The 229,786-nt window shown below is 62.7% G+C and carries 171 protein-coding genes, 6 tRNA genes and 1 pseudogene; 142 read left to right on the plus strand and 36 right to left on the minus strand.

Annotation, left to right across the window (positions count from 1 at the left end; translation table 11 throughout):
• Positions 1-477: helix-turn-helix domain-containing protein (locus Uis1B_RS00185; RefSeq protein ID WP_133124773.1), on the minus strand; the 477-nt coding region annotated here is incomplete at its 3' end.
• Between the two features lie 93 nt (positions 478-570).
• Between Uis1B_RS00185 and Uis1B_RS00190 the strand changes: the two genes are divergently transcribed.
• From Uis1B_RS00190 to Uis1B_RS00200, 3 genes are all read left to right on the plus strand, one after another.
• The gene (locus Uis1B_RS00190; RefSeq protein WP_101614413.1) at positions 571-2,796 is read left to right on the plus strand and encodes a glycoside hydrolase family 3 protein; all 2,226 of its coding nucleotides are present in this window, start codon (positions 571-573) and stop codon (positions 2,794-2,796) included.
• Positions 2,793-4,070, plus strand: a complete 1,278-nt coding sequence (locus Uis1B_RS00195; protein ID WP_101614415.1) for an MFS transporter — start codon at positions 2,793-2,795, stop codon at positions 4,068-4,070. Before Uis1B_RS00190 ends, Uis1B_RS00195 begins: the two co-directional genes overlap by 4 nt.
• A gap of 494 nt (positions 4,071-4,564) precedes the next feature.
• Positions 4,565-5,644 (plus strand): AAA family ATPase, encoded by a 1,080-nt coding sequence (locus Uis1B_RS00200; protein ID WP_279324923.1) that lies wholly within the window; start codon positions 4,565-4,567, stop codon positions 5,642-5,644.
• Positions 5,645-5,688: 44 nt separating this feature from the next.
• Here Uis1B_RS00200 and Uis1B_RS00205 read toward each other — a convergent pair whose 3' ends face one another.
• The 3 genes from Uis1B_RS00205 to Uis1B_RS00215 all read right to left on the minus strand — a co-directional run bounded on the left by Uis1B_RS00205 (position 5,689) and on the right by Uis1B_RS00215 (position 11,215).
• A complete protein-coding gene (locus tag Uis1B_RS00205; RefSeq protein WP_101614419.1) occupies positions 5,689-7,233 on the minus strand; it encodes a PucR family transcriptional regulator in 1,545 nt (514 codons plus the stop codon).
• 725 nt (positions 7,234-7,958) lie between these two features.
• Positions 7,959-10,100, minus strand: a complete 2,142-nt coding sequence (locus Uis1B_RS00210) for a DUF6020 family protein (protein WP_101614421.1) — start codon at positions 10,098-10,100, stop codon at positions 7,959-7,961.
• Between the two features lie 527 nt (positions 10,101-10,627).
• Entirely contained in the window at positions 10,628-11,215 is a 588-nt protein-coding gene (locus Uis1B_RS00215) for a biotin transporter BioY (RefSeq protein WP_101614423.1), read from the minus strand.
• Between the two features lie 287 nt (positions 11,216-11,502).
• On the opposite strand from Uis1B_RS00215, the gene Uis1B_RS00220 reads away from it, so the two are divergent.
• The 5 genes from Uis1B_RS00220 (at position 11,503) to Uis1B_RS00240 (ending at position 27,878) form a co-directional block, all read left to right on the plus strand.
• Positions 11,503-12,588, plus strand: coding sequence for a biotin--[acetyl-CoA-carboxylase] ligase (locus tag Uis1B_RS00220; protein WP_101614425.1), 1,086 nt, complete (start codon positions 11,503-11,505; stop codon positions 12,586-12,588).
• A gap of 218 nt (positions 12,589-12,806) precedes the next feature.
• A complete protein-coding gene (locus tag Uis1B_RS00225; RefSeq protein ID WP_101614427.1) occupies positions 12,807-14,654 on the plus strand; it encodes an ATP-binding protein in 1,848 nt (615 codons plus the stop codon).
• A gap of 5 nt (positions 14,655-14,659) precedes the next feature.
• Positions 14,660-16,291, plus strand: a complete 1,632-nt coding sequence (locus tag Uis1B_RS00230; protein WP_243390181.1) for an acyl-CoA carboxylase subunit beta — start codon at positions 14,660-14,662, stop codon at positions 16,289-16,291.
• Positions 16,292-16,345: 54 nt separating this feature from the next.
• The gene (locus tag Uis1B_RS00235; protein WP_101614429.1) at positions 16,346-25,840 is read left to right on the plus strand and encodes a type I polyketide synthase; all 9,495 of its coding nucleotides are present in this window, start codon (positions 16,346-16,348) and stop codon (positions 25,838-25,840) included.
• A 574-nt stretch (positions 25,841-26,414) separates the two neighbouring features.
• Entirely contained in the window at positions 26,415-27,878 is a 1,464-nt protein-coding gene (locus Uis1B_RS00240; RefSeq protein ID WP_101614431.1) for a type I restriction-modification system subunit M, read from the plus strand.
• Between the two features lie 17 nt (positions 27,879-27,895).
• Here Uis1B_RS00240 and Uis1B_RS00245 read toward each other — a convergent pair whose 3' ends face one another.
• Positions 27,896-29,329 carry an ATP-binding protein gene (locus Uis1B_RS00245; protein ID WP_101614433.1) on the minus strand — a complete coding sequence of 478 codons (1,434 nt, stop codon included), beginning with the start codon at positions 29,327-29,329 and terminating at the stop codon, positions 27,896-27,898.
• Positions 29,330-29,554: 225 nt separating this feature from the next.
• On the opposite strand from Uis1B_RS00245, the gene Uis1B_RS00250 reads away from it, so the two are divergent.
• From Uis1B_RS00250 to Uis1B_RS00260, 3 genes are all read left to right on the plus strand, one after another.
• Entirely contained in the window at positions 29,555-30,808 is a 1,254-nt protein-coding gene (locus tag Uis1B_RS00250; protein WP_133124774.1) for a restriction endonuclease subunit S, read from the plus strand.
• A gap of 360 nt (positions 30,809-31,168) precedes the next feature.
• The gene (locus Uis1B_RS00255) at positions 31,169-34,987 is read left to right on the plus strand and encodes a DEAD/DEAH box helicase family protein (protein WP_101614437.1); all 3,819 of its coding nucleotides are present in this window, start codon (positions 31,169-31,171) and stop codon (positions 34,985-34,987) included.
• Between the two features lie 232 nt (positions 34,988-35,219).
• Positions 35,220-35,684, plus strand: a complete 465-nt coding sequence (locus tag Uis1B_RS00260; protein ID WP_101614439.1) for a holo-ACP synthase — start codon at positions 35,220-35,222, stop codon at positions 35,682-35,684.
• A 34-nt stretch (positions 35,685-35,718) separates the two neighbouring features.
• On the opposite strand, the gene Uis1B_RS00265 is transcribed toward Uis1B_RS00260, so the two are convergent.
• The gene (locus Uis1B_RS00265) at positions 35,719-36,405 is read right to left on the minus strand and encodes a TetR/AcrR family transcriptional regulator (protein WP_165782644.1); all 687 of its coding nucleotides are present in this window, start codon (positions 36,403-36,405) and stop codon (positions 35,719-35,721) included.
• Between the two features lie 480 nt (positions 36,406-36,885).
• On the opposite strand from Uis1B_RS00265, the gene Uis1B_RS00270 reads away from it, so the two are divergent.
• From Uis1B_RS00270 to Uis1B_RS00285, 5 genes are all read left to right on the plus strand, one after another.
• Complete coding sequence (locus Uis1B_RS00270; protein ID WP_165782645.1) at positions 36,886-39,084, plus strand: efflux RND transporter permease subunit; 2,199 nt, start codon at positions 36,886-36,888, stop codon at positions 39,082-39,084.
• The gene (locus Uis1B_RS00275) at positions 39,065-41,281 is read left to right on the plus strand and encodes a TrbL/VirB6 family protein (RefSeq protein ID WP_101614444.1); all 2,217 of its coding nucleotides are present in this window, start codon (positions 39,065-39,067) and stop codon (positions 41,279-41,281) included. Before Uis1B_RS00270 ends, Uis1B_RS00275 begins: the two co-directional genes overlap by 20 nt.
• A gap of 148 nt (positions 41,282-41,429) precedes the next feature.
• Entirely contained in the window at positions 41,430-41,606 is a 177-nt protein-coding gene (locus Uis1B_RS11935; RefSeq protein ID WP_165782646.1) for a hypothetical protein, read from the plus strand.
• Positions 41,607-41,759: 153 nt separating this feature from the next.
• Positions 41,760-43,508, plus strand: coding sequence for a sodium:solute symporter family protein (locus tag Uis1B_RS00280; protein ID WP_101614446.1), 1,749 nt, complete (start codon positions 41,760-41,762; stop codon positions 43,506-43,508).
• 36 nt (positions 43,509-43,544) lie between these two features.
• On the plus strand, positions 43,545-43,895 hold the full coding sequence (locus tag Uis1B_RS00285; protein WP_101614448.1) for a hypothetical protein: 351 nt from the start codon (positions 43,545-43,547) through the stop codon (positions 43,893-43,895).
• 275 nt (positions 43,896-44,170) lie between these two features.
• On the opposite strand, the gene Uis1B_RS00290 is transcribed toward Uis1B_RS00285, so the two are convergent.
• Positions 44,171-45,388: a MalY/PatB family protein gene (locus Uis1B_RS00290; protein WP_101614450.1), complete on the minus strand. Its 1,218-nt coding sequence runs from the start codon at positions 45,386-45,388 to the stop codon at positions 44,171-44,173.
• 178 nt (positions 45,389-45,566) lie between these two features.
• On the opposite strand from Uis1B_RS00290, the gene Uis1B_RS00295 reads away from it, so the two are divergent.
• The 7 genes from Uis1B_RS00295 to Uis1B_RS00325 all read left to right on the plus strand — a co-directional run bounded on the left by Uis1B_RS00295 (position 45,567) and on the right by Uis1B_RS00325 (position 54,986).
• Positions 45,567-45,640: transfer RNA gene (locus Uis1B_RS00295), tRNA-Gly, on the plus strand.
• Between the two features lie 106 nt (positions 45,641-45,746).
• A complete protein-coding gene (locus tag Uis1B_RS00300; protein ID WP_101614452.1) occupies positions 45,747-46,487 on the plus strand; it encodes a hypothetical protein in 741 nt (246 codons plus the stop codon).
• Between the two features lie 123 nt (positions 46,488-46,610).
• The gene (gene rpsO / locus Uis1B_RS00305) at positions 46,611-46,880 is read left to right on the plus strand and encodes a 30S ribosomal protein S15 (protein ID WP_101614454.1); all 270 of its coding nucleotides are present in this window, start codon (positions 46,611-46,613) and stop codon (positions 46,878-46,880) included.
• Positions 46,881-47,117: 237 nt separating this feature from the next.
• Positions 47,118-49,856 (plus strand): polyribonucleotide nucleotidyltransferase, encoded by a 2,739-nt coding sequence (locus tag Uis1B_RS00310; RefSeq protein WP_101614456.1) that lies wholly within the window; start codon positions 47,118-47,120, stop codon positions 49,854-49,856.
• Between the two features lie 520 nt (positions 49,857-50,376).
• Positions 50,377-52,275, plus strand: coding sequence for a glycoside hydrolase family 2 protein (locus Uis1B_RS00315; RefSeq protein WP_101614458.1), 1,899 nt, complete (start codon positions 50,377-50,379; stop codon positions 52,273-52,275).
• A 44-nt stretch (positions 52,276-52,319) separates the two neighbouring features.
• A complete protein-coding gene (locus Uis1B_RS00320) occupies positions 52,320-53,741 on the plus strand; it encodes an MFS transporter (RefSeq protein ID WP_101614459.1) in 1,422 nt (473 codons plus the stop codon).
• A 243-nt stretch (positions 53,742-53,984) separates the two neighbouring features.
• Positions 53,985-54,986, plus strand: a complete 1,002-nt coding sequence (locus Uis1B_RS00325) for a LacI family DNA-binding transcriptional regulator (RefSeq protein ID WP_101614461.1) — start codon at positions 53,985-53,987, stop codon at positions 54,984-54,986.
• 558 nt (positions 54,987-55,544) lie between these two features.
• Here Uis1B_RS00325 and Uis1B_RS00330 read toward each other — a convergent pair.
• Positions 55,545-56,678 (minus strand): LacI family DNA-binding transcriptional regulator, encoded by a 1,134-nt coding sequence (locus tag Uis1B_RS00330; protein WP_279324922.1) that lies wholly within the window; start codon positions 56,676-56,678, stop codon positions 55,545-55,547.
• A 312-nt stretch (positions 56,679-56,990) separates the two neighbouring features.
• Between Uis1B_RS00330 and Uis1B_RS00335 the strand changes: the two genes are divergently transcribed.
• From Uis1B_RS00335 to Uis1B_RS00350, 4 genes are all read left to right on the plus strand, one after another.
• Complete coding sequence (locus tag Uis1B_RS00335) at positions 56,991-57,734, plus strand: glutamine amidotransferase (protein ID WP_101614465.1); 744 nt, start codon at positions 56,991-56,993, stop codon at positions 57,732-57,734.
• A gap of 79 nt (positions 57,735-57,813) precedes the next feature.
• Entirely contained in the window at positions 57,814-58,842 is a 1,029-nt protein-coding gene (locus tag Uis1B_RS00340) for a DMT family transporter (RefSeq protein ID WP_101614467.1), read from the plus strand.
• A 6-nt stretch (positions 58,843-58,848) separates the two neighbouring features.
• The gene (locus Uis1B_RS00345) at positions 58,849-59,874 is read left to right on the plus strand and encodes a linear amide C-N hydrolase (protein WP_101614469.1); all 1,026 of its coding nucleotides are present in this window, start codon (positions 58,849-58,851) and stop codon (positions 59,872-59,874) included.
• Positions 59,875-60,457: 583 nt separating this feature from the next.
• Positions 60,458-61,324 carry an aldo/keto reductase gene (locus tag Uis1B_RS00350; protein ID WP_101614471.1) on the plus strand — a complete coding sequence of 289 codons (867 nt, stop codon included), beginning with the start codon at positions 60,458-60,460 and terminating at the stop codon, positions 61,322-61,324.
• A gap of 152 nt (positions 61,325-61,476) precedes the next feature.
• On the opposite strand, the gene Uis1B_RS00355 is transcribed toward Uis1B_RS00350, so the two are convergent.
• Together Uis1B_RS00355 and Uis1B_RS00360 are read right to left on the minus strand one after the other, a co-directional pair.
• Positions 61,477-62,916 carry an ATP-binding protein gene (locus Uis1B_RS00355; protein ID WP_101614473.1) on the minus strand — a complete coding sequence of 480 codons (1,440 nt, stop codon included), beginning with the start codon at positions 62,914-62,916 and terminating at the stop codon, positions 61,477-61,479.
• Positions 62,917-63,050: 134 nt separating this feature from the next.
• Positions 63,051-64,523, minus strand: a complete 1,473-nt coding sequence (locus tag Uis1B_RS00360; RefSeq protein WP_101614475.1) for an aminotransferase-like domain-containing protein — start codon at positions 64,521-64,523, stop codon at positions 63,051-63,053.
• A 335-nt stretch (positions 64,524-64,858) separates the two neighbouring features.
• Between Uis1B_RS00360 and Uis1B_RS00365 the strand changes: the two genes are divergently transcribed.
• The 11 genes from Uis1B_RS00365 (at position 64,859) to mtnN (ending at position 80,092) form a co-directional block, all read left to right on the plus strand.
• Complete coding sequence (locus tag Uis1B_RS00365; protein ID WP_101614477.1) at positions 64,859-65,575, plus strand: LysE/ArgO family amino acid transporter; 717 nt, start codon at positions 64,859-64,861, stop codon at positions 65,573-65,575.
• Positions 65,576-65,805: 230 nt separating this feature from the next.
• Entirely contained in the window at positions 65,806-67,458 is a 1,653-nt protein-coding gene (locus Uis1B_RS00370) for a peptidase U32 family protein (protein ID WP_243390189.1), read from the plus strand.
• 9 nt (positions 67,459-67,467) lie between these two features.
• A complete protein-coding gene (locus Uis1B_RS00375; RefSeq protein ID WP_101614481.1) occupies positions 67,468-68,517 on the plus strand; it encodes a purine nucleoside phosphorylase YfiH/LACC1 family protein in 1,050 nt (349 codons plus the stop codon).
• Positions 68,518-68,633: 116 nt separating this feature from the next.
• Complete coding sequence (locus Uis1B_RS00380) at positions 68,634-69,518, plus strand: IspD/TarI family cytidylyltransferase (RefSeq protein ID WP_101614483.1); 885 nt, start codon at positions 68,634-68,636, stop codon at positions 69,516-69,518.
• An 86-nt stretch (positions 69,519-69,604) separates the two neighbouring features.
• A complete protein-coding gene (locus Uis1B_RS00385; RefSeq protein WP_101614485.1) occupies positions 69,605-70,264 on the plus strand; it encodes a pyroglutamyl-peptidase I in 660 nt (219 codons plus the stop codon).
• Positions 70,265-70,438: 174 nt separating this feature from the next.
• Positions 70,439-71,950 carry a DivIVA domain-containing protein gene (locus Uis1B_RS00390; RefSeq protein WP_101614487.1) on the plus strand — a complete coding sequence of 504 codons (1,512 nt, stop codon included), beginning with the start codon at positions 70,439-70,441 and terminating at the stop codon, positions 71,948-71,950.
• Between the two features lie 141 nt (positions 71,951-72,091).
• Positions 72,092-73,435 carry a C1 family peptidase gene (locus tag Uis1B_RS00395; RefSeq protein WP_101614489.1) on the plus strand — a complete coding sequence of 448 codons (1,344 nt, stop codon included), beginning with the start codon at positions 72,092-72,094 and terminating at the stop codon, positions 73,433-73,435.
• 218 nt (positions 73,436-73,653) lie between these two features.
• Positions 73,654-74,787: a 3-deoxy-7-phosphoheptulonate synthase gene (locus Uis1B_RS00400; protein ID WP_101614492.1), complete on the plus strand. Its 1,134-nt coding sequence runs from the start codon at positions 73,654-73,656 to the stop codon at positions 74,785-74,787.
• A gap of 207 nt (positions 74,788-74,994) precedes the next feature.
• Positions 74,995-77,874, plus strand: coding sequence for a family 78 glycoside hydrolase catalytic domain (locus Uis1B_RS00405; protein ID WP_101614494.1), 2,880 nt, complete (start codon positions 74,995-74,997; stop codon positions 77,872-77,874).
• 113 nt (positions 77,875-77,987) lie between these two features.
• Positions 77,988-79,193, plus strand: coding sequence for a 3-deoxy-7-phosphoheptulonate synthase (locus Uis1B_RS00410; protein WP_101614496.1), 1,206 nt, complete (start codon positions 77,988-77,990; stop codon positions 79,191-79,193).
• Positions 79,194-79,396: 203 nt separating this feature from the next.
• On the plus strand, positions 79,397-80,092 hold the full coding sequence (gene mtnN, locus Uis1B_RS00415) for a 5'-methylthioadenosine/S-adenosylhomocysteine nucleosidase (protein ID WP_101614498.1): 696 nt from the start codon (positions 79,397-79,399) through the stop codon (positions 80,090-80,092).
• Positions 80,093-80,131: 39 nt separating this feature from the next.
• Here mtnN and Uis1B_RS00420 read toward each other — a convergent pair whose 3' ends face one another.
• Positions 80,132-81,388 (minus strand): substrate-binding domain-containing protein, encoded by a 1,257-nt coding sequence (locus Uis1B_RS00420; RefSeq protein ID WP_165782647.1) that lies wholly within the window; start codon positions 81,386-81,388, stop codon positions 80,132-80,134.
• Between the two features lie 356 nt (positions 81,389-81,744).
• Here Uis1B_RS00420 and Uis1B_RS00425 point away from each other — a divergent pair, with 356 nt between their 5' ends.
• Positions 81,745-83,334, plus strand: a complete 1,590-nt coding sequence (locus Uis1B_RS00425) for a glycoside hydrolase family 30 protein (protein ID WP_101614502.1) — start codon at positions 81,745-81,747, stop codon at positions 83,332-83,334.
• Positions 83,335-83,507: 173 nt separating this feature from the next.
• Here the strand turns inward: Uis1B_RS00425 and Uis1B_RS12505 are convergent, their stop codons facing one another.
• Positions 83,508-83,885: an endonuclease domain-containing protein gene (locus tag Uis1B_RS12505; RefSeq protein WP_207763345.1), complete on the minus strand. Its 378-nt coding sequence runs from the start codon at positions 83,883-83,885 to the stop codon at positions 83,508-83,510.
• Between the two features lie 390 nt (positions 83,886-84,275).
• A complete protein-coding gene (locus Uis1B_RS00435; protein ID WP_101614506.1) occupies positions 84,276-85,826 on the minus strand; it encodes a glycoside hydrolase family 30 protein in 1,551 nt (516 codons plus the stop codon).
• A 385-nt stretch (positions 85,827-86,211) separates the two neighbouring features.
• Here Uis1B_RS00435 and Uis1B_RS00440 point away from each other — a divergent pair, with 385 nt between their 5' ends.
• From Uis1B_RS00440 to Uis1B_RS00460, 5 genes are all read left to right on the plus strand, one after another.
• On the plus strand, positions 86,212-87,561 hold the full coding sequence (locus Uis1B_RS00440; RefSeq protein WP_101614509.1) for an ABC transporter substrate-binding protein: 1,350 nt from the start codon (positions 86,212-86,214) through the stop codon (positions 87,559-87,561).
• A gap of 199 nt (positions 87,562-87,760) precedes the next feature.
• The gene (locus tag Uis1B_RS00445) at positions 87,761-88,720 is read left to right on the plus strand and encodes a carbohydrate ABC transporter permease (RefSeq protein ID WP_101614511.1); all 960 of its coding nucleotides are present in this window, start codon (positions 87,761-87,763) and stop codon (positions 88,718-88,720) included.
• Position 88,721: 1 nt separating this feature from the next.
• Entirely contained in the window at positions 88,722-89,615 is an 894-nt protein-coding gene (locus tag Uis1B_RS00450; protein ID WP_101614512.1) for a carbohydrate ABC transporter permease, read from the plus strand.
• A 138-nt stretch (positions 89,616-89,753) separates the two neighbouring features.
• Positions 89,754-90,647, plus strand: coding sequence for a hypothetical protein (locus Uis1B_RS00455; RefSeq protein WP_101614514.1), 894 nt, complete (start codon positions 89,754-89,756; stop codon positions 90,645-90,647).
• A 56-nt stretch (positions 90,648-90,703) separates the two neighbouring features.
• Positions 90,704-93,622 (plus strand): sugar-binding protein, encoded by a 2,919-nt coding sequence (locus Uis1B_RS00460; protein ID WP_101614516.1) that lies wholly within the window; start codon positions 90,704-90,706, stop codon positions 93,620-93,622.
• Between the two features lie 98 nt (positions 93,623-93,720).
• On the opposite strand, the gene Uis1B_RS00465 is transcribed toward Uis1B_RS00460, so the two are convergent.
• Positions 93,721-94,857 carry a LacI family DNA-binding transcriptional regulator gene (locus Uis1B_RS00465; RefSeq protein WP_101614518.1) on the minus strand — a complete coding sequence of 379 codons (1,137 nt, stop codon included), beginning with the start codon at positions 94,855-94,857 and terminating at the stop codon, positions 93,721-93,723.
• 162 nt (positions 94,858-95,019) lie between these two features.
• Between Uis1B_RS00465 and uxaC (Uis1B_RS00470) the strand changes: the two genes are divergently transcribed.
• The 3 genes from uxaC (Uis1B_RS00470) to uxuA all read left to right on the plus strand — a co-directional run bounded on the left by uxaC (Uis1B_RS00470) (position 95,020) and on the right by uxuA (position 99,562).
• On the plus strand, positions 95,020-96,426 hold the full coding sequence (gene uxaC, locus Uis1B_RS00470; protein WP_101614520.1) for a glucuronate isomerase: 1,407 nt from the start codon (positions 95,020-95,022) through the stop codon (positions 96,424-96,426).
• Positions 96,427-96,520: 94 nt separating this feature from the next.
• A complete protein-coding gene (locus Uis1B_RS00475; protein ID WP_101614522.1) occupies positions 96,521-98,158 on the plus strand; it encodes a mannitol dehydrogenase family protein in 1,638 nt (545 codons plus the stop codon).
• A 273-nt stretch (positions 98,159-98,431) separates the two neighbouring features.
• The gene (uxuA, locus tag Uis1B_RS00480; RefSeq protein ID WP_101614524.1) at positions 98,432-99,562 is read left to right on the plus strand and encodes a mannonate dehydratase; all 1,131 of its coding nucleotides are present in this window, start codon (positions 98,432-98,434) and stop codon (positions 99,560-99,562) included.
• A gap of 775 nt (positions 99,563-100,337) precedes the next feature.
• On the opposite strand, the gene hxlB is transcribed toward uxuA, so the two are convergent.
• The 6 genes from hxlB to Uis1B_RS00510 all read right to left on the minus strand — a co-directional run bounded on the left by hxlB (position 100,338) and on the right by Uis1B_RS00510 (position 106,594).
• Positions 100,338-100,892 (minus strand): 6-phospho-3-hexuloisomerase, encoded by a 555-nt coding sequence (gene hxlB, locus Uis1B_RS00485; RefSeq protein WP_243390183.1) that lies wholly within the window; start codon positions 100,890-100,892, stop codon positions 100,338-100,340.
• Positions 100,893-100,999: 107 nt separating this feature from the next.
• Complete coding sequence (locus tag Uis1B_RS00490; RefSeq protein ID WP_101614528.1) at positions 101,000-101,620, minus strand: orotidine 5'-phosphate decarboxylase / HUMPS family protein; 621 nt, start codon at positions 101,618-101,620, stop codon at positions 101,000-101,002.
• Complete coding sequence (locus tag Uis1B_RS00495; RefSeq protein WP_101614530.1) at positions 101,617-102,588, minus strand: sugar kinase; 972 nt, start codon at positions 102,586-102,588, stop codon at positions 101,617-101,619. The genes Uis1B_RS00490 and Uis1B_RS00495 overlap by 4 nt, the downstream gene beginning before the upstream one ends.
• A 61-nt stretch (positions 102,589-102,649) precedes the next feature.
• Complete coding sequence (locus Uis1B_RS00500; RefSeq protein ID WP_101614532.1) at positions 102,650-103,408, minus strand: sugar phosphate isomerase/epimerase family protein; 759 nt, start codon at positions 103,406-103,408, stop codon at positions 102,650-102,652.
• 199 nt (positions 103,409-103,607) lie between these two features.
• On the minus strand, positions 103,608-104,936 hold the full coding sequence (locus Uis1B_RS00505) for a gluconate:proton symporter (RefSeq protein WP_101614534.1): 1,329 nt from the start codon (positions 104,934-104,936) through the stop codon (positions 103,608-103,610).
• Positions 104,937-105,538: 602 nt separating this feature from the next.
• Positions 105,539-106,594 (minus strand): LacI family DNA-binding transcriptional regulator, encoded by a 1,056-nt coding sequence (locus Uis1B_RS00510; protein WP_101614536.1) that lies wholly within the window; start codon positions 106,592-106,594, stop codon positions 105,539-105,541.
• A 338-nt stretch (positions 106,595-106,932) separates the two neighbouring features.
• On the opposite strand from Uis1B_RS00510, the gene Uis1B_RS00515 reads away from it, so the two are divergent.
• From Uis1B_RS00515 to Uis1B_RS00530, 4 genes are all read left to right on the plus strand, one after another.
• Entirely contained in the window at positions 106,933-107,916 is a 984-nt protein-coding gene (locus Uis1B_RS00515) for a sugar kinase (protein WP_101614538.1), read from the plus strand.
• 64 nt (positions 107,917-107,980) lie between these two features.
• Positions 107,981-108,646, plus strand: a complete 666-nt coding sequence (gene eda / locus Uis1B_RS00520; protein WP_101614540.1) for a bifunctional 4-hydroxy-2-oxoglutarate aldolase/2-dehydro-3-deoxy-phosphogluconate aldolase — start codon at positions 107,981-107,983, stop codon at positions 108,644-108,646.
• Between the two features lie 363 nt (positions 108,647-109,009).
• Complete coding sequence (locus Uis1B_RS00525; RefSeq protein WP_243390184.1) at positions 109,010-110,563, plus strand: MFS transporter; 1,554 nt, start codon at positions 109,010-109,012, stop codon at positions 110,561-110,563.
• Positions 110,564-110,677: 114 nt separating this feature from the next.
• Positions 110,678-111,112, plus strand: a complete 435-nt coding sequence (locus Uis1B_RS00530) for a hypothetical protein (protein WP_101614542.1) — start codon at positions 110,678-110,680, stop codon at positions 111,110-111,112.
• A 144-nt stretch (positions 111,113-111,256) separates the two neighbouring features.
• Here Uis1B_RS00530 and Uis1B_RS00535 read toward each other — a convergent pair whose 3' ends face one another.
• Both Uis1B_RS00535 and yddG read right to left on the minus strand, forming a co-directional pair.
• Positions 111,257-112,249: a LacI family DNA-binding transcriptional regulator gene (locus Uis1B_RS00535; RefSeq protein WP_133124776.1), complete on the minus strand. Its 993-nt coding sequence runs from the start codon at positions 112,247-112,249 to the stop codon at positions 111,257-111,259.
• 530 nt (positions 112,250-112,779) lie between these two features.
• Positions 112,780-113,724 (minus strand): aromatic amino acid DMT transporter YddG, encoded by a 945-nt coding sequence (gene yddG, locus Uis1B_RS00540; RefSeq protein WP_243390192.1) that lies wholly within the window; start codon positions 113,722-113,724, stop codon positions 112,780-112,782.
• 204 nt (positions 113,725-113,928) lie between these two features.
• On the opposite strand from yddG, the gene Uis1B_RS00545 reads away from it, so the two are divergent.
• The 9 genes from Uis1B_RS00545 to Uis1B_RS00580 all read left to right on the plus strand — a co-directional run bounded on the left by Uis1B_RS00545 (position 113,929) and on the right by Uis1B_RS00580 (position 123,948).
• Positions 113,929-114,999 carry an SPFH domain-containing protein gene (locus Uis1B_RS00545; RefSeq protein ID WP_207763346.1) on the plus strand — a complete coding sequence of 357 codons (1,071 nt, stop codon included), beginning with the start codon at positions 113,929-113,931 and terminating at the stop codon, positions 114,997-114,999.
• Positions 115,000-115,085: 86 nt separating this feature from the next.
• Positions 115,086-115,271: a type II toxin-antitoxin system antitoxin gene (locus Uis1B_RS00550; RefSeq protein ID WP_101614549.1), complete on the plus strand. Its 186-nt coding sequence runs from the start codon at positions 115,086-115,088 to the stop codon at positions 115,269-115,271.
• Positions 115,272-115,276: 5 nt separating this feature from the next.
• Entirely contained in the window at positions 115,277-115,471 is a 195-nt protein-coding gene (locus Uis1B_RS11795) for a hypothetical protein (RefSeq protein WP_133124777.1), read from the plus strand.
• A 182-nt stretch (positions 115,472-115,653) separates the two neighbouring features.
• Positions 115,654-116,175: a 50S ribosomal protein L10 gene (rplJ, locus tag Uis1B_RS00555; protein ID WP_101614551.1), complete on the plus strand. Its 522-nt coding sequence runs from the start codon at positions 115,654-115,656 to the stop codon at positions 116,173-116,175.
• Between the two features lie 116 nt (positions 116,176-116,291).
• A complete protein-coding gene (rplL, locus tag Uis1B_RS00560; RefSeq protein WP_101614553.1) occupies positions 116,292-116,672 on the plus strand; it encodes a 50S ribosomal protein L7/L12 in 381 nt (126 codons plus the stop codon).
• 646 nt (positions 116,673-117,318) lie between these two features.
• Positions 117,319-118,713, plus strand: coding sequence for an MATE family efflux transporter (locus tag Uis1B_RS00565; RefSeq protein WP_165782657.1), 1,395 nt, complete (start codon positions 117,319-117,321; stop codon positions 118,711-118,713).
• Between the two features lie 79 nt (positions 118,714-118,792).
• Entirely contained in the window at positions 118,793-119,932 is a 1,140-nt protein-coding gene (locus Uis1B_RS00570; protein WP_243390185.1) for an FHA domain-containing protein, read from the plus strand.
• 15 nt (positions 119,933-119,947) lie between these two features.
• Positions 119,948-123,592, plus strand: coding sequence for a helicase (locus Uis1B_RS00575; protein WP_101614556.1), 3,645 nt, complete (start codon positions 119,948-119,950; stop codon positions 123,590-123,592).
• The gene (locus tag Uis1B_RS00580; RefSeq protein WP_243390186.1) at positions 123,589-123,948 is read left to right on the plus strand and encodes a hypothetical protein; all 360 of its coding nucleotides are present in this window, start codon (positions 123,589-123,591) and stop codon (positions 123,946-123,948) included. Before Uis1B_RS00575 ends, Uis1B_RS00580 begins: the two co-directional genes overlap by 4 nt.
• A 390-nt stretch (positions 123,949-124,338) precedes the next feature.
• On the opposite strand, the gene Uis1B_RS00585 is transcribed toward Uis1B_RS00580, so the two are convergent.
• The 4 genes from Uis1B_RS00585 to Uis1B_RS00600 form a co-directional block, all read right to left on the minus strand.
• Positions 124,339-124,692 carry an endonuclease domain-containing protein gene (locus Uis1B_RS00585; protein ID WP_101614557.1) on the minus strand — a complete coding sequence of 118 codons (354 nt, stop codon included), beginning with the start codon at positions 124,690-124,692 and terminating at the stop codon, positions 124,339-124,341.
• Positions 124,693-125,173: 481 nt separating this feature from the next.
• Positions 125,174-125,884, minus strand: a complete 711-nt coding sequence (locus Uis1B_RS00590) for an SAF domain-containing protein (protein WP_101614558.1) — start codon at positions 125,882-125,884, stop codon at positions 125,174-125,176.
• A 126-nt stretch (positions 125,885-126,010) separates the two neighbouring features.
• Positions 126,011-126,196: an FmdB family zinc ribbon protein gene (locus tag Uis1B_RS00595; RefSeq protein WP_100512656.1), complete on the minus strand. Its 186-nt coding sequence runs from the start codon at positions 126,194-126,196 to the stop codon at positions 126,011-126,013.
• A 106-nt stretch (positions 126,197-126,302) separates the two neighbouring features.
• The gene (locus Uis1B_RS00600) at positions 126,303-126,980 is read right to left on the minus strand and encodes a 5-formyltetrahydrofolate cyclo-ligase (RefSeq protein WP_101614559.1); all 678 of its coding nucleotides are present in this window, start codon (positions 126,978-126,980) and stop codon (positions 126,303-126,305) included.
• A gap of 38 nt (positions 126,981-127,018) precedes the next feature.
• Between Uis1B_RS00600 and Uis1B_RS00605 the strand changes: the two genes are divergently transcribed.
• The 7 genes from Uis1B_RS00605 to Uis1B_RS00635 all read left to right on the plus strand — a co-directional run bounded on the left by Uis1B_RS00605 (position 127,019) and on the right by Uis1B_RS00635 (position 138,210).
• Complete coding sequence (locus Uis1B_RS00605) at positions 127,019-127,663, plus strand: GNAT family N-acetyltransferase (RefSeq protein WP_101614560.1); 645 nt, start codon at positions 127,019-127,021, stop codon at positions 127,661-127,663.
• 312 nt (positions 127,664-127,975) lie between these two features.
• A complete protein-coding gene (locus tag Uis1B_RS00610) occupies positions 127,976-129,223 on the plus strand; it encodes a hypothetical protein (RefSeq protein ID WP_165782648.1) in 1,248 nt (415 codons plus the stop codon).
• A 184-nt stretch (positions 129,224-129,407) separates the two neighbouring features.
• Positions 129,408-129,701: a co-chaperone GroES gene (gene groES, locus Uis1B_RS00615; RefSeq protein WP_100512652.1), complete on the plus strand. Its 294-nt coding sequence runs from the start codon at positions 129,408-129,410 to the stop codon at positions 129,699-129,701.
• Between the two features lie 106 nt (positions 129,702-129,807).
• Complete coding sequence (locus Uis1B_RS00620; protein ID WP_101614562.1) at positions 129,808-130,827, plus strand: AAA family ATPase; 1,020 nt, start codon at positions 129,808-129,810, stop codon at positions 130,825-130,827.
• 37 nt (positions 130,828-130,864) lie between these two features.
• Entirely contained in the window at positions 130,865-135,403 is a 4,539-nt protein-coding gene (locus tag Uis1B_RS00625) for a transglutaminaseTgpA domain-containing protein (protein ID WP_165782649.1), read from the plus strand.
• A gap of 61 nt (positions 135,404-135,464) precedes the next feature.
• A complete protein-coding gene (locus tag Uis1B_RS00630) occupies positions 135,465-136,019 on the plus strand; it encodes a LemA family protein (RefSeq protein WP_101614567.1) in 555 nt (184 codons plus the stop codon).
• A gap of 172 nt (positions 136,020-136,191) precedes the next feature.
• Positions 136,192-138,210, plus strand: coding sequence for a DUF2207 domain-containing protein (locus Uis1B_RS00635; RefSeq protein WP_165782650.1), 2,019 nt, complete (start codon positions 136,192-136,194; stop codon positions 138,208-138,210).
• 86 nt (positions 138,211-138,296) lie between these two features.
• Here Uis1B_RS00635 and Uis1B_RS00640 read toward each other — a convergent pair whose 3' ends face one another.
• On the minus strand, positions 138,297-138,812 hold the full coding sequence (locus Uis1B_RS00640) for a hypothetical protein (RefSeq protein ID WP_101614571.1): 516 nt from the start codon (positions 138,810-138,812) through the stop codon (positions 138,297-138,299).
• 183 nt (positions 138,813-138,995) lie between these two features.
• On the opposite strand from Uis1B_RS00640, the gene Uis1B_RS00645 reads away from it, so the two are divergent.
• From Uis1B_RS00645 to dapC, 12 genes are all read left to right on the plus strand, one after another.
• The gene (locus tag Uis1B_RS00645) at positions 138,996-140,222 is read left to right on the plus strand and encodes a trans-sulfuration enzyme family protein (protein ID WP_101614574.1); all 1,227 of its coding nucleotides are present in this window, start codon (positions 138,996-138,998) and stop codon (positions 140,220-140,222) included.
• A gap of 218 nt (positions 140,223-140,440) precedes the next feature.
• Complete coding sequence (gene nrdI / locus Uis1B_RS00650) at positions 140,441-140,920, plus strand: class Ib ribonucleoside-diphosphate reductase assembly flavoprotein NrdI (RefSeq protein WP_101614576.1); 480 nt, start codon at positions 140,441-140,443, stop codon at positions 140,918-140,920.
• Between the two features lie 95 nt (positions 140,921-141,015).
• Entirely contained in the window at positions 141,016-143,226 is a 2,211-nt protein-coding gene (nrdE, locus tag Uis1B_RS00655) for a class 1b ribonucleoside-diphosphate reductase subunit alpha (protein ID WP_101614578.1), read from the plus strand.
• Positions 143,227-143,677: 451 nt separating this feature from the next.
• Entirely contained in the window at positions 143,678-144,670 is a 993-nt protein-coding gene (gene nrdF / locus Uis1B_RS00660) for a class 1b ribonucleoside-diphosphate reductase subunit beta (RefSeq protein WP_101614580.1), read from the plus strand.
• Positions 144,671-144,793: 123 nt separating this feature from the next.
• Positions 144,794-144,875: transfer RNA gene (locus Uis1B_RS00665), tRNA-Tyr, on the plus strand.
• A gap of 1 nt (position 144,876) precedes the next feature.
• Positions 144,877-144,948 (plus strand) — tRNA-Thr (locus Uis1B_RS00670).
• Positions 144,949-144,953: 5 nt separating this feature from the next.
• Positions 144,954-145,027, plus strand: a tRNA-Met gene (locus Uis1B_RS00675).
• 44 nt (positions 145,028-145,071) lie between these two features.
• A complete protein-coding gene (gene rpmG, locus Uis1B_RS00680) occupies positions 145,072-145,242 on the plus strand; it encodes a 50S ribosomal protein L33 (RefSeq protein ID WP_100512644.1) in 171 nt (56 codons plus the stop codon).
• Between the two features lie 331 nt (positions 145,243-145,573).
• Positions 145,574-146,779 (plus strand): FAD-binding protein, encoded by a 1,206-nt coding sequence (locus Uis1B_RS00685; protein WP_101614581.1) that lies wholly within the window; start codon positions 145,574-145,576, stop codon positions 146,777-146,779.
• An 89-nt stretch (positions 146,780-146,868) separates the two neighbouring features.
• Positions 146,869-148,374: an amino acid permease gene (locus Uis1B_RS00690; protein ID WP_101614582.1), complete on the plus strand. Its 1,506-nt coding sequence runs from the start codon at positions 146,869-146,871 to the stop codon at positions 148,372-148,374.
• Between the two features lie 141 nt (positions 148,375-148,515).
• Positions 148,516-148,839, plus strand: a complete 324-nt coding sequence (fdxA, locus tag Uis1B_RS00695) for a ferredoxin (protein ID WP_101614584.1) — start codon at positions 148,516-148,518, stop codon at positions 148,837-148,839.
• Between the two features lie 215 nt (positions 148,840-149,054).
• Positions 149,055-150,188: a succinyldiaminopimelate transaminase gene (dapC, locus tag Uis1B_RS00700; protein WP_101614586.1), complete on the plus strand. Its 1,134-nt coding sequence runs from the start codon at positions 149,055-149,057 to the stop codon at positions 150,186-150,188.
• Between the two features lie 144 nt (positions 150,189-150,332).
• Here dapC and Uis1B_RS00705 read toward each other — a convergent pair whose 3' ends face one another.
• Positions 150,333-150,755 (minus strand): HIT family protein, encoded by a 423-nt coding sequence (locus tag Uis1B_RS00705; protein WP_101614589.1) that lies wholly within the window; start codon positions 150,753-150,755, stop codon positions 150,333-150,335.
• A gap of 226 nt (positions 150,756-150,981) precedes the next feature.
• On the opposite strand from Uis1B_RS00705, the gene uxaC (Uis1B_RS00710) reads away from it, so the two are divergent.
• Positions 150,982-152,388 (plus strand): glucuronate isomerase, encoded by a 1,407-nt coding sequence (gene uxaC, locus Uis1B_RS00710; protein WP_101614592.1) that lies wholly within the window; start codon positions 150,982-150,984, stop codon positions 152,386-152,388.
• Between the two features lie 306 nt (positions 152,389-152,694).
• Positions 152,695-154,122, plus strand: coding sequence for a glycoside-pentoside-hexuronide (GPH):cation symporter (locus Uis1B_RS00715; protein ID WP_101614594.1), 1,428 nt, complete (start codon positions 152,695-152,697; stop codon positions 154,120-154,122).
• Positions 154,123-154,320: 198 nt separating this feature from the next.
• Here the strand turns inward: Uis1B_RS00715 and dinB are convergent, their stop codons facing one another.
• On the minus strand, positions 154,321-155,640 hold the full coding sequence (gene dinB, locus Uis1B_RS00720; RefSeq protein WP_101614596.1) for a DNA polymerase IV: 1,320 nt from the start codon (positions 155,638-155,640) through the stop codon (positions 154,321-154,323).
• A gap of 105 nt (positions 155,641-155,745) precedes the next feature.
• On the opposite strand from dinB, the gene Uis1B_RS00725 reads away from it, so the two are divergent.
• The 3 genes from Uis1B_RS00725 (at position 155,746) to Uis1B_RS00735 (ending at position 157,070) form a co-directional block, all read left to right on the plus strand.
• Positions 155,746-155,832: transfer RNA gene (locus Uis1B_RS00725), tRNA-Ser, on the plus strand.
• Positions 155,833-155,997: 165 nt separating this feature from the next.
• The gene (locus Uis1B_RS00730) at positions 155,998-156,738 is read left to right on the plus strand and encodes an AzlC family ABC transporter permease (RefSeq protein WP_101614711.1); all 741 of its coding nucleotides are present in this window, start codon (positions 155,998-156,000) and stop codon (positions 156,736-156,738) included.
• A complete protein-coding gene (locus Uis1B_RS00735; RefSeq protein WP_101614599.1) occupies positions 156,735-157,070 on the plus strand; it encodes a branched-chain amino acid transporter permease in 336 nt (111 codons plus the stop codon). The genes Uis1B_RS00730 and Uis1B_RS00735 overlap by 4 nt, the downstream gene beginning before the upstream one ends.
• 25 nt (positions 157,071-157,095) lie before the next feature.
• Here the strand turns inward: Uis1B_RS00735 and Uis1B_RS00740 are convergent, their stop codons facing one another.
• From Uis1B_RS00740 to Uis1B_RS00750, 3 genes are read right to left on the minus strand one after another with little or no spacing between them, the layout of a single operon-like run.
• Positions 157,096-158,643 carry an ABC transporter ATP-binding protein gene (locus Uis1B_RS00740; RefSeq protein ID WP_207763347.1) on the minus strand — a complete coding sequence of 516 codons (1,548 nt, stop codon included), beginning with the start codon at positions 158,641-158,643 and terminating at the stop codon, positions 157,096-157,098.
• Between the two features lie 14 nt (positions 158,644-158,657).
• Positions 158,658-159,416, minus strand: a complete 759-nt coding sequence (locus Uis1B_RS00745; protein WP_165782651.1) for an energy-coupling factor transporter transmembrane component T — start codon at positions 159,414-159,416, stop codon at positions 158,658-158,660.
• 40 nt (positions 159,417-159,456) lie between these two features.
• Entirely contained in the window at positions 159,457-160,062 is a 606-nt protein-coding gene (locus tag Uis1B_RS00750) for an MptD family putative ECF transporter S component (RefSeq protein ID WP_101614603.1), read from the minus strand.
• Between the two features lie 498 nt (positions 160,063-160,560).
• Between Uis1B_RS00750 and Uis1B_RS00755 the strand changes: the two genes are divergently transcribed.
• The 8 genes from Uis1B_RS00755 to Uis1B_RS00790 all read left to right on the plus strand — a co-directional run bounded on the left by Uis1B_RS00755 (position 160,561) and on the right by Uis1B_RS00790 (position 175,494).
• Positions 160,561-161,409, plus strand: a complete 849-nt coding sequence (locus Uis1B_RS00755) for a hypothetical protein (protein WP_133124780.1) — start codon at positions 160,561-160,563, stop codon at positions 161,407-161,409.
• Positions 161,410-162,044: 635 nt separating this feature from the next.
• Positions 162,045-165,671: a DNA-directed RNA polymerase subunit beta gene (gene rpoB / locus Uis1B_RS00760; RefSeq protein ID WP_101614607.1), complete on the plus strand. Its 3,627-nt coding sequence runs from the start codon at positions 162,045-162,047 to the stop codon at positions 165,669-165,671.
• A gap of 81 nt (positions 165,672-165,752) precedes the next feature.
• Entirely contained in the window at positions 165,753-169,910 is a 4,158-nt protein-coding gene (locus tag Uis1B_RS00765; protein ID WP_101614609.1) for a DNA-directed RNA polymerase subunit beta', read from the plus strand.
• Between the two features lie 221 nt (positions 169,911-170,131).
• On the plus strand, positions 170,132-171,742 hold the full coding sequence (locus tag Uis1B_RS00770) for an ABC transporter substrate-binding protein (protein ID WP_101614611.1): 1,611 nt from the start codon (positions 170,132-170,134) through the stop codon (positions 171,740-171,742).
• 47 nt (positions 171,743-171,789) lie between these two features.
• Entirely contained in the window at positions 171,790-172,893 is a 1,104-nt protein-coding gene (locus Uis1B_RS00775; RefSeq protein ID WP_101614613.1) for an ABC transporter permease, read from the plus strand.
• A 13-nt stretch (positions 172,894-172,906) separates the two neighbouring features.
• Positions 172,907-173,806, plus strand: a complete 900-nt coding sequence (locus Uis1B_RS00780) for an ABC transporter permease (RefSeq protein ID WP_101614615.1) — start codon at positions 172,907-172,909, stop codon at positions 173,804-173,806.
• 1 nt (position 173,807) lies between these two features.
• Complete coding sequence (locus Uis1B_RS00785; RefSeq protein WP_101614616.1) at positions 173,808-174,677, plus strand: ABC transporter ATP-binding protein; 870 nt, start codon at positions 173,808-173,810, stop codon at positions 174,675-174,677.
• Positions 174,670-175,494: an ABC transporter ATP-binding protein gene (locus Uis1B_RS00790; RefSeq protein WP_207763348.1), complete on the plus strand. Its 825-nt coding sequence runs from the start codon at positions 174,670-174,672 to the stop codon at positions 175,492-175,494. Before Uis1B_RS00785 ends, Uis1B_RS00790 begins: the two co-directional genes overlap by 8 nt.
• Positions 175,495-175,581: 87 nt before the next feature.
• Here the strand turns inward: Uis1B_RS00790 and Uis1B_RS00795 are convergent, their stop codons facing one another.
• The 3 genes from Uis1B_RS00795 to Uis1B_RS00805 form a co-directional block, all read right to left on the minus strand.
• A complete protein-coding gene (locus tag Uis1B_RS00795) occupies positions 175,582-176,793 on the minus strand; it encodes a putative ABC transporter permease (RefSeq protein ID WP_101614620.1) in 1,212 nt (403 codons plus the stop codon).
• Positions 176,790-178,163 (minus strand): PP2C family protein-serine/threonine phosphatase, encoded by a 1,374-nt coding sequence (locus Uis1B_RS12180; RefSeq protein ID WP_133124781.1) that lies wholly within the window; start codon positions 178,161-178,163, stop codon positions 176,790-176,792. The genes Uis1B_RS00795 and Uis1B_RS12180 overlap by 4 nt, the downstream gene beginning before the upstream one ends.
• 177 nt (positions 178,164-178,340) lie before the next feature.
• On the minus strand, positions 178,341-179,315 hold the full coding sequence (locus Uis1B_RS00805) for a serine/threonine-protein kinase (RefSeq protein ID WP_165782652.1): 975 nt from the start codon (positions 179,313-179,315) through the stop codon (positions 178,341-178,343).
• A gap of 293 nt (positions 179,316-179,608) precedes the next feature.
• On the opposite strand from Uis1B_RS00805, the gene Uis1B_RS00810 reads away from it, so the two are divergent.
• The 49 genes and pseudogenes from Uis1B_RS00810 to Uis1B_RS01050 all read left to right on the plus strand — a co-directional run bounded on the left by Uis1B_RS00810 (position 179,609) and on the right by Uis1B_RS01050 (position 226,662).
• A complete protein-coding gene (locus Uis1B_RS00810; protein ID WP_243390187.1) occupies positions 179,609-184,012 on the plus strand; it encodes a PD-(D/E)XK nuclease family protein in 4,404 nt (1,467 codons plus the stop codon).
• On the plus strand, positions 184,009-188,067 hold the full coding sequence (locus Uis1B_RS00815) for an ATP-dependent helicase (protein WP_101614628.1): 4,059 nt from the start codon (positions 184,009-184,011) through the stop codon (positions 188,065-188,067). The genes Uis1B_RS00810 and Uis1B_RS00815 overlap by 4 nt, the downstream gene beginning before the upstream one ends.
• A 203-nt stretch (positions 188,068-188,270) precedes the next feature.
• Complete coding sequence (locus tag Uis1B_RS00820) at positions 188,271-189,614, plus strand: MFS transporter (RefSeq protein WP_101614630.1); 1,344 nt, start codon at positions 188,271-188,273, stop codon at positions 189,612-189,614.
• A gap of 138 nt (positions 189,615-189,752) precedes the next feature.
• Positions 189,753-191,231, plus strand: a complete 1,479-nt coding sequence (locus Uis1B_RS00825) for an MFS transporter (RefSeq protein WP_101614632.1) — start codon at positions 189,753-189,755, stop codon at positions 191,229-191,231.
• A 258-nt stretch (positions 191,232-191,489) separates the two neighbouring features.
• Positions 191,490-191,798, plus strand: a complete 309-nt coding sequence (rpsJ, locus tag Uis1B_RS00830; protein ID WP_006288664.1) for a 30S ribosomal protein S10 — start codon at positions 191,490-191,492, stop codon at positions 191,796-191,798.
• Positions 191,799-191,815: 17 nt separating this feature from the next.
• Positions 191,816-192,463 carry a 50S ribosomal protein L3 gene (rplC, locus tag Uis1B_RS00835; protein ID WP_101614634.1) on the plus strand — a complete coding sequence of 216 codons (648 nt, stop codon included), beginning with the start codon at positions 191,816-191,818 and terminating at the stop codon, positions 192,461-192,463.
• A gap of 6 nt (positions 192,464-192,469) precedes the next feature.
• Complete coding sequence (rplD, locus tag Uis1B_RS00840) at positions 192,470-193,132, plus strand: 50S ribosomal protein L4 (RefSeq protein ID WP_423734843.1); 663 nt, start codon at positions 192,470-192,472, stop codon at positions 193,130-193,132.
• A 5-nt stretch (positions 193,133-193,137) separates the two neighbouring features.
• The gene (gene rplW, locus Uis1B_RS00845; protein WP_100512614.1) at positions 193,138-193,434 is read left to right on the plus strand and encodes a 50S ribosomal protein L23; all 297 of its coding nucleotides are present in this window, start codon (positions 193,138-193,140) and stop codon (positions 193,432-193,434) included.
• Positions 193,435-193,464: 30 nt separating this feature from the next.
• On the plus strand, positions 193,465-194,295 hold the full coding sequence (rplB, locus tag Uis1B_RS00850; protein WP_101614638.1) for a 50S ribosomal protein L2: 831 nt from the start codon (positions 193,465-193,467) through the stop codon (positions 194,293-194,295).
• A 15-nt stretch (positions 194,296-194,310) separates the two neighbouring features.
• Entirely contained in the window at positions 194,311-194,589 is a 279-nt protein-coding gene (gene rpsS / locus Uis1B_RS00855) for a 30S ribosomal protein S19 (RefSeq protein ID WP_003814508.1), read from the plus strand.
• A 22-nt stretch (positions 194,590-194,611) separates the two neighbouring features.
• Entirely contained in the window at positions 194,612-194,971 is a 360-nt protein-coding gene (gene rplV / locus Uis1B_RS00860; protein ID WP_101614640.1) for a 50S ribosomal protein L22, read from the plus strand.
• Positions 194,971-195,780, plus strand: a complete 810-nt coding sequence (gene rpsC / locus Uis1B_RS00865) for a 30S ribosomal protein S3 (protein ID WP_101614642.1) — start codon at positions 194,971-194,973, stop codon at positions 195,778-195,780. The genes rplV and rpsC overlap by 1 nt, the downstream gene beginning before the upstream one ends.
• 5 nt (positions 195,781-195,785) lie before the next feature.
• The gene (gene rplP, locus Uis1B_RS00870; RefSeq protein ID WP_100512610.1) at positions 195,786-196,205 is read left to right on the plus strand and encodes a 50S ribosomal protein L16; all 420 of its coding nucleotides are present in this window, start codon (positions 195,786-195,788) and stop codon (positions 196,203-196,205) included.
• A complete protein-coding gene (rpmC, locus tag Uis1B_RS00875) occupies positions 196,205-196,456 on the plus strand; it encodes a 50S ribosomal protein L29 (protein ID WP_101614644.1) in 252 nt (83 codons plus the stop codon). The genes rplP and rpmC overlap by 1 nt, the downstream gene beginning before the upstream one ends.
• Before the next feature lie 2 nt (positions 196,457-196,458).
• A complete protein-coding gene (rpsQ, locus tag Uis1B_RS00880; RefSeq protein WP_101614646.1) occupies positions 196,459-196,719 on the plus strand; it encodes a 30S ribosomal protein S17 in 261 nt (86 codons plus the stop codon).
• Between the two features lie 89 nt (positions 196,720-196,808).
• Positions 196,809-197,177, plus strand: a complete 369-nt coding sequence (gene rplN / locus Uis1B_RS00885) for a 50S ribosomal protein L14 (RefSeq protein ID WP_101614648.1) — start codon at positions 196,809-196,811, stop codon at positions 197,175-197,177.
• Positions 197,178-197,513, plus strand: coding sequence for a 50S ribosomal protein L24 (gene rplX / locus Uis1B_RS00890; protein WP_101614650.1), 336 nt, complete (start codon positions 197,178-197,180; stop codon positions 197,511-197,513).
• Positions 197,510-198,082, plus strand: coding sequence for a 50S ribosomal protein L5 (gene rplE, locus Uis1B_RS00895; RefSeq protein WP_101614652.1), 573 nt, complete (start codon positions 197,510-197,512; stop codon positions 198,080-198,082). The genes rplX and rplE overlap by 4 nt, the downstream gene beginning before the upstream one ends.
• A gap of 1 nt (position 198,083) precedes the next feature.
• Positions 198,084-198,269 (plus strand): type Z 30S ribosomal protein S14, encoded by a 186-nt coding sequence (locus Uis1B_RS00900; RefSeq protein WP_033493929.1) that lies wholly within the window; start codon positions 198,084-198,086, stop codon positions 198,267-198,269.
• Between the two features lie 83 nt (positions 198,270-198,352).
• Positions 198,353-198,751, plus strand: coding sequence for a 30S ribosomal protein S8 (rpsH, locus tag Uis1B_RS00905; protein WP_101614654.1), 399 nt, complete (start codon positions 198,353-198,355; stop codon positions 198,749-198,751).
• A gap of 20 nt (positions 198,752-198,771) precedes the next feature.
• A complete protein-coding gene (rplF, locus tag Uis1B_RS00910) occupies positions 198,772-199,311 on the plus strand; it encodes a 50S ribosomal protein L6 (protein ID WP_101614656.1) in 540 nt (179 codons plus the stop codon).
• A 1-nt stretch (position 199,312) separates the two neighbouring features.
• Positions 199,313-199,684, plus strand: a complete 372-nt coding sequence (rplR, locus tag Uis1B_RS00915) for a 50S ribosomal protein L18 (protein ID WP_101614658.1) — start codon at positions 199,313-199,315, stop codon at positions 199,682-199,684.
• Entirely contained in the window at positions 199,681-200,415 is a 735-nt protein-coding gene (gene rpsE / locus Uis1B_RS00920) for a 30S ribosomal protein S5 (RefSeq protein WP_101614659.1), read from the plus strand. Before rplR ends, rpsE begins: the two co-directional genes overlap by 4 nt.
• Before the next feature lie 2 nt (positions 200,416-200,417).
• On the plus strand, positions 200,418-200,600 hold the full coding sequence (rpmD, locus tag Uis1B_RS00925; protein WP_101614661.1) for a 50S ribosomal protein L30: 183 nt from the start codon (positions 200,418-200,420) through the stop codon (positions 200,598-200,600).
• A 2-nt stretch (positions 200,601-200,602) separates the two neighbouring features.
• Positions 200,603-201,067 (plus strand): 50S ribosomal protein L15, encoded by a 465-nt coding sequence (gene rplO, locus Uis1B_RS00930; protein ID WP_101614663.1) that lies wholly within the window; start codon positions 200,603-200,605, stop codon positions 201,065-201,067.
• Between the two features lie 123 nt (positions 201,068-201,190).
• Positions 201,191-202,525: a preprotein translocase subunit SecY gene (secY, locus tag Uis1B_RS00935; RefSeq protein ID WP_101614665.1), complete on the plus strand. Its 1,335-nt coding sequence runs from the start codon at positions 201,191-201,193 to the stop codon at positions 202,523-202,525.
• A 1-nt stretch (position 202,526) separates the two neighbouring features.
• A complete protein-coding gene (locus Uis1B_RS00940; protein WP_101614667.1) occupies positions 202,527-203,090 on the plus strand; it encodes an adenylate kinase in 564 nt (187 codons plus the stop codon).
• Positions 203,091-203,281: 191 nt separating this feature from the next.
• On the plus strand, positions 203,282-203,500 hold the full coding sequence (gene infA / locus Uis1B_RS00945; protein ID WP_004268611.1) for a translation initiation factor IF-1: 219 nt from the start codon (positions 203,282-203,284) through the stop codon (positions 203,498-203,500).
• Positions 203,501-203,510: 10 nt separating this feature from the next.
• Complete coding sequence (gene rpmJ / locus Uis1B_RS00950) at positions 203,511-203,624, plus strand: 50S ribosomal protein L36 (RefSeq protein WP_093959598.1); 114 nt, start codon at positions 203,511-203,513, stop codon at positions 203,622-203,624.
• A gap of 144 nt (positions 203,625-203,768) precedes the next feature.
• The gene (gene rpsM, locus Uis1B_RS00955) at positions 203,769-204,143 is read left to right on the plus strand and encodes a 30S ribosomal protein S13 (protein WP_100512596.1); all 375 of its coding nucleotides are present in this window, start codon (positions 203,769-203,771) and stop codon (positions 204,141-204,143) included.
• Between the two features lie 88 nt (positions 204,144-204,231).
• Complete coding sequence (gene rpsK, locus Uis1B_RS00960; RefSeq protein WP_101614669.1) at positions 204,232-204,630, plus strand: 30S ribosomal protein S11; 399 nt, start codon at positions 204,232-204,234, stop codon at positions 204,628-204,630.
• An 81-nt stretch (positions 204,631-204,711) separates the two neighbouring features.
• A complete protein-coding gene (locus tag Uis1B_RS00965; protein ID WP_101614671.1) occupies positions 204,712-205,707 on the plus strand; it encodes a DNA-directed RNA polymerase subunit alpha in 996 nt (331 codons plus the stop codon).
• A gap of 104 nt (positions 205,708-205,811) precedes the next feature.
• Positions 205,812-206,342, plus strand: a complete 531-nt coding sequence (gene rplQ / locus Uis1B_RS00970; RefSeq protein WP_101614673.1) for a 50S ribosomal protein L17 — start codon at positions 205,812-205,814, stop codon at positions 206,340-206,342.
• Positions 206,343-206,579: 237 nt separating this feature from the next.
• The gene (locus tag Uis1B_RS00975) at positions 206,580-207,638 is read left to right on the plus strand and encodes a tRNA pseudouridine synthase A (RefSeq protein WP_165782653.1); all 1,059 of its coding nucleotides are present in this window, start codon (positions 206,580-206,582) and stop codon (positions 207,636-207,638) included.
• Between the two features lie 214 nt (positions 207,639-207,852).
• A pseudogene (locus Uis1B_RS00980) lies at positions 207,853-210,012 on the plus strand (circularly permuted type 2 ATP-grasp protein); the annotation flags it as partial.
• A gap of 135 nt (positions 210,013-210,147) precedes the next feature.
• Complete coding sequence (locus Uis1B_RS00985) at positions 210,148-210,957, plus strand: transglutaminase family protein (protein ID WP_101614679.1); 810 nt, start codon at positions 210,148-210,150, stop codon at positions 210,955-210,957.
• Positions 210,958-211,108: 151 nt separating this feature from the next.
• Positions 211,109-211,194, plus strand: a tRNA-Ser gene (locus Uis1B_RS00990).
• A 212-nt stretch (positions 211,195-211,406) separates the two neighbouring features.
• Complete coding sequence (locus Uis1B_RS00995; RefSeq protein WP_101614681.1) at positions 211,407-212,906, plus strand: tyrosine-type recombinase/integrase; 1,500 nt, start codon at positions 211,407-211,409, stop codon at positions 212,904-212,906.
• A gap of 413 nt (positions 212,907-213,319) precedes the next feature.
• Positions 213,320-213,529 (plus strand): MerR family transcriptional regulator, encoded by a 210-nt coding sequence (locus tag Uis1B_RS01000; RefSeq protein WP_101614682.1) that lies wholly within the window; start codon positions 213,320-213,322, stop codon positions 213,527-213,529.
• 31 nt (positions 213,530-213,560) lie between these two features.
• Entirely contained in the window at positions 213,561-213,965 is a 405-nt protein-coding gene (locus Uis1B_RS01005; protein WP_101614684.1) for a hypothetical protein, read from the plus strand.
• A gap of 806 nt (positions 213,966-214,771) precedes the next feature.
• Complete coding sequence (locus Uis1B_RS01010; RefSeq protein WP_101614686.1) at positions 214,772-215,062, plus strand: hypothetical protein; 291 nt, start codon at positions 214,772-214,774, stop codon at positions 215,060-215,062.
• 355 nt (positions 215,063-215,417) lie between these two features.
• Positions 215,418-215,624, plus strand: a complete 207-nt coding sequence (locus tag Uis1B_RS01015; protein WP_207763349.1) for a helix-turn-helix domain-containing protein — start codon at positions 215,418-215,420, stop codon at positions 215,622-215,624.
• Positions 215,625-215,991: 367 nt separating this feature from the next.
• Entirely contained in the window at positions 215,992-216,213 is a 222-nt protein-coding gene (locus Uis1B_RS01020) for a hypothetical protein (RefSeq protein WP_101614690.1), read from the plus strand.
• Positions 216,204-217,349: a tyrosine-type recombinase/integrase gene (locus tag Uis1B_RS01025; protein WP_243390188.1), complete on the plus strand. Its 1,146-nt coding sequence runs from the start codon at positions 216,204-216,206 to the stop codon at positions 217,347-217,349. Before Uis1B_RS01020 ends, Uis1B_RS01025 begins: the two co-directional genes overlap by 10 nt.
• Before the next feature lie 269 nt (positions 217,350-217,618).
• On the plus strand, positions 217,619-218,062 hold the full coding sequence (locus tag Uis1B_RS01030) for an HNH endonuclease (protein WP_101614692.1): 444 nt from the start codon (positions 217,619-217,621) through the stop codon (positions 218,060-218,062).
• Positions 218,063-218,693: 631 nt separating this feature from the next.
• The gene (locus Uis1B_RS11945) at positions 218,694-218,849 is read left to right on the plus strand and encodes a hypothetical protein (RefSeq protein WP_162835002.1); all 156 of its coding nucleotides are present in this window, start codon (positions 218,694-218,696) and stop codon (positions 218,847-218,849) included.
• Between the two features lie 436 nt (positions 218,850-219,285).
• Positions 219,286-220,803: a zinc ribbon domain-containing protein gene (locus Uis1B_RS11800; RefSeq protein ID WP_133124783.1), complete on the plus strand. Its 1,518-nt coding sequence runs from the start codon at positions 219,286-219,288 to the stop codon at positions 220,801-220,803.
• A gap of 6 nt (positions 220,804-220,809) precedes the next feature.
• The gene (locus Uis1B_RS01045; RefSeq protein WP_101614698.1) at positions 220,810-222,060 is read left to right on the plus strand and encodes a zinc ribbon domain-containing protein; all 1,251 of its coding nucleotides are present in this window, start codon (positions 220,810-220,812) and stop codon (positions 222,058-222,060) included.
• A gap of 429 nt (positions 222,061-222,489) precedes the next feature.
• A complete protein-coding gene (locus tag Uis1B_RS01050) occupies positions 222,490-226,662 on the plus strand; it encodes an Ig-like domain-containing protein (RefSeq protein ID WP_165782654.1) in 4,173 nt (1,390 codons plus the stop codon).
• A 791-nt stretch (positions 226,663-227,453) separates the two neighbouring features.
• Here Uis1B_RS01050 and Uis1B_RS01055 read toward each other — a convergent pair.
• On the minus strand, positions 227,454-228,614 hold the full coding sequence (locus Uis1B_RS01055) for a hypothetical protein (RefSeq protein ID WP_101614702.1): 1,161 nt from the start codon (positions 228,612-228,614) through the stop codon (positions 227,454-227,456).
• Positions 228,615-228,692: 78 nt separating this feature from the next.
• On the opposite strand from Uis1B_RS01055, the gene nusA reads away from it, so the two are divergent.
• Positions 228,693-229,786 (plus strand): transcription termination factor NusA (gene nusA, locus Uis1B_RS01060; protein ID WP_101614717.1); only part of this gene is annotated, 1,094 nt, incomplete at its 3' end.

Genomic DNA, 229,786 nt, shown 5'->3' on the forward strand with positions numbered 1-229,786 from the left:
CTGCCTGAGGTCCAGCGCCTTCTGGGGTTTGGCGTAGATCCACTGGTAGAGGCACTCGTGGCTTATCCGCATGCGCGGGTCGTCGGGCCATTCGATTTTGAGCCGTCCCTCGATCAGCTCCGGCGTCCATCCCTTGCGCAGCGCGTCCATCACCCAGGAGAGCAGCGGGTCGTACGCCATGCGCAGGGGCTTGCGCGACCTGCGGGCGCGGGTCTCGGCCTTGCGCTGCGCGGTCAGGGCCGAGTAGAACGGGCGCGCGGTCCATGCGCCCGTCTTCAGGCGTTTCGGCCTGTACGGACGGTAGGAGTCGTTCTCGTTGGACGCGAACCACAGGCCGCGCCTCAGCTCGCGGCTGACCGTGGACTTGTCCCGGCCGATCCTCAGGGCGATCTGGCGCACGCCGAGCCCCTCTCGGTTCCTCAGTTCGTCGATCCGGACTCGTTCCTCGGCCGACAGGTGGGAATACACTTTCGTCATGGGCGCAGCACTTTCTCTTCGGTTGTGGACTTGAACACTTCCAACCTTAGACAGGTGTTGCGCTTCTATTTAGAACCCGGGGGTGCGAAAACCATGAGTGTGTATGTTGACGATTCCAGTGCGTTCGGCCGGTCTCTGGCCGCAGTCCGCAGGGGTGCGGATTCGCTTGCCGAAGCGGAGAAACTTTACGATCAGCTCACCGACGATGAGCGTCTTGCGCTGCTCGACGGCGATACCCCGTTCTGGGAGGGCATGCTGAGTTTCGTGCGAGACGGATACAACGTCAACCCGTACGTGCACGGCGAAATCGATCGGCTCGGCATCCCTGGCACGCATTTCATCGACGGTCCGCGCGGATGCGTGCGGGGCAAGTCCACCGCATTCCCCGTGTCGATGGCCCGCGGCGCCACTTGGGATGAAGCGCTTGAGGAGCGTGTCGGTGTGGCGATCGGCGAGGAGATCCGCGAACAGGGTGGCAACTTCTTCGGCGGCGTGTGCATCAACCTTCCACGGCACCCCGCGTGGGGTCGTGCCCAGGAAACCTACTCCGATCAGCCGGTGATCCTCGGCCGCATGGGTGCGGCGCTGTCCCGCGGCGTGCAGCACAATGCCATGGCGTGCATGAAGCACTTCGCCTGCAACTCCATGGAGAACGCCCGATTCAGCGTGGACGTGAAGGTGGACGAGGCCACGCTCAACGAAGTGTATCTGCCGCACTTCAAGCATGTGGCCGAGTCCGGTGTGCATGCGGTGATGAGCTCCTACAACTCCATCAACGGAGAGTGGGGCGGCGAGAACCATTACAACCTCACGCAGGTACTGCGAGACGACTGGGGATTCAGGGGCCTCGCCGTTTCCGATTTCATCTGGGGCCTGCGCGACGCCGCGAAGTCACTGAGGAACGGTCTCGACATCGAGGAGCCGTTCACTCAGCAGAGAGGCGAGGAACTCAAGGCCGCGCTGGAATCCGGTGAGGTGAGCTGGGATGACGTGAAACGCTCCGGTCTGCGTATTCTCGACAACCAGCTGCGCTACTATGCCGAACGATGGAGCGAGGAGCCGAAGGGCACCGTGGCGAGCGATGCGCATATGGCGCTGGCTCGCGAAGTGGAGGCCCGTGCGGTGGTGATGTTGAAGAACGATGCGGTGGAAGGCTCTCCCGTTCTGCCGATCAACCCGGATGCCGCCGGTCGCATCGCGGTATTCGGCCGTCTCGCCGACATGGCCAACACCGGCGACCACGGTTCCTCCGACGTGCACTCGCCGACCGTGGTCACGCCGCTGCAGGGCATCCGCGAGGCATTCGCCAAGGCCGACGTCGACTATGTGCCCGGCAATGATTCGACGGACGCGACCGCATCTACGGACGCCAAGGTGACCTCCGCGGCGGAATCCGCCGACATCGCCATCGTGGTGGTGGGCTATACGGCTGCCGACGAAGGCGAGTTCGTGGATGGGTCGATCGCCGACCGGGAGGACCTGCTGGCCCTGTACCCCGACGCCAAGAACCCCGAGCAGGAGGCCATGCGCAAGGAAGTGCTGGAACGTATGGGAGGCGGCGCGAGCATCGTCGGCACCGAAACCGCAGGAGGCGATCGTCGTGACCTGCATCTGCACGCCGAGGACGTGGCGCTGATCCATGAGGTCGCCGCGGCCAATCCCCGAACTGTGGTGATCGTGGTCAGTGCCGGTGCAGTACTGATGGAGGAGTGGCAAGCCGAAGTTCCGGCCCTGTTGCTCGGCTGGTACTCCGGCAGCGAAGGCGGACATGGCCTGGCCGACGTGCTTTCCGGCAAGACCAACCCCTCCGGTCGTTTGCCGTATCCGATTCCGGCCAGTGCCGTCGATCTGCCGGAACTCGACATCGACGCCACCGAAATCACCTACGACCGCTACTACGGCCAGCGACTGATCCAGCACAACAGCTCCAAGGCACTGTTCCCGCTGGGATTCGGTCTTTCCTACACCGAATGGGGGCTTCGAGACGCCGCCGTACGATCCCTCGACGCCGAAGCCGGCGTGGGACAGGTGGAAACCGTCGTATCCAATACCGGTGCGCAAGACGGCTACCACGTCGTGCAGGTGTATGGCACCGTCAGGGATGGCGACCGTGCGGGCGAGCGAGAACTTCTGGGCTTCGCAACGGCGTTCGTGCCGACAGGTACCGAACGCAGCGTGCTCGTCGATCTTGATCTGACCGCCTTCGGACGTTGGAATCCCGAAACCCGCAAGGTCGAGTCGCCGCGAGGGGCGGTGCTGCTTGAAGTCTCGTCGTACTGGGGAGACCCAGCGGCGTCGTCCGTGGAGGTGACGCTATGAGTGCTGCAACCGATGCCGATACCATGGAGACCGGATGGAGCGGCACGATAACCGATGAGCAGCAGCCGAAGCCGCCGTACAAGGTGGGTGTGGCGCTGGCTTTGGTGACCTTCCTGTGGATCGGTCCGTATCTTGGCGTGCAGGCCGTATTGCTGCCGGCCAAGGTGGCGGTGATTGCACCGGAATCCAAAACCGCCGTGGTTGCGCTGCTCTCCACCAGTGCGATGATCGTGGCCACGATCGCCAACATCATCTTCGGTGCGCTCTCCGATCTGACCCGCACTAGGTGGGGGCGGCGAACCCCGTGGATTGTCCTCGGTTCGATCGCCTGTTGCATCATGCTGTTTGTGGTGAACGCCACGACTACAGTGACGGCTCTTGTGGTGGCCTGGTGCGTCTACCAGCTGTTCCTCAACGCCATCGTGGCCCCGTCTATCGCGATCCTCTCCGACCGCACCGCGCCGAAGAACCGTGGCGTGATCACCTCGATCTACGCGCTGGGCTATTCGATCGGCTTGTACGGCGGCCAGACGATCGGCGCGCAGTTCCTCGACAAGGTATCGACGGGAATCGCCGCCATGGCGATACTCACGCTGATCGCCGGGCCTCTGGGCGCGGTGATGATGCGCGAACAGTCGAGTCTCGGCATGCCGAAGAAGGCGTTCACGGTGTCGATGTTCATGGAACACTTCTCGTTCCCGATGCACCACGCGCGCGATTACTATCTGGCGCTATGCGGCAAGTTCCTGATCGTCTCCGCCAACTTCGCGATCTCCGGATACCAGCTGTACATCCTCACCGACTATATGAAGCAGGATTCCAGCCAGACGGCGAAGTTCGTGTCGATCATCTCACTGTCGCTGATGGTCACCGCAATCGTGATGTCGGCCTGCGCCGGCCCGATCTCCGATCGCATCGGCAGGCGCAAGCTGCCGGTGATCATTGCTTCGATGTGCATTGCCATTGGTGCGATCATCCCGTTCTTCTCGGCTCAGCCGTGGACGATGATCGCCTACGGTGTGATCGCCGGCATCGGCATGGGCGCATACAACGCCGTCGATCAGGCACTGAACATCGAGGTACTGCCCGATCCGAACACCGCGGCGAAGGATCTCGGTATCCTGAACCTCGCCAACACCGGCGGTCAGGTGCTCGGTCCGGTGCTCGCCGCCACGCTGATCTCCGCGGTCGGCTATCACGCCATCTTCCCGATGGCCGCCGCCTGCGCGCTGATCGGTGCGGTGCTCGTCTCCCTGATTCGCTCCGTGAAGTAGCTTGCCGAGAGGTGTTCCGGCGCTACCGGTCGGCATAGGATCCAATGGATGGGCTCTGAAGGTTCCTCTTCAGGGCCCATCACCTCATCCGGCCGACGTGGTCGGCCACCTTCCCCTCGAAGGGGAAGGCTGGGAGATTTGCATGCAAGACGGTTGAGTGGTTGGTCGCATTTCTTTGAAAGAGGAGGACGATCATCGCTGCCGTTGTCGTCGGCATCGCTCAAAGTCGTCGTGCTTACCGGCGTGGGCCCTGCCCTGCGGTAAATTCGAAATCCGAGACCTTGTTATATTCTTTATATTTGTTATATAGCTAAATTTTTGGACACTGAAAAATGCTGAAATTTCAAGTTTTTCATCCTATATATAAACACTGTCTCATTTTTTATATAGATTTTATATTTGTTATAATTAATGATGCTGATTGATGATGGTGGTCTGTGAGGAGGATGATCATGTCGTTCCCTGCCAATCCGTTCAAACCGACCGCCGGCGTGATGCCTCCGGTGCTGATCGGGCGGGAATCGATCAGTCTCGATTTCCGAGAAGGTCTGGAGGACGGTCCTGGTGCGCCGGATCGTCTGATGCTGATCACCGGTCCTCGAGGATGCGGCAAAACGGTGATGCTGACAGAGCTTGGTCTGATCGCCAAGCAGCAGCACTGGGACGTGATCGACGAAACCGCGTCCGAAGGTCTGTGTGATCGTCTGATCGCGCGTACTGCGCCTAAACCGGGAAAAATATCCGGGGCAACCATTAAGCCAACGTTTATGGGTGCGAGCATCGGAGAGATCGATATCGCTCCGGCTCTTCGTCCGGCGTCGTTGAGGGATGCGATTGTGGCCAGACTGCATGTCTTGGGAAAGGGAAAGGGTCTGCTGATCACTATTGACGAGACACAGGATGCCTCTTTGGAGGATATGACCGCGATCTCGACGGCGGCTCAGCATATGCTTCGAGAGAATGCCGAAGTGGCGTTTGTGTTCGCAGGATTGCCGTCGTTGGTCTCCGATCTGCTCAACGCCAAGGTGCTTACCTTCCTCCGCCGTGCATCGATCAAGGAGTTGGGAGACGTTCCGCTTGATGAAGTACGCGCGGCATTGGCGAGTACCATACGAAACGCCGGCATCACAATCGATGATAAGGCATTGGACCTGGCCACACGGGCAACCGGTGGATACCCGTACATGATTCAGCTGGTTGGCTACAGCATGTGGAGGCATGCTCGTCGTCGTGATGGAGGAATGGATCGTACGATCCTTGAGCAGGATGTGCGCGTTGGCGTGGAACAGTCCCGCGCCAAGCTGGGGGCAGGTGTTTGCGCTCCGGTGATCAAACGGCTGTCGGAACGATGCGTTGACTATCTGAAGGCCATGGCGCAGGACGATGGTCCGTCATCGACGGCGGATATCGCCCGTCGTATGGGTGAGACCATGAGCTACGCCAATGGTTATAGGCAGCGGTTGCTGGACGAGCATGTAATTAAGGCGCCGGTTCGCGGAACAGTGGATTTCGCCATTCCGTTTCTGCGAGAGTATTTGCGTGCCGAATACCGCAGTGACGATGGCGAGGCCTGATTCGTCCCACACTTAGCCGTCCACCCCGCTCAGTCGTCCCCCGCTCAGTCGTCGAGCATCAGGCCGATTTTGATGGCGGTGAGCAGTACGTAGGCCTCGCGCGGGTTCATCGGATCCCAGCCGGTCACCTCCACCGACCGTTTGAGCCGGTATCGCACGGTGTTCGGATGCACGTTGAGCTCGCGGGCGGTGACGTCGAGCGCGTTGCCGGAACGCAGGAACGTGGAGAGCGTGAGCAGCAGCGGATTGTGATCGTCGTCGCCGCGCAGCACCTTGTACACGTTCTCGTACAGTTCGCGGCGGGCGTCGTCGTCGCCGAGCAGCGCGCGTTCGGGCAGTACGTCGTCGGCGCGGAGCGGCCGCGGCACGTTCGCGAGGCATTTGGCAGCCTGTCGGCTGTGCACGGCCGCGCGGATCGTGTACGAGGCGCCGGGAAGATTCTCCTTCAACGGCCCCACGCACACCGGCGAGGAGTCGAACAGCGGCAGCAGCGCCTGCACGAAATCATCCGGCTCCATGCTGTGGTCGTTGTGGTCGCTGTGATCGCCGCGGCGGGGATCGATGAGCAGCACGGTGAGATCGTCATGCTCGCTGACCAGACACTCGCCGCCCAGCGTGCGTACGGCCTGCCGCACATGACGATGCGCCAGACTCAGACTGATATCCCCCGTATGCGACAGGACGCCGGCCACGGCGAAGCAGGCGAACTCGCCATGCCATCCCAGCAGATTCAGCCGAGACGCCACCTGATGGCTCGCCGTGCCGTCAAGCAGATCGGCGATGGTAAGCGCCTCAAGCCGGGCATCCCAGTCGCCGCGGGCCTGCGCACTGGAGGCGTACACATTCGCCGCGGAGAACGCCACCTCGCGCGAATAGTACATCATCGCGTTCAACGTGGCCTGCTCCATGCCGGGCTCAGCGAACCGGGAGACATTGGCCTCCGTGGAATCCACGATGAACCGGGTGAGTTCCACCACCTGGTTGAGTGAAATCGACTTGGTGAACTCCAACGGCGCGACGAAGAAGATCTCGTCGGTGCGCGGCCTCGGCAGTTCCGGCGTGACCGCGGAAGCGCGTTCGATCGCGTCCTTGGACTCCCGATACCAGTCGACGAAATTGGCCACGGCCGTTTCGGCCACGATGTTGAGCTGGTTCTTATCGTCCGGGGTCAGATCGTGATACCAGCGCATCTCGGTGTTCATCCGCTCCTGCGCCTCGACGATGATCTGATGAATCACCGGCGGAAGATCGGGATGCTTGGTGATGCGCGGCTTGTTCAGCCGAAACCGCTCGGCCAGCTCCTGCGCCTCCCTCGCCACATCCGGATCGGCGTCGGTAACCTGCCGGACGGTGGATGCGATCATGTCGGAGCTGACGCTGGATCGGCTGACGTCGGATCGGCTGACGCTGGATCGGCTGACGGTCCGCCGATCGGGAGTATCGGGTTTCGGTACATCTCCCGCGGTTTTCTCGGTACGGCTACGGATCGCATTGCGGTCGGTACGGCTGCGATCGGCACTGCTGCGACCGGCGTCGGAACGACCTGTGTTGCCGTCGTGCCCAAGCGAATGCAGTACCGAGAATTTCATATCCGCTAGCTTAGTCGGCAAATCCCCGATTGCGGCGAATCCACGGACGGCGAATCCGTGGAGGCTGAATCACCGGAGATCGAACCGCGGCGGAACCACAGGGCGAGGAACGCACGCCACCGGGTTTGAGATTATTGCGACGGTATGCTGACGGGAAAGGTTTGTGTGGGAGTGTCTTCGGTAATCGTTACGACGGCGTTCCATTGTCCTCGTACAGGTGGAGTGTCTGGACCAATTGATCCATTGCAGTCCACGGAGAGTGTTGCCTTGCCTGCCGGCAGATCATGGTACGTCACGATGCCATCGTCGCCCGTGTAAGGCAAGGTGAGTGTTTGGGCAGAACGAGATTTCGTCGGCAGTATGGAAACGCTGCAATAGGGGATCGGCTCGCCGTTGCGGTCGGCTACCACTACCTTCACCGTGGCCGTGTGCTCTTGTGTCCATGGCCACGCTAACGTAGCTCTTTCGCTATTCAACAAGTAAATGCCGTAAAGAACAATGAACAAAACTCCGCATAGGACAATAAACGCAATGCGGAGCCGGACACTGCGTTTAGATTGCCGAAGATTCATTATTTATCATTATCGGCGGCCATACAACCGCGGACTTTGCGATTCTGAAGGTTTGGGAAAGGTTCATCGTACGTTTGTGAAGGATTCAAATGTTTTTCGGAAACTTCGGAATTTCAAGAGGGAACACTGGGATCAGTGCCGTCATATTGGTGATCAATTATGTTGTGCATATTGATGATCAATTTTGGGTAAAAATTGATCACGGCAAATCCCCGATTGCGGCGAATCCACGGACGGCGAATCCGTGGAGGCTGAATCACCGGAGATCGAATCGCGACGGAACCACAGGGCGAGGAACGCGAAGGCGAAGGCCAGCGGCAGCATGTGGCGTTCGAAGTTGTTGGCCGGAGCGGTCATCATCACGCCCATGAGCAGCAGCATCGGCAGATGGAACGCCAGCGACCGCCAGCGTCGCAGCACCACCTCCGCCGCGCCGACCACCAATGTGAGCACCACCCAGAAATTGCCGTGCGTCGGCCAGCCGAGCACCGGAATCCCGGCCCAGCCGTTCGCGAACGCGGCCACCGCGTCGCGCCAGCCGCCCAGCCAATGCTTGATACCGGGGGTGCTGCGTTCCATCACGCCGTTGTCGATGTAGTAGGTCATCGACACATAAGCGCCGTCGGTCACGTCGAAATAGCCGTACATCTTGGCCAGCGCGCCGTCGATATAGTCCACGGGCGCGGCTCGGCCGATCTCAATCCACGCTTTGGTGAACCGGGTCATGTCGTCGGCGGTGACCGTACGCCACCGATAGACGATGGGCTTGTCTTCCGCGGACCCTGACGATTTCATACGGTCGGCGTCCTGCGGGAAGTACGCTTTGGCCGCGGCGTCAAGATCGATGATCGGGGCGATCTCCCTGCGGGCGGAATCGGGAATCGATTCGGGCCGGTTGCGCGCCACCCGGCCGATCTGCTGCAGCTGCAGGCCCTTGCTTTCGATCGGATCGCCGCCGATGATCGTATCGGTGGCGGTGAGCGCGGTGAGCGCTCCTTGGAAGACGATCAGCGGAATCACCATCGCCACCAGCCAGATACGCCAGCGTTTGCGGTCGGCGAGCAGAGCCAGCACGATCTGCAATGCGACCACGTACAGTGCGTATTTGGCGCTCGCCAGCATGACCAGCGTGCTGAGGGCCAAGGGAATGATGGCCCGCGGAATGACGGTTGGCGGAATCGCGGTGTGGGGGAGTGATGTGCGGAACGGTGTGGCGTACAGCTCGTACAGCACGCCGAACCACCAGACGAACGCGAAGGCGAACAGGGGGGATTTGGTCAGGGAGATCGTGCTGAACACGACGATCGGATTGAGCAGCAGCAGGGCCAATACGACTACGCGCGCGACTGATCCCGATGGAGTGAGACGACCGGAGGAGGTGGGGTTGGAGGAACAGTGGGATGAGGAAGCGAATTCGGCGGAACCACGTAGGAACGGCAGGTTGAGGAAGCGGTTCGCGGTGGCCGCACAGCAGAACGCGGCGAAGACGAACTGGGCTCCGGACAGCAGAACGATGCCCGCGTCCACAGCCCCGGTGATCGAACGGCTGGCGTAGGCGACCGAACCGTACAGCAGGGTGAGCACGATGTTGTGCTGATTGGTCAGGAAGGTCGGATCGGCGGGCCACAAGTAATGGGCAGTGGGGTAGACGTCCATGATGGTGTTTACTACACCGGTGCCGTTGAGGTAGATCTGCGGATCGCCGTGGGACTGCTCCCAGAACGACGTGAATTCGCGGATCTGCGAGAACAGGTCCGCGCCGAACGCGGCAAGCAGCGTGAGATAGCACCATGCCCATCCGGCGATGAGGATCAGCATGATCTTCCAGCCGCGGTCGGTGGCGTGTATGATGGCCTGCTCGTGCCGCGCGAGGAATCGGCGGGCGGGCCGGATGATGCACTGGCAGATGCGGGCGAGCGGACCGTGCGTCAATCCCCAGACTTGTCCACGTTGTCCACAGTGGTCATCTTGTCCACAGTGATTGTCCCCATTGCTCACAACTCTGGGGATATCGTTTTCGGCGGCTGCGGTATGGACGGTTTCGATACGGACGGTTCTGCCACGGCCCCATCGCACCAGCAGGCACACCAGACCGAAATATGCGACGAACGCCGCTGTGCCGATCAGCGCGTTGATCCACGAAAAGCTCGCGATCGACCGATCCGCGCGGTAGATCGGGCCGACCGCCGTGCACAGCGCCAGCCACAGACAGGCCAGCGCGGCCAGAAGCCACCGCAGGCTCCGGAGAACCCTGTGGGAAATCCTGTGGGAAACCTTATTCGTCGCCTTATTCATCGACCACGATTCTACCGATGGCCGTGATCGCGGACCTCGTCCGGGCGGCGGAGCTGACTGATGCGACGGTCTGGGGTCGGTTGGTTCGGCCGCGACTAGTTCAGGGCCGGGCGTCGGACGGGTTGCTCTGGATTGCCTGATTGTTCGGGATTGGGTGCTGGGCGGTTCGGGCTGGATTGCTCGGGCTGGGCGGTTCGGATATGGCGTTCTCGACACGCTCCGGGCCGCTCAGGCCGAGTCCTTACGGTCGAGAACACCATATCCGAACCTTGGCCACCGTTGCTTGGGCTTCCCCCTCCGAGGAAAGCCGTCGGCGTAGCAGTAGGAGGCGATGTAGTTTCACTAGCGGGCTTCCCCCTTGGGGGGAAGCTGTCGGCGCAGCCGACTGATGAGGGGCGGGCGAAGCCATGCGAAAGAATGTGAAAAAAGCTCCGACGCCATCACGACGTCGGAGCCGAAAACCCGAAAGGCACCCAGCCTGCGACGGATCACCTGCGCAGGCTGGGTGCGGCGGTCACCCGCGAAGATCACTTGCGACGGATCAGCCCGGCGCAGGCGAGGGAGGCGACGGCGGCCTTGACCAGATCGCCGATGATGAAGCCCATGGATGCGATCACCACGGGAATCAGCGGCACGCCGGTGAGGGCGGACTGGATGGCGCAGCCGAAGGCGTACACCACCACGACGCCGCCGAGGAGGCTCGCGCCGAAGTAGCGCAGCGCGGTGAGCGTGCGGGAGCGTAGCGGAGTGCGACCCTTCAGCGCGGCGATGACGATCGCGCCCGGCAGGAAGCCGAGCAGGAATCCGGCGCTCGGGCCGAACAGCGCCATCGTGGAGGCGCCTCCAGCGAACACCGGCAGGCCGGCGGCGCCCGCAGCCAGATACAGGGCCACCGAGGAGCCCGCCTCGCGCCAGGACAGCGTAAGACCGGCGAGCATCACCACGAACGTCTGCAGGGTGATCGGCACCGGAGTGCCCGGGATCGGAATCGCGCCGGCCGCGGCGGCGGCCCACATCAGCACGGCGAACAGGGCGACCTTGCCGGCGGAGACCAGCAGCTTCGGAGCCGCGTTGGAGGATTCCACAACCTTGGAATCATGATGTTGTGCGTTCATACAAAACCCTTCTCCGAATGGATTGCGCGGCGAGACGTCAAAACCGCCGGATCATGCCGTAAATCCAGATCAGCATACAAAGCGACCCAAGGAATTCGTCGCTGATCCCTCAGCATAAAACCCTGTTCGGCGAATCAGGTTTGTACGAACCTACAAAATTGGCTTTCGATTTTTGTGGGTGTAAGGCTTTCGCATCGATTCCGGACGTTGTTAGCTGGAGGCTAACCACAAGTGTCGCCGGTGAAGCATCCGCCGGCTTCGATGGTTGACGTCAGAAGGCGAGGCATATGAGCAATCAGCAGTCCGGGGGAAGCCGCAGTGCATGGAGGGGCACCCTCGTCCATACGCTGCGTGCGGCTGATTCGGTGTGGCTGAGCGGTTCCGTGGATTCCACCAATTCGGTGATCGCACGGACCGCAGCCGCGCAGGACGCTGGTCGTCCGCTTGACGAGCGGGTGCGCACCCTGTTCTCAGAGGAGAACGTTCCCGCCGAACCGACTGCGGAACCGATTCCCGATTCCGACACCGCGGCGCTGGCCGATCTGACCCGCCGCGCCGATGTGGATTATGAGGCCAACAACGCCGATGCGGCCGCCGCATGGCTTGCCTCGTCGGGCCTGACCCCGAATCTTGACGAGCTACCCGTGCAGGTGCCGGTCAGCGTGGCGATCGCCGACACCCAGACCTCCGGACGCGGTCGACTGGGCCGCGTCTGGTACAACAAGGTCGGCGAATCATTCGTCGCCTCGTATGCGGTCGCCGTGCCGAAGGCGCTCGCCGTGGGGTCGGACTCCGGCTGGCTGACCATGATCGCCGGCCTTGCCGCGATTGATGCACTGGGATCCGAACTGACGAACGGTTCGGCTCACGAGCTTGATCCCGAAGCCCGGTTCACGCTCAAATGGCCGAACGACGTCTTCCTGATCGGCCGCAAGCTGGGTGGCATTCTCACCGAGCTCACGGAGGTTGACGATCAGTGGGCGCTGGTGACCTTCGGTATCGGGCTGAACCTGTTCGTCGATCCCGACGAACTGCCCACCGAGGAATCCACGTCGCTGCAACTGCATTACGCGCCGCTGCCGCCGTACGGCGAGCTGCGCGACCGTCTGGCCGCGGGGGTGGCCACGGCGTTGCGGGTGAGGCTGAGCGCCTTCGCCTCGTATCCGGATCGGATCGTGGGTCGTCTGCATGACGAGGTCGTCGATCTGAGCTGGACGTTGGGTCGACGGGTGAAGGCCCGTCTGGCCGAGGGGGGTGAGGTGATCGGCGTCGCGCAGTCCATCAACGATGACGCTTCACTGACCGTCCGGATCGACGACGGTACCGAACGAATCGTCACCACGGGGGATGTGGGGGTGTTGCCCGATGATTGACCGGCCATCGGTCACGACGGCGAACGACTAGCGGTCGCCGCGACGGATGCCGAACGGTCGGCATCCGATGATCATGAAACCACAGGACGAAAAACACAGGTCGAAAACCACAGATCGATAACGGATATCGTTCCCGATTCTCGATCCTTACGGTCATTCCGATTTCCACAGTCACTGAGATCCAAACCCGGACTCATCAGACCATCCGAAAGGCATATATGAAGAAACTGCTGATAGCGAACCGCGGCGAAATCGCCCTGCGCGTGGTCCGCACCGCGCAGGAGATGGGCATCTCCACGGTGGTGGTGTACGCCGAACAGGACCGCGATTCGCAGGCCGCGCAGATGGCCGACGAGGCGTATCTGCTCTCCGGAGACACCTACAAGGACACGTATCTCAACGAGGATCTCATCATGAGCATCGTCGAGCGCTCCGGCTCCGACGCCGTGCACCCCGGATACGGATTCCTCTCCGAGAACCCCGGCTTCGCGCGGAAGGTGATCGACGCCGGCGTCACCTGGGTGGGGCCGAACCCCACCGCCCTGACCGATCTGGGAGACAAGATCACCGCCCGCCGCGTGGCCGAAGCCGCGCACGTACCGCCGGTGCCGGGCCTGAGCGAACCGGTGAGCGACATGCGCGAACTGCTCGACTTCGCCAACTCGCACGGCTACCCGGTGATGCTCAAGCGCACCGACGGCGGCGGCGGACACGGCATCACCGTCGTGCATGACGACGACGAGCTGCGCCGCTTCTTCCTCAACCACGACGCGCTGCAGGGCGGCGACCTGAACGAATACTTCATCGAGAAGTTCGTCGACAAATCCCGCCATGTGGAAACCCAGTCCGGCCGCGACAGCCACGGCAACTTCACCGTCTACTCCACCCGCGACTGCTCGGTGCAGCGCCGCAACCAGAAACTGGTGGAGGAAGCCCCCGCCCCGTTCCTGCCCGGCGACGTGGAACAGCAGCTCAAAGGCTTCTCCGAACGCCTGTTCCGGCAGGTCGACTACGTGGGCCTCGGCACCTGCGAATTCATGGTCACCCCCTCCGGCCGCGTGTACTTCCTCGAAGTCAATCCGCGTCTTCAGGTGGAACACACCGTCAGCGAAGAGGTCTGTGGCCTCGATCTGGTGCGCGAACAGCTCATCATCGCCTCCGGCGGCGAACTCACGCCCGCCCCGGCACCGCGCGGTCACAGCTTCGAACTGCGCATCACCTGCGAAGACCCAGCCACCAACCTCACGCCGAGCTCCGGCACGCTGGAACGGATCGTCTGGCCATCCGGCCCCGGCATCCGCATCGACTCCGGTGTGGAGGAAGGCGACACCGTCTCTCCGAAATTCGATTCGATGATGGGCAAGGTGGTCGTCACCGCGCAGAACCGCGAAACCGCCGTGGCCCGCGTACGCCGGGCGCTGCGCGAACTGCAGATCGACGGCGTGCCCACCCCCGCCACCCTGTTCCAGAAGATCTTCACCAACGACGAGTTCACCGCCGAGCATGGTCATCCGTTCACCGTGACCACCAAGTGGCTGGAACGCACCTACCTCAACAAGACCCCGCGCACCACCGTCACCGGTCAGCCCGCCTCGCTGGCCGGATCCGAGCCGAACCGCGAACAGCCGGCCGCTGAGACCTTCGTGATCGAAATGGACGACAAGCGCGTCAAGCTCACCCTCCCCGAGGCCATGCTCGCCGGACTCGGATCGGGCGCCGGTCGGCACGGAGAACGCAAGCCCACCCAGCCGCTGCGCGGCGCCGGACTCAAAAACGTGGACGCCAAGGCCCAGCATGCCGACGACGGCGCGAAGTCCGGCATCATCGCCTCGCCGATGCAGGCCGTGGTCACCCGCATCAACGTGGCCGAAGGGCAGCAGGTGGCCAAGGGCGATCTGCTCGTGGTGCTCGAATCCATGAAGATGGAGAACTACGTGTACGCACCCGCATCCGGCACGGTGACCAAGATCTTCGTCTCCCCGGCCGACGGTGTGGAGGCCGGCGAGACGCTGGTGACCCTCGACGTCACCGGCAATGCGACCGACCGATCCGGAAAGGAGCAGTGATCGACATGACCGCAGTGATGCCCGGACCGACCTCCGCACCGGCCTCGGCGACGACGTCCGCCCCGGCCTCCGATGCGCGGGACGACGCCGACCGCCAGCCGATCCGCTCGGCCGCGATCCGCGCGGCCCAGCTCGCCCGCGACGCCGAAGAGCACGCCCGCAAACGCCAGCACGCCAAAGGCAAGTACACGGCCCGCGAACGGCTCGACCTGCTGTTCGACACCGACACCTTCGAGGAGATCGGCCGGTTCAACGGCGGCAACATCAACAACGGGGTGGCCGGTTCCGCGGTGATCACCGGATTCGGTGATATCTACGGCCGCAAAGTGGCCGTATACGCGCAGGACTTCTCGGTAAAGGGCGGCACGATGGGCCGGGCCGAAGGCGCGAAGATCTGCCATCTGATCGACATGGCCATGGACCTGAAGATCCCCGTGGTGGCGCTGATCGACTCCGGCGGCGCCCGCATCCAGGAGGGCGTGGCCGCGCTCACCCAGTATGGGCACATCTTCCGCAGAACATGCGACGCCAGCGGGTTCATCCCGCAGATCTCCCTGATCCTCGGCCCGTGCGCGGGCGGCGCGGTGTACTGCCCGGCCCTCACCGATCTGATCATCATGACCAAGGAGAACTCGAACATGTTCGTCACCGGTCCCGACGTGATCAAGGTGACCACCGGCGAGACGGTGAGCATGGACGAGCTGGGCGGCGGCTACGTGCACAACGCGAAGTCCGGCGTGGCCCATTATCTCGGCGAGGACGAGGCCGATGCGATCGACTACGCGCGTACCGTGCTCGCGTATCTGCCCGCCAACTCCGACGCGAAGCCGCCGGTGTACGCCTACGCCTCCGGGCACGCCGAGGCCGAGGCCGCGAAGCGTCTGGCCACGATCGTGCCGGCCAACGACCGCCAGCCCTACGACGTGCTCGACGTGATCCGCTGCATCGTGGACTACGGCGAATTCGTGCAGGTGCACGAACTGTTCGCCCAGTCCGCCGTCGTGGGATTCGCCTGCATCGACGGGCATCCGGTGGGCGTCGTGGCCAACCAGCCCAACGTGCGCGCCGGCATCCTCGACGTGGACTCCTCCGAAAAGGTGGCCCGCTTCGTGCGGCTGTGCGACGCGTTCAACCTGCCGGTGATCACGTTGGTGGACGTGCCGGGCTACAAGCCGGGCAGCGACCAGGAGCATGCGGGCATCATCCGACGCGGCGCGAAGGTGATCTACGCCTACGCCAACGCCCAGGTGCCGATGATCACGGTGATCCTGCGCAAGGCGTTCGGCGGCGCGTACATCGTGATGGGCTCCAAGGCCATCGGCGCGGACATGAACTTCGCCTGGCCCAGCTCGCAGATCGCGGTGCTCGGCGCGGCCGGCGCGGTGAACATCATCCACCGCAAGGATCTGCAGAAGGCGAAGGAGGCCGGACAGGACGTGAACGCCCTGCGGCAGCGGCTCGCCGACGAGTATGAAAGGACCACCGTGAACGCCAATCTTTCGCTCGAAATGGGCGAGATCGACGCGATGATCGATCCCGAGCAGACACGCGAGGTGATCGAACAGTCGCTGAAACTGCTGGCCGACAAGCGTCGTCACCCCCGCACCACCAAGCACCACGGCAACGGACCGCTGTAAACGTATAACTCAAGATCGAAGAACCAAGAAACAGCAAGGAATACAAGGAACATCATGACAGACACTTTCTTCCTGAACCGTCTTGCCGGCCAGCCGCACGCCCTGGCGTTCGCCGGGCAGTCCACCCCGTGGCCGGTGGCGTTGGCGGATCAGATCGCCGACCCCGATCTCGACAAGGCCCTGCGCGGACATATGGCCGCCGCCCAGCGCATCCTCACCCCGGTGGCCGCCACGCTGCTCGCCACCACCGGACGCCCGGTCGACCTGTTCGGCTTCGAGCCGAACCCGGCCCGTCTCGGCGCCGCGGCCGACGCGCCCGCCTCCGTGCCGGGCATCGCGCTGAGCCAGCTCGGTGCGATCCTCGACGCCGACGCGCTCGGCTATCACATCGCCCAGGCCAGGCCGGTCGCCGTGCTCGGCCACTCGCAGGGCATCCTCGCCGTGCACATGGCCAAGGCCATCGAACTCGCCGGCTCCGTGGACGGTGCCCGCGAGGCCATCGACGAGATCCTCGCCATCGCCGAGCTGATCGGCGTGGCAGGCACCCGTCAGGCCCGCGAACTGGCCCTCGCACCCCGCTCCGGCGACGCCACCCCGATGCTGAGCGTGAAGGACGCCACCCGTGCGCAGGTCGACGCGCTCATCGCCCGCGTGACCAACACCCGCGGTCCGATCGCCGTGGCCGTCACCAACTCCGGCACCCACACCGTGCTCTCCGGATACCCGGAGGACCTCGCCTCCTTCGCCCTCGAAGTGGCCAAGGAGCACAAGAAGCAGGCCCAGCTGCGCGAGGAGAAGGTGCGCGGCGGCCGCGTGTTCGACCCCACGCTCGAATACCTCGACGTCACCCTCCCGTTCCACAGCCCGCTGATGGCCGACGCGGTCGACCAGACCGTGGCCTGGGCCGCCGAATGCGGTCTGGACGCCGAACACGCCCGTCTGCTCGCCGCCGAAGTGCTGCTCAACCATGTGGACTGGGCGTCCCGCGTGCGCGAGGCGCTGGAATCAACCGACCCGGCCGAACTGTGGGTGCTGGACTTCGGCCCCGGCACCACCGTGGGCAAGCTGCTCGGTACCGTGGCGCAGGGCACCGGCGTGGGCGTGGTCGACGCCTCCACCGTCGCCGCCCGGTCGAAGCTCTCCACGCTGGAGGGCGAGCCGGAGCGCACCCAGAACTGGACCCGCTTCGTGCCGAAGGTGGTGCACACGCCGGCCGGCGACAAGGTTCGCACCAAGTTCACCGAGCTCACCGGCAAGGCTCCGGTGCTGCTCGCCGGCATGACCCCCACCACCGTGGAGCCGGAGATCGTGGCCGCGGCGGCCAACGCCGGCTACTGGGCCGAGCTCGCCGGCGGCGGCCAGGTGACCGCCGAAGTGTTCAACCGTCATGTGGCCGGCCTCGAGGAGGAGCTTGAGGAAGGCCGCACGGTGGAGTTCAACGCCATGTTCATGGACCGCTACCTGTGGAACCTTCAGTTCGGTTCGACCCGCATCGTGCCGAAGAAGCGCCAGTCCGGCACGCCCATCGACGGCGTGGTGATCTCCGCCGGAATCCCCGAGCTGGACGAGGCCGTGGAACTGATCCACACCCTCAACGCCGACGGATTCCCCTACGTGTGCTTCAAGCCCGGCACGGTGGACCAGATCCGCCAGGTGGTGCGGATCGCCAAGGCCGTGGCTCCCGTGAAGATCATCATCGAGGTCGAAGGCGGTGCGGCCGGCGGACACCACAGCTGGGAGTCGCTCGACGATCTGCTGATCAGCACCTACGCCCAGGTGCGCGAGCAGACCAATCTGGTGCTGGTCGTCGGCGGCGGCATCGGTACGCCGGATCGCGGCGCCGACTACATCACCGGCCAGTGGGCCCGCGAATACGACCTGCCGATCATGCCGGTTGACGGCGTGCTGGTGGGCACCGCGGCGATGACCGCCAAGGAGGCGCACACCAGCCCCGACGTCAAGCGCATGCTGGTGGAGACCCCCGGCATCGATCCGAAGGCCAAGAACGACGATCCGTTCGCCCCGCTCGGCGAGCAGTGGGTGCCGTCCGGCGTGGCCGTGGGAGGCGTGACCAGCGGTCTGAGCCACCTGCACGCCGACATCTACGAGCTGGAGAACTCCTCCGCGCAGTGCGGACGCCTGCTGGTGCGCGTGATGAAGCACCCCGAGGAGCTCGAATCCCGCCGCGAGGAGATCATCGAGGCGCTGAACAAGACCGCCAAGCCGTACTTCGGCGATCTGGCCTCCATGACCTACCTCGAATGGGCGAAGCGATTCGCATCCCTGAGCTTCCCGTGGGCCGACGAAACCTACGCCGACAGGTTCCTGCACCTGCTGCAGCGCATCGAAGCCCGTGTGAGCGACCGGGATTCCGGCGAGATCGCCTCCCTGTTCGCCTCCCGCGCCGATGTGGAGGCCGATCCGTTCGCCGCGATCGACCGTCTGGCCGCAGCCTATCCGCAGGCCGGCGAAACCAACGTGGTGCCCGCCGACGTGGCATGGTTCCCCGTGCTCGTGCGCGAATACCCCAAGCCCATGCCGTTCGTGCCGGTGATCGACAACGATCTGCTGCGCTGGTGGGGTCAGGATCAGCTGTGGCAGTCCGAGGATCCACGCTACTCCGCCGACTCCGTGCGCACCATCCCCGGCCCGATCTCCGTGGCCGGCATCACCACCGTCGACGAGCCGGTGGCCGACATCCTCGGCCGGTTCGAAGCCGCGATGGTCGAGCGTGCCTCCTCGGCTTCCCTCCGGGGAGGGGATCGCGCCTTCTCCACCCTCGCCGACGCCTCCGACGCCGAGGAGTTCATCCGCAGGTCCCCGAACATCTCCTGGGTCGGACACCTCATGGCCAACCCCGCCTACGGCACCGACAACGGCGACCGATACTACGAGATCCGCAAGGTCGGCGAGGACGGCCCGGTCGAGAAGTTCGACCTCGACATCCACCTCGACACCTACTGGGACAACGATCCCGACGGTGGTGCCTCCAAGCACGCCGTGCGCGACATCGTGATCCCGCTCAACGTGAACGGCACCGAATCCGGGCTCTTCCCGGTGGTGGACCGCGACCGTCTGCCCGAACACGTCTACCGCATGCTCGCCGACACGGCCGGCATCGGCAACACCGCGATCACCGGCGACCGGCTCGCCGCCATGCCCGCGGTCGTCTCCTCCGACCAGGCCGACCGTCCGTTCGGCGAAGTGCACACCGACTACACGCTCTCCGCCAACCTCGGCTTCGACCACGAGGCCGCCACAGGCGGCGCGCTGCCGCTGAACCTCGCGCCCAGCCGCATCGCCCCCGACGCGCTGGTCGGCCCCGCATGGCCGGCCATCTACGCGGCGCTCGGCTCCGTGTACGTCAATGGCTTCCCGGTGATCGAAGGCCTGCTCAATGCGGTGCATCTCGACCATCTCATCGAACTCGAGGTCACCGAAGCCGAACTGCTGAAGCACACCGGCGAGAGGATCTCGCTCACCAGCTGGGCCGAGGACTACCTCGAATCCGCCTCCGGCCGTGTGGTCACCATCCATGTGGTCCACGCCGCCGACGACGGCACCGTGCTCGCCCGCGAAACCGAGCGGTTCGCGATCCGCGGCCGCGCCTACTCGGACGCCCTGCCTCCCGAAGCCCCCGACTACGGCGGACTCGACGTCGACACCTCCGACACCCCGCGTCGCCTGCTGCGCCGCGTGAAGGTCAAGGCCCCGCACGAGATGACCGCCTTCGCGCGCACCTCCGGCGACTTCAACCCGATCCACACCTCCCGTCGCGGAGCCGCGGTCAGCGGACTCGCCGCCCCGCTGGTGCACGGCATGTGGCTCTCCGCCACCGCCCAGCACGCGGTGCAGGCCACCGACGACGCCGGCGCCCACTACGAGATCGCCGGCTGGACGTACAACATGTACGGCATGGTGCAGCTCGACGACGAGGTGGAGATCTCCGTCGAGCGCGTGGGCAAGGTGAACCACGGCGGCATGGTGCTTGAGGTGACCAGCCGCATCGACGGCCAGATCGTTTCACGTGGAACCGCCGTGGTGCGCGCCCCCAAGGCCGCGTTCGTCTACCCTGGCCAGGGCATCCAGAAGCAGGGCATGGTGCTCGACGAGCGCGCCCAGTCCCCGGCCGCCCGCGACGTGTGGGAGCGCGCCGACAGGCTCACCCGCGCCAAGCTCGGATTCTCGATCCTCGCCGTCGTGCGCGACAACCCGAAGGAGCTCACCGCCAACGGCGTGACCTACCGTCACCCCGAAGGCCTGCTCAACCTCACCCAGTTCACGCAGGTGGCGCTCGCCACCGTGGCGTTCGCCCAGACCGCCCGTCTGCGCGAAACCGGCAGCGACATCTGGCCCGCCTACTTCGCCGGCCACTCGCTGGGCGAGTACAACGCACTGTCCGCATTCGCCAACGTGATCCCGCTGGAAACCGTGCTGGAGCTGGTGTTCCACCGCGGTTCCACCATGCACCACCTGATCCCGCGCGACGAGCAGGGTCGTTCCAACTACCGCATGGGTGCGCTGCGTCCGAACCAGTTCGGCGTGGACGACGCGCATGTGAAGGACTACGTGGAGTCCGTGGCCGAGAAGAGCGGCGAGTTCCTGCAGATCGTGAACTACAACCTCGCCGGCCAGCAGTACGCCATCGCCGGTACGATCGCCGGACTCAAGGCCCTGAAGGCCGACGCCGCCCGCCGTGTGGCCGAATACGGCGGCAAGCCGGCGTTCATGCTGGTGCCCGGCATCGACGTGCCGTTCCACTCCACGCTGCTGCGCAAGGGCGTGCCGGAGTTCCGCGACAAGCTCGACGCCCTGCTGCCCAAGTACATCGACTACCGTGGTCGTCTGGTCGGCCGGTACATCCCGAACCTTGTGGCCGTGCCGTTCGAAATGACCAAGGAGTTCGCCGCGAAGATCCTTGAGGTCGTGCCCTCCGAGCGCATCAAGGCCGCACTGGATGATCCGGCCGTGTGGGAATCCTACGCTGCGGACGATCAGAAGCTCGGTCGTCTGCTGCTCACCGAACTGCTCTCCTGGCAGTTCGCCTCCCCGGTGCGCTGGATCGAAACCCAGGCGCTGCTCTTCGGCAGCGAAACCAAGGGTGGGCTCGGCGTGGAGGAGTACGTGGAGGTCGGTCTCGGCAACGCGCCGACACTGGCCAACCTCGGTTCCAAGACGCTACGGCTGCCGGAGTTCTCCCGCCGCAAGGTGACCGTGTACAACGTCGGTCGTGATGCGGCCCGCGTCTACGAGACGGATTCCGATTCGCTGGTTCCCGAGGAGGAACCGGTGGAGACCGCGGCTCCCGTCGCTGCTGCTGCGGCTGTGAATGCTGCGTCCGAGGGTGGTCATGCCCCCTCTGCCGAGGGGGCCGTCACGTTGAATGCCGTGGCTGGGGGAGAGGCCGGAACTGCTCGGCCCGCCGCTGCGTCTGCCGTTCCGGCCGCCGATTCCGCCGTCGCCCAGCTCGGCTCCGCCCCCACCGGCCCGGTGGACGACCTGCCGTTCAAGGCATCCGACGCCATCGGCGTGCTCATGGCCTACTCCACCAAGGTGCGAATCGACCAGATCGGCGCGTCCGACACCACCGACACCCTCACCAACGGCGTCTCCTCCCGCCGCAACCAGCTGCTCATGGACATCAGCTCCGAGCTGGGCGTGGCCAGCGTGGACGGTGCCGCCGAAGCCACGCTGCCGCAGCTCGCGCAGATCGTGAACAAGGCCGCCCCGAACTACAAGCCGTTCGGCCCGGTGCTGTCCGACGCGATCCGCGATCGTCTGCGCGCGCTGTTCGGCGCGGCCGGCGTCAAGCCCGCGCACATTCGCGAACGGGTGACCGGCGTGTGGCAGCTCGGCGAAGGCTGGGTGGCCGCCGTCACCGCTGCCTTGCTGCTCGACACCCGCGAGGGCGCCAGCTCCCGCGGCGACGATCTGGCCAAGCTGCCCACCGGCGCCGTGGCCAATGCGGCCGCCGCCGACAAGCTCATCGACGATGCGGTGGTTCTGGTCGGCCAGACCAAGGGCGTGGCCGTCTCCAAGCCGAGCGCCGGTGGCGCGGCCGGCGGTGCCGTGGTCGATTCCGCGGCCCTCGACGCCTTCGCCGAACAGGTGACCGGCGCCAACGGCGTGCTCGCCTCCACCGCACGATTCGTGCTGAACGAGCTGGGCGTCACTGCTCCGGCCGCCGAACCGGGCGACGATGATTCCGCCGCCGTGGTGGCCGCGGTCGAAGCCGAGCTCGGTTCCGACTGGCCCAAGCAGGTGGAACCGCGGTTCGACGCGAACAAGGCCATCCTGTTCGACGACCGCTGGGCCTCCGCCCGCGAGGATCTCGCCCGCGCGTTCTACGACGGCGACGCCTCCGCGCTGAACGGTTCGTTCCGCGGTCTCGGCAAGGCCGTGGCCGACGAGGCCCAGTGGTTCGCCGGCAAGGCCGGTGCTGTGTCTCTCCCGCAGGCGGGAGCTGGCGTGGCGAATGCCGCGACTGAGGGTGGTCAGGCGAAGAAGCTCGCCGCGTCCTACGCCCGCATCGCCGAGGAGGCTCTTGAACCGACGTCCGACGATGCCGCCGCATCCCGCTTCGCCGGGGACGTGGCCGTGGTGACCGGTGTGGCGCCGAACTCCATCGCCGCGCAGGTGGTCAACGGGCTGCTCGCCGGTGGTGCCACCGTGATCGCCACTTCGCACAGCTTCCGCCAGAGCGTGAAGGCGTGGGCCAAGCGGACCTACCGCGAGCACGCCACCGGCGACGCGAAGCTGTGGCTCGTGCCCGCGAACCTTTCCAGCTACCGTGACGTCGATGCGCTGGTCAAGTGGGTCGGCAACGTGCAGAAGAAGGTCAACGGCGCGACCACCACGATTCTCAAGCCGGCCTACGAGCCGAGCCTGTTCTTCCCGTTCGCGGCCCCGCCGGTGCACGGTACGCTGGCCGATTCGGGCGAACTGTTCGAATCCCAGGCGCGTCTGATGTTGTGGGGCGTGGAGCGTGCGATCGCCGGACTGAGCCGTATCGGCGCCGACACCGACGTGCAGCATCGTCTGCATGTGATCCTTCCCGGTTCGCCCAACCGTGGTATTTTCGGCGGCGACGGCGCATACGGCGAGGTCAAGAGCGCGTTCGACGCGATCGTCAAGCGTGCGCACGCCGAAACCGTCTGGTCGGATCGCGTCACTTTCGCCCACCCGAAGATCGGCTGGGTGCGTGGCACCGGGCTCATGGGCGGCAACGATCCGCTGGTCGAGGTCGTGGAACGTCACGGCCTGAAGACCTACTCCACCGAGGAGATCTCGGTGAAGCTGCTGGATCTCGCCACCGCGGAGGCTCGCGCCAAGGCCGAGGTCGCCCCGCTTGACGTGGATCTGACCGGTGGTCTGGGCAACGAACCGCTGGACATCAAGGCGCTGCGGGCCGAGGCAATGGCTGATCAGGCCGCGAAGGCACAGTCCGATCAGGCCGCGAAGGCTTCGGCCGAGGCGCAGTCCGGTCAGGCCGATGCCGCGAAGACCGTGCCGGCCGCGCTGATCAAGGCGCTGCCCACCCCGCATGTGCCGCATCAGGCCCCGGTCGATCTCGATGACTGGAAGACCGTCACCGCCCGTCCGGAGGACGAGATCGTGATCGTCTCCGTCGGCGAGCTGGGACCGTGGGGCTCCGGACGTACCCGTTTCGAGGCCGAGCTGGGCATCCACCCCGACGGCGAGGTCGATCTTTCCGCCGGCGCGGTGCTGGAACTGGCCTGGAATATGGGTCTGCTCGAATGGCAGGACAGCCCCAAGCCCGGCTGGTATGACGTCGACGGCAACCTTGTTCCCGAGGAGGAGATCGCCGAACGGTATCACGATGAGGTCGTGGCCCGGTCCGGCATCCGTCCGTTCGAGGAGGGTATGGGCTCCGACTACAGGGACGGTGCCGACGAGGAGGAGGCCGAGGTCTATCTCGATCACGACGTGAGCTTCTCAGTGCCCACCGAGGAGATCGCGAAGGAGTACGTGAAGCTCGACGAGGCGCACACCTCCGTCGCGCCCGACGAGGAGTCCGGCGAATGGATCGTCACCCGTCATGCCGGTTCGATGGTGCGCGTGCCGCGTCGCGCCACCATGACCCGCACGGTCGGCGGCCAGTTCCCGAAGGGCTTCGACCCGACCCGTTGGGGCATTCCGGCTTCGATGGTCGGCGATGTGGACGAGATCGCGCTGTGGAACATCGTCACCACGGTGGACGCCTACCTGTCCGCGGGCTTCACGCCGGCCGAGATCCTGCAGTCGATCCACCCGTCGCTGGTGGCCAGCACGCAGGGCACCGGATTCGGCGGCATGATGTCGATGCGAAAGCTGTACCTCGACCGTTTCCTCAACCACGAGATTCCGACCGACATCCTGCAGGAGGCCCTGCCGAACGTGGTCGCGGCCCATGTGATGCAGTCGTACATCGGCGGCTACGGCAACATGATCCAGCCGGTCTCCGCCTGCGCCACCGCCGCGGTGTCGCTGGAGGAGGGCGCCGACAAGATCGCGCTCGGCAAGGCCGACTTCGTGGTCACCGGCGCGATCGACGACATCGGCGTGGAATCGGTGATCGGCTTCGGCAACATGAACGCCACCGCCAACTCCGAGGAGATGTACGGCAAGGGCATCGACGCGCGGTTCTTCAGCCGTGCGAACGATCGTCGCCGCGGCGGCTTCCTGGAATCCCAGGGCGGCGGCACGATCCTGCTCACGCGCGGTGATATCGCGCTGAAGCTCGGTCTGCCGGTCGCCGGCGTGGTCGGCTTCATCCACAGCTATGCGGATGGCGCGCACACGTCGATCCCGGCTCCGGGCCTCGGTGCTCTGGCAGCCGGCCTCGGCGGACGCGATTCCAAGCTCGTGCGTGATCTTGCTGCGCTGGGCGTTACGCCGGACGACATCGCCGTGGTGTCCAAGCACGACACCTCCACCAACGCGAACGACCCGAACGAGTCGGAGCTGCACAACACGCTGGCCCATGCCATCGGTCGCACCGACGGCAACCCGCTGTTCGTGATCTCGCAGAAGACGCTCACCGGCCACGCCAAGGGCGGTGCCTGCATCTTCCAGGTCAACGGACTCACGCAGCTGTTCAACTCCGGCGTGATTCCGGCGAACGCCTCGCTCGACTGCGTCGATCCGAAGCTGCGCCGCGACGACCACATGGTGTGGTTGCGCTCGCCGCTGCATGTGGGCCGTGTGAAGGCCGGTCTTGCCACGTCGCTGGGCTTCGGCCACGTATCGGGATTCGCCGCGATCGTGAACCCGGGTGCCTTCGAGGCCGCCGTGGCGCACACCGCCGGCGTTGAGGCGCTCGACGCGTGGCGTAAGCGGGCCAACTCGCGGTTGGCCGCCGGTCAGCGTCGCCTTGAGGAGGGCATGATGGGCCGCGCCGCGCTGTACGAGCCGATCGACAACCGTCGCTTCCGCGAGGACGGTACGCGTCTTGCCGGTGGTGGCCGTTACGACGGTCATGAGGTGGAGAAGGCCATGCTGCTCGACCCGAACGCCCGTCTGGGCGCCTCCGGCTACTTCGAGGCGTGATGCGCTGAAGCGCCGAGGTAGGTTCCTCAGGTAGGTGCCTCAGGTAGGTGTCGTCGCGCTGGCCGGGTTTGCGTGACGCAGCTCGGTCCGGGTGCCATTGCTTGGGCCGGGTTTCGTCGCGCGGGTTTGGGGCCGTCACACGGGCCGGGTGCCAATCTAGCCCGGCCCGTGTGACGCACCCCGGCCCGTGTGCTGCACCCCGTGACGCGGGGCGCGGGTTGCGTCGCGTCACCGGGTTGCGTTGCGTCACCGGGTGTAGGTTGCGTCACCGGGTATACCTATGCCTCGTCACGCGGTCTGGGAATCGTTGCAATTTCAACGATCTGAATCGGGTGTCACCGGGTATGCCTATGCCCGGTGACGTTTTGTATACCCGGTGACGTTTGGATACCCGGTCACGTTTTGGATACCTGGTGACGTTTTGGATATGCCCGGTCACGTTTTGTATGCCCGGTGACGGTTACGTTCGGTCCGGTCACGGTTACGTTCGGCCCGGTGACGGTTACGCTCGGCCCCCGGCACCCCGCAGACCACCCGCCCCCGCTCCAGCACCCCATCCACTATGCTTGGTTCCATGCTTTCCTCTGAAGTGCGCAACAAGATCGACCGCGTGTGGGATGCGTTCTGGTCGGGCGGTATCTCGAATCCTCTTGAGGTGATCGAGCAGATCACCTATCTGCTGTTTCTGCGCCGGCTGGACATGAACCAGCAGCGCGAGGAGAACAAGGCCCGTCGTCTCGGTCGGCCGATCGAACACGCCGTCTACACCGAGGATCAGCGTGATCTGCGCTGGCATGTGTTCATCGAACAGTCTCCGCAGACCATGTTTGATACCGTTTCCGAACGCGTGTTCCCGTTTCTGCGGTCGATGGGCGGCGAGCGTTCCTCGTATGCCGAGCAGATGAAGGACGCCCGTTTCACCATTCCCACGCCCGTGCTGCTGGCGAAGGTGGTGGAGCTGGTCGATGTGATTCCGCTCGACAACACCGACACCAACGGCGACCTGTACGAGTATCTGCTGTCGAAGCTTGCGAGTTCCGGTGTCAACGGGCAGTTCCGTACTCCGCGGCATATCATTCAGCTGATGGTCGAGATCGCCGCTCCCGTACCTGAGGATCGCATCTGTGATCCGGCGTGCGGTACGGCCGGTTTTCTGGTGGCGGCGAGTGAGTACATGCGCGAGCATTATCCGCAGGTGCTGTCCGATCCCGATTTGCGTGCCCGCTATGGCACCGACATGTTCCACGGATACGATTTCGATCGTACGATGCTGCGTATCGGCAGTATGAATCTGATGCTGCATGGTATTGAGAATCCGAACGTGCATTACAAGGATTCGCTGAGCGAGGCCGGTGATGAGGACGAGGGCCGGTATTCGTTGATCCTTGCGAATCCGCCGTTTTCCGGCAGTCTGGATTACGAGACGACGAGCGCGAAGCTGCTGAAGCAGGTGAAGACGAAGAAGACGGAGCTGCTGTTTCTGGCGCATTTCCTCCGTATGCTGCAGCCGGGCGGACGCGCGGCCGTGATCGTGCCCGAGGGCGTGCTGTTCGGTTCCACCACCGCGCACAAGAAATTGCGTAAGGCGCTGGTTGAGGAGCAGCGGCTTGACGCGGTGATCAAACTGCCGAGTGGCGTGTTCAAACCGTATGCGGGAGTGAGTACCGCGATTCTGGTGTTCACGAAAACCGATGCGGGCGGCACCGACGACGTGTGGTTCTACGACGTTCACGCCGATGGTTTTTCCTTGGACGATAAGCGTAATCCCGTTGAGGCGAACGATCTGCCCGACGTGCTCGCCCGATGGTCGAAGCGCAGCGAACCGTCTGAAACCGGGCGCCCGCGTACCGCGCAGTCGTTCATCGTGCCGAAGAAGGAGATCGCCGAGCAGGATTACGATCTGAGCCTCAACCGGTATAAGGAGATCGAGTACGAGGAGGAGCAGCATCGCGATCCCGCGGAGATTCTCGCCGACATCGACGCGTTGAACACGTCGATTGCCGACGACGTCACCGCTCTGCGCGATCTGCTCGCATAGTGGCAAGCGGCACTTCCTTACCTGCCCTTCTTGGAGTGAAACATGTCGTCCGCCGAAACGAAGATCGTATTCGGATCGGCGGCGTATTTGGCTCGTGTTGCTTCGTGAACCGGGTTTTTGGTGAAGAAGGCGAGTATGGCCTCCTTGTATCCGCGTATCAGTCCGATGCGCTCGCGTAGGGCTTCGACCATTTCGGTTTCATTGACGCGATTGCGCCATTTGCATTCGCCGAGAAGGAGCTTCTTGTCGAAGGGGTCTGCGGCTACCACGTCGATATCGGTTTCCTCTCGTTTGATCGGGTTGTTGCCCCACCATTTGCCGGTTTGTGCCGGCAGTAGGGGCAGTTGTTCCGCGCGGCCGGCCCGCAGCACCCATTGCAGACAGATGGTTTCGAATTGCTGGCCCACGTATGTGGAGAACGCTTCGCTGTTGCAGACCCGTTGCGCCACCATCGACCCGCTGCCGGTTTCGATGAAGGTGACGTTCGGTGCCACGAACCGGTACCAGTAGGCGAGGAACGGGTCTTTGATGCGTATCCGTGATTTCCGGGACGTGGGTTTTTCTCCGAATGGCATTACACGTTCCACGAGTCGGAGTTCCTCCAGTGTCTTGAGGTAGAACGGCAGGGACGTGGGTGCTATGCCGATTCGTTCGGCGATGGTTTTCGACGTATTGCAGCCGTTGCCGACCGCCTGCAGTATGGAATCGTAGATCGCCGGGTTCTTCAGTTCCTCCCGGAGGAGCATCATCGGTTCCTCGTACAGGATTCCGGTTTTGGAGAAGCACAGGTTGGCCACGTTCTGCTCGTAGGAGAGTTCGGGGCGCAGCTGGGCCAGATAGTACGGTGTCCCGCCGAACGTGGCGTAGTATTTCACAAGATCGTCGGGGGAGTGGCCGGGGAGGAATCGTGCGGCGTCGAAGCAGTCGAATGGCTGGAGGTTCAGTTGTCCGGTGCGTCTGCCGTACAACGGGCTTTTGCTGCCGAGGACCTCGTGCTCCATGAATCCTTGGTTGCTGCCTGAGAGGATCAGCATGGTGTTGGTGTTGCTGAATCCATGGTCGATGGCGATCTGCAGTATGGATGGCAGTCCGGGTTCGGCTTCCGCCGCATAGGGGAATTCGTCGAGGACGATGATGGTTTTTCCCGTTCCGGTTTCGCTGGCTTTTTTCGCGTTATCCACTAGAAAACCGATGGCGTCGTCCCATGTGGCGAAGTTCAGGGGGGTTGAAAACCCCAAGTATGCGGAGATTGCGGTGCAGAACGATTGCAGGATGAGCCGCGAATTCTGCTGTCGGGCGGTGAAGTATAGGGCTTTCTTCTTGGTGAGGAATCGGTCGATGAGGGATGTTTTTCCCACGCGACGACGGCCGTGGAGAACCATCATCTCGAAGCGGTTGCTGGCATACATGGTTTTCAGCGCGTTGAGCTCGTCTTCTCTTCCGATGAACATGATTTCCCGTTTCCTGATTTCCCTGCATATGGTATTCGGATTACGATTCATTTTATTATAGAAAACACTATTATAGAATTTTCAATAATAGAAAACTCAATAATAGATTTTTCAATATTATTTGCGATGAGGATTGGTGGTGTCTCGTTCCTGTTGATTGCAAAGACTGCGACGGACGGGAACCATGGATCCGTGTGATTCGTGCCGAACGGTACAGTGGGGACCATGACGAACGACGAAGGGAATGCCGCCACGGCACAGACGACGAAGCCGGCTCCCTCTGATGAGGGAGCCGTCGAGCGCAGCGAGACTGAGGGAGAGACGACACCCCACATGGTGAAGCTCGGGGATGTGTGTGAGGTTGTTTCTGGTGCAACTCCTAAAACAAACATCGATGAGTATTGGAATGGTGATATTGCGTGGACGACTCCGGCTGATTTAAGCAAGCTGGGTGGAAAATATCTTGAAGATACGCCACGAAAAATTACGAAAGCTGGATTTGATAGTTGTGCGACAAACATGTTGCCGGCTTATTCGGTGCTGCTTAGTTCTCGCGCACCTATTGGATTGATCGCGATTAATAGCATTCCTGTATGCACTAATCAAGGTTTTAAAAGTTTGATTCCGGGTGATTTGATTGATGCCGGATACCTGTACTATTGGCTGAAATCGGAAACAAGAAGATTGCAGAGTTTGGGTACAGGGGCAACTTTTAAAGAGTTGTCAAAAAAAACTGTTGAACGTATTGAGATTCCACTGTTTTCAATGGAGTATCAACGCCGTATCGTGGCGATCCTTGACCGTGCCGACGCCATCCGCACCAAACGCCGCCAACTCCTCGCCATCTACGACGAACTCAAACAATCCACCTTCGTGAATATGTTTGGGGATAGGAAATTCCCTATGGTGAAGTCCGGCGAAGTGATGTCGGATATGCGCAATGGCTTGTCCCCCTCAAAGACGGGACGGACGTATGCCACGGTGCTGACGCTTTCCGCGATCACTCAGGGCGCGTTCGACGCCGGGGCTGTGAAGGACGGAACGTTCGATGCCGAGCCTCCGTCCGACAAGCGTGTGACGTGCTGCGACTTTCTGATGTGCCGGGGCAACGGCAACAAGTCGTTGGTGGGTGTCGGCGTCTACAGTGAGCATGATCGCCCTGATCTCGTATTCCCCGATACCGTCATTGCGGGGCGGGTCGATGACGGGAGGATCGCTCTGCCGTATTTGGAAATGGTTTGGAAGGGAAAGCCGGTCCGGGGTCAGATCGAGCGGGCGGCTCGCACCACGAATGGGACCTACAAGGTCAATCAGCAGGTTCTGTCCAATATCAGCATTCCTCTCCCACCCCTCACGCTCCAGCGCGAGTTCGCTCATCGGGTGGAGGCCATCGAGGCCGCTCGCCGCAAGGCCGAGCAAGCCCTAGCTCTGGACGACGAACTCTTCACATCCCTTCAGTCCCAAGCCTTCCGGGCCTAGTGACTAGCGGCTGGGATGTATGGTGTCCGACCGTAAGCTAGGAGCCAGCTCGCTGGCTCCGTGGCCGAACGGCCTTGAGTGTGTCGGACGCCATACATCCCGGTCGCCCGCATCCGAAAGGCTGACTGATGGGGTAGCGTGAGCGAAATCCGAGCTGTTCTGTGGGTTGCGTCGCCCGGGTCACCTCATCCGGCCGGCTGTGCCGGCCGCCTTCCCCTCGAAGGGGAAGGCGGCTTCCTGCCGAGCGGATCGTCACCTTGCGCGGGTAGACTGCGAAATAATGTCCGGTTGTTCATGGTGTAACGATGGACAACGGCACGACGTCTCCAGTGGGGGAGACGCCGAGGGAAAGGGACGATCATGGGCAGTGGGAACTGCGATTTCGTGAAGGACGTTTTTCCGGAGATCTACGAGGACTGCGCGAAAGCGGAATCGTACATCTTCTCCGACCCGGTGATCGCCTGCGTCTACGCGAGGCGAGCCATCGACTGGCTTACCGGATACCTGTATTACGACGTCTTCGGACTGTACGCGCCCTACCACGACGACATCTCCTCGCGCATTCACAATCCGCAGTTCATGCGATCGGTCAACGACACCATCGTCCGCGATTTCGACGCCGTGCGCGTCATCGGCAACAAGGCCGCGCACGAGGAGCAGCCGAATATCGACACGCGCCGGGCACTTATGGTCGTAGGTAATCTGTTCCACGTCGTCATCTGGTCCGGATTCCATCACAGCAGTCAGCCCAATAAGGTGCCGGTGAGCCGCCGGTTCGATAGCGCGCTGGCCAGCAAATCGACTGCGCTGAATGCCCGGCAGGCCGCGCAGGTGCGACAGCGGGCCAACGAGCAGATCGCCGAGCATCGGCGCATCATCGAAGAACGCGAACGACTCATCAAGGCCAAGGATGAGGCCATCGCCGAACAGCAGGCCGAACTCGAACGACTGCGCGAACAGATCAGGCAGGCGCAGGCGGCCGTCAGGATTCCCGACACTCATGACTACACGATCGGTGAGGCCGAAACCCGTGCCGTGCTCATCGACGAGCTGCTCGCCGAACAGGGATGGAAGATCGACGACCATAATCGCGAGGTGAAGATCACCGGACTGCCGAAGACCGCGCAGCACCCTTCCGGCATCGGATTCGCCGACTATGTGCTGTGGGACGACGACGGTCTGCCGCTCGCCGTGGTGGAAGCCAAGCGGACCATGGTCAACGCGGAAGCCGGACTGATGCAGGCCCGCGAATACGCCGACGGATTGGAGCGGATGACCGGTCAGCGCCCGGTGATCTTCGCGACGAACGGCGATGACACGAAGATCTGGGACAACTGGCAGACCCCGGATGGTAGGGAGGCCGGATATCCCGAACGGACCGTGCACGGCTTCTACCGTAAGGAGGAGCTGCGCCGGCTCATCCAGCGGCGGACCGGTGCCCACCGTCTTTCCGACGAGCCGATCAACACGACCATCGCCGGCCGCCCCTATCAGATCTCGGCCATCGCGAACGTGGATGCGGCGTTCGACGCGCGGCAGCGCGGAGCCCTGCTGGTCATGGCCACCGGCACCGGCAAAACCCGCGTGACCATCGCCCTGGTCGATCAGCTCATGAAAGCCGGGTGGGTGCGCAACGTGCTGTTCCTCGCCGACAGAACCGCACTGGTCAATCAGGCGGCTCGTGCGTTCCGTAATCCCGATACCGGTCTTGGCGCTTCGGTGCCGATCGTGAATCTGCTGGAGGATGATCCCGAAACGGCCGGACGCATCTATCTGAGCACGTATCCGACCATGATGAACCTCGTCAACGCCAGGCGGAACGGTGATGCCGGGGAACTGAAATTCGGGCCCGGATTCTTCGACCTCGTGATCATCGACGAAGCCCATCGCTCCGTATACGCCAAATACGGGTTCCTGTTCGAGTATTTCGATTCGCTGCTGGTGGGTCTTACGGCCACGCCGAAGAACGAGGTGGATCGCAACACCTACCGGCTGTTCAACCTCGAATACGATCCCCGGACCGGCGGCGTGCCCACCGCCGCGTATTCGCTCGACGAGGCCGTGCATGACGGTTATCTCGTGCCGTCGACCGGCAGGAACATCGTCACCAAATTCATACGCGACGGCATCACATACGATCAACTGTCCGACGAGGAGAAGCTCGAATGGGAGGAAAAGGACTGGAACGAGGACGGTGAGGTTCCCGACGCGGTGTCCGCCGGAGACGTGAACCGGTTCCTGTTCAATGCCGATACGATCGACAAGGTGCTCGGCGTGGTAATGCGGGACGGCATCAAGGTGGACGACGGTGATACGATCGGCAAAACCATCATCTTCGCGCGCAATCAGCGTCACGCCGAAGCGATCAAACACCGGTTCGACATCGGATGGCCCGAGTACGGCGGATCGTTCGCACAGATCATCACGCACAGCACGCGCAGCGCGCAGGATCGGATCGACGATTTTTCGGATCCGGCGAAACTGCCGCAGATCGCCATCAGCGTCGACATGCTCGATACGGGCGTGGACGTGCCCGAAGTGGTGAATCTCGTGCTGTTCAAGCCGGTGATGAGCAGTACCAAATACTGGCAGATGATCGGCCGCGGCACCCGACTCTGCCCTGATCTGTTCGGGCCGGCGGGAGAGCCGGGTTCGGCCAAGACCGGGTTCATGGTGTTCGACTGCTGCGGCAACCTCGAATTCTTCAGGCACCATATGCCTGAAGCGTCGGGGAAGATCAGCATGCCGCTGGGTGAGCGGCTGTTCCGTCTGCGAGTGGGATTGGTGGAGGCGCTGGATGCCGGGGCTGCGGCGGGTACCGGTTCGGGGGCTGTTGCGGCTGACGGTTCGGCTGCTGACGGCGATGATCCCTCCGCCGATGAACTGAAGGCGTACCGGGCTTCGCTGGTTCGTCAGCTTGGTGGATACGTGGCCGGCATGGATGCGCGGAACAACGTGCTGGTGCGTCCGCATCGCAGGCTGATCGAGGAGATCAACGGTGGCGGTTCGTCCGATCATTCGGCTGATGGCTCGGCTGATGGCTCGGGTGATCGTTCGGCTGATCGTGACTGGTGGCATACCCTCACCGAAGACAAGGCCCGCGAGGTCGTGACGCTGGCCGGACTGCCTTCGAACATCGCTCTTGACGACGACGGCACCGGTGCCGGGGAGGTGCTTTCCTCGGCGGCGAGGATTCCGGCCCGACGATTCGACGAGCTCATGTACCGCTACGAGCTGGCCGTACTGCAGACACGGAATGAGCAGGACGGGAATGAGACCGGGGTGGATGCGGCTGAAATCGTGGGGCTGCCGGCGAGGAGTCTGCGGTCGGTGAAGGCGGCGGTGCAGTTGATCGCCGCGGATCTGATGTCGCCGAAGAATCGCAATCTGCCGACCGTTCAGGCACAGGCCGATCTGCTGGAGGCCGTGGCCGGCGAGGACTGGTGGGAGGATGTTACCGTTCCCATGCTGGAGCAGGCGCGTAAGTCGTTGCGAGGCATAGCCCATTACGCTGCGGAATCACGCAGAAACGTGGTGTATACGGATTTCGAGGACACCATCGAGGTAACCGACGTCGACGTGACCGGCGACGGCAATGCGGACAACGTCGATTACGAGCGGTTCCGTGAACGGGCGCTGGCGTTCCTGAGGTCGGAGGAGAACAACATCACGCTCCGCCGCGTGCGTATGGGCCGGCAGCTCACGCAGCAGGATCTGGACGAACTCGGCAGGATGCTGATCGAGAACGGCGTCGGCGATGAGCGGAACATCGAGGAGGCCGACGCGCGCTTTCGGGATGAGTTCAAGCTCGGCGATGGTGCGGCGGATGGTGATGCTGCGGATGGTGATGCGGCGGGGGCTGCCGCGGATGAGGTCAGGGGCTTCGGTCTGTTCATCCGGTCGCTGGTCGGGCTTGATGCGGCTGCGGTGCAGGCGGCGTTCTCCCGATTCCTCGATGGCAAGCGCTATGCCGCCCGGCAGATCGATTTCGTGAAGCATATCATCGACGAGCTTACCGAGAAGGGCGTAATGAAAGCCGACCGTCTCTACCAGTCGCCGTTCATCGATTTGTCTGCCAGTGGTCCCGAGGGGCTGTTCGTAGACAGCGACCTTGACGATCTGTTCGACATTCTGGACGGTATCAAGCGCTCCGCTATTCCCCTGCAAAAGGCCGCGTGACCGGGGCGGGCTGTTTCACGCGGACCGCTCGTTGCTCGTTAATTGGTCGATGTCATACACGAAGGACCGATTTCAGGCCTCTTCGTGAGCGCTTCGACCAATTACCGTGCTCATGAGTGGTTTGACCAAGTAATAATGAGCGGTTGTGCCAAATATCCCAAGTATTGTGGAGCGAAACGGCAATAGGCCGGATCGGATGCGGAACGTACGTCGAATGGGGGCGGAGGCGGCTATGTCGATACTTGGATTGGGCCACGACGTGGTGGATGTCGCCGCGTTCTCCGAACAGCTGGCCGAACCCGGCTCCCGCATGCGTCGGCTGTTCTCGCCGCGCGAGCTGCGGCAGGCGTCCATGCGCGCACAGATCAAGCATGACGGCGAGGCGGTGCATCTGGCCGCACGATGGGCCGGCAAGGAGGCTGTGCTCAAGGCGTGGTGCGAGGCGTTGGGCGACGTTCCCAACCCGTATACGCTCGACGACTTCCCCTGGCAGGGCATCGAGATCCTCGACGATTCCCGTGGCCGCCCCCATGTGGCGTTGCGCTCCGATGTCAACGACCGGCTGGCTGAGTCGTTGGGATCGCGGTCGTCGGGTGCGCCATCGTCGGGATCTCGACTGTCGGGCGAACCGATATGGCATATCTCCCTGTCGCATGACGGTCCCGTCGCCTCGGCGGTCGTGCTGCTGGAGTGTTGACTGCGGCGCCGTCGCGGGGTGGCCGCCGTTGGAGTCAGCGGTCCCCTCGACCAGGCTCTGCATCCCCTTGACCGGGCTGTGGATCATGCTCCGCATATTCGGCGGCGATCACGGCGAGATTCGTTTCGAACAGTCCCGGGCCGATCGTATTGACGTCGTTGTCGGCGATCGTGGCCATCGTCTCCACGCTTTCCCGCCGGCCGTTGGTGAACCATCGCTGGAGCATGCTCACCAGTCCTCCGGAGATGAAGTCGAACTGGTAGGCGAACAACGCCATTTCCGCGGGGTCGTTGCGGTCGAAGGTGCATCGTCGTTTCCGGTCGAGACGTTTGAGCGGCAGCACCGTGTCGGTCAGTGCGGTCTGCAGTTCGGTGACGATGTCGGCGTAGATGGTGTCGTCCCCGTTGCGGCTGAGCAGGGTGAACATGCGCTCGTGCTCGTTGAAGTATTCGAACAGTTCGCGGACGATGCCGGACGTGTCGTCGTGTCGTATCTCCTCGGCGTGCCGGATCACCAGTTCTCGGAACATCGCGCAGCATTCGATTTTCAGCTCGTCGAACAGTTCGTCCACGTTCCGATAGTGCGCGTAGAACGTGGCGCGGTTGATGTCGGCCCTTTCGGTGAGTTCGGTGACGGTGATCCGGTTCAGCGGCTTGGTCTCCAGCAGATCGATGAGTGCGCTCAGCAGGTGTGATCGGGTTCGTCTCGTACGACGATCCATCTTCGTCGGTCTCGTTGTGTCTGTTGTGTCCGTGGGGGTCAGGGGATTTGGATTGTTCGGATGAGTGTCGGGCATGGTACTCCTTCGTCTTTTTTCGTATTACGTGACGATTTTCACCACATCTGTTGCATATCGTACGGATGATGTAGATCCTGCCTGTTGTATGGCGTCCGTCGCCCGGTCATAATACCGATTGTAAACCAACAGGTGTTGAGTAAAATACGAATGTCGAATAATGGTCGGATGTCGGATATCGGTTTTCGACAGTGACTCCGCCAATCTCGGCATTCCGGCATCACCACCATCGATGGACTGGATCATATGGACGGGGTCATCATGCAATCGACGAAACCCACGCAATCGGGAGGCGGCACACCGGCGACGCGGCTCCCGACACCGGCTATGCGACTTTCGGCATCGACCAATCTTCGGCAGACGATGCTGAAAGTCTGCCGATGGTTATTGCATCATCGTCGATGGGTGGTCTCTCTGTTCATGCTGGCCGCCATCGTCGGCGCAGTGCTGTACCCACAGGTGAAGGTCAACTATTCGATGACCGACTATCTGCCGAAGGACTCCCCATCGGTGGTGTCGCTGGACGACATGAAGCGCTCGTTCGACGGAGGCGTGCCGAACGCCCGCCTGTACGCCGAAGGACTCAGCGAGGCGCAGGCCGATCGTCTGGCCGACGACCTCGCCAAGGTCGACGGCGTGGACGAGGTGATGTGGCTGGGCACCGCAGTGGATATGAAGCAGCCCGCCGCCGTGCAGGACGACGACACGGTGAAGACATGGAAAACCGACGGCTCGTCCGGTACCACGGAGTCCGGCACCGCATCCGGCGACGGCTACCTCTACCAGCTCGTCATCGCATCCGACAAAGGGCGGCAGGCCATCGCGGACGCGCGAGCCGCGGCCGAACACGTCGGAGCCGACCGAGTCTCGATGTCGGGAGACGCGGTCAGCACCGCCGACGCGCAGGAATCCACGGCCACGCAGGTCGTGTACATCATGCTCGCCGCGGTGGCGGTGGTGATCCTGATCCTGCTGCTCACGTCGAACTCGTGGTTCGAGCCGGTGATCTTCCTGATCGTCATCGGCGTGGCCATCGTGATGAACATGGGCTCGAACATCGTGCTGCACGACATTTCGTTCATCAGCCAGATCTGCGGGGCGATCCTCCAGCTCGCCGTCTCCATGGACTACGCGATCGTGCTGCTGCACACCTTCCGCAGGGCGCAGCAGGAGTTCGCCGACCCCGAGGAGGCCATGGCCCACGCGATGGTCCGCGGCTTCTCGGTGGTGCTCTCCAGCGCCGCAGTCACGTTCTTCGGCTTCCTCTCACTCACCGTGATGCGCTTCGGCATCGGCGTGAACATGGGCATCGTGCTCGCCAAAGGCATCGTGTTCAGCTTCCTCGCGGTCATGTTCCTCATGCCGGCCCTCACGCTGATGATGCTCAAACCGCTCAACGCGCTGCGTCATCGGTATCTGCTGCCGTCGTTCGGCAGGTTCGCCGCGGTATGCCAGCGGATCATGCTGCCGGCCTCGCTGATCATCATCCTGTGCGCGGTGCCGGCCTATCTCGCCCAGGATCGCACCGACTTCATCTACGGCGCCTCCGGCATGACCGAGCCGGGCAGCGTCCAGGCCGTCGAAAGCGAGCGGATCGACCAGGCGTTCGGCAAATCGGAAACGTGGGTGGCCATGGTTCCGGAAGGTCGATGGGCCGACGAGCAGGCCACCATCGACGCCATCGAAAAACTTGATCATGTCACCGGCGTCACCTCGTACATCACCGTGGCGGGGCGTGCCATGCCGGTGGATGCGGTGCCCGAAAGCACCGTCGAACAGGTCGTGTCGAACGGATGGTCGCGCATCGTCGTCACGCTCGACGTGACCCCCGAATCCGAACAGGCCTACGACATGGTCTCGCTGATGCGTGAAACGCTTGCCGAACACTACGGCGACGACTACCGGCTCGTCGGCAGCACCGTGTCCATCTACGATCTGCGCGACACCGTCCGGCAGGACTCGATGAAGGTGAAGATCTTCTCGATGGGCGCGATCGCCTTGGTCCTGGCCGTGATGTTCCGCAGCCTGTCGATACCGATCGTGGTGCTGGCGGCCATCGAAGTGGCGATATGGATGAACCTTTCAGTGCCGTATCTCACCGGCAGCACGCTCAACTACATCGGGTATCTGGTGATCGACGCCGTGCAGCTCGGCGCCGCAGTGGACTACGCGATCATCTACGCGCGCGAATACTTCGAACGTCGACGCACCGAGCCGGCCCGCGATGCCGCACGATCGGCGGTGCATCATTCCGCGATCACGATCCTCACCTCGGCCACCATCCTGATCTTCGCTGGCGTGTCGGTGAATCTGATCGCTACGAACGGTGTGATCTCGGAGCTCGGCACGCTGATCGCCCGCGGTGCGTTCCTCTCGATGCTCATGATGTTCGTCTTCCTGCCGTGGCTGCTGCGCGTCACCGATCCGCTGATCCGCCACACGTCGCTCGGCCTGCACTTCGCCGCCGATTCCGGTGATCGTGCCGCCGATTCCGGCCGTCGTATCGCCGACTCCGGTGGCCATATTCGTCCCGCACATTCCGCTGTCATCCGTTCCTCTATCCACCAATCCCAAGGGGGTCATCATGCGTCATCGCAGCGCTAAATACGTCGCCTTCGCCACCGCTGCCGGACTGCTGCTCGCCACCGCGGCGGGCGCCGGCATCGCCAACGCCGACGTCGGATCGCAATCCAAATCCGGCGGTGAAACCAAAAACGAAATCGTCTACGTCAAAACCGACGCCTCCGGCAAAACCCGCGGCGTCTACGTGGTCAACGTGTTCAACGCCGACGAGAAACGGACGGTCGACGATCCCTCCCGATACACCAAGGTCACCAATCTCACCACCGACCGGCAGCTCAGTCAGAAGAACGGCCACGTCAGCGTGGAGACCACGGCCGATCAGCCGTTCTACTATCAGGGAGACATGCCGGCCGACACCGAACTGCCGTGGAACATCACCGTCGGGTATGCGCTGGACGGCAAGCCGATCGACCCCGACGACCTCGCCGGCCGGAGCGGTGACCTCGACGTCACGCTTACCGTCACGGCCGACACCGCGGCCGCGAACGTGAAGGACTTCGCCGAAGCGTACGTGCTCCAGGCACAGGGCACGTTCCCCGCCGACTCCTACGACATCACCGACGGCGGCGGAGCGACGCTGGCCACCGCAGGTGGCAACACCGTGGTCTCGGCGATGGTGCTGCCGGGAGAATCGAAGACCTTCCGTATTCAAGGCACGGCCAAGGATTTCCAATACTCCGGATGGCAGATTGCGGCGATGAGCCTCGACATGGCCATCGACATCCGATCACAGGACACCTCCAAACTCACCGATCAGACCGATCGTCTCGAACAGGCCACCGATAGGCTTTCCGACGGTTCGAAGGAACTCGCCGACGGCAATGCGCAGCTGGCCTCCGGCGCCGCACAGCTGGATGACGGGCTCGTCTCGCTGGCGGACGGCGCCGGCAAGGTGGATTCCGGGGCTTCGTCGTTGGCTTCGGGTGCGGGCACGCTGTCGTCCGGTATCGGAACCGTGGCGCAGGGGGCTTCGTCGTTGGCTTCGGGAACAGGCGCACTGGCCTCCGGCGCTTCGCGACTGGCTTCCGGCGTACATACGCTGACGGGTGCGGTGAGCGATCTGTCGGCGGCGGCTCCGCAGCTGAAATCCGGTGCGGACACGCTGGCATACCAGCTCGCGCAGTCAAGCGACGATGCGGCGCACCCCACCTTGAAGGATGGCTGGGGAAGCGTGCGCGGCGGCATCACGCAGGTGAAGCAGGGCGGTGACCGGTATCGGGCCGCACTGCAACAGGGCAGACAGAGTGCCGAAGCCGGATCGCAGACCGCCGGTCAGCAGGTTGCCGAAGCCTCACAGGCGTATCAGACCGCATTGCAGTCGTTCGCGGCGAACCCGCAGAGCGCCGAAGCCCAGCAGGCGCTGAATCAGGCGCTGCAGGCGTTCGCGCAGGCCAATCAGGCGGCCGGAGCCTACGCCGGTAGCGCGAAGGCGATGGAGCAGGCGGAATCCGGATACGACCAACTCGGAGCGGGCATCGACACGCTGAATGCCGGTGCGGCGACGCTGGACGTCCAGTTCGACGCGGCCCGCGAGGGAACCGTGGCCAACGGGGCGAAACAGCTGGCCTCCGTCGTGGACTCGGTGGCCACCGGGCTCGGCTCCATGCCTGCCGATTCGCTCAGGCAACTGGATTCCGCGGCCGATCAGGTGGCTGCTGGCGCGGCTCAGGTGAACACCGGGGCGGGACGGCTGGCCAAGGGCGCCGAAGGTCTGCGATCCGGCGGTGCCGCATTGGCATCGGGGGCAAATGCGCTGGCCAACGGCACGAACGGGCTGAATGCGGGTGCGAGATCCGCTTCCGAAGGCGCTTCGCAGCTGGTCTCGGGTGCGCGGTCCGCATCCTCGGGCGCGAAGACGCTGGCCGATGGCAATGCCGCGCTCGCCGAATCCGTGCAGGGCATGGGAGACGAGGTGCTCGACGAGCTGCAGAAGACGATCGACCGGAAGCTTGGGGCTGACTTCAAACCGCATTCGTTCGTCGTGCCGACCAACACGAACGTCAACCGAGTGCAGTTCACCTATGTTGTTGCCGGCGTCGACTCGGATACCGCGGCGAATGACGCAGCCGATGGCGGCGATGCCGCTTCGGTGGATGACAGCTCCGATGGCTCCGCCGAGTCGTCCGATGCCGGTTCGAAGGGTTCGGATTCCGGTACCGGTTCGGATTCCGGATTCGCGGCCCTCCTTGAGCGCATCAAGGCGCTGTTCTCTCACTGAGTGGTTTCATCCCGTTTCCGATTGTTCCGAGTGCCTCGTCGGTGTTCCGGCGGGGCACTCGTCGTTCGCATGGATGACGTTATATGAACACCGATGCCATCGCTGTTGGCCTTCCTAATGTGATATTGGGCACATTTGCGAAGCGCCGATGGCATGCTTCGATGATCGATGTGCGGCCGATGGCCTGCCGATGACCGCCGTCAGCCTCGCTTCCGACCGCGATTCGGTAAACCGGTTGCGTCGTTGCGGGATCGCGGAATGGGTGACGGCGATGTCGATCTGGATCGGGATCATCCGAAGCGAACATGGTCGATCTGAAAAATGATAGTTCTGTTCATTTGTATGTTTCATAATGTTGCATTTGTGTTTGACTTCGTTCCTTTTTCGCGTGACAATGAGGCCGTTCATACGGACCGGTGCTGGTCCGTGTTCTGACGTGGCCGTCGGAAGAACGCTTTGGAAGGAAAGGAAGGACAGTATGATCACGAATGCTGTCGGAGAATCCGCGATTCGCCTGTCGCTGAGCTGGGTGGATTGGCTGATCCTCATCATTTATTTCGCCATGATCGTGTGGATCGGATACACCATTCACAAGCAGCAGAAGTCAAGTGAGGACTTCCTGCTGGCCGGTCGTTCAATGCCGGCATGGATCGCAGGCCTCGCATTCTGCGCCGCCAACCTGGGCGCTACGGAGATCCTCGGCATGGCCGCCAACGGTGCGCAGATCGGTATGCCGACCATCCACTACTACCTGATCGGCGCAGTGCCCGGCATGGTGTTCCTCGGCATCTTCATGATGCCGTTCTACTACGGTTCCGGCGTGCGCTCGGTGCCTGAGTTCATGTACCGCCGCTTCGGCAAGGGCGCGCACCTGATCGTGTCCCTGTGCTTCGCGGTCTCCACGATCCTTCAGGCCGGCATCAACCTGTACGCCATGGCCCTGATCCTCCAGGCCATGCTGGGCTGGAACCAGTGGACGGCCATCATCATCTCCGCCATCTTCGTGCTCGCCTACATCACGCTGGGTGGCCTGACCTCCGCCATCTACAACGAGGTCATGCAGTTCTTCGTCATCGTCGCGGCCCTGATCCCGGTCACCGTGATCGGTCTGCATCAGGTCGGCGGCTGGAGCGGCCTGACCGCCAAGCTCACCTCCATGCAGGACTGGTCCGGCTCCATCCACGCTTGGGCAGGCACCGGACTCGGCAACGTCACCAACCCGGTCGGCGGCGACTGGTTCTCCATCCTGATGGGCCTCGGCTTCGTGCTCGGCTTCGGCTACTGGACCACCAACTTCACCGAAGTGCAGCGCGCCTTCGCGGCCAAGAGCATGACCGCCGCCCGCATGACTCCTATCCTCGGCGCCATCCCGAAGATGCTGATCTGGATCATCATCATCATTCCTGGCCTGGTCGCGGCCGCCACCGTCGGCAACCTGTTCGCCGGCGACCACCCGGTGCTGCAGTACAACGAAGCCATTCCGTACCTGTTCAAGATGTACCTGCCGAACGGTGTGCTGGGCGTCGCCATCACCGGTATGATGGCCTCCTTCATGGCCGGCATGGCCGCGAACGTCTCCTCGTTCAACACCGTGTTCACCTACGATATCTGGCAGGACTACGTCAAGCCCGGCCAGAACGACAAGTACTACCTGAACATGGGCCGTCTGATCACCGTGATCGGCGTGGTCATCTCCGTGGCCACCGCATGGATCGCCAGCCAGTTCGGCAACATCATGACGTACCTGCAAACGCTGTTCAGCTTCTTCAACGCCCCGCTGTTCGCCATCTTCATCCTCGGCCTGGTGTGGAAGCGCGTGAGCAACGTGGCCGGCACCATCGGCTACGTGTGCGGCATCATCGCCCCGCTCGTCACCTACATCGCCTACCTGAACTCCGTGGCCGCCGGCGCGCCGATCTTCGGCTCCGCCACCGCCGAGACCTGGTACGGTGCCATCATCTCCTGCCTGGCCACTTGGATCGTGGCGGCGATCATCACACCGTTCACCAAGGGCAAGACCGACGCGGAGCTGGAGGGCCTCACCTTCGCCAACGGCGGCATGAAGTACTTCCAGGCCGCCAAGGACGAGGAGCTGGAGGATGCCAAGCGCGCCGCCAAGGGCGTCAAGGACACCTCGCTGGTCAAGGTTCCTTGGTACCGCAAGCCGGCCATCCTCGGTACCGTGATCTTCATCCTCGGCCTCGTGTTCTACATCCCGTTCTTCTAAACCTCGGTTTGAGCATCGATATCTAAGGAGTTTGAAATGGCAGAAGATACTAACACCGGTGCATCCGGCAAGGGCCTGCTGACTCAGGCCGAAAAGGATCAGGCCGTCAAGGCCGCCCGTCGCAACGATCTGCGACTGCTGATCGGCGTGCTGTTCGTGATCTACGGCGTGATCGTCACGCTCGTGGGCATCGTCGATCCGGCTGCGGATGTGGCCAAGACCGGCGGCATCGCGATCAACCTGTGGACCGGCATCATCATGCTGATCGTCGGCGTGCTGTTCCTCGTGTGGAACTTCGCCCGTCCGCTCGCGGCCGAAGACATCATCGCATCCGCCGAGGCCTCCGCGGCCAAGGCGCAGGTGCAGCATGAGGTCGGCAAGAAGTGATTCGCTCCAAGTGATTCGCTTTCGCTGGCGCTGAATCCTTCGCCGCGTCGAGCGCGCAGGGCCTTCGGGGACCGGGCAATTCAATGCGTTGCCCGGTCCCCGAAGGCCCTTTTCGTCGTTGATGGGAGTGAAAAGCCGAGTTGTGAGGCTTCGATCCGGCGAAACAGGGAAAATGGCCTCATGCGCGCTGCCGGGATCGTTGAAATTCCGCGGCTGAGGTTGCGTCGTTCATGGGCTCCGCTCCAACAAAGCCTCACAACTCGCCAATACCGCCCCTATGGGCGCTCCACGAACACGTATTCGCTCAATCGGCGCATCCCCTCCTCCACGCGCGACTTCGGCAGCGCCAGATTCACGCGCGCCGCGCACGGGTGCTGGAACATCCGGCCATCCTGCCACGCCACGCCCACGTCCCAGGCGCGCTTCTCCAGCTCGTCGAGGCTTTCGTCATGCCGTTCGCACCATTCGGTGCAGTCGAGGAACAGCATGTACGTCCCCTGAGGGCGGCTTACCGAAACCCCCTCGAAATGCTTGCGAATATAGTCGACCGCGTAATCCGCGTTCCCCTTCAGCACTTCCCGCAGCTCGTCGAGCCACACATGCCCCTCAGGTCGGTACGCGCCGATCAGCGCGTGCATGGACAGCACGTTCATCGAGTTGTAATGGGTCTTCTCGCTCACCGACTGCAGGCGATCGCGCAGATACCGGCTGTATGCGATGTGGTAGCTGCCGACCAGGCCGGCCAGATTGAACGTCTTGCTCGGGGCGTAGAAGGCGATCGTGCGATTGCGCGCGTCGTCGTTCACCGACTGCGTGGGAATGTGCCGGGCGTCTCCGAGAGTGAGGTCGGACCAGATCTCGTCGGAGATCACCACGCAGTCGTTGGCGCGGAACACCGCCATCGCCCGTTCGATCTCCCAGCGCTCCCACACGCGGCCGCAGGGATTGTGCGGCGAACAGAACACCACCGCATGGATGTTGTTCTCGCGTATCCTGCGATCCATATCGTCGAAGTCCATGCGCCACACACCTTCGGCGTCCCGTTTGAGCGGACTGTGAACGATCCGGTAGCCGTTGCCGCCGATCGACTGGGTGAACCCGACATAGGTGGGGGAGTGCAGCAGCACCGCGTCGCCGGGTGCGGCGAACGCCTTCAACGCGCTGACCACGCCGCCGAGCACGCCGTTCTCGTATCCGATGTGCTCGGGCCTGAGCCCGACGACCCCGTTGCGCGAGGCCTGCCATTCGATGATGCTGGCGAAGTACTCGTCGGTGGGTTCGAAATAGCCGAACAGCGGATGTTTGGCACGTTCGATGATCGCGGACTGGATCGTGGGTACCGTGGCGAAGTTCATATCCGCCACCCACATCGGGATCACGTCGAACCCCGGCTTCGGTGCGTCGGGTGCGATCGGGTGCGATCCCACCGCGTCGATGGCGATGGCGTCCTTGCCATGCCGGTCGATGATGGATGTGAAATCGTAGGTTGTCATGACTGCTCCTTCGATGCTGCCGACCTGCCGACGTCAGCATTCTACCGGCATTCCGCTGTCGGGCTATCGGTCGGGCTATCTGCTGGGCTGTCGGTACCCGGCGCATGGTCGGCGGGGCGGATTTTGCAAAATCGGCGGGGTATGTCATAATCGTGACTCGGAAGTTTTGCGCTTCCACGCGGATGTAGCTCAATGGTAGAGCCTCAGTCTTCCAAACTGATTACGCGGGTTCGATTCCCGTCATCCGCTCCACCCAGACCCCGGCCAAGACCGGGGTTTTGCATATCCGCCGATGATCGTCGTTGCCGTTTCGGCAGCGTCGCGCGATTCGGCGACGACCGGACAGGGGAGGATTCCAGTGACATCTCAGCGCTCCGATCAGAAAGCAGCCGATCAGAACGCGGCCGATCAGAAAGCGGCCGATCAGAACGCGGCCGATCGGCCGACGCCCGATCTGCCCGAGGTCAAGGGGCCGGAGGGCCGGTTGGTGCCGGCCACCGATCCGCGGGAGTCGCATCCGCGCGAACCCTCGTTGGCTGAAACGGAACGTCGTCGCTGGAACAAAACGTCGTGGGCGGTGTTCATCGCCGCGCTGTTCGTGGTGATCATCGTGCCGTATTGGGGCGGTCGTGTGCTGGCGTTGAACGAGACGGAATCGGTGATCTCCCTGATCCGACCGATCGATCCGCACGGCATGGCCCTGATCTCGTGGACGGTGACCGTGGTGCTGGCCACGTCGCTCGCCATGGCGTTGATGGAGGCCCGGAAGGTGTATTGGCGGGTGCTGTTCCTCATCGCCTTCGCGTTGGAGCAGCTGATTTGCGGTGTGGGATTGCTGCGGCTGAATTTCTGGAATTCCACGTATGTGGTGTACGGGGATGCGGCCGCGCCGATCAACGCCTCGAACATCGGCGTGATCGGCGCCGCGGTGGGCGTGGCCGTGTTCGCCGTGGTGTATGTGGGGCTGTTGGTGTGCATCCGCAAGGATTCGCCGCTCAATATTCTTACGCGCAGCTGGTCGGCGCTCACGTTGTTCTTCGTCATCGAGATCATCGCTTTGCTGTTCGTGGAGTTCAGCGGTCTGTCCACGCTGGTGTAGGCGTGCGTCGCGGTCCCGACCGTGTGTATAATACTGTTTTGGCGTAAATCGCCCGCGGATAGAGAGCGCTTCGGTCATTGGGGCCGAGGCACCGCGCAACAAATCAAACCATAAGGAGGAGCTGTGGCTCTGAGCAACGCTGAAAAGCAGACAATCATCAACGAGTACGCGACGCACGAGGGCGACACCGGTTCCCCCGAGGTGCAGGTGGCTCTGCTGTCCAAGCGCATCGCCGACCTGACCGATCATCTCAAGGAGCACAAGCACGATCATCACTCTCGTCGTGGCATGCAGCTCATGATCGGTGATCGTCGTCGTCTGCTCGACTACCTCAAGCGCGTGGACATCAACCGTTACCGCTCCCTGATCGAGCGTCTCGGCCTGCGCCGCTAACAATACTTCCGCCCGGGCACCTATGATGGTGTTCGGGCGTTTTGCATATCGCCGTCCGACGGCAACAGGAAGATGGACCAAGAGGGTGGGTCGCAAGGTGCGGCCGGAGTAGGGTCCGACGGAACGGTTGACACGAGGAACGCGGCCAAGGGGTCGCGAAACGGGAAATGTGAAGCACGTCCGCTGAAGAGGACACCGATAGTAGGTAATAGGAAACACAAGTAAAAGGAGGAACCCTTGGAGGGTCCCGAAATCAAGGCCGTAGAGGCCGTTATCGATAATGGTTCGTTTGGCAAGCGCACGCTGCGCTTTGAGACCGGTCGCCTCGCCCAGCAGGCCGATGGCGCCGTCGCCGCTTATCTTGACGATGATTCCATGGTGCTGAGCACCACCACCGCCGGTTCCAGCCCGAAGGAGAACTACGACTTCTTCCCGCTGACCGTCGACGTTGAGGAGAAGATGTACGCCGCGGGCAAGATCCCCGGCTCCTTCTTCCGCCGCGAGGGTCGTCCGAGCTCCGAGGCCATTCTGGCCTGCCGCATCATCGACCGTCCGCTGCGCCCGCTGTTCCCGCACACGCTGCGCAACGAGGTCCAGGTCGTGGAGACGATCCTCTCCATCAACCCTGACGACGCCTACGACGTCATCGCCCTGAACGCCGCATCCGCCTCCACGCTGATCTCCGGTCTGCCGTTCTCCGGCCCGGTCTCCGGTGTGCGCCTGGCGCTGATCGACGGTCAGTGGGTCGCCTTCCCGCGCTGGAGCGAGCGTGAACGCGCCGTGTTCGAGATCGTGGTCGCCGGCCGTGTGATTGAGAACGGCGACGTCGCCATCGCCATGATCGAGGCCGGTGCCGGTAAGAACGCCTGGAGCCTCATCTACGACGAGGGCCAGACCAAGCCGGACGAAACCGTGGTGGCCGGTGGTCTCGAAGCCGCCAAGCCGTTCATCAAGGTGATCTGCGAGGCTCAGAACGAGCTCAAGGCCAAGGCAGCCAAGGAAACCCGCGAATTCCAGCTCTTCCCCGAGTACACGGACGCGCTGTACAACCGCATCGACGAGATCGCCCACGGTCAGCTCGACGAGGCGCTTTCCATCGCCGAGAAGCTGCCGCGTCAGGATCGTATCGCCGAGATCAAGCAGCAGGTGAAGGACACGCTGGCCGGCGAGTTCACCGACATGGACGATGCCGAGAAGGACAAGGAGATCGGCAACGCGTTCAAGGAGCTGCAGCGCCAGATCGTCCGCCGCCGCATCCTCACCCAGGACTACCGCATCGATGGCCGTGGCCTGCGCGACATCCGCACCCTTTCCGCCGAGGTCGACATCGTGCCCCGCGTGCATGGCTCCGCCCTGTTCCAGCGCGGAGAAACCCAGATCCTGGGCGTCACCACGCTGAACATGCTCAAGATGGAGCAGCAGATCGACGCGCTGTCCGGCCCGAACACCAAGCGTTACATGCACAACTACGAGATGCCGCCGTACTCCACCGGTGAGACCGGCCGTGTCGGCTCCCCGAAGCGTCGCGAGATCGGCCACGGCGCCCTCGCCGAGAAGGCCATCGTGCCGGTGCTGCCCAGCCGCGAGGAGTTCCCCTACGCCATCCGTCAGGTCTCCGAGGCCATCGGCTCCAACGGCTCCACCTCCATGGGCTCCGTGTGCGCATCCACCCTGTCGCTGCTTGCCGCCGGCGTGCCGCTGAAGGCTCCCGTTGCTGGCATCGCCATGGGTCTGGTCTCCGGTGACGTGGATGGCCAGCACATCTACAAGACCCTCACCGATATTCTGGGCGCCGAGGATGCCTTCGGCGACATGGATTTCAAGGTGGCCGGCACCTCCGAGTTCATCACCGCCCTGCAGCTCGACACCAAGCTCGACGGCATTCCGGCCGATATTCTGGCCGCCGCCCTGCAGCAGGCTCATGAGGCCCGCGCCACGATCCTCGATCTCATCAACGAGTGCATCGACGGCCCGGCCGAGATGAGCGAGTATGCTCCGCGCATCATCACCACCACCGTTCCGGTCGAGAAGATCGGCGAGGTCATCGGCCCGAAGGGCAAGATGATCAACCAGATCCAGGAGGACACCGGCGCCGAGATCGCCATCGAGGATGACGGTACCGTGTTCATCTCCTCCGAGGGTGGCGAGGCCGCCGAGAAGGCCCGTCAGATCATCGACCAGATCGCCAACCCGCATGTTCCCGAGGCCGGCGAGCAGTACAACGGCACCGTGGTGAAGACCACCAGCTTCGGTGCGTTCGTCAACCTGACCCCCGGCACCGATGGTCTGCTGCACATCAGCCAGATCCGCAACCTCACCAACGGCGAGCGCATCGACGCCGTGGAGGATGTGCTCAAGGAGGGCGACACCGTCGAGGTGGTCGTGCAGGGCGTGGATGATCGCGGCAAGATCTCGCTGGCCATCCCCGGTTTCGAGGATCAGGAGTCCGGCGCCGGTCGTGGCGGTGACCGTGGTGATCGCGGCGGTCGTGGTCGCGGTGATCGTGATGATCGTCGTGGCGGCCGTGATCGTGATGACCGCGGATACCGTGGTCGTGGACGTCGTGACGATCGTGATGATCGTCGTGGCCGTTCCGATCGTGATGATCGTCCGCGTCGCCGTCGCTACGACGATGATGATCGTGACGACTACCGTGGTGGCCGTGACGATCGTGACCGTGACTACGATCGTGATGACCGTCGTGGCGGCCGTGATCGCGATCGTGATGACCGTGACTACCGTGATCGTGATGATCGCCCGCGTCGCCGTTCCAACCGTGATCGTGATGACCGTGACTTCGATCGCGATGACCGCCGCGATGATCGTCCGCGTCGCCGTGGTGGCCGAGACGATCGCAACCCGCGCTACGCCGTTGACGATTCCTACGACGAGTACCGCGCCGATCGTGAGGAGCGTTCCGAGCGTCCGCGCCGTCGCGTCCGCCGTGACTTCGACCCGTTCGACGATGAGGACTGATCTTCGCTGACGAGGCTGAAGGTCTCTTACCAAGGGTTCCGGATCATCTGCGTCCGGAACCCTTTTTCATATCCCGCCCCACGGCTTATTTGGTCATTTGCATCATGAAGACCGTCGATATGGTCTCTTTGTGAGCGGTGTTGCCAATTACGACGGAAAGCTGGCCGATCCGCTCAATAACCGTCGGCCGCCGTAATGGTCTGTTGGCCGCCGCTGACCATGCGATCGAAAAGAAAACCACGGCGGCGCTTGACAAACTTTCTGAATCGTTACAGAATAAAGATGTCGTTACGAAGGGGCCGACAGAAACACGGGTTTCCGGCGGAACGATGCAATGATGCAGCACTCCGACCAATCATCTGAACCATGGTGCCGAAGTTGTTCGCGGATATTTTCTGAAACGATTCAGATTCTGTTTCGGGACGATCCGCGAACACCGCGAACATCGCGAACCGTACGACGATGGCGCGGATGACTTGGACGGAACCGCAAGAACCGCAAGGAAAGGAATGGGATTGCAATGACGCAGGAACATACGACTACGACGCCGACGGGCACGGCGACGGGCACCGGGATCACCGATCGTCTGCGATACCCGAATCCGCAGAGGATCCGCAAGACGTGGATCGACCTCAACGGACAGTGGGATTTCTTCATTCCGAAGGAATCGGAGGCTCCGGAGACGGTCGAAGGCTCCGACCGGCCGGCGAACAACGCGCTCTACGATGATCCGGCCACGCTGGCCGCCGTGGAGTCCGTGGAATTTCCCGACTTCGACCGTACGATCGAAGTGCCGTACAGCTACACGTTCCCGAAGTCCGGCGTCGACGAGCCGGCGTACCACCCCGTCGTCTGGTATCGACGGACGTTCACGGTGGCCACGCACCCGGACAAGCGATACCTGCTCAACTTCGAGGCCGTGGACTACGCCTGCGACGTCTGGGTCAACGGCAGTCATGTCGGCGGCCACGTCGGCGGCCACACGCCGTTCGCCTTCGACATCACGCAGTATCTCAACGGGAATGACAACGAACTCGTGGTCAAGGTGATCGATTTCAACCGTCCGGACCAGCCGCTCGGCAAGCAATCCTGGAAGGACGACAACTTCGCCTGCTGGTACACCCGCACCATCGGCATCTGGCAGAGCGTGTGGGTCGAGGAGGCGGGACGGACCTACCTCGACGACGTGATGATGACCCCGTCGGTGCGTGAATCGAAGCTCACCGTCGACGCCACGACCAACGACCTCCAGGACGCCGAACTGCATTACTCGGTCTCGTTCCGCGGCGAGCCGATCGTCAACGGCTCCGTGTCGTTCACTGGCGGCCGCGCGCGATTCGACGTGCCGGTCCGCGACTGGACCGCCAACACCGGCGTCCGCCTGTGGAGCCCCGAGGATCCGAACCTGTACGACATCGACTTCATCGTCACCCAGCACGGCCGGCCGGTGGACGAGGTGTCCAGCTACTTCGGCATGCGCGACATCACCTCCGATGGCAGGCTGATCTTCCTCAATGATCAGAAGTACTACCTCAAGCTGCTGCTCAACCAGGGCTACTACAAGGACGCCGGCCTTACCGGCACGGCCGAGGAGGTGCGCGGCGACATCGAGAAGATGAAGGCCATGGGCTTCAACGGCAACCGCATCCACCAGAAGATCGAAAGCCACCGCGCGCTCTACCTGTGCGATTCGATCGGCTTCATCGCCTGGGCGGAATTCCCCAGCGCCTACGAGTTCGGGCCGCGCCTCATCGGCAACATCGAACGCGAACTGCCGGCGTATCTGTCCAAGCACGTCAACCACCCCGCCGTATTCGCCTACGTGCTGATGAACGAATCGTGGGGCGTGTTCGACGTCGCCCGCGACCGCAGACAGCAGACCTTCGTCGACTCCCTGTACTGGCAGGCCAAGGCGTACGACCCCTCCCGACTGGTGGTCGGCAACGACGGCTACGAGCAGGCGATGACCGACATCTGCACGCTGCACGACTACAACGCCGACGCCGACGAACTGCTGGCGAGCTTCCAGGGCAAGGAGGACGAGGCCAAGGCCGGAGCCCCCTCGCCGATGTCCGGACGCCGTTCGTTCTGCCCGGGATACGACCGCCGTCAGGTGCCCGTGATGATCACCGAATACGGCGGCGTGGCCTACGAGAAGGGCGACGGTTCGCAGCGCGGCGATTCCTGGGGATACGGCGAGCGCGACGACGATCCGAAGCAGGTGGTGGACCGCATCCGTGCGCTCACCGAGGCCGTGATGGCCATCGACTACTGCGTCGGATTCTGCTACACGCAGACCACCGATGTGGAGCAGGAGGTCAACGGACTGCTCGACCACGATCACGAATACAAGTTCGATCCCGAGGAGATCCGGTCGATCCTGCTCTCCGCCCACACCTACGGCTACGTGCAGGTCTGACCGACGAAACGGATAGTCAAACAACCAAAGGAAGAAGGAATATCATGACCAACCCAACGACAACGTCGTCGTCCGGCGCCCCGGTCGCCAAATCCGACGACAAGGTGACGGTCAAGGAGTACGCCGCCTACTTCTGCTACGGCTTCGGCCAATGCTTCAGCTACGGCATCATCGGCAGTTTCATCCTGATCTACTACACCGACGTGGTGGGCATCTCCTCGGTGATCGCCAGCGCGATCTTCCTCATCGCCCGCCTGTGGGACGCCGTGTTCGACCCGCTGGTCTCCGGTTTCATGGATTCGCGCGCCCCCAGCAAGGACGGCAAGTTCCGCAAGTGGATGAAGCTCGCGCCGATCTTCGTGGTCGTCTCCACCATCGCCTGCTTCATCAACCCCGACATCTCCCTCACCGGAAAGATCGTGTTCTGCGGCGCCACCTACATTCTGTGGGGCACCTGCTACGCCTTCTCCGACATCCCGTTCTGGTCGCTCTCCACCGTGATGTCGCGTGACCGCCAGACCCGAACCGACCTTGTGACCACCGCGAACATCGGCGTCTCAGCCGGCATCGCCATGGCCGGCATCATCATGCCGGTGATGCTCGCCCAGTTCAAGCAGAGCCACACGCCCTCCCAGAGCTACCTGATCGCCGTGTCGATCCTGATGATCGCGGGCTTCGTGATCATGGAGTTCGGCTACCTGTTCACCAAGGAGCGCATCTCCGCCTCCGCCAAGGCCGAGAAGCTCACGTACGGTCAGGTGTTCGAAGCGGTGAAGGCCAACAAGTACATGATGATGATCCTGGTGATCTTCTTCCTGAAGTTCTTCATGGAGATGGTCAACAACATGATGATCTACTTCTTCACCTACAACATGTCCGACGCCGGTCTGATGACCGGATTCGGCCTGATCGGCACCCTGAGCGCACTGACGTTCTTCCTGATCCCCGTGCTCACCCGCCGGTTCAAGAAGATCTCCATCGTGCGCGTGCTGCTGATCTCCGAGATCATCTTCCGCGTGATCTTCTTCTTCGTCGGCTACTCGAACACCGTGCTCACCTTCGTGTTCATCGGCATCACCTGGTGCCTGTACGGCATGAGCAATCCGATCCTCTCCGCCATGCTGGCCGAGACCATCGAATACTCGCAGGTCAAGACCGGCCACCGCGCCGAGGCCGTGGTGTTCGGCGGGCAGACGTTCTCCAGCAAGCTCGCCATCGCGCTCGCCGGTGCCACCACCGGTCTGCTGCTCACGTTCCTCGGCTACCAGCCGAACGTGGCGCAGACCTCCGGCACGCTGGACGGCCTGTTCTTCGTGATCTCCATCCTGCCGGCGATCGGCGCGCTGCTGAAGTTCCTGATCCTCACCAAGTACGATTACACGGAGACGGAATTCAAGGAATGCCAGCGGATCCTGGTCGAGCGCGGTGCCGAAGGGTACAAGACCGCTCCGGAGGATCTCGCCTGATCCCGATGATTGCCTGATCCCGATGATTGTCGGATCGTGATGATTGTCGGATCGTGATGATCGGCAGATTGTGGCAATCGCCGTCCGGCGGTCAGAGCGAACGCCTACGATGAGGTTCGGACTCGAACGGAGTCCTCGACAACAGAGTCGGATCTCATCGTGGGCGTTTTTCGGAAAGGGGAGACCGTGGCTGGCAGGCGAGCAAAGGAGGCCGCAGGGGGCGGCGTTCCATCGAACCCCACCATGATCGACGTGGCCCGACTTGCGGGGGTGTCGGTCTCGTCGGTGTCCAACTATCTGTCCAACTATCCGTACATGAAGCCGACCACCAAGCAGCATATCCAGGAGGCCATCGATGCGCTCGGCTATGTGACCAACGAGCGGGCGCGCAGTCTGCGATCGGGCAGGACCGGACTGATCTCGCTGTCGATTCCGAGCCTCACGCAGGCGTATTTCGCGGAACTGGCCGAGGAGATCATCGCCGCGGCACGTCGTCGCGGATACGGCATTCTGATCGAATCCACCGGATTCAGCCGCGAACGGGAGCTGGCGAGCGTCACGGCGATGGCGAGCAAGACCACCGACGGACTGATTCTGAGTCCGCTGGCGTTGGAGAACGCCGATATTCCGCGGCTGCGTGGCGATGTTCCGATGGTGCTGCTGGGCGAGCGGCTGTTCGGCGTGCCTGCCCCGCATATGCTGGTGCACAATGTGGAGGTGGCGAGGAAGCTCACCGAGCATCTGATCGCCGCCGGATGCCGCACCATCGCGTTCATGGGCGGTGTGCTCGAATCGGATCATATGTCGGCCGAGGCGCTGCGCACGAAGGGGTATGTGCAGGCGCTTGAGGCTGCCGGCATGCCGGTGCGTCCCGAACTGGTCGCCGGCATCGTCGGTGAGGCCACGAGTCGTAAGGGTGTGGAGCTGGTGGAGTCCATGTTCGCCAGCGGGGTGCGGCCGGACGGTATCGTGTGCTACAGCGATCTGGTGGCGTTCGGCGTGTTGAGGCAGCTGCGCGAAATGCAGGTGCGCATTCCTGAGGACATTCGCGTGGTGAGCATCGACAACCTCGATGAGTCGCAGTACACCGTGCCGTCGCTCACCTCGGTGGAGCTCGGCCGCCATGAGATCGCCGAGCTGGCCGTCGATTCGATTCTGCGACAACTCAAGGAGGGTCGCGCCCCCGGCGAGGAGATCTACGCCGACTACCGGATCATCCACCGCGAATCCTCCCCAGCGGTGTAAAGCTAGGAGCTGCGTTTCGCATGATCGGTTGGAGGAGTTTGCTCCCGCCGGCGGGAGCTGGACGCCGTAATGCGGCCTGAGGGTGGTCAAATCCTTCGTGCGCTGCGTCCCGCAGGGTTATTCGTCCTCATTTCCTGCCTTCCCCTTAGGCTGAGTCCGTTAAGGAAACGCTAGAGGCGTTTCCAGGACTCAGGCTCGCCGACAGGCGAGCGAATAGATCGCGGCCGGAGGTCGTCCATTCTTGCGGAGAAGGTGGCCGGCACGGCTGGTTGTCTCATTCTTGCCTTCCCCTGTGAGGGGAAGGTGGCCGGCGAATGCCGGTCGGATGAGGTGATCCGGGCACAGCAATGATCTGGCCGGAAGCCGAAGGAGTAGGGCGCGAAATCCGCGAAATGCAGCCTACTCCATCGCGATCCAGTACCCGTGGTTTCAGAACCCTTGGAATCATGCGGTTTTGTGATTGCCCTGCTTCCGTTGTCGATGGAATAGCGCGCATTCCGCGTCAAATGCGGCCTAATCCATCGAGGTGCAATGCCGGGACACTGGCCGGATTGAATATCAGCGAGGAGCGACGGCGGATTCGCGTATCGTCAGGGTTAGCGGCAGGCGGATGTCGTTATTGCCGCGGCCGGAGTCGGCGTTATTGCGGTCGATGGCATTCCGAGCATCATCGCCGTCTTCCTGAAACAGCAGATTCAGTGCGGCGATGGCCATGTCGTCGATCGGTTGGGTCAGTGTGGTGAGGCTGGGGCGCAGCCATCTGCCCATACGGATGCCGTCGCATCCCACTACGGAAAGATCCTGCGGAATGGAAATGCCGTATTGTTTGCACACTGAGATCAGGCCGATCGCCACGATGTCGGAGCCGGCGAACACGGCGGTCGGTCGTTCATCCATTTGAATCAGATAGGTCAGCACGCTTGCGCCATATTCTTCGGTGTAGGGTCCGGAGAACACGAGTTTCGGGTCATAGGGGATGTCGGCGTTTTCCAAGGCGGCGCGATATCCTCGCAGGCGTTCGGTGGTGGTGCTCAGCATCGTCGGTCCGGCAATGTGCGCGATGCGTCGGTGTCCGAGCGAAATCAGGTATGATGCGGCCTGATAGGCGCCGGAATAGTTGTCCACCGTCACGATGTTCGGATGGGATTGCGTGGGGATGGTTACATCCTCGTCGAGCAGCACCAGTCGGATCGGCGTGGTGGCGAGATGGTTCAGCGCCCGGTTCGTGCGATGCATGCCGGCGTAGATGAGTCCGCCGAAACGTCCTGATTCGATGACGTGGTCCACGAGTTTGGCCTCGGTGGTCGCCTGACGTCCTGAAACCATGACCTCCAGTACGTGATCGCCGGCTTGGGTCTGCGAGGTGATGGCTTCGCACAGTGAAGCATAGAACGGATTGGTGAGTTCAGGGACGATCAATGCGACCGCCGATTGATCGATGCCGGTCGATGATATCGGCTGTCCGGATGCACTCGTATGTGGGATGCCGTATCCCGGATATTGTGCGCTCAGATGGCGGGTGTCGGTCAGGGATGGGGTTGTGTAGCCGAGGAGATCGGCGGCCTGACGGATTTTCTCCGCGGTCTCCGTTTTGATGGAGAGCTGTCCGCGGAAGTATCGGGACACCGTGGAGGCAGAGACTCCGGCCTGTTTGGCTACCTGCGAAAGCGATGTCATTGCGCTGTTCCTCACCAATCTTTGCGTACGTTTCGGTTGTGGGTATGTGCTGCGTTGTTTCGCGGCTGAAGGGAACTCTGCAGGTTATGGAGACCCCGTGATAAGCGAGAATGCAGCGGCTTGTCCTTTCTTAGTGTATATCGCATGATCGTTGGATTGATTCATGTCTGCCTTGTTTTGCGCAAAATGTTGCGTTATTCCCTTGTTTGCGATGACACGCCGGACGGTTGATCGTTGGAAACATGTCGGTTACATTTAGAACAACGTTGCGCAATGAAACGCAATATAGTGTGATGTCAACACAATCAATGAGGAAAGGATGTTGATATGGCAAAAGTCCTACTGGCGGGAGAATCATGGATTTATTCCGTCACCGAGTTCAAGGGCTACGATTCGTTTACCAGCACCAAACTGGAGATCGGATGTGAGGATTTGTTGCGTGAATTGCGCAAGGCAGGACATGAAATCACCCATCTGCTCGCCCACGATGTGCCGGAGCATTTCCCCTGGACCCGCGAGGAGCTCGACCGCTACGACGTGGTGGTCCTTTCCGACATCGGTGCAAACTCCCTCGCCCTTTCCAACGGCGTATTCGCTCTGGGCAACCCCTCGACCGATCGCATGGCTCTGCTACGCGACTGGGTTCATGACGGTGGTTCCTTGATGATGGCGGGCGGATATCTCTCCTTCGCCGGGTTCGAGGGCAAGGCCCACTATCACGGCACGCCGGTCGAAGATGCGCTGCCGGTGGAGATCCTGCCCTACGATGACCGCGTCGAAGCGCCGCAGGGCATCAGTCCGCAGGCCGCTCTGGACGATCCTATCTCCGACGGGCTCGGCAGATTCCCTCGCATCCTCGGATATCAACGGGTGACCCCGAAAGACGGCAGCCGGGTATTGATGACGGCGAACGGCGATCCATTACTCATTACCGGCGAATTCGGCAAAGGCCGTTCGCTGGCGTACACCACCGATATCGCCCCGCATTGGGCCTCCGTGGAATTCATGGAGTGGCAGGGATACGGCCCGTTCTTCTCCCGTTGCATCAACTGGCTGGCCGGAACGCTGTGACCGTTCCGACGATTGCCGGCAGATGATTGTCTGTCCCGATACCCCTCTGCGAATAACCATCGATAGAAAGAAGAAGATCATGTCCATCAATTCGTCCTCGTCGGCATCCGGCGGCAAGTCCGTCGCCGTTCCGCTTTTGTTCATCGCCACGGTGCTCGCCGGCATGCTTTCGCCCATGCAGTCCGCGGTCAACGGTCAGGTGGGCAAGGAACTCGGCGACGGCAACGCTTCGGCCGTCGTCTCGTTCGGCTCCGGCCTTGTGGTGATGATCATCATCATCCTCGCCAGAAGCTCCACCCGTCGCCAATTCGCCTCCATTCCCGGGAAAATCGCCTCACGTTCGATCCCATGGTGGAACTGGCTGGCCGGCTGTTGTGGTGCGATGGTGGTGTTCTCCGAAGGTGCTTCGGCATCCGTGCTGGGCGTCGCCACCTTCCAGACCACACTGATCTCCGGTATGGTGCTTTCCGGTCTGCTGTGCGACCGGCTCGGCATCGGCGTCGACGTCAAGCAGCCGTTCAATCTGCCTCGAATTCTCGGTGCGGTACTGGCGATCTTCGCCACCGTGCTCGTGGTGATGCCGAACTGGCAGGCACCTTCCGTGGTCGCGCTCGCCGTCCTCCCGTTCCTCGCCGGTCTGCTCGCCGGATGGCAGCCAGCCGGAAACTCCGCGGTCGCCCGTGAAACCGGCTCCATGCTCGTCTCCATCACCTGGAACTTCATCGTCGGCTTCTGCGTGCTCGGCAGCGTGTTGCTCGTCCGCGTGCTCACCGGTTCGGTGGCGTTCCATCTGCCGAAGACGTGGTGGATGTATCTCGGCGGTCCGTTGGGTCTGCTGTCCATCGCACTGATGGCTCTGCTGGTGCGAGGACTTGGTCTGCTGCTGCTCGGTCTGGCGTCCACGGCCGGCCAGCTCATCGGTTCGGTGCTCATCGACTGGCTGGTCCCGGCGCTGGGCAATCATGTGTATGCCGTCACGGTGGCCGGCGCTCTGGTCGCACTGGTCGGCGCGGCGATCGCCATGATCCCATCCGCGAAGAACGAGATCTCCGTGAACGAGATCGCCAGCGAACAATCGGGATCCGCGGCGAATGCCGGGAAGGAGTGAACGGTCATGTGCACGGGCATCGAGCTGGTTAGTCGTCAGGGAAAGCCGTATTGGGGCAGAACCCAGGATTTCGAACAGGACTTCGAATACGCAGGAATTCGGATCCCGGCCGGGACTCGAATCGAATCCACCACCACGCCGATCACGGTCAGATATGCGGTGATGGGCATCGTGTGGGCGCAGAACGTCCATGAACGCCCGGTGGTGCTCGACGGTATCAACGAGTACGGGATCTGCGGCGGATCGTTCTATTTCGATCATTTCTACCGCTACGTTCCCACCGAGGAGATTCTTCGATCCGGCAAGACCGTGCTGCGCGGCGAAGAGCTGGTCACTTGGATTCTCACGCAGTACCGTTCTCTGGATGAGATCCGCGATCGGTTGAACGACGACATCGGCATCACCACGGAACCAGGTCCGATGATGGGCATGTCGGTGCCGCAGCATGCGGTGTTTCAGGATGAGACCGGGCGGTCGATCGTTGTGGAGCCTTCAGTGAAGAACGGATTCCGCATTTTCGAGAATCCGCTCGGCGTATTCACCAACGCACCCACCTTCGACTGGCATCTGAACAATCTGAAGACCCATTTGGAACGATCCTCCGCACGAACGTTCACGTATCGGGACGATGAGCCGATCGAACCGTTCCCGATCGACGAGCCGATGAGCGGACCGCTCGGCCTGCCGGCCGACTACAAGCCGGAATCACGATTCCTGCGCGCCGTCTATGCCAAACTGATGTCGGTGGAGGTCGATGATGGTGAAGCCGTCAATCAGATCTTCCAGCTGCTCAGCTGCGTGAACACTCCGAAGGGCATGTTGCGCGTACGGCAGGGTGAGCAGGTGCTGCTGCCGTGGACGCAATATACCGCGGTGTACGACATCGCGAACAAAGTTCTGTACGCCAATACCTACGACAATCACACGGTTCGCGTCATGGAATTCGGTGATCCTGACCAGTGGGGCGGCGGACTGAGCTGGTTCCGTTTCTATGACGACAAACCACAGTACGTGCCGTTCGGTGTGTGGTGATCCTAGGCTGGTCGTGATATCAGAGGCGGATTCTCGATATGGAATCGGGGATCCGCCTTTGATGTGGGGTTGTTCCATTCTTGCGGAGAAGGTGGCCGGCGAAAGCCGGTCGGATGAGGTGGTGTGGTCCGGTCTGTTTGTGAACTGCTCCCCGATTGTTGGACGTGGTTTGGTTTGCCTCTCATCAGTCGGCTGGTCGCCGACAGCTTCCCCCAGAGGGGGAAGCCGAAGGCGCGGGCAGGTCGAGGAAGAAGTGCTCGGTCTCCTGACAGCCCTCCCCGAGGGGAAGCCGAAGGAGTAGGGCGCGAAATCCGCGAAATGCAGCCTGTTCCATCGCGATCCAGTACCCGTGGTTTCAGAACCCTTGGAATCATGCGGTTTTGCGTTTGCCCTGCTTCCGTTGTCGATGGAATAGCGCGCATTCCGCGTCAAATGCGGCCTAATCCATCGGAATCGTCCGGAATCATCGGAATCTCGTTGGCTGGCGGATGATCTAGGCTGAAAGCGTATGTGCGGACTGCATTGGTTCTCCTGATCGGGGAGAACCCGTGCGCATCCGCAACGATTCGTAAAGGAGCCACATATGGTGATGCATCGCAATCTCGGCCCGTTCGACACCACGGCCATCGGCCACGGCGAAATGCCGCTGACCATCGAGAACAATCGCGGTCATGAGGTCGGCATCGAAACCCTGCATGCCTCGCTCGACGCCGGGTGCCGTCATATCGACACCGCATGGGCCTACTACACGCCCGGCGAGGAGGAGCAGACCGGCGAGAAGCTCACCCGCGAGGCGCTGGAGACCTGGAACGGTCCGCGCGACGAGGTGACGGTGGCCACCAAGATCGGTCTGCGCCGCGAATGGGGGCCGAACGGAGAGCCGCTGTGGCCGCGTGACGGCAAGCCCGAGCATCTGATCGAATACGGCAAGCAGTCGGCGCAGGCGCTGGGCGTGGATTCGATCGACCTGCTGTACCTGCATCGCCACGATCCCGAAGTCCCGTACAACGAGTCGATCGAGGCGCTGAAGCAGCTGCTGGACGAGGGCGTGGCGCAGTGGGCCGGCGTCTCCAATGCAAGCATCGAGCAGATCGACATCGCCCGCGGTATTCTGGGCGACAAGCTCATCGCCGTGCAGAACCAGTATTCGCCGATCCATCTGGAAACGCAGGATACCTTGGACTACTGCGCGAAGCTGGGCCTCGCCTTCGTGTGCTGGAGCCCGCTCGGCGGATACCGCCACCCCTACGACGAATCGAAGTTCGATCCGTTCCGCGCCGTGGCCGCGAAGCATGGCGTGAGCTACCAGCAGGTGGTGCTCGCCTGGGAGCTGGCCAAGGGCGATCACATGTTCGTGATCCCCGGCGCCCACCGCCCCGAAACCATCCTCGACTCCCTCAAGGCCGGCGACCTCCATCTCACCGAGGAGGATTTCGCCCAGCTGCCGTGAACCCAGCTGCCGTGACGCAGCTCCTACTGACATGACGCCGATTCCAGCGTTCTGGTGTCTGCGATCCTCTGCGATGGTGGCGGATGAGACCCCATGCAAACGGTTATGGGTTTTAATCCGCCGTCACCGGGCCTTGCATGCCATCGTCAGGATTACCTGATGTCCTGCGGTTGGGCGAGCATGCGCTCTGCGTCGATGAGCGTGAGAGTCGGATCCAACGCTGCCTTCGCGATGGTCTTTTCCGATGCGGGACGCTTGGTGAACAGATAGTACAGACGCTCGCCCTTATCTCTGATGAGAGGGGAGCGGGCCTTGAGCCTGTCAATGGCTTCCGTCTCGTTCAGGCGCTCGCGCCATTTGCATTCGCCGAGCAGTACCCGGTGATTGAATGAATCGGTCATGACGATGTCGATGTCCGTCTGCTCCCGCTTGGTCGGGTCGTTGCCCCACCATTTGCCGTAGGCATTGGGCAGGAAGTCGATATGCTGCTCGCCGCACTGCCGTAGCAGCCATTGCATGCACATGGTTTCGAACTGCTGCCCCACATAGGTGTCGAATACTTCACCGGACGAGGCGGTCTTGACGGCTGTTTTCCCGTATCCGGTGTCGATGAGCGTGCTCGCGGGACTGACGAACCGATACCAGTAGGCGAAAAACGGGTCCTTGATTTTCCACAGTCCCTTGCGGGAGTGGTGAGGATCCTCTCCGAATGGTACGAGACGTTCGATGATGCCGAGCCGAGTCAGCGTACGAAGATACGAGCCGACGGTATTGGCGTCCACCCCGGCGTATTCGGCGATCTCCTTGGGGCGGGTTCGTCCGGCTCCGACCGCATCCAGAATGGAACTGTATAATGCGGGTTCGCGGAGTTCCTGACGAAGCAGCATCATCGGCTCTTCGTAGAGGATGCCGTTTTGGCTGAAGCAGCGCGACAGGATGTTGTCCTGAAACGACATGTCCGGATCGATTTGCTCCAGATAGTAAGGAGTGCCTCCCAGCGTCGCATAGTAGTGGATGCGATCCCGCCAATCGGCTGTTTTCGGCATGAGCCTGCAGGCGTCGAACAGATCGAACGGTTTCAGTCGGATCTGCGCGTTTCCGCGGCCGTAGAGTGGACTCTTGTAGCCCAGCACCTTGCTTTCCATGAAGCCTTCGTTGCTGCCGCACAGAATCATCAGGATGTTGGTGTCCTTGAACCAGTGATCGATGGCGATCTGCAGAGCCGAGGGCAGTGATGGCTCGGCGGCAGCGGCATATGGCAGTTCGTCCAGTACGAAGACGAACGGGTGTTCGGGTTCGGCCTTGGCCTTGCCGACGATGAATGAGAGCGCATCGTCCCAGCTTGCGAAGCCTCCCGAAAACCCCGGTTCGTTGAAGAACCTGAGGATCGATTGCGAGAGTTCACGCAGATTCGCCGTGGCGCTCTGTTCCTTGGCCGTGAACCACAGTGCCCGGTGTTTTTCGCAGAAACGGGAGATGAGTGCCGTCTTGCCCACTCGGCGCCGTCCGTACACAACGATCATTTGGAACTTGTTCAGGGAGAAATGATATTCGAGTGTCTGCAGCTCTGCGGTTCTTCCTACGAATTTCATGTCGTTTCGCCCCCGAGCGCTTATTACTGTGTTCGTAAGCAAGTTGCGTGCGAACAACTTGCTTACGAACACAGTAGGTCGGCGAATGGACGTGTCTGCGAATATGCAGGTCCGGTGTGCGGCTCCTGCTGCGCCTACAGCGCGGCGGCGATGCGGGCGAGCTTGTCGGCTGCGGCCTCGAACTCCTCCGGGGTGGTGTAGGCGTAGGAGAGCCGTAGGGAGTTGTCGCCCTCGAAATCGTAGATGTCCCCGGGATTGAGCAGCACGCCCGCCTCCACGGCCTTCTGGAACAGCTTGCCCATCGGCATCGGCCGGTCGAAGGTGAGCCAGATGTAGAAGCCGCCGTTCGGCGTGTTCCAGTGCGCCCGGCGTGAGCTGCCGCCGAACAGTCGATCCAGCACGGTCAGTGCGCTGTCGCGGCGGCGGCGCAGTTCCGCCTTGAGTGCGACGAGGTATTCGTCGTACATCCCGCTGATGAGGAATCGGGTGAACACCCACTGCGAAAGCGTGCTCGCCCCGTAATCCATCTGCATTTTCACGTCGGCCAGCCGCTGTACGATCGGTTCCGGCGCCACGATCCACCCGATGCGCAGTCCCGGCGCCAGCGATTTCGACGCGCTGCCGAGATAGATCACCATGCCGGTCTCGTCCAGAGCCTTGAGCGGTATGGGCCGGTCGTCGGCGAAATACAGATCCTGGTACGCACCGTCCTCGATCACCGGAAGCCGATGCGCCACACAGCATTCCACCAGCTCCCGCCGTCGTTGTTCGTCCATGGTCGTGCCCGTGGGATTGTGATTGGTCGGAATCGTATACAGCACCGATTCGCCGCCGTGATGCCGTTCGGCCATGGTGGCCAGATCGTCCACCATGATTCCCGAATCGTCCATCGGCACGCCTTCGAGATGCATGCCCGCGGACTGGAACACCTGCAGTGATTTGATATAGCTCGGCGCTTCGGCGAACACCGTGGATCCGGCGGAAAGCAGACTTACCGAAATGATCTGCAGCGCCTGCAATGCGCCGGACGTCACCAGAATCTGCGAGGCCGTGCATTCGATGCCGGTGGCGCGCATATGCCCGGCGATCGCCTCGCGCAGTCCGGGCAGTCCTTCGGGGTCCGGATAGCTGAGCGAGTCGATTTCGTCCGAAGCCTCGTCGAGCACCCGCCGCCACATGTCGCGCGGAAATAGTCGCGGATCGATTTCACCGGTGCCGAGGCGGGCCATATTCGGGGCGAATTCCAGACGATTGATGGCCTGAATCGTATCGTTGTTGGCCTTGAAGAAGCCGGACGACACGTAATCCGCCCAATCCGGCGCGCCGGGCAGCATCAGCGACCATGTGTTGCTCACGATTCGCGTGCCAGCGCCGTGCATGCCTTCCACGATCCCGTAGTCGGTAAGCTCCTCGATGGCCGCGATCACGGTGGACCGGTTCACGCCGAATCCTTCGGCCATCGATCGTTGGGAAGGCAGTCGCGAGCCGATCGGCCACGCGCCGCTGGAGACCTGGCGGCACATATACTGCACGATCTGCTCGGTGAGCGGCGTGGCGCTGTCGCGCGCCGGCTTCCAATCGATGACCAGCGGCTTCTGACGTGCCATGACCCCTCCAATGATGCGATCTCGCGACGATGACGATACGGTGCGCCGGTTGTTGAATGCGACAGTACCGAGAATACCGAATACGGTGGTGAAATGTCGGATCTTCCGCGGTTTTGGCTGAATTATCCGTCTGCATTTTGGCTGGTTGCCGAGTGGATGCGGATTCGTAGAATAAGAGGTCGGAATGGAAGACAATCGTTGATCATCATGTGTTTGTGCTGATGATCAACGATGGGTGATGATGATTTTTTGGCTGGGTGATTACTGGCCAGCCAAACACACTTGGATGGGTGTGGAAACGCATTTGGATGGGTGTGGATGAAGGAGAGTCGGATATGGGGTTCTATCTGCAGGGGCTGACGATGGGATTGGCGTACATCGCGCCGATCGGTATGCAGAATCTGTTCGTCATCAATTCCGCGATGACCAAGACCCGACGTCGTGCGCTGATGACCGCGGTGATCGTGCTGATGTTCGACGTGGCGCTGTCCCTCTCCTGCTTCTTCGGCATGGGCGCGCTGATCCAGCAGCACGAATGGCTGCGTCTGGGCGTGCTGGTCGTCGGTGGTGCGGTGGTGATCCGCATCGGCGTCGGTCTGCTGCGGACGAAGCCGGAAGCGGACCGTGAATCCGGGAGCGCCGAAACCGTTGCCGAAAACGCTTCGGAATCGCAGGGGACGCAGGATCTGCGGAATCGGGGTCTGTGGGATCGGTCTCGGGAGCATGGTCGTTCCCCTTCCCGGTACGCCGATCTGAGGAAAACCGTCTCCACGGCCTGTGTGGTCACCTGGTTCAATCCGCAGGCCATCATCGACGGTACGCTGCTGCTCGGCGCGTTCCACGCCACCCTGCCCGCCACGCAGTCCACTCCGTTCATCACCGGCGTGGAGACCGCGTCCGCCCTGTGGTTCATCGGTCTGACGCTGGTGATCTCCGCGTTCAGTGACCGGTTCAGCCCGAAGCTGCTCGGCGTACTCAACAAGGTGTGCGGCGGGGTGATCGCGACGTACGGCGTGAAGCTGCTGGTGGATTTCGCCGTGGCCGTGCTGTGAACGGCCATGCTGTGAACGGCTGTGCTGTGAACATTGGCCGAAAGGACACATAAGGGTCCCGAAAACGGCCTCCTTATGATCGCATCGGCCAAATAACGGGTTGAATGCATCGGATCGACCAAGTACCGGCCCATCGGCTAGACTGGCCTATTGCTATGACTTCATCAACGGAAACCCTGAATTCTTCGGAAATCCCGGCTGCCACCATGTCCGCAACCATGTCCGCAACCATGACCGGGACGCGGTCCGCCTCCCGTATCGCCGGTATCGCAAGGCGTCGGCATCGCCCCGAGGTACTGGCCCCGGCCGGCAATCTGCGTGGTCTGAAAACCGCCGTCGATTATGGTGCGGATGCCGTGTACTGCGGCGGCAAGGCGTTCGGCATGAGAAGCGCCCCGCGCAATCTGAGCCTCGCCGACTTCGAGGAGGGGGCGCGTTACGCCCATGCCGTCGGCGCCCGTGTATATGTGACGCTCAACGTGCTGCCGCGCAACGCCGAGGTCGAGGCGATCCGCGATTACATCGGCCAGCTGCAGGACACCGGCATCGATGCGCTGATCGTCACCGACATCGGTGTGATGATGATGGCCCATCAGATCGCCCCCGATCTGGAACTGCATGTGAGCACGCAGGCCGGCGTCACCAACTACGGCGCCGCGCAGGCCCTCTACGAGTTCGGTGCGCGCCGCGTCGTCCTTGCCCGGGAAATGGATCTGCAGGCCGTGCGTGACATCCGCGCCCGCATCCCCGACGACATGGACATCGAATGCTTCGTGCACGGCGCGATGTGCATGGCGTTCTCCGGCCGCTGCCTGTTCTCCAACTATCTCACCGGCCGTGACGGCAACCACGGCGAATGCGCCCAGCCCTGCCGGTGGAAGTACTCGATCGTGGAGGAGAAGCGCCCCGGACAGTACTATCCGATCGAGCAGACCGCGGAAGGCGCGTACCTGTTCAACTCGCAGGATATGAACATGCTGGAGCACATCGACGATCTGATCGATTCCGGTGCGAGCAGCCTGAAGATCGAGGGCCGTTCGAAAAGCGCCTACTACGTGGCCGCCATGACCAACGCCTACAAGACCGCCGTCAACGAATATATGGTGCAGCGCGGATTCGAGGATGCCGATGGCAGCGTGCTCAGGCCGTTCCATGATCTGGTGGTCCGACCGGACGATCCCGATTTCGTGCGGATCGCCGACGATGCCGTGGAACGCAACTCAGACAAGGCGTTCTCCGGCATGCCCGGCGAACCGCCTGTGGAGGGTGCCGTGACCGAGAGTGCTGACGCCGTGGTCGAGGGTGCTGAGGACGCCGCCCCCGTCGAGGACGCCGCGGCCCGATCCGCCGGCGGCGCACAGCTCGACGAGCTGAGCTATCGGGCCCGATCCACCCGACGCAAGTCGAACACGCGCGAAGAGGTGCTGCCCGAAGGATGGCATCACGCGAAATGCCGGCCGGCTCCGCACGTCGAACTGCCCGATTGGCTGATCGAGGAGCCGTACAAGGTGGCCCACCGCGACTATTCCACGGGATTCTACTATCCGGAACACAAGGTGACGCAGAACACCGACCGCTCCGCATACTTCCGCGACTGGCTGGTCGTGGGCGAGGTGATCTCCTGGAATCCCGAACGCGGAGGCCGGGCGACCATCATGGCCCGCAACAAGATCGAACCCGGCCAGCTCGTCGAATTCGTGCTGCCCGGCGAGGCGCCGCTCGCCTACACCGTGCCCGACGATGGTCTTGAGGACGCCGACGGTGTGCCCGTCGGATCGATCAACCATCCGGCGCATGTGTTCTCCCTGCCGTGCCCGCATGAGGTGCCGGCCAACGCCGCCATGCGCTCACGCACCAAGAAGCCCACGCTCAAAGCCGCATAAGGAACGATCATGACCAATGCCAATCCGTCAGCCGGCCAAAACCCGCTGAGCAACAATCCGCTGAACGATCCCAATCCCAACGATCCCAAGGCGCGGATCCTCGACAGCAACACCATCCCCGACCATTACGATGACGGCCGTCCGGTGCCGGTGACCATCCCGATCCCGCTGGCCCCCGGCGTGAAGGTGGTCTATACCACGCGCCTCGGCGGCGTCTCCCAGGGCGACTATGCGGCGCTGAACCTCGGCGGCCGCGGCGGTGACGACCCGGCCGCGATCGAGGCGAACCGCACCGCGCTCGCCGAGGAGATCGGAGCGAAGCTCTCGCTGGTCGGCCAGGTGCATTCCGCCAAGGCCGTGGACGCCGACGATCTGTTCCGTGAGAACGCCCCCTACGGCTTCGACGCCTCCGGCACGCGGATCGACGAAACCCGCGAATCGCAGCGCATCGAGGCGGACGGTCAGGTCACGACCCTCAGAGGCGTGGCGCTGGGCATGTTCGCCGCCGATTGCCTGCCGGTGCTGTTCGCCGACCCGACGACCGGCATCATCGGCGCCGCCCACTGCGGTCGGCGCGGCCTGCAGCGCGGCGTCATCGGAGAGACGGTCGATCTGATGGTGAGGAAGGGCGCCAACCGCGACGAGATCGTCGCCACGCTGGGCCCGCGCATCTGCGGCGAATGCTACGAAGTGGGCGACGAGATCGCCGAGGACTTCCAGAAGCGCTTCCCACTGACCAAAACCGTCACCCGCTTCGGCGGCGCGGGCATCGACATCGCCGAAGCCGCGATGATCGACCTCGCCTTCGCCGGCGTGCGCCACACGGTCGACTCCATGCCGCGCGTCAACGCCGCCACCAAATACCTCGCCGACGACGAGGAGCTCAAGGCCCTGTGCCGCGCCGACAACGAAGGCGACCCGGAACTGCATGAGCGTCTCGGCAGCGTGCGTCACAGCCTGTGCACGCTGGAGAACCCGCTGTGGTACTCCCACCGACGTGCCGCGCTCGCCGGCAAGAGCCATGAGGGCCGTCTCCTCGCTTTGGTGGTACGTGAGTAGTCGTTGACGATTCCGTTGCCGATTCACCCGAACTCGCGCCGAATATTCCGCATATTCGGTGCAGAAGTATTCGGGGAACGTCGGTTGTGCCCCCGTACGGGGTTATGGTGAGGCCTATGTGTGAGAAGAGTCAGGACGAGAAGAACGGGCAGGAGCGAATCGTGGAGGATCGCGCTACAGGGGCTACAGAGGCTACAGAGAATCGCGGCCGTGATGTGCCTGTGGTGGCGGTGGTGCTGGCCGCGGGTTTCGGCACGCGGTTCGACCCGGAGAACCCCAAGCAGCTCGTATCGGTGGGCGGTCGGCCGATCGTGCAGTGGTCCATCGAGGCGTTCGAGCATAATCCGCAGATCACCGACATCGTGGTGGTCGTCAACCCCAAGGTCCGCGAGGCCGTGGAGGGATTGTGCGAACAGGGGCGGTACGCCAAGGTCCGTATGGTGATCGACGGTGGCAAGGAGCGTTCCGATTCCACCCAGTCGGCGTTGCAGGTGCTCGCCGACGCCGGTATTCCCGACGATGCCAAGGTGCTGATCCACGATGCGGTGAGGCCGTTCGTCGAGCAGAACGCCATCCGCGGATGCGTGGAGGCGCTGAACCAGTTCGACGCGGCCACGGTCGCCGTTCCCAGTACCGACACCGTGCTGCTGACGATGGATCTCGGCGACCGCAAGGCCATCGACTCGGTGCCGGACAGGCCGAACACCTTCCGTGCCCAGACCCCGCAGGCGTTCCGCTTCCATACCATTCGCGAGGCGTATGCCAAGGCCGCCGACGATCCGGACTTCCATCCCACCGACGACACTCGCGTGGTGGTGGATTATCTGCCCGACACCCCCGTCACCATCGTGAGCGGATCGGAAACGAATCTGAAGATCACCACGCTGGCCGACATTCCCGTGGCCGAAGGCATTGCGGGCACGCTGGCCGAGGCGCGGGCGAACGACGCCGAGTACTGGCGCAACCGCATGCACGCGCTGGTCGGCAGTCTGCACGGCTGAGCGTCAGTCCCGACGGCTGGGCGTCAGGCCCGTTCAGGCCGTAAGATCGAGCTGAACGAGCGGAGCACGGAAAACAAGGAGGACCAATGCGGCACTTCAATGTCGTCGTTTCCGGATTCGACCATTACGAGGGCATCGAGATCAACCCTAGCGCACAGGTGAGCCGAACCCTGCAGGAACGCGGCGTGAGCGAGCCCCCGGAAGGCTGCGAGATCACCGTCACCTCCGTGCTGCTGCCGATGAGCTTCCAGAACGCGTGGCCCACGTTGCATGAGACGATCGAGGCGGTGAACCCCGATGTGGTGATCGCCACCGGACTCAAGACCCACGCCCATTCGGTGGCCTTGGAACGCTGCGCCACCAATCTCATCGACGCCTCCCGTCCGGATGCCGACAACGTGCAGCCGCGGCGGGTGCCGATCGACGCCGAGGGGCCGGCCTCCTACTGGACCCGGTTGCCGCTGCGATCCATCCTCCATGATTTCACCGAGCAGAACATTCCCGCCACATTGAGTTCCGACGCCGGCACGTTCGTGTGCAATTCGCTGTTCTATCGGCTTCTGGACTGGAATTCCCGGCAGGACAAGGTGCTCAGCGGGTTCCTCAGCTTCCCGAAGGTGGGCGACGGCGGCAGATACGGTTCCGGTCTTTCGCTCGACCAGATGATCGCGGCCGCCGAGGATGCGATCCGGGCCACCGTGGCGTATTGGGATCACCCCGTTTCCGACGAGATTCTCGGAGGCTGAGATCGGGGTAGGCCGGGGTGCGAATCGATCGCGATACCGAATGGCGAAACGTCTGTGTCGAGGTTGTGGCAAGCAGGTGTGCCTTACTGCGTTTACGGTGGCCGTGCGCTAAAGTTCCTAGCAGTCGGGGAGCTCCCCCGTATGGTTTCAAGGCGCTTTGTGAGGTAGGCCGTTATGACAGAAGATTTCCCGGTGGTGTTGCGAGGATACGAAAAGGACGCGGTGGACAATGCCATGGCCACCATGCGCGAGAACACGGAGCGTATGCGTGAGCAGATCAAGGCGTACGACCAGCGCATTCTGAAGCTTGAGGCCGAACTTCAGGAGGAGAAGGCCCGCAAGACTCCGCAGAAGAACACGTTCGCATCCCTCGGCGCCTCCGCGCAGCAGCTGCTCGCCTCGGCGGAGCAGACCAGCCGTGAGCTGCTGGATCGAGCCAAGCAGGATGCCGCACGCACGCGCAAGACCGCTCAGGAGAAGGCCGACACGCTGCTCAACAACGCCTCCATCGATGCCAATCAGGTGCATGACGACGCTCAGGCCGAGGCCGATTCCCTCGTGGCCAAGGCCCGCAACGAGGCCAATACGATTCTTTCCTCCGCCAAGCAGACCGCCAGCCAGCTGAAGTCCGTGGCCGAGAAGCAGGCCGGCGAACAGCGCGAGACGCTGCGTCTGGAACTGGAGAACGCCCGTGACGAGCAGGGCAAGAAGCTCGCCGCCGAGAAGGCCGAGCATGAGCGTCAGCTCGCCGAGCAGCGCACCAAGCTCGCCCAGGAGATCGCCGATCAGCGCAAGGTCGCCGACGAGGAGATCTCCCGCAAGAAGGTGGAGTCCGACGATCGTATTCAGAAGGCCCTCGATCAGGCCAACGCCCGTCTCAACGACGTGCGCGATCAGGTGGGCAAGATGCTGTCCGACGCGAAGCGCCAGTCGGGCGAGATTCTGGAGAAGGCCAAGGCCGACGCCCGCCGTCTCACCGATTCCGCCGATGTGGAGCGCGCGCACCGACTGGCGGAGACCGCCGCCGAGGTGGAGCAGATCCGCAAAGACATCGCCGCCCAGCAGGATGAGGCCAGCACCAAGGTGAACGAGGTGCTCGCCAGCGTCAAGGAGCGCAGCGCCCAGGCCCAGCAGGAATCCGATGCGCTGCTGGCTCAGGCGCGTGCCGCCCGCGACGACGCCGACGCCTATGCGGCCAAGACCCGCGAGGAGGCCGACGCGCAGGGCAAGACGCTGATCGAGGAGGCCACCCGCAAGGCCGAGGCTCAGGTGCAGCAGCGCCGTGAGGCCTCGCAGAAGGAGATCGAAGGTCTTCAGGAGCACATCTCCGCGCTGCAGGCCCGCGAGGCGTCCATCACCGCCCGTGTGGATGAGCTTCGCTCCATCTTCGCCAACGCCTTCGGATTCGGTGGTCCCGCGGCCGGCGCCGCAGCCTCGGCTGTTCCGACCGGCGTGGCGCAAGCCGTGGGCGATGTGGTCGATCAGCCTGCCGATGCCGCCGCCCCCGCAGAGGCTCCGGACGTGCCGGTGGCCAATGTGGTGCCCGAAACGGTCGCTCCGGTGGTCGCGCCCGTTCAGCCCGTTCAGTCCGGCCAGCCCGTTGACCAGCCGGGCCAGCCCGTTGACCAGCCGGGCCAGCCCGTTCCCTCCGTCGACCAGCCCGGTCAGCCCGCAGCGGCCAACTGATCCGTGATTCGATTCGGCTCCCGTTCGTCCGTTCGGGAGCCGTCTTAGTATTCCGATTGTTCCGATTGTTCCGATTGTTCCGATTGTTCCGGCTGTTCGGCAGCCGATTGCTTCGACATCAAAGACATCAAAGGAGAACGCATGTCTGATCTCAAACCGCTCAAGCCATTGGACGACACCCGCCTCGGCGCACTGCGCGAGGGATTCGCCGCGAATCCCGTCAATCGTCTTGCCATGAACGCCGTGACGCTCGGCGGCATCGACAAGGTGGCCCGCAACTACGACCGCGCCCGTCTGCTGCAGCGACGCTTCTCCGTCACCGTGGACAACGGCAAGGTCACCTCGCAGGCCCGTTCCGGCCGCTGCTGGCTGTTCAGCTCGCTGAATGTGGCTCGTTTCGTGGCCAAGCGGAATCTCGGCGTCAAGGATTTCGAGTTCTCGCAGAACTATGCGATGTACTACGACAAGCTGGAACGCGCCAACTACTTCATGCAGGACATGGCTGCGCTGCATGCCGCGGGCGAGCCGGAGGACTCCCGTCTGGTGCAGCATCTGCTCCACGATGTGATGGGCGACGGCGGCCAGTGGACGATGGCCATGAACGTGTACGAGAAGTACGGTGCCGTGCCGAAGGATCTGTTCCCGGAGACGGCCAGCTCGCAGAACACCGGTCAGATGAACACGAATCTTCGCGCCGTGCTGCGTCAGGGTGTGGCCCGCATCTACGCGGGTGAGGATGCCGATGCGGTGGTGGCGCAGACCGTGGCGGCCGCGCACCGGGTGCTGACCATTCATCTCGGCACGCCGCCCACCTCGTTCGACTGGGAGTGGACCGACGACGACGGGCATTTCCACCGCGACGGCGAGATCACCCCGCAGGAGTTCTGGGCCAAGTACGTGGATGCCGGCCTGGAGGACTACGTGTGCCTGGTGGACGATCCTCGCGCCGAGCATCCGAAGGGACGCAAGATCGGCATCGAGCATCTGGGCAACGTGGTCGGCGGCACACCCACCGAATACCTCAACGTTCCGGTGGAGTTCATGAAGGACTGCGCGCGCAGGATTCTGAGCGACGACGGCATTCCGGTGTGGTTCGGCGCGGACTGCCATCCGATGATGGACCGCGAGAACGGTGCGTGGGCCACCGACCTGTTCGAGTACGGCAGCGTGTACGACTTCGATTTCTCGATGGACAAGGAGACCCGCGTTCGGTTCGCCGATTCGGCGATGAACCATGCGATGGCGTTCGTCGGCGTGGATGTGGCCGACGACGGCAGGACGACCCGCCGCTGGCGTGTGGAGAACTCGTGGGGCGAGAAGATTGCCGACAAGGGTTACTTCACGATGAGCGACGACTGGTTCGGCGAATACGTCTATGAGATCGCCGTGCCCAAGTCCATGCTCCCCAAGGACTACCTCGCCGCCCTGGACGAACCCGCCATCATGCTCCCCGCATGGGATCCGATGGGCGCTTTGGCTCGGTGACTTCACTCATCCGTCCGGCTTCCCCTTGAGGGGAAGCTGTCGGCGGAAGCCGACTGATGAGGGGGATTTGGGCGAAGTAGCCGATGCGTTCGCCAAAAACGGGCATGGGATCACATTCCGTGCCCGTTTCGTCTATAGTGGTCGAGTCCGTCTCGATGGTCGAGGCGGCGGAACACCATCGCTATCCAATACATAGCATGATGAAAGAGGTGAGAAATATGGCAATCCTTCGCGGTCCCGACAGCAGCGAAGACGAACGGCGCAATCTCTCGGAGAGCGCGGTCTTTCCCGAAACAATGGACGTGAACATCTATCAGCTTGACCCTATTCCGGCACCTCGCTCCTTTATCAAGGAGATTCCGCTGAGCGACAGGCAGCTGGATCTGGTGGCCCGGTCCCGTCAGGAGATCCGCGACGTGCTGCACGGTCGCGACGACCGTCTGCTCGTGGTGGTCGGCCCCTGTTCGATCCACGATCCCAAGGCCGCGCACGAATACGCGCAGCGTCTGGCCGAGGTGAAGTACGAGCTCAACGACGATCTGCTGATCGTGATGCGCGTGTACTTCGAAAAGCCGCGGACGACGATCGGCTGGAAGGGTCTGATCAACGATCCCGATCTTGACGGTACGTTCAACATTCGCAAGGGCATGTTCATGGCCCGTCAGGTGCTCTCCGACGTGCTGAGTCTGGGTGTGCCGGTGGCCACCGAATGGCTGGATCCGATCACCCCGCAATACCTGTCCGACGCGATCAGCTGGGGTGCGATCGGTGCGCGCAACACCGAAAGCCAGGTGCATCGCGAGCTGGCGAGCGGCCTGTCGATGCCGGTGGGCTTCAAGAACTCCACCGACGGTTCGATCAAGGCTGCGGCGGACTCCTGCTATGCGTCCAGCTTCCAGCACCACTTCCTGTCGATCAATCTCGACGGCCATGTGATCGCCGCGGAGACCAAGGGCAATCCGGACTGCCATCTGATTCTGCGTGGTTCCAGTCACGGTCCGAACTACGATCCCGAGTCGGTGAAGGCCGCACTGGAGGCGTTGAGGAAGTCCAAGGCTCCCGGTCCGAGCGAACATGGTCTGATCATCGACGCCGCCCACGGCAACTGCGGCAAGAACGAGGAGGTGGAGGCCGAGGTGGTGGAGAACATCGCCGAGCGTCTCGCCGCCGGAGAGCAGGGCATCACCGGCATCATGATGGAGAGCTTCCTCAAGGCCGGCGCCCAGAAGCCGGCCCCGCTTGATCAGCTGGAATACGGCCAGTCGGTCACTGACCGCTGCGTGCCGTGGGATCGTACCGACGAACTGCTGCACACGCTCGCCAAGGCCGTGCGCACCCGTCGTGCCCTCTGAGTCGTCGGATCGGTTCCGTCGTTTTCAGGTTGTCGTCCCCGCCCCGCGATGCATAATGCCATCGCGGGGCTTTTCGCTGCCGTTGCCGTGATTTGTCCTGCGGGAATCCCAAAAATCCCATTTATAGGGACAGTTTCCTAAATCTCCACCCCTTTGAAAATAATGAAACCAAGTGCATACTGCTTTTTCTTGCAAAGGGGCGGAATAATGGATGACAAAATCGAGCGTCTCGTAACGCAGACGGTGGGGAAGGCCCCCGCGAATCTGCTGGTCAACGATCGTATCTCCCCGGTGGACATCGAACCCGACACCGTGCCGGTGCTGCGATGGGTGGTTCCCCTTGAGGAGCCCCGAGGTCTGAGCCTGACCACCGAATCGCCGAACACCGTCTGCGCCTACCGGGTGATCGTCTCGTCCACCCCTGCCAAGGCGCGTGCCGGCGAAGGCGACGTCTGGGACTCCGGCCGGGTGGAGGGCGACGGCTTCTCCGGTGTGGAGCTGAACGACATCGACACCTCCGCCAGCCAGCGGTACTGGGCCGCCGTGCAGGTGTGGCGCGGCGTCGGCAGGACGGCCGTGGCCACCGCATTCAGCGAACCGACGACCTTCGGCACCGGCGCCGGACGCCAGTGGAGCCACGCCGAACCGATCTGGGCCGATCCGGTCACCGCCGCGCCGTACACCACCGTAGAACTGCCCGCAGTGGCGCACGACGAGATCCTGCAGCGCAAGAACACCGACCAGTTCGCCAACAAACCCGATCTGCTCACCTCCGAACACAACTCCCGCGGATGGGCGTTCCTGCGTGGCCGGGTGCGTCTCGCCGACAAGCCGGTGCGCTGGGCCACCCTCAACGCCACCGGCGCGGACGTGTGGCGCAGTCGTCAGTTCGTCTACCGCGCATGGGTCAACGGCCACTTCGCCGGATACGGCCCCACCTTCCCCATCGCGGGGGAGACCCGATACGACGGCTTCGACGTCACCTCCTGGCTGGTCCCCGGCCGCGACAACTGGATCGGCGTGGTCGCCTACGCGCTGGAGGATCAGCGCTTCGAAGCCCAGCTCGACGTGACCTACGAGGACGGCACCGTCGACCACTTCGGCACCGGACCCGACTGGCTCGCCAAGGTGGGCAACGACGTGTATCCTGACGCCGAATCCATCGGCACGCACGTCTACGAGCTGCCCGCCGAGAACATCCGCACGCAGCTGTACCAGCACGGCATCTCCGAACCCGATTTCGACGACTCCGCATGGGCCCATGCCGTGACCAAGCCGCGGTTCGACGATCTGGCCGCCACCCCCGTCAACAAACCGCGCATCAAGGTATGGCATCCGGTCTCCAAGCGGGTGACCGACGACGGGCGGCTGATCGTGGACTTCGGCCGTGCGGTGGCCGGCGGCGTACGACTCGCGATCAACACCGCCAAGCCCCTCGACGTGGTGGTGCGCTACGGCGAGATCCTCAACGACGACGGCACGGTGAAATACCAGCTCAGCGCCTACAACACGTATCAGGAGACCTGGCATTTCTGCAAGGGCAAGACCGGCCTCACCTTCGCCCGCTCTTGGGGCATGCGCGTGTTCCGCTACGTGGAGATCCTGCCCGCCGAGCCCGCCCCCGACGTGATCGCCGACCTCGCCGAACACGACGCCCGCGTGGACGCCGAGGCGCTGGTCTACCCGTACAACGGCATCTCCGACGCCTTCGACTCCTCCGACGATGTGCTCAACCGCGTCTGGAAGCTTTCGAGGAACACCATCGAAGCGCTCAACGGCAACATCTACGCCGATTCGTGGACTCGCGAACGCATCCCGTACGAGGCCGACGCTTGGTTGCAGCAGCGCGCCCACCTCGCCCTCGACGATTCGCCGACATTGGGCGAATACTCCATCGACTTCCTGCTCGCCAACCGCACCTGGCCCACCGAATGGCCGCTGTATCTGGTGCTCGCCGTGCACGACGCATGGCGTCAGACCGGAAGCCTCAAGCAGGCCGAAACGCACTGGGACCAGATCGTCGCCATGCTGCCCGGCAAGTATCTCGACGAAGCCTCGGGGCTGATCGTCAAGGACCCCGGCCAAAGCAGCCACACCGACGGCGATCTGATCGACTGGCCGCCGGCCGAACGCGACGGATTCGAATTCGGTCGGGTGAACACGGTGATCAACGCGCTCGCCTCGCAGAGCTATGCCGATGCCGCCGACCTCGCCGGGGCGCTGGGGTACACCGAGGAGGCGCGCCGCTTCGCCGACGTGGCATCCCGGATGCGCGCCGCGATTCACGAACGACTGTGGGACGACGAGGCCGGTGCCTACGTGGACGGCCTCGACACGGGTGCCGACGGCAGGCAGATCGCCCACCATGCCGAACACTCGTCGGCGTTCGCGCTCGCCTTCGCCGAAGTGCCGAAGGAACGTCTTCCCCGCGTGGCCGCGTTCCTGCGCGGCAAGGGCATGGCGTGCAGCGTCTATGTGGCGGCCGTGCTGCTCGGTGGTCTCTACAAGGCCGGATTCGGCGCCGATGCGGACGCGCTGATCGCGGCGCCCTCCGGCGAACGCACCTGGCAGCACATGATCGATCAGGGTGCCGGCGGCACGATGGAGGCGTGGAGCCTCAGACTGAAGACCAACACCACGTATTCGCATCCGTGGGCATCGTCCCCGGCCTATCTGCTGCCGGAGGGACTGCTCGGCATCCGTCCGCTGGTCGCCGGATACCGTTCGTTCGTCGTGGCGCCGCAGCCCGGCTCGGTGAAGCGGGCCGACGTGAAGCTGCCGGTGCGTTCCGGTGTGATCCGGGCGTCGTACGAGGTGCGGGGGAGTGCCGTGCCCACCGGTGAGCGGCCTGCGGTGGACGGCATCGAGATCAAGGTGACCGTGCCCGTGGGGTCCAAGGCCGATGTGATCGTGCCGCCGCTGAACTCCGGTGCCTCGACCGTGCTGCTTGACGGCGCGGAGGTGGAGGCCGTGGAGCTCGGCGCGGGATACGATGCGATCGATGGCATGTTCACCCAGCATTCGTATCCGAAGGGATCGCTGCTGGTGCATGGACTGGAGGCCGGAACGCACGTCATCGAGGCGTGAGGCTTCCTGCGTGCCGATACAGCCGATACGGTCTACGGTCGATACAGAGCCGATACAATGGGCCGCAGTCATCTGCAGGTCATCCGCGATCGAGCGGCAGGAAGGGTGTGGCAATGAGTGAGACGAACGACCGACACAATGACGACGTCGATCGCAGCGAGGAGTTTCGGGCTCTGCGCAGGGCCATGGACGAGGGGCGCAATCCGCTGACGGTGGACGGCATCCCGCGCTGGGAGGACGAAGTGGGCATCGACCGCATCGTCAACCGGCGGGTGCTGGAACTCGATCCGCTGCCCACGCCGGCCACCGTGCTTGCCGATCTGCCGCTCGACGCCGCGGCGCGCGAACTGGTGGCCGGTTCGCGCGACGAGGTGCGTGCCTGCCTGTACGGGCAGGATGATCGTCTGCTGGTGATCGTCGGCCCCTGTTCGGTGCACGATCCCGCAGCCGCGCTCGATTATGCTCGCAGGCTGGCCAAGGTGCGTGACGAGCTTGACCGCGAACTCATGATCGTGATGCGCGTGTACTTCGAAAAGCCTCGCACCACGGTTGGCTGGAAAGGTCTGATCAACGATCCCGATGTGGATGGCAGCCACAAGATCCGCAAGGGGCTGCTGCTCGCCCGTCGAACGCTGCTCGACGTGCTCGGCGCAGGCATGCCGGCCGCCACCGAGTTCCTGGAGCCCACCTCCCCGCAGTTCATCGCCGACGCGGTGACGTGGGGTGCGATCGGCGCGCGCAACACCGAAAGCCAGATCCACCGTCAGCTGGCCAGCGGCCTGTCGATGCCGGTGGGATTCAAGAACGCCACCGACGGTTCGGTGAAGGCCGCGGTCAACGGATGCTATGCCGCCGCCCAGCAGCACACCTTCTTCGGCATCGATCATGAGGGGCGGGCCGCGGCCGTGGAGACGCTGGGGAATCCCGACTGCCATGTGGTGCTGCGTGGTTCGAGCCACGGCCCGAACTATGACGCCGAATCGGTGGCCGGGGCGATGGCCGCCATCCGCGATGAGATGCCCGCCGATTCGGCGGCCGCGCACGGGCTGGTGATCGACGCCTCGCACGGCAATTCCGGCAAGGACGAGCATCGCCAGGCCGCCGTGGTGCGGGATATCGCCGCGCGCATCGCGGCAGGGGAGCGGGGCATCACCGGCATCATGATGGAAAGCTTCATCGAAGGCGGCAACCAGCCTGCCGCGCCGTTGCCGCAGCTGGTCTACGGCAAGTCGATCACCGACAAGTGCATCGCATGGCCCGAAACCGAGAAGCTGCTCCACGAGCTGGCCGAAGCGGTGAGCGCTCGCCGCTGGAGGTGACGCGGACGATTGTTCAATGATGTCGATTGATCAATGTGGCATTGGTCATGGAGGGTGATGTGCCTCGCTCGACACACTCAAGGCCGTTCGGCCCCGCGGCCGGGCAAACCCGGCCGCTAGCCTACGGTCGAGCGAGGCACATCCCCCTCCTTTTCTAGGATGCATTGAGGAAGCATCGGACAATCGAGATCTAAGGAGCGAACATGGTACGGACCGTGGCGATTATCGGAGCGATGGACGAAGAGGTGGCGCTGATCGCCAAGTCGTTGGAGAACGCGACGGAGACATTGGAGGCGGGGCTTACGGTCACGTCCGGCGACTACGACACCGCCGCCGGCGAACGACTGCACGTCGTGGCCACCGTGGCCGGCATGGGCACGGTGAACGCGGCATCCACCACTCAGCATCTCATCGACGTCTACCAGCCGGAAGCGGTGATCTTCTCGGGTATCGCCGGCAATCTCAACACGCATCTGCATATCAACGACGTGGTGCTCGGCGGCACGCTGCGCTACCTCGACACCGACATGCGCCTGATCGCGCAGTCCGCACCGAAGACTGAGGAGTTCTTCTCCGATCCGCATCTGCTGGATGTGGCCGATCATGCTCTGAACGACATGGGCATCACGCATATCGTCGGCATCATCGCCACCGGCAACTACTTCGTGGAGGGCCATGAGAACACGTCCCGCGTGATCCGTGAAACCGGTGCCGACGCCGTGGAGATGGAGGGTGCCGCGGTGGCCCATGTGGCCGCACGAAACGAGGTGCCCGTGCTGGTGATCCGCGCGCTGAGCGACAACGCCGACACCGAATACGAGACGTTCAAGGAGTTCGACATCAGCGAATACGCCGACACCGCGGCGCGCCTCGTGCTGAACATCCTCAGGCGCCTGTAGTCAGCATCATCCATCCGCGTGCAGTGGCGGGACGATGCGTCAGTCGTCCAACGCCACCACGCTGTGCCGGTCGATGAGCCGTGGATCCACGAAGATGTGACGGGTCGGCCAGTCGGGATGGTCGAGGCGCCACAGCAGCGAGCTGAGGCATTCGCGGGCGAACTCCTGCTGCGGGGATCGCAGTACGGTCAGCGGGCGGGAGCTCGGCGTGGCGTAGCCGTCGATCGAGATCAGCGAGACGTCGTCCGGCACGCGTTTGCCATGCCGTTCCAGTGCCTGGGCCAGCGCGATCGCCAGATAGTCGGAGTGGACGAGCAGTCCGGTGACGCCGGTTTCCAGCGTCTTGTCCACGATCTCCTCCACGCCCTGGGTGTCGTACGGCTGGATGCCGTCGATGACGAATGGGCATTCCAGCAGGTTCGTCCGTCCGGTCAGCTGGTTCCACGCCTCCTCGATCACCGCGGAGGTGGGTGTCATCGTGAAGGCGGCGCCGACGTGACGATGACCGTGCTCGCGGAAGTGGTTGATGGCCATACGCACGCCGTACGGATGGTTGGTGCGCACGGAATCGTGGTAGGTCATGGCCGCGAACGGCTGATCGCGTTCCGCCACCACCACGGGGACGGGGGAGTGGCTGATCCAGTTCCACGAGGCTTCGGAAACATCCTCCTCGGCGCTGGGGCAGGCGATGATGCCGCGCAGCGAGGAGTTTTCGGCGAACGAATCGAGGATTTCGCTTTCTCTGATCCGCTCGTATGAGGATTCGCGCACTTCGGTTCGGTATCCCAGACGGGCGGCATCGGCGCGGATCGTGTCGATCACCGTGGGCCAGAAGAAGCTGGGTTCGGGGAACATCAGACCGATCGTGCCTTTGCCGCGCGGTGTGGTGTTCGTCGTGACGGAGGGGATCGGCTGTTCGATCTGCCGGTCCAGCTGATCGATGGTTTCGGCGCTGAGCAGCGGCTCTCCCACCGTGAGCGTTTCGTCGTCGCCGTGTGCCACCGTCCGGGATGCGGCGGACTGCTGATTGGCTCCGGCGGTGTCCTTCACGCCGCCGACCGACATGGCTCCGCCGCGCACCCGTCGTAGCAGCCCCGCCTCGGCCAGAGTGGTCAGATCCCTGCGCACGGTGATCTCCGTGGTACCGAGGTATTCGGCGAGTCGGGGCACGGTGACCACGTTTTCGCGGGTGAGCAGACTGAGGATCATGTCCTGACGTTCGGCGGGCAGATAACTGCGCGGCGCGGAGGCGACGGGTTCCGCCGTGGATCGTTGAGATGATCGCTGAGTGGGCATATCGGTTCCTTTGGTTCGCTGACTATCAGCGATTATACCGTTTTGATCATAAATAATCACCACATTGGAAAGCAGTGGAAAAACTGTGATCAAAACGAGTGATATCGGGTAAATCCGGCGACGTGTTGCCATGAAAGTGCCGCGCATGATGATCGGCGGATGGCCTGTCGGTAGGGTGAAACCTTGGTTTTCAAGGCGATCGGATGTCTGATATGGATTGATTAAAGATGATTATAAATGACTAAAAGTGTGCTATATTGAAAATGAATAGCAGTCAATCAGTCAATTACCCGGTGTGCGGTCGGCAAAGTCGCGGTCGTACGGCGGAATCGGCAATCAACGGACAAAGGACAGTCATGACACAGCATTCCGCATCCTCGTTCAATGGCATGGGATTCGCCAATGAGTTCTGGACATCCACCTCGGGAGATCTCGCCCAGCGTCGTGAAACACTGAAGGCTCCCGAATATGTGACGGAGGTCGGCGATGCCACGCCGATCGTCGTGGACCCTGCCGACCGCAGGCAGCCGTGGGTCGGCGCCGGCGCGGCCATCACCGACGCGGCGGCGAGTCTGATCTGGGGATCGATGGATGCCGAACAGCGTCACGCCTTCCTTGACGACGCCTTCAACCCGGCCAAGGGCGGATTCTCGGTGATCCGCATTCCGCTCGGGTCCTGCGAGCCCAGCGCCCAGCCCTACTACACCTACGACGACCTGCCGTTCGGCGAGCATGATAACACGCTGAGCCGGTTCTCACTCGGCGAAGGCGAACCCGGTGCGCCCGACGCCACCAAGGACTTCAAGTACATCATTCCGGTGGTGCTGGAGATCCTGAAGATCAATCCGGCGGTGAAGATCATCGCCTCGCCGTGGAGCGCCCCTGCGTGGATGAAGAACACCGGGCACCTGTGCCAGGGTGGTCATCTGCGCTTCGACGAGTGGACCGGCAACGGCTTCGATCCGATGCACGACAGCTTCGAGGGCTGCTACGCCCGCTACTTCGTGAAGTACGTGGAGGAGATGGCCAAGGTCGGCATCCCGATCTGGGGCGTGACCGTGCAGAACGAGCCGAGCAACGCGCCCAAGTGGCCCGCCATGATGTGGACGCTCAAGCAGCAGGCCGAGTTCGCCCACAAGTTCCTGCGTCCCGCCATGAACGAGAAGTTCCCCGAGATGCGCATCTTCATCAACGACGACTCCACCCACAACATCCTGTGGCCGGTCAACGAGGTGGTCACCCCGCAGGAGGCGGCCAGCGTCGACGGCTTCACCGTGCACACCTATGAGGGCCCGTACTCCAACTTCTTCAACGCATCCCGTTCGTTCCCGCACTGGATGTTCGGCATGACCGAACGTCGCTGCATGATCGACGAAACCCCGGAGGATGCCGCGCACATCATGCTCGGCATCATCGGCAACTGGCTGGTGCGCAACGGTGAAAGCTTCATCGCCCTGTGGAACCTCGCCCTCGACGAGCGTGGTCTGCCCAATCAGGTGGGCGCCACCGGCCGGCGTGGTGTGGTGACGATCCAGCACGAGACCGGCGAGGTGATCCGCAACCTCGAATACTTCATGCTGCGCGCCTTCGGCCAGGACGTGACCCCCGGTTCCACGGTGATCCGCTCCACGAACCACACGCCCGACGGCTGGTCCGGCGGACTCGGTTCGGTGGCATTCCTCGGTGCGAACGGCGATGTGACCGCTCATGTATACAATCCGACCGGCGAGGCGATCGAGGCCGCGGTGACGGTCAACGGTCAGGGGGGCGCATGGCAGAAGGTGACCGTGCCCGCATGGGGTCTGGTGACCGTGCATAAGTCCAACGGCGAGATCAACGTCTCCGAAGTGCCTGAGGACGATGAGTTCGAGCTCAACCCCGCACCGAAGCATCTGATCGGCGACGTGGCACCCGGCAAGGTGCGCGTCTGGGGTCACGACGAGTGATGTCGGCTCCCGCGTGTGGCGGCTCCCGCTGGCGGGAGCTGTCTGCCGTAGGCAGACTGAGGGCGGTCCCCGACTCCCGTGGGCGGACTGAGGGTGGTCCCCGGCGTGGCCCGGCGCGGCATAGCGTTGCGCCCGCCGGCGGGAGGGGCGGGTGCGGGCTGCCGCATGTGCCGCTATGTGTGCCGTCGGACATGAGCATCGATGTTGTCGCAGACGGCCTCGAAGTGTCTGTCGATCTCCAGATTCGTATAACGGAGTACCAGCAGACCGATATCATGCAGGTTCCGGGTTCGTACCTTGTCGGCGGATCGTTGCGATGCGGCAAAGTGGCCGCTGCCATCCAGTTCGACGATGAGTTCGGCCTTTGCGCAATAGAAGTCGACGATGTAATTCAGGATGGGCTTTTGTCGTTGCCAGCGAACATGGTAGGTGCGAAGAAAATCATTCCAGAGTTTTCGCTCCCATGGGGTGGCATTTGATCGAAGTTTTCTGGCTAGGGGAACGTTGGCTTTGTTGTATGGGAGCATGGGATGTCCTTCATCGTGTGGCATCCACTCTCATCATCATATTGATGTTATCACTGTGATGGGCGCTGATTGTGTGGTGTTCCGTCGCGTGGCCACCCCCACCCGGCTTTGCTGGGAGCCCCCGCCGGCGGGGCGGTGCGTGGCGTGTGCCCGCTCCCGCCGGCGGGAGCTGTCTGCCGCAGGCAGACTGAGGGTGGTCCCCGCTCCCGCTGGCGGGAGCTGTCTGCCGCAGGCAGACTGAGGGTGGTCCCCGCTCCCGCTGGCGGGAGCTGTCTGCCGCAGGCAGACTGAGGGTGGTCTGACTGCGGCAGACTGAGGGTGGTCTGACTGCGGCAGACTGAGGGTGGTCCCCGGCGTTGCGCGTGCCGGCGGGGCTGCGTCGTCGGCCTTTGGGAACCGACGACGGCATTCGAATTATTCGAACAGTGTTTCGTCGTGGTCGTCGGCGGGATGCGGCGTGTAGATGATTTCGAAGTCGTCGTCGGCCGGTGTGGTTGAGGTGTTCACCGTCTCGTCGTTCGAAAGGTGGAAGCTCACCGTGCCGTAGGCGGGAACCGTCACCGTGCGCCACTTCGCGCCCATGCCGTTCACCGTCACCGCGGCGTCGATCGCCTCGCCGGTCGGATTGTATAGGAATCCGGCGAGATCGCCGTCGGGGGAGAGGAACGCCACCGATCCGAGTCCGCCGTGACGGCCGTCGGGCGTATGGTTCGTGGAGGCCACGCGCCGTGATCCCACGGGCACGTCCTGGCCGAAGTTGCGCAGCATGAAGTATTCGAGGTTGCGCTTGACCTTGCCGGTGGACGAATCGATGGTGATCACGCCGCGGCGGCCCGAGGTGCCGGCCCATGAGGGGAATCCCTGCTCGTCGAGCGCCATGTTCCACAGGTTGATCAGTCCCACGCCGTTGCGCACCAGCCAGGTGCCGATCTCGCCGAACATCACATGCGAGGCTTCGGCCACGGTGTCGTCGAGCATGCATCGGCGTTCGGTCATGGCCGCCTTCCAGTGCGGGAACTGGCGGGTGCCGTTGTGTACCCAGTGCGGCAGTCCGGAGTAGGTGTGGAAGGCCGCACCGGCGAAGGACTGCGCCTGCGCGGGCGTCATGTACTCGCTGGCCGGCCGTTGCCAGAATCGCAGCGAATCGTCGCCGAAGTAGATCTCCACGTCCGGGTAGGTCTTGTCGAGGGCGGGGCGCAGGTATTCGGTGCCCCAAGCGGTGAGCTCCTCCGGGGTCCAGATGGTGATCGGCCACGGGCATCCGTTGCTCGGCTCGTTCTGCATGGTCACCGAGGTGATCGGGATGCCGTATGACTCGTAGGCGGCGATGAACTTCACGAAATACTGCGCGTACACATAGTCGATGGTGTCCTGGTACCGGTAGCCGTTGCCCACGTATTCGCCGAGGCGCAGTCGTCCGGCGCCGTCGAGCCGTCCGGAGGTCTTCATCCACGCCGGGGCGCTCCACGGCGAGGCCATCACCTTGACGGCCGGGTTGATCGAAAGGATCTCCTGCAGCACCGGCACCACGTTCTTCAGGTCTCGTGTGGCGTCCGGCGCGCCGGGTTCGCCTTCGCCGATCGAGAAGTAGTCCAGTGCCGGGTCGGCCGCCACACCTTCGGGCAGATCGTCGTAGGAGTAGTAGGCCTGACTGGAGAAGTCGCTGGCGCCGATGGAGATGCGCACCGAGGAGAAGCCTCCTTGCTCGGGGTCGAACATCTCGGTGAGGATCGAGTGGCGCTGTTCGGCGCTCATCGCGTTCATGAACAGCGAGGCGCTGGAGTCGGTGATGGCCGCGCCGGCGCCTTCCCACAGCTGGTACTGCCGGGTGGGGTCGATGACGATGCGTACGGCGTCGGCCGCCGTGGTGCCGTCGACGGTGGGCGGCGGCAGGATCGGAGCGCGGCGTTCGGCGAGATCGCCGCTGGTCCGCGTCCAGTATTCGCTGCGATGGGTGGGGTGCATGGAAAGCCTCCTGTGTTCTGCTGTCTTCCTCGATCTCGGGGATGGATGTTCATCATTGAACGATGGCATTGATGACCATATAATCAAGTATAATCACAAATGAGCATTTATGGGTGACTGCGATTCGCTGGAAATTTGCTTGGCTGATGGTTTAAAACCATTGTGCCGTAAGGTTTTTCTGGATGCTGTGGTGAAATTGTCAAATGATCACGACGTGCTGAATATGAGAAAAACCTAGGAAAATTTTGGCGACACGGTATTTCAATCATAAATGAGCATGTATGATCATTACTAACAGATCGATGTGAGATGGACAACAATCAGGATGTTCTCGCTCGCGGATTTGTGCAAACGGCAATGTAGCCGATAAACGAAAGGAAGAACAATGAAGTTGAATCGCATCTTCAAAGCGGTCGCGGTGACTTCCGTCCTTGGCTTGGCGCTGGCCGGCTGCGGCGGCGGTGGTTCCTCGTCGTCGTCAAGCTCCGACGCCTTCGACAAGAACGCCAAGACCGAGATCACGATGGCCGGTTGGTCGCTGGACTCGACCCCCGAGTTCAAGACCCTCGCCGATGCGTTCATGGCGAAGTACCCGAACGTGAAGGTCAACATCAAGCAGTACTCCGCCGACGACTACGACAAGCAGATGACCGCGGACATCTCCGCCGGCTCCCAGCCCGACGTCTTCCCGATCAAGAACCTGCAGAAGTACCTCACCTACTCCCAGTCCCAGGGTCTGGCCGACCTGAGCGACATCGCCTCCGGCTACAAGGACGACAAGAACATCGACATCTCGAACTACGAGCTGGACGGCAAGTACTACGCCATGCCGTACCGCCAGGATTCCTGGGTGCTGTTCTACAACAAGGACATGATGAAGAAGGCCGGCGTGGAGACCCCGACCGACAAGTGGACGTGGGACGACTACACCAAGGCCGCCGAGCAGCTGAAGACCAACCTGCCCAAGGCCGGCTACGATGCCAAGTCCGTCTACCCGATCTACCAGCACAACTGGCAGTCCGTGGTGCAGGCCTTCGCCCTGGCCCAGACCGGATACGAGCCCGACTCCAACTTCTTCAAGGCCAACTTCGACTACATGAAGCCGTTCTACGAGCGCGCCCTCAAGTGGCAGGACGAGAAGCTCACCATCGACTGGAACACCTCCAAGACCACCTCCGTGCAGTACCAGGCGCAGTTCGGCACCCAGAAGGCGGCCATGCTGCCGATGGGTACGTGGTACGCCGCAACGTTGGTGCAGCAGCAGAAGTCCGGTGACGCCGAGAAGTTCAGCTGGGGCATCGCTCCGATCCCGCAGAACCCGGACGCCACGTCCGACTCCGACAAGCCCGTCACCTTCGGTGATCCGACCGGTCTGGCCGTCTCCTCCAAGTCCGAAGGCCAGAAGCTGGCCGCCGCCAAGGAATTCGTGAAGTTCGCCTCCGGCGAGGAGGGCGCCAAGGCGCTCGCCAAGATCGCCACCACCCCGGCCTACTTCTCCGACGCCGTGGCCGACACCTACTTCGGCGTGGACGGCATGGCCACCGACGATCTGACCAAGAACGCCTGGCAGAACCACGACACCAAGCCGGAGAACCCGGTCGGTGAGGGTTCCGACACCATCATCTCCCTGCTCAACGACGCCCACTCCTCGATCATGACCGAAACCTCCTCCGTGAACGACGCACTCGCCAAGGCCACGCAGGACATCAAGGATCAGGGCATCGTCACCGAGTGATCGGATTATCACCGAGTGATCGGTAGGTAGCCGACAACCCGTATCCATTTCCCTATCGAACCACAGGCACGGTCCTGGACCCATAACCCCGGACCGTGCCTTTTGCTTGCAACCAGTACTATTCGCGAACCGATCGGCGGTATGACGCTCATGCCGTACGAAGAAAAAGATCGGTTCCGGCGAAAGGAGAAAAGCGGTCATGTCCCACACGGCGGCTGCTCAGGTCGATCAGCGACCGACCGACGGCGAAGGTCAGGAGCCTTCGCACAACAAGGGGAAGATGTCGAGCGCTGCGATTTCCCGGCGTAATTTCCTGCATGGCGTGGCGTTCATCACGCCGAACTTCCTTGGCTTCATCTTTTTGATCCTCATTCCGGTGTGCGCCCTGTTCTACATCGCCAACACCCGGTGGAGCGCCTTCGGCAACCCGGTGTTCACGGGCGCCGCGAACTGGCGGCGTCTGATGCGCGACAGCGTGTTCAAGGACTCGTTCTGGAACACCATCTACTACTCCGTCGTCCATATCCCGCTCACCCTCGTGCTGGCGTTCGGCCTGGCCGTGCTGCTCAATTCCAAGCTCAAGGGTCGCTCATTCTTCCGTACGGTGGCGTTCTTCCCGTACATCACCTCGATCGTGGCCGTCGCCCAGGTGTGGAACATGCTGTTCGACGCCCGTAGCGGCGTGATCAACCAGATCATCGGCATCTTCACCGACAACGTGCCCGGATGGCTCGGTTCGACCACATGGGCCATGCCCGCGGTCATCATCGTGGCCACATGGCGTGAGGCCGGCTACTTCATGATCCTGCTGCTCGCAGGTTTGCAGACCATTCCGAGCGAACTGTACGAAGCCGCTCAGCTCGACGGTGCGAACGCCTGGCAGCGCTTCTGGAAGGTGACCGTGCCGTGCATGCGTCCCACCCTGTTCTTCGTGATGGTCACGCTGACCATCGGCTCGTTCAAGATCCTCGACCTGACGCTGATCATGACCGGCGGCGGCCCCGGCACCTCCACGCTGGTGCTCGCGCAATACGTGTACAAGGTGGCGTTCGAGCGCGGCGACTTCGGCTACTCCGGCACCGTGTCGCTCGTGCTGTTCGCCCTGTGCATGGTGGTCACGCTGATTCAGTTCTGGTACAACAACCAAAAGGAGAAGTGAGATGACTGCTCAGACTGCATTCCCCAACGCGGTCAGCTCCGCCGACGTCCCGTTCAACAAGAAGCCCGTATCCCCGGGCAAGATCATCGGCACGGTGATCGGCTACGCGGCCATGATCGCCTGCTCGCTGTTCATCCTGCTGCCGTTCATCTGGATGGTTCTCGCCTCCGTGAAGCCCAACAACGAGGTCTTCATGGTGCCGATGAAATGGCTGCCCAGCGTATGGCATTGGGAGAACTATGCGAATATCTGGACCGACTCCAGCATGCTGCTGTGGGTGGGCAACACCGTGTTCTTCGCCATCTGCGTGACGTTCCTGCAGGTGTTCACGGGTTCGTTCGCCGCCTATGGCTTCTCCAAGATCCGCTTCCGCGGCCGCAACACCCTGTTCCTCATCTACATCGCCACCATGGCCGTGCCGTGGCAGGCGTACATGATCCCGCAGTTCAAGATGCTGTCCGCGATCGGCCTGGCCGACACCCGCTGGTCGATCATCCTGCTGCAGGCGTTCGGTGCGTTCGGCGTGTTCATGATGAAGCAGTTCTATGACACGATCCCCGAGGAGCTTTCCGAGGCGGCCCGTCTCGACGGCCTTTCGGAGTTCGGCATCTACCGCAAGGTGATCCTGCCGCTGTCCGGACCGTCGATCGCGGCGCTTGGCATCATCACGTTCACCAATACGTGGAACGACTACATGGGCCCGTTGATCTACCTGCGCAGTCCCGACCTGTACACGATCCAGCTTGGTCTCAAGACGTTCATCTCGCAGAACTCCGCCGACTACGCGATGATCATGACCGGTTCGGTGATGAGCGTCCTGCCGATCCTGGTGGTCTTCCTCCTAGGCCAGCGCCAGTTCATCGAAGGCATCGCCACATCGGGTATGAAAGGATAACACCTCTCCGCGGCCATGGTTCTTCTCCTTTCTTCCCATGGCCGCCCGACACCGGGACGGGGTTTCAGCACCAGCCCCGCCCCGGTTTTCATATTCCGTTCCCGTCCGACCATTCCCGTCCACCCACCTAGGAGTATCATGACCGCCATGTCCGATCAGGTTCCGCAGAAGAAGTCCTCGTCGAATTTCGCCGGCACGTTCCTCACCGTCGCGAATTCGATCTTCGTGCTGTTGGCGGTGGGTTGGTGCTCGCTGATCGGCATGCTGCCGCTGGTCGCGGCGATCGGTTTCGTCCGAGACCTGACCGCCTATCCGATGATCCTGCTGGCCTTCGCGCTCAGCGCACCCGGCATCGCCGCCATGTTCGCCGTGTTCCGCGATCAGCCCACCTTGTTCTCCCGTAATGCCGCGATCCGTGCGAAGGTGTATCAGGATCACGAACACGACCCCGACTTTCCTCCGGATTGGATCGCCGAACCCTACGTCGATCCGAATCATGACGCCAGCGTGATCCGCCCGTACTTCCGCGCCTACGCCCGTGTGTTCCGGCGGTCTCTGGCCATGGGCGTCACCTTCGCGGCGCTCGCGTTCTGCGCCCTGTACAACATGCAGATCTTTTCCCGCCTGTCGTTCGGTCTGTATGTCACGCCGGCTCTCGCGGTGTGCGTGGTGTTGCTGGCCGAGGCGTTTCTGATCTCGCTGCTGCTGGTGGTTGAGTATCCGAAGGCGAAATACCTCGCCACGTTGAGGAACGCGCTGATGCTGTCGGTGAAGCGCTTCTACATGATCGTGATCTCCGGCATCGTGCTCGTCGCCTTCGGCTACGCGATCGTCACCTGGGGGCCGATTCTGTTCCTGCTGCTTGGTACGGGCGTGGTGGGCTACATGCTGTGGTCGTCGGTGCGCTGGCAGGCGGACGTGCTGTTCGCGATGATGGCCAACGAAAGCAAGGACAAGCGCATCATCGACATGTATGACGCCGAGGGGCGTGGCGGCAATTTCTTCACCGCGCAATCCGATTGGAAGCAGTAGTCGATCGGAAGCGGCGGCGCCGATACCAAGCCAATGAAAACAGTAGGGGGTCTACGATGACCACATTGAAGCCGGTCCATCTCACCGTCGACGCCGAAACCGTCCGCAGGGCAGCCGCAAGCCGGCATGGCCTCACCTACAAGGGTTTCGGCGTGCTGTCCGGTAACGCCACGTCCAGTCTGCTGCTGGACTACAAGGCCGAGCATCCGAGCGAATACTGGCGTCTGGTCGAAACCCTGTTCGGCACGGACCGGCCGATCATGAATCTCGTCAAGGTGGAGATGGGCAACGATCGCAACAACTCCACCGGGCCGAACGCGGCCACGATGCGCGAACCAGACGAGTATCCGGCCGTCACGCGCGAACCGGGATTCCAGCTGGCGGCCGATGCGCGCCGATACCAGCCCGACCTGCATGTGAGCATGCTGCGCTGGCATGCGCCGACGTGGGTGCGGAGCAACGACGACGTCTATCGCTGGTACAAGAACACGATTCTCGCGGTCTGGCGCGAATACGGCTACATGGTCGACACGGTGAACCCCGACGTGAACGAACGGACGGCCGATCTGGCGTGGGTGGCCGAATTCAAACGTCGCGTGGCCACCGACGAGACCGGGTTCATCGGCACCGGTCCCGATGATCCGAACTCCGGATTCCATTCGGACGAGGAGCGTGAGCTGTTCCATCGGATCCGCGTGATCACCTCCGACGAGGAGGTGACGGGCACGTTCGGTCCCGATCTGATCGCCGATGCCGATCTGCGGGAGGCCATCGACATCGCGGCCTACCATTACAGCGTTGCGGACGACGACGATTGCAGTTTCACCCGTCTGGCCGACGACTGTGACAAGGAGATCTGGAATTCCGAGGCGCAGGCCACGTTTTCGAACTCGGCGGACCGGCCGAACAATACGATGGACCGATTGCGGCCGGACGGGCATCGCCGCCCCTCCGACTGTCAGGCCGATGGTACCGGCACGGGGATCTCCGGCTCCGGCGAGGTGGGCACCGGCATCGGCGGCATCGGCTCGCCGTTGGAGATGGCCAACACCCTGATCAAGGCGTTCGTCCGCTCCCGCAGGACGAATGCCATCTACCAGCCGGCCATCGGCGCGTTCTACGAAGGCCTCGAATACTCGTACAAGGAGCTGATCTCCGCCCGTGATCCGTGGAGCGGGTGGATCTACTACGACGCCGGTCTGGTGGCCTTGCAGCATTTCTGCCGGTTCGCCCGGCTCGGCTATGGTCCCGAGGCATGGCGGGCGCTGCCGGAGGCCTCGGTGAGCGAGGTCGGCGGCAACAATCCGGTTTGCGGGGCCAGATCGGGTGAGCCGTCCGCGCTGACGATGGTCTCTCCGGACGGCGATGACGTGTCCACGGTGATCGTCAACGACAGCGGACTGCCACGCGAATACCGTCTCGATGTCGTCGGCGTGCCCGCGGCGGGCCGGACGATGCGACTGTGGCGCACCCGCGCGGCCGGGGTCGGGCAGCCGTACGACGCCGAATATCTGCGGTATATCGGCGATGTCGAACCGCAGGGTTCGCCTGCCGACGTCGATGACTCGGCTGGTGATTCGGCCGGCGGCCCGGCGGTTGGAAGCGATGCCGATTCCGCGCGTTCCGCCGAATACGCGGTGACGGTGGAGCCGTGGTCGATGGTCACGCTCACCTCGTTGGATGTCGATGACATTCCGCGACCGGGGATCCCCCACACCGATGAGCGTGCGCGTACCGTATTGGACGTCGATCCGGATGGGCGGACGCTGTACGAGGACGATTTCGAGTATGCCGACGAGCCACCCGTCACCGTGTGGAAGCATGGACGATTGGTTGAGGAGGATTACCTCGACAGCCGCGGGGGAGCGGCCGGTGCGGTGCCGCGATACACCACCGATACCAATGGGGCCTTCGAAGTCGTGCCATATGACGATACGGAGTGGGGCGTCTCGCCGGCGACGGGCACCGCCGGATCGGATGGTGCAGCCGGGGAGGTTCGGGCCCGCGGACCGCATGTGCTGCGTCAGCAGGTCGACTGGCGTCACGCCGGCAACGCCTGGATCGAAGGCGACCCGCGAACCTCCATCGGCGATATGCGTTGGATGAACTACCGGGCCGGAGTGGACGTGATGTTCGAACCGTACGAGGGGCGCGCCCCCTATGTGCTGCTCGGCGTGCGCGAAATGGGCGGAAACAAGTTCAGCACCGATCTTGCCGCCTATGACTTCAAGCTGCGGGCCGACGGCGTATGGCTGCTGCGGCGATATGGCGACGAGGTTCGGCGAGGCCACGGCGTTGACCTGGCTCTGGCCGGCACGGGGTTCCGTTCCGGAGCCGGCGTGTGGAACCGCGTGGAGATTCAGGCCGCGGACGGTGAGATCACCGTGTTCGTCAACGGCATGGAGCTGACGCGATGGACGGATCCTCATCCGCAGACCGCCGGCCGTGTGCAGCTCGGCACCAGTTTCGACCATGTGCTGTTCGATCGGCTGCGCGTCGAGCGGTTGGATACGGAGCGGTTGGATGCGGATGGGATGGGTCGGGGTCTGCCGGCGTACTACCGCGAACTGATCGACGACATGCACATGGTGTCGTGGGATGATTCCTGTACGCAGGTGCTTGATTACGCCGGTCCGTGGACCCATGAGAACGGCAGGGGCATGTTCGACTATCAGCGCACCACGTCCACGGCACTGAGGGCGGGCGCGAGACTGACGATCGACACCGACGCGGACGGCATCGACCTGTTCGCCCGCAACGCAGCCGAGCTGAATCCCGTGGGGGAGCGTGAAACCGCCCGGTTCGACGTGACCGTGGACGGCGAACCGTTCCGGCGGGCCGAACCCACCGTGGAGACGGCCAGCGCGCTGCGGACGGCGTTGACCCTGCGCGGCCTGCCCGCCGGAGGTCATCGCGTGACCTTCGAACTCGTCGGCGGCATCCCCTTCGCCCTCGACGCCGTAGGACTCTGCTGAACCTAAGTCCTTCAGGCTTCCCCTGTGAGGGGAAGCTGTCGGCGTGAGCCGACTGATGAGGTGGTTGGGCGGCCGGTGGCTTGGGCGGCCATCGCGGTCTACCGCAGATGGATGGCCGGGTTCGCGCGGCCGGTGCTGCTTCGCGGAATGAACGTGGACTTGAGGAACAGCGGGCTTCGGCTGGTGTCGGTCTTCTGATGCCTCACCTGCGCGATGATCTCGTCCACCGCCAGTTCCGCCGGCTCCTTGCGCGGCAGCTTCACCGTGGAAAGACTCGGCGTCACCAGCGAACTGACCGGGGTGTCGTCGATGCCGACCAGCGAGATGTCCTCGGGGACCCTGATGCCTCGAGCCTGCATCGCCTTCATGAAACCGATGGCAACGATGTCGTTGTACGCCACCACTGCGGTGGTGGGGGTTCTGAGGAATTCGTCGGCATACTTGTAGCCGCCGATGTACGAGGGTGCGTTGGCGTTGATGCGACGAAGCCGGATGCCTCGCTGTTCGCAGATCTCGATCATCGTGCGCCAGCGTCGTCCGTCCTGCCAGGAGGCCTCCGGCCCGGAAAGATAGGTGATCTCCTCGTGGCCTAGATCGGCGAGATAGTTGACCGCCTGCTCCAGGCCGACGCGGGCGTCGGGAATAATCGACTGCACGCCGCGGATCGGGCGGTTCAGGGCGATCAGCGGCGTGATCTCGGCAAGCTTGCGGATCGTGGCGTCGGACGACCGTGACGACGAAAGGATCAGCCCATCCACATGGCCCATGGTCAGATTCAACGCCTTGCGCTCGATGATGCTGGTCTCCTCGAAGTCGATGACCAACAAGCCGAATCCCTTGCGCAGACACTGATGCTGCGCGCTTTTGACGTAATCGGCGAAGATCGGATTACCCAGATCGGCCACGGTGATGGCAATCATGCTGTTGACGTGATCCCTGTCGCGCATGCTCAGCGAGGTGACCGCCTTGGCCCGGTAGCCCAGTCGATCCGCAACCTCGCGGATGCGCTGGGCCGTCTGCGCGCTCACTCTGCCGGGGCGTGCGAAGGCCCGGGATACGGTGGAAGGGGAGACCCCCACTTCGCGTGCCACGTCGCGGATGGTGACGTTGCCGCTGTGGCGTCCCTGCCCGGTATCGATTCCGGTGTTGATCTCGCCGTCGTCCATGCCGGCTGCGTCGCCGAGCCCCTCTTGGATCGGTGAAGCGTCGTCGTTGGCGTTCTGCATATGGTTCATACGCTTTCTCTTATGGTCGGGGATTACCCCTTACTGTACCTATCCGTGCGGAATATCGTCCTCATCCATCCCATAAAGGGCAAACCGTGGCAACCGCAGTGGGTCGGTATTAGATCGAACTAATAATCAAAGAGGAGGAAACGAAACAAAGGAGTTCTCATTATGGTACATGCAGATAGGCTTCTTCCTGCCGATCCGACCACTCGCGACATCGCCCGCGAGCTGTACGACGAAGTCAAGGACATGCCGATCATCTCTCCTCACGGCCATGTTCCGGTCGAATGGTTCCACGACAAGGATTACCACTTCGACAACCCGACCGAGCTGTTCATCACCCCTGACCATTACGTGACCCGCATCCTGCACTCCCAGGGCGTGGATCTCAAGGATCTCGGCGTCGGGCAGAAGGAATTCACCCCCGAACAGGCCAAGCACGCCTTCGAACTGCTCGGCAAGTTCTGGCCCGCATACGCCGGCACCCCGATGCAGTACTGGTTCGATGACGAGCTCGCCACCGTCTTCGGCATCGACAAGCCGTTCGGTCCCGACACCGCCGGCGAAATCTACGACGAGATCAACGATGATCTGAAGCAGCCCGAATTCTCCACCCGTGCTCTGGTGAAGAAGTTCAACATCGAGTTCATCTCCACCACCGACGACACCCTCGACGATCTGCACCTGCACGACGAGACCAACGCCGATCCCGATTTCCCGGCCCGCCTGGCCCCGGCCTTCCGTCCGGACATCTACCTCGAGCCCTACAAGACCGCCAACTGGGCGCAGCAGGTCGAGAAGCTCGGCGAGGTCGCCGGCATCGACGCCACCACCTACGCCGGCTTCACCGAGGCCCTGCGTCGCCGTCGTCAGTACTTCAAGGCCCACGGCGCCGTGCTGTCCGATCACTCCCACGCCGACGTGCGCACCGACCGCCTTTCCGACACCGAGGTCAACCGCCTGTTCAAGCAGGCCATGGCCGGCAACATCACGCCGGAGGAGGGCGATCAGCTGCGTCGTCACTTCTTCGCCGATCAGGTGGAGATGGCTCAGGAGGACGGTCTGGTCATGACCGTTCACCCGCACGTCCACCGCGACTACGATCCGCAGAACCTCGCCGAGTACGGCGTGAACATCGGCGCCGACATTCCGGCCAAGGCCGAGTTCGCCGTCGATCTCAAGAGCCTGCTCAACAAGTACGGCAACAACCCCGACTTCCACTTCGTGGCCTTCACCCAGGACGAGACGGTCTACTCCCGCGAGCTCGGCCCGCTGGCCGGCTTCTACCCGAGCCTGTACGTCGGCGCCCCGTGGTGGTTCCTCGACTCCCCGGAGCCGATCCTGCGCTACTTCGACTACATCACCACCGCGGCCGGCTTCTCCAAGCTGTCCGGCTTCATCGACGACACCCGCGCCCTGTGCTCGATCCCGACCCGTCACGACACCAACCGTCGTCTCACGGCCCGCTTCGTCTCCGGTCTGGTCGCCGATCACCGTCTGAGCCTCGACGAGGGCAAGCGCGTGATGCGTGAATCCGTGAAGGAAGGCCCGCGCCACGTCTTCAAGCTCGACTGATCCGCTTCCCGGTTACGGTCGATCGTCCATATCTCGCATATCGAAAAACGCCGGCGGCATCGAAGTCGCCGGCGCATGAAAGGAAACACTGACAATGGTTCTTCATCTGACCGATGATTTCAAGGCCAACGCCGCCGAATGGGAGGCTGCGGGCACCAAGCTGCCGCAGTACGATCCGAAGGCAGTCGCCGAATACACCGCCGAACACCCCTACTGGGTCCACTTCGGTGCCGGCAACCTGTTCCGCGAGGTCCAGGCTCTCATCGCCCAGGATCTGCTCAACCAGGGCGAGGTCAAGGCCGGTGTGATCGTGGCCGAGACCTTCGACGCCGACATCATCACCGACGCCTACAAGCCGTACGACAACCGCGGCCTGTCCGTGATCCTCAAGTCCGACGGCTCGGTCGAAACCGAGCTGGTGGCCTCCGTCGCCGAATCCTTCGGCGTCAAGGCCCACGACGAGGTGTGGGACGGTCTGGTCAAGGTCTTCACCAACCCCGAACTCCAGTTCGTCACCGTGACGATCACCGAAAAGGGCTACGCCATCAGGAACAACGACGGCGAGCTGCTGCCGTGGATCGCCCCCGAAGTCGAGAACGGCCCCGATTCCGCCGTCTCCGCCATGGGTGCCATCACCGCCCTGCTGCTCGAGCGCTACAAGGCCGGCCAGCTGCCGATCGCCATGGTGAGCACCGACAACTTCTCGCAGAACGGCGACCGCTTCCGCTCCGTGATCGTCGACTTCGCCAAGCTGTGGGCCGACAAAGGCTTCGTCCCCGAGGACTTCGTCACCTACGTGGAGGATCCGGCCAAGGTCGCCTTCCCGCTGACCATGATCGACCGCATTACCCCGAACCCCGCCGACTCCGTCTCCAAGCTGCTGGAGGAGAAGGGCTTCGCCGACAACAAGATCTTCCACACCGCCAAGGGCACCAACGTGGCCCCGTTCGCCAACGCCGAGGAGACCTGGTACCTCGTCATCGAAGACACCTTCCCGAACGGCCGTCCGGCTCTGGAGAAGGCCGGCGTGTTCCTGGGAGACCGCGACACGGTGAACAAGGCCGACGAGATGAAGGTCACCACCTGCCTCAACCCGGTGCACACCGCCCTGGCCGTCACCGGCCGTCTGATGAGCTACGATTCGATGAGCGAGACCATCGGCGACAAGGACCTCAAGGCCCTCGCCGAGCGTCTGGCCTACGTCGAGGGCCTGCCCGTCGTGGCCGACCCCGGCATCTTCTCCCCGAAGGAATTCGCCGAGAAGGTCATCGACGTGCGCGTGCCGAACCCGAGCCTGCCCGACTCCCCGGTCCGCATCTCCACCGACACCTCCCAGAAGGTGCCGATCCGCTTCGGCGTCACGATCAAGAAGTACGTCGAATCCCCGGATCACGACGTGAACACGCTCGTCGCCATCCCGCTGGCCATCGCCGCCTGGCTGCGCCTGCTGCTCGGCACCGACGGCAAGGCCACCGACGACAACGGCAACGAGATCACCCTGAGCCCCGATCCGCGCATCCCCGAGCTGCAGAGCGCCCTCGCCTCCCTGAAGGTCGGCGGCGACCTGTCCAAGGCCGACGAGGTGCTCAAGCCGATCCTCGCCGACGCCACGCTGTGGGGCACCGATCTGACCCAGACCCCGCTGGCCGAGAAGATCGTCGGCTACTTCAAGGAGTTCGCCGCCGGAACCGGCACCCTGCACCCGGTGCTGGAGAAGGAACTCGGCCTGTAAGGGCTGTCTTTCCCAGAGGAAGGGAGTGGGCGCGGAGAGTCGTGATGCCTCCGTTCCAATGGCTCCCCTCCCTTGGGAAAGGAAACCGGTTGCGGATTGCAGACCCCCTGTTGGCTTCCCTCCCTTGGGGGAGGGGAGCTGTCGGCGGATGCCGACTGAGGAGAGGGGATAGGACCACGGTCCGCACATGCACGCGCATTCATCCGCGTGCACACTTAAACGTAAACTGACAATCGAAATATCACCACCAAACAACAGGTAAGGATTACCACAATGAAGATGGGTTTCCGTTGGTACGGCGAAGGTAACGACACCATTTCGCTGGACGACATTCGTCAGATCCCCGGTGTCGAGACGATCGTGTGGTCCCTGCATCACAAGCAGGCCGGCGAGCTGTGGGAGCCGGAGGAGATCGAGGCCGAGATGAAGAAGATCACCGGCCTGTCCGACTACGACCGCAAGCACGGCATCACCAAGACGTTCAACGCCGACGTGGTCGAGTCCGTGAACGTGCACGAGTCCATCAAAACCGGCAAGACCATGCTGGGCATGAGCCGCGACGAGGCCCTGGACAACTACCGCAAGACCATCGAGAACCTGGGCAAGGCCGGCGTGAAGGTCGTCACCTACAACTTCATGCCCGTGTTCGACTGGCTGCGCACCGACATGTTCCACCCGAGCCCGGACGGTTCCACCGCGCTGTACTATGACGCGCACAAGGTGGCCCAGCTCACGGACCCGCAGGCTCTGATCGACGAGACCCTCAACGGTGCCGGCAACCTGACCATGCCGGGCTGGGAGCCGGAGCGCCTGGCTCACCTGCCGGAGTTCATCGAGGCCTACAAGGGCATCGACCACGACAAGTACTACGAGAACTACAAGGTGTTCCTGGACGCGGTGATCCCCACCTGCGAGAAGTACGACGTCAAGCTCGCCGTGCACCCCGACGACCCGGCGTTCGACCTGTTCGGCTGGCCGCGTGTGGTGTCCTCCAAGGAGGGCATCCAGCGCGTGCTCGACCTGAACCCGAGCCCGTACAACGGCCTGTGCCTGTGCCTGGGCTCGTTCAGCTCGCGCCGCGGCAACGATCCGGTGGACGCCGTCAAGACGTTCATGGACCGCATCCACTTCTCGCATGTGCGCAACATCAAGTTCCTGGACGAGGCGGGCTCCTTCTCCGAGGTGGGTCATCGCGCGTCCGAGGGCGATGTGGACACGATCGGCATCATGAAGGCGTACGCCGAGGCCGACTACCAGGGGTACATTCGTCCGGACCATGGCCGTCATTTGTGGAACGAGAACACGCCTGAGCACAAGCCTCGTCCGGGTTACGGTCTGTATGATCGTGCTCTGGGTATCCAGTATCTGCTGGGTGTGTGGGACGCCGTCAAATACAACAAGTAGGTTCTCGGCACTCTGATACTCCTTTCAATCGGTTGCAAGGGGCCTTCGCCGCGCGATTCGAACCGCGCGGCGAAGGCCCCTTTGTCATATCGTTCCTTTGCCTATCACCTCATCCGTCCGGCTTCGCCGGCCACCTTCCCCTCCGAGGAGGAGAGGAGGGCGTGGGTGTTGGGCTTCCCCTTGAGGGGAAGCTGGCAGCCGTAGGCTGACTGATGAGGTGGCGTGGGCGACGCACGCCTGTCGGCTCGCCTGAGCCCTGGAAACGCCCCGGCGTTTCCTCAACGGGCTCAGCCTACGGGGAAGGTCACAGTGGGCCGAAGAAGGCTATGGGTATGAAAAAGGGTCTTCCGACTGGCATCCGGAAGACCCTGGGAGGAAAGAAAGGAGAGCTCGGGCTTCCCCCATTGGGGGAAGCTGTCGGCGTGAGCCGACTGATGAGGGAATATCGTTTGACCGTCGTCCATCACCTCATCCGTCCGGCTTCGCCGGCCACCTTCAACCGCAATAGCGGAGGCCTTACGGCCGCGTTCCGTAAGCACGCCTGTCGGCTCGCCCGAGCCCTAGAAACGCCTCCGGCGTTTCCTCAACGGGCTCAGCCTACGGGGAAGGTCGTGGGTGTTGGGCTTCCCCCGCCGGGGGAAGCTGGCAGCCGTAGGCTGACTGATGAGGGGCCTCCGACTCACCTCATCCGTCCGGCTTCGCCGGCCACCTTCCCCTCAAGGGGAAGGTAAGCGGTCGGTCACTCCACGTTGGCATCTGCTGGAGTGACCGAGAGTCACTCCACGTTGGCGTGGTTGGCGTTGGCCTGGGCGTCGGAGACGTGGTCACGACGGGAGATCATCAGGCACAGTGCGTCAAGCGCGATGTGCACGCTCTGATCGAACAGCGAGCTCAGCAGCTGAATCGAACCACCGGCCTCGCCCTTGACTCGGCCCGGCACCAGAATCACGGCGTCGGCCGCGGCGGCCAGCGGGGATTCCGGCTTCGAGGTGACGGCGATCACCTTCACGCCCAGCTTCCTGGCGGCTTCGGCGTCCTCGACGGTCTTGCGGGTCTTGCCCGAGCCGGAGATCGCGAGCAGCACGTCGCCCTCATGCATGGAGGGGCAGATCGTCTCGCCCATCATGTAGCTGGTGTAGCCGATGTGCATCATGCGCATGGCGAAGCTGCGGGCCTGGAATCCGGAACGACCCTCGCCGGTGGCGTACACGCGGTCGTTGCGGGCGATGAGATCGCGGGCCGCCTCCAGATCATGCTCGTCCATCTTGGCGATCACGCCTTCGATCTCCTCGACGATCTGGTCGAGAATCCTGGCATTGTCGGTCATCATATGCTCCTTAGTGGTTGTGTGATTGATAACGAACTGTTTGATAACGAACGCTGATCCGTATGAATGATGCGTACGCATCGGCTGACTGATCAGCAGATCTGCGGATCCTATGCGCACAGGGCCTTGCACTCGGCGGCGGCCGCGGCGATGTCGTCGGCCTTGGTGATGGCCGATCCCATGATCACGATCTCCACGCCTTCGGCGGCGAGCCCCGCCAGCTGAGGCTTCTTGATGCCTCCGGCGATGGCGATATGCCTGATCTGCGGGTAGCGGGCCTTGAACGCCCGAACCTGACCGACCGGGTCGGCCGTCGCACCTGAATCCACCGACGTGTGCAGGCAGTAGACGGCATCGGGGAACACGGAGATCCTGTCGATGCGCTCGTCGTCACACTCCAGCAGGTCGATCATCATCACACCGTCATGTTCGGCGGCGGAATCGTAGCAGACCTGCAGCGTGCCCAGCGAGGACGATCCCATGACGGTGAGGTACGTGAACCCGCAGTCGAATCCGAGATCGAACTCGTACTTGCCTTCATCGCAGGTCTTGATGTCGCCGAGTACGGCGGTTCCGTTCGCGGCCTCGATGAGCGGGGTGATCGCGCGGACGCCGAACTCCTTGGTCAGCGAGGTGCCGACCTCGATCACGTCGGCCGCGGCGGCCACTTCGCGGATGATGGCTTCGGCGCACGGCACGTCCACGCGGTCGATGGCTACCTGCAGCTTCACAGCGACACCTCCTTGCGCGGGGTTTCGGCGATGAAGCGTTCCAGCTCGGCGCGGGTGGGCAGGCCTTCGGAATCGGAGACGCTGGTCACCTGAATCGCGCCGACCGCATTGGCCCGCTCCAGCAGATGCTCGGCGTCGAGTCCTTCGAGCAGACCGGTGATGGCTCCGGAGGCGAAGCCGTCGCCCGCGCCGACGGTGTCGACCACCGTCACCACGAAGCTCGGCACCACGGTTTCGACGAGTTCGCCGCGATCGTCGCGCTCGAACAGTGCGGATCCGGTGTCGCCCAGCTTGATGATCACCTTCTTCACGCCCATGTCGAGATAGAACTCGGCGATGTCGCGCGGGTTCTGACGGCCGGAGAACAGCTGGCCTTCGGAAAGCCCGGGCATGAACACGTCGGACTTGGCGGCGAGCTTGTTCGTGGCGTAGATCATCTCCTCCTCGCTGTGCCACAGCGTCGGGCGGGGGTTCGGATCGAAGGTGACGGTCACGCCGTGCTCCTTGGCCGCGTCGATGAGCTTCGACTCGGTTTCGTAGGTGTTCGGCGCGAGGGCGGCGAACACGCCGGTGACGTGCAGGATCTTCACACCGTCGAAGTCCACGTCGTCCACGATGTCGGGCGTGGTCTTGCTGGCGGCCGAGCCGGCACGGAAGTAGATCACCTTCGGATCGCCGTCGGGCAGCACCACCTTGAGCTGGGAGCCGGTGGCGGCCTTGGTGGTGCGGCGGATGTTGGTGGTGTCGATGTCGATGGTGTTCATGTAGTCGACGATCATGTCACCCTGCCAGTCCTGTCCCAGCGTGGTGACGTAGCTCACCGAGTGTCCCTGGCGGTTGACGCCGATGGCGACGTTGAACTCGCAGCCGGCCATCTGGGTCGGCAGGGTGCGGGCCTCCACATAGGTCTGTTCGGAATCGGCGATGAGATTCACCATGGGTTCGCCGATGGTCATGACTTCGGACATTTGCTGCGCTTTCTGTTTGTAATGCGGTCTCGGTCGGTTTCAGGCTCGGTCGGTTTCAGTCTCAGGCGTTCACGGCCTGGCGCACGAGCGTCACCTCGTGGTCCACGTCGGCGGCGGCGATCGGGTACTCCAGGAACACCGGCACGTCGTCGCTCAGCTGGGCGAGCAGGGCCTTCCAGTCGACCACGCCCTCCTCGAGCATCACGGTGGAGAGGTCCTCACGCTTCTCGGCGCCGTTGACGTTCTTCAGGTGGAACACGGTGGCGTAGTCCTTCAGGGCGTCGAAGGCCTTGACCGGGTCCTCGTCGCGCCAGAACCAGTTGCCCAGATCGAAGGTGTAGCCGATCTTGCTGTCGGCGGCCTTCACGTTCTTCAGGGAGGCTTCGGTGCAGGCGAAGGTGCCGTTCTCCGGGGTCTGGTCGTTCTCGATGGTCAGGTTCACGCCGTATTCGGCGGCGAGGTCGTCGATGCCGTGCAGCACGTCGGTGGTCACGTCCTTCACGTCGCCCTGGTTGAGCTTGACGTTCTTGGCACCCATGCGCTTGGCTTCCGCGAAGTAGGTTTCGAGCTCCGGATTGGCCTTGCCGTCCTTGGTGATGACTTCGGGCACGGAGTAGAAGAGGGTGAGCGAGCCGGCCTTGGTGGAGGCGGCGATGCGGTCGAATTCGGCGTCGGGGTTCTCGCCGGCGAGGATGAACTCGCGGCGGACCTCGGCGAGCTTGAGGCCGAGATCGGCGATGCGGGGGAGCAGCGAGGACTGCGGGGTGCCCTCCTGCAGGTCGGTGAGGTAGACGAGGGTGTTGATGCCGACGGTGGTCATGATTGGACTCCTTTGATGTGGTTGGATGCGGATGTACGGATTGTGGTTTTTGGATTGCGGATCGCGGACCGGTCCGCAATCCATCGTATTGATGTGATTGGGCTAAACGAAACCGGCCCGATATATGGCGTACGGCAGGCGTTGGCGATATACGGACCGGTTTCGTTGTTCGGCGGTCGGCCGATTGGTGATCAGGGGATCAGAACAGCAGCAGGGCGGCCAGACCCATGATCGGGAAGGTGCACAGCCAGTAGACCGGAACACCCATCTTGAGGAAGGTCTTGGGTTCGAGCTCCATGTAGCCGGTGGCCCAGGTGTTCCAGGACTGCGTGATGCAGGCGGAGATGCAGGTCATCGACGGGACGACGAGCAGGGCGAACAGGAACCAGGAGTTGAACATGCCGGTGGCCATGAAGATGGAGATCACGGCGGAACCCGCGCCGTACAGCTCGAGCGGGCCACGGAACAGGGCGAGCGGCGCGAGGATGCAGAAGGCGATCGCCAGGATGGCCGTGTTGTTCGGGATGATCGGGGTGAGCACGCCGGAGAACACCTTCATGACGGTGACGGCGGAGTGCTGGAAGGCCTGCAGGATGAGCAGCATGATGATCAGCGGGCCGATGTCGCCGATGGCGGTGGTGGCGGTGCCGTTGAGCAGCTTGACGAAGCCCTTGAAGCTCTTCATGTTGCCGGTGACCAGGAAGGTGATCAGCGTGGCGAGCAGCAGAGCGGGGACGGCGTTCCACTTGAGGATCAGGCTCAGGGCCACCGGGACGATAGGCATGATGTAGGTCCATACCGGCACGTCCGGGTATTCGACGGCCTTGCGCTCCTCGGGGTTGCCGACCTCGTACGGGGTGCCGTTCTTGATGGCCTTGGAGTTGATGAGGATGAAGATGATCACGCCGAGCATCTGCACGATCATGGCGGGGATGCCGAAGCTCAGGTAGTGGGTGCCCCACTCGACCTTCTGTCCGTCCGGGGAGTCGTAGTTGGCGTAGAAGGCGGCGAACTGCACGAACAGCACGCTGTTGATCCACATGGCGGCGCCGATGGAGAGCGTGAACACCGGCACGGCGACGCGCTTCGGCACGCCGATGCGGCCGAGGATCGGGAAGAGAATCACACCGATGGCGATGGCGGAGCCGACGCCGTAGGCGCTGGTGAAGATCAGGCAGGTGACGAGGGCCACGGCGATGGTGCACAGCACCGGGCTCTTCTCACCGATTTTGGCGGTGCGGTAGGAGATGGACGAGGCGATGCCGGTGTCGACCAGCACGCGGCCGAACCAGGCGCCCAGAATGATCTGGATGATCGTCGGGCCGTACTTCAGGATCGGCTCGGCATAGGTTTCGGTGATGATGTCATACGGTTTGCTGACGCCGAACGGGATGCCGAGACAGTAGATCAGCGTCCAGATGATCGTCTGCACGAAGAAGCCGACTGTCAGATTGCCGCCCTTCATCGCATATACGACAAAGCCGACGAATGAAAGTATGAGCAGAATGCCCATGATTGCCAGAATCATTCTCTCCTCCTTGAGAATGGCATCGGGAGACCGCGATCCTCGGAAATGGCTCCGAAGACCCGTTCCCTGACTCTTCCATATGGGTGACGGTTGTTTGTTGGTGTTTTTATTGCGTTGTTGCCGGAGTTTTCACATCTCTGTTAACCGGTACACGGTTATGATAAACAAGATCTGTGTACCGGTCAACAAAACCGTTGCACACGGCGTGTCGCCCAACATTTCAAGGGTTTGCGATCGTGCCGAGTGCCTGCTTGGCTTCCCCCACTGGGGGAAGCCGTCGGCGTGAGCCGACTGATGAGGGGGCTGCGACTCACCTCATCCGACCGGCTTCGTCGGCCACCTTCTCCGCAATAGCGGACGGCCTTACGGCCGCGTTCCATCAGCTCGCCTGTCGGCTCGCCTGAGCCCTAAAAACGCCTCCGGCGTTTCCTCAACGGGCTCAGCCTACGAGAGGAAGGTCACGGTGGACCGACGAAGGCCGTGGGTGTGGAAAAAGGTCTTCCGACTGGTATCCGGAAAACCCTGGGAGGAAAGAAAAATGGCTTCCCCTTGAGGGGAAGCTGGCAGCCGTAGGCTGACTGATGAGGGGGTTTGGGCGAAGACTAGACGGGGAAGGCTGCGGTCGAGGGGTAGACGTGCAGTTCGGTGGGGATCTCGGTCAGGGAGAACGGTTCCTTGTCGGTCGAGCGGATGCGTCCGATGAGTTTTCTGGCGCAGGTGCGGCCCATCAGCGACGGCTGCTGATCGAGACAGGTGATGCCTGATCTGGTGAACCGGGTGTTCTCGCTGCCGAAGGTGCACAGGGCGAGATCGTCGCAGTCGTTCTCCTCGCAGGCGTAGAGCACGTCCTGCAGCGTCTCCTCGTTGTTGGCGAACAGGCAGATGCGCCTGCCGCGCTGTCTGTCGCCGAGATCCTTGAGCAGTCGTGGCAGTTCGTTCCGCGTCCGGTCGTAGATCAGTGTTTCGCCCTCGATGCGTCCGGCTGCGTCTCCCGTGCCGTCGCCACCGTGCCGTTCGAGATAGTCCTCCACCGCATGGATGCGGGTGAGACGGCTGGTGATGCCCGAAGGCGGCCGGACGACGAACGCCACGTAGTCGAAACCCTGCGAGACGAGATGATCCATCATCAGTCGTACGCCGCCGGCGTTGTCGGTGGACACCCCGTCGCATACGAGCGGCAGCAGCACGCGGTCGAGTGTGGCCATCGGCGGATTGCCCGGCGTGGTGGCGAAGTCGATGAGGAAGTCGTCGTTGTCTCCGGCGGTGTTGACGATCAGACCGTCCACCTGGCTGTCCATCAGGGATTCCATGGCCGTGCGCTCCACCTTGGGGCTGTTGTCCGCATCGCTGATGAGCAGCTGGATGCCTTGTTCGCGGCATTCGGTCTGGATCCCCTTGAGCAGCTGCGAGCTGAACGGATTGCTGATGTCGGCGATCACCACGCCGATGATGTTGCTGCGCGTGGCCTTGAGGATCTGCGCCACGCGGTTCGGCCGGTATCCCAGCTCCTCGATCACCTTGCGGATGCGTTCCTTGGTCTGCAGGGACATGTAGTCGTATTCGCCGTGCAGGTATCGTGAGATCGTGGTCTTGGACACGCCGACGGCCGCCGCCACGTCGGCGATGCTGGGTTTGCGTTTGGCGTTGGACTGACGCATGGGCCACCTCTCTACACCGTTGCGATGAGTCTGTCAATACCCCCAATCGTATATGGGGATGTGCAATATATCACAGAACGACGCCATGGGATATGTCGATTACTCGTTGTGATGCCTCCGACCGCACGGTTCGCCCCCTGATTCCATGGCGATCAGGGGTGGCGGCGTGCTGCGTGGAAATCGGTTGATCAGGTTGCCTCAGGCTATCCGATTTGGAAAATGTTGCCAACATTTCCGGCCGGGAAGGGCGTTTTCCTAGTATGATGTGTACCGGTTGAGTTCAGAGTTCGAGCTCAAATCATTACATTTACTACGTTGATCGAACAGAGGGATTTCCCATGGCATTGAGTGAATCAACTGTGGCTATTAAGCCGGGAAAGGTACTGCTGGTTGGTGAGGCGATGGCGCTGTTCACCGCGGAGCAGGAAGGCGATCTTGGTGCGGTCGAGCATTTCGGCGCTTCCGTGGCCGGCGCCGAGCTGAACGTGTGCGTCGGTCTGGCCCGTATGGGGCAGAAGCCGGTGTACATGACCAAGCTGGCGCATGATCCGTGCGGCGACCGTATTCGTGCGTTCATGGAGAGGAACGGCATCGACACGTCGCTGGTCTCCTACGACGACAGTCGCCTGACCGGTCTGATGTTCAAGTCCAAGGTGAGCAAGGGCGATCCGAAGACCGCTTACTTCCGCAAGGGTTCCGCCGCTTCCACGCTGTCCCCGGCCGATGTGGACGCCGTCGACTTCTCCGACATCTCCGTCGTGCACCTCACCGGCATCCTGCCTCCGCTGAGCGAGACCACGCTGGCCGCCGCCAAGGAGCTGATCGTCAAGGCCCGCGAAAACGGAGCCTTCGTCTCCTTCGACCCGAACCTGCGTCCCGCCATCTGGCCGAACCTTGACCTCATGCGCAAGACCCTGATCGAGCTGGCCTCCCAGGCCGATCTGGTGCTGCCCGGCGGCGGCGAGGGCCATGAGCTGTTCGGCGCCGAAACCATCGAGGACACAGCCAAGGCGTTCATCGACAACGGTGCCAAGCTGGTCGTCGTCAAGGACGGTCCGAAGGGCGCCTACGCCTACGACGGCAAGGAATCCGCCTACGTGCCCGGATTCGTGGTCGATCATGTGGTCGACACGGTCGGCGCCGGCGACGGTTTCGCAGCCGGTACGCTGTCCGCCCTGATGGACGGCAAGACCGTGGCCGAGGCGCTGGAGCGCGGTTGCGCCCTCGGCGCCATCCAGACCCAGTTCGTCTCCGACAACGAAGGCCTGCCCACCCCCGAGGAGCTGGCCGAGTTCAAGGCCTCCCACAAGCGCGCCGCGTGACGTTGCTTCGATAATGGAAACTGTTGGTAACCACACCACTGCAACAACTCAAAGGAGTATCACTATGGCAGAAAAGACGAATGAGGAGCAGCTCGCCTACTTCGAGCAGCTCGGTGTCGTTCCGCTGGTCACGCTGCACAGCGTCGAGGAGGCGGTTCCGCTGGCCAAGGCCCTGGAGGAGGGCGGCGTTCCGGTGGCTGAGGTCACCTTCCGTTCCCCGTACGCCATCGAAGGCATGAAGCGCATCCGCGACGAAGTGCCGGGCGTCACCCTGGTGGCCGGCACCGTGCACACCGTGGAGCAGGCCAAGGCTTCCGTCGAGGCCGGCTGCAAGGGCCTGGTCACCCCGGCCTTCACCCGCTCCGTGGTGGACTACGCGCTGGAGAACGACATCCTGATCCTCCCCGGCACCGCCGTGCCGTCCGACGTGGACGACGCCTACCAGCTCGGCCTGCGCTACGTCAAGTTCTTCCCGGCCGAGGCCTACGGCGGCGTGAAGACCCTGAAGGCCCTCAACGGCCCGTTCGCCGAGATGAAGTTCCTGCCCACCGGTGGCGTGAACCTGAAGAACGCCGAGGAGTACATCTCCCTGAAGAACGTGTTCGCCGTCGGCGGCTCCTTCCCGGTGCCGTCCGCAGCTCAGAAGGCCCACGACTGGGCTGCCATCGCGCAGGCATGCAAGGACGCCCGCGCTCTGGTCGAGCCGATCATCGCTTCCAAGAGCAAGTGATCGAAGCGGGCCGGGGCCTTCCCGGTGCCGCAGTCGTATGACGTGATCGACGTGCCATACCCCGATATCGGGGTATGGCACGTTTTGTTGTTCCTCTGATTGATCTGCCGGATATCCGATGCGGATCTGCATGGTTTTCTGTCTGCATGGTTTTCTGTGCGATATCGTGCGGTTGTGTTGTTGTGAGCGTGCTCTCCGTTGCATTTCTGATGCAAAAGTAGGCAACAGCGCACGATCAAACCCCGCCGAGCCCCAGAATCTAATTGCAAGTTTTTGTATCGAGGAAGGTCGATGCCGACCTCCCGCAGGGTTGCGCACTGGCACGCGAAAACCCGGGAGATACAGAAGAAGGAAAGGAAAAACATGGCTTCCAACGTGAATCTCAACAAGTGGCCTTACAAGGCCCACGAGATCAACATCGGACGCGGTATCCAGTACGGCATGCTCGACCTCATGGGCGGCGGCTGGAACAACATCGTCTCCGGCGTCATCTTCGCCTATCTGACCCTGGCTCAGGGCTTCAATCCCGCAATCGCCGGTGGTATTGCCGCCGCCGGTCGTATCGTGGACTGCATCTGGAACCTGTTCCTCGGTCTGATCACCGATAACTTCTACCACACCAAGCTCGGCCAGCGCTTCGGCCGTCGCCACTTCTTCATGGTGCTCGGTCTGGTGCTGTTCGCCTGCGTGTTCCCGCTGTTCTGGATCAACTCCACCAGCGCCGCCTACTACCTCGCGGTCTACATCGCCATGGAGGTGATCATCGCCATGATGATCGTCCCGTGGGAATGCCTGCCCACCGAGATGACTCGTGACTACACGCTGCGTACCACCCTCTCCGGCTCCCGAATGGTGATCTCCGCCACCGGTACCGCCCTCGTGTTCCTGATTCTGGCCGCCCTGAAGCAGGCCCAGAACGCCAACGCCTACCTGATCGCAGGCCTCGCCTGGACCGTCCTGTTCGTGATCGCCATCGCGATCTCCACCTTCGGCACCTGGGAGCGCGCGCTCACCCCGGAGTTCGTCAAGGAGCTCGAATCCCGCCCGAAGCAGTCCGTCGGCGGCTTCCTCAAGGAATCCATCAACGGCTACGTCGACACCTTCAAGAACCAGGCCTTCCGCACCCACCTGGCCGTCTACCTGCTGTCCTTCACCGGTAAGGACTTCTACTCCACCCTGCTGCCGACCTTCATCGTCTGCTGCATCTCCGGCGCCGGCGAATCCTGGCCGTGGACCTTCCAGGCCATGTCCATCCTCGGTATCCCGATGACCATCTGGTGCGCCAAGCTGATGATCTCCCACGGCCCGAAGTTCCTGTTCCGTCTGAGCTACATCTCCATCCTCGTGGCCATGGTCGCCTACGTGGGTGTGTGGGCCGCCGGCATCCACAACCCGTTCTGGATCTTCCTGATCGTCTCCATCGTCTACCAGTGCGGTCGTGCCACCCTGGAGTTCACCCCGTGGAACCTGTTCCCGTTCATGCCTGACGTGGACTACGTGATGACCCGCGGTGATCGTGCCGGTCTGTACGCCTCCGTGATGACCTTCTTCCGCAAGTCCACCGGCGCCATCGCTACGTGGGTTGCGGGTATCCTGCTGGAGTTCACCGGCTACAAGGCCGACACCATGAAGAACTTCGAGACCACCCCGCACAACGTTCAGGTCGGCATCGTGGCCGTGTTCTTCCTCGGCACCTCCATCCTGATCGCCTGGGCTCTGTGGATGTCCCGCCGCATCTACCTCGACCGTGAGACCCACGGCATCCTGAAGGCCGAGATCGAGCGTCTCGAGGCCGGCGGCTCCAAGGCCGACGTGACCCCCGAGGCCCGCAAGGTCGCCGAGGAGCTCACCGGTCACCCGTACGAGAAGCTGTGGCCGGACCTCGACAAGAACGGTCTGCCGATCGAAAAGATCTGATATCCGCCACTGAGCCGCGCAACGCGTCCCGCCGACCGCGGCTCTTTTCATACCCGTTTCCATGTCAATCGTCCGCGGCGGTCCCGCCGCGGCAATCACAGAAAGAAGCACATCATGGCACAGATCATCCTGTACAACGAGAAGAACGACAAGATGGTGTTCATCCAGGCCGAGATCGCCGACGGCAAGGTCGCCTTCACCGGTCTTGATCAGGCCGGCGAGCTCGACTTCGTCACCCCGGCCGACCAGCTGGAGGCGACCCTCGCCCCGCTGACCTCCGCCGACACCTTCACCCTCAACGAAAGCCTCGACGGCAAGTTCAAGTCCATGACCTACGGTGAGTGGGAGGCTCTGCGCTGCGCTCAGGCGTCCGCCGGTATCAAGGCCAAGGTCGACGCCCTCGCCGTCTCCGACGACGTCAAAGCTGAGATCAAGGGCTTCTTCGACTCCTTCACCAAGTCGATGACCGTCAAGTACATCCAGGGCAAGCGCTCCTGGGGTCAGATCTACGGCGAGCTGTTCGACGATTTTTCCAAGCTGGCCAAGTAGCCGGTCGCCGGTCGTGTCCGTCTGATCGGCCTAGCTGATCGGCCCGGCTGATCGCCCGACCGCAGACCATTCCTGAATCATCAACCATTGTGGACCCTGTCGGGCATTGCCCGGCGGGGTCTTTGTTATATGGTCCGGGTGTCGTCACATGGTCCGGGTGTTGCGAAACGGGCCGATGCTGTCGCGCGGCACGAACCGTGATTCCAGCACCACCGGCGCCATCGTTCCGTCCGCGATGTGCAGCACCTGATCGATCACCCTCTTCGCCGCGATCCGGGCCAGCTCCTGCCGCGGCACGGCGATCGACGACAATGTGGGCGAGCATACTTCGCACATCGGAATATCGTCGATGCCCACCACGGACACCCGGCCGGGGACGTCGAGCCCGTGCCGCTGCGCGAACCGCATGAAGGCGTAGGCCACTTCGTCGTTGTAGGCGATCACCGCGGAGGTCGGGCTGCGCAGGAATTCGGCGAACGCCCGCTGCGCATGAGGCCCCACAGGATACGCGCATTGCGTGTGCCGAAGCCGTACGCCAACGCTGCGGCACGTCGACTGCAGGGCGGCGATCCGCAGGGAGTTGCCCCACGAATGCTCCGGTCCGGGCAGATAGGTGATCTCCCGATGTCCCAGACGGGCCAGCTCGTTTACCGCCTGTGTGATCGCCGGCCCGTCATCGGCGTACAGCGATTGCACGCCGCCGATCATGCGGATCATCACCGCGAGTGGCCGGGACTGGGCGACCTTGCGTGCCTCCCAGTCCGAAAGACGCGGCGAGCATAGGATCATCCCGTCCGCATGGGGGATGCTGCGTTTGATGATCGCACGTTCGGTGGCGATGCTGCCTTCCGTCTCCGAAACCATCAGACCGAAATTGCGGCGGGCGCATTCGCGCTGTACGCCGTGTGCGATTTGGGAGTACATCGGATTGTTGAGATCGTTGACGGTCAGCGAGATCATGCCGACCAGATGGCTTTCACTGCGCGGGCGGATGATCTGCGTATGGTAGCCGAGCCGTTCGGCCACGGCGCGTACATGATTCAGCGTGTTGACGTTCACGCGATCGGGCCGACGGAAGGTGCGCGACACCGTGGCGATCGAAACGCCGGCGGCCTTCGCCACGTCGCTGATCGTCACCGGATGCGGCGCCGGTTGCGATGTCGTTGGCGCCGCCGATTGCGTCGCCGGACGATCGCTTCCGTCTTCATGGTCGCACTGCAGGCGGGAGGGGCCTTGACCATTGTTCTGCGCACTGTTCACACCGGTATGATAGCGATCTTCCGCCGGAGTCGTCGGTGATCGGTGCGCCGCGGTCGGTCGGATTCGTTTGGTGTCGGGGTGGGGTTGCGGCTCGGGATGTCTGCGATCCGTATGGAGAATTGCGATCCGTATGGATGTCCGTATGGATGTCCGTATGGCTTCCGTATGGATGTCCGCGAATCGGGAAAACCGCGGAAAGACGTGGAAACCTATGGAAAGCGTGTGACGTCCCGGGGCGTATGCCCATACGATGATGGCGTCATCAACGATCGATCCGTATGACTGCCCGACAGTTGCCAGTATGGAGGGCGGTGGGTTGGTCGGATGATGCCGATCGGTCGCGGCAGCGATTCGTGGGTGTTGGAAGCCAGTTCACGAACCGCTGTCCGTCCTATCGTGTGTTCGTCCTACCGCGGCTTGATCAGCAGATTGAGTACGGAGCCGGCCGCCACCAGCAGGGCGCCGCACCAGAACGGCAATGACAGACTCAATCCGAGCAGCACGGCGCTCGCCCCCACCGACAGCACCGGGGTGGCGTAGGAGGCGATGGCCATCTTTTCCATGCTGCCGTGCAGAATGCCGAATCCCCAGCAGGCGTATCCGCCGGCGATCACCACGGCGGTGACCAGCACGGTAAGCCAGGCGTGCAGTGGGGGAGTGCTTTCCGGGAGTCCTTCTCCGGAGGCGAAATGCACGATCCACAGGGCCACGCATACGCAGGGGAAGAACACGCTGGTGCCGTCGTAGCCCTTCGACATCGATGGTGTGGCCACGGCGTACACCGACCATGCCAGCGCGCCGAGGAACGACAGTGCATATGGCAGCGGGTTGTCGGTGACGTGCTGCATGGCCGCATGCCAGTCGAGACCGCTGTTGCCGCCCACGGAAAGCACGACGCCGGCCGTGGCCACGAGCGCGCCGGGCAGTGCGAACCATACCGCGTGGCGTTTGCGCGAGACCATGGCGGCGAGCAGCACCATCAGCGTGGGCCACAGATAGTTGACCAGACTGATCTCCACCGATTGCGCGGCGGACGATGCGAGCCCGATCGACAGGGCGATCGACGATTCGTAGAACACGAACAGGGAGCCGCCGATGAGCAGATATCGGCGTGGTGCCGTGCGGAGTGGTGCTGGTCTGCGGAAGATCAGCAGCAGTATGGCCCCGCAGGTGTAGATCATCGCCGAGCCGAGCGTGGCGCCGAACGATTCGGAGACGATGCGCACCAGACCCATCATCATGCTCCACAGGGCGATGGCGGCGAATCCCACCATCGTGGCCCGTGCGGTGGAGACGTTGCGGTTGCTGGTCGCGGCTCGATTCGAGGAGCTGTTCTTCGGCTTGCCCTTCATGGTCATCATGGTACCGGTGTCATGTTATCGGCGGGGTGTCGCGAGGTTGCGTCAGGTGAAATCAAACTGATATCATTTTGGTATCAGATGATCAGCCATCGGAAACCGGGGACTTCCTTCGGAACCGAGATCGGCATTCGATTGATCGTCTGCGATCCAAGGAGGGTGATTGCTGTGGTTGGGAAGAATACGATCAAAGGTGATATGAATGTCGCCGGAGTCGGGCATGATCTCGCCGTGAACCCCGTCGTGGAACGCGAGGGGCGGGCGGCGAACGGCTGGGTGATGCTTGCGGTGACGATTCTGGGATGGATCGTGGCCGTGGCGGGCATCGTGGCGGGTTCGATCCTGCTCAACGCGTCCCACGGCGACGGCGGTGTGACGACGATCATCGGCATGGTGCTGCTGGTCATCGGCATCGTGCTGTGCGTGGTGATGTCGGCGGTGTCGGCGGGGTTCTTCACGCTGCAGCCCAACGAGGCCCGCGTGCTCGTGCTGTTCGGCGAATACCGGGGCACGGTCAGAGGCGAAGGCTTCTACTGGGCCAACCCGTTCTACTCGCGTGACCTTCAGCCCGCCGATCAGAACGAGGATGACGGCGAGTCGCTGACTGCCATGCTGACCGGCAAGAAGAAGCCGGCGAAGGTCGTCAATCAGCAGGCCGTCAAGGCGAAGATCTCGCTGCGCGCCCGCACGCTCAATGGGCCGAAGCTCAAGGTGAACGATCGCAACGGCAGCCCCATCGAGATCGCCGACGTGATCGTGTGGCGGGTGACCGATACGGCCCGCGCCGTGTTCGATGTGGATCATTACGAACAGTTCGTCGGCATGCAGGCCGAAACCGCGTTGCGTCACGTCGCCAGCCGGTACGCCTACGACCACAATGCCGAAACCGATGCCGCCGCGGCCGGGGAGATCACGCTGCGATCGAACATCGCCGAAGTCTCCGAGGCGCTGCGTGCCGAGCTTGCCGAGCGTCTGGCGCCGGCAGGCATCACCGTGGACGATGCACGGCTGACCCATCTGGCCTATGCGCCGGAGATCGCCCAGGTGATGCTGCGCCGCCAGCAGGCCGAGGCGATCATCGCGGCCCGTGCCAAGATCGTCCAGGGAGCCGTGTCGATGGTGGAGATGGCGCTGACCGAACTGGAGAAGGACGGCGTCGTGGAGCTTGACGAAGAGCGCAAGGCCGCGATGGTCTCGAACCTGATGGTGGTGCTCTGCGGGGACAACGACGCACAGCCCGTGGTCAACACCGGCACGCTCTACAATTGATGACTCGTTGATCAATGACCCGTCCGCATCGTCGGAGCCCGTGCCTCGCCGGCTCCGACGCGGCTGTTGCAGGGAAGGGAGGTCCCATGGCGAAGAAGCAGTATCCGCTCAGGGTGGATCCCCTGCTGTGGGAGGCGGTGGAACGATGGGCGGCCGATGAACTGCGGTCGGTGAACGGGCAGATGGAGTTCATCATCCGCGATTCGCTCAAACGGGCCGGCCGGCTTCCCGAAAAGCTGCCGCCGGCGCGTACCAACACCCGACATGCATAGTCCTGATGCCGATGATCATGCCGTCGATCGATGATCAAGTCGTCGCCGACGATCCGATCATCGGCACCGGACGTATCGCGGTTTCGGCCTCCGACCATATTCGGGCGTGTCGCGGATTTGCCGATATCGGCATCGGCGTGTATAGTCTCCGTTTTGTAAACCACAGACCGTTGGTTGGAGTCTGGTCAATTTTAAACTGATCGCTCCCGAAGGTTGCCAGCGCAGGTTGAGAAACGGATCCCTCCGGGATCGGGTTCGTCAGGGCATGAAGCCTTGCGAACGTAGAGTGTTGCTCCGCCTGCGTGCGGGGCTTTTTTGTTGCCCCGGCTGCATGCCAGATGGCTTCCCGAACGAATCAATGGCCGATTTAGGAAGGAACGCCATGTTAAGGCCCGAAAAGGCTGAGGTCATCGCCGCGCTCACGGAGCAGTTCCGTGATGCCGACGCCGTGTACCTCACTGAGTACCGCGGGCTGAGCGTACCGCAGATCTCCGATCTGCGCGAGAAGCTGGGCCGCGATACTTCCTACACCGTGGCGAAGAACACGCTGGCACGCATCGCCGCCAAGGAAGCGGGCGTGGAAGGTCTGGACGAAATGCTCTCCGGTCCTACCGCACTCACCTTCGTGAAGGGCGATTTCGTCGAGGCCGCCAAGGTCCTGCGTGACTTCACCAAGGATAACAAGCAGCTCGTTGTCAAGGGCGGCTTCGCCGACGGCACCGTGTACGATGCCGAGGGCGTCACCAAGCTCGCTGACCTCGAATCCCGTCCGGTCCTTCTCTCCAAGATCGCGTACTCCCTCAAGGCTGTGCAGACCAAGACCGCACAGCTGTTCGTCGCCCTGCCTACCAAGGCCGTGCGTACGGTGGACGCTCTGCGCGAAAAGCAGGAGAAGGCTGCCTGATTCGCATCCGCACAGGATTGCGACTCGCTGCGTAACGAATAAACGAACAATTTTGGCTGGTCGGCTCTCCAAAGACCTTAACAACGCCGACCGCCGCTGAATGAAAGGAAGCCATTATGGCTAAGCTCACCAACGAAGAGCTTCTGGATGCTTTCGGTGAAATGACCCTCGTCGAGCTCTCCGAGTTCGTCAAGGCCTTCGAGGACAAGTTCGACGTCGAGGCTGCCGCTCCGGCCGCCGTCGCCGTTGCCGCTCCGGGTGCCGCCGCTCCGGCCGAGGAAGAGAAGACCGAGTTCGACGTGATCCTCTCCGCCGTTGGCGACAAGAAGATCCAGGTCATCAAGGCCGTCCGCGCCATCACCTCCCTGGGTCTGGCCGAGGCCAAGGGCCTCGTCGACGGTGCTCCGAAGGCCGTCCTCGAGGGCGCCAAGAAGGAAGACGCCGAGAAGGCCAAGGCTCAGCTGGAAGAGGCTGGCGCCACCGTCGAGCTCAAGTAATGAACGCGGGAGGGAATCCCGCCCATCACTTGGCTTAACAGCTTCAAACCCCGCAGTCGCATGTCGCGGCCGCGGGGTTTTCTCATTCGGGCTTCCCCGTGGGCTGAGCCCGTCAGGCCTATTCGGGCTTCCCCCACTGGGGGAAGCTGTCGGCGTTAGCCGACTGATGAGGGTCTGCGAGCCGACAGGCGAGCTTACGGAACGCGGCCGTAAGGCCGTCCGCTCTTGCGGTTGAAGCTGGCAGCCGTAGGCTGACTGATGAGGTGGTTTGGTGATGAACTGTGAACTGCCCTCACCTCATCCGACCGACTTCGTCGGCCACCTTCCCCTCAAGGGGAAGGCGAGGATGGGTTACGGACCGGCCGCGTCGGCCACCTTCCCCTCAAGGGGAAGGTCGTGGGGCGGCTTCCCAGTCCTTCAGGCTTCACCGTGGGCTGAGCTCGTCAGGCCTATTCGGGCTTCCCCCACTGGGGGAAGCTGTCGGCGTTAGCCGACTGATGAGGGTCTGCGAGCCGACAGGCGAGCTTACGGAACGCGGCCGTAAGGCCGTCCGCTCTTGCGGTTGAAGCTGTCAGCCGTAGGCTGACTGATGAGGGTCATGAGCAACGCACGCTTGCATGTCCGCGCAAGGCGTAGGATATCGGTCGTGGTTCAGGTACGAGGATTGCGCAGGGCGAAGGCGGATGAACAGTATCGGCGAATGACCGGCCGGCCGGTCCGCCCGCTGATCGTCCGTCTCGCCATACCCGCCATGGTCTCGAATCTGGTGACCATGGCCTACAATCTGGTCGACACCTACTTCATCGGGCAGCTCGGCACATCCCAATCCGGCGCGATCGGCATCGCGTTCTCGGTGATGACGATCATGCAGGCCATCGGATTCTTCTTCGGCAACGGAGCCGGAAACTCCATGTCCCGCGAAATGGGCAAGCAGAACAACCGGCGCGCGGCCAGCCTTATGGCGATCGGATTCTTCGGATCGGTGGGTTTCGGTCTTCTGCTCACCATATTCGGTCTGATCCTGCTGCATCCGATGGTGTTCGCGCTCGGCTCGACCGTCACCATCGCCCCGTACGCCATGCAGTATCTCACGCCGATCCTCGTCGCGGCCCCCATGGTCTGCGGATCGTTCACCATGAACGGACTGCTGCGGTATCAGGGACAGTCAGCCTATTCGATGATCGGACTGGTGTCCGGCGCCATCCTCAACTGTCTGCTCGCCCCGGTGTTCATCTTTCTGCTCGATCTGGGCATTTTCGGCGCCGGACTGGCCACGGCGATCTGTCAGACGATCAGCTTCACGATTCTGGTGGTCATGTGCCGCAAGGTGGCGGTGCTCAAGCTCACGCCGCGCGAGCTGAAGGCCGATCCGCTGCTCATCCGTGAGGTGATCGGCGGCGGTCTGCCGTCGCTGCTGCGGCAGAGCGTCGGATCGGTGGCCGTCACCTGCGTGAACATCGCGGCCAATCCGTTCGGTGATGCGGCGATCGCCGCCATGGCCATCGTCATGAGACTGATGCTGTTCACCAATTCGGTGATCATCGGTCTCGGCCAGGGATTCCAACCGGTATGCGGATACAACTACGGTGCCGGACTGTTCGAACGGGTCAAGCAGGGATACTGGTTCTGCGTGCAGGTCAGCACCCTGATTCTGCTGGCCTTCGCCATCGGCCTGTCGGCGTTCGCCCCTGAACTCATCGAACTGTTCCGATCCGATCCGCAGGTGGTGGCCATCGGCAAGGTGGCGTTGTGGCTGCAATGCTGCAGCGTGCCGTTCATGGGGGTGAACATGATCTCCAACATGATGCAGCAGACCATGGGTCTTACCGGCATCGCCTCATTCCTCGGCGTATGCCGGCAGGGGGTGTATCTGGTGCCGTTGATCGTGGTGCTGCCGATGCTGTTCGGCCTGACCGGCGTCGAGATAGCCCAGCCGGCGGCCGATCTGCTCACCTTCGTCACCACGATTCCTCTGCAGATCATCGTGATGCGACGGCTGAGTCGCAGGGGCGGCGACTGTGCAGATGTGAAACGGGTATGACGCGCATCCGCATAAAGCCGGTGATTCATGCCAAAATGGTGGTTAAGTGTGTCAGTACGTATCGGAGGAGGGTCGCACGGTGAGTGACCAGCAGTGGCTTATCAGAGTCAATGGTGTTGATGAGATGAGAGTCGATGCGGGACAGCATGTGGTGATCGGCCGAAAGCCTCTGCGTCCGGCTCCGGCGGAGGAAGGCAGCATACGTCTGGATGTGCCCGATCTGACGAAGTCGATGTCGAAGCGTCACGCGCGGTTTTCGGTGGCCGAATCCGGCAACGCTTCGGTTGAGGATCTGGGTTCCACGAACGGCACGTATGTGGTGCGCGACGACGGCGAACTCATGCGAGTGCCGGTGAATCGTGATTTCCTGCTGCCGAAGTCGCCGATGCGATTCCAGTTCGGCGACGTGCCGGTGGACTTCGTCAAGGTGGAAGTGGAGGAGACGCCGGCCGCGAAGCCGGTGGCCGACCTGTTCTCGTACGCCAAGCCGGGTGCCGTACAGGAGGCGGACGTCGACCCCGCGAACATGAGCGTGGACGATATTCTCGATCTGCGCGCCGGCGAGCCGACCGGACTGCTCAGCACCAGCAAGGTGCGAAGCCGTATCGACGCGCTGCACGATCAGGCGGTGGAGGAGCGACGGCAGAGCGAGGATGCCGGCAGATCCGGTAAGGAGGAGCCGGCCGGTACGATGGAGGCCCCTGGAGCGGGGAACCTCGTCGACAGTGCCGAAGCCGCTGCGGAGCACGGCGACGGAGACGGGACCGAGGAAGACCGGGACGGGTCCGTAGATGCCGAGCGGGGCGCCGTCGAGCAGAGTACCGTCGAGCAGGATTCGCGCGATCTGTTTCAGGACGCGGCTGCCGCGCAGCCGTCCCGATCCGATTCGCAGACATCCCGATCCGACTCGCAGCCGGCATACGAACCGGTGTTCGAGGCCGGATCGGTGTTCGACCGTCTTTCCAAGGGTGAACTCAACAAGCCGGAGCCGGGCATCGTCGTGGACGGATTGAGCTCCGACGACGCCAAGATCACCCGTGACTTCGACATCCAGTTCGAAATGGCCGGTCACCCCCAGCTGTTGCCGTTCCTGGCAATGAATCCTTCGCTGTACGACGATCTGTACGCATGGCTCGAAGTGCAGGGCAATCCGGACATCGATCGTGCCCTTGCCGGCAATCCCGGGTATCAGGAATATCAGAAGGCCAAAGGGGAGTAAGGGGAGTAACCGTACATGAGTGAATCAACCGCATCGGAAGCACGGAACGAATCGAATTCGGCTCTCGACCGCGTCCGGGAATGGTATGACGAGTACCGTGGCGAGCATGGTCCCTCGCCGGTGGAGGATCTTTCGCAACTGGAGGCCCGACTCGATCTGACCCACGCTCACCCTTCGGGCATCGCCCAGCTGTTCGCCAGCGGCCATGTGCAGCTGAGCAATCTGTTCCGTGACACCGGCATGCTGCGTGCCGGGCAGCGTAGGCTCGCCCGCGTGCTGGAGGATCAGGCCTCCATGTCGAATGTGGAGGGAGACGCGCAGCTTTCGCTGGCCGTGGGCGTCGCCAGCTGGACGGGATGCACCATGCCGCTGCTGCTGTATCCGATTCAGGTGGACAGGGAGCCCGACAGCGAATCGCTGGCCCACGCGCAGCTGCGGTTCACCGCCACGGCAAGCATCAACCCGGCGTTCATCTCCGCGATGCGCGACAAAGGCGTGGTGCTTAACGAGAATCTGCTGCTTGATTCATCCCAGTACGCCGACAGCTCCCCGGAGACCTCCGCGCTGTTCGCCCGCATCTCCACCATGGTGGGTGACGCCGTGCAGTCGTTCGTCATCGAACGGGAGATCATTCTCGGCTGCTTCATCCATTCCTCCACCCTGTTCCTCAGCGAGGGCGAAACACTGATGCGCCGCATGAAGCGGGCTTTGACCGGCAATGATCTGTTGGATGTGCTCGCCGGCAACGAGAAGGCCGAACGGTTCCTCTCCGACTATCCGGTGCCTTCGTACACGCCGTACGACATCGATCCGCATAACGAGCTGGAAATCGGCGACGTGGACAACGTCGCCCGATATGCGGCCCAGATCGTCTCCTCTGGCGCTTCGGCGTTCATCGATCTGCCCGGCGGACGTCACTCCGCCGACATCGCATCCGCGGTGACCAGCCGTGCGATCATGAACGGCAAAACCGTGCTGTACGTGCCCTGCGTCACCAGTCAGAAGCGCCGGTTCGTCAAGCAGGTCAAGCGCAACGACATGTCCGGCATGCTGCTCGACATCAGCGATTCCGCATTCAACAATGCGGTGGATCATCAGCTGATCGCCGCGGTGGGATATCAGCCCGGCAGCGCCAGCTCCCACTTCGATCAGCTGGCCGACGAACTGGTGGGCGTGCGTACCCGTCTGACCAGATATCTCGGCGATCTGCACGGGCAGAACAAGGAATGGGGCGTCTCCGCCTACGAGACCATCCAGAATCTGGCTCGCATCTCGTCGCTGCCCACCCATCCCGCCACCCATGTTCGGCTGTCCGAGGATGCCGCCCGCCAGTTGGGCAGCTCCATGGACGCCTGGAGCGAGAAGCTCGTCCGCGCAGGCGAACTGGGCGAATTCACCATCAGCCCGGAAGACACCGCGTGGTTCCACGCCGCCATCTACACCGAGCAGGAAGCGGTCAACGCCTATCAGCGCGTGGTTCGTCTGCTGGATACCCTGATGCCGGCCATCCGCGAGCAGATCCGTTCCGTGGTGGAGACGTGTGGCTTCCCGATCCCCGACTCCATGCAGGAATGGGGCAGCCAGGTGGTGGTGCTCAAGAACCTGCGGCGCGTGCTCGACGTGTTCCAGCCCAACGTGTTCGAGCGGGACATTCCCGCGATGATCGAGGCGACCAAGTCTAAGGCCGACCGCAAGGCCGAAGGCAGCAGCATGGGCTTCTGGGAGCGTCGCCGCTACGTGAAGGAGGCCAAGAGCCTGCTGCGCGTGGGCGCACAGGTGGAGAACCTGCATGATGCGCTGCTCGTCGTGGCCAAGCAGGCGGAGCAGTGGCGCATGTTCGTGCCTCGTGGCGGATGGCCGGTGCTGCCGCCCAAGCTTGACGACATCATCGACACGCAGGAGGCCATCGGCGCCGATCTGACCGCACTGGACGCCGTGCTGGCCGCCACGCCCGAAGGCGCCGAACTGGAAACCATGCAGTTCAATGCGTTGGAGGCACGGTTGCAGGGACTGTTCGACGACCATCGTTCGCTGGACACCCTGCCGGAGCGCAGCAGCCTCGAACGTGATTTCGACGCCAACGGTCTGGGAGAACTGGTGGCCGATCTGCGTAACCGTCGCATCGCCACCGAAGCCGCGCCCGGTGAGCTCCAGTTGGCGTGGTGGACCACGATCTTCGAACTGATCGTGCACGCATCGCCGATCATCTCCAATCAGGACGGCTCGGTGCTGTCCGCCGCTTCCGACCGGTTCAATCAGGTCGATGCCGAACATGTGCGTTCCGTGGGCCCGATGGTCGATCAGGAGATGACCAAGAGGCTGAGCGAAATGCTGTACTCGCGCTCGCATGAGGCCAACCAGCTGCACACCCTGCTCGCCTCGCCCACACCGGTGCCGTTGAGTCGTCTGCGTCGCGACTATCCGAACATCCTCACGGCCGCCAAGCCCATTCTTGTGGCGAGCCCGGCCGCGCTCGTCTCCAATACCGCGCTGGAGCATCTGGCCGACATCGCCGTGATCGACGCCTCCGCCCATGTTCGTCCCCTGGAGCTGCTGTCGGTTCTGGCTCGCGTCGACCAGGTGGTGATTCTGGCCCATAAGGAAACGGTGTCTTCACCGATCGTCCGTGCGCTGATGCCGTATCTTAAGCCGCTCCGGCTCGTCGAACGGCCCGACCGGCGCGATCCCAGACTCGCGCAGTTCCTTGAACGCAACGGATACGGCAAGGTGCCTCTGGCGCTGAACGTGTCCAATGTGAAGGACGGCGTCACCTACACGTATGTCGAGGGCGCTTCCGGCGTTCCTTCGGTCACCACCGGTCTGGTGGAAAGCAACAAGAACGAAATCGATGCCGTGGTGGATCTGGTGATCCGTCGCGCCACCGGTTTCACCATCGTGCCCGCCACCTACATGCTGAGCATCGTCACGATCTCGCCCGTGCATCGTCAGCGCATCGGTGCCGAGCTCAAGGCGCGCAGCTCGAAGGATCCGGGTCTGCGCAAGTTCCTGCGTCACGTTCGCATCATCGGCCTCAACGAGGTGTGCGGCATGCAGTCCACGGACGCGATCATCACGTTCGGGTTCGCCCACACCACGCACGGACGCCTTCTGCAGCAGTTCGGCATGCTGGAAGCCCCCGGCGGCGCCTCGATGCTGCTCGACGCGCTGGCGTTGGCACACTCCCATGTGGATGTGGTCTCGTCGTTCACTTCGGCCGATCTGGATGACGACCGACTGCGCAAGGCCGGCCCTCAGCTCATGAAGCGGCTGCTCGTATGGTGCGAAGGACTTGATCAGGTGCCGATGCCCGTCCCGCACGCCTTGGATGGTGAGACGAGTACGCTGCTGGTCGATCTCGCCGATCGTATCCGTGCCCGTGGTCTGCGCGTCGAGTCCAACTATGGTTTCGAGGGTGGCATGAGCATCCCGCTGGTGGTCGGTCTTCCCGATAAGCCGTATGCGCTGGCCATCACCACCGATGATTCGACGTTCATGTCGATACCCTCCACCCGTCAGCGTCACCGTTTCGTCAAGGAGGATCTTGAATCCTTGGGATGGTCGGTGATGACGGTATGGAGCGTGGCCGCGTTCGTCAACCCCGACAAAGAGGTGGACCGTGTGGTCGCTCAGCTGTCGAAGCTGTATGGGGATGCGCAGTGAGCGGGAGCGTAGGTGCCGCCGCAGCCGCCGAGGAAGCCGAAGGCGAGTCGAAGGGCGTTGTCGGCGGATCCGTGGCAGGTGAGTCCGCAGGCATCGCGGTCAGGAGTGCGGGTACTGCGGGTGGGGCCGCCGGTGATGCGGGCGCTTCCCGCAGACGGCGTCCGCATCGGCGCGTGGTGTTCAGGGGAACCGAGCGCTTCGATGCGGATGGCTTGTTCGGTGATGACGGTGTTGCGGATTCGACCGATCCGGAGGTGCTGGACGAGCGTCTGCGCAAATCCGCCGATGACGACAGCCGCATTCTCAACGAGCTTCCCCCGCACTGGGCCAAGTTCGACGCCGAAGGCCGCCGCTAATCATCTCATCCGACCGACACGGTCGGCCACCTTCGTCTCAAGAGTGTTTTGGCTTCCCCCGGTGGGGGAAGCTGGCAGCCGGAGGCTGACTGATGAGGGGATCGGCCGTCGGTCGCGGAGAAATTGAATCGGTCTGCGACCGATGCCGTTTTCCGTGGCGGCTACGGCCGAGGTGAACCGCCCACCACCTCATCCGACCGGCTTTGCCGGCCGCCTTCAACCGCAATAGCGGACGGCCTTACGGCCGCGTTCCGTAAGCTCGCCTGTCGGCTCGCCTGAGCCCTGGAAACGCCTCCGGCGTTCCCTAAACGGGCTCAGCCTACGGGGAAGGTCATGTTTTGGCTTCCCCCACCGGGGGAAGCTGGCAGCCGGAGGCTGACTGATGAGGGGCTAAGAGAACCGTTTCGCCCGATCATGGATTCGTCTGGCAATGTCGGCACATACCGCTTCGAAATGATGATTCACCTCGTTATTCGGATATCGTGCCACCTCCATGCTTTGGTTGCGCAGGAATGCGTCACGTCGCGAATCGGATCGTTTACCGGGAATCTGATAGTGCTGTGAGCCGTCGAGTTCAATGACGAGCCGGGCTTTGGCGCAATAGAAATCGACGATATACGGGCCGATCACCTTCTGACGGTTGATGGTGAGCGGCAGTGATCTGAAGAAGCCGAACCATAGTTTGCGCTCCTCTCGGGTCATGTTCTTGCGTAGTTGCTGAGCATACGGTGTGAGATTAGACATATGACGTATCCGTTCGATGATTTTGAACTATCCGGGTAAGGCGAGGCTTGGTCACTTGCCACCTCATCCGTCCGACTGCGTCGGCCACCTTCCCCTCAAGGGGAAGGTCGCATCTTCGCCTGAGCCCTGGAAACGCTTCCGACGTTCCCTCGACGGGCTCAGCCTACGGGGAAGGTCATGTTTTGGCTTCCCCCGGTGGGGGAAGCTGGCAGCCGGAGGCTGACTGATGAGGGGCGCGGCCGTCGGTCGCGGAGAAATTGAATCGGTCTGTGGCCGATGCCGTTTTCCGTGGCGGCTACGGCCGAGGTGAACCGCCCACCACCTCATCCGACCGGCTTTGCCGGCCACCTTCAACCGCAATAGTGGACGGCCTTACGGCCGCGTTCCGTAAGCTCGCCTGTCGGCTCGCCTGAGCCCTGGAAACGCCTCCGGCGTTCCCTAAACGGGCTCAGCCTACGGGGAAGGTCATCCTCTCCGTTCGTTATTGGCGGACGGCGAGGATGGGGTGCTCCTGCTGGGCTTTGAGCGTGGCCAGCGCCTCGTCCGGCGTCATGGCGAACGTTACGGTCCTGCCGCCGTCATCGTCGGAACCGGACAGCAATCCTCCCGATCCCAATCCTCCCGATCCCAATCCTCCCGATCCCGAGCCTCCTGATCCCGAGCCAGCCGACTCTTCCGCTCCTCCGACGTCCGCTCCCGGTACGGTGATCACCGTGGCGTGCGACGACAGCGTGGCGTGCGGGGGCTTGTCCGACGACGACACCAAACGAACCACGTCACCAGGCGTGAGCGACTGCGGCACGCTGGCCAGTGTGACCTGCACGGTGGTCTGATCCGCCGTCGGAACCGGAGCATCATCGATCATCGCGGTGAGTACGGGGAATCCGACGTCGATGTCTACCCGTGCCGTCTTGCCGATGATCTGCGAAGGCTCGTCGATCATCCCTCCCATCGCGGCGGATACCGGCACCGTGACGGTGGAAAGCTGACTCGCCGAAATCACGTCGCCGCGGTCGATGCCGCCCGCTGCCACCACGATCGGCTGATTCGCGGTGAGCGACAATACGCATTGCAGTGCCGACCATACGGCCAGTCCGGCGCACAGTGCGATGCCCAGCCGGTACAGCATGGCGTTGCGCCGTCTGGTCCGCAGATCATGTCTGCCGTGTCGTTTGCCTCCGAAAACACTCATGCCTCCACCTTGCTGGATGGAGGCATGAAATGCAGGCCGTTGCGGCCAATGTGGTCGAATGTGAATCAGCCTAGAAAATCCACCGATTCAACCGATTTCATGAAACGCGGCTCAGAAACCACCGAACTACTTCTTCGCGCCATCGGTGCGGTAGAAGCCGCTTCCCTTGAATTCGATCGGTACGGCGGAATACACCTTGCGCACCTGCTCTTCGTGGCATTCGGGGCACACGGTGATCGGGTCGTCGGTGAACGACTGCTGTTCGGTGAAATCGTAGCCGCAGTTCTTGCAACGGTAATGATAGGTAGGCACTCTCGTTCCTCCAGAATCATGCATTCCTATAGATAAAGTCCGAACCTATCCTAGCGTCACGCCTGACAACCGCGGTCGTGATCGGCCGCAATAGCAATCGGCGAACCTACCGGAACATGGTCAGGCCCTCCGGGGTGAGCACCCCGTCCACCGGCTGATCCCACGGCTCATGGGGGAGCGGCCCGGCCACGAATTCCCACGGCCATACCACCGTGAGCACCCGGGCTTCCGGGGATTTCAGCGCAAGCATGCGGTCGTACCATCCGCCTCCACGTCCCAGACGAATGCCGGAACGATCCACCATGATCCCCGCGGTGATGATCAGATCGGCTTCGGCGATGGCCTCGGCCGGCAATACCGGACCGTCCGGCTCCTGCGGACGGCGGGGGCCGGCATCGTGGAGCCGGTCACTGCCGGTGAATGCGGACCAGCCGAGATCGCGCCCGGAACCCAGTACCGGCACCAGAACCCTCGGATTCCGTTCGATCAGCGAATCGAGCAGATCGATCATCGGCACTTCCGTGCCCATCGACACGTATGCCGCCACGGTGATCGGTTTCGCATCGCCGGACTGGGAACGGGATACGCCGTCGGTTCCGAATGCATCATTGGGCTGGAATGCTTCGCCGATCCGGAATATGCCTCCATTCCGGAACGCCGCGTCGACCAGTGATCGGCCGGCCTGCCGGCGCTCCGAATCGCTGACCGCTCGTCGTCGCGTCAGCGCCTCCCTGCGCAGAACCTGTTTCCGTGAAGCGATGTCGTCGGTCATGTCGTCGGTCATGCTCTCAGTTGTACTCACGTCGTCGGAATATGGGAGTCATGTTCCGGCTGTTTTCCAAACGCGACGATGATGAGTCGTCAAGTGAATCGTTTCATGTGCCGACTGTGCTGTTCGCGCCACCATCGTTCGAGCCGCTGCGTCTGCGGCCGATGCGGGTGGACGACATGGACGAGTGGAGTGAGGTGAAGCAGCGCAACGGCGAATGGCTGCGACCCTGGGAGTCCGGGGATCCGATGCATGCTCCCGCGATCACGTTCTCGCAGTGGATCGCCCAGCAACGGCGTAGCGAGCGGCGCGGCGAAGCCGTGATGTTCGTCGTCGAGCTGCACGGCAGGATCATCGGGCAGATCTCTTTGGGGGCGATCTGCTACGGTTCGATGCGCGTGGGAACCGTGGGATATTGGATCGACCGCGGACACGCCGGGCATGGGTATGCGCCGCTGGCAGTGGCGTTGCTGGCCGACTGGGCGATATCGAGTCCGACCGGGCCGAGGCTGCACCGGTTGGAGATCGCGATTCTGCTGGAAAACGAGCGGTCCCGTCGGGTGGCGGAGAAGCTGGGACTGCCGATGGAGGGATTGCGGCGTAATTATATGTATGTCAATGGCCGGTGGCGTGACCATGACGTATACGTGCTGCTCGCCTCGGACGTGCAGGGGGCTGTGATCGATCGCCTGCGATGATCGTCGGTATCGGACTGTTCGTCGGTATCGGACTGCTCGCTGGCATCGATTATTCGATATTGATCGGTATTGATCATTGCGTGCGAGGATTTCGTTAATACGCGACACCGGCCGTGTTGAAAATCAGCCCGGTCACTTATCGTAGAGGGCATGGATTTTGATTCGCTCGCAAGTGTGGTGTTGTGGGTGATCATAGCGATTCTTCTCTTCGGGCTTCAGCCTTGGCAGGTGCTTCAAGGCATGAGGAACGCGATGGAACATCGCTCCGACCGTTATTCCTCGTCACTGCATATCATCGATATGGATGGAGGAATGAGCTTCGGCGATCAGCACAGGACAATCGCCGGGAAAGGGGTCACCATGCAGCCGTCTGCGCAGGTGTCCGTATTGGACGACGCACGCATCGCCGAGGTAAGGCGATTGCGTCGCGCCGCCATACGCAGACGGCAGATTCTGGTGATCTCCCTGCTTGCCGTTGCCGTGCTGGTGTTGGTGTTGGCTCTGGCCTTGCATTTCAGCCCCGCATTCGCCCTGATTCCCGTGGTTCTGGACGCTGTTGTGCTGGCATTGGGCGCCCGCGCGTCGCGGCAGGCCCGCGAGTGGGAGACCAAGGTGGCGAAGGCCAAGCGGGCCAGTCGTCATCGTCGGCAGCGCGAGCGTGAAGCGGCGGCGAAGAGCGCGGCCGGCGTTTCCGATGCGGAAGCCGCCACGGATGCGATGTCCCGAGCGGAGATCGAGCGGACCATTGAGCGTGCGAAGGCGGAGAAGCTGGCGGCGATCGCCGAGCGTGAGATGAGGATGCATGGGGAGCGTCCGGGCTCGGCCGCGGTTGCGGCGGAGGCGGATCGGCCGGCGTCGGTGGCGCCCCGCAAGGTCCGCAGACGTACCGATACGACGTCGGGGGCGGGCGTCGAACGCAATATGGATGCGCAGTCGCAGCCGTCGGCGCAGCCGGTACCGGCACAGACCCAACCCGCGTCGTCTCGGCCCCAAGCCGCACCGGTGGAGCGGCCTGTGCAGTCGCCGTCCGAGCCGGTCGCTTCCGCTGTTTCCGATGGATCCGCACAGTCCGACGAGACGCGGCCCGACCAGCAGGTCCGAGAAGCCGAGGACACCACCGCCGAGCTCAAGAAGGTCACCCGCTCCCATGCGCTGGACGCCTTCGAACTGGCGGCGAGTCAGGATCTCATCTCCTTCTCGCTGGGCGCTCCCCGTCACGGGCAGGAGGTCAGGTCGGCCGAGCCGCAGAGCCTGGAGATCAAGTCCACGAAGCAGGTGGCCCATGCCGAACCGAAGCCGGTGGCGAAGCCATCCGAGCAGGACGGCAAGGGCGGGACGGAGCTCTCCCCGGATGAGAAGCCGGTGGTGCCGGCACCGGATCCTGCGATGGGCAGGCTGATCGACGCCAAGAAGGCCGAGCGGAGTGCCGAAGCTAAAACGGAGGCTCGTACCCGCGATGCCGTTCGTGAAGCGGTGCGCGATGCCGTGGCGGCTCCGGCGAAGACTTCGGATTCGCTGGGCGGCGATGTGGATGCCGTGCTCGCCCGCCGCCGCGGATGATCGAGAAGCGGCGTCTTCGCTGATGGCAAACCGGATTAGCACTCAAGTTGGCAGAGTGCTAATTTCGCGCTACCATAACTCATAGCGCAAAGGGACGTTCACCTGAGTGATCGTCAGCCTCTCCGGTTCTTCGTTCTGGCGCGGGAAATATCGATTGCTCTTTACAGAAAAGAGGAGGCACACAGTGTCGATTGCACTCACACCGTTGGAAGACAAGGTCATCATCAAGCAGGCCGCTGCCGAAACCAAGACCGCTTCCGGTCTGTACATTCCGGACAACGCCAAGGAGAAGCCGCAGCAGGGTGAAGTTCTGGCCGTTGGTCCCGGCCGTCGTGACGACAAGGGCGAGCGCATCCCCGTGGACGTCAAGGAAGGCGACAAGGTGCTGTACTCCAAGTACGGTGGCACCGAGGTCAACTACGGTGGCGAGGACTACCTGATCGTCTCCGCCCGTGACATTCTGGCCATTCTGCACTAAGCAGTCCGGTCGTTCGGTTTTCGGACATGACTCCCGTCGGTTTCGGCGGGAGTTTTTTGTTAGGCTGGGATGCAGATGGCGCGAACATGCTGCGATTGGGGGACTCATGGCTGAATCCGAACCGCCGGATACCGCTTGGCGTGGCACCGAGGATGCTGCTCGGACCATCATCGACGTGTTGGATGATGGTCTGGCGTGCTCGCGCGAGGCCGTTGAGCTTACCGTCACCGTGCTGTGTGCGGGCGGGCACCTGCTGCTTGAGGATGTTCCCGGCGTGGGCAAGACCACGTTGGCGCGTGCGTTGGGGCAGTGCGTGGGTGGGGATGTTCGTCGTGTGCAGTTCACGCCCGACATGATGCCGTCCGATCTGACCGGTGTGAGCATTTTCGATCAGGACTCCCGTCGGTTCGAATTCCACCCCGGTCCGTTGTTCGCGAACATCGTCATCGCCGACGAGATCAATCGCGCCAATCCGAAGACCCAGTCCGCCATGCTTGAGGCGATGGCCGAACGGCAGATCAGCGTCGATGGGGTGACTCACGAACTGCCGAGGCCGTATCTGGTGCTCGCCACGCAGAATCCCATCGAGCTCGAAGGAACGTATCCGTTGCCGGAGGCCCAGCTTGACCGGTTCATGGCCTGTACGTCGCTGGGGTATCCTTCGCGCGAGGCGGAGCGGGCGATGCTGCTGTCCGATCATGTGAACGATCCGTTGGCCGCGGTTCGACGCATCTGTTCCATGAGTGATGTGCTGGCCATGCAGCGACAGGTGGAATCCGTGTACGTGGGGGAGTCGATCGCCGACTACATCGTGTCGATTGTCCGCGCCACGCGGGAGCACTCTGATATACGGTTCGGTGCCTCGCCGCGCGCCGGGCTGAATCTGCTGTCCATGGCGCGCGCCCGGGCGATGATCCATCGCCGCGACTACGTGACGCCGGACGACGTCAAATCGCTGGTCGTGCCGGTGCTGGCTCATCGTCTCGTACTGCGTTCGACTGTGGGATCAGCGTCCGCTGTGGGATCGTCGTCCGCTGCCGGATCGCCGTCCGTATCCTCCGCGGCGGGTGGAATCCTCGTTTCCATACTCGATGAGCTTCCGACGCCGCGCGCCGATCATGCGTAGCATCCGTAGTCGTAAGGGGACTGCACATCGACGGGCGATGCTGCGTCCGACATGCCGGGCCGCGGTGGCGATGCTCGTCGTGGCGGTCTGCCTGTTCTTCGGTCTGGCCGTGGATGCGGCTTCGCTGATGGCGGTGGCCATCGCCGGTGTCGCCGTCCTGCTGTTTTCCTTTGGCGTCGTGCTGGTCCAGCGGCGGCTGGTACGCTCGGCGATCGCCGGTACGGATATCACGGGTGATATCGACGGCACCGATATTGCGGCTCTGCGTCGGCGCTACCGCGAACGAACCGGGGTGGCCGCAGCCTCGCGCGGTTCTCATCGGAATCGTCGGCAGTGGATGGGTTGGCTGTTTCCCGGTCGGCCTGACATCGATGGTCAATGGTCGCAGCTCGACCAGTATGATCATGCGATACGCCGGTTCGTCGGAGAGGCTCCGCAGTCCCGCGGCCTGTACCGACTGGACACCGTATCCGTACGGTGGATCGGCATGTTCGGATTATGGGCGAATCGCGTCGTGATCCCCTTGGACAAGGAGGTGTGGCGTCTTGCCGACGTCGATTCGGCGGATGGCCGTGCGATTCCCGTCGGATCACGGACGATGGGTGGCGCGGAGCGTATGGATGCGGCCAGCGTGCGCGCGTATGCGGCCGGCGATCCGTGGCGGATGATCGCGTGGCGACAGTCGGCCCACCGTGGGGAGCTGATGACCCGTGACGGTGGACGGCCCACGCCGGCCGATACCCTGATCGTCTTCGATACGTGGCCGCGCTCAGCCTCTCCGGCCAGGTCGGTTGATCAACACAGGTCGGTTGATCCGGTGGCGGATGACGATCCGCTTGCCGCATGCGTGGCCTCGGTCATGCGGCAGTGCGAATCCATCCGTGCCTCAGGCGGCAGGGTGACGGTGACGGATGGTGTGCACGACTACGACGACATCGACGGTATCGCCCGGTTCCTCGCCGCGGTCCGACCGGAGGAGCCGACGAAGCGGGCGGAGCCGGACACGGACGTGGTCGGTCTCCGGGAACGGGCCGATCACATCGTCGAACGGCTCGCGGCGCTCGGACCGCAGTCCACGGCGATCCTGTTCACGCCATACGAATCCATGTCATACGAATCCACGTCGGCCGGCAATACTACGGCCGACGGCAATACCACGGCCGGTGATGGGGATGCGGCCGGTGTCGCGGCCATACCGGCCGGTGCCACGGTTGGTATGTCATTGGAAGCCATGCTGTGCGGCATGCTGCCGGACGGGCGTCTGATCATCGCCCGTCGCCGTAATCGCCCGGATCCCAAGGATTCCGCGGGTTCTACGGATTCCGCATTGCATCCTGCGCCCGCATCGCGATCGGCCGCCTCCGTGGCATCCGTTCCTACCGTCATCCCTTCCGTGGCCTCCGCGCTGGCCATTGCCGGTTCGCTCGACGTCGCCGTATGGCAGACGACGTCGCTGTTCTCCTCCGGCTGGTGGACCTGGTTCGCCTATGCACTGTTCACCGTGATCGGCATCGAATCGTCGATTCCCTCTGCGCGACGCCGAACCCGCATGCTGCGATGCCTGATCGTCTCCCTCGTCGCCGCCGCGACCGGTCTCCTCGTCATGATGATGCGCGTGCGGAGCCTCACCGTCCCAGCCGCCGAGTCCGTCCCGTCCGCCGCGTCCGCAGGACAGCAGGATGGCGGCGCGATCACCGGGGCCGCCACGGCGCCTCTTGCCGCCGTCCGTGATGCCCTCGAACGAGGGGCAACGGAAATCTACGAGCAATACGTGCCGATCGTCATCAGCACCCGCGCCGATGCTCTCATCATCCTTGTCGTCGCCGGTCTGGCGGTGATACTGCGCCTGATGCTCGCCGTCCGGTCGCTGTGGCCGATCTGCGGTCTGCTGCCGCTCGTCGTGATGGCGGTGAACTACGCGTGGCTCGGCACGGATGCGCCGACGATGCTGATCTCGGCATGCGCGGGCCTGACGATCCTGCTGCTCTGGTCGTCGCACGGCCATCGGCTCCCGGCGCCCGTGCCGATGCTCGCTTCGGTGCTGGTCGCCGCGCTCGTGGCGACGCTCACCCCTCCCGCCGTCGTCATGGCGCAGCGCGTGGACATTCCGCTCGGCGATTCCTCCGGCCTGTTCTCGAACAGCGCCATCAATCCGATGGTCGATCTCAGGCGCGGCATCAACCAGACGTCCGCCACCACCGCGTTCTCGTATACGGCCGATCAACGTCTCTACTTCCGTCTCGCCACGCTCGACGACTTCGACGGCGACACCTGGTCGTTCTCCGAACGGCTGAGCGATGGCGGCGGATTCTACGGTGGTTCCACCGTGAACGATGCGAACGACGGCCGCCGCGGATCGGTCGAAATGCGCGACTACTCCGCGTTCTTCACTGCGCAGACCCCCATCGACGCCTATCTCGACATGCTGGACGGCACAGGTGCGTCCGATGGCTCCGCCGGCCAGCCGTCCGTCGCAGTCAATGCCACGGTGACCATCGACGCCCTGCGCTCGCGATTCCTGCCCGTACCCTCCGGCGCCATGGACGCCGACGGCACGGGAGCGGGGTGGCGTCGGGGCGGTGACGCCGCCATCTACTCCGCCTCCGGTGGCACCGAAAGCGGCATGACCTACACCGCCGAAGGCCGGTATCTGGCGCCGATCGCATCGACCGGTGACTTCCGGCGCATCACCGCGCTGACGAATCTGAGGAACCGTGCCGAAGCCGCGCGTCAACGTCAGATCATGCGGGTCCGCGTCGTCAGCGACCGGGCCGGTGACGAGGCCGACCGGTCCGTTGATGGGGCCGACCGGCTGGTCGATGAGACCGGCACGACCATCGGCACGTTCACGCAGCAAGGTCTGAAACTCACCGCCGAATTCATCGCCGGACACCGCATCAATGACAAACGGATGATCCTGGCCACGCCGATCACCGACGATACATCGGCAGAAAACACCGACGGTTCGCGGTCAAACGATTCGCAATCCGGCGATATTGCGGACTCCGATACGCAAGGCCAACGTTCCGGCCGATCCTACGTCCGCTCCTACATGCTGGATCTCGATCCGCCGTCGTGGATGGTCAACCGCATGGTCGGCTCGGTCGCGAAGGAATACCTCGACCAACTGCCGCGGGACATCTACATCTTCATCACCGCCGAAGGGTGGGGCACCGACGGCTCCTCGTATCAGGATCCATACGACCTCTCCATGAGAGCGCCGAACGGCTACGACGAGCTGCCGGCTCATCTGCCGAAGCAGATCACCGCGGTCGTCGAGGATGCGAAGAGTCAGGGCGTTCAGACTCTCGGTCGCACCGCCGCCGAGCAGATCGCCGCCATGCGCTATCTGGTGAACTACTTCACTACCAACGGATTCTCCTACTCCCTCGACGCCCCGGACGGTTCCGGCCGCAGCAACATGGAGGTAATCGGCGATTTCCTCGACCGCAAAACCGGATACTGCGCGCATTACGCGTCCGCGTTGGCGGTGCTCGGCCGAGCCATGGGCGTGAAGACGCGCATGGTGCTCGGCTATGCTCCCGGCAGCGGTGACAATGGTTCGGACGGATCGAGCGGTTCGTACGCCGTGGCGAGCAACCAGCTGCACAGCTGGGTGGAGGCGTACATCGACGGTCTTGGATGGATGCCGTTCGACGTGACGCCCGCCGCCGATGACACTACGGCTGATGCCTCCTCCGCCGGCGATGTCGCGGCTGATGCCGCTGCCGGCAGCACGAGCGCCGGTGATGCGGCCGCTTCGCCAACGACCTCCTCCGGCGGCCCGTCATCCGATTCGACCGAAGATTCGCGTTCCGGAGTTGCCGGTACCGCCGACCCGTCCGGCGAGGCGACGCCGTCCAGTGATGGCAACGATTCAGCGGATACGTCGGATGACAACGCTTCGACCGCGCCGGATGGGTCGACGGGCATCTGGCCCATCGCATACGCCTGGCCCACCGCATACGGCTGGCGGGCGCTGGCCGCGGCGGCGACGCTGGCGGTGATCACCATCGTACTGACCGCGGGACTATGGGTGCGACGGCATCGACGCGCCCGCCGATACCGGCTTATCCGCCGTGGGGGCGGTGATTCGTGGCGTCCGGCATGGCGGGAGATGACCGATGCTGCATGGGACTGCGGCATCCGATGGTCTTCCGGTGCCACCGATCGTGAGATCGCGGCGCTGATCGAGAAAAGAATCGACGGCGAGAAAAGAATCGACGGCGAGAACGGTAGGGGAGTTGACGGTTCCGATGATGCCGTCCGATTGTGCGGCATCGTCGACCGATGCGCCGAGCGCGCCGTCGAATCGGCGTTCTCCCGGCCTGATGGCGGTGTGCATGAAAGCGGTCGCGGTCGGCATGAAAGTGGCGTCAGCCAGAACTGCGGTGGTGAGCGGATCATCGCCGACGTCGAAGCGGTCCGCCAGTCGCTGCGCACGACGTATCGGCATAGATACGGGGGTGTGGCCGGCGTGCTTCGTCGTGTCGGGACGGCGTTGCTGCCCCCGTCCGTGGTGCGGAGCGTCATACCGCCGCGCGTGCCGTCGGAGCGTCGTAGGAACCGGCCATAATGGAATCGGTACGCGGCTGTTCGCCAGGCGGAACCCGCCGTCGATTCGAAGGAGAACCCTCATGAACCTCACCGTCGTCATACTCGTCGTCATCGTCGCCATTGTGCTGATCTGGGCGGTGATGACCTACAACGCTCTGGTTTCGCTGCGCAACAAGGTCGACAACGGCTGGTCGCAGATCGACGTGCAGCTCAAGCGCCGTGCCGATCTGATTCCGAATCTGGTGGAGACGGTGAAGGGATACGCCTCCCACGAGTCGCAGACGTTCCAGGCGGTGACCGAAGCCCGTGCCCGTGCCGCCGCAGCCACCACCACGGCCGAGCGCGCGGCCGCCGAACAGCAGGTGGGGCAGGCGCTGATGAATCTGCTGGCCACGGCCGAAGCCTACCCGCAGCTGCAGGCGAATCAGAACTTCATCGATCTTCAGGGGCAGCTTAGGGAGCTGGAGGAGAAGATCGCCTACGCGCGGCAGTTCTTCAACGACATCGTGCTCAAGTACAACACGAAGATCCAGACCGTGCCGAGCAACATCGTGGCCGGCATGTTCCATTTCACCGAACGCGAGTTTTTCAAGGTCGAGGAGTCCGACAGGGCCGTGCCGCAGGTTCGGTTCTGACCGTGAACGCTGGCTGCATACCGGTTCCGGCCATGCGCCGGTCACGGCCGCGAACGCCGGGCCTCGGATGGTCGGCGTTTTCCGGATGACCGGCGTTTCCGGAAGATCAGCAGAGGGGATTGCGATGAATGATCGAAGAAGTTTCATAAACGGGAAGCGGGCGGATCGCATCGTGCACGGCAGGATGATACGAGCCGGCCGTGCGGTTCGCGTCCTACGCGGCATGATCGCCGTGCTGCTGGCCATGGCCGGGCTGCTGGCGTTCGCCGGCTGCGGCGTGCGCGGCTCCGACGAGCCGATGACGCTGAACGCGCTCACCTACGACGTGAAGGTCCAGTCCAATGGTGACCTGCGCATCAGCGAAACATGGGACGTGAATTTCGAATCCCGCGAAAACGACGACGGCAGCGCGCGGCCGTGGCATCAGCTGTACCGCACATTCCAATCCAAGCCGACGGCGTACGACGGCATCAAGAACGTCACGGTGACCGACCTTGATTCCGGTCGTCAGTTCCGGCGGGTCGATCTGCCCGACCCGCAGGGCGTGGACGACAGCCAGTACGCCGCGCTCGCCGGCAGCTGGTATCTCACCGATACGGGGGAGGGACTGGAGCTCGGATGGAACATCGATCCCGTGGACAGCGGCACGGCCCGGTTCCGCATCTCCTACACCGCGGTCAATGCGATCACAGGGCTTTCGGACGCCGCCGAATTCAACTGGCAGTTCCTCGACCAGTCCAACGGCGTGTATGCGAAGACGGTGACCGGCACGATTTCGTGGCCCGATTCGGCATCCCACTCCACGGTGAGGGCATGGCTGCACTACGAGGGCGCCACGTCGAACCTTGCCATCGCCAACACCGGCGCGGCGACCTTCACGATCGACGAACTGCCGTCGCAGACGCCGGTGGAGGTGCACGCTCTCTTCCCGAAGGCGCTGGCGGCCCAGGCCAAACGGCACGCCGACCGCACATCGGACGACGTGAAGGCTAGCGAGCGGCGGATGGCCGAGGAATGGCAGGCGAAGCAGGAGGCCCGACATCGCAGGACGATCATGCTGTGCGTGGCGAGCGCGGTGCTGTTCGTCGCCATGCTGGTCTGGAACGTCTGGGCGATCCGTCATTCGCGCCGGCTCAACCGTCCGAAGGGCGACATGCCGTATTGGCGGGACGATCCCGGCGTGTCCCCGGCCGTGGCGGCGAAGATCGACGAGCTTGCCGGTTCCGGACGGCGGGTGTATCGCAACGGGCTTTCGGCCACCATGCTGTCGCTGGCCCATAAGCGGCGGATCGGTCTGACCGTGCAGCCGACATCGCGAAAGGGAAAGTCGGACGTGCAGGTAACCATGCGCGATGATGCCGCCACGGCTGCGGGACGCCAGCCTCTGACCGCGACGGAGGAGGCGCTGCTCGCCATACTGCGGCGGGCCGGCACGCGGCATGGCGGCTCCTTCACGATGACGGAACTGCGCAAGACGGTCAAGGACGACCCCGAAAGCTTCAACCGGCTGTTCCGGGCCTACGACAATCAGCTCGCCATGGAATTCGGCGGAACGCTCACCTACACCACACCCCGGTATTCGATGGTGCCGATGCTGGTGACGGTCATCATCGGCATACTGTCCATGGTCGGATTCGTCATACTCGACTGGCCGTTGCTCGGCGTTCCCGTGACGGTGGCCTCCGCCATCCTCGCCATCATCACCCCGATGATGGCGGAATCGGAACTGCTCACCCCGGAGGGCCTCGCGGTGGCCGAACGCGTGGAGGGACTGAAACGCTACATGCTCGACTTCTCGGACTTCTCCAAACGAGGGGTGCCCGACCTGTCGATGTGGGACTTCTACATGGTGTATGCGACGGCGCTCGGCATCAGCGAGACGGTGTCCAGGCAGCTGCGCGACCTCTACCCGCAGCTGGCCGACGACACGTACATGCAGGACACCTGGGATTCCAGTCCGGTGATGTACGCGATGTTCTACGGGTCCATGGCCGATGGGCCGGCCGATTCGTCATCCACGGCGCTTGATTCGATGGATCTGGGAACGATGCTCTCCGACAATCTCTACGACGTGCAGAATGCGCTGTCTTCGGCGATGAGCGGATCGTCCGACTCCGGATCGGGGTTCGGCGGAGGCGGCTTCGGCGGGTTCTCCGACGGCGGAGGCGGCGGAGGCATGGGCGGCCGGTGACGATGCCGAATATGCGAACGCCCCGTACCTGGTCATCCCGGTACGGGGCGTTCGCATGGGTATGTTGCTGGTATCGGTATGCGGCTTTACTTGCGCTTGGCGGCCTTGGCTCGCTTGCGACGCTCGCGCTCGATCGCACGCCGCCGCGCCTCCTGCTGAGCCTCGCGCTGCGCCGTGATCCGCTTGGTCAGCTTCGCCTCGGCGCGCTCCTCGGCGGCCTGCTGCGCGGCGGCCACGTTCTCGGCGTTCACCAACCGAGACTCCACGATCACACCGATGATCGTGATGATCCACCCCACGCGGAACACCCACAATGCGGGGAACGACGGCACCAGCAGATACAGCGTCACGCCGATCACCGCCGAAACCAGCAGCATGGCCACCAGCGTCACGATGATCACCTTGCCCACGGTCAGACGGTTCTCCTCATCGGCGCCGACGACGAACAGCGCGATCACCACCGCCACCAGCCACGGCAGCACATACGCATACATGGCCACCACCGGATCGGAGGAGAACATCGGCACGATCCGGCTGGCCGCTATCGCGACGATGAAGAAGCCGGTCATGATCCAAATCGTCTTCCTGTAGATTCCAAGCACGATATCCTCCTCGATACTGGGGCGAACAACCCGATTGCGATCCGGCCGCGACCGCAGCCCGGCGCAAACCGACACAGACTATTGAAGATTCTATCTATGACAAGTTGGAAAACCCCGATATTCCAACGTTTGCCCTGATTTGCCTCCGATGCGGGGAACAGTGTTCCGTGGCACGCTTGAATCATGACATCAGACCTCACGCATCAGGGCCTCTCGTTCGACGACACGCCCCTCGGATTCAACACGCTCTCCATCCACCTCGGCAACGGAGTGGACGCCGAAACCGGCGCCATCCGACGACCGATCACCCTCGCCAACGCCTACGCGCTGCCCTACGACCCCTCCGACATCAACTGGTCCAGCTCCGACGTGAACCTCTACACGCGCAACGGACACCCCAACCAGCGGTATCTCGAAGCCAAACTCGCCAGACTCGAAGGCGCCGAGGACGCCGTCGTGCTCGCCTCCGGCGTGGCCGCGCTCGCCGCCACCTTCACCACGTTCCTCAACCGCGGCGACCATGCGATCTTCTCCGACACCACCTACATCGCCGCATACCGGCTGCTCAACCAGATCCTCCCCGAGAAATACGGCATCGAAACCTCGATCGTCGACACCTTCGATCCCGCGAACGTGGCCGCCGCGCTGAAGCCCAACACCAAGCTGGTGCACATCGAAACCCCGGCCAACCCCACGCTCAAGGTCTCCGACATCGCCGCCATCGCGCGACTGGCCCACGACCACAATGCCGACACGCTGGTCAGCGTGGACAACACCTTCAACACACCGTTCAACGTGCGTCCGCTCGACCTCGGCGCCGACATCGTCATCGAATCGCTCACCAAATACATCAACGGCCACGGCGACGCGCTCGGCGGTGCGATCGCCACCACCAAGGCCCGCACCAATGAGATCCGCTTCACCGCGCAGGTGAACTACGGCGGCATCATCAGCCCGTTCAACGCCTGGCTCATCAACCGAGGATCGGTCACCCTGCCGCTTCGCATGCGGCAGCACAACGCCTCCGCGCTCGCCATCGCCAGGCACCTCGAATCATTGCCGCAGGTGCGCTTCGTCTCATACCCCGGGCTGGAAACCCATCCGCATCACGACGTGGCCGTCTCCCAGCTGGCGCGCAAGGATTCCGGATTCGGCGGCGTGCTCGCCTTCGGACTCAACGCCGACCACGACGGGCACAACCGGTTCGTCTCCAAGCTCAACGTGATCACCTCCGCCGTTTCGCTCGGCCACGACGAAAGCCTGATCGTGTTCCTCGGCGAGGACGACGAACGTCAGTATCTGTATCCGGAGGCGTTCCACCGCGGATTCTTCCGTCTCGCCGTCGGTCTCGAAGACACCGACGATCTGATCCGCGACATCGACCACGCCTTGGCGGAAGCCGGCATCTGACCGTCCGGCGGATCGGCGTCGTTTCGTGGACGAGACGTCGCCGATCCATTGCCGACACGTCGACAAAATGTGAGATATCCCACGAAAAACCCTATATCTAGTGTTTGCTTGCCATTGACGTGCCATATATAGTGATGTCTCGGAAATTTTGAATCCAAGCGTGATGTCGAAACGCGACCGGAACGCGACTTGGACCGATGCGTCACCACGGGGGAGTCATGGCCACACCACACGATGCGAGCGCGCCGCAGCACGTCGCCGAAGGCGATGCGATCGGCGCGCTCGTGTATTTCTCCTCGGCCTCCGAGAACACGGCGCGATTCGTGGAGGACTGCCGGCTGCCCGAACTGGGCATCAACGTCTACCGGCTGCCGTTGCGCGCCGCCGAACCGGCGCTGAACGTCCGCGAACCCTACGTGCTCATGGTGCCCACCTACGGTGGCGGCAGCATCGCCAAGGCCGTGCCCGTGCAGGTCAAACGGTTCCTCAACGATCCCGACAACCGGGCGTTCATCCGCGGCGTCATCGCCTCCGGCAACACCAACTTCGGCGAGGCGTACGCCGTGGCCGGCGACGTGATCGCCTCGAAATGCCAGGTGCCCTTCCTCTACCGGTTCGAACTCATGGGCACCATGGGAGACCGGGACCGAGTGCGCGACGGCCTCGTCGAATTCTTCACGCACGGCGCCGGCCGCTGACCGGCGGTCCAGACGGTTCGATCATTCGAACAGCACCCGATCGTTCATCCCCTCATCGTCCGACTATTCCATCAACCACGAAAGCGAGCACACCCATGGTCGATCTGAGCGCCACCGCACTGAACCTGGACAACACCGGCGAAGGGCTTCTCTCCTACGATCCCGCCCACGACTGGCACGCCCTCAACGCCATGCTCAACCTGCACGACGATGAAGGGCGCATCCCATTCGACAGGGATCACGACGCCGTGCGCGAATACCTCAACGGCCATGTGGCGGCCAGCACCATGACCTTCGGCTCCACGGCCGAGCGGCTGCGCTATCTCATCGACAACCACTACTACAACGGCGACGTCTTCGCGCAGTACACCCCCGAGTTCCTCGACCGCATCCACGCTCACGCCGACGCCCTCGGCTTCGAATTCGGCACCTTCCTCGGCGCGTTCAAGTTCTACACCTCATACGCCCTCAAGACCTTCGACGGCAAACGCTACCTCGAGAACTTCCAGCAGCGGGCCGTCGCCGTGGCGCTCGAACTCGCCGCCGGCGACGAAAGCCGAGCCATCGAATACGCCGACGCCATCATCTCCGGCCGATTCCAGCCCGCCACCCCCACCTTCCTCAACCTCGGCAAGGCCCAGCGCGGCGAGGCGGTGAGCTGCTTCCTCCTGCGCATCGAAGACAACATGGAATCCATCTCCCGCGGCATCAACGCGGCACTGCAGCTGAGCAAGCGCGGCGGCGGCGTCGCCCTGCTGCTGAGCAACCTGCGCGAACTCGGCGCGCCCATCAAGCACATCGAAAACCAGTCCTCCGGCGTCGTGCCGGTGATGAAACTGCTCGAAGACAGCTTCTCCTACGCCAACCAGCTCGGCGCGCGCCAAGGCGCGGGCGCCGTTTATCTTTCCGCCCACCATCCCGACATCATGCGCTTCCTCGACACCAAGCGCGAAAACGCCGACGAGAAGATCCGCATCAAATCGCTCTCCCTCGGCGTGGTGATCCCCGACGTCACCTTCCGGCTCGCCAAGACCAAGGCGCCCATGGCGCTGTTCAGCCCCTACGACGTCGAACGCGTCTACGGCAAGCCCTTCGCCGACATCCCGATCAGCGAGCACTACGACGAAATGGTGGCCGACGACCGCATCCGCAAGACCTACATCGACGCGCGAGAATTCTTCATGACCCTCGCCGAAATCCAATTCGAATCCGGCTACCCCTACATCGTCTTCGAAGACACCGTCAACCGCGCCAACCCCATCGACGGCCGCATCGCCATGAGCAACCTGTGCTCCGAAATCCTCCAGGTCCAGGAACCCAGCACCTACAACGCCGACCTCTCCTACGCCCACGTCGGCCGCGACGTCTCCTGCAACCTCGGCTCCCTCAACATCGCCAAGGCCATCGACGGCAGCGACGGCCACGGTCTCGCGGAAACCGTCGAAACCGCCGTCCGCGCCCTCACCGCCGTCGCCGACCGCACCTCCATCGACTCCGTCCCCTCCATCCGTCGCGCCAACGACGAAGGCCACGCCATCGGCCTCGGCCAGATGAACCTCCATGGCTTCCTCGCCCGCGAGCACATCCAGTACGGCTCCGACGAAGCCCTCGACTTCACCGACATCTACTTCATGACCGTCGCCTACCACGCCTACCGGGCCTCCCACCTCCTCGCCGTCGAACACGGCCGCCCCTTCGTCGGATTCGAGCGCTCCGCTTACGCCAGGCCCGCCGGATCCGGCAACTACTTCGACAAGTACACCGACGGCTCCCGCTCCCTCGAACCCGCGACCGAGCGCGTCCGCGACCTCTTCGCCCGCTTCGGCATCACCGTCCCCACCCGCGACGAGTGGACCGCCCTCGCCGACGCCATCCGCGCCGACGGCATCTACAACCAGAACCTTCAGGCCGTCCCGCCCACCGGATCCATCTCCTACATCAACCACTCCACCTCCTCCATCCATCCCATCGCCTCCCGCATCGAAATCCGCAAGGAAGGTCGCACCGGCCGCGTCTACTATCCGGCCGCCTACATGACCAACGACAACATCGCCTACTATCGCGACGCCTACGAAATCGGCTGGAAGCCCATCATCGACACCTACGCGGCCGCCACCCCCCACGTCGACCAGGGACTCTCCCTCACCCTCTTCTTCCCCGACACCGCCACCACCCGTGACATCAACAAAGCCCAGATCTACGCCTGGAGCAAAGGCATCAAAACCCTCTACTACATCCGCATCCGTCAGGAAGCACTCGAAGGAACGGAGGTGGATGGGACCTGCACCTACGCCTGCGTCCTATGAGCCCCGAATGAAAACCGCAGGATGGAGCGTCATGCGCACGGCCGGGGATTCGACGTACCTTCGTACGCCTTCATCCCCTGCCGCACACATGCCGCACGCATCCTGCGGTTTTCATGAGAGCGTCGCCGGCGTTGCGGCAGGCTCGACGCACCTTCGGGTGCGCTTGGCTTCCCCGGGATCGGGGGAGCTGGCCGCCGGAGGCGGACTGAGGAGGTCGACCGAACGAAGCCGGCCTCACAACTCGCGTCGCGGGCGTCGAAAACGGCCGATTCGCCACCGAAAAACACGAGTTGTGAGGCCGCCCATACGCACGCATCCAAAACACCAACCGCAAAAGGAGCTCCAAACCCAATGTCCAGATTCGTATACCGCATGATCCTGCGTCTCACGGCGCCCGAGGAATTCACCATCGCGGCCACCCCGGCCGCCGCAATCGAACAGGAGGCCTGACATGGCACCGATTTCCATCCCTCGCAAACCCCTCAAGCTCATCGACCGCGTCACCGCCATCAACTGGAACCGGCTGGAGGACGACAAGGACCTCGAAGTGTGGAACCGCCTCACCGGTAACTTCTGGCTCCCCGAGAAGATCCCCGTCTCCAATGACATCCCCTCCTGGCAGGCCATGAGCGAGGAGGAGCATACGCTCACCATGCGCGTGTTCACCGGACTCACCCTGCTCGACACCATTCAGGGCACCGTCGGTGCGGTCTCGCTGATCCCCGACTCCCTCACCCCGCACGAGGAGGCCGTGTACACCAACATCGCCTTCATGGAATCCGTGCACGCGAAAAGCTATTCGAGCATCTTCTCCACCCTGTGCTCCACCAAGCAGATCGACGCCGCCTTCGCGTGGAGCGAGGAGAACGAATTCCTGCAGAAGAAGGCCGAGATCGTGCTCAACTACTATGAGGGCGACAATCCGCTCAAGCGCAAGGTCGCCTCCACGCTGCTCGAATCGTTCCTGTTCTACTCCGGCTTCTACCTGCCGCTGTACTTCTCCAGCCACGCGCGGCTCACCAACACCGCCGACGTGATCCGCCTCATCATCCGCGACGAGGCCGTGCACGGCTACTACATCGGATACAAGTACCAGAAGGGTCTGGAGCGGGTCTCCGAATCCGAGCGCAGCCACATGTACGACTACACGCACACCCTGCTCGAAGAGCTGTACGTCAACGAGAAGGCCTACACCGACAGCCTGTACTCCGCGGTCGGGCTGGCCGACGACGTGCGGCGCTTCCTGCGCTACAACGCCAACAAGGCCCTGATGAACCTCGGATACCCCGCGATGTTCTCCGCCGAGGAGACCCGCGTGAATCCCGCCATCCTCGCCGCGCTTTCGCCCAACGCCGACGAAAACCACGACTTCTTCTCCGGATCCGGGTCGTCGTACGTCATCGGAAAGGCCGTGGAAACCGACGACGACGATTGGGATTTCTAAGGTTTGCGGCGATCCCGGCATTGCGCGACACGCCGAATGCGCGCCGGTTTGCGCGATCCGGGATTGTGTGATTAGATACTCAAGTTGCCGAAAACGAGACAGCTTCTCGGGTCGGTGATGACTGGCGGATTTCCCAAGCGGTCAAAGGGAGCTGACTGTAAATCAGCCGCTTCGTGCTTCAGTGGTTCGAATCCACTATCCGCCACGCCTCGATAGCTCAGTGGTAGAGCACTTCCTTGGTAAGGAAGAGGTCGTGAGTCCGATTCTCACTCGAGGCTCTCATGGCGGGGTAGCTCAGCTGGTTAGAGCGTACGACTCATAATCGTAAGGTCAAGAGTTCGAGTCTCTTCCTCGCTACAAGACGTCGGACAATTCCGGCGGGCAATCTACTACAGAGGTGAATGATGGCAAAAAGCGCCGATATCCGTCCCGGCATCACGCTGGCCTGCACCGAGTGCAAGGAGCGTAACTACATTACGACCAAGAATCGTCGTAACACTCCTGATCGTCTTGAGCTCAAGAAGTTCTGCGCACGCTGCGGCAAGCAGACCGTGCACCGCGAGACCCGCTGAGTCTCCGCAGAGCATCTGCATAAACGTCAAACCCGACCCATGCGGTCGGGTTTTTTGTTTTTTCCGGTCATCATTGGCAGAAACGTTCATGTACGCCCCGAAAATGGTCTCCTGATGAGCCGTTTTACCAAGTAAGGGAAATCAGGAGACGGGAGGGACGGCATCGGGTGGCCGACCGTAGGCTAGCGGCCGGCTCGCCCGGCCGTGGGGCCGAACGGCCTTGAGTGTGTCGGCCGCCCGGTGCCGTCCCGACCCAGGCGAAGCGCATCGAATCCCGCTCCGATGCGACGCATGCATTGGCGATGCAGTGCATGCAGTATGGTGGGGCCTTATGAGCACTCCGAGTTTTGCAGATCTCACCACCATTGGCGTCGGCGGCCCCATCGCCCGTTTCGTCGAGCCGGATTCCCGCGTGGGCGTGATCGAGGCCGTGACCGATGCGGACGAGAAGGGCCTGCCGCTGTGTGTGATCGGCGGGGGATCGAATCTGCTGGCGTCGGACGAACCGTTCATGGGTGTGGTGGTGCGCGACGCCCGCCGTACCATCTCCGTGCCCGACGAGGTGGCTCCCGTGGAGGGGGAGGATCGTACCGTGCATGTCAATGCGGAGGCGGGTGCCAACTGGGATGATCTCGTCGAGTTCTGCGTGCGTCTCGGCCTTGAGGGCGTGGAGGGGCTTTCCGGCATTCCCGGCACGGTGGGAGCGTCCGTGGTGCAGAACATCGGAGCCTACGGTCAGGAGGTCGGCACCAGCGTCGACACCGTGGAGGTGTGGGATCGCAGGACCCTGAAGGTCGAGGAGCTTTCCGCCAGTCAGCTGGGCTTCGGCTACCGCACGTCCGCGTTGAAGACCAGCATGTATGCGGCGCCGGCCACGCCGGCCGACGAGTTCTTCCCCACACCCCGGTACGTGGTGCTGTCGGTCACGTTCGCTTTGCGGCATAGCGCCACCGGTGTGGTGAACTTCCCCCAGCTGGCGAAGGCGCTGAACGTGCAGCTCGGTGATCGGATGGCAACCGCGGTGATCCGTGAAACCGTGCTGAAGGTGCGTGCGTCGAAGGGCATGCTGGAGGATCCGAACCGCTACTACAACGAGTGGATGCGCGATACGAAGAAGCCGGAGAACGTGGAGGCGGCGTTCGGAGGCCTGTACGCGGCCACCGGCTCTCTGGACCGTGACTGGAACCGTCATTCCTGCGGCAGTTTCTTCATGAACCCGCAGCTGACGGTGGAGAAGGCGGCGGCTCTGCCAGACGACGCCCCGAGGTTCGACGTCACGCTGCCCGACGGCACGCCCGGCGTCAAGACGTCCGCCGCCTGGCTGATCGACCACGCGGGATTCCACAAGGGATTCGGCGTGGATGAGAACGCGCCGGCCACGCTCTCCACACTGCACACGCTGGCCCTGACGAACCGCGGCGACGCCACCGCCGAGGATGTGGTCCGGCTCGCCCGCACCGTGCAGAACGGCGTCGAACGGGCCTTCGGCGTGCGGCTGGTGCCGGAACCGGTGTGCGTGGGACTTGATCTGCGGTGATTTCGTATTCGCGTGACCTCATGGACTTGGCATAGTCACATTCATTGTCTATCCTCTTCAAAGGCTGTACCCGATGAGGAGAAGAACCTATGAATCTATTGAGGACCAAGACGGTCGAGCAGACCATCGCCGAGACCGACGAGGCCGACCGCAAACTGAAGCGTAATCTCAAATGGTGGGATCTCGCCATCATGGGTGTGGCCGTCGCCGTGGGTGCGGGCATCTTCTCCGTGGGCGCGCAGGCCGCCGCGTATCACGCCGGCCCGGCCGTGATCCTCAGCTTCATCATCGCCGGCATCGTCTGCGGCGCGGCCGTGATGTGCTATGCGGAGTTCGCGTCGATGATCCCCGTGGCCGGTTCCGCCTACACGTTCACCTACACCACCGTCGGCGAGATCGTCGCATGGATCATCGGCTGGGATCTGATCCTCGAAATGCTGATGGCCGGTTCGGTGATCTCCAAATACTGGGGTGTGTATCTCAATGATTTCTTCCGGCTGATGGGCTGGAATCTCAATACGAACGTCCAGATCGGATCGTTCGTGCTCGACGTGGCGCCGATCATCATCGTCGCGTTCTTCACCACGCTGCTCGTCTTCGGCACCAGGCTCGGCGCCCGAGTGGACGGCGCGATGACCGTGCTGAAGATCGCCATCGTGTTCTTCGTCGTGATCGTCGGATTCTTCTACGTCAAGGCCTCCAACTTCACGCCGTTCATCCCGCCGAGCCAGCCGGCCGACACCGTGCAGACCGCATCCAGCGAGGTCACCGGCATCTGGGCGCAGCCGCTGTGGCAGTGGGCCACCGGCATGACCCCGTCGATCTACGGCATCCCCGGCATCCTGTCCGGCGCGGCCCTCGTGTTCTTCGCGTTCATCGGTTTCGACGTGGTGGCCACCGCCGCCGAGGAGACCGACAATCCGAAAAAGTCCGTGCCGCTGGGCATCGGCATCGGCATGCTGCTGATCATCATCATGTACGTGGCCGTGGCCGTCGTCACCACCGGCATGGTCTCCTACCGGGATCTCGCCAAGGCCGACAGCCCGTCGCTCGCCACCGCGTTCGAACTGGTCGGCGCGAACTGGGCGGCAAAGATCATCAGCTTCGGCATCGTGCTGGGTCTGGCCACCGTGGTCATGGTGCTGCTGCTCGGACTCACCCGCATCGTGTTCGCCATGAGCCGCGACGGTTTGCTGCCCCGAGGCCTGTCGAAGACCGGCGTTCACGGCACGCCGGCCATGCTGCAGATCGTCTGCGGCGTGATCGTGGCTCTCGTCGCCGCGTTCTTCGACATCGGCGTGCTGTCCGACATGGTGAACATCGGCACCCTGTCCGCGTTCACGCTGGTGGCCATCTCCATTCCGATCATGCGCCGCAAGCGCCCCGACCTCAAGCGTTCGTTCACCATGCCCGGCAACCCGTGGGTGCCGATCCTGATCGGTCTGGCGAACCTGTGGCTGATGCTGAACCTCACCGTGCTCACCTGGGCCCGGTTCGTGGTGTGGCTGATCGTCGGCTTCATCATCTACTTCGTCTACGGATACCGGCATTCCCGTCTGGGGTTGAACCAGCTCAAGGGCGACATCGTCGAATAGCCGGAGTCGCGTCGCTGTTGTGGGGGCGGCGTAGACTGACGACCAGTATGCGAAACGCCGCGGGAAGCGGTGGAGGCCCGGTGGCAGGCGGCGGCGCGAGTCGAAGACCCCGCCGGGTGATGATGCAAGGAGGATCGAACTATGCCGTATGTTGTGGCTCAGCCCTGTGTGGACGTGAAGGACAAGGCCTGCGTGGACGAATGCCCGGTGGACTGCATCTACGAAGGTCCGCGCACGCTGTACATCAACCCGAACGAGTGCGTCGACTGCGGCGCCTGCGAGCCGGTCTGCCCCACCGAGGCCATCTTCTACGAGGATGATCTGCCCGAGGAGTGGTCCTGGTACAAGGACGCCGCGGTGGACTTCTTCGCCGCGGTGGGCGATCAGGGCGGGGCCTCCGGCTTCGGTGAGATCGACCACGATCAGGCGCAGGTGGCCGCTCTGCCTCCGCAGAATCAGGGCTGATCGCCGACGTCGGCCGGCATCGGCACGGTATTGGCTGATATCGATCGGCAACGAGACGCGGACTCCCCATCCCGGATATGGGTATGGGGAGTTTTCCGTATGAGGGACGGGACATCGTCCACATGGCACTGTCCGTATAAGAGGTATTTGCCCATATAAGGGGCACTGTCCGTATAGGGGGCACTGCCCATAAAGGGGATCGGAAGGAATCGAACGTGGGATTTGCACCATTCAGCACGCCATACGACTGGTCGCGGCTCGCCGCCGCGAAGAAGACGGCCGCGCGGCATCCGGACGGCATGATCGACCTGTCCATCGGATCGCCGGTCGACGCCGTACCGGATTCGGTGCGACGGGCGCTCGCCGACGCGGCGAACGATCCGAACGCCTACGGGTATCCGGTCACCCGCGGTACCGAGAGTCTGCGGGCCGAGATCGTGGGCTGGTTCCTGCGTGCCCGCGGGGTTGATCTCACGGCATTGCACGCCGGCGTGATTCCGACGCAGGGCTCCAAGGAGGCCGTGTCGCTGATGGCTAGCCTGCTGGGTCTGGGGGAGGGCGACGTGGTGGTTCAGCCGCGCGTGTCGTACCCCACTTATGAGATCGGCACTCAGTTGGCCGGGGCGAGCGCGCTCAAGGTCGATGTGGCGGACTTCGAATCCTGGGTGAACGTGCCGGGTGTGCGGATGATCTGGGTGAATTCGCCGTCGAACCCGACCGGTGAGGTGCTGGACGCCGAGCAGCTGCGCGGGATCGTTGCGGCGGCCAGGCGGATCGGTGCCGTGGTGGTGTCTGATGAATGCTATGCGCTGATGGACTGGCGGGGCGAAGGCGGGAACGGTTGCTCCGCCACGCCGTGCATTTTGTCTCCCGAGGTGTGCGGGGGCTCCGCGAACGGTCTGCTGTGCCTGTATTCGCTGAGCAAGCAGTCGAATATGGCGGGATATCGTACAGCGCTGATCGCCGGGGACGATGATCTGCTGGCTCCCATGCTCAACGTTCGCAAGCAGATCGGTCAGATCATCTCCGGGCCATGTCAGGCCGCGATGGTCGCCGGGCTTCGGGACATGGAAGCGGTGGCGACGCAGCGGAACCGGTATCGTCGGCGTCTGGAGACGCTGGTGCGCGGACTGCGCGCGGCCGGATATGACGCCGCGATGCCGCAGGGTGCGCTGTACGTGTGGGTGAGGTCGAAGTCCGGGGATTGCTGGACTGACATCGACGATCTGGCGAATCTGGGCATCATCGTCAGCCCGGGGGAGTTCTACGGCGACCCGGCGTATCTGCGGGTCTCCTCCACGGCGAGCGACGAAGCCATCCGGACCGCCGCCACGCGACTCGGCGCCTAGTGTCACCAGGCCGGCGTAGCCGACCGGATGAGGTGACGGGCGGAGCTTCCAAGGCATGGTGAGCCTTGGCCTGATGGCCTAGGCCGACGCCCCGCCCATGCGACCGTAATCCGACTATTACGACTAATCCGACTAATCCGACGACTACAGGTTGGCGACGATGGCCTTGGCCATCTCGTCATACTCTTCTTCGGTCAGATGAACGCGATCGGGGTTCATGGCGAAGGTGCCGCCCCATTCGAACTCGTCGTCCCGGTACTTCGGCACCAGATGGAAATGCAGATGGTGTCCGGTGTCGCCGTATGCGCCGTAGTTCACCTTGTCGGGGTGGAAGGTGGCGTGCACGGCCTTGGCCACGCGGTCCACATCGTCGAAGAAGGCGTCGCGGTCCTCCTTGCTCAGTTCCACGATTTCGGAGACATGATGCTTCGAGGCCACGATCACACGGCCCTTATGGCTCTGCTCCTTGAACAATACGACCTTGCTGGCCGGCAGTTCGTAGATCTTGATGCCGAAGGCGTCCAGCGCCGGGCCTTCGTCGCAGTATGCACAAGCTTCGTTGCTCATAGGAGAATCCTTTCTGTAGTGCGTCTTCAACGTATCCCCGTCGGCCGCAGGTCAAACGAATTGTTGCCAGCGTTTGCAGTGTTTATACGCACGTTCTGACGACTTTTCCGAAAGATCGGCAAACGATGGCAACAAAAAATAGTGATTTGCGTCACTCTTCATAGAGTTCAAAGTGAACGAGCTGTGAAGCAGCTTGTACGTGACGGTACCAAAGGAGGTAACCACCATGGCTTTCATGGATGACGAATACTTGCTGACGACGGATCTGGCCAAGGAGTTGTTCCACAATTATGCGGAGAAGATGCCGATCGTGGACTATCACTGCCACCTGCATCCCGAGGAGATCTACAAGGACCCGAACTTCAAGGACATCGTCGAGGCGTGGCTGACCGACGGCAACAACTACGGCGACCACTACAAGTGGCGTCTGGAACGCGCCAACGGCGTGCCGGAGGAGCTCATCACCGGCAACGGCGACCCGTGGGACAAGTTCTATGCCTACGCGCAGACCATGGAGAAGGCCATCGGCTCCCCGGTGTACATGTGGACGCATCAGGAGCTGCGCCGCTACTTCGGCATCACCGACGAGCTCAACTCCAAGACCGCCAAGGCGATCTACGATCAGACCAACGAAATGCTGGCCGGCCCTGAGTTCTCCCGCCGCGCCCTGCTGCGCCGCATGAACCTCGACACCATCTGCACCACCGACGATCCGGTCGATTCGCTGGAATACCACATCGCCTTCGAGAAGGAAGGCGGCGACACCTTCAGGATGATCCCGGCCATGCGCCCCGACAAGGCCCTGAACCCCGACAAGGCCGGCTTCCCCGAGTGGGTCGACCAGCTTGAGCAGGTGACCGGCGACAAGATCAACTCCTTCGACGACATGATGGCCGCCATCAACAAGCGCGTGGACTTCTTCCACGAGCACGGCTCCCGCCTGTCCGACCACGCCGCCGACCTGATGCTGTACGCCAAGTCCACTCCGGCCGAACGCGACGCGATCCTCGACAAGGCGCGCGCCGGCAAGCCGCTGACGCTGGAGGAGGTCACCAAGTACCGCACCCAGCTGTTCCTCGACCTCATGAAGATCTACCACGCCCACGGCTGGACGATGCAGCTGCACATCCACGCCATGCGCAACATCAACTCCCGCGAGTTCGCGATCCACGGCCCGGACACCGGCTACGATTCGATCAACGACCGTTCCATCGCCGAGCCGCTGGCAGCCCTGCTCAACGAGGCCGCCAAGACCGACTCCATCCCGAAGATGCTGATCTACTCGCTCAACCCGAACGACTATCTGGCCATCACCACCATCATCGGATGCTTCCAGGGTGGCATGAAGCAGCGCATGGCCCTCGGCAACGCCTGGTGGTTCAACGACACCCGTGAAGGCATCCGCAAGCAGATCCAGACCATGGCCGAAGGTTCGCTGCTCGGCAACTTCGTCGGCATGACCACCGACTCCCGTTCGTTCCTGAGCTTCCCGCGCCACGAGTTCTTCCGCCGCATCCTGTGCGAGCAGCTGGGCGAGTGGGCCGATCGCGGAGAGATCCCGTCCGACCTCGAAACCCTTGCCCCGCTGGTGCAGGACGTCTCCTACAACAACGCCAAGGAACTGTTCAAGTAACCCCGTCGCGGTCCGCGCCGCCGAAATCGGTCGGATCAGTCAACGGCGATGTTGACGATCGGCTGGATCGGCGGTCCGCGACCGCGATCAATCAACCAATCAATCTGTTCTCCGTGTGCGGCCGGTGGAAACCGGGTGAGAATCGGACACGGAAAAAAAGACGTTCGATCCGACTGCCATCGGATCGAACGTCCGGGATCGCGGCCGTCTGGCAACAGTCGCGATCCGGTGAAACAAACCAACCTAGAAGGAAGGGTTCCCAGGCTTCCGACATTCTGCCGGATACCTTGAGAACAGGTATCAATTATGACTACTGCAACAGACAGCGGTGTAATCAACACCGGTAAGGGAGAAAAGCTCAGCTGGCGCGAGAAGATCGGCTACGGCTTCGGTGATCTCGGCAACGGCTTCATGTTCGATCTGGGTCAGGCCTACCTGACCAAGTTCTACACCGACGTCGCTCTGATCAACCCCGGCATGGTGGCCACGATCATGGCCGTCACCAAGATCTACGACGCCTTCATGGACCCGATCGCCGGCGCGTTCGTCGATAGCCGTCGAGTCGGCAAGCACGGCAAGTTCCGTCCGGTGATGATGGTCGGCGCGATCATCCTGTCGATCCTGACGGTCATCACCTTCACGATGCCGGACTTCCCGATGTGGGGCCGTATCGTCTACGCCTTCGTCACCTACATGGCGTGGGGAACCTGCTACTCGTTCACCAACCTGCCGTATGTGGGTCTCGCCAACGTGATGACCCGAGACGTCGATGAGCGAGCCCAGCTGGCCACCACCCGTCAGGCCGGCTCCCTCGGCGCCCAGTGGATCACCGGTGTGGCCTTCATTCCGATCATCCTGCTGTTCTCCGACTCCAACGGCAAGGTCACCACGTTCCACGGCTATGCCGTCGCCTCCGCCATCATGGCCATCCTCGGCGTGCTGTGCTTCTCCGTCACGTTCTTCAACTGCAAGGAACACATCAAGATCAACCGTGAGAAGACCGGCGACAAGTCCAAGGAGGGCGTCGGCGCCTACATCAAGGTGGTCTTCACCAACAAGCCGCTGCTCGCCATCATTCTGATGACCCTGTTCACCATCTCCGCCATGAACACCAACAACGCGATGATGCTGTACTTCGCCGAATACAACCTCGGTTCCATGGGTCTGCAGCCGGTGATCAACGCCATCCAGATGGGCTGCTCCATCGTGGCCATCCTCTCCATCCCGTTCCTTGTGAAGAAGTTCGGCAAGAAGCAGGTCGCCGTGGTCTGCTTCGTCGTCGGTGCGGTCGCCAACCTCATCAACTTCTTCCTGCCCACCAACATCGTCACCTTCATCATCTTCGTGACCATCGGCTACGTCTGCCTCGCCATCCCGAATGGCATCACCTGGGCATTCGTCAACGACGTGATCGACTACGGCGAGTGGCACACCGGCATCCGTAAGGAAGGCATCACCGTCGCCGCGTTCAACTTCTCCCGTAAGCTCGCGCAGTCCCTGGCCGCCGTCATCACCGCCGGCATCTTGGGCGTCACCGGCTACGTCGCCAACCAGGCGCAGTCCGCCGCCACCCTCGCCGGCATCAAGGGCGCCATGACCCTCTACCCGGCCGTGGCCCTGTTCGCCGCCATGCTGATCATCTTCTTCCTGTACGGTCTGACCGACGACAAGTACCGCAAGATCGCCGATGATCTGAACAACGGCAAGTGGGAGAAGGGCGAGCTCGACCACTGAGTCGCTGAGCCGTCTCTCGACCACTGAGTTCCCTCGGAATCCTCGGTCGGGTTCCAACTCTGATCGCTGATTCCCCTCGTTTTCTCCAGGCCTTCCGGATTCGCTCCGGAAGGCCTTTTTCGTGCGGTGCCCGCTCCCGCTGGCGGGAGCTGTCAGCGTAGCCGACTGAGGGTGGTCGAGCCTCGCCCCTACGCCGATTCACGAATCACGCAATCCCAAGCGAACGGCGTCGCGTCCGAACCGTTCGCGAATCGAATCTAATGCCTTCTCCGCCTGCCCCATACGCTTCACGGTTTTCGCGGTTCCGGCACAGCTTCCCCCGTTGGCATCAATGGTGTTCCTGTCGCTCGGCTCCTCGGCTAGCAGATCATCGAAACTGGCTTGCACGGGCGTCGTGGACGTATCGCTCAGTCCCGAAGCGCTCACCCCGGCCAGACGAACCGGTCTGGGCAGCGACATCCCGCGTGAGATCGCCCCCGCCGGCATGTCGAGCATCCGCTCCAGCAGCATGACGCTTTGCGGATAGATGGCGGCGGCGGTGTTCACCGGCCGATCCAACGTCTGCGATTTCGTGGAATACCGCAGATCGGCGAACCGCAGCTTCACGGTGATCGTCCGGGCCAGCAGCCCTCGCCGCCGCAGCGAGGAGGCCACGGTGTCCGCACACCACAGCAGCAGACCGGTCACCGTGTTCGGATCCTGCGTATCCTCGTCGAACGTGCGTTCCGCGCCGATCGATTTTTCCGGAGTGTACGGCACCACGGCCCGTTCGTCGATGCCGCGGGCCGCCAGATACAATCCGTTGGCATGAATCGCCGAACCGGTGGCGCGAGTCAGATCGTCCCTGCTCATCGTCGCCAGCTGCGTCACCGTGGTGACTCCCCACTGTTCCAATCGTTTGGCGCTGGAAGGCCCCACCCCCGGCAGCGAGCGCAACGGCAGCATCTGCACGAACTCGGCCTGCCGGGCCACGGGGACCAGCAGCATGCCGTTGGGCTTGGCGTTGGTGGAGGCGAGCTTGGCGACGAGCTTGTTGCCGGCCACTCCCACCGAGCAGGTGACGTGGAACCGCCTTTCCACCTCGCGGCGTATCCATGCGCCGATGGCGGTGGGCCGCTCCCACTGTCTGAGCGCGCCGGAGACGTCCATATATACTTCGTCCACCGATGTGCGTTCGATCCGGTCGGTGATCCGGCTCATCAGCTGGAATATCCGGTGGGAGATCGACCGATAGTAGGTCATGTCCACCGGAAGGAAGACACCGTCCGGGCACAGTCGCCTTGCCGTGGCGACGGGCATGGCCGAGTTCACGCCGTACGGCCGGGCCTCGTAGCTGGCGGCGGACACCACGGAACGCGGTCCGGTGCCGATGATGACCGGTCGGCCCTTGAGCTCCGGGCGGCGTGCGATTTCGCAGGAGGCGAAGAAGGCGTCCATATCGATGTGCAGCGTCGTGCAGCCGGTCTCATCGTGACCCCAGTCGCGTCTGACGGCTGCGGATCGGGGTGAGGTGCTCATACCGCCATCGTAATAGGAGACGATTGATGTTGCGCGTGTCGCGAGGTCGCCTAAATCCGGGATGAGTGCTACAGTATCTATCTGTTGCGTTCTGTGAACGTGACTGGAGTGATGCCTGAGTGGCCGAAAGGGGCACCCTGCTAAGGTGTTAGCTGCGCAAGCGGCTCGGGGGTTCGAATCCCCCTCACTCCGCAGCCAAGGGATTCACGATGATTCGTGAATCCCTTTTTTCGATGGGTTTTCGATGAGATGCGGAACGGAGTCATGCGTAACGAGGCCGGAGAAACGGGACGGGAGCGTGACGCGGTGCAGGAGGATGCCGCGTCGCGGACGGGCGTCGGGAAGCGCGGCGTGAGGATGAAGGCCCTGCGCGCGGCGTTTCCGCTGACCGTGCCGATCGCGGCAGGCTTCCTGTTTCTTGGATGCTCGTATGGTCTGCTCATGCATGCCAAGGGGTTCGCGTTCCTGTATCCGGTGTGCATGGCGTATTTCATTTTCGCCGGATCGATGGAGTTCGTGACGGTGAATCTGCTGCTGTCCGCGTTCAATCCGGTCGCCGCGTTCATGCTCGCCCTGATGGTCAACGCCCGGCACCTGTTCTATGGGCTGTCGATGCTCGGCAGATTCCGGAATCTCGGGTGGAAGAAACCGTATCTGATCTTCGCGATGTGCGACGAAAGCTTCGCCATCAATTCGTCGGCCCGCATTCCCGAGGATGTGGATCGCGGCTGGTTCATGCTGTTCGTTTCGTTGCTCAACCGATGGTATTGGATCGCCGGCACGGCACTGGGATGGCTGGTCGGCGGACTGCTGCCGTTCAGTACGAAAGGCATAGAATTCGTGCTTACCGCGCTGTTTCTGGTGATCTTCCTTGATCAGTGGATGGATCGGGATGGTATGCGGCGGCGGGCTCCCGGCATGATCGGCGTGCTCGCATCCCTGGGATGTCTGATCGTGTTCGGCTCGGAACGGTTCATGATCCCGTCGATGGTGCTGATGATCGTCCTGTTCGTGATGCTGCGGCCGTATCTGGATGATCTGAAAACCACGGCGAATGCCGGCGGTGCCGCGAATATCAACGGCGAGGTGAACGCATGACGATGACGGTTTGGCAGAGCGTGATCACCATAGCCGTGGTGGCGATCGGCACGATGCTCACCCGATTCCTGCCGTTCCTCCTGTTCCCGGAGTCGAAGCGGCCGCCGCGCATCATCGACTATCTGGGCAGGGTGCTGCCGCTGGCGATGACCGGGCTGCTGGTCGTCTATTCGCTCAAGGACGTATCGCCGCTGTCCGGCAGTCACGGCGTGCCCGAGGCGATCGCCATGGCCGCGATCATCGCGCTGCATCTGTGGAGGCGCAATATGCTGCTGTCCATCGCCGGCGGAACCGTGCTGTACATGCTGCTGGTGCAGCTGGTGTTCGTGTAGAAGACGGTCGGCGTGTAGGCGCAGGTCAGGCGGTAAGCCGGTCGATCAGTTCGGCGCGCCCCTCGGCGTCGAGCGGACGGGCGGATACGACATGTCCGGAATCCAGCGTCAGCATGTGATCGCAGGCGAGCGCCGCGAATTCGGGGTCATGCGTGATCACCACCACGGTACGTCTCTCATGCTCGGCGATCCTGCGAATCAGTCGTGCGACCTGTTCCATATGACGACGATCCAATCCGCTGGTCGGCTCGTCGAAGATCAGCAGCGGTCGATTGGAGGCCAACGCCGCCGCGATGGCCACACGCTGCTTCTGCCCGCCGGAAAGCGACAGCGGGTGCCGGTCGGCGAATTCGGTGAGGTCGAGATCGCGCAGAATCCCGTGCGCTCGCGTTGCGTTCGTATCGTTCGTATCGTCCGTTTCGGCGAGCAGGACCTCGTCGAGCACGGATTCGGTGAACAGTTCGCAGTTCACGTCCTGCATGACGGTAAAGCAGGTGTGCAGCCGATCCCGACGGTCCAGGCGCTCGCCGTCCGGTGCGATCAGCGTGCCCTTCGCGCGGCGGTCCAATCCTTGGAGACACCGAGCGAACGTCGATTTTCCGGCACCGTTGAGCCCGACCACGGCGGTTACGGCTCTGGCCGGCAGGCTGGCCGAGGGGATGTCGAGGCTGGGGGTTGGCGCGTGCCGGTAGGTATAGGAGAACCGTTCGATACGCCATGATTCGGCAGGATTCGTCGGGCTGGTCACAGAGGTGGCCACAGTGGCGGTCGCCGGGGCGGTCGCCGGGGCGATCCGATCCGCCCTTGTCGGTCTGAGACCAAGCCTGCGGCATTCGTCGTCGGCAAGATCATGCAGTTCGTCGCCGGTCATGGTGCGTGCTATCCGCCCGTTGCGGAACACCATCGCCGTGTCGATCAGACCGTCCAGCCAGTACAGCCGATGTTCGGCGATCACCACGGTGTGTCCCCGCGCTTTCCACCGTGCGACGATGGCCCGCAGATCGGCGATCGCGCTCGCGTCCAGATTGCTGCTCGGTTCGTCCAGCACCATGATGTTCGGCCCCGCCGTGCAGACCGCCGCGCAGGCCACCTTCTGCCGCTGCCCGCCACTCAGCGCGGTGATGTCCCGGCCCAGCAGATCGCCGATGCGCAGATCGGACGCGGTTTCGGCCACGCGCCGGCGGATTTCGTCGGGGTCGATGCCGAGGTTCTCGCAGGCGAACGCCAGCTCGCCGGTCACGTCCAGTGTGAAGAACTGGCTTTTGGGGTTCTGGAACACCGAGCCGACATGCCGGGCGAGTCCGGCCAGATCCGTGGCGCGGGTGTCCACGCCGTTCACCTGTACCGTGCCGGTCATCGTGCCGTCGAAATAGTGGGGTGCCAGCCCGTTGATCAGTCGGGTCACCGTGGTTTTGCCGCAGCCGGATTCGCCGCACAGCAGCAGCACGGTGCCCTGCGGAACGTCAAAGGTGAGGTCCCGCACGCCGGCGTGGGGTTCTGCGGCATAGGAGAATCCCGCATGGTCGAACCGTATGGAGGGCGTTTCGTCGATCATGATCGTTCCGTTGGTCATAGGCGCTCCGTTGATCACAGTATTCCGGCCGCCGCGCAGATCCAGACGGTGAAGCAGACCACGCACAGCAGCATGACGGCCGCGTCGGGAGCCCGCAATCCCACATCGGCGATGCTGGTGCGTCTGCCGGGGCCTCCCAGACCTCGGGTCATCGCGGCCTGGGCGAGTTCATCGGCGATCTGCACGCTGCTGCCGATCAGCGGCACCACGCGGTATTCGAACATCGAGCGCGCGCGGCTGCCGCCGATATGCACACCGCGCATGCGCATCGCGTCGCTGATCCGACGCTGCTCGGCGAGCGCGGTGGGGAAGAAGCGGAACATCACCGCCAGTGGGATCGTCACCGCCTGCGGAACATGCATGCGATCCAGTGCGGTCACCAGTTCGCTGGCCGTGGTGGTGGCGATCATCCAGTAGGCGGTCATGGCCACGGGCAGCATTTGGGTGGCCATCGCCACCGTGGCGTAGACCAGCCAGGTCATGGCCGTGCCCCACAGGCCGTGTGCCGAGGCCGATACGGCGGGCAGCAGGAGCGTCGCGGCCGCGGCGCTGGCGAACAGCAGCAGAACATAGCCGATCATGGCGATCCATCGTCGGCTCAGCGGCAGCAGGATGATCGGCAGGCAGGCGAGTGCGAGTCGTATGACGTCGACGGTCGGCAGGCCGCTGCCGGCGCGGGCGAGGCAGAAGCATCCGACGGTGATCGTCAGTGCGATTTTCGTACGCGGGTCGAGACGGACGGTGGGGCGGGGACGGTTGGCGGAGCGGAACACAGGGTTGGCCAGTTCTGTGTGTTCGGTCGGTATTGTGCGCTCAGACCAGTCCGGCGCGCTCGAAGTGCCGGCGCATCACCGATCGGGCGATCCATGCGCCGATCAGTCCGCCGACGATGCCGAGCGCCACCAGTACGGGAAGCATCCAGCCGGGGAAGAGTCCGGCCATCTGCATGGTCGCCGTTTCACCTTTTTTGGCGATCATGGAGGCGAGGTAGTCGTTGCGGCCGATGTAGAACGGCAGGAACAGTCCGAGATTCCACAGGTTGAACACGCCTGCGGAAAGCACGTTGAGCGTCATACGCCGGTAGCCTCCGACCTTGGCGATCAGATCGGCGGCGATGGCGGCCACCACGGCGGTGACGATGGTGTATACGTTGCCGTGGATCACGCCCATGAGCAGGGCGAGCAGTATGCCGAGGATGGTGATCGCGCCGAACCGCCGGGATTTGGCTAGGGTGAGCATGTAGGGAATGCCGCCGAGGATGCCGCAGGCGAATCCCATGAACGGCATACCGAACGGCAGGGGCTGCACCACGGCGGCTGCGATGGCGATCAGAACGAAATACAGTGCGGCGTATACGCCGATGAAGATGTAGTCGCGGGTGCCGAGTTTCGTGCCGGCGGTTGTGGTGGGTGCGGTCATGATTGCTTCCTTCGTCCGGTTGATGGTTGCGGCGGTGTCGGTTGGCCGCGTTCGGTGTCGGTTGGTATCGGCGTTCGGTGGTTCCGCTTTCGGTGGGCAACCCGCAATATAAGGGATGTCTGTCGAAAAGTCACCTCTTGTGTTTTATGGATGTTTGTGATAATTGCGCCGCTTTTGATATTGGTCGGGGGTTGGTGATGCTGATTGCTGTGAAAATCTACGTAGATTTAGGGGGTAGTTGATCGGTCTGGTCGAGGAATTGATTCACGGTGACGAAGCATGGTGGAAATATGTTGGTGGCATATTGTTCAATGAATACGGCTGTGTTGGCACCGGTGGTTGGACGACCGGTCGTATGAGCTATAGATGGGGGTATCTATGAGTGCTGCTCGTCGTGCGAAGCCCGAATATCGGGGGAGTGACTATGCTGAGCCGTCTCGGGGCTCGGGGCCGTTTGCCGTGACGTTCGGCGATCCGATGTCCGTGATGTGGAACGAGATGTCGAGAACGCTGGCTGTGCGTGAGGGTGCCGTGCTGACCCTTGCCATGGCCGAGGGGTATGAGGACGGTACGAACGAAGGGCGCATCGTGGTCGAGAACGGCGCTCGCCTCACGCTCGACGGCGTGAGGATCGATGTCAGCGCGGATAGGGGAGCCGCTGCGTTGGAGGTGAGGTCCGGACGTCTTGAGCTCACGCTGGCCGAAGGGTCCGACAATCGCCTGTGGTCCGGTGGGGATCGTGCCGGATTGGAGAACGGTGACAATGAGCTGGTGATCGACGCCGTGGGCTCGCAGAAGCTCGGCAAGCTGTCGGCGCGCTCGTATTCATCGTTCGGGGAGGCCGATGGCGCCGGCATAGGCGGCGGCAAGGGTCGATCCGGCTCGCATATCACGATCAGGGGCGGGGCGATCGACGCTTCCGCCCGTTCGGATCGGCGGGGTGCGTATGGCGCCGGCATAGGAGGAGGCCGTGGCGGTGACGGTTCGGCCATCGTCATCGGCGGTGGCATGGTGAGCTGCCGGTGCTGGGCCTCCCGGGGCATGGCGTATGGTGCCGGAGTCGGCGGTGGATATGGCGGCAACGGCGTGGAGATCACGATTCTTGGGGGTGTGGTCGATGCGCGATCCCGTGGCATGCAGGGATCGTATGGCGCCGGTGTGGGCGGCGGCCAGAGCGATGCCGGGTTCGGCGGGGGTGAAAGCGGATCGGCCGTCGGGATCTCGATTCGCGGCGGCAGGGTCCAGGCCTCGGGCAACGTCCCCGTCGGCAGCGGACTCTGGGGTTCGGCCTCGCGGAACATCGAGATCGTCGACGGCACGCTGCTCGACGGCGACTCCGTCGCGTGACTGTTGGGCTTCCCCTTAGGCTGAACCCGTTAAGGAAACGGCAGAGCCGTTTTTAGGGTTCAGGCTCGCCGACAGGCGAGCGAACAGAGCGCGGCCGAAGGCCGACCAACACCGCCGAGAAGCTGGCAGCCGTAGGCTGACTGATGAGGTGGTTTGAGCGAAGGATTATCACCTCATCCGACCGACTGCGTCGGCCACCTTCCCCATCAAGGGGAAGGCGAAACGCGACTGCCTATTCTGGGGCTTCCCGTGGGCTGAGTCCGTTTTGGCTTCCCCCACTGGGGGAAGCTGTCGGCGTAGCCGACTGATGAGGGGTTCCGGCTGCTCACCTCATCCGACCGACTGCGTCGGCCACCTTCCCCTCCGAGGGGAAGGCGAGGGGTGGCAGCCGTAGCTGACTGATGAGGGATTGCGGGCCGATCATTGAATCCGATCGATAGGAGGCCAAATGATACGACACGCAGATTGTGCGACACGCCGATATGTGATAGCATTTTGACGTTTAGTGACGTGTGTCATATAGCGGGCATACATCAGACTGGGGGAATGGCCCGCTAGCCGTTTGGTAGTTGCGGCGCCGCGACCGCCGTTCCCTGGCTATTGGATACACAGCGAACGAGAAGGATAACCCCATCTTGGCTGCCGAAAACACACAGAGCACCACCAAAACCTATGCTCGCGCGGATGAGCATGACATCAAGCTCCACAAGGCGAGCCCCCGCGTGAACTTCGGTTCCATCAAGGAACCCATCGACGTCCCCTACCTGCTGGGCGTCCAGACCGACAGCTTCGACTGGCTGATCGGCAACGAGCGCTGGAAGAAGCGCGTCGAGGAGGACGAGGCCAACGGCACCATCACCGTGCCCCACACCTCCGGTCTTTCCGAAGTGTTCGAGGAGATCTCCCCGATCGAGAACTTCGCCCAGACCATGAGCCTCACGTTCTCCAACCCCTACTTCGAGGAGCCCCGTCACAGCGTTCAGGAGTGCAAGGAGAAGGACTACACCTACTCCGCTCCGCTGTACGTGAACGCCGAGTTCTGCAACAACGACACCGGCGAGATCAAGAGCCAGACGGTGTTCATGGGTGACTTCCCGCTGCAGACCCCGCACGGCACCTTCATCATCGGCGGCACCGAGCGAGTGATCGTCTCCCAGCTCGTGCGCTCCCCGGGCGTGTACTTCGACCGTTCCCGCGACAGGACGAGCGACAAGGAGGTCTTCGGCGCGAAGATCATCCCGAGCCGCGGCGCATGGCTGGAGTTCGAGATCGACAAGCGCGACGTGCTCGGCGTGCGCGTGGATCGCAAGCGCAAGCAGTCCGCCGTGGTGTTCCTTGAGGCCATCGGCATGACCGAACGCGAGATCCACGACGAGTTCCAGGGCTACCCGCTGGTGCTCGACTCCCTGGCCAAGGAAGTCGAGGCAGTGACCCCGAAGGACACCAACGGCCGTCCCGACCTGACCGCCGAGCGTCCGAGCGACGAGGAGATCCGCAACCGGGCCCTCACCGAGCTGTACCGCAAGATCCGCCCCGGCGACACCGCGACCCCGGAGGCCGGACGCAACCTGCTCGACTCCTTCTACTTCAACACCAAGCGCTACGATCTGGCCCGCGTCGGCCGCTACAAGATCAACCGCAAGCTCGGTCTCGAAGGCGACGTCAACGATCGCAGCCTCAAGCTCGAGGACATCGTGGCCACCATCAAGTACCTGTGCACCCTGCACGCCGGTGGCGACACCTTCCCGGGCAAGCGCGACGGCGAGGACGTGGATCTTCGCGTCGACGTGGACGACATCGACCACTTCGGCAACCGCCGCATCCGTCAGGTCGGCGAGCTGATCCAGAACCAGCTGCGCACCGGTCTGAGCCGTATGGAGCGCGTGGTGCGCGAGCGCATGACCACGCAGGACGCCGAGGCCATCACCCCGCAGTCCCTGCTTAACATCCGTCCCGTGGCCGCCACGATCAAGGAGTTCTTCGGCACCTCCCAGCTGAGCCAGTTCATGGATCAGAACAACCCGCTGGCCGGCATCACCAACAAGCGCCGTCTGTCCGCACTGGGCCCCGGCGGCCTGTCCCGCGACCGCGCCTCCATGGAGGTGCGAGACGTGCACCCGTCCCACTTCGGCCGCATGTGCCCGATCGAATCCCCTGAAGGCCCGAACATCGGTCTGATCGGCTCGCTGGCCACCTTCGGCCGCATCAACCCGTTCGGCTTCATCGAAACGCCGTACCGCAAGGTCGTCGACGGTCACGTGACCAACGACGTGGTGTACATGACCGCCGACCGCGAGGCCGAGCATGTGATCGCCCAGGCCAACCAGGAGCTTGACGAGAACGGCAACTTCATCTCCAAGGACGCCCTTGCCCGCGTCAACGAGGAGGAGGCCGTCGATGTGCCGGTGAGCTCCGTCGATTACATGGACGTCTCACCTCGCCAGATGGTTTCCGTCGGCGCCTCGCTGATCCCGTTCCTCGAGCACGACGAGGGCCACCGAGCACTGATGGGTGCCAACATGCAGCGTCAGGCCGTGCCGCTGATCAAGTCCGAGCGTCCGCTGGTGGGCACCGGCGGCGAATGGCGTGCCGCGGTCGACTCCGGCGACGTGATCCTCGCCGAGAAGGACGGCGTGGTGACCTACTGCTCCGCCGACATCATCCGCACGATGAACGACGACGGCACCACCAGCTCCTACAAGCTGGCCAAGTTCCAGCGCTCCAACCAGACGACCTGCTACAACCAGGTGCCGCTCATCCATGAGGGCGAGCGCGTGGAGAAGGGCACCGTGCTGGCCGACGGCCCCGCCACCGAGCAGGGCGAGATGGCGCTGGGCAAGAACCTGCTGGTCGCGTTCATGCCGTGGAACGGCTACAACTACGAGGACGCCGTGATCATCTCGCAGCGCCTCGTGCAGGACGACACCCTCAGCTCCATTCACATCGAGGAGTACGAGATCGACGCCCGCGAGACCAAGCTGGGCGCCGAGGAGATCACCCGCGATCTGCCGAACGTGAGCGAGGACGCCGTGTCCAACCTCGACGAGCGCGGCATCATCCGCATCGGCGCCGAGGTCGAGGCCGGCGACATCCTCGTCGGCAAGGTCACCCCGAAGGGCGAGACCGAACTGACCCCGGAGGAGCGTCTGCTGCGTGCCATCTTCGGCGAGAAGAGCCGCGAGGTGCGCGACACCTCCCTGCGTGTGCCCCACGGCGAGACCGGCACCGTGATCGCCGTCAAGGAGATCACCAAGGAGGACGCCGAGGAGGACGGCGATGAGCTGCCCACCGGCGTGAACCACATGATCCGCGTCTACATCGCCCAGCACCGCAAGATCACCCAGGGCGACAAGCTCTCCGGCCGTCACGGCAACAAGGGTGTGATCTCCCGCATCCTGCCGGAGGAGGACATGCCGTTCCTCGCCGACGGTACGCCGATCGACATCATGCTCAACCCGCTGGGTGTGCCTTCCCGAATGAACCTCGGCCAGGTGCTGGAGCTGCACCTCGGCTGGATCGCGCATTCCGGCTGGGACATCAACATCGATCCGAACCTTGAGGCCGCGTGGAAGAAGCACATTCCGGCCGGCGCCGAGAAGGGCGATCCGAACACCCCGGTGGCCACCCCGGTGTTCGACGGCGTGCGTCAGGACGCCATCAACGGTCTGCTCAAGACCACCCTGCCGAACCGCGACGGCGAGCGCATGGTGGGCGACGACGGCAAGGCCTGGCTGTTCGACGGCCGTACCGGCGAACGGTTCAGCCGCCCGATCTCCGTGGGCTACATGTACATGCTGAAGCTGCATCACCTGGTCGACGACAAGATCCACGCGCGTTCCACCGGCCCGTACTCGATGATCACCCAGCAGCCGCTGGGCGGCAAGGCCCAGTTCGGTGGCCAGCGATTCGGCGAGATGGAGGTGTGGGCCCTTGAGGCCTACGGTGCCGCATACACGCTGCACGAGATGATGACCATCAAGTCCGATGACGTCGACGGCCGCGTGCGCGTCTACGGCGCGATCGTGAAGGGCGAGAACCTGCCCTCCGCCGGCATTCCGGAATCCTTCAAGGTGCTGCTCAAGGAAATGCAGTCCCTGTCGCTGAACGTCGAGGTGCTCAACGCCGACGGCGTGGCGATCGACATGAAGGAGGAGGACGACGATCCCGTCTCCGCCGCGGACGATCTGGGCTTCAACATCGGCGCCCGACCCGAGGCCGGCGCCAGCGCCCCGGCAGAGTCCGAGGAACCGCAGTACCGCTGATCCAGACGCGCCGCCCGCGGGGAGCGGGCGGCGCACCCACAACCGTAAAGCAGTAAAGATCTACCAAGACAGGACAACTAAGTGCTGGACGTTAATGCATTTGACAAGATGAGGATCGGTCTGGCCAGCTCCGAGGACATTCGCAACTGGAGCTATGGCGAGGTCAAGAAGCCCGAGACCATCAACTACCGTACGCTGAAGCCGGAGAAGGACGGTCTGTTCGGCGAACAGATCTTCGGACCGACCCGCGACTGGGAGTGCGCCTGCGGCAAGTACAAGCGCGTGCGCTTCAAGGGCATCGTGTGCGAGCGATGCGGCGTGGAGGTCACCAAGTCCCGCGTGCGCCGTGAGCGCATGGGCCACATCGAGCTGGCCGCCCCCGTGACCCACATCTGGTTCTTCAAGGGCGTGCCGAGCCGTCTGGGCTACCTGCTCGACATTCCGCCGAAGTACCTGGAGAAGGTCATCTACTTCGCTGCCTACATGGTGACGAGCGTGGACGAGGAGCAGCGTCACAAGGACATGCCCGACCTGCAGGACGAGTTCGAGGTTCGCATCCAGAACCTTGAGAAGGCCCGCGATAACGAGATCCACAAGCGTGCCGTGAAGCTTGAGGAGGACATGGGCGAGCTTGAGGCCGAAGGCGGGGACGCCCGTTCGGCCAAGGCCAAGCTGCGCAATGCCGCCGAGCGTGATCTCAAGGCCATCCGCAAGCGCTACAACGACGAGATCGCCCGCCACACGGCCGTGTGGGATCGCTTCCAGGGCCTCAAGCCCGGCGATATGGAAGGCGACGTGGATCTGTGGCGCGAGATGGTCGACGATTACGGCGACTACTTCGAGGGCTGCATGGGCGCCGAGGCGATCAAGAAGCGTCTGCAGGACTTCGACCTGAAGGCCGAGGCCGAGGAGCTGCGCAACGTCATCGCCACCACCAAGCAGGGTCAGCGCAAGGCCCGCGCCCTCAAGCGTCTGAAGGTCATCAACGCCTTCCTGTCCACCGGCAACAGCCCGGAGGCCATGGTGCTCGACGTGATCCCGGTGATCCCGCCGGATCTGCGCCCGATGGTCCAGCTCGACGGCGGTCGTTTCGCGACCTCCGATCTCAACGACCTGTACCGTCGTGTGATCAACCGCAACAACCGACTCAAGCGACTCATCGAGCTCGGCGCTCCGGAGATCATGCTCAACAACGAGAAGCGCATGCTGCAGGAGGCCGTGGACTCGCTGTTCGACAACGGCCGTCGCGGTCGCCCGGTCACCGGCGCCTCCAACCGTCCGCTCAAGTCGCTGTCCGACATGCTCAAGGGCAAGCAGGGTCGTTTCCGTCAGAACCTGCTCGGCAAGCGAGTCGACTACTCCGGTCGTTCCGTGATCGTCGTCGGCCCGTCCCTGCGCATGCACCAGTGCGGTCTGCCCAAGCCGATGGCCCTGGAGCTGTTCAAGCCGTTCGTCATCAAGCGTCTGGTCGATCTCAACTACGCGCAGAACATGAAGAGCGCGAAGCGTCTGGTCGATCGCGGCGACTCCGAGGTGTGGGGCGTGCTCGAGGAGGTCATCTCCGAGCATCCAGTGCTGCTCAACCGTGCGCCTACGCTGCACCGTCTGGGCATTCAGGCCTTCGAGCCGATTCTGGTGGAGGGCAAGGCCATCCACCTGCCGCCGCTGGCCTGCGCCGCCTTCAACGCCGACTTCGACGGCGATCAGATGGCCGTGCACCTGCCGCTGAGCGCCGAGGCCCAGGCCGAGGCCCGCTCGCTGATGATGGCTTCCGACAACATCCTCAAGCCGGCCGACGGCCACACCGTGACCATGCCGAGCCAGGACATGATCCTCGGCCTGTACTACCTGTCCACCGTCATCGACGGCGCGAAGGGTCAGGGCCGCGTGTTCTCCTCGCTCGACGAGTGCCGCATGGCCCTCGACCTGCATGAGATCGACATCCAGGCCAAGGTGCTCATCCGCGTGCCCGCCGACTTCGTGCTGCCCAAGGACTGGGAGCCCGGCGAGGTCGAGGTCGTCGACCCGCAGGACGGCGGCCCGGCTACCGTGAAGGAGGAGCGTTTCTCCGACGGCTCCACGCTGTTCGCCACCAGCTACGGACGCTTCCTGTTCAACAGCACGCTGCCCGTGGACTACCCGTTCATCAACCGTCAGGTGGCCAAGAAGCAGCTCGCCGGCATCGTCGACGACATCGCCTCCCGCTACTCCACCCAGCAGGTGGCCGCCACGCTGGACGCGCTGAAGGACATGGGCTTCACCCGCGCCCCGTGGTCGGGCGTCACCTTCGCGTTCTCCGACGTCATCGAGCCGCCGGAGCGCGACGAACTCGTGGCCGAATCCGAGGAGCAGGCGAGCAAGATCAACTCGCAGTACGACATGGGTCTGCTCACCGACGAGGAACGTCGTCAGGAGCTGATCGACCTGTGGACCGAATGCACCAACAAGGTCTCCAAGGCCGTCGAGGAGCATTTCGATCCGCAGAACAACCTGTCGATCATCGTGCAGTCCGGTGCACGAGGAAACATGATGCAGATCAACCAGATCGCCGGCATCCGTGGCCTCGTGGCCAACCCGAAGGGCGAGATCATCCCCCGACCGGTGAAGTCGAACTACCGCGACGGTCTGACGGTGCTGGAGTACTTCATCTCCCAGCACGGCGCCCGTAAGGGTCTGGCCGATACCGCACTGCGTACCGCCGAGTCGGGCTACCTCACCCGTCGTCTGGTCGACGTCTCGCAGGACGTGATCGTGCGCGAGGAGGACTGCGGCACCAAGCAGGGTCTGGTCATGAAGGTCGGCGAACGCGACGCCGACGGCAACCTCGTGCTGGTCAAGGCCGCCGACGGTGGCCCGTACTCCCGTCTGCTGGCCGCCGACGTGATCGATCCGGCCGACGGCAAGACCGTGCTGTACAAGCGCGACGACGCCCTGTCGATGGACGTGATCAACGATCTCGTGGCCCACGGCGTGGAGGAGGTCAAGGCCCGCTCCGTGCTCACCTGCGAATCCAAGCGCGGCGTGTGCGCCAAGTGCTACGGCTGGTCGCTGGCCACCAACACCCTGGTGGACATCGGCGAGGCCGTCGGCATCGTGGCGGCCCAGTCCATCGGCGAGCCCGGCACCCAGCTGACGCTGCGTTCCTTCCACTCCGGCGGTGTGGCTTCGGCATCCGACATCACCCAGGGTCTTCCCCGTGTCACGGAGCTTTTCGAAGCCCGTACGCCTAAGGGCGAGGCTCCGATCGCCGCCTACGACGGCACCGTGAAGGTGGAGGACACCGAGGCCGGCCGTACCGTCACGCTCACCCCGGACGATCCGGAGGCGCGTGACTCCGACGGCGAGAAGGTGGAGCAGCTGGTCTACAAGGTGACCCGCCGTGCTCCGCTGCTGGTCAAGGACGGCGAGCACATCAAGCGCGGCACCCAGCTGATCGAGGGTTCCGTGGATCCGAAGAAGATCCTGCGCATCATGGGCGCCCGCGCCGCGCAGGTGAACATCGTGGAGGAAGTGCACACCGTGTACCGCTCCCAGGGTGTGGACATCCACGACAAGCACATCGAGGTCATCGTGCACCAGATGCTGCGCCGCTACACCGTGCTCGACTCCGGCGACACCGAACTGCTGCCCGGCGAGCTTGTGGACAAGGCCCGGTTCAAGGAGCTGAACAAGGCCGCGCTGAAGGCCGGCAAGAAGCCCGCCACCGGACGTCCCGAGCTGATGGGCATCACCAAGGCCTCCCTGGCCACCGATTCGTGGCTGTCGGCCGCATCGTTCCAGGAGACCACCCGTGTGCTCACCGAAGCCGCCCTGAACCAGAAGGTCGACGACCTCAAGGGCCTCAAGGAGAACGTCATCATCGGCAAGCTCATCCCGGCCGGTACCGGTCTGGCCCGGTACCGCAACGCCGAGGTGGAGCCCGACAAGGCGATCCGCGACACCATCTACCCGAGCTTCGGCCTGTCCGAGGACGGCTCCGATGGTCTCATGGACCTCTCCGACGCCGATCTGAGCGATGTGGACTTCTCCAACATCGACTTCGGCGATCTGAGCCTTGGCGACGACTTCAACCCCGACGACTTCCTCAACGATCTGGGCGGTCAGTCCGATCTGGGTGATCTGGGCGATCTCGGCGGCCAGGCCGACGCGCATGGCGCGAGCGGTTCCGGCGACAACGGTTCTGCCGATCAGGGTTCCGATGCTCCGGCCACGGACGACGGGACTGAGTCGAACAAGTAGTCGATAAGCCGATTCCGGTAGACTCCCTCCGGGAGCGAGCAAACGGGCGTGATCCGAATTTCGTGTTTGGATCACGCCCATTTTTGTGTTATTGAATCGAGTGACGTGTTAAGCGCGTGTGAATTTTCATAGTTTTCGCAATGTGGACGTCATAAAACCGTTATGGACGGATAACAGTACATTCCTTCAATAAGAGTTTGAAAAGCTCCTGAGGAGGAAATATGAGAAAATCCCTGATCGTGCGTGCGGCCGCGGCCGTCTCCGCACTCGCCATGGCGGCCGGCCTCGCCGCCTGCGGTGGTTCGTCCACCGGTTCATCTGCCTCGTCCGGCTCATCGCTGGTCGTGAACACCAACTTCGACGCCAAGTCCTTCGACCCGGCCCGCGCCTACGAATTCACCAGCAATATGGTGAGCCATCAGGTCTATGAGACCCCGCTGGCCTACGCCGACAACGGCAACGACTTCTCCAAGGTGGAGCCCGGCGTCGCCAAGTACGAGATGAGCGCCGACGCCAAGACCGTGACCCTCACCGTTCAGGACGGCCACACCTTCTCCAGCGGCGCCAAGGTGACCGCCGACGATCTGACCTTCAGCCTCGAGCGCCTGCAGGGTATGCAGGGCAACCCGTCGTTCCTGCTCACCGATCCGGCCGGCAAGCCGGTGAAGGTGGCCAAGAAGGACGACAAGACCGTGACGCTCACCAGCTCCGTGGCCTATCCGGCACTGCCGTACGTGCTGGCGTTCCCCTCCACCGGTGTGGTGGAGAAGAAGGTCGTTGAGGAGCACGGCGGCACCACCGACACCAACGACAAGGCCGAAACCTGGCTGAACTCCAACTCCGCCGGCTCCGGTCCGTACAAGATCTCCTCCGCCGACATCAAGAGCGAGGTCAAGCTCGCCGCCAACGACAAGTACACCTCCAACGACAAGCCGAAGTACACCAACGTCGTGATCCAGAACACCACCGCCGCCACCCAGAAGGTGAACGTGCAGGCCGGCAGCGCCCAGATCGCGTTCGACCTCGGCGCCGATGACGTCAAGGGTCTGGACTCCTCCAAGATCAAGGTGACCAGCTCGCCGTCGCTGTACACGCTGTACGCCTACATCAACGCCGGAAAGCAGTACGGCAAGGTCGCCTCCGACCCGAACTTCATCAACGCGTTCCGTCACGCCATCAACTACGACGAGATCCTGAAGTTCGTCGGCGACGGCGCCGTGCAGCCCGGCGGCATCATCCCGCCCGCCCTGAGCGGTTCGCTCAAGTCCGACGAGCACAACACCTACGACCTTGCCAAGGCCAAGGAACTGCTCGCCAAGAGCGGTTACAAGGGCGAGAAGGTCGAACTCGTGGTGCCTTCCGACATGGCCATCGGCGGTGTGAACCTGCAGAACCTCGCCCAGAAGGTGCAGGAGCAGGTCAAGGCCGCGGGCATCAACCTCGAACTCAAGCCGCTGTCGTCCACAGCTTGGCTTGACGTCTACCGCAACGGCACCGCCCAGTCGTCGATCGCCTACTGGGGCGCCGACTACCCGGAGGCCGGCGACTACGCCGCCTTCGGCCCCGACGCCGCCACCGGCCTGCACGCCGGCTGGAAGACCGGTGCCGGCATCGCCAGCGCCGAAGCCGCCAAGCCTGCCTTCGACAAGGCCCAGACCACGATCGACAAGGACGCTCGCGCCAAGGCCTTCCAGGAGGCCCAGCAGAAGATGAACGACGGCGGCCCGTTCGTGCCGATCGTCACCCCGGCCGGCCGTCTCGCCTACGCATCCAACCTCTCCGGCGTCACCTACAACCCGATCTGGTACACCGATCTCGCGTCGGTGAAGTGATCGTCGACTCCAAGGCCTGCAATATCAACCCAATCTAAGGCAATACCATGAGCGCAACCGCAACCGCGCCCGGTAAAGCCGCGACAGGGAAGTCCGCCCCGGAAAGCTCCCGCCAGAGCTTTTTCGGGGCGCACCCCTTTGTGCGGTATGCCGGCATCCGATTCATCGTCAGCATCTTCCTCGCCATCGGCGTCACCTTGGTGACCTTCATCCTCACCAATCTCGTGCCGGCCGACCCGGTGACCGCGGTTCTCGGCGAAGCCGCAGCCGCCGATCCCGCGATCGTGGCCAACATGCGTCACCAGATGGGACTCGACAAGCCGCTTCCCGTCCAGTATCTGCTCTACCTGCAGCGTCTGCTGCACGGCGACATGGGCACCAGCGCGCAAACCCACAACCCGGTGGCACAGGATCTCTCCCAGGCGCTGCCCGCCACCATGGAACTGGCCCTGATCACCTTGGTCATCTCCGTGATCATCGGCGTCGGTCTCGGCCTGTATGCGGCCCTGCACAACCGTCGCTTCTCCGATCAGGTGATCCGCCTGCTCAGCCTGCTCGGCATTTCCGTGCCGTCGTTCTGGCTGGCCATGCTGTGCTTCTACTTCTTCTTCTACAAGCTGGGCCTGTTCCCCGGCACCGGACGTCTCGACCCCACGTTCACCGCGCCGCCGCAGGTCACCGGCATGTACATCACCGACGCACTGCTCGCCGGCGATCCGGCACTGGCCGCCAACGCCGTCTCCCACGCGGTGCTGCCGGCCCTCGTCATGATCCTGTGGACGGTCGGCTTCCTGCTGCGCTTCTGCCGCAGTTCCGTGCTTGAGGTGCTCAGCCAGGACTACGTCACCGCGGCCCGAGCCAAGGGCCTCGGCTCCGCCCGTATCACCTTCGCCTACGTGCTGCGTGGCGCCCTGCTGCCGATCCTCACGATGATCGGCATGCTGTTCGGCGGCCTGATGAGCGGCTCCGTGCTCGTCGAATCCGTGTTCTCGTGGCATGGTCTCGGCCAGTACGCCTTCCAGGCGGCCAAATCGCTTGACCTGCAGGCCATCATGGGTGTGGGCCTCACCGTCGGCGTGATCTACATCACCGTGAACTTCGTGGTCGACCTGCTCTACGGTCTGATCGATCCGCGCGTGAGAGTGCAGTGAGGGAGGCAGAACAATGAGTGATACGAACGAAGTGACCGCCTCCGTGCCGGCCCTGAAGCCTCGGAAGAAGCGATTCCAACTGCCGTCCCAGTGGAAAACCGCCTACGCCGTCATCGGCGTGACGGTGGTGGCGTTCTGGCTGATCGTGGCGATCATCAGTCCGCTGCTGCCGCTGGCCGATCCGCTCGCCCAGACGGCCGAACGTCTTGCCGCGCCCTCCGGCGCACACTGGTTCGGCACCGACGAACTCGGCCGCGACGTGTTCTCCCGCGTACTCTATGGTGCGCGCATCTCGATCCCCGTGGCCATCGCGCTGGTGGTGCTCTCCATGCTGCTCGGCGGCGTGCTCGGTATGATCGCCGGCTACTTCGGCCGCGTGCTCGACGAGACGATCATGCGTCTCGCCGACGTGGTGCTCGCCTTCCCGCCGATCATCCTCGCCATGGTCATCACCGCGGCCCTCGGCCCGGGCATCGGCAACGCCGTCATCGCCATGCTGGTGGTGAACTGGCCGCAGTACGCGCGAATCATGCGCTCGATGGTGGTCGGCGTGCGCGGCAGCGAATACGTGATCAGCGACCGTCTGCTCGGTTTCAGCGCGTGGCAGACCCTGCGGGTCGATGTGCTGCCCAACGTGGTCTCGTCCATTCTCGTGCTGGCCACGCTCGACTTCGGCAACGCGATCCTGCTGCTTTCTGGCCTGTCGTTCCTCGGTCTGGGTGCGGTGCCGCCCACGCCGGAATGGGGCTTCATGGTCTCCGAAGGCGTGCAGAACTTCTCCGCATGGTGGATCGCCACCTTCCCCGGTCTGTGCATCTCCAGCGTCGTGATCGCCTTCAACTTCATCGGCGACACCCTGCGCGATGCGCTCGACCCCCATATGCGCAAGCACGTTCAAAGCGAGGCGATGTGAGATGAGCGAAAACGAAAGCGAAAACGAATCCGTGGCTCTTTCGATCCGTGACCTCAACCTCACGATCGACGACCATCACATCCTCAAGGACGTCTCCCTCGACGTGCCGGCCGGCAAGGTGATGGGACTGGCTGGCGAATCCGGTTCCGGCAAGACCATGACCGGCATGACCGTGCTCGGACTCCAGCCCGAGGGCGCCAAGGTGAGCGGCGAGATCGACTACCACGGCGAGAACCTGCTGGCCATGACCGACAAGCAGCTGGCCGGCTACCGCGGCCGTCACATCGCCATGGTGTTCCAGGATCCGACCGCCAGCCTGCACCCGATGATCCGCATCGGCGTGCAGCTCACCGACCATATGCGCCACCACCTCGGACTGAGCAAGGAGGATGCGCGCAAACGGGCCATCGAACTGCTCGAGCTCGTGCAGGTGCCCGATCCGGAAGGCACGCTCAGGCGCTATCCGCACCAGTTCAGCGGCGGCCAGCTGCAGCGCATCGCCATCGCCGTGGCCATCGCCTGCAAGCCCGATCTGATCATCGCCGACGAGCCCACCACGGCCCTCGACGTGACCGTGCAGGCCGGCATCCTGCAGCTGCTGAGGCATCTGTGCGACACGACCGGACTGACGATCATCCTGATTACGCACGATCTGGGCGTGATGAGCGCGCTGGCTGATGAGATCGCCGTGATGCGCGGCGGGCAGATCGTGGAGCTCGGCTCCCGGTACGATGTGATCCGCAATCCGCGGCATCCGTACACGAAGTCGCTGATCGACTCGCTGCCGAAGCAGATGATGGAGCAGCGCGAGAAGGGCGAGCAGGCCGCTCGGGACGGGCGGCAGGAGCAGGAGGGTGGTCAGCATGACTGAGACGATGGAGAACTCTCTGGGCTGGGTGCCCCGGCCGATGCGATGCGAGCTGGAGGTGAGTGATCTCACCGTGGCGTACAAGCAGCCGGGTGGTCGCGTCAACACGGCCGTGGATTCGATCTCCTTCAAGGTTTCGGCCGGCGAGGTCGTGGGTCTGGTGGGCGAGTCCGGTTGCGGCAAGAGCACCACGGCCCGGGCGATCTGCGGTCTGGAGCGGCCGAAGAGCGGTACGATCACGTTCAACGGCAAGAAGATCACGCCGTTGACGCTGCGTCGCAGGCCGAAGGAGTTCCAGAGCATTCAGATGGTGTTCCAGAATCCGTACGCCTCGCTCAACCCCCGACGTACCATACGCCATCAGATCGAGGATGGTCGCCGGGCGAATCGCGGCGAGGCGCCGAGCGTGGAGGAGCTGCTCGACCTCGTGGAGATTCCGCGCAGCGCGGCCGGCGAATACCCGTATCAGTTCAGTGGTGGCCAGCGTCAGCGTATCGCCATCGCCCGAGCGGTGGCGGCCGGTGCGGATCTGCTGATCGGCGATGAGCCCATCGCCTCGCTGGACGCCTCGCTGCAGGCGAAGATCGCCCAGCTGATGCGGGACGTCTGCCTGAAGACGGGTGCCTCACTGCTGTTCATCAGCCATGATCTGGCCGTCGTAAGGCTGATCGCCGATCGGGTGATCGTCATGCAGTCCGGTCACATCGTGGAGCAGGGACCCACCGAGGAGATCTGGCAGCACCCCAAGGAGGCGTATACGCAGCGTCTGCTCGCCGCCATTCCCGAGGCCGACGGACTGGGGCGCATCCCGCAGGTGTAGCGGCGGGGTTTTGGCTGTAGCGGTTTTGGCTGTAGGGGTTTTGGCGCTGTGCCGCGGTTGTTGTCGCTGGTGCGGCGCCACACGCCCCTACACGCGACCGGAGCTCGCGGGGTCGATCGTCATGGTCTGGAACCGCTGCTGCATATAGGCGTCGTTGAAATGCTCGCCGAAGAACGTTTCGATCGGCGAGCCCGGCTGCATGCCGGCCATGCGCGTATACCAGCAGTCCAAGGCCATCAGGGTGGCCGTGCCGTCGATGAACATCAGCACGAACGCCACCGTGGTGAGCGAATACCGCCATTTCCACGGTATGCGGTTGATGAGCCGCAGCAGTTGCGGCAGACACAGTTTGATCCACGCCAATCCCAGCAGACCCCACATGATCATGTACTTGCCGCTGGTACGGCCGTTGATCGACAGCCATTGTCCGGTGTAGTCCCAGGCGGTGATGCCGAAGGCCGCCTGCATGAACCAGCTGGTGAAGTATTCGAACGCGCCGCCGATCACCGCACTGGCGAGGAAGATCAGCAGCGGGTTGTCGTCCCACAGCCGGTTGAGGAACACGGTGAGCAGCACTCCGCCGAACCCGTAGATCGGCGAGAACGGGCCCCACAGCAGACCGGCCCGATCCTGATATTCGCCGAACAGAATCCAGTGGTACACGGTTTCGATGCCGAGGCCGATCACGCAGGTGAAGACGAACACCCAGAACAGGTTGAAGAAGTCGAGGCTGATATACCCTTTGCCGCTCAGATCGCGGCCCGCCATGTTGATGCGCACCGACTCCTCGTAGGCGTCCCGCGCGTTCATCTGCTTCAATCGCCGTTGCAGGCGACGCTCCTCGTGCAGCGAGGGATCGGCGGTGATCGAGATGACCACCAATAGGATCAGTTGGACGAACGGCAGCAGCAGCGCGACGTCGAGACCGTAGAGGGCGAGATTCAGCAGGCCCTCCAACAGCGTCGTCGGGATCAGCCCGTAGGCCCAGCGGGCCGCGTGATGGCGGTGGTTGCGCAGCAGCAGCACGCCGAATACGATCAGCGCGGCGGCGTTGATCACCAGCACGACCGCATGCTCGCCGGTGAGGATGAAAGTGAGCGAGGTGTTGACGGATCCGGGGGAGAGCGACTTCACCTCTTCGACGATGAGAAACACGAGCAGCGGCAGGCTCACGGCGCCGATGGTCAGACACAGCGCACCATAGATTCTGACGATCAGCGGCAGTCGCGCGGCGTTTGCGCCGGTTATGCCGGGATCACTGGTCGTTCGGTGGTAAGCGGGGGGATTGCCGTCGGTCACTTGGCCTCTTTCGTATGGTGATCGGAGTCGGTGTCGGAATGATTGTCGGGATGGTTGTGGTTCTCGTGGTCGTGATCCGTTGTAGGTGCGGGATCCGTGTGGTCGGGGTTCGTCGTGTGGTCGGGATTTGCCGGGCGGTGAACGCTTCTGAGCGTGTCGAGCGTATCGTCGTCGAGCGTGTCCAGATCCTCGCCGCGCGGGATGCGGATGAAACCCCACAGCGAATCCTGATCGCCGGCGGATCGTCTGCCGGCGCGGTTGTCGTTCACCCGTGCGCCGGTGGTGTGGTCGTGATCGCCGGCAGGGTTCTGCTTACCGTCCGTTCGGCTGTTGCTGGCGAACCGACGTCGGCGAAAATCGACGTCGGGTTTGGTGTTTTCGGCTTCTTCGTCCTCGTCGTCGTGATTGGCGATCACATCCACCACGATCACGGTCACGTTGTCCCGGCCTCCGTGGCTCAGCGCCGCGTCGACCAGCCTGTCCACGGTCTGTCTGGGCGTGCCGGACGTCGCCGCGATCGCGGCGATCTCGTCGTCGTCCACCTCGCCGTGCAGTCCGTCGGAGCAGATGATGAACCGTCCGGGCAGATCGGCGCGGAAGAAATCGGGATCGATGCCCGTCGGGGATCCGATGCACTGGGTGATCAGGTTGCGAGGCACCGTCAGCTCGGCCAGTTCCGGGGTGAGCGTTCCGGAGTCGATCAGCTCCTGCCGGCGTGAATGATCGCGGGTGATTCGGACGAGCGAGCCGGCGTTCCACGTCGTGGTCCTGTTGCGATTCCCCTGCGGGTCGTGGTCGTCGCCGTCTCCGTGTTGTGCGGGATCGCCGTGTTGTGTGGGGCCGAAATCGCCGATGGCCGCCCGACGGTTGCGCGCCGACTCCGTGTTGTGCGCGAGCGGCATAATGCGATTGAGATGATAGGTGCGCGAATCGCCGATGTTGACCACATACCAGACGTTGTCGCCCGAGGTCTCGAACGAGTCGCCGAGCGCGTTGAACGCCACCGATGGGCGCGAGCCGCTGCCCGTCATGGGAATCTCCACCGTCTCCTCGGCATCGGTGGCCCGTGCCAGAATCAGTCCGGTGACCGTGGTGCCGGAGACCCCGCCGTACTCGCGACCGATCTCGGTTACGCGTCTATGCGCATCGCCGAGCGCACGGATGATGTCCGCCTTGGACCGTTCGCTGGTCATCGCCAGCCGGGCGCAGGCCCTGCGGGCTGCCGCGCTGGCCTCCTCGCCGGCCACGCCTCCCCCCATGCCGTCGAATACCAGGAACATGCCGTCCGAGGTCAGTGCGCAGTCCTGGTTCATGCGTCGCCGAAGTCCGATGTCGCTGGTCGCCGCCGCGGTAACCGTGTATGTCGTCATGTCTGGGTCTTCTTTCCTGTCGAATCCCGTGTCGATGTCTTCGCCGAATCGGATGCCGAATCGCAAGCCGCTCGTTTGATCGGAAGTTGCCGGCGACGTCGTACGCCGCTCGTTGAATCGGAAGCTGCTTGCCGGGTCGGAAGCTGCTGACCGGCGAGAAGATACCCTCCTACGGTTCTACCAGTATGTGCCGCCACCGGAAGGGCGTTTGTTCTGCTGACGGCGCAGACTCGGTGGTGTCGGGGGCAATGGTGCCGGTGTCGCCGGTAATGTCGCCGGTGCGTGTTCGTCGTACGGCGGCGTATGCGCGGCGATCACCGGGGTCTGATGGCCGTAGCATCGCTGCTGCACCCGTTGCATGGCCCGCGCGAACAGCAGGGCCGAGGGATACCGATCTTCGGGCCGCCTGCTCATCGCCTGTGCGAGCACCTGTTCGAGCGCTTCGGGCACATCGTCGCGCCGCAGTTTCGGCAGATCCCGATGAATGATGGCCTCGGCCAGCTCCCGATCGTCCGCCACCCGATACCCGTATTCGAACGGGGAGTGACCGGCGAGCAGCGCGTACAGGGTGGCGCCGAGCGAATAGATGTCCGCGGCCTCGGAACCCCCCGATTCGCCGGAGAGCACCTCGGGTGCGGCCCACGGCGTGGAGAAGCCTTCCGCCCGCTTCGCCGAATAGATGCTGGCGGCGATGCCGAAGTCGGTGAGCAGGGGAGTGCCGCGCTCGCCGAGCAGGATGTTGCTGGGCTTGATGTCGCGGTGGATGATGCCCTTGACATGCGCGAAGAACAGCGCCCCGGCGATTTCGATGCCTACGGTGAGCGCCTGATCGGCGGTGAGCAGGCTGAATCGGATGAACTCCTTGTAGCTGCCGCCGGCGGCGTAGTCCATCACCAGGTATCCGCGGCCGTCATCGGTGATTCCGGAGTCGTACAGGGCGGGAATGTGCGGGTGGGTGGAAAGATCGGCCATGAACCCGGTTTCGGTGCGCAGTCGCATGCGGGCGCGGCTGTCGGAGAGCCGGCTGGTCACTTTCACGGCGACGAGACGGTCGGGTTCGCGCTGCCGGTAGAGGAACACGGTGGAATCGGCGCCGGAAGCCAGCGTGCGAACATGGTCGTAGCCGGGCAGTTGCGGCGGTTCGACGGTCATGCTCGCTCCTTGGGGTGCTGGGTGCTGGGTGCTGGGTGCTGGGTTGGGTGCTGGCGCTTGCGGAGGATGTGCTACGCATAGTAATAGCATGACGTTGATTTCGCGGGTGATCGTGTTTGCGGGTGTTCGTGTGGCGCGAAACGCCGGGGCGTGAAAAAACAGGGAGATATCTCCCTGTTTTATCGGCGGGGTTTTAGGCTGATGACATGAACAGGTATACGAATGATTCAGGTAAACATGCTGCCGCGGGTGGTCGTGCGACTGCGGGTGGTCGTGCGACTGTGGGCGAGCGGATGTCCTCTGCCGACGCCATGCGACTCGTTCGTCGCCTGTTCGACGGCGAGCTCATCAATGACGAGGGAGCGCCGACCCGAACGCTGCTGGTGGTGGGAGCGCCCCGCAGCGGCAAAACCGGATTCGCGACGGATGCGTTGTATCTGGCCATGGAGGATTTCGGCGACGAACGGTCGGTGATGGTCGTCTCCGATCGTCTTCGGGCTGATGCACTGAACCGTCGGGTGATTGCGCGGCTTGGCGTAACCTCCCAAGCCCGCCCGGTGACCACGTTGTCGGCGCTCGCGTTCCGTATGATCGCCAAGGATCATGCCCGGCGTTCACTGCCGATGCCGAAGCTGCTCAACGGCGCCGAACAGGATGCCCTGCTGCGGTCCGTGCTCGCTGTGCACGTCGGGCATATGCAGGCCGGCGATCAGTGCGATACCTGCCGGCTGCTGATGCGGTATTTCGCGGAACCTGAGTGGGCGTCGCTGGTAACGTCGTCCTCGGCGTTGGACGCGGTAGCCGGTGCCGGTGCCGAGAACGGTGCCGGTGGTTCCAATACGGCCGGCACGACGAGCGATGCGGTGCTCGCCAGAGGCATCAATGCGCAGTTCGTCTCCCAGCTGAGGGACATGCTGGCCAGAATGAACGAACTCGGCGTCTCGCAGAATAGGGAGGAATCGATCATTGCTGCCTTGGCGCAGTCCGGTGACGGCGGCGAAGCGGGAGTGCGGGGAGAGCGTCTGGCCGCGCAGTGGCGTCTCGCATTCGCGCTGAGAGCGGAGTATATCGAAACCATCGGGAACATCTACCCTGACGAGTTTCGCTTGGATTCCTCCCGCCTGCTGGTGGAGGGCTCCAGAGCGGTGGAACTGCTCGGCGAGGACGAACTGCCGCAGGCCGTGATCGTCGATGACGCGCAGGACATGACGTTGGCGGGCATGTCGTTCATCCAACGTCTCACATCCCACGGATGCGCGCTGGTGCTCGTCGGCAATCCCGATGAGGCAGTGCAGTCGTTCCGAGGCTCATACCCCGAGTTCCTGTTCCTCAGAGTGCCGCTGACTCCGTTCGGCATCCCCTCCTGCGCCGACGGCTTGCCGGAATCCGGCGCGGCGAACGACCGGAATCTGGGCCGTCTGGCAGGTGTGGCCGTGTCGCTTGAAGACGGTTCCTCATCCGAAGCGTGCGTGCGGCGGAACACGTATCTTGGTCTGCTGTCGTCACGGGTGTCGCTGAGCATCGCCTCCAGGGAGGACGATCCAGTACCGTTGCCGAAACGTCCGGGCAAACTCCCCAGGATTCCGGGCTCGTCGCCCATTGCGTCGCTGCCTGCCGACGATCCCCGCCTGGAAGACGGCTCGGTTCACAGTGCGTTGTACCGCAGTCCATCCGAGGAGATGGATGACGTGGTGTGGCGAATCAAGCACGCCCATATCGTCGAAGGCGAACACTGGAACGAGCTGGCGTTGATCGCCCACGACAATGCCACCGTACGTATGTTCGGTGAGCGGCTCAGGCGCGAAGGGGTTCCGGTGCGATACTCCTCGGTGACCAGACCGTTGAAGGACGAGCCGTTCATTCGGGGATTGTTCGCGCTCATCGACCTCTCGCTGATGATGCGCGACGGCATCGGTTCCTGGCGAGGCGGGTCGTCGGACGTCGATCTTCGGGCCGTTGCGGCGAAGGTGCGATCCTGCGCGATGACGGTGATGCGCTCGCCGTTGTTCACCGTCGGGGGCGGTGATGATCGCGATGGCCGTCCCGTTCGCATGTCGTCGGTGAATGCCGCATTGAAGGCGATGGAATCCCTGTCGCAGGTGATTGCGGGAAAAGCTGGGGATCGTTTGACCGATACGGCGGCGCTGGGCGAATTGGTCGTCGCGTGGAACGATATGCTGCGCCAACTGCGAGAGGATCGCGATGGCGGGAATGAGGCGGACACCGTGATCGACGATTCGCTGTTCGATGGGTCGAAGACTTTCCCGTCGGTCGTTGGGGGAGGACCGGGGTCGGATGAGCCGGGATTCGGCTTGGACGCGATGTACCTGCTGCTGTCGCTGGGCGGAGATCAGTCGCGGCGGGTGCTGGAATCCATACATGCGGTATGCGGCTCTCACGGTTCATGGCATGATCCCGATGTCGAAGCTTTCGAACGGATGTGGAGTATTGTTCGGCGTATTGCCGATGGGCTTCGCTCGCTGCCGGGCACCGAGCCGCAATACGTGCTGTGGATGGCGTGGAGCGCATGCGCGGTGTCGGATCGTTGGCAGCGCATGGCGTTGATCGACGGTGAGGAGGGACGTGAGGCCAATGACCGGCTTGACGCCGCCATGCGGCTCTTCCAATTCGCCGAAGGAACCGGAGGAGGCCGGGACATCCGTGATTTCATGGAACGGGTGAAGGCCTTGGAGATCGAAGCCGACTCGCTGGCCCATATCGGCCCCATCGAGGATGCGGTCAGTCTCACCACGCCGGCCGGTGCCGCCGGCAGAAGCTGGAAGCGAATATGGCTGCCGTCCATGCAGCAGGGAACATGGCCCAATCTCGCCGCACGCAATACGATGTTCGGCGCCGAGTCGCTGGCCGACGTCATGCTGCGCGGCCGTCTCTCCGAAGACATGCAGGGCGGCATGCCGAACGATATACGTCGGAGCTCCTCCGTCATGCCGGTACTGTACGCCGAGGAAAAAGGGTTGCTGGTGGCGTTGACCAGAGCATCGCAGACCGTATACGTCAGTGCTGTGATGGACGACGATCACACGCCGTCCGACTTCCTCTACGGGTTCCTGCCAGAACGCTTCTCCTATGAAACGGATGGATCGACGCAGTATGCCGAAGTCGGGCAGGCCGGCGACTACTCGGGGTTGGAGCTCAGCGTGCGCGGACTCGTCACCGCTGCGCGTAGTACGCTTGCCATCGGTTCTCTGCAGCGCACGGTCGACATCGGCTTGGCGAAGACCGGCGATACCGCGGAGGCATCGTCACGAAGAGCCGCCGAATCCCAGGACGGCGTGATCCGTGAATCCTCGATGCGTGATGCGGCCGACGCGTTGGCCTACCTCGCCGAACACGGCCATGACGAGGCCGATCCCGCGAACTGGCCGTTTCTATACGATGCTGATCCATCCGGCTCCGTGAATTCGGATGCGGCCGAGGCGTCGAATGATGTCGTCAATCCCGATCCCGTCCGATCGACCACCGTCACCCTGTCGCCATCCGCCGTGGACGGCATCTGGGCGTGCCCTGTGTGCTGGATGATGGGAAACCGGTTCGCCGGCCCGCGATCTTCCAGCGTCGTTTCGGGATTCGGCACCATCATCCACGAGGTCGCCCGGAAAGCCAGCGAGCTGGGCCTCGATCTTCCCGACTATCGCGGCGACCAGCCGCCGGAAATCCGAGTGGAACTCATCACCCGTCGCATGATGGAGATCTACCGCGATCTGCGTATCGACCCCGCCGACATTCCCGGTGTGCCGGATCGGTATGCAGCCACCCGCAAGGACGAATCCGCGGAAACGATGCTACGGAACATCGCCGATTATTTCGTCCACAGCAACGAGCCCGATTATGCGAAGTTCCCCTCGGCCCAAGTGCCGGTGGGTACGCTCGTGGAAGCGCAATGCGAGCTGAAGTTCCTCGCGCGATTCGGACTCCGAGACATCCTCCGAGACTACAATGCCATCAACGGTCGAACGCCGGTCGAAGCCGATGATCTCTACGAGCTCATGGGCCTGTTGGTGGGAGGCTGGCCCGAAGGCATGAGCCCGGACCTGTCGATACGGCTCACCGGCCGCATCGACCGCAGGGAACTGCGCAGAACGGCTGATGGCACCGCCATTCGTCTCATCGACTACAAAACCGGACGGGAACGCTCAGGCCCACGGAATTTCAGCGATCTACAGCTGGCGTGCTACCAATTGGGGCTGCGTTACCACACCGTCGATGAACACGACCATAGCCGGTCCTCCAGCGAGCGTGATCTCAATGGGGCGATGCCGCGCATCGCGCAATCCGGCCTGTTCTTCGTCGCATCGCGCGCCGATCCGTCGCACTATTTCGCACCGGAAAGCAGCTATCAGCCGGCATTGTTCGACCATGGTCATATCACTGCGGAAGCGTTCCATCCGCGATCCCGGGTCAAGGAGCTGTCGAAACTGTTCGCGGAACCCGACCTGCCGCAGGAGAGGCCTGACGCCATCGGGGAAGCGGCATGGGCGAGATTCCTTGAGGAAAGCGGCACCCAGACCATGTGGTCACTCACCATGATCGCCCGAGTGCTGTATGCCGCAGGAGCGATGCGCTCGCGAACGCTGACGGCCCATCCGGATCCGGAGCACGTCGAATTCTGCCGCATGACATACTGCTGCCCGGCATGCGCCGGCGAATCAAGATCGGTAATGGAGGAGAACCGATGACGAAGGCATTCACACCCACGGCCGAACAGGCGTCGGTGATCGACGCACCGGCGGACGACGATGTGCTGGTGGTCGCCGGCGCGGGTTCCGGCAAAACCTTCACCATGACCAGACGGATCATCTCACTGATTGATCGAGGTGTTCCTGCGGAACGCATCCTCGGACTCACCTTCACCAGAAAAGCGGCCTCCGAACTGCTGTCCCGCGTCTCGGCCGCAGTGACGGCAACGGCATCACAGGAGCCGGGAGCCTCCGGCGCATTCCTCAAGCCGGAGATCTTCACCTACGATGCCTTCTTCCAGTCCATCGTCCGACAATACGGTCTGCTGGTGGGCATGGACCGCAGCACGCAGCCGCTGAGTGAGGCAGGCGCCTACCAGCTGGCGAGCGACGTGATCGGACGTCACATGGACCTGCTATTCGGCAGGAATCCATCGTCCGATAACAACTCAACCGACGGCACTGCATCCGATGGCACTGCAACGGGCGGCGGCGATGCCGACGACATGGGCGCATTCGGCACCGTCGTGACCCGTATGTTGGCGCTGTGCTCCGACATTTCCAGTTCGATGATCGGTGGGGATTGCATGTCGTTCCATGATGCCGTGGAACGGATCCGCCATTGGGACGACGCCTTCGAACATCGCCTTGCTGAACTGATCGGCGATCGTGAAATTCCCGAAAAGGCGCCGAACGTCAAATACCCCACCCGTCGGAAGAAAGACGACGACGAAAGCTGGGCCGCGAAGCTCGCCGAATACGATCGAGCGAGGCAAGGGCTGATGCTGTTCAATGCGAACGCCCTGCGATCCGTGGTGCGACGACGCGAAATCCTGCTCACGCTGGCCGAGGAGTTCCAGAAGGCCAAGCACGAACAGAACATGGCCCAATTCAGTGACTTCACCATCGCCGCATACCAGCTGGTACGACGATTCCCCTCGATCGGGGAGGAATACCGTCGCCGGTATTCGCATGTGTTCCTCGACGAATATCAGGACACCTCAACCACCCAATCAGCGTTGCTGGCAGCGCTGTTCCATCCCGAACGCCCGGATTCCGAAGACCTTGGCAGCGGCCATGATTCGACGGCGAGACTCGCGCAGCGGCATTCCACCGGTTCCCGCCGATCGGCGGTGAACGCGGTGGGCGACCCGTTCCAGTCGATCTATGCGTGGCGAGGTGCCAGCCCGGGCGCCTTCCGCATGTTCCAGCAGGATTTCTCGCTGGACGATTCATCGAAACCCCGTCCCCTCACCTTGACGAGACGCAACAGTCGTCTGGTGCTCGAAGCGGCGAACGATCTGACCATCGCGCTCAGGCAGGCTCCGGCCCGTCGCGGCAGCTCCCTGATGCGCGAAGTGGACGTTCCCGCGCTCACCTGTCTTCCCGATGCCGATCTTGGCACTCTGGGAGTGCTGGGATTCACGACTCTCGGTCAGGAGATCGACGCCGTCGTGCGATTCGCCCATCAGACCGTGGAACGGTATCGCGTCGAAGACGCGAACGGCGAGCGCAAGGCCGGTCCGCATGTGGCGGTGCTTTTCCGTTCCAAAACCGCCATGCCGCAATATCGGGCTGCACTGGAGGCGTCAGGCCTCACCTGCGAAGTGGTGGGATATTCCGCATTGCTGGAACAGCCACCGGTAAAGGACCTGCTGGCGGTGCTGCACGCGGTGTCCGACCACACCGATTCCGCGTCGTTGATGCAGTTGCTGGCCACCAAACGGTTCGGTCTCGGCCCGGATGATCTGGCGGCGCTTGCGGGGCTGGCCGAACGGGCCAACATCGAATACCAGTATCGTGCGCTGGCCGAATCGGGCGTCGTGCCTTCCGACGCTCCGAGGAAGCAGTGGGCCCGCCTCGTCGCCGATCATCGTGACCGGATATCCAACGGTGTGTTCCTCATCGACGTGCTGCTGCGCGACGACCTGTCGTCACTGCTTGGGTCGACGGTCTCACCGAGGGGCGGAATACTGATCCTCAAGGCCGCCCAGGTGCTTCGTACGGTGGAACGGTCCATGCATCGAGCCCTCCCCGACATCATCCGTTGTGCCGTGGAGTCATTGGGCCTTGACATCGATACCGTGGTAGCCCGGAGCATCGCCTACGGGAATGAGGCGGGAACCCCCACGTCGGCGCGCGAGCCGTTGCAGTCCATCATCGATCTGACCGCCGCCTACATGCAGGAGATTCCCGAACGATCCACGCCATCGCTTCGCGGGTTCATGGCCTGGGTTGATGCGCTGGGCACCGTACCGGAAAGCGCCGCGGCGCATATCGACAAGCATGTGGACGTCACCTTGATGTCCATTCATCAGGCCAAGGGACTCGAATGGGATGCCGTCGCCGTCGTCGGTATGAAACGGCACGCATTCCCCAGCAATCAGGGCGATCATCTGTCCATCAAAGCGGACCCGGATCATCTCGGAGGCGTGCATGACGGCATCTGGTCTCCTCCGCAGTATCGGGAAAGCGCCCGCGTCTGGCTGGAGAATCCTACGGCCGTGCCGGTTCCCGTTCGCGCGGACGCCGGCATTCTGCCGAGATTCCCCCACGACGCCGACGTTGAACACCCCTCATCGGATTACGACCTTCACGGCATCGATTCCCTGTATCGACTGCAATGCGAGGTGTATGGCGACGAATCCGCACGGGAATCGGGCGATGATGACGGTACCGCTCCCTCCTATTTGAGCCAGCGCGAGGAATACGGTCGTCGTCTGCACGACGACGAGCGTCGTCTGGCCTACGTGGCCCTGACCCGAGCCCGCAAGGCCGTGCTGCTCACCTTCAGCGCCACCGGTGACCTTGCGTCGGTGCCGGCTGCGGACTGCAAGCCGCTGGATGTGGAGACCAAGGCCTCGAACTTCTGGATGGAGATGCATGAGGCGTTCGTGGGGCGGCCCGAAGCGGTGCGTGAGCCGTCCTCCGTGGATCCGAATACCGCGGATGCGGGGCGACGTGATTCCGTCGTGGGATTTTTCATCGGCGACAACGCGGAAGAGTACGAAAACGCCATAGTGGGCGGATGTCTTGCGGAACCTCGTTCCGCCGACGGTTCGCGTGGCGACGAACTATCGTGGCCGGCGCCGCTGGACGATAGGGCGGCTCAGGCGCTGAACGCCAGTGCCGAGGCGGTGCGCAATGCCATGAAGGCGCTGCAGAGCGCCGGTTCCGAAAAGGATTCGGCGGAGGGCGGAGTCGTGCCCGACCCCGATGGTCTATTGAGCTACGCCCGACAGATCACGGTGATGAACCGGGAAACCCAAGCGGTTCCGAAAACCGGAGAAGGCCGTCTCGCGGCGCTCAAGGCCAAAGGCGAGCGCATCCTCGCCGGAGGGCGGCAGAACGTCACCTCCATTCAGGCCAGAGCCGGTCTCATGGATGAGCGCGAAGCACTGTCGTACTGGAGCGGCATCGTCAGGCCGGTGCCCAGGGTCGTTTCACCGAATGCGCAGGCCGGTACCATCTTCCATGACTGGGCTGCACGATTCATCTGCCCGCAGTCCGACGCAGGGGAGCGCCTATCGCCCGAGGAGATCCGCGCGTCGATGCTGGAGGAGCTGAGTCGGGAGGAACAGGCGCTACCGTCATCCTCATCCGATCGGTCCGAATCGTCGCGCGCGTCGTGGCGGATGCTGCAATGGCGTCGAAGACTCGCCGAATCGGTCTGGGCCGGACGTCGCGCCGTGTCCGCCGAACGTTCCATCGTCGTCGACATCGACGGTCTGATCGTCAACGGCAAACTCGACGCGGTGTTCCGTGGAGGTCTTGATCCCCATGACGGCACCAAGCTGCTGACGGTGATCGACTGGAAGACCGGTGCGAAACCCCGCGACACGCAGGATATCCGACGAAAACTCGCGCAGCTCGATATGTATCGGCTATTGTTGTCTCGGCTTGAGGGCATCCCTCTGGAAAGCATCGATGCGGCTTTGTACTACGTTTCCGTCGCCGACGAGCGGCAGCGCCAGTTATGCGCCGAGGCGAAGACGGAGTCCGAGATCATCAGGGAGATGTCGTTGGGCCTGCCGGAGCAGTCCGATAACGATTGATCGCCGGCCATTATCCGACTCACCACAGTCGTATTGAGTTCGCGGAAGCCAAGCCGCCCGCATGCCGCGGCATGACGTGCGATATCGATCGTGCGTTGTGCGGCGTTCAAGCGGACATCCTTGCCCGTCGGCGTCCGATGCCGGATTATCGGTGAGGTCGTCAGCGGAACCCGATCCGTTGATTCATAAGCGAGTGTTCAGTTATGAAGTTCAAGGCGAACGGCGGCAAGGCACGACATCACGCCTCTCCGTATGCCGCCCTGTTCCGTATTCCCGGTACCAAGGCATTCTCCGCGTCGGCGGCGCTGGCCAGACTCCCCATATCGATGATGGGGCTCGGCATCGTGCTGGCGCTGAACCACATCTACGACAACTGGACCACTGCGGGTGCGATGAGCGCCGCGTACGTGCTCTCCGCGGCGGTGGTCACCCCGGTGTATGCCCGACTCTTCGACCGTTTCGGCCAGCGAAAGGTCGGTCGCGTCGCGCTGGCGCTGCAGGTGGTCTGCATGTTCTCCTTCGCGTTGGGCGCCTATCTGCGTATCGCACTGCCGGCACTATTCGTGCTCGCCATGCTTACCGGCGTCACCCAGTTCGCGTTCGGCGCCCTGGTGCGTACCCGATGGGCATGGGTGCTGCGCGGCCAGAAGGACGATGCGATGCTCAACGCCGCCTATGCCTTCGAATCGGCGATCGACGAAACGGTGTTCGTGATCGGGCCGATTCTCGCGGCGTTTCTGGCGACTTCGGTGCATCCGGTGTCTCAGCTGGTGTTCCCCGCATTCTGCTCGCTGATCGGCGGCACGGCGTTCTTCATGCAGAAGCAGACGCAGCCTTCGGTGATCACCGTGGAATCCCCGGGATCACGATCCGATCGATCGTCCTCCTCCGTGGTCGATGCCGTCGGCAATGTACGCGAAGGGGCCTCCTCACGCAGGATCAACGCCTTGTTCCGCGTTCGGACGAGGAGCGCGTTGGCCTATCGGGGCGTGGCGCTGCTGTTCCTCATCTTCATCGCCTTCAATATGAGCTTCGCCTGCTTCGACGTCTCCGTCACCGCCATCACCAAATCGATGGGACTGGAGAAGATCGTGGGCGTTCAGCTCGCCCTGTTCGCCGTCGGCTCGCTGTTCGGCGCGCTGATCTTCGGATCGGTCCGTCTCCGAGGATCGCATTGGAGCCATCTCTCGGTGCTGTTGAGCGTGCTCACGATGTGGTACGTGGGATTCCGTCTGGCCGCCGACAATCTGGTGGTGCTCGGCGTGCTTGAGGTGTGCGCCGGCTTCGTCGTCGCCCCGATCTTCGCCACCGGCAACCTGCTCGTCAAGGACATCGTTCCCGAATCCTCCCTCACCGAAGGATTGTCGTGGCTCAACACCGGAAGCTCCCTCGGCGTGTCTCTGGGATCGACCGTCACGGGCGTGGTACTGGATGCCTTCGGCACCCACGCCGGCATGCTGCTGCCGTTCCTCACCACGGCATGCGCGGTACCGCTGGCCTTCGCGGGATGGACGTCGGCCCGACGCCGAGCCCGCCGATCCAGATGATCATGATCCCGGCGACTGATCATGGTTCCGGCAGACCGGAGACCGTGAGCTAGTGACAGTGAACTAGTGACCGTGAACCAGTGCCGTGATTCGGTGTTCCGTGGCGGATCGGTGCGTACTCGGCGGTACCATGAGCGAATGAGCGAGAAGAACAACGGCGTACCCGAGAAGAACAGCGCCGACGTGCCCGAAAGCATCGTCGCGTCCGCGGGCCACTCCATCGAAACCGAAACCGAAGCTGAAACCGAAACCGGAGCCAAGGCCGGCGTCGAGCCGCCCGCAGGATCCTCGGCGCCTTCTCTGGGCGGTGCGAAGGCCTATGCGGTGTGGGGCGTCGCCATGGCGGGCTACATCTTCGCCGTCACCTGTCGTTCGTCCCTTTCCGCTACTGGCATCGAGGCCGCCCACCACTTCGACACCACCAGTACGGCGCTGTCGATGTTCCTCTATCTTCAGCTGTTCGTCTATGCGATCATGCAGATTCCCGCCGGTGTGCTGCTCGACCGATTCGGCGCCCGGCGACTGATCGCCGCCGGCGGCATACTGATGTCCTTCGGCCAGGCTCTGATGGCCGTGGCCCCGGCCACCTCGATCGCCGTGATCGGTCGCGGCATCGTCGGCATGGGCGATGCGATGACCTTCATCTCCGTGATCCGACTCGTCTCCGCATGGTTCCCGTTCGAACGGGTGCCGCTGATGAACCAGATCACCTCCATGCTCGGCGGTCTGGGGCAGATCATCTCCATATATCCGTTCGTCTGGCTGCTCAGACTCGCCGGATGGCAGATCGCGTTCCTTTCGCTTACCGCCATCGGCGTCATGATCGCGGCATGCGTGATCATGAGCGTGCGCGACACCCCGGCGGCAGCGCGTCGAACGCCGGGCGCGGCGGAAAACCATGCCGACCGTACAGACCGTACAGACCATGCCGACCATGCAAACCGTGACGGTCTCGGTTCCGCGCTGCGAGGTCTGAAGGCGGTGCTTAAAACCCCGGGCACGTTCTGCGGATTCTGGGTGCACTCCACCACATGGTTCTCCATCAACATGATGAACCAGCTGTGGGGCGTGCCGTTCCTGCTGGCGGTGGAGGGCTATTCGCGCGAGCAGGCGAGCGCGTATCTGGCCATCGGCATGGTCATCAATGTGGTGTGGGCCCTGTCGATGGGCCGCATAGCGGGACTGCATCCGATTCACGGCCGTGCGGCCATCGTGTACGCCACGGTCGGCTCCCAGGCCCTGTGCTGGACGATTCTGCTGCTCACTCCGGGGCCGCACCCCACATGGTTCATGGTGCTGCTGCTTCTGGCCATGTCCAGCGGCGGTCCGGCCTCGAACATCGCATTCGACTTCGCCCGCGACACCAACCGTCCCGACAATCTCGGCGCGGCGACGGGGTTCGCGAATACCGGCGGATTCCTGTCTTCGGCGCTCATCTTCCTCGGCGTGGGCATGATGCTCGACGCTCAGGGCGCCACCGATCCGAGCCTGTACACCGATCATGTGATGCGCATCGCCGTGCTGATCCAGTATCCGATGTGGATCATCGGTTTGACCGGATTCACCGTCATGCTGCCGAAGACCACGAGGATTCTCAGGGCACGATTCCATCGCTGACCGGAACGACACGCCCGGGTTTTTCTAGGGGCACCCTCTGTGGTTAAATAATCAAGTTGCCTGTTTTGGGCTCGCAAAATTGTTTACTCAAAAGCGAGCGCGGCACTTCAATCTGCACGGCGGATTGTTGCATGGCTGCGCACTGATGTGGTTCGACCGCCTGCGGGAGGGATCCCGCGGTTCGTCATGCCCTGACGTGCCCCTACAACGAAGCAGGCTGGTAATAGTCAAGAAATTCGCAAGAAAGGGCGGACGGCAATGGCGGGACAGAAAATCCGCATCAGGCTTAAGTCCTATGACCACGAGGTCATTGACCAGTCGGCGAAGAAAATCGTCGAGACGGTCACGAACGCGGGCGCAACCGTAGTTGGCCCGGTTCCTCTGCCGACCGAGAAGAACGTGTTTGTCGTTATCCGTTCTCCTCACAAGTACAAGGATTCCCGCGAGCACTTCGAGATGCGCACCCACAAGCGTCTCATCGACATCGTTGACCCGACTCCGAAGGCAGTCGACTCTCTGATGCGTCTCGATCTGCCGGCGGACGTGAACATCGAGATCAAGCTGTAAGGGAGGAGGGAACCGTTATGAGCAACAACATCAAGAGCGCTCTTCTGGGCAAGAAGATCGGCATGACTCAGGTGTGGGATGAGAACGGCCTCTTCATCCCCGTCACGCTTGTCGACGTCTCCACCAACGTGGTGACCGCCGTGAAGACCGAGGAGACCGACGGCTACAAGGCCGTCCAGATCGGCTACGGCCAGATCGACCCGACCAAGGTGACCAAGCCGCTTGCCGGCCACTTCGCCAAGGCCGGTGTGACCCCGCGTCGTCACCTCGTCGAGATCCGCACCGAAGAAGCCGAGAACTTCGAGCCTGGTCAGGAGCTGACTGCCGAACTGTTCGCCGAAGGCGCTCAGGTCGACGTCACCGGCACCACCAAGGGCAAGGGCTTCGCCGGCACCATCAAGCGTTGGGGCTTCAAGTCCTACCGCCGTACCCACGGCTCGCACAAGAACGAGCGTCGTCCCGGTTCGGTCGGCGCCTGCGCCACCCCGGGTCGTATCCTCAAGGGCAAGCGCATGGCTGGCCGCATGGGTCATGTCACCAGCACCACGCTGAACCTCACCGTTGTTTCCTCGGACGTCGAGAACGGCGTCATCGCCATCAAGGGTGCCATCCCCGGCCCCAAGGGCAGCATCGTTCTGGTCCGTTCCGCAGTGAAGGGAGCCTGATAAATCATGGCTATTTCTCTGAATGTCACGGACGCCCAGGGCCAGGCCGCTGGTTCCGTCGAGGCTCCGGAGGAGCTGTTCGGCATTTCCGCCGAGGAAGTGCAGAACCACGTTCCGCTGGTGCACCAGGTCGTCATCGCCCAGCTGGCTGCTGCTCGTCAGGGCACCCACGCCACCAAGAACCGCGCCAAGATCTCCGGCGGCGGTAAGAAGCCGTGGAAGCAGAAGGGCACCGGTCGTGCCCGTCAGGGCTCCATCCGCGCCCCGCAGTGGGCTCACGGTGCCGTCGCTCACGGCCCGCAGCCGCGCGACTACTCGCAGCGCACCCCCAAGAAGATGAAGGCCGCCGCTCTGCGCTACATGCTGTCCGACCGTGCCAACGCCGGTCGCGTGCATGTCGTGGACTTCGGCATCGGCGAGACCCCGTCCACCAAGGCCGCCAAGGTCGTGATCGACGCCGTCGCCCAGAACCGGTTCGCCACCGTCGTGTTCTCCCGCGAGAACATCAACGAATGGCTGTCCGTTCGCAACCTGCCGACCGTGCACCCCATCTTCGCCGATCAGCTCAACACCTACGATGTGGTGACCGCCGAGGATCTCGTCTTCACCAAGGAAGGCTTCGAAGCCTTCGTGAACGCGAAGTCCGCCAAGGCTGAGAAGGAGGCCTGATTCACATGGCAGCGATTCACAAGCCCGCACACGACATCATCCTCAAGCCTGTCGTCTCCGAAAAGAGCTACGCCAACTCCGACATGGGCCAGTACACCTTCGTGGTGGCTCCCACCGCGAACAAGGTGCAGATCAAGCAGGCCATCGAAGAGATCTTCAATGTCAAGGTGACGAACGTCAACACCCTCAACCGCGCCGGCAAGCGTCAGCGCACCCGCACCGGTTACGGCCGCCGCGTGAACGAAAAGCGCGCCATCGTGACCGTCGCCGAGGGCCAGACCATCGACATCTTCGGCAACTGAAGGCTAGCCGAGAAAGTTAGGAACTAAATTATGGCTATCCGTACATACAAGCCGACGACTGCCGGTCGCCGCAACGCTTCGGTTTCGGATTTCTCCGAGATCACGCGTTCGACGCCTGAGAAGTCGCTGGTTCGCAAGCTCAGCAAGACCGGCGGTCGTAACTCCTACGGCCGTATGACCAGCCGCCACCGTGGCGGTGGCCACAAGCGTCAGTACCGTCTCATCGACTTCAAGCGTTGGGACAAGGACGGCGTGCCGGCCAAGGTCGCTCACATCGAGTACGACCCGAACCGTTCCGCCCGCATCGCGCTGCTGCACTACGCCGATGGCGAGAAGCGCTACATCATCGCCCCCGAGGGCGTGAAGCAGGGCGACGTCATCGAGACCGGTGCCAAGGCCGACATCAAGCCCGGCAACAACCTGCCGCTGAGCAACATCCCGACCGGTACCGTGGTGCACGCCATCGAGCTCCGTCCGCTGGGCGGCGCGAAGATCGCCCGCTCCGCCGGTGCCGCCGTGCAGCTCGTCGCCAAGGACGGTGCCTACGCCCAGCTGCGTATGCCGTCCGGCGAAATCCGCAACGTGGATGCCCGTTGCCGCGCCACCGTCGGTGAGGTCGGCAACTCCGAGCACGCCAACATCGAACTCGGCAAGGCCGGTCGTGCCCGCTGGATGGGCAAGCGTCCGGTGACCCGTGGTGAATCCATGAACCCGGTCGATCACCCGCATGGTGGTCGTACTCGCGGTGGTAAGCCGCCGGTGTCGCCGTGGGGCAAGGGCGAGGTCCGTACTCGTCGCCCGAAGAAGGCTTCGAACAAGATGATCGTTCGTCGTCGTCCGGCCGGTAAGAACCGCAAGTAAGGGAGTATCGAAGAGATGACTCGTAGCATCAAGAAGGGCCCCTTCGTCGACGCCCACTTGCAGAAGAAGGTCGACGAGCAGAACGAGAAGGGCACCAAGAACGTCATCAAGACGTGGTCCCGTCGTTCGATGATCACCCCTGATTTCATCGGACACACGTTCGCAGTCCACGATGGTCGCAAGCATGTCCCGGTGTTCGTCACCGAGGCCATGGTTGGCCACAAGCTCGGTGAGTTCGCCCCCACGAAGACCTTCAAGGGTCACGTGAAGGACGACAAGAAGGCACGCCGCTAAAGGCGAGGAGAGTAAAGACGTTATGGAAGCTAAAGCAATCGCTCGTCACGTCCGCGTGACGCCGCGCAAGGCTCGCCGCGTCGTCGACCTCATCCGAGGCAAGCAGGCGACCGAAGCGGTGACCATTCTCAAGTTCGCCCCCCAGGATGCGGCCGTTCCGGTCCGCAAGGTTCTGGAGAGCGCCATCGCCAACGCTCGTGTGAAGGCCGACAGGGCCAACGAGCCGTTCCGCGAGAACGATCTGGTCGTTAAGGAGACGTTCGTCGACGAGGGCGTCACCCTGAAGCGATTCCGTGCACGCGCCCAGGGCCGTGCCGCTCGCATCAACAAGCGCACCAGCCACATTACGGTTATCGTCGCCGATAAGGAAGGAGCCCGATAATGGGTCAGAAGATCAACCCGTTCGGCTACCGTCTTGGCGTCACCGAACAGCACCGTAGCCGCTGGTTCTCCGACTCCAACAAGGCCGGAGAGCGCTACAGCGACTTCGTTCTCGAAGATGACAAGATCCGCAAGGCCCTGAACGCCGATCTCGAACGTGCGGGTGTGTCCCGCATCGTGATCGAGCGCACCCGCGACCGCGTGCGTGTGGACATCCACACCGCTCGTCCGGGCATCGTCATCGGCCGTCGTGGCGCCGAGGCCGACAAGGTCCGCGCCAAGCTCGAGAAGCTGACTGGCAAGCAGGTCCAGCTCAACATCTTCGAGGTTCGCAACGCCGCCATCGACGCCCAGCTCGTCGCTCAGGGCATCGCTGAGCAGCTGACCAACCGCGTCACCTTCCGTCGCGCCATGCGCAAGGCCCAGCAGGATGCCATGCGCGCCGGTGCCAAGGGTATCCGAATCAAGCTCTCCGGCCGCCTCGGCGGTGCCGAAATGAGCCGTTCGGAGTTCTACCGCGAAGGCCGCGTCCCGCTGCAGACCCTGCGCGCCCTCATCGATTACGGCTTCTTCGAAGCCAAGACCACCTACGGTCGCATCGGTGTGAAGGTGTGGATCTACAAGGGCGACATGACCGAGCGTGAATTCGAAGAGCAGCAGGCCCAGCAGCAGGGCGCCCGCGGCCGTCGCGGCGATCGTCGTCCGCGCCGTGGCTCCCGCAACGCTCAGGCCCAGAAGACCGCCCAGGCCCAGGCTCCCGAAGCCAAGGCTGAGGCAGCCGCTCCGGCCGCCACGGAAGCAAAGGAGTAACCCAGATGCTTATTCCGAAGAGGACTAAATATCGCAAGCAGCACCGTCCTGTCCGTAAGGGCATGTCCAAGGGCGGCAACGAGATCGCATTCGGCGATTTCGGCATTCAGGCGCTGGCTCCGGCTTACGTGACCAACCGCCAGATTGAGGCCGCTCGTATCGCCATGACCCGTTACATCAAGCGTGGTGGTCGTGTGTGGATCACGATCTTCCCTGATCGCCCGCTGACCAAGCACCCCCTCGGCGCCCGAATGGGTTCCGGTAAGGGCACCCCGGAGTTCTGGATCGCCAACGTGCGTCCGGGCCGCGTGATGTTCGAAATCGGTGGTGTTTCCGAGGATGTCGCTCGTGAGGCTCTGCGCCGCGCCATCGACAAGCTCCCCATGAAGTGCAGGATTATCGCCCGTGAAGGTGGTGACAACTGATGGCAGTCGGTACCGCTGATTACACCATTAAGAACCTCAACGCTAAGACCAACGCGGAAATCGAGGAGGCCCTCAAGTCCTCCAAGGAAGAGCTGTTCAACCTGCGCTTCCAGGCCGCTACCGGTCAGCTCGACAACACTTCGCGCATCAAGGCCGTGAAGCGTGACATCGCTCGCATGTACACGGTCCTGCGTGAACGTGAACTCGGCATCAGCGAGGCTCCGGCAGAAGAAAAGACTGAGGAGAAGTAAGCATGGCTGAAGAGCGTAATTCCCGCAAGGTTCGCCGTGGTTATGTCGTGTCCGATAAGATGGACAAGACCATCACGGTCGAGATCGAGCACCGTTCGACCCACCCGCTGTACGGCAAGGTCGTTCGTACCACCAGCAAGGTCAAGGCTCATGATGAACACAACGACGCCCATATTGGCGATCTCGTGAGTATTATGGAGACTCGACCGTTGAGCAAGACGAAGCGTTGGCGTCTGGACGCCATCGTGGAGCGCGCCAAGTAATACAAGTTCGGCAAGGCTCGCCCAACACCCCGATCCGCCCTATGGCGGCGGGGTGTTGGGGGAGGACCGGCTCGACTTAAGGAGAATCAATGATTCAGCAGGAATCGCGACTTCGTGTCGCCGACAACACGGGTGCCAAGGAGCTCTTGACCATCCGCGTGCTCGGTGGTTCGAAGCGCCGTTATGCAGGCATTGGCGATGTCATCGTCGCCACTGTCAAGGACGCCATTCCCGGCGGATCGGTGAAGAAGAGCGACGTGGTGAAGGCCGTCGTCGTTCGCACCGTGAAGGAAACCCGCCGTCCCGATGGTTCCTACATCAAGTTCGACGAGAATGCCGCCGTCATTCTCGGCTCCGGCCGTGAACCCAAGGGCACTCGTATTTTCGGACCGGTCGCTCGTGAGCTGCGCGACAAGCGCTTCATGAAGATCGTGTCCCTCGCACCGGAGGTGATCTGAGTGGTAGCAAAGATCAAGACCGGCGATGAGGTCAAGGTCATCCGCGGCAAGGACCGCGGCAAGGAAGGCAAGGTCGTCAAGATCCTGCCGAACGACCGACTGATCGTCGAAGGTGTGCAGATTGTCAAGAAGCACGTCCGCGCCACCCAGCAGGGCCAGCAGGCCGGCATCGTGTCCGTCGAGGCTCCGATCCATCGCTCCAACGTGATGGTCATCGATCCTGAAACCAAGCAGCCGACCCGCGTCGGCGTCGTGGTCAAGGAAGAGGCCCGTGACGGCAAGGTGAAGAAGGTGCGCGTGCGCGTTGCCAAGAAGTCCGGAAAGGAGCTGGCATGAGCGATGTCACTATCGAAGCGCCGGCAACCCCGCGCTTGAAGCAGCAGTACAATGACGTCATCATCCCCGAGCTGGAGAAGGCGTTCAAGTTCAACAACCCGATGCAGGTTCCCCGCGTCGAGAAGGTTGTCGTCTCCATGGGTGTCGGTGCCGCGGCCCGCGACTCCAAGCTCATCGAAGGCGCCGTCTCCGATCTGACCAAGATCACCGGCCAGAAGCCGAAGGTCACCAAGGCCAAGAAGTCCGTCGCGCAGTTCCACCTGCGTGAAGGCCAGGCCATCGGTGCCTACGTCACCCTGCGCGGCGATCGCATGTGGGAGTTCCTGGATCGTCTGCTGACCCTGGCCCTGCCGCGAATCCGCGATTTCCGCGGCATCAACGGCAACCAGTTCGACGGCAACGGCAACTACAACTTCGGTCTGACGGAACAGACGATGTTCCTGGAGATCAACCCCGATGAGGTCGATCACCAGCGTGGTATGGACATCACCGTCGTGACTTCAACCAAGGACGACAAGGAAGCTCAGGTTCTGCTGAAGCACCTTGGCTTCCCGTTCAAGGAGAACTGATATGGCAAAAACCGCTCTGAAGAACAAGGCGGCCGGCAAGCCTAAGTTCAAGGTGCGCGCCTACACGCGTTGCCAGGTCTGCGGTCGTCCCCATTCCGTGTATCGCAAGTTCGGCCTGTGCCGCGTCTGCCTTCGTGAGAAGGCGCACCGCGGTGAGCTGCCCGGCGTTACGAAGTCCAGTTGGTAAATATCGACGTCGAAGGTCCGCTGCTCGACGACCGGAAGGTCGTCCTGCGGCGGAAACCACGGCGAGGAAGGGCATAAGCCCACATGACAATGACAGATCCCATCGCAGACATGCTTACGCGTCTGCGTAACGCGAGCGCGGCTAAGCACGAGACCGTGGATATGCCGTACTCCAAGTTCAAGGCCGCCATCGCGGCCATCCTGAAGCGTGAAGGCTACATCGCCGATTTCAGCGCCAAGGAAGCCAAGGTCGGCCAGACCCTTGAGGTCACCCTCAAGTACGGCCCGAACGGTGAGCGCAGCATCGAAGGCATCAAGCGCGTTTCCAAGCCTGGCCTTCGTCGTTACGCCAAGTCCGACTCCCTGCCCATGCCGCTGGGCGGTCTTGGCATCGCGATCATCTCGACGAGTTCGGGACTGATGACCCAGAAGGAATGCCTCAAGGAAGGCATTGGCGGCGAGATCGTCGCCTACGTGTGGTGAGAAAGGAGAGCTGATTACTTATGGCATCGCATATCGGTAAGCTCCCCGTCGCCATTCCGGCTGGGGTTGAGGTCAAGATCGACGGACAGGCGTTCTCCGCCAAGGGTCCGAAGGGCTCCGACTCGTACACCATTCCCGAAGGCATCACCGGCGCGGTCGAGAACAACGAGATTGTGCTCACCCCGGCGGACGACCTTCGTCCCACCCGCGCCAAGCACGGTCTGAGCCGCTCCATCATCGCTTCGATGGTCAAGGGCGTGCACGAGGGCTACGCCAAGCGCCTGCAGATCGTCGGCACCGGTTACCGTGTGGTCGCCAAGGGCAAGGGCCTCGAGTTCTTCCTCGGCTACTCCCACACCATCACCGTGAACCCGCCGGAAGGCATCGAGTTCGAGGTCGTCAACCCGAACGAGCTCGTCGTCAAGGGCACCGACAAGCAGGTTGTTGGTCAGGTTGCCGCTAACATCCGCAAGCTTCGCGCTCCGGAACCCTACAAGGGCAAGGGTGTGAAGTACGCCGATGAGCACATCCTGCGCAAGGCCGGAAAGGCTGGTAAGTAATATGACCGTCAAGATTTTCGGTAAGGGCAAGAAGGTCGCTCGTCTGCGCCGTCACGCTCGTCTGCGCAAGAAGATCGTGGGCACCCCCGAGCGTCCCCGTCTGGTCGTCACCCGTTCCAACCGCAACATGACCGCTCAGGTCGTCGACGATACCAAGGGCATCACCCTGGTGAGCGCCACCACCCTGAGCGCCGATTTCGCCGGTTTCGAAGGCACCAAGACCGACGCCGCCCGCAAGGTCGGCGAGCTTGTGGCCGAGAAGGCCAAGGCTGCCGGCATCACCGCCGTAGTCTTCGACCGCGGTGGCAACAAGTACCATGGTCGCGTCGCAGCCGTCGCTGAAGGCGCCCGAGAGGGAGGTCTGGCACTGTGAGCGACAACGAAGTGAAGGAAACCCAAGTGGCTGAAGATTCTCAGAACAACGAAGCCGCTGCCGAGACCAAGAACGACGAGCGCAAGGGCCGCCGCGGCGGTCGTGGCGAGGGTCGTCGTGGCGAACGCCGCAACCGTCGTGAGGAGAACCGCGGCGACGAGATGATGGACCGCGTGGTCACCATCAACCGTGTGGCCAAGACCCACAAGGGTGGTCGTACGTTCAGCTTCGCCGCTCTGGTCGTCGTCGGTGACGGCAACGGAACCGTCGGCGTCGGCTACGGCAAGTCCCGTGAGGTCCCGGCGGCCATCGCCAAGGGCCAGCTGGACGCCAAGAAGCACATGTTCACCGTTCCGCGCGTTCGTGGCACCATCACCCATCCGGTGATCGGTCACGATGCCGCCGGCACCGTGCTGCTTCGCCCCGCCGCTCCCGGTACCGGTGTTATCGCCGGTGGCGCCGTTCGCGCCGTGCTGGAATGCGCCGGCGTGACCGACATCCTCTCCAAGTCCATGGGCTCCTCCAACGCCATCAACACGGTGAACGCCGTGGTCGATGCGCTGAAGCAGCTTGAGGAGCCGGAAGAGGTCGCGGCCCGTCGTGGCCTGTCGCTCGAAGAGGTCGCCCCCGAAGCCCTGCTTCGTGAGCGTGCCGCCGGCATCGCCGAGGCTCGCAAGGCCCGTGAAGAGGCCGCTGCCGCCAAGGCCGCTGAGCAGAAGGACGGTGAGTGAGCATGGCAAATCTGAAGGTTACGCTCATCCGCGGTTTCGCTGGCAAGACCGACGCGCAGAAGGAGACCGCCAAGTCCCTCGGTCTGCGCAAGATCGGCCAGAGCGTCATCCGCGAGGACAATCCCGTGTACCGTGGCATGATCGCCAAGATCAACCACATGGTGACCGTTGAGGAGGCAGACTGATCATGGCTGAAAACAACGAAGAGGCCACCATCCTGCGCATGCACGACCTGCGTCCTGCCCCCGGCGCCAACAAGGATCGCATCCGCGTTGGCCGTGGTGAAGGCTCCAAGGGTAAGACCTCGGGCCGTGGCACCAAGGGCACCAAGGCCCGCTACCAGGTTCGTCCCGGCTTCGAAGGCGGACAGCTGCCGCTGTACATGCGCCTGCCGAAGCTGCGCGGCTTCAAGAGCCCGTTCAAGAAGCAGTTCCAGGTTGTCAACGTCGCCACGCTCGCGGAGCTTTTCCCGCAGGGCGGCGAGGTGACCGTCGAGGATCTCGTGGCCAAGGGTGCAGTCCGCAAGGGCTTCCCGGTCAAGGTTCTGGGCGATGGCGAAACCACCGTTGCCTTCACCCTCAAGGGTGTCAAGGCTTCGGCTTCCGCCAAGACCAAGATCGAGGCTGCCGGAGGCTCCATCTCCGAGGAGTAATCACTCGGGAGAATAGGCTTCCATAGCAATGACCCTCCCCACGCAAGCGGGGAGGGTCATTGCGTATGAGTACACTGTTTGCCTGTGCGTCGCCCGCTCCGGGCACGCCTAAGGGAGGAACACGTGAGAACGCTAATTCAAGCTCTCCGCACGAAGGAGTTGAGGAACAAGATCCTCTTCGTCTTCGGTATCATCATCATCTACCGTATCGGCTCGTTCATCCCGACTCCGGGGGTGGACTACAAGGTGGTGCAGGACTGCGTGGCGGGCACCACCAACGAGGACTTCATCGGTCTGGTGAACCTGTTCTCCGGTGGCGCACTGCTCCAGCTGTCGATCTTCGCCTTGGGCATCATGCCGTACATCACGGCCTCCATCGTCGTGCAGCTGCTGCGCGTGGTGATCCCCCGCTTCGAGGCTCTGCACAAGGAGGGTCAGTCCGGCGAGGCCAAGCTCACCCAGTACACCCGATACATGACCATCGGTCTGGCCGTGCTGCAGTCCACCACGATCCTTGTGACCGCCCGAACCGGCGCCCTGTTCAACTATGCGTGCTCCGGGCAGGTCATTCCGGACGGTTCGATCTGGAACCTGACCGTCATGGTGCTGATCATGACCGGCGGCACCGGCCTGATCATGTGGATGGCCGAGCTGATCACCGACAAGGCCATCGGCAACGGCATGTCCATCCTGATCTTCATGTCCATCTGCTCCGGATTCCTCCCGCAGCTGTGGGAGATCGGCTGGGGCACCAACGGCACCGACGGCGACTGGACCAAGTTCGGCATCGTCGTGGGCACCCTCGTCGTGATCCTCGTGTTCGTCGTGTACGTCGAGCTCGCCCAGCGTCGCATCCCGGTGCAGTACACCCGCCGCATGATCGGCCGCAAGATGTACGGCGGCACCAGCACGTACCTGCCGTTGAAGATCAACATGAGCGGCGTGATCCCGCCGATCTTCGCCAGCTCGATCCTCGCCGTGCCGACCCTGATCGCCCAGTTCGGCAAGTCGGACCAGTCATGGGTGCAGTGGATCAACACGAATCTCGCGGACACCACCAGCGTGTGGTACATCGGCCTGTACGCGCTGATGATCGTGTTCTTCGTGTTCTTCTACACGTCGATCACGTTCAACACCGACGAAACCGCCGACAACATGAAGCAGTACGGCGGATTCATCCCAGGCATCCGCGCCGGCCGCGCCACCAGTGCGTATCTGACGTATGTGATCAACCGCCTGAACACCGTGGGCGCGGTGTACCTGCTGTTCGTGGCGCTGATCCCGACCGTGCTGATCATGGCGCTGCAGCTCAACGCGCATCTGCCGTTCGGCGGCACCACGATCCTGATCATCGCGGGCGTGGGCCTCGACACACTCCGTCAGGCCAAGGCCCGCACCGAGCAGTTCCAGTACGAAGGCTTCCTGCTCGAAGACGAATTCAACACAGAAAGTAAGTGATATGCGACTGCTAATCATGGGCCCTCAGGGCGTCGGCAAGGGAACTCAGGCCGCGAAGCTGGCCGAGCATTTCGGCATCCCCACCATCTCCACCGGTGACATCTTCCGCTTCAACATCAAGAACAAGACCGAGCTTGGTCTCGAAGCGCTGAAGTACATCGACAAGGGCGAGCTGGTTCCCGACGAGCTGACCAACAAGATCGTCGAGGATCGTCTGGCCAAGGACGATGTGAAGAACGGTTGGATTCTGGACGGATACCCGCGCAACGCCTCCCAGGTCGTGGCCCTCGACGCCATGCTGGAGCGTCTCGGCACCCCGCTCGACGCCGTGGTGGCCCTTGACGCCGATCACGATGTGCTCATGGAGCGCATGAAGAAGCGCGCCGAGATCGAAGGCCGCTCCGACGACACCCCCGAGGCCATCGCCAAGCGTCTGGAGACCTACGCCAAGGAGACCGCTCCGCTGCTGGACACCTACAAGCAGCGCGGCCTGCTGCGCGAGATCGACGGCGTCGGCGAGATCGACGCCATTCAGGCCAACATCGTCAAGGCGCTCGAAGCCTGATCGCCTGGGTGAAGGTCGACCGACGCTTGGGTGACGCTTAGGCGACGCCTAGGTGATGATTAGACGACACGCCGAAGCCAGAGCGTCTCTTCCTCTGTTTGTGGAAGAGACGCTTTTCTGTTATATTAGACATTTGGTGTGTCTCCGGATGCACAAGAAAGTAATTGACGCCAAGGAACGGAACGAGGGTCATGGCAAAAGACGGTGTGATTGAGGTTGAAGGTCGTGTTGTTGAAGCATTGCCGAACGCAATGTTTCGCGTCGAGCTGGAAAACAAGCACATCGTTCTGGCGACGATTTCCGGAAAGATGCGTAAGAACTACATTCGCATTCTTCCGCAGGACCGCGTGGTTCTGGAGATGAGCCCCTATGATCTGAACCGCGGCCGAATTACCTACCGTTACAAGTAAAAGGAAAACCATGAAGGTCAGCCCCAGTGTGAAGAAGATCTGCGACAAGTGCCGCGTGATCCGTCGTCACGGCCGCGTCATGGTGATCTGCGAAAACCCGCGCCACAAGCAGCGCCAGGGCTGAGACAGATTTCCAGCGGCAAATAGTAATACGCTGAATCACAGCGTTCGCATCACCACGTGCGGCGCTGAACCCCAGGCTCGGAGGCTTGGGCCGTGAACTCGGACGATTTGGCGTCAGACCTCCGAATACACAGAAGGAATCGCAATGGCACGTCTTGCCGGAGTCGACATCCCCAATGAGAAGCGCATCGAGATCGCCCTCACCTACATTTTCGGTGTGGGTCGCACTCGTGCCAAGGAAACGCTCGCAGCGACCGGTATCAACCCGGACACCCGCGTCAAGGATCTCTCCGATGAGCAGCTGATTACGCTGCGTGATTACCTTGAGGGTAATTACAAGATCGAAGGTGACCTGCGTCGTGAGGTGGATGCGGACATCCGCCGTAAGATCCAGATCAACTGCTACCAGGGCATCCGCCATCGTAAGCACCTGCCCGTGCGTGGCCAGCGTACCAAGACCAACGCCCGCACCCGCAAGGGACCGAAGCGTACGGTTGCCGGTAAGAAGAAGGCGGCCTGATCCATCAGGCCGTAGCTCGGGCCACGGAGGGTCAGACTCCATCGTCCGAGCATGGATATAACAATTCGTAATTAGGAAACGAGGATCAATGGCAGCTGCGAAGCAAGCCGTGCGTAAGCCCCGTCGCCGCGATCGCAAGTCGATCCCGGTGGGCCAGGCGCACATCAAGTCCACTTTCAACAACACGATCATTTCGATCACCGATCCGTCCGGCGCCGTGGTGTCTTGGGCCTCCGGTGGCGATGTCGGCTTCAAGGGCTCCCGTAAGTCCACGCCGTACGCCGCTGGTATGGCCGCCGAAGCCGCTGCCCGCAAGGCCATGGAACACGGCGTCAAGAAGGTCGACGTGTTCGTCAAGGGCCCGGGTTCCGGTCGTGAAACCGCCATCCGCTCCCTGCAGTCCGCAGGCCTTGAGGTCGGTTCCATCTCCGACGTCACCCCGCAGGCTCACAACGGCGTTCGCCCCCCGAAGCGTCGCCGCGTCTGAAGCACTGACTGACGAATAAGTAATCCAACCCGCGAGAATCGGCGAGTGCACGGCCGATTTGAGCTGAAAGGATAAGCAAAAGTGCTGATTGCACAGCGTCCGACACTGTCTGAGGAAGTCCTCAACCCCCAGCGTTCCCGCTTCACCATCGAGCCGCTTGAGCCCGGTTTTGGCTACACTCTCGGTAATTCGCTGCGTCGTACGCTGCTGAGCTCCATTCCCGGAGCCGCAGTGACGAGCGTTCGCATTTCCGGTGCTCTGCACGAGTTCACCACGCTGCCCGGCGTGAAGGAAGATGTGACGGAGATCCTCCTGAACATCAAGGGGATCGTGCTCACCAGCGAGTACGACGAGCCTGTCGTCATGTATCTGCGCAAGAGCGGAGAAGGCGAAGCCACCGCGGGAGACATCACTCCTCCGGCCGGTGTCGTCATTTCCAACCCCGATCTGCACATCGCCACCCTTGCCGAGGACGGCGAGCTGGAGATCGAGTTCACCGTCGAGCGTGGCCGTGGCTACGTGCCCGCCCAGATGAACAAGCAGGATACCTCCGAAATCGGTCGTATCCCCGTGGATTCCATCTACTCCCCGGTGCTGAAGGTGAGCTACAAGGTCGAGGCTACTCGTGTTGAGCAGCGTACCGACTTCGACAAGCTCATCCTTGACGTGGAGACCAAGCCGGCCATTTCCCCGCGTGACGCCGTGGCGTCCGCCGGCTCCACCCTCGTTGAGCTCTTCGGTCTGTGCCGCGAGCTGAACAATCAGGCCGAGGGCATCGAAGTGGGCCCTGTTCCGGTCGTCGAAGAGGCCAACCCCGAAATGGCTGTGCCGATCGAGGATCTGAACCTGACCCAGCGTTCGTACAACTGCCTCAAGCGTGAAGGAATTCACACCATCGGCGAGCTGGTCTCCCATACGGAGCAGGATCTGCTCGACATCCGCAATTTCGGTATGAAGTCCATCGACGAAGTCAAGGAGAAGCTGCAGTCCCTCGGTCTGTCGCTCAAGGCTTCGCCGCTCGGCCTCGATACCATCAATCTCGAAGGAGGCACGTTCTTCTCTCCGGAGGACGAGTGATCGTTCCTTCGGGAGATGAACGTCTCCCTTTGAACTAACGCTCCGTCCGTGCAGATGTTTGGGCATATGCCCTCCTGCCGGGCGGGACATAAGGAGTAAATACAATGCCTACACCGAAGAAGGGCCCGCGTCTGGCGTCCAGCCCCGCGCATGAGCGCCTGATGCTCGCCAACATGGCGACGAGCCTGTTCGAGCACGGCCGCATCACCACCACCCTGCCGAAGGCCAAGCGTCTGCGTCCGCTGGCCGAGCGCCTGATCACCTTCGCCAAGCGCGGTGATCTGCACTCCCGCCGCCGTGTGATGCGCGTCATTCGCAACAAGTCCGTGGTGCACACCCTGTTCACCCACATCGCCGAAATGATGGAGCAGCGTGAGGGCGGCTACACCCGCATCACCAAGATCGCCTCCCGTCACGGCGACAACGCTCCGATGGCCATCATCGAGCTCGTCACCGAGCCGGTGAGCCCGAAGCAGGCTGTGGTGAAGGAAGCCGAAGCCGCCACCAAGGTCGCCGACGAGAAGGCCGAAGAGGCTCCCGTCGAGGAGACCAAGGTCGAAGCCCCCGCCGCCGAGGCCGAGTCCACCGAGGCTCCCGCCGAAGCCGCCGAGGCCACCGAGGAGAAGGCCGAGTGAGAATCAGTTGGTTCGCTTAGGTGAACCAACGACATGTCGCTCACATCGCTGAAAAGGTCCGTGAACCGAACGGTTCCGGACCTTTTCCGTTATCTGGTCCGTTACGTCCGTTGGTCAAAACGATTTGGTCGAACCGATCACGAACCGGCCGTTTTCGGGGTCTTCATGTGTGGTTTCGGCCAATCAACGCGATTCACGGTGCATTGATTGGCCGAAACCTATGGCAAAGTGGTGGATATGCGTTTACGGATTGATCTGGGATACGACGGCACTGGATTCTATGGCTGGGCCCGCCAGCCGCAGTTGCGTACCGTGCAGGGTGAGGTGGAATCCGCCTTGCGCAAGATACTGCACCTGACCGGCGAACCTGGCCGGCAGGACGGGGAGCCACGCGAACAGGAGATTCGCCTCACCGTCGCGGGTCGTACGGACACCGGCGTCCATGCGCTCCATCAGGTGTGTCACATCGACATCGAGCCTGAAATCCTCGAACGTTGCGTCGGCCACATGCAGGCGTCGCCCACCGAGGCGCTGTACCGTCGTCTGCGCAGGGTAGTGCCCGACGACATCGCCATCCATGCGGTCAGCGTGGCGCCCGAAGGTTTCGACGCCCGGTTCTCCGCTCTGGAACGCACCTACGTGTATCGGGTCAGCGACGCCGGTCAGCCGGTGGATCCTCGCACCCGCGGATTCGTGGTGGCGATCGACGATCCCCTCGACATCGAGGCGATGAACGAGGCCGCAGCCCATACGATCGGCTTGCATGACTTCGGATCGTTCGCCACTCCGAATCCGGGCGGGACCACGATCCGGAACGTCAAACTCGCACGATGGACCCGCGTGCCGACACTGCCGCTCACCGGCGTGGAAACCGAACAGCAGGCCGGGGAAACACAGGCCGGGGAAACGCCGGTCGGGAAAACACAGGCCGGGAAAACACAGTCCGGGGAAACAATGACCGATTCGATGGGGGAGGGCACCTCCGAGATCGCGGATGGCGCTTCGGCATCCGGCCGCTACGTCACCTCGCATGTCGAATCCGGACTGGTCTGCTTCACCATCGTGGCCGACGCGTTCGCCCGCAATATGGTCCGTTCGCTGGTCAACGGATGCCTGCAGGTGGGGCGGGGGCGGAAAACCGTGGAATGGTTCGCCGGGAAGATCGCCGAACCCGTTCGCGAAGGCTCCACCGGTCCGGCCGCGGCCAAGGGGCTGACTTTGGAGCATGTGCAGTATCCGGCCGACGACCAGCTGGCTGAGCGGGCGCAGGCCATCCGCGCGAAACGGACGCTGTAATCCGCACGGTCTGTGATGTCCGTGAGATCTGTGCGGTTCTCACGATCAGAGGAATCCGCGTCAGCGGCCATGAAGCCGAAGCATTCCCGAAACATTGCGTGGGTCATCCGTTAACGGTTCATGACTACGTTGAGAACGGTTGCGCAGATGACGATCCCGGGATCGTCTCCGCGCGAACGGCAAACGAAGAGGCACCAGAGTTCGGAGGCAGACAGTGATTCAGTCGGTGGCGCAGAAGATGGCTTCGGATCTCGTCGATCGCAGGCAGGCGATCAACCGCGAGCTCAGCCGCAACGGGGTTCGGTTCGGCATCTACAAGAACGGTCGGTATCATGACCAGCTGTTCCCGTACGATCCGATTCCCCGCATCATCGAATCGGATGAATTCGACGAACTGGAAGCCGGCCTCAAGCAGCGAGTCAATGCGCTCAACGCCTATTTGCGCGACATCTACTCCGACAAGCGCATCATCCACGACGGCGTGATTCCCGAGGAATACGTCTACACGTCCGAAGGCTATTTCCCCCAGGTCAACGGCGTCACCCCACCGGCCGGCGTGTTCGCCCACATCGCCGGCGAGGATCTGGTGCAGGGGGAGGACGGCCGCTGGTGGGTGCTCGAGGACAATCTGCGCATCCCCTCCGGCGCCAGCTATCCGCTGTTCGTGCGCGACATCGAGCGTCGCATCTCCCCGAAACTGTTCCGGGACGTCCATGTGCGCGACAATCGTGCGTATCCGCTGCTGCTGCGACGATCCATGGACTTCGTCTCCACCGAAGGCATCTCCGTGGTGCTCACCCCCGGCCGCTTCAACTCGGCGTTCTTCGAACACGCCTATCTGGCCGAGAAAACCGGCGCCGTGCTGGCGTTCCCCGAAGACCTCGAAGTGGAACAGAACAAGCTGTACTTCATCGACTATTCGGGCAGCAAGCATCGTGTGGGCGTGGTGTATCGCCGGCTGTCCGACGAATACCTCGACCCGTTCGCGTTCAACGCCGATTCGGTGATCGGCGTGCCCGGTCTGCTCGCCGCATACCGTGCGGGCAACGTGGCCATCATGAACGCGCCCGGCAACGGTGCGGCCGACGACAAGGCCATCTACTACTTCGTGCCGGCGATGGTGCAGTACTATCTGCATGAGGATCCGATTCTGCACAACGCGCCCACCTACATGCCGATGTTCAGCGCGGATCGCAAAACCGTGCTCGACCGTCTCGGCGAACTGGTGATCAAGGACGTGGCTGAGGCCGGCGGATACGGCGTGGTGTTCGGCTCCACGCTCGACGCCCGCCAGCGCGAGGAGCTGGCCGAGAAGATCAAGGCCGAACCGCGCCGGTTCATCGCGCAGGAGGTCATTCAGTTCCGCGACATCGACGTGGTCGATCCGGTCACCGGACACCATGAGCCGCGCAAGGCCGATCTGCGCGCGTTCGTGGTTTCCGGGCCCGATACGCGCGTGTGGTATTCGGGCCTCACCCGTTACTCCTCGGTGCCCGGTCAGATGATCGTCAACTCGTCGCAGGGCGGCGGTTTCAAGGACACTTGGGTGCTCGCCGGGCCCGACACGCCCACGATGGACGAGTTCGCGGGGGAGAAGATCTCCGTGGCCGCCGAATCGGCCCGACACTCGCTGTCGCTGCTCACCGCGTCCAAGGCCGACAACCTCTATTGGCTCGGCCGATACACCGAGCGCGTGTTCACCACGCTCACCCGGTTCTTCCCGTTCTACGATCATGTGATGGACACGGATGTGGACGCCTTCCGCCCGTTCGCGCGCGCGCTCGACCTGCCCGAGGACTTCGAGGATTTCGACGCCTTCATCCAGAACTTCCTGTACGACCCGGGCAACCCGAATTCGGTGCGCAGTGCCATGGACTGCGCGTTCAACAATGCGGTGATCCTGCGTCCGGAACTGAGCTCGCGCGTGCTGCAGTACGTGGAACTGGCTCTGAGCTCCATCGCCGACGCCTCCAGCCGCTCCTCCGACGCCGAGGACATCTACGATCAGCGTGACGTGGAGGACGACATGCTCGCCTTCTGGGGTGCGATCGAGAATTCCGTGGTCGACCAGACGCTCAAGTCGTTCCTGTTCATCGGCAAGTATCTGGAACGGCTTGACCTGTACACCAGGCTCAAGGCCACCGGCCCTGAACTCAAGCCGCCGATGACCAAGCTGATCGGCTACGCGGTCACGCTCGACGGCATGCCGGTGCCGGAATGCTTCGCCTCCGGGCTGCGCTGGCTGATCGGCCAACTGCCCGGCCGCGGCTACCCGGAACTGGCCGAAACGCTCAAACGATTCCAGCAGGGATTCTCCGACCGTGTGACTGCCGCCGCATTGAAGCCGCTCAGCGAGATCTCCGCGATGAACCTTGCCGGGCCGGTCCATACGGAGGCCAACGGAGCTGGTGACGCCGATGAGTCCGGTGAGGTCGATGCGTCTGTGAGGCTGTAGGGTAGGAGGTAGTGACTCACAGACAGGCCATAAGGCCATAAGGAGCTGACTCGGTTGAAGAAACTGTATTTTGACTATGCGATGAAACTGACGTTCAGTTCACCGGTGACCGATCATCGCTTTCAGCTTCGATGCATCCCCGCCACCGGGCCGCGGCAGCAGGTGGTGGACACCAAGGTGGTGATCGATCCCGAAGTGGAAGCGGAGAAGGCCATTGACTCCTTCGACTCCGTGGTGATGACCGGTTTCATCCCCGAGCCGCACGATCATTTCGGATACCGGGTGACGGGCATCGCCTTCGTGGACAACGAGCACATCAAGTCCGAAATCTACAAGCCGCTGTACCGCTTCGATTCGGCGCTCACCATTCCCGGGCCGTCGATTACCGCGCTGACGGAGCGATGCAAGGATCGTCTGCGGCACGAGCGCAATACCGGCTCGCCGGTTGCGGTGGCCTCGGTGGTGATGGACGAGGTGTACCAATCGTTCACCTATACGCCCAAATCCACCACGATCCGCACGACGGCGGAGGAGGCGCTGACCCAGGCCAAGGGCGTGTGCCAGGACTACGCGCATGTGATGCTCGCCGTGTGCCGGCATGTTGGGCTCACCGCCCGGTACATCGCCGGACTGCTCGGCGGCGAGGGTGCCACGCATGCGTGGGTGGAGGTGTATCACAAGGATCACTGGGTGGGTCTCGACCCGACCCACAACCGGTTGGTCGACGACAATTACATTACGATCGCCCACGGGCGCGACTACCGTGACTGCATGCTCGACATCGGCATCTTCTCCGGCGACAAGGTGACGCAGAGCCAGTGGGTGAACGCCTCCGTACATGAAGCCTCACATGTCGGACTTTGAGGGGTGAATCAGGGGCTTTTTCGCCTCGAAATCGCGAGTTGTGAGGCCGATTTTTCGAGCGTCTCCCCGGGTGCGACACGGCGGCGACGGGATTTGCCTCGGTCGCGGGGTTATGGCATACTGTACAAGTTGCCTGATCAAGGCAGCGAATGGATAAGTGTCCGAGCGGTCGAAGGAGCACGCCTCGAAAGCGTGTGAGGGCAACCCCCTCCGCGAGTTCGAATCTCGCCTTATCCGCCCCTAGGGTTTCGAGCGGTTCGCTTGAAACCCTTTTTTCATGCCGAAAACGTTGCAGTTCCGCCGTTTTTAAGGTTTTACGCCGTTTCTCCCATGTCTGCGTAATGGTGCGCGATAGTGCGTTTTAGTAGGTACCATAGTGGGTACATCGGCGGGTACGGACAGCCCGCGCGAAAAATTACCCACTTAACGACACCGGGAAAGGCTGTGATATGGGAAGGCCACGCAAGCGACAGCGCCGGCGCTTCGGCCGGCTGCGCACGATCACCAAGCACGGCCACGAATACATCGAAGCCTCATACCTCACTCCGTTATGGGCGTTCTCCCAATGGCCCAACCTCCCCAAACGCCAGTACAAGGTCGTACAGCCCGAATACGAGACCGAGGCCGTGGCATGGCTGACCGAGGCAGAGAAGGCCATAACGCTGGGGGCATGGACGCCGCCCCAGCTCGAACGCGCGAGGGAGAGACGCGAGGCCGTCACCTTCCGCGACTACGCCGAACAATGGGTGAGAAACCGGCGCAAGGCCAACGGCGACCCCATACGCGAGACATCGAAGCAGAAGCACCGCGAGGCGCTGCGCCTTTACCTCTACCCGGCGTTCGGTGACAAGCGACTGACGGACATCACCGCCAAGGACGTTCAGGCGTGGTGGGATGCGTTCACGCCGGAACGCGCCAACGAGGAAGGCGTAAGCCTTGAAGCACGCCGTCGCGCCGTCTACGCCACGCTTCGGGCCATCATGGCGAGCGCCGCCCGCGAACCCGTGGACGACGACGGGAACACGCTCATCAAGGCCACGCCATGCACCATACGCACGTCACAGGGCGAGACGCGCCACAAGGTCGTCATAGCCGAGATCGACCAACTACAGGCACTGTACGAGGCCATGCCCGCGTGGATACGACTCACTGCTTATCTCGCCGGCTATATGGGATTGCGTGAGGGCGAGTGCTTGGGCTTGCAACGCCAAGACATCGACCTTGACACGATGACGTTGCATGTTCGCCGCGCCGCCAAGACCGAAGAATACGAGGACGGCACCAAGAAGAACGTGTTAGGCCCGCCGAAAAGCCGCAGCAGCGTCCGAGACCTGACCATACCCGAATGCGTCGTGCAGCCATTGCGCGAGCACATGGAGCACGTGGGCAACGAACCCGACGCCTTGCTGTTCCCCGCGCCCCGTTCTGGCGGCGTATGCGCCGGGCAAACGCTGCGCAACGCCTTCAACCGGGTGGTCAACGATACGCCGGCGCTCGCCGGCATGAGGTTTCACGATCTGCGAGACACCGCGCTCACGCGATTGGCCGCGATGGGGGCCACTAACGGCGAACTCATGCGACAGGCCGGACACCAGACCATCGCCGTTGCGAGCAAGTACCAGCACCGCGTCGAAAGCCATTACGACACCGTTATCAGCAACCTCGACAACGCCGTAACGGCCGCGAGCGCCACGAACGACAAGACAACGCCCGAGCCGGCACAAGACGGTGACATGTCTACCCAGACCATACCCGACGCCCGGCCGAACGATCGTCAGCCAGACGCCGACAATGAGCTTGCAGCGCTCGCCGGCGTGCTCGCCGCCATGCCCCTATCGGAGCGCGTGACCGTGCTGCGCTCGCTGCCGATCGACAGGCGCGTGGCAGTGGTCGGCGCGCTGCCGGCCACGGTGAAGGGCGAGACACTGGCGGAACTGTTCAAGACGTGAGGCGCGACACGCCCGAAACTTCGGTTTGCGCTGAAACCGGGCGTGTCGCAAGGCGAGACGATGGCGCAGTGAACCACATTAAGCGTTTGGCTTTGTAACGCTTGTATGGCGTCATTGCAGCGTGTGACGAACGTGCACACCATGTATGGAGATGATGTTTCACGATGTTTCACGCATGATTGGTTAATTTTGGAGGGTGTCGTATAAGCCGCCCGATAACGCGGCTTGCCGCGACACACTGCTGGGATTGCGTCGTTGTTGTCGCTATTATCGCAACCAACGCACAGGTACGCGGCAACGTGCATTGTGCGGAACAACAGAAAAGCGAACGCCCCACAGCGGCAACTATGAGGCGTTCCGACCCCCGCACCGCGAACAAACGCGGAAGTAAACAAAATTGATTAGAGGTCAAAATGAACGATACCACCAACACCATTGCCACGCCGAACGCCAGCACCAACATGAGACGGCTCGAACCCTTGAAAGCCGCCACCGAATCGCTCGGCTTCCATGACACCCGCGTGACCATGCGACTCGTGCGCGAAGGCAAATTGAAGGCCGTCCAGATCGGCAAACGGGTAATGATCTCCACCAAGTCCCTGAACGACTTCGCCGGCTGCTAGCAGCGCTCGCGAGCGCACGAAAGGCGGCGGAGTGGGTAGCGAACTCGTAAGAAAAGCCGAGTGGCTGGGAGGCCGCGACCGGCTCAAACTGACCGCGACCGCCCGTGTTGTGTTGAACCATATGGCCCGTCTCGCCTTAGATAACGGCGGTACCGGCGTCGGTGACGAACGCCAGTACGGGCAGACGAAGGACGGCAAACCCGCCCAACTGTTCACACAGGCGCAGGCCACAGCAATAGACGAGGTCGGCATGTGCGCCCGCATGTACATGCAGCAGATCGCGCGTCTGGAGTCATGCGGGGTTTTGGAGCGTGTGGACAAGTCAGCCCCCGGCCGTTCGCGGTCGTTCCGGCTTCATGTGGCGGAAATGTACGACGCCTACAAGCGAAAAGAAGAGCTAAAGACAGACAGGGCGCGGGCCGGCGCGACGAACTAGCCCCACTGGCATCCGACCCCGGCACCACGACAAAGGGTGAATGATTCATTCATGCGTCTTAGAACGATCGTTCTAAGACAGGTGAACAGATCATTCACCCTTTAATCGTTGTGGCGACAGTTTCCGCGAACGAATCGTTCACCCGTCGCGGAACAGATCGTTCACGAACGGGTGAACGATTCATTCATGAACAGGTGAACGAATCGTTCCGTAACAGGTGAACGAATCGTTCACCCCTAATACAAAGGAATACAAGAGACTACAAACTGACTTCAATCTGAATACAAGCGTGAACGAATCGTTCACCTGTTGACACGCCGCCCCAGCGATCGAACAAACTTACGAAGAATCGGCGATGAAGATGAACGAAGCCCGCAACCCGCGATGCCACCCGCCATCGAGAGTCACGAGAGAACAGCCGCCAGCGACGAACCCATGTGCCACGATCGGTGAGCGCCGGACATGAACCCTAACGGCGCTCGCCGGCAACATATCCCGATCGACGGCCGGCCGTGATCTGCGAGACGACCGCCGCGCGCCCGATCTGAACAACCGCCCGGCGCTCGCGAGCGCCAGCCGATCGACAGCCGTTCGGCGGGCATCATGGCCGACGTTCACGAGAGCGGCCGTGTAAACGCCCGAAACGATCGAACACGTGCAACTTATCGCGTCGGACGGGAAAGCCGGCAGACGACGCCCTAGCGTGACGATTCGGGGCATGTGCCGGGTATTGCCTCGATGGGGTGCGCTAGATTGGGGCATGTCAGCGCCGACCATACGGCGCGCGAACGGAAAGCGGGGACGACATGGCACAGGGCGCGTGGCATACCGCCGTGGGCTTCATCTTGGAGGATTCGGACGCCGACGTGACCCGAGAGCGCGAGGCGGCACGCCAGATCGCCGGCCGGATATTGCGAGCCGCCGCCCACTCGATGCAGCAAGGCCAACCCCAGCCCCTCACGCTGCGACTGCCCGCCGACTCACAGACCGCCGCCATAACCGGCGCATCCCTCTTGCTGCTCGCCCAACAGATCGACCCCGCCGCCGCGCACGTCGGGCAACGATGGCAACGCCCGGCCGCGCGACACGACCGGTAAGCCCGCGAGCGCCCGACGATCCGCGAGACGGAGCCGCCGCCGCTGCGCTCGCGAGCGCCCGCCGCGTTCGATCTGCCGCGCTGCTGCCAAGCTGCCGGATATTGCGAGCCGCCGCCGATCGGCGGCGCTTACCGTGCGGGCCGTTGCGAGCTGTTGCCGATCTGCTGCCGGCTATTTTCCGGGTTTATTTTCCTTGCTGCCCTATTTTCCGCGTGTGGTCGGCGGGAACCGTTGCAATCACTGGCGTCGCTTATTTTCCATAGTCGTGTTCCCTTGCCCGGTTTTACATAGTTAACTATTTGACAATACATAGATAACTATGTAACAATGAAGGTAAAGCCGATCGACAAGGGAGGTGAGAACACAACAAATGACGCTCAAGGAACTTCGGGAAGGCGCGAACATGTCGCAGACCCGACTAGCCGAGCTGAGCGGCGTGCCACAGCAAGTAATCAGCGCCTACGAACGCGGCGCGAAGGACTGGAGGAACATGCCGTTAGAAAGGGCGATAGCGCTCGCGGACGCGCTCGGCGTGACCGATCTGCGCCAGCTCGGACTATAAGCCCACCCGAAGCACGTAAAAGGCCCCGTAGTGCTGGAACCACCACGAGGCCGAAAGCCAACCAAGACACCGCTAACGATCAATCAAGCAATGACCGGGAAGGCGTACCCCATTCTATCGGGCGTACCATCCCGGCCGGGAAGGAACACGCCATGAGCCATCACGGCCGCATCACAGTGCACTCAACCTATATGCCACGAGTCCCGGAGCGTGACCGCGCCCGCGTCACGAAGAAAACGCCGCGCCATGCTCGCCGCCATGCCGAATCAACGCCGTCAACGGCCTCTATAGCGTTCGCCGCTGCGCTTGACGAATACAACCGCCGACACGACAGTGGCAGGTCGTTCAAGTGGGGGAGGGAAGCGCGATGACCGACTCGCCCGCCATCGTCCATCTTGCCCGCTTGGATGCCGACGAATCGGACGTGCGTACCCTATGCGGCATTTGGGGACACGCCAGCAAACGCCACACGCAAAAGGCCAAGCAGGGGCCGTGGGTGTCGTGTCCCCTATGCGAAGCCGCCGCGTCCTTCCTTGAGGAAAGCAAGAGCGCTGCGGATCAGAACGAGGGGGCCGAATCGTGGACGTGAACAAGCTCCCCGCCCCGTGGCGCGAACCCGTCGCCGGCTTCATCGACTACAAGCGCGACGACGGATGCAACGAACGAACGCTATACGCACACTTCTATTGGCTTGGCCGCTTCGCCCACGAAATCGGCAAACCACCCGAACGGGTAACGGCGGACGATCTAGTGTCAGCGCTCGCCGGCCAAGGTTCAAAGGCCGTGCGCAACAAACTGCGAAGCGCGTTCACGACGTTCTACCGGTACATGCAACAGGCCGGCTATCGACCGGACAACCCCGCAGCGCCATTGACCCCCGACCGAAAGCCGCTAGTGGACGTGAACAAGCTCCCCGCCCCGTGGCGCGAACCCGTCGCCGGCTTCATCGACTACAAGCGCGCGGGTGGTTGCAGCGACCAGACGTTACGCACCCGCTTCTACCAGCTCCACCGCTTCGCCCACGAAATCGGCAAACCACCCGAACGGGTAACGGCGGACGATCTAGTGTCAGCGCTCGCGGGCGGCCGCGCCCAAGACTCTCGCAAGGGGCTGCGCAACTGCTTCACGACGTTCTACCGGTACATGCAACAGGCCGGCTATCGACCGGACAACCCCGCAGCGCTATTGGCAAACATGCGGCGTCCCCAGCCGCACCCCAAGCCATGCCCGGACGGGTATATCCGAATCGCGCTCGCCAACGCCAGCCAAGCCGAACGACTCATGATCTTGCTCGCCGCCGAATGTGGCCTAAGACGTGCCGAAATCGCGCAGGTACACCACGACGACGTAATCACCGGGATAGACGGCAGACGCTCGCTTACTGTGCACGGCAAGGGCGGCAAACAACGCATAGTTCCACTACCCAATGCGCTCGCCGACGCCATCGAGGCCACACCCGGCTACCTGTTCCCCGGCCGTTGGGAAGGCCACGCCGAAGCGTCCTATATCGGCAAGCATGTAAGCCGACTATTGCCGGCCGGATACGGGCCGCACAAACTGCGCCACAGGTTCGCCACTGTGGCCTACTCGCAATCACACGATATGTTGGCCGTCTCCAAGGCGCTGGGCCACGCCAACACCGAGGTGACACAGGTATACGTGGCACTACCAGACGAGAACCTTAGGGCGCTCGTGAACGCTGCCACGTTGACGGCCGAAGGATAATAACCCCAATCGCCGCCGCGCCCGGCGAACCCATAAGGCGAACACCGAAGAAAGTCCCGACGATCTCGCACGATCAGCGAGCGCCGGGGCTTCGCCATACTCACGGCGCAACACGGGGGCGGTATACCCTCCCCCATCCGCCTAGCCCCTCCACGGGCATAGGGCTTCATACCCCCGGCAAGCTGTTTTATCCCGGAAGGGCTGAACCGCCGCCGCGCCGGGCGTAAGTTTTGGCGCAAGACACAACCACCACAGGGAAGGCAACAAGCATGAACGCCATTGAAGCCGAGCGGCTGCGCCGGCGCATCGACGCCAAGACCGACAAACAGGCGGGCGGGCACTGGATATGGACGGCGCACGCCGACTCAAGCGGCCACCCCGTCATATCCATAGGCAACAAGCCCCGGCAAGCCCGCCGCGTCGCCTACGAACTCGCACACGGCACCGTGCCGGCCGGTATGGTCGTAACCGCCATATGCGGCGTCCCCGCTTGCGTCAACCCCGGCCATCTCGAAGCCGTGACACGCTCGCAAGCCGACACGCGCCGCAAGGCGTCCAGTCTCAGCACGACCGGCGTTCGCGGCGTCACATGGCGCAAAGACCGAAACTGCTATCTGGTCGCCATACGCATCAACGGGCGCAGACACCGCAAAAGCGGTTTCCACACCATCGAGGAAGCCGCCCGATACATCCAGACCATGCGTAACCAATGAAAAAGCCCCGCCCGAAGACGGGGCCGGAGAACTCCCACCCGAAGGCGAAGACCTCGCATTGTCCAAGAAGCAAGCCTAGCACCACGACAACGGCATACACCCGCCGACCCGTGGAAAACGCGCGGCGCTCGCCGGCATGACGACACATGCCGCGCGCCGATCTCGCGGCGTGAATGAACCGGAGCGGTAGGAGTGTGCCGTATCGTTGCCGTTCCAGCGTTTCCGGGGCGCTGCGCCGTGGCCTTTGCTGTGGAAAAACAAGCGGGGGTGAAAAGGCGACCGCACCGTGGTCGCCCACAGGGGAGGGGGAGGGGAGCACCCCCACCCCGCCCGCCACGGCCACCACGGGTTACGGGCCGTTCTTCCCCCGGCGTTTTTCCACAAGGCTCGACACTGCCCAACCGTTGCGGGGCAACGCATCGCGAACGATCGAAAGTCACGCGGCCGACCGCCATTGACGGCGCGTATTCAAGCGTTCTGATACAGTCGTGAACGATGCCGTAACATGCGGCGTCCCCGTGGATATGACGGGCCGTTACCGGTGGTGAACCGGTAGCAAAAAGGCCCGACGCTGAGAACATCGGGCCTTGTTGTGGCTAGCGGCTCATCACCGCAAACCAAAGGTTACGAAATGAATCATATCACGATGCACGGCACCCTGACCGTGAACGGGCGTACCGTGATCGTCCACATAGGCGATCACGAGGCGACTGCCACGGTTGACGGCACACCATTCAACGTGTGCAACGTCTGGCAGCTCTACCAGCTGCTACGGCTGCTCGTGTAACGTTCATTAAGGGCGCGGCGCTCACCCGTGGGCGTCACGCCCGTAACCTTGAACCCGACGCGGCGAACGATCTGCGAGCGCTCGCCGGCTTACAATAAGCATCGTGCGTAATGGTGCGGCGACACGCGGGGTAAAAAGTCCCTAAAGGGGTACGTAAGTGGGTACGGGAAAGCCGTTGAGCGTGTGAGCCGCTTGGAATGAAGCCGTTTTGAACGTAGTTGCGGATACTCGCCTTATCCGCCTCTAGGGTTTCAGGCTTCGGCCTGAGACCCTTTTGTTTTCTGCAAAACCATTGTTACATCTAGTGTTTTGCGTTTGCTCGTATCGACCGTAAAGTTACTTGAAGAATCTCGAAAGACCGTTTGCAACGGGGCGAAAAGCGGGGCGAAAATCGGAAGAGCCGCAGTATTGAACTCGGAAAGGTGAAGGTGCCGACATGGAGGATAAGTACTGCCGCTTCTGCGGGGCATTGCTGCCGGAAGAAGCCTTGTTCTGCACTAAATGCGGGAAGGCAACAGCTGCGGAGAGCGGCGATGAGGAATCATATACCGAGGCTGACAAGGAAAGAGGTCAAGGCGAGCGTGATGCCGCAGATGAATCAGCCCGTAATGCAGATGACCACGAATCGCATTGGCTGAAACGTTCAGAGGATCGGCTCGATCGTGAGACTGAGGCAGCTCGGGAGCGGAAAGAAGATCAGCAGAAACAGAAGTGGAATCGCAAGCGCATCATCGTGGTAGCCGTAGTGGCTCTGATCGTAATCGCTGCGATCATCAGCGCGGTGTTGGGCTCTCGGCCGACTACGCAATCCAATAAGAGCCAAGACTCAACGTCGGGCAGTGACGCTGCTTCAAAGTGCGTTGCAGTAAGCAAATCCGGCGATAGTATCTACGATCGCAGTTGCGATAGCGACTCCGAAGACAATCCTTCAGCAACACTTAAGTATCTTTACAAGCAGCTCAGTAGCAAAACTGTAGGTGACGAGTCTGTTCAGCTGAGCGGCAGGGATACCAGCACCGATCGTGTTCCTTATTTCTTCATCAGTTCATCTGTTGAGAAGCTGCAGTATGAGAATGGTGTCCTTTGGTATTTCGGGAAAGCGATTGGCGAAAATCCTTTTTCTTATCTTCCGCGAATGGTCAGTGACGCAGCCGGTGCCGTGGGTTATAACGAAAGTGTTCTCGGTTTCGACGGAAGTCCTTATGATGCTAATGAATTCGTTGAGAAGACAGATGATTTTGAGAAACAGGTTCCTTATTACCGATATTCGGTTTCTGGATATGGCGATGTTGTTGTTGGCTTGGTTACTTACTCTCTCGATGGTGGGAAACAATTTAAGGTCTTCATCTTTGTCTATGACGCTGAAGATGTTCCTGATTGGGTGACCGATATCCATGATTCCAGTCGGACTACTCAGTCAAATTCATCAACATCAAATAATGATCAGGCTCCTGGCAACAATGGTTCGACATCGGTGGATACCGATTTCACTGATTTATGGACGGCTGTGGCGATCAAGGAGAATCTTTCGAAGATCGCAGGTGAATACTGTCGCAATGATGGTGCCTGTGTGAAGATCAATGCCAACATCGGTCATACAGCCGGAGACTATTCAACGAAGCCGGGTGAAATCAGTTTCACTTCGGGTGATCAGGCATCCAATCCCCTGCCGGATCAGTCGGCGGAACTCGGGCTGAGCTTCGCATTCCAGCAGCAGCCCACCACGGTCCCCGATACGGTCACTCCCATTGACATGCAAACCATGACCGACGGTTGCAATGCTGCATCCGATTCGTCGTGCCAGGCAGGTGTCACCTACGTCATGCCGGGTGCGGGCGCCAGCCGCTTCTCTGACCGTGTCGAGTCCGGTAATCCGCCTGACGGCAACAAGAGTTATCTGGTCATCGGTTGGCAGACCAAGGTCTCGAACGACACCGTATTCTACCGAAAGTGATCAATCATGTTCTGTCATAAATGCGGTGCAGAAGTTCCGAACGATTCTCTGTTCTGTCCGAAGTGCGGAGCCAAATTGGCTTCGATTGTGGAAAAGACCGAAACGCACGATTCTTCCAATGCGCCGGGTGTGGATCAACGACGGTCTGACGGTGTCGAGCATGCGCAAACGGACGAGTCTGCGCAATCGGATCGGAAAGATAATGCGGAGGTAATCGAGTTTCTGTCTTCCCTGATTAACGAGGTACCGGATCAACCCTCGAATGAGGATGCGGCCGGTGAGGATATGGCCGGAGACGGTGGTGATGAACCGCGGTGGTGGAACCGTCCGGAGGCCGAGGTTGGTCACGATGTGGAGTCGAAGCGTCGTGAAGCTTTCAAGTGGATTTGCGTCGCGGTCTTCGTTGCCGTTGCGGTAATCTTTGGTGTTTTCGCGGCTGTGCAGAGCTATCGGACGCTTGCCCATGATCAGCAGGCGGCAGAGGCTTCGGATAGTGGCGATGAATCCGGGGAATCCGGTGATGCGTCCGATGATGCCACTGACAGTGCATCGTCCGATGAGACCGGGGGAATCGCCGATCAGGATTCCTCCCAGACCTATGATCGGGGGCTGCGGGATCTGGCGGCATGCGGGCGTCCGGGGTATTTCGTGCTGACCACGGGCGACGCCGGAAAACCGGTCGCACGTTTGGAAAACACGGGCTCCACGTATACGAGCATGAACGAGTATGTCAACCTTCAATGTTTGACACAACAACTGGGCTATACAGGGACCAACATCATCCATGACCTTGGCGATAACGAGTCATGGAACAACTCGATGAATTGGGTATATGCGACGGAAGGGGATACTGAGTTCAATGATGCCGATGATAGTGCCTACAGAAAGGAGTACAGCACTCCTAAATGGATTGGCGACGGTACCTATAAAGTCAAGTGCTTCGACGAGGACCACCGCTCTATCTGTGATTTTTATATGACAGGCAATACACCCACGCCGGCGGAGATGATGAAAGACCAGTATAAGGGCAACTCCAACGCTGTCGGATACGACCAGTATCGGAGCTATAACTGCTCGGCCGGCAATTCAGGGAAATTGACCCCGTGCAGCACCATTTATCAGGAAATGGAGAACGGTACGATGCAGTATCTGCCGTTTGGAATCGAGAACGCGTCTGATCCCGATGATGCCAGCACGTATATCCCGGTGGACACGGATCGTGATGGGTTGATTGATGGAGGTGAGGCGGGCCATTGATCGGAAGGTCATCCCGATAAGCGTTCATACCTGATTCGAGGGCATATTCCGGTGGAATAGACCGCAAAATACTCGATTTGCGCTTTGGTCCATCGAATTGCGAATCCCGAGATTTTGAAAACCTTGAAATCATGCGGTTTTCGAAGGCCGGCGTTTCCGCTCGTATTGGAATAGGCTGCATTTCACGCCAAACGCGCACTGATCCTTTGGGGCAACCGCGATTCCGATGGATATCGTGTTCCTTCCCCCTGACTTTTCTTTGCTTGTTGCTTGAGCTAAAGCATTCGCTGTCAATTGGAAGGTGGAATAATAGAGACCGTCATAATGATGGGACTGTGCTCTGTGCCATTGGATGAGGAAGCGTTGCGGTATGCCTCTTCATGTCAGCCGTTCAATGATCGCAGTTCTTATCGGAGGGAGGAGATAGACATGAATAAAGGCAGGGGGCTGTCCGGGGTCATGCTCAGAGGCATGATTGCGCTGGTCTGCGCGGTGGCGACGCTATTGGCGTCTAATGTGCTGGCCGGTACTGCGAACGCTGCATCGAAGTTGCCTGCTAAGCCGGTGCAGATCGCGGCGAATTATAATGGGGATTCCGGTCCCGATGTGACGGCGGCGCCGAACGTCTTGTTGTCCGACGGCACGGTATGGACGATGAACGCGAATCTGGTTACCTACCAGCGCGAGGGTTTTACTGGAATCAAGAAGATCGCGGCTGGGAGTGCTGGGAGTCGTGCGCTGACCCGCAACGGCGACATGGTCGATCTTTTTGATGGTAGAACGCTGCTGTCTGGCGTGGCCGAGAGCACGTTCAACGAAGATGCCGATGGGTTCGTGGTCCGGACGAACGGCACGGTGTTCGCACCCTCCGGTACGGGATATGAGACGAAGTATCTGCCGGTCAACGGTCTGTCCGGAGTACGCTCGGTCAGCGTGGACGACACCAACAAGATCGCCTATGCCACGCTATCCGATGGCGGCGTCGTCAGGTTCTCGGCCAGCATCCCCAATGACGCTTCCAATCGCACCTCGCTGAATCTGGGGGCCGCCCGGGTGCCCGGACTGTCCGGCGTACGATCCGTCACGGCCGGCGACGGATACTATCTCGCTCTGATGGCCGACGGTACGGTGAAGGCTTCGGGGAGCAATGTTGTCGGTCAGCTCGGCCTTGGCGATCGCAAGGAGCGTTCCACGCCGGTCACGGTTCCCGGACTCTCCGATGTGAAGACGCTCTCCACCACGAACGAATCCGGCAGGACCCATTACGGCACATCCTATGCATTAAGCGGCAACGGCCGGGTTTACACGTGGGGCGTTGGCGATTACGGACAGCTCGGTCATGCCTACTCCTACGCCGATAATGGTTTTACGACCGGCTCCGTTTCCCCGACGCCGGTCGATGGGCTGACAAACGCACGGATGCTGTATGCACAGTCGACCTACGCGGATAACGAGCCCAGGGCCATGGCGATTACCACTGACGGTAAGGTGCGCAGCTGGGGCGTCGGCTTCGGATCCAATCAGCCCCAATACGGCAATCCGGGTGCCAAACTCGACGATTTCAGCCGTGTCGGCAGCGCGATCGATATCGCTGTCGATGGTTCGAATTACTGGGCAGCGACCGCCTTCGTCCTGACCGACGATGGCTCCATCTACGCATGCGGCCATTCCACCTATGGAGTGACCGGATCCAACATCGCCACACGAACCCCGTTCGGCGACAACGTGCAGGGCAGTAGTGATTCAAAGGCCAAAGTGAGCTCCTCGCTTACCTACGTCAGTTCCCCGGCATGGTTCGCCAATGGCGAGTACATCGGATCGAAAATCCCTATGTCGATTACCGTAACCAACGAGCAGGCATCCGATAGGCATGAGGACCGGTCCCTTACCATCTCCTCCGTCAAGGTGACCCTGCCAAAGGGGCTGAGCTTTTCGCAGACCAAGGAGGAGCGGGTTCGAGACATCAGGAGTCTGCTCGATCCCGTCACGCTGCAGCCGTACAAGAGCGTTACGGCAAAGTTCGACGTGTATATTCCTGACTCGTATCTGCACACCTATGTGAAGTCCTTCGACGCCAGTGCGGCGGTCGTGACCACTGCCGGGGAGGTGAGCGCCAAGGCGAGTCTGCCGGTGAACCGCACTGATGCCGACCTTACGCTGGTACGGAAAATCGAACAGTGGAATGCCAACGCCGACGTAAGTTCCGAACTCGACAAGCTTTCCGATGAGACCATGACCCAGCTATGGTACAACCGCTACTCGGTTGCCGCCCAGAATCAGCATATGGATGTGCTTTCCGGCATGTGGAACCTCATCGATGCGGCCACGCAGGGCAATCTGGTGGCCAGCCGCAACATGACGCAGAACGAGGCCAAGGATCTGATTCTCGCCACACTCTACGATTCCGACGATCTGATCACCGGCGCGTCACGGGACAACTTCATCGAGGAGTTCAACGACGCCGCCCGGCAGTGGGCTCAGGACCAGCTTGAACAGAACACCAGCGAGGAGCAGCGCACCGGCCTGAAGATCCTCGCCGCCGCGCTCGCCAGCCCCAAGGTGGTTCAGGAGCAATACGACAGCTTCTCCGGCTATGCCAATCGGGTGAAGGAGGTTTACGATCAGGTGGCGACCGATCAGGAGAAGATCTCCGATCAGGCTAGGATCAACCGCATGTTCGGCTCCACGTTCCAGCAGATGCAGCGTGCGCAGAACTTCCTGCAGCGATTCAACCGACTCTCAAAGGTCGCTGAGCTCTATGGCAAGGGCGCGGACAAGCTCGAGAAGCTCGGCAAGATCAATGACTATCTCGGCACGGCCAAGGACCTCAACGATTCGTGGAACAATATCCAACGGCTTATGGAGATGCAGGATCGCGTCGGCCTGTACGTTGGCATCCTCGACTCCATCCAGAAGAAGGCCACGATTCCGGCCGTGCGTGCCGCTGCCGGTGACGCGGCCACGACGATCCAGCTGAACGGCGATAAGTTCGTCGATGAATTCTTCGGCATTCTCGACGACAAGGCGTCGGAGCAGATCGACGAGAAAATCGGCGAGTGGGTGGCTAAGAAGTGCCCGTACGTGGCGATCGCACAGGTAACCTCCGAAGTGATGACCGGCACGCTGCTGAAGTCCACCGTCAATGCGGCGGCCACGGCGAAGACCATGCGTATTCAGACCGATATCGCGTATGCGCTGGCCATGCGGTACAACACGTCGATGCGGAGTTTCGAGCAGGAGCGGACCGATCCGGTGGCCAAGCTCGACGATGCGAAGTCCGTGCTGTACAGCCTCGCCATGCTGCTGAACATTCACGAGAAGGGCGAGACGACGTTCTCCGACCCGAGTTTTGCCCAGAGCGACGGCGGATGGGCTCAGCCGGCTCAACGAGACAATGCTGCGATCAACGTCAAGGAGATCCAGACTCTGGAGAAGAACCTGATCGCTCCGGATTCCACCTGGTACAGCAGCTCACCGCATCTGTGGTATGCGACCGTGTTGTGTCCTCTGAATGTGGAGGTGCGGCGCAACGGCCGTCTTGTCGTCGTCCTGACGAATCAAACCGCTTCCGTGGACAATGCCGATGGTCACTTCGAGACCATTGTGCGCGATGGCGATGCGAAGAAGATGATGGTGCTTTATGGCGCGCCGAGTGAATACTCGTTCACGCTTAAGGGTACCGGGCATGGTACCGCCATGATCGACATGGATGTACAGAATGGCGGCAAGCGAATCGAGCATCGCAGCCAGTATCTGAAGGTCGCGCCGAACTCCCGGTTCACGGTGTCGTCCGTGCGCGCCGATGGTAACTACGGGGTGCAGGTGGACGCCAACGGTGACGGCAAGCCGGAATCCACATCCAATGCCGTGACCCTGAATCAGGGAAGGATCACCGTGCCGACGGGCATCACACTATCCGAGAAGACCATGTCGCTGACCGTGGGGGAGACCTCATCGGTGGGTGTGTCGATTACGCCGACGAACGCGACTCTGCCCGGAGTGCAATGGTTCTCCTCCGATCCGAAGATTGCATCAGTCGACCCTTCCGGCAAGATTCTGGGACTGAGGAAAGGTGCGGCGACGATTACGGCGAAGTCCGGCAATGTCTCTTCGACGTTGACTGTGGTCGTCGACAAGAAGGAGATCGTCAGGCGGGTGCCGGTGTACCGCGTGTACAACCGCAACTCGGGTCTGCATCACTACACGGTGAGCAAGGCGGAGAACGACATGCTGATCAGGATCGGCTGGCGTGACGAGAACCGTGGCGGCTCCGCGTTCGTGACGGTGAGCCGGGACACGCCGGGCGCGCGTCCGGTGTACCGCGAGTACAACAGGCGTTCCGGCAACCATAACTGGACGCTGAACAAGAAGGAGCACGACATGCTGGTGCGTCTGGGCTGGAGGGATGAGGGCATCGCCTGGTACACCTCGCCGACGGGCCGTGACGTGTACCGCCTGTACAACCCGAAGCCGTACCACAAGCCGAAGAACGGCCGTGGCAACGGGGGCGGCGAGCATGTGTACACGACGAGCTACGGCGAGTATCGCGCGGTGGTGCGGGCCGGCTGGCGTGGCGAGGGCGTGGCGTGGAAGAGCCTGTGATTGGAGGCGCTGCCTTCAATCGGGCTTTTGCGCAGCCGCTCCGCTAGCGGAGCGGCGAAGCCGGTAGGGTGCGGCCCGCTTCGGCGGGCCGTCCTTAGTTGCGGGGCGGGCCTGTGGCGAGGATTCCGGGCCTTCCCCTCGGAGGGGAAGGTGGTCGGCGGACGCCGGCCGGATGAGGTGGATGCAGACTGAACTGCGTTTCGTACGATCCACCTCATCAGTCAGCCTTCGGCTGCCAGCTTCCCCTCCGAGGGGAAGCCCGATTGTGCATTCCGTCCCGTCCACCTCATCAGTCAGCCTTCGGCTGCCAGCTTCCCCTCTGAGGGGAAGCCTGATCATGCGGCTGTGGTTCGGGGCCGGGTATGCCTGTCGTCACTGGGCATGCTTGTCGTCACGGGGTGTGGGTGTGCCCGGTGACGGTGGTTCGTGATCGTTGGAATTGCAGGGCATGCTTGTCGTCACGGGGTGTGGGTGTGCCCGGTGACGTTTTCTGAGTCTGGTTACGCAATCTGTGACGATCCGATGAATGCATACGATCCGATGGTCGATGGATTAGGATGTGTAAATCCTGATTTTGCGTTGTAGTCCATCGGAATTCGATACCCGAGATTTTGAAAACCTTGAAATCATGCGGTTTTCGGAGGCCGGCGTTTCCGCTCGTATTGGAATAGGCTGCATTTCACGCCAAACGCGCACTGATCCTTTGGGTCAACCGTGATTCCGATGGATCAGGCTGTGAAAATCCCGATTTGCGCTTTGCTCCATCGCCGATTTCGGGGACCTCGGGCCAGCTACTGCAGCAGCAGGGATTCGTCGCCGGGGTATCCCAGCGTGTGGGCGGTGACGATGTGGGCGGCGATCAGATCGGAAACCGCGAGCATTCCGGCTGTTTCCGCTGCATCGCCGGCCGCCGGCGAAGTCTTGGCCGTATTCGAGATTACGGCCGCATTCGAGGCTGCTGCCGCGTTCGACGTATCCGTGGCTCCCGAAACCGAACCGTCCCCGTTGCCGCCGGTATCCCCATTGCCCTCGGTATCCCCATTGCCCTCGGTATTCCCGGCGAAGGCGTTCAACTGCTCCATCGCGCAGTTCATCTCCACCACGGCCGCGGTCGGCGCGATGATGCCATTGGTCGGATCCTTGGCCTGACTGGGATTCGCCAGCAGCGCCGTGACCGAATACACCTTCCGGCGCGGATCCTCGGTCTGCTTCACCGCGGTGGCCATCAGCTGCGCGTTGGCTTTGTGCCGGTTGCTCATCGTGTGCAACGAGGAGTTCGCACCGTGCCGGGCGGCAAGGATCTCATAGGCGAAACCGGCCCGGTCCTCGGCCACGGTGAGCGAGGCCGCCTGCGCGGCCGAAATCGAATCCGATGAAATCAAATCAGACGTGTGGTCATCCACCTTGTCGCTCGGTGCCACGATGACCTTGCCGCTCAATCCCGTCCGTCCCATCGTCTGTTCGAAGCGATTGCCGACGAATACCGCCTGGGCGCTGCGAACTGTCCCTTCGACGAACCGTCCCGGGCAATCGACGGCCGATCGGCTCCACGCGGCCTGCGCGTTTGCGGCGGCCAGCAGCCTCACCGACGACGGCAACGGAGACCGGTATCGTTCGTCGCTCCGATATCCGACGGTCAGCGCGCGTTCGCAGGAACTCAGCTCGGTTTCGTCTCCGCCGCGTCCCGCGATGCCGGCCGGTGCCGCATGGGCTGCCGGCATAACAGTCGCGGACGGGCCGATGAGCGGGCCGATCAGCATGACGAGGACGATCATCGCGGCGAGAACGATATGACCCGGTCGGATGTGAACCGGTTTGGCACGAACCGTGCGGATCGGTCGGATACGACGAATACCGGCCGTATGGGTACAGACCGCCTGCATGATGTGCCGGGATGGGAACACGCCGCTGCCCGACTCTCCGGGTTCGCCTGAAGCGGATAGTGTCTGCATGAATCGTTAGACTAGTAGCCGTTGCAGACCATTTGCGGGCAAGGTGCCCGTTATAACTTCATATGGGAGGTCTTGGGCATGGAATTGGACTTGGCAGGTATGTACCGTCTCGCTGCTGAGCAGGGAATAGATGCCGAGACTCTGGATACCGCGTTGGCGGAAGCTCTGCGTCTCGCTTATTTGAAGACTCCTCACGCCGCTAAGCACGCCCGCGTCGAACTTGATCCGCGTGCCGGCACGTTCACGGTCTGGGCTCAGGATGAGATCCGTCAAGAGCCGACCGAGGACGATCCCTATCCCGCCCCGGTGCTGGGCGAGGAATACGACGACACCCCTCGTGATTTCGGTCGTCTGGCCGCATCGACCGCTCGTCAGGTCATCTCCCAGCTGTTCCGTCGCGCCGCCGATGAGAAGGTGTTCGGTGCGTTCTCCGGTCAGAAGGGCAAGCTCATCACCGGCGTGGTGCAGCAGGATGCCAAGGATCCCGGTAATGTTCATGTGGCGGTCGGGGACGTCGAGGCGATTCTTCCGAGGCGCGAGCAGGTGCCGGGGGAGCGATATCATCACGGCGATCGTCTGCGTGTCTACGTGGTGAACGTGGCGCGTGGTCTCAAGGGGCCGGAGATCATCGTCTCCCGTTCGCATCCGGAGCTGGTTCGTCGTCTGTTCGAGCGCGAGGTGCCGGAGCTTTCCAGCGGTGCCGTGTCGATCATGTCGATCGCCCGCGAGGCTGGAGCCCGTACCAAGATCGCGGTTCGCGCCAATGCGCAGGGCGTCAACCCGAAGGGTGCGCTGATCGGCCCCGGCGGTTCCCGTGTGCGCGCGGTGATGGAGAATCTCGGTCAGGAGAAGATCGATATCGTCGACTGGTCGAATGATCCGGCGAAGTTCGTGGCCGCGGCGCTTTCTCCGGCCCACGCCACCGAGGTGCAGGTCGTCAGCGAGAAGAACAAGACGGCGATCGCCTTCATTCACGATGATCAGCTGTCGTTGGCCATCGGCAAGGAAGGGCAGAACGCCCGACTTGCGGCCAAGCTCACCGGATGGAAGATCGGCATCGAGTCCGAGGAGATCCGTGCGAAGAAGATGGCCGAGGCCGCAGCGAAGGCGAAGGATGCGCAGGCGGATCGGAATGATCCGGCGGACGGTTCCGAANCTNCTCGGCCTCGGAC

This window comes from Bifidobacterium margollesii (assembly GCF_002860355.1).
Classification (GTDB): domain Bacteria; phylum Actinomycetota; class Actinomycetes; order Actinomycetales; family Bifidobacteriaceae; genus Galliscardovia; species Galliscardovia margollesii.

Coding starts and splice junctions, on each gene's coding strand:
- Uis1B_RS00280 (WP_101614446.1), top strand. CDS start 41,760: ATGATCACGAATGCTGTCGGAGAATCCGCGATTCGCCTGTCGCTGAGC.
- Uis1B_RS00225 (WP_101614427.1), top strand. CDS start 12,807: ATGAAGAAACTGCTGATAGCGAACCGCGGCGAAATCGCCCTGCGCGTG.
- Uis1B_RS00790 (WP_207763348.1), top strand. CDS start 174,670: ATGACTGAGACGATGGAGAACTCTCTGGGCTGGGTGCCCCGGCCGATG.
- Uis1B_RS00255 (WP_101614437.1), top strand. CDS start 31,169: ATGGGCAGTGGGAACTGCGATTTCGTGAAGGACGTTTTTCCGGAGATC.
- Uis1B_RS00340 (WP_101614467.1), top strand. CDS start 57,814: ATGTCCATCAATTCGTCCTCGTCGGCATCCGGCGGCAAGTCCGTCGCC.
- rpsH (WP_101614654.1), top strand. CDS start 198,353: ATGACAATGACAGATCCCATCGCAGACATGCTTACGCGTCTGCGTAAC.
- Uis1B_RS00730 (WP_101614711.1), top strand. CDS start 155,998: ATGAAGGCCCTGCGCGCGGCGTTTCCGCTGACCGTGCCGATCGCGGCA.
- Uis1B_RS00450 (WP_101614512.1), top strand. CDS start 88,722: ATGACTGCTCAGACTGCATTCCCCAACGCGGTCAGCTCCGCCGACGTC.
- rplE (WP_101614652.1), top strand. CDS start 197,510: ATGAGCGATGTCACTATCGAAGCGCCGGCAACCCCGCGCTTGAAGCAG.
- fdxA (WP_101614584.1), top strand. CDS start 148,516: ATGCCGTATGTTGTGGCTCAGCCCTGTGTGGACGTGAAGGACAAGGCC.
- rplO (WP_101614663.1), top strand. CDS start 200,603: ATGGCTGAAAACAACGAAGAGGCCACCATCCTGCGCATGCACGACCTG.
- Uis1B_RS11800 (WP_133124783.1), top strand. CDS start 219,286: ATGGAGGATAAGTACTGCCGCTTCTGCGGGGCATTGCTGCCGGAAGAA.
- Uis1B_RS11945 (WP_162835002.1), top strand. CDS start 218,694: ATGAATCATATCACGATGCACGGCACCCTGACCGTGAACGGGCGTACC.
- Uis1B_RS00510 (WP_101614536.1), bottom strand. CDS start 106,594: ATGCGTCAGTCCAACGCCAAACGCAAACCCAGCATCGCCGACGTGGCG.
- nrdF (WP_101614580.1), top strand. CDS start 143,678: ATGGCACCGATTTCCATCCCTCGCAAACCCCTCAAGCTCATCGACCGC.
- Uis1B_RS00545 (WP_207763346.1), top strand. CDS start 113,929: ATGAATGTCGCCGGAGTCGGGCATGATCTCGCCGTGAACCCCGTCGTG.
- Uis1B_RS00365 (WP_101614477.1), top strand. CDS start 64,859: ATGGGGTTCTATCTGCAGGGGCTGACGATGGGATTGGCGTACATCGCG.
- Uis1B_RS00785 (WP_101614616.1), top strand. CDS start 173,808: ATGAGCGAAAACGAAAGCGAAAACGAATCCGTGGCTCTTTCGATCCGT.
- Uis1B_RS00590 (WP_101614558.1), bottom strand. CDS start 125,884: ATGAGTGTTTTCGGAGGCAAACGACACGGCAGACATGATCTGCGGACC.
- Uis1B_RS00390 (WP_101614487.1), top strand. CDS start 70,439: ATGACAGAAGATTTCCCGGTGGTGTTGCGAGGATACGAAAAGGACGCG.
- Uis1B_RS00425 (WP_101614502.1), top strand. CDS start 81,745: ATGACACAGCATTCCGCATCCTCGTTCAATGGCATGGGATTCGCCAAT.
- Uis1B_RS00495 (WP_101614530.1), bottom strand. CDS start 102,588: ATGTCCGAAGTCATGACCATCGGCGAACCCATGGTGAATCTCATCGCC.
- Uis1B_RS00200 (WP_279324923.1), top strand. CDS start 4,565: ATGCCTCCGGTGCTGATCGGGCGGGAATCGATCAGTCTCGATTTCCGA.
- Uis1B_RS00210 (WP_101614421.1), bottom strand. CDS start 10,100: ATGAATAAGGCGACGAATAAGGTTTCCCACAGGATTTCCCACAGGGTT.
- Uis1B_RS00410 (WP_101614496.1), top strand. CDS start 77,988: ATGAGTGAGACGAACGACCGACACAATGACGACGTCGATCGCAGCGAG.
- rplL (WP_101614553.1), top strand. CDS start 116,292: ATGGCTAAGCTCACCAACGAAGAGCTTCTGGATGCTTTCGGTGAAATG.
- Uis1B_RS00420 (WP_165782647.1), bottom strand. CDS start 81,388: ATGCCCACTCAGCGATCATCTCAACGATCCACGGCGGAACCCGTCGCC.
- Uis1B_RS12180 (WP_133124781.1), bottom strand. CDS start 178,163: ATGACGACATACACGGTTACCGCGGCGGCGACCAGCGACATCGGACTT.
- rplF (WP_101614656.1), top strand. CDS start 198,772: ATGGCATCGCATATCGGTAAGCTCCCCGTCGCCATTCCGGCTGGGGTT.
- Uis1B_RS00900 (WP_033493929.1), top strand. CDS start 198,084: ATGGCAAAAACCGCTCTGAAGAACAAGGCGGCCGGCAAGCCTAAGTTC.
- Uis1B_RS01050 (WP_165782654.1), top strand. CDS start 222,490: ATGAATAAAGGCAGGGGGCTGTCCGGGGTCATGCTCAGAGGCATGATT.
- Uis1B_RS00550 (WP_101614549.1), top strand. CDS start 115,086: ATGGCGAAGAAGCAGTATCCGCTCAGGGTGGATCCCCTGCTGTGGGAG.
- Uis1B_RS00505 (WP_101614534.1), bottom strand. CDS start 104,936: ATGATTCTGGCAATCATGGGCATTCTGCTCATACTTTCATTCGTCGGC.
- Uis1B_RS00625 (WP_165782649.1), top strand. CDS start 130,865: ATGCTGCGTCCGACATGCCGGGCCGCGGTGGCGATGCTCGTCGTGGCG.
- Uis1B_RS00750 (WP_101614603.1), bottom strand. CDS start 160,062: ATGACCGCACCCACCACAACCGCCGGCACGAAACTCGGCACCCGCGAC.
- Uis1B_RS00265 (WP_165782644.1), bottom strand. CDS start 36,405: ATGGATCGTCGTACGAGACGAACCCGATCACACCTGCTGAGCGCACTC.
- Uis1B_RS00975 (WP_165782653.1), top strand. CDS start 206,580: ATGCGTTTACGGATTGATCTGGGATACGACGGCACTGGATTCTATGGC.
- rplN (WP_101614648.1), top strand. CDS start 196,809: ATGATTCAGCAGGAATCGCGACTTCGTGTCGCCGACAACACGGGTGCC.
- rplV (WP_101614640.1), top strand. CDS start 194,612: ATGGAAGCTAAAGCAATCGCTCGTCACGTCCGCGTGACGCCGCGCAAG.
- dinB (WP_101614596.1), bottom strand. CDS start 155,640: ATGAGCACCTCACCCCGATCCGCAGCCGTCAGACGCGACTGGGGTCAC.
- rplW (WP_100512614.1), top strand. CDS start 193,138: ATGGCAGCGATTCACAAGCCCGCACACGACATCATCCTCAAGCCTGTC.
- Uis1B_RS00605 (WP_101614560.1), top strand. CDS start 127,019: ATGTTCCGGCTGTTTTCCAAACGCGACGATGATGAGTCGTCAAGTGAA.
- Uis1B_RS00755 (WP_133124780.1), top strand. CDS start 160,561: ATGTCGAGAACGCTGGCTGTGCGTGAGGGTGCCGTGCTGACCCTTGCC.
- Uis1B_RS00290 (WP_101614450.1), bottom strand. CDS start 45,388: ATGACAACCTACGATTTCACATCCATCATCGACCGGCATGGCAAGGAC.
- Uis1B_RS00360 (WP_101614475.1), bottom strand. CDS start 64,523: ATGGCACGTCAGAAGCCGCTGGTCATCGATTGGAAGCCGGCGCGCGAC.
- Uis1B_RS00820 (WP_101614630.1), top strand. CDS start 188,271: ATGAAGTTCAAGGCGAACGGCGGCAAGGCACGACATCACGCCTCTCCG.
- Uis1B_RS00325 (WP_101614461.1), top strand. CDS start 53,985: ATGATCGACGTGGCCCGACTTGCGGGGGTGTCGGTCTCGTCGGTGTCC.
- eda (WP_101614540.1), top strand. CDS start 107,981: ATGGCAGAAAAGACGAATGAGGAGCAGCTCGCCTACTTCGAGCAGCTC.
- hxlB (WP_243390183.1), bottom strand. CDS start 100,892: ATGATGACCGACAATGCCAGGATTCTCGACCAGATCGTCGAGGAGATC.
- Uis1B_RS00810 (WP_243390187.1), top strand. CDS start 179,609: ATGTCCTCTGCCGACGCCATGCGACTCGTTCGTCGCCTGTTCGACGGC.
- rplR (WP_101614658.1), top strand. CDS start 199,313: ATGACCGTCAAGATTTTCGGTAAGGGCAAGAAGGTCGCTCGTCTGCGC.
- Uis1B_RS00690 (WP_101614582.1), top strand. CDS start 146,869: ATGAATCTATTGAGGACCAAGACGGTCGAGCAGACCATCGCCGAGACC.
- Uis1B_RS00775 (WP_101614613.1), top strand. CDS start 171,790: ATGAGCGCAACCGCAACCGCGCCCGGTAAAGCCGCGACAGGGAAGTCC.
- Uis1B_RS00455 (WP_101614514.1), top strand. CDS start 89,754: ATGACCGCCATGTCCGATCAGGTTCCGCAGAAGAAGTCCTCGTCGAAT.
- Uis1B_RS00805 (WP_165782652.1), bottom strand. CDS start 179,315: ATGACCGTCGAACCGCCGCAACTGCCCGGCTACGACCATGTTCGCACG.
- Uis1B_RS00385 (WP_101614485.1), top strand. CDS start 69,605: ATGCGGCACTTCAATGTCGTCGTTTCCGGATTCGACCATTACGAGGGC.
- Uis1B_RS11935 (WP_165782646.1), top strand. CDS start 41,430: ATGGCATGCTTCGATGATCGATGTGCGGCCGATGGCCTGCCGATGACC.
- nrdI (WP_101614576.1), top strand. CDS start 140,441: ATGGCCACACCACACGATGCGAGCGCGCCGCAGCACGTCGCCGAAGGC.
- Uis1B_RS00525 (WP_243390184.1), top strand. CDS start 109,010: ATGGCTTCCAACGTGAATCTCAACAAGTGGCCTTACAAGGCCCACGAG.
- Uis1B_RS00460 (WP_101614516.1), top strand. CDS start 90,704: ATGACCACATTGAAGCCGGTCCATCTCACCGTCGACGCCGAAACCGTC.
- Uis1B_RS00600 (WP_101614559.1), bottom strand. CDS start 126,980: ATGACCGACGACATGACCGACGACATCGCTTCACGGAAACAGGTTCTG.
- Uis1B_RS00815 (WP_101614628.1), top strand. CDS start 184,009: ATGACGAAGGCATTCACACCCACGGCCGAACAGGCGTCGGTGATCGAC.
- Uis1B_RS00445 (WP_101614511.1), top strand. CDS start 87,761: ATGTCCCACACGGCGGCTGCTCAGGTCGATCAGCGACCGACCGACGGC.
- rpsK (WP_101614669.1), top strand. CDS start 204,232: ATGGCAGCTGCGAAGCAAGCCGTGCGTAAGCCCCGTCGCCGCGATCGC.
- Uis1B_RS00355 (WP_101614473.1), bottom strand. CDS start 62,916: ATGAAATTCGTAGGAAGAACCGCAGAGCTGCAGACACTCGAATATCAT.
- rpsS (WP_003814508.1), top strand. CDS start 194,311: ATGACTCGTAGCATCAAGAAGGGCCCCTTCGTCGACGCCCACTTGCAG.
- rplC (WP_101614634.1), top strand. CDS start 191,816: ATGAGCAACAACATCAAGAGCGCTCTTCTGGGCAAGAAGATCGGCATG.
- Uis1B_RS00380 (WP_101614483.1), top strand. CDS start 68,634: ATGTGTGAGAAGAGTCAGGACGAGAAGAACGGGCAGGAGCGAATCGTG.
- Uis1B_RS00375 (WP_101614481.1), top strand. CDS start 67,468: ATGACCAATGCCAATCCGTCAGCCGGCCAAAACCCGCTGAGCAACAAT.
- Uis1B_RS00620 (WP_101614562.1), top strand. CDS start 129,808: ATGGCTGAATCCGAACCGCCGGATACCGCTTGGCGTGGCACCGAGGAT.
- uxaC (WP_101614520.1), top strand. CDS start 95,020: ATGGTACATGCAGATAGGCTTCTTCCTGCCGATCCGACCACTCGCGAC.
- nrdE (WP_101614578.1), top strand. CDS start 141,016: ATGGTCGATCTGAGCGCCACCGCACTGAACCTGGACAACACCGGCGAA.
- Uis1B_RS01010 (WP_101614686.1), top strand. CDS start 214,772: ATGGCACAGGGCGCGTGGCATACCGCCGTGGGCTTCATCTTGGAGGAT.
- Uis1B_RS00350 (WP_101614471.1), top strand. CDS start 60,458: ATGGTGATGCATCGCAATCTCGGCCCGTTCGACACCACGGCCATCGGC.
- Uis1B_RS00315 (WP_101614458.1), top strand. CDS start 50,377: ATGACGCAGGAACATACGACTACGACGCCGACGGGCACGGCGACGGGC.
- Uis1B_RS00585 (WP_101614557.1), bottom strand. CDS start 124,692: ATGTCTAATCTCACACCGTATGCTCAGCAACTACGCAAGAACATGACC.
- Uis1B_RS00320 (WP_101614459.1), top strand. CDS start 52,320: ATGACCAACCCAACGACAACGTCGTCGTCCGGCGCCCCGGTCGCCAAA.
- Uis1B_RS00475 (WP_101614522.1), top strand. CDS start 96,521: ATGGTTCTTCATCTGACCGATGATTTCAAGGCCAACGCCGCCGAATGG.
- Uis1B_RS00500 (WP_101614532.1), bottom strand. CDS start 103,408: ATGACCACCGTCGGCATCAACACCCTCGTCTACCTCACCGACCTGCAG.
- Uis1B_RS00770 (WP_101614611.1), top strand. CDS start 170,132: ATGAGAAAATCCCTGATCGTGCGTGCGGCCGCGGCCGTCTCCGCACTC.
- Uis1B_RS00215 (WP_101614423.1), bottom strand. CDS start 11,215: ATGAACGCACAACATCATGATTCCAAGGTTGTGGAATCCTCCAACGCG.
- yddG (WP_243390192.1), bottom strand. CDS start 113,724: ATGAAGGGCAAGCCGAAGAACAGCTCCTCGAATCGAGCCGCGACCAGC.
- Uis1B_RS00645 (WP_101614574.1), top strand. CDS start 138,996: ATGACATCAGACCTCACGCATCAGGGCCTCTCGTTCGACGACACGCCC.
- Uis1B_RS00275 (WP_101614444.1), top strand. CDS start 39,065: ATGCGTCATCGCAGCGCTAAATACGTCGCCTTCGCCACCGCTGCCGGA.
- Uis1B_RS00440 (WP_101614509.1), top strand. CDS start 86,212: ATGAAGTTGAATCGCATCTTCAAAGCGGTCGCGGTGACTTCCGTCCTT.
- rpmG (WP_100512644.1), top strand. CDS start 145,072: ATGATGGCAAAAAGCGCCGATATCCGTCCCGGCATCACGCTGGCCTGC.
- Uis1B_RS01055 (WP_101614702.1), bottom strand. CDS start 228,614: ATGCAGACACTATCCGCTTCAGGCGAACCCGGAGAGTCGGGCAGCGGC.
- Uis1B_RS00245 (WP_101614433.1), bottom strand. CDS start 29,329: ATGTTCATCGGAAGAGAAGACGAGCTCAACGCGCTGAAAACCATGTAT.
- uxaC (WP_101614592.1), top strand. CDS start 150,982: ATGGCTTTCATGGATGACGAATACTTGCTGACGACGGATCTGGCCAAG.
- rpsC (WP_101614642.1), top strand. CDS start 194,971: ATGGGTCAGAAGATCAACCCGTTCGGCTACCGTCTTGGCGTCACCGAA.
- Uis1B_RS00685 (WP_101614581.1), top strand. CDS start 145,574: ATGAGCACTCCGAGTTTTGCAGATCTCACCACCATTGGCGTCGGCGGC.
- Uis1B_RS00400 (WP_101614492.1), top strand. CDS start 73,654: ATGGCAATCCTTCGCGGTCCCGACAGCAGCGAAGACGAACGGCGCAAT.
- Uis1B_RS00530 (WP_101614542.1), top strand. CDS start 110,678: ATGGCACAGATCATCCTGTACAACGAGAAGAACGACAAGATGGTGTTC.
- Uis1B_RS00240 (WP_101614431.1), top strand. CDS start 26,415: ATGCTTTCCTCTGAAGTGCGCAACAAGATCGACCGCGTGTGGGATGCG.
- rpsQ (WP_101614646.1), top strand. CDS start 196,459: ATGGCTGAAGAGCGTAATTCCCGCAAGGTTCGCCGTGGTTATGTCGTG.
- rpsM (WP_100512596.1), top strand. CDS start 203,769: ATGGCACGTCTTGCCGGAGTCGACATCCCCAATGAGAAGCGCATCGAG.
- Uis1B_RS00345 (WP_101614469.1), top strand. CDS start 58,849: ATGTGCACGGGCATCGAGCTGGTTAGTCGTCAGGGAAAGCCGTATTGG.
- Uis1B_RS01020 (WP_101614690.1), top strand. CDS start 215,992: ATGACCGACTCGCCCGCCATCGTCCATCTTGCCCGCTTGGATGCCGAC.
- Uis1B_RS12505 (WP_207763345.1), bottom strand. CDS start 83,885: ATGCCACACGATGAAGGACATCCCATGCTCCCATACAACAAAGCCAAC.
- Uis1B_RS00235 (WP_101614429.1), top strand. CDS start 16,346: ATGACAGACACTTTCTTCCTGAACCGTCTTGCCGGCCAGCCGCACGCC.
- rpmD (WP_101614661.1), top strand. CDS start 200,418: ATGGCAAATCTGAAGGTTACGCTCATCCGCGGTTTCGCTGGCAAGACC.
- Uis1B_RS00630 (WP_101614567.1), top strand. CDS start 135,465: ATGAACCTCACCGTCGTCATACTCGTCGTCATCGTCGCCATTGTGCTG.
- Uis1B_RS00205 (WP_101614419.1), bottom strand. CDS start 7,233: ATGAAATTCTCGGTACTGCATTCGCTTGGGCACGACGGCAACACAGGT.
- rpmC (WP_101614644.1), top strand. CDS start 196,205: ATGGCAGTCGGTACCGCTGATTACACCATTAAGAACCTCAACGCTAAG.
- Uis1B_RS00740 (WP_207763347.1), bottom strand. CDS start 158,643: ATGACCAACGGAACGATCATGATCGACGAAACGCCCTCCATACGGTTC.
- Uis1B_RS00405 (WP_101614494.1), top strand. CDS start 74,995: ATGGATGACAAAATCGAGCGTCTCGTAACGCAGACGGTGGGGAAGGCC.
- rplQ (WP_101614673.1), top strand. CDS start 205,812: ATGCCTACACCGAAGAAGGGCCCGCGTCTGGCGTCCAGCCCCGCGCAT.
- Uis1B_RS00230 (WP_243390181.1), top strand. CDS start 14,660: ATGACCGCAGTGATGCCCGGACCGACCTCCGCACCGGCCTCGGCGACG.
- Uis1B_RS00395 (WP_101614489.1), top strand. CDS start 72,092: ATGTCTGATCTCAAACCGCTCAAGCCATTGGACGACACCCGCCTCGGC.
- Uis1B_RS00825 (WP_101614632.1), top strand. CDS start 189,753: ATGAGCGAGAAGAACAACGGCGTACCCGAGAAGAACAGCGCCGACGTG.
- uxuA (WP_101614524.1), top strand. CDS start 98,432: ATGAAGATGGGTTTCCGTTGGTACGGCGAAGGTAACGACACCATTTCG.
- Uis1B_RS00190 (WP_101614413.1), top strand. CDS start 571: ATGAGTGTGTATGTTGACGATTCCAGTGCGTTCGGCCGGTCTCTGGCC.
- Uis1B_RS00705 (WP_101614589.1), bottom strand. CDS start 150,755: ATGAGCAACGAAGCTTGTGCATACTGCGACGAAGGCCCGGCGCTGGAC.
- Uis1B_RS00575 (WP_101614556.1), top strand. CDS start 119,948: ATGAGTGAATCAACCGCATCGGAAGCACGGAACGAATCGAATTCGGCT.
- Uis1B_RS00465 (WP_101614518.1), bottom strand. CDS start 94,857: ATGAACCATATGCAGAACGCCAACGACGACGCTTCACCGATCCAAGAG.
- Uis1B_RS11795 (WP_133124777.1), top strand. CDS start 115,277: ATGCCGATGATCATGCCGTCGATCGATGATCAAGTCGTCGCCGACGAT.
- Uis1B_RS00940 (WP_101614667.1), top strand. CDS start 202,527: ATGCGACTGCTAATCATGGGCCCTCAGGGCGTCGGCAAGGGAACTCAG.
- Uis1B_RS00735 (WP_101614599.1), top strand. CDS start 156,735: ATGACGATGACGGTTTGGCAGAGCGTGATCACCATAGCCGTGGTGGCG.
- Uis1B_RS00995 (WP_101614681.1), top strand. CDS start 211,407: ATGGGAAGGCCACGCAAGCGACAGCGCCGGCGCTTCGGCCGGCTGCGC.
- rplB (WP_101614638.1), top strand. CDS start 193,465: ATGGCTATCCGTACATACAAGCCGACGACTGCCGGTCGCCGCAACGCT.
- Uis1B_RS00715 (WP_101614594.1), top strand. CDS start 152,695: ATGACTACTGCAACAGACAGCGGTGTAATCAACACCGGTAAGGGAGAA.
- Uis1B_RS01000 (WP_101614682.1), top strand. CDS start 213,320: ATGAACGATACCACCAACACCATTGCCACGCCGAACGCCAGCACCAAC.
- Uis1B_RS00195 (WP_101614415.1), top strand. CDS start 2,793: ATGAGTGCTGCAACCGATGCCGATACCATGGAGACCGGATGGAGCGGC.
- Uis1B_RS01030 (WP_101614692.1), top strand. CDS start 217,619: ATGAACGCCATTGAAGCCGAGCGGCTGCGCCGGCGCATCGACGCCAAG.
- mtnN (WP_101614498.1), top strand. CDS start 79,397: ATGGTACGGACCGTGGCGATTATCGGAGCGATGGACGAAGAGGTGGCG.
- rpsJ (WP_006288664.1), top strand. CDS start 191,490: ATGGCGGGACAGAAAATCCGCATCAGGCTTAAGTCCTATGACCACGAG.
- Uis1B_RS00780 (WP_101614615.1), top strand. CDS start 172,907: ATGAGTGATACGAACGAAGTGACCGCCTCCGTGCCGGCCCTGAAGCCT.
- Uis1B_RS01045 (WP_101614698.1), top strand. CDS start 220,810: ATGTTCTGTCATAAATGCGGTGCAGAAGTTCCGAACGATTCTCTGTTC.
- rpmJ (WP_093959598.1), top strand. CDS start 203,511: ATGAAGGTCAGCCCCAGTGTGAAGAAGATCTGCGACAAGTGCCGCGTG.
- rplJ (WP_101614551.1), top strand. CDS start 115,654: ATGTTAAGGCCCGAAAAGGCTGAGGTCATCGCCGCGCTCACGGAGCAG.
- Uis1B_RS00260 (WP_101614439.1), top strand. CDS start 35,220: ATGTCGATACTTGGATTGGGCCACGACGTGGTGGATGTCGCCGCGTTC.
- Uis1B_RS00435 (WP_101614506.1), bottom strand. CDS start 85,826: ATGCACCCCACCCATCGCAGCGAATACTGGACGCGGACCAGCGGCGAT.
- rplD (WP_423734843.1), top strand. CDS start 192,470: ATGGCTATTTCTCTGAATGTCACGGACGCCCAGGGCCAGGCCGCTGGT.
- Uis1B_RS00335 (WP_101614465.1), top strand. CDS start 56,991: ATGGCAAAAGTCCTACTGGCGGGAGAATCATGGATTTATTCCGTCACC.
- infA (WP_004268611.1), top strand. CDS start 203,282: ATGGCAAAAGACGGTGTGATTGAGGTTGAAGGTCGTGTTGTTGAAGCA.
- rplP (WP_100512610.1), top strand. CDS start 195,786: ATGCTTATTCCGAAGAGGACTAAATATCGCAAGCAGCACCGTCCTGTC.
- Uis1B_RS00610 (WP_165782648.1), top strand. CDS start 127,976: ATGAGCTTCGGCGATCAGCACAGGACAATCGCCGGGAAAGGGGTCACC.
- Uis1B_RS00250 (WP_133124774.1), top strand. CDS start 29,555: ATGACGAACGACGAAGGGAATGCCGCCACGGCACAGACGACGAAGCCG.
- Uis1B_RS00370 (WP_243390189.1), top strand. CDS start 65,806: ATGACCGGGACGCGGTCCGCCTCCCGTATCGCCGGTATCGCAAGGCGT.
- Uis1B_RS00285 (WP_101614448.1), top strand. CDS start 43,545: ATGGCAGAAGATACTAACACCGGTGCATCCGGCAAGGGCCTGCTGACT.
- Uis1B_RS00220 (WP_101614425.1), top strand. CDS start 11,503: ATGAGCAATCAGCAGTCCGGGGGAAGCCGCAGTGCATGGAGGGGCACC.
- Uis1B_RS00515 (WP_101614538.1), top strand. CDS start 106,933: ATGGCATTGAGTGAATCAACTGTGGCTATTAAGCCGGGAAAGGTACTG.